The 230,686-nt window shown below is 56.3% G+C and carries 196 protein-coding genes, 1 rRNA gene, 2 pseudogenes, 1 riboswitch and 1 other annotated feature (1 of these 201 cut by a window edge); of the genes and pseudogenes, 116 read left to right on the top strand and 83 right to left on the bottom strand.

The window, feature by feature from the left end; translation table 11 throughout:
• The 3 genes from serB to nadR form a co-directional block, all read left to right on the top strand.
• Positions 1-390, top strand: partial view of a phosphoserine phosphatase gene (serB, locus tag ACO6VX_RS19705; protein WP_033770935.1) — the 3' portion only. It extends 588 nt beyond the left edge of the window; only the last 390 of its 978 coding nucleotides appear in the window; its start codon lies beyond the left edge, outside the window; its stop codon occupies positions 388-390.
• A gap of 13 nt (positions 391-403) precedes the next feature.
• On the top strand, positions 404-1,786 hold the full coding sequence (gene radA, locus ACO6VX_RS19700; RefSeq protein ID WP_010253610.1) for a DNA repair protein RadA: 1,383 nt from the start codon (positions 404-406) through the stop codon (positions 1,784-1,786).
• A 75-nt stretch (positions 1,787-1,861) separates the two neighbouring features.
• Positions 1,862-3,103, top strand: a complete 1,242-nt coding sequence (nadR, locus tag ACO6VX_RS19695; RefSeq protein WP_010253612.1) for a multifunctional transcriptional regulator/nicotinamide-nucleotide adenylyltransferase/ribosylnicotinamide kinase NadR — start codon at positions 1,862-1,864, stop codon at positions 3,101-3,103.
• 45 nt (positions 3,104-3,148) lie between these two features.
• On the opposite strand, the gene ACO6VX_RS19690 is transcribed toward nadR, so the two are convergent.
• On the bottom strand, positions 3,149-4,150 hold the full coding sequence (locus ACO6VX_RS19690) for a zinc-binding alcohol dehydrogenase family protein (RefSeq protein WP_033756486.1): 1,002 nt from the start codon (positions 4,148-4,150) through the stop codon (positions 3,149-3,151).
• A gap of 204 nt (positions 4,151-4,354) precedes the next feature.
• Here ACO6VX_RS19690 and ACO6VX_RS19685 point away from each other — a divergent pair, with 204 nt between their 5' ends.
• Positions 4,355-5,251 carry a LysR family transcriptional regulator gene (locus ACO6VX_RS19685; protein WP_010253616.1) on the top strand — a complete coding sequence of 299 codons (897 nt, stop codon included), beginning with the start codon at positions 4,355-4,357 and terminating at the stop codon, positions 5,249-5,251.
• On the opposite strand, the gene ACO6VX_RS19680 is transcribed toward ACO6VX_RS19685, so the two are convergent.
• From ACO6VX_RS19680 to deoR, 4 genes are all read right to left on the bottom strand, one after another.
• A complete protein-coding gene (locus tag ACO6VX_RS19680) occupies positions 5,232-5,834 on the bottom strand; it encodes a Fic/DOC family protein (RefSeq protein WP_346555829.1) in 603 nt (200 codons plus the stop codon). The two genes, ACO6VX_RS19685 and ACO6VX_RS19680, sit on opposite strands and share 20 nt — an antisense overlap.
• A gap of 12 nt (positions 5,835-5,846) precedes the next feature.
• Positions 5,847-6,011 (bottom strand): YhfG family protein, encoded by a 165-nt coding sequence (locus tag ACO6VX_RS19675; protein WP_109652447.1) that lies wholly within the window; start codon positions 6,009-6,011, stop codon positions 5,847-5,849.
• 64 nt (positions 6,012-6,075) lie between these two features.
• The gene (gene ettA, locus ACO6VX_RS19670) at positions 6,076-7,743 is read right to left on the bottom strand and encodes an energy-dependent translational throttle protein EttA (RefSeq protein WP_010253620.1); all 1,668 of its coding nucleotides are present in this window, start codon (positions 7,741-7,743) and stop codon (positions 6,076-6,078) included.
• A gap of 191 nt (positions 7,744-7,934) precedes the next feature.
• Positions 7,935-8,699 (bottom strand): DNA-binding transcriptional repressor DeoR, encoded by a 765-nt coding sequence (gene deoR / locus ACO6VX_RS19665; protein ID WP_010253621.1) that lies wholly within the window; start codon positions 8,697-8,699, stop codon positions 7,935-7,937.
• A 392-nt stretch (positions 8,700-9,091) separates the two neighbouring features.
• Here deoR and rbsK point away from each other — a divergent pair, with 392 nt between their 5' ends.
• From rbsK to ACO6VX_RS19650, 3 genes are read left to right on the top strand one after another with little or no spacing between them, the layout of a single operon-like run.
• Entirely contained in the window at positions 9,092-10,009 is a 918-nt protein-coding gene (gene rbsK, locus ACO6VX_RS19660; protein ID WP_346455425.1) for a ribokinase, read from the top strand.
• Between the two features lie 9 nt (positions 10,010-10,018).
• On the top strand, positions 10,019-11,344 hold the full coding sequence (gene fucP / locus ACO6VX_RS19655) for an L-fucose:H+ symporter permease (protein ID WP_010671707.1): 1,326 nt from the start codon (positions 10,019-10,021) through the stop codon (positions 11,342-11,344).
• Positions 11,341-12,354 carry an aldose 1-epimerase family protein gene (locus ACO6VX_RS19650; protein ID WP_187511375.1) on the top strand — a complete coding sequence of 338 codons (1,014 nt, stop codon included), beginning with the start codon at positions 11,341-11,343 and terminating at the stop codon, positions 12,352-12,354. Before fucP ends, ACO6VX_RS19650 begins: the two co-directional genes overlap by 4 nt.
• 7 nt (positions 12,355-12,361) lie before the next feature.
• Here the strand turns inward: ACO6VX_RS19650 and urtE are convergent, their stop codons facing one another.
• The 8 genes from urtE to atzF form a co-directional block, all read right to left on the bottom strand.
• Entirely contained in the window at positions 12,362-13,060 is a 699-nt protein-coding gene (urtE, locus tag ACO6VX_RS19645; protein ID WP_010253632.1) for an urea ABC transporter ATP-binding subunit UrtE, read from the bottom strand.
• Position 13,061: 1 nt separating this feature from the next.
• Positions 13,062-13,853 (bottom strand): urea ABC transporter ATP-binding protein UrtD, encoded by a 792-nt coding sequence (urtD, locus tag ACO6VX_RS19640; RefSeq protein ID WP_163763228.1) that lies wholly within the window; start codon positions 13,851-13,853, stop codon positions 13,062-13,064.
• The gene (gene urtC, locus ACO6VX_RS19635) at positions 13,850-14,923 is read right to left on the bottom strand and encodes an urea ABC transporter permease subunit UrtC (protein WP_050680507.1); all 1,074 of its coding nucleotides are present in this window, start codon (positions 14,921-14,923) and stop codon (positions 13,850-13,852) included. Before urtC ends, urtD begins: the two co-directional genes overlap by 4 nt.
• Complete coding sequence (urtB, locus tag ACO6VX_RS19630; protein WP_346555828.1) at positions 14,923-16,488, bottom strand: urea ABC transporter permease subunit UrtB; 1,566 nt, start codon at positions 16,486-16,488, stop codon at positions 14,923-14,925. The genes urtC and urtB overlap by 1 nt, the downstream gene beginning before the upstream one ends.
• Before the next feature lie 92 nt (positions 16,489-16,580).
• A complete protein-coding gene (gene urtA, locus ACO6VX_RS19625) occupies positions 16,581-17,849 on the bottom strand; it encodes an urea ABC transporter substrate-binding protein (protein WP_033756912.1) in 1,269 nt (422 codons plus the stop codon).
• A 28-nt stretch (positions 17,850-17,877) separates the two neighbouring features.
• The gene (locus ACO6VX_RS19620; RefSeq protein WP_010253646.1) at positions 17,878-18,579 is read right to left on the bottom strand and encodes a GntR family transcriptional regulator; all 702 of its coding nucleotides are present in this window, start codon (positions 18,577-18,579) and stop codon (positions 17,878-17,880) included.
• A 9-nt stretch (positions 18,580-18,588) separates the two neighbouring features.
• Positions 18,589-22,206, bottom strand: a complete 3,618-nt coding sequence (uca, locus tag ACO6VX_RS19615; protein ID WP_346555827.1) for an urea carboxylase — start codon at positions 22,204-22,206, stop codon at positions 18,589-18,591.
• Between the two features lie 2 nt (positions 22,207-22,208).
• Entirely contained in the window at positions 22,209-24,005 is a 1,797-nt protein-coding gene (gene atzF, locus ACO6VX_RS19610) for an allophanate hydrolase (protein WP_132499291.1), read from the bottom strand.
• Positions 24,006-24,274: 269 nt separating this feature from the next.
• Between atzF and sltY the strand changes: the two genes are divergently transcribed.
• On the top strand, positions 24,275-26,194 hold the full coding sequence (gene sltY, locus ACO6VX_RS19605; protein WP_010253653.1) for a murein transglycosylase: 1,920 nt from the start codon (positions 24,275-24,277) through the stop codon (positions 26,192-26,194).
• Positions 26,195-26,239: 45 nt separating this feature from the next.
• Positions 26,240-26,557, top strand: coding sequence for a trp operon repressor (gene trpR / locus ACO6VX_RS19600; RefSeq protein WP_010671698.1), 318 nt, complete (start codon positions 26,240-26,242; stop codon positions 26,555-26,557).
• Here trpR and yjjX read toward each other — a convergent pair whose 3' ends face one another.
• Complete coding sequence (gene yjjX / locus ACO6VX_RS19595; protein WP_422458280.1) at positions 26,558-27,076, bottom strand: inosine/xanthosine triphosphatase; 519 nt, start codon at positions 27,074-27,076, stop codon at positions 26,558-26,560. It abuts the gene before it with no gap.
• Positions 27,077-27,282: 206 nt separating this feature from the next.
• Between yjjX and gpmB the strand changes: the two genes are divergently transcribed.
• Positions 27,283-27,930, top strand: coding sequence for a 2,3-diphosphoglycerate-dependent phosphoglycerate mutase GpmB (gpmB, locus tag ACO6VX_RS19590; protein WP_010253664.1), 648 nt, complete (start codon positions 27,283-27,285; stop codon positions 27,928-27,930).
• Between the two features lie 42 nt (positions 27,931-27,972).
• Here the strand turns inward: gpmB and robA are convergent, their stop codons facing one another.
• A complete protein-coding gene (gene robA, locus ACO6VX_RS19585) occupies positions 27,973-28,854 on the bottom strand; it encodes an MDR efflux pump AcrAB transcriptional activator RobA (protein WP_422458279.1) in 882 nt (293 codons plus the stop codon).
• A gap of 194 nt (positions 28,855-29,048) precedes the next feature.
• Here robA and creA point away from each other — a divergent pair, with 194 nt between their 5' ends.
• Positions 29,049-29,522, top strand: a complete 474-nt coding sequence (creA, locus tag ACO6VX_RS19580; RefSeq protein WP_010253671.1) for a protein CreA — start codon at positions 29,049-29,051, stop codon at positions 29,520-29,522.
• Positions 29,523-29,593: 71 nt separating this feature from the next.
• Here creA and arcA read toward each other — a convergent pair whose 3' ends face one another.
• Entirely contained in the window at positions 29,594-30,310 is a 717-nt protein-coding gene (gene arcA, locus ACO6VX_RS19575) for a two-component system response regulator ArcA (protein WP_010253677.1), read from the bottom strand.
• Positions 30,311-30,919: 609 nt separating this feature from the next.
• Between arcA and ACO6VX_RS19570 the strand changes: the two genes are divergently transcribed.
• From ACO6VX_RS19570 to thrC, 5 genes are all read left to right on the top strand, one after another.
• Positions 30,920-31,624 (top strand): tRNA/rRNA methyltransferase, encoded by a 705-nt coding sequence (locus ACO6VX_RS19570; RefSeq protein WP_010253680.1) that lies wholly within the window; start codon positions 30,920-30,922, stop codon positions 31,622-31,624.
• Positions 31,625-31,812: 188 nt separating this feature from the next.
• Positions 31,813-31,881, top strand: coding sequence for a thr operon leader peptide (gene thrL / locus ACO6VX_RS19565; protein ID WP_071591720.1), 69 nt, complete (start codon positions 31,813-31,815; stop codon positions 31,879-31,881).
• Positions 31,820-31,938, top strand: a sequence feature (Thr leader region). Its footprint overlaps the gene before it by 62 nt.
• 26 nt (positions 31,939-31,964) lie before the next feature.
• The gene (thrA, locus tag ACO6VX_RS19560; protein WP_010671695.1) at positions 31,965-34,427 is read left to right on the top strand and encodes a bifunctional aspartate kinase/homoserine dehydrogenase I; all 2,463 of its coding nucleotides are present in this window, start codon (positions 31,965-31,967) and stop codon (positions 34,425-34,427) included.
• 2 nt (positions 34,428-34,429) lie between these two features.
• A complete protein-coding gene (thrB, locus tag ACO6VX_RS19555; protein ID WP_422458278.1) occupies positions 34,430-35,359 on the top strand; it encodes a homoserine kinase in 930 nt (309 codons plus the stop codon).
• 3 nt (positions 35,360-35,362) lie between these two features.
• The gene (thrC, locus tag ACO6VX_RS19550; protein ID WP_033769620.1) at positions 35,363-36,646 is read left to right on the top strand and encodes a threonine synthase; all 1,284 of its coding nucleotides are present in this window, start codon (positions 35,363-35,365) and stop codon (positions 36,644-36,646) included.
• Positions 36,647-36,707: 61 nt separating this feature from the next.
• Here thrC and yaaA read toward each other — a convergent pair whose 3' ends face one another.
• Entirely contained in the window at positions 36,708-37,481 is a 774-nt protein-coding gene (gene yaaA, locus ACO6VX_RS19545) for a peroxide stress protein YaaA (RefSeq protein WP_010253688.1), read from the bottom strand.
• Between the two features lie 209 nt (positions 37,482-37,690).
• Between yaaA and tal the strand changes: the two genes are divergently transcribed.
• The 3 genes from tal to ACO6VX_RS19530 all read left to right on the top strand — a co-directional run bounded on the left by tal (position 37,691) and on the right by ACO6VX_RS19530 (position 40,772).
• Positions 37,691-38,644, top strand: coding sequence for a transaldolase (gene tal / locus ACO6VX_RS19540; protein WP_010253690.1), 954 nt, complete (start codon positions 37,691-37,693; stop codon positions 38,642-38,644).
• Between the two features lie 126 nt (positions 38,645-38,770).
• Complete coding sequence (gene mog, locus ACO6VX_RS19535; protein WP_422458277.1) at positions 38,771-39,358, top strand: molybdopterin adenylyltransferase; 588 nt, start codon at positions 38,771-38,773, stop codon at positions 39,356-39,358.
• Between the two features lie 106 nt (positions 39,359-39,464).
• A complete protein-coding gene (locus ACO6VX_RS19530; RefSeq protein ID WP_010671691.1) occupies positions 39,465-40,772 on the top strand; it encodes an MFS transporter in 1,308 nt (435 codons plus the stop codon).
• 52 nt (positions 40,773-40,824) lie between these two features.
• On the opposite strand, the gene satP is transcribed toward ACO6VX_RS19530, so the two are convergent.
• A complete protein-coding gene (satP, locus tag ACO6VX_RS19525) occupies positions 40,825-41,394 on the bottom strand; it encodes an acetate uptake transporter (protein ID WP_010253696.1) in 570 nt (189 codons plus the stop codon).
• Between the two features lie 302 nt (positions 41,395-41,696).
• Between satP and dnaK the strand changes: the two genes are divergently transcribed.
• The 4 genes from dnaK (at position 41,697) to nhaR (ending at position 47,779) form a co-directional block, all read left to right on the top strand.
• On the top strand, positions 41,697-43,607 hold the full coding sequence (dnaK, locus tag ACO6VX_RS19520; protein ID WP_052271120.1) for a molecular chaperone DnaK: 1,911 nt from the start codon (positions 41,697-41,699) through the stop codon (positions 43,605-43,607).
• 104 nt (positions 43,608-43,711) lie between these two features.
• Complete coding sequence (gene dnaJ, locus ACO6VX_RS19515) at positions 43,712-44,857, top strand: molecular chaperone DnaJ (RefSeq protein ID WP_010253699.1); 1,146 nt, start codon at positions 43,712-43,714, stop codon at positions 44,855-44,857.
• 804 nt (positions 44,858-45,661) lie between these two features.
• Positions 45,662-46,840, top strand: coding sequence for a Na+/H+ antiporter NhaA (nhaA, locus tag ACO6VX_RS19510; protein ID WP_010671807.1), 1,179 nt, complete (start codon positions 45,662-45,664; stop codon positions 46,838-46,840).
• 30 nt (positions 46,841-46,870) lie between these two features.
• Complete coding sequence (nhaR, locus tag ACO6VX_RS19505) at positions 46,871-47,779, top strand: transcriptional activator NhaR (RefSeq protein ID WP_033770947.1); 909 nt, start codon at positions 46,871-46,873, stop codon at positions 47,777-47,779.
• Between the two features lie 38 nt (positions 47,780-47,817).
• On the opposite strand, the gene rpsT is transcribed toward nhaR, so the two are convergent.
• Entirely contained in the window at positions 47,818-48,081 is a 264-nt protein-coding gene (rpsT, locus tag ACO6VX_RS19500; protein WP_008925553.1) for a 30S ribosomal protein S20, read from the bottom strand.
• A 306-nt stretch (positions 48,082-48,387) separates the two neighbouring features.
• On the opposite strand from rpsT, the gene ribF reads away from it, so the two are divergent.
• The 12 genes from ribF to ACO6VX_RS19440 all read left to right on the top strand — a co-directional run bounded on the left by ribF (position 48,388) and on the right by ACO6VX_RS19440 (position 64,059).
• Positions 48,388-49,317 (top strand): bifunctional riboflavin kinase/FAD synthetase, encoded by a 930-nt coding sequence (gene ribF / locus ACO6VX_RS19495; RefSeq protein ID WP_010253714.1) that lies wholly within the window; start codon positions 48,388-48,390, stop codon positions 49,315-49,317.
• Positions 49,318-49,346: 29 nt separating this feature from the next.
• Positions 49,347-52,163 (top strand): isoleucine--tRNA ligase, encoded by a 2,817-nt coding sequence (gene ileS, locus ACO6VX_RS19490; protein ID WP_010671810.1) that lies wholly within the window; start codon positions 49,347-49,349, stop codon positions 52,161-52,163.
• The gene (gene lspA / locus ACO6VX_RS19485) at positions 52,163-52,669 is read left to right on the top strand and encodes a signal peptidase II (protein WP_010253719.1); all 507 of its coding nucleotides are present in this window, start codon (positions 52,163-52,165) and stop codon (positions 52,667-52,669) included. The genes ileS and lspA overlap by 1 nt, the downstream gene beginning before the upstream one ends.
• A gap of 3 nt (positions 52,670-52,672) precedes the next feature.
• A complete protein-coding gene (gene fkpB / locus ACO6VX_RS19480) occupies positions 52,673-53,143 on the top strand; it encodes an FKBP-type peptidyl-prolyl cis-trans isomerase (protein ID WP_010253720.1) in 471 nt (156 codons plus the stop codon).
• Positions 53,124-54,077, top strand: coding sequence for a 4-hydroxy-3-methylbut-2-enyl diphosphate reductase (ispH, locus tag ACO6VX_RS19475; RefSeq protein ID WP_010253724.1), 954 nt, complete (start codon positions 53,124-53,126; stop codon positions 54,075-54,077). Before fkpB ends, ispH begins: the two co-directional genes overlap by 20 nt.
• Positions 54,078-54,300: 223 nt before the next feature.
• On the top strand, positions 54,301-55,116 hold the full coding sequence (dapB, locus tag ACO6VX_RS19470; protein WP_010253726.1) for a 4-hydroxy-tetrahydrodipicolinate reductase: 816 nt from the start codon (positions 54,301-54,303) through the stop codon (positions 55,114-55,116).
• A 91-nt stretch (positions 55,117-55,207) separates the two neighbouring features.
• On the top strand, positions 55,208-55,522 hold the full coding sequence (locus ACO6VX_RS19465) for a hypothetical protein (RefSeq protein WP_422458276.1): 315 nt from the start codon (positions 55,208-55,210) through the stop codon (positions 55,520-55,522).
• 62 nt (positions 55,523-55,584) lie between these two features.
• Complete coding sequence (gene carA, locus ACO6VX_RS19460) at positions 55,585-56,733, top strand: glutamine-hydrolyzing carbamoyl-phosphate synthase small subunit (protein ID WP_010253731.1); 1,149 nt, start codon at positions 55,585-55,587, stop codon at positions 56,731-56,733.
• Between the two features lie 14 nt (positions 56,734-56,747).
• The gene (gene carB, locus ACO6VX_RS19455) at positions 56,748-59,975 is read left to right on the top strand and encodes a carbamoyl-phosphate synthase large subunit (protein ID WP_010253739.1); all 3,228 of its coding nucleotides are present in this window, start codon (positions 56,748-56,750) and stop codon (positions 59,973-59,975) included.
• A 253-nt stretch (positions 59,976-60,228) separates the two neighbouring features.
• Positions 60,229-61,368: a porin gene (locus tag ACO6VX_RS19450; protein ID WP_010253747.1), complete on the top strand. Its 1,140-nt coding sequence runs from the start codon at positions 60,229-60,231 to the stop codon at positions 61,366-61,368.
• A 234-nt stretch (positions 61,369-61,602) separates the two neighbouring features.
• The gene (gene folA, locus ACO6VX_RS19445; protein ID WP_010253752.1) at positions 61,603-62,085 is read left to right on the top strand and encodes a type 3 dihydrofolate reductase; all 483 of its coding nucleotides are present in this window, start codon (positions 61,603-61,605) and stop codon (positions 62,083-62,085) included.
• A gap of 90 nt (positions 62,086-62,175) precedes the next feature.
• The gene (locus ACO6VX_RS19440) at positions 62,176-64,059 is read left to right on the top strand and encodes a PhoX family protein (RefSeq protein WP_422458275.1); all 1,884 of its coding nucleotides are present in this window, start codon (positions 62,176-62,178) and stop codon (positions 64,057-64,059) included.
• 33 nt (positions 64,060-64,092) lie between these two features.
• On the opposite strand, the gene apaH is transcribed toward ACO6VX_RS19440, so the two are convergent.
• The 6 genes from apaH to lptD are packed head-to-tail and all read right to left on the bottom strand — an operon-like array spanning position 64,093 to position 70,906.
• The gene (gene apaH / locus ACO6VX_RS19435; RefSeq protein ID WP_010253765.1) at positions 64,093-64,950 is read right to left on the bottom strand and encodes a bis(5'-nucleosyl)-tetraphosphatase (symmetrical) ApaH; all 858 of its coding nucleotides are present in this window, start codon (positions 64,948-64,950) and stop codon (positions 64,093-64,095) included.
• A gap of 53 nt (positions 64,951-65,003) precedes the next feature.
• Positions 65,004-65,381, bottom strand: coding sequence for a Co2+/Mg2+ efflux protein ApaG (gene apaG / locus ACO6VX_RS19430; protein WP_003854807.1), 378 nt, complete (start codon positions 65,379-65,381; stop codon positions 65,004-65,006).
• Positions 65,382-65,384: 3 nt separating this feature from the next.
• A complete protein-coding gene (gene rsmA / locus ACO6VX_RS19425; protein ID WP_003854805.1) occupies positions 65,385-66,206 on the bottom strand; it encodes a 16S rRNA (adenine(1518)-N(6)/adenine(1519)-N(6))-dimethyltransferase RsmA in 822 nt (273 codons plus the stop codon).
• Complete coding sequence (gene pdxA, locus ACO6VX_RS19420; protein ID WP_187496056.1) at positions 66,199-67,191, bottom strand: 4-hydroxythreonine-4-phosphate dehydrogenase PdxA; 993 nt, start codon at positions 67,189-67,191, stop codon at positions 66,199-66,201. The genes rsmA and pdxA overlap by 8 nt, the downstream gene beginning before the upstream one ends.
• Entirely contained in the window at positions 67,181-68,476 is a 1,296-nt protein-coding gene (gene surA, locus ACO6VX_RS19415) for a peptidylprolyl isomerase SurA (protein WP_010253800.1), read from the bottom strand. The genes pdxA and surA overlap by 11 nt, the downstream gene beginning before the upstream one ends.
• A 54-nt stretch (positions 68,477-68,530) precedes the next feature.
• On the bottom strand, positions 68,531-70,906 hold the full coding sequence (gene lptD, locus ACO6VX_RS19410) for an LPS assembly protein LptD (RefSeq protein ID WP_010671814.1): 2,376 nt from the start codon (positions 70,904-70,906) through the stop codon (positions 68,531-68,533).
• Positions 70,907-71,088: 182 nt separating this feature from the next.
• Between lptD and djlA the strand changes: the two genes are divergently transcribed.
• On the top strand, positions 71,089-71,898 hold the full coding sequence (gene djlA, locus ACO6VX_RS19405) for a co-chaperone DjlA (protein ID WP_010253811.1): 810 nt from the start codon (positions 71,089-71,091) through the stop codon (positions 71,896-71,898).
• Positions 71,899-71,961: 63 nt separating this feature from the next.
• Here the strand turns inward: djlA and rluA are convergent, their stop codons facing one another.
• The 3 genes from rluA to polB all read right to left on the bottom strand — a co-directional run bounded on the left by rluA (position 71,962) and on the right by polB (position 78,348).
• Positions 71,962-72,615 (bottom strand): bifunctional tRNA pseudouridine(32) synthase/23S rRNA pseudouridine(746) synthase RluA, encoded by a 654-nt coding sequence (gene rluA / locus ACO6VX_RS19400; RefSeq protein ID WP_010253813.1) that lies wholly within the window; start codon positions 72,613-72,615, stop codon positions 71,962-71,964.
• 313 nt (positions 72,616-72,928) lie between these two features.
• Positions 72,929-75,835 carry an RNA polymerase-associated protein RapA gene (rapA, locus tag ACO6VX_RS19395; protein ID WP_010253817.1) on the bottom strand — a complete coding sequence of 969 codons (2,907 nt, stop codon included), beginning with the start codon at positions 75,833-75,835 and terminating at the stop codon, positions 72,929-72,931.
• Between the two features lie 152 nt (positions 75,836-75,987).
• Complete coding sequence (gene polB / locus ACO6VX_RS19390) at positions 75,988-78,348, bottom strand: DNA polymerase II (protein ID WP_337037855.1); 2,361 nt, start codon at positions 78,346-78,348, stop codon at positions 75,988-75,990.
• Positions 78,349-78,516: 168 nt separating this feature from the next.
• Between polB and ACO6VX_RS19385 the strand changes: the two genes are divergently transcribed.
• Positions 78,517-79,281, top strand: a complete 765-nt coding sequence (locus ACO6VX_RS19385; protein WP_010253821.1) for a DedA family protein — start codon at positions 78,517-78,519, stop codon at positions 79,279-79,281.
• A 5-nt stretch (positions 79,282-79,286) separates the two neighbouring features.
• Here ACO6VX_RS19385 and thiQ read toward each other — a convergent pair whose 3' ends face one another.
• The 4 genes from thiQ to sgrR all read right to left on the bottom strand — a co-directional run bounded on the left by thiQ (position 79,287) and on the right by sgrR (position 84,390).
• Positions 79,287-79,988 (bottom strand): thiamine ABC transporter ATP-binding protein ThiQ, encoded by a 702-nt coding sequence (gene thiQ, locus ACO6VX_RS19380; RefSeq protein WP_061901764.1) that lies wholly within the window; start codon positions 79,986-79,988, stop codon positions 79,287-79,289.
• Positions 79,972-81,582, bottom strand: coding sequence for a thiamine/thiamine pyrophosphate ABC transporter permease ThiP (gene thiP / locus ACO6VX_RS19375; RefSeq protein ID WP_033787387.1), 1,611 nt, complete (start codon positions 81,580-81,582; stop codon positions 79,972-79,974). The genes thiQ and thiP overlap by 17 nt, the downstream gene beginning before the upstream one ends.
• Positions 81,558-82,544 (bottom strand): thiamine ABC transporter substrate binding subunit, encoded by a 987-nt coding sequence (thiB, locus tag ACO6VX_RS19370; protein WP_122889270.1) that lies wholly within the window; start codon positions 82,542-82,544, stop codon positions 81,558-81,560. The genes thiP and thiB overlap by 25 nt, the downstream gene beginning before the upstream one ends.
• A gap of 46 nt (positions 82,545-82,590) precedes the next feature.
• A riboswitch (TPP riboswitch) is annotated at positions 82,591-82,693 on the bottom strand.
• Between the two features lie 35 nt (positions 82,694-82,728).
• Positions 82,729-84,390 (bottom strand): HTH-type transcriptional regulator SgrR, encoded by a 1,662-nt coding sequence (gene sgrR / locus ACO6VX_RS19365; protein ID WP_422458274.1) that lies wholly within the window; start codon positions 84,388-84,390, stop codon positions 82,729-82,731.
• Positions 84,391-84,644: 254 nt separating this feature from the next.
• Between sgrR and ACO6VX_RS19360 the strand changes: the two genes are divergently transcribed.
• The gene (locus ACO6VX_RS19360; RefSeq protein ID WP_010253833.1) at positions 84,645-85,823 is read left to right on the top strand and encodes an MFS transporter; all 1,179 of its coding nucleotides are present in this window, start codon (positions 84,645-84,647) and stop codon (positions 85,821-85,823) included.
• Positions 85,824-86,440: 617 nt separating this feature from the next.
• Here ACO6VX_RS19360 and leuD read toward each other — a convergent pair.
• From leuD to leuL, 5 genes are all read right to left on the bottom strand, one after another.
• Positions 86,441-87,046 (bottom strand): 3-isopropylmalate dehydratase small subunit, encoded by a 606-nt coding sequence (gene leuD / locus ACO6VX_RS19355; RefSeq protein ID WP_010253835.1) that lies wholly within the window; start codon positions 87,044-87,046, stop codon positions 86,441-86,443.
• 3 nt (positions 87,047-87,049) lie between these two features.
• Positions 87,050-88,456 carry a 3-isopropylmalate dehydratase large subunit gene (gene leuC, locus ACO6VX_RS19350; protein WP_010671818.1) on the bottom strand — a complete coding sequence of 469 codons (1,407 nt, stop codon included), beginning with the start codon at positions 88,454-88,456 and terminating at the stop codon, positions 87,050-87,052.
• A gap of 4 nt (positions 88,457-88,460) precedes the next feature.
• Positions 88,461-89,552, bottom strand: a complete 1,092-nt coding sequence (gene leuB, locus ACO6VX_RS19345; RefSeq protein WP_022625403.1) for a 3-isopropylmalate dehydrogenase — start codon at positions 89,550-89,552, stop codon at positions 88,461-88,463.
• 2 nt (positions 89,553-89,554) lie between these two features.
• Positions 89,555-91,117: a 2-isopropylmalate synthase gene (leuA, locus tag ACO6VX_RS19340; RefSeq protein WP_045140777.1), complete on the bottom strand. Its 1,563-nt coding sequence runs from the start codon at positions 91,115-91,117 to the stop codon at positions 89,555-89,557.
• An 89-nt stretch (positions 91,118-91,206) separates the two neighbouring features.
• Positions 91,207-91,290: a leu operon leader peptide gene (gene leuL / locus ACO6VX_RS19335; protein WP_099257765.1), complete on the bottom strand. Its 84-nt coding sequence runs from the start codon at positions 91,288-91,290 to the stop codon at positions 91,207-91,209.
• A gap of 731 nt (positions 91,291-92,021) precedes the next feature.
• On the opposite strand from leuL, the gene ilvI reads away from it, so the two are divergent.
• From ilvI to mutT, 22 genes are all read left to right on the top strand, one after another.
• Positions 92,022-93,743 carry an acetolactate synthase 3 large subunit gene (gene ilvI / locus ACO6VX_RS19330; protein WP_409390881.1) on the top strand — a complete coding sequence of 574 codons (1,722 nt, stop codon included), beginning with the start codon at positions 92,022-92,024 and terminating at the stop codon, positions 93,741-93,743.
• A 2-nt stretch (positions 93,744-93,745) separates the two neighbouring features.
• A complete protein-coding gene (gene ilvN, locus ACO6VX_RS19325) occupies positions 93,746-94,237 on the top strand; it encodes an acetolactate synthase small subunit (protein WP_010253849.1) in 492 nt (163 codons plus the stop codon).
• A 196-nt stretch (positions 94,238-94,433) separates the two neighbouring features.
• On the top strand, positions 94,434-95,444 hold the full coding sequence (gene cra / locus ACO6VX_RS19320; protein WP_010253851.1) for a catabolite repressor/activator: 1,011 nt from the start codon (positions 94,434-94,436) through the stop codon (positions 95,442-95,444).
• Between the two features lie 494 nt (positions 95,445-95,938).
• Positions 95,939-96,397, top strand: a complete 459-nt coding sequence (gene mraZ, locus ACO6VX_RS19315) for a division/cell wall cluster transcriptional repressor MraZ (RefSeq protein WP_009092149.1) — start codon at positions 95,939-95,941, stop codon at positions 96,395-96,397.
• A gap of 2 nt (positions 96,398-96,399) precedes the next feature.
• On the top strand, positions 96,400-97,341 hold the full coding sequence (rsmH, locus tag ACO6VX_RS19310) for a 16S rRNA (cytosine(1402)-N(4))-methyltransferase RsmH (RefSeq protein ID WP_010253859.1): 942 nt from the start codon (positions 96,400-96,402) through the stop codon (positions 97,339-97,341).
• Positions 97,338-97,658 carry a cell division protein FtsL gene (gene ftsL / locus ACO6VX_RS19305; protein WP_003854764.1) on the top strand — a complete coding sequence of 107 codons (321 nt, stop codon included), beginning with the start codon at positions 97,338-97,340 and terminating at the stop codon, positions 97,656-97,658. Before rsmH ends, ftsL begins: the two co-directional genes overlap by 4 nt.
• Positions 97,659-97,674: 16 nt before the next feature.
• Positions 97,675-99,441 (top strand): peptidoglycan glycosyltransferase FtsI, encoded by a 1,767-nt coding sequence (locus tag ACO6VX_RS19300; RefSeq protein ID WP_010671821.1) that lies wholly within the window; start codon positions 97,675-97,677, stop codon positions 99,439-99,441.
• Positions 99,428-100,915 carry a UDP-N-acetylmuramoyl-L-alanyl-D-glutamate--2,6-diaminopimelate ligase gene (gene murE, locus ACO6VX_RS19295; protein WP_010253868.1) on the top strand — a complete coding sequence of 496 codons (1,488 nt, stop codon included), beginning with the start codon at positions 99,428-99,430 and terminating at the stop codon, positions 100,913-100,915. Before ACO6VX_RS19300 ends, murE begins: the two co-directional genes overlap by 14 nt.
• Positions 100,912-102,270, top strand: coding sequence for a UDP-N-acetylmuramoyl-tripeptide--D-alanyl-D-alanine ligase (gene murF / locus ACO6VX_RS19290; RefSeq protein WP_163799012.1), 1,359 nt, complete (start codon positions 100,912-100,914; stop codon positions 102,268-102,270). Before murE ends, murF begins: the two co-directional genes overlap by 4 nt.
• A complete protein-coding gene (gene mraY, locus ACO6VX_RS19285) occupies positions 102,264-103,346 on the top strand; it encodes a phospho-N-acetylmuramoyl-pentapeptide-transferase (protein ID WP_003854755.1) in 1,083 nt (360 codons plus the stop codon). Before murF ends, mraY begins: the two co-directional genes overlap by 7 nt.
• Before the next feature lie 2 nt (positions 103,347-103,348).
• The gene (gene murD, locus ACO6VX_RS19280) at positions 103,349-104,665 is read left to right on the top strand and encodes a UDP-N-acetylmuramoyl-L-alanine--D-glutamate ligase (protein WP_422458273.1); all 1,317 of its coding nucleotides are present in this window, start codon (positions 103,349-103,351) and stop codon (positions 104,663-104,665) included.
• Positions 104,665-105,879 carry a cell division protein FtsW gene (ftsW, locus tag ACO6VX_RS19275; RefSeq protein ID WP_010253879.1) on the top strand — a complete coding sequence of 405 codons (1,215 nt, stop codon included), beginning with the start codon at positions 104,665-104,667 and terminating at the stop codon, positions 105,877-105,879. Before murD ends, ftsW begins: the two co-directional genes overlap by 1 nt.
• Positions 105,876-106,934 (top strand): undecaprenyldiphospho-muramoylpentapeptide beta-N-acetylglucosaminyltransferase, encoded by a 1,059-nt coding sequence (murG, locus tag ACO6VX_RS19270; RefSeq protein WP_010253881.1) that lies wholly within the window; start codon positions 105,876-105,878, stop codon positions 106,932-106,934. The genes ftsW and murG overlap by 4 nt, the downstream gene beginning before the upstream one ends.
• Before the next feature lie 70 nt (positions 106,935-107,004).
• A complete protein-coding gene (gene murC / locus ACO6VX_RS19265) occupies positions 107,005-108,483 on the top strand; it encodes a UDP-N-acetylmuramate--L-alanine ligase (protein ID WP_010253883.1) in 1,479 nt (492 codons plus the stop codon).
• Complete coding sequence (locus tag ACO6VX_RS19260; RefSeq protein ID WP_010253885.1) at positions 108,473-109,393, top strand: D-alanine--D-alanine ligase; 921 nt, start codon at positions 108,473-108,475, stop codon at positions 109,391-109,393. The genes murC and ACO6VX_RS19260 overlap by 11 nt, the downstream gene beginning before the upstream one ends.
• A gap of 1 nt (position 109,394) precedes the next feature.
• Positions 109,395-110,234 carry a cell division protein FtsQ gene (gene ftsQ / locus ACO6VX_RS19255; RefSeq protein WP_010253887.1) on the top strand — a complete coding sequence of 280 codons (840 nt, stop codon included), beginning with the start codon at positions 109,395-109,397 and terminating at the stop codon, positions 110,232-110,234.
• Positions 110,231-111,487 carry a cell division protein FtsA gene (gene ftsA, locus ACO6VX_RS19250; RefSeq protein ID WP_010253890.1) on the top strand — a complete coding sequence of 419 codons (1,257 nt, stop codon included), beginning with the start codon at positions 110,231-110,233 and terminating at the stop codon, positions 111,485-111,487. The genes ftsQ and ftsA overlap by 4 nt, the downstream gene beginning before the upstream one ends.
• A 71-nt stretch (positions 111,488-111,558) precedes the next feature.
• Positions 111,559-112,713: a cell division protein FtsZ gene (ftsZ, locus tag ACO6VX_RS19245; RefSeq protein WP_010253892.1), complete on the top strand. Its 1,155-nt coding sequence runs from the start codon at positions 111,559-111,561 to the stop codon at positions 112,711-112,713.
• A 101-nt stretch (positions 112,714-112,814) separates the two neighbouring features.
• Positions 112,815-113,732, top strand: coding sequence for a UDP-3-O-acyl-N-acetylglucosamine deacetylase (lpxC, locus tag ACO6VX_RS19240; protein WP_010253894.1), 918 nt, complete (start codon positions 112,815-112,817; stop codon positions 113,730-113,732).
• A 300-nt stretch (positions 113,733-114,032) separates the two neighbouring features.
• A complete protein-coding gene (gene secM / locus ACO6VX_RS19235; RefSeq protein ID WP_323054595.1) occupies positions 114,033-114,539 on the top strand; it encodes a secA translation cis-regulator SecM in 507 nt (168 codons plus the stop codon).
• A 74-nt stretch (positions 114,540-114,613) separates the two neighbouring features.
• Positions 114,614-117,322, top strand: a complete 2,709-nt coding sequence (gene secA / locus ACO6VX_RS19230; RefSeq protein WP_022625411.1) for a preprotein translocase subunit SecA — start codon at positions 114,614-114,616, stop codon at positions 117,320-117,322.
• Between the two features lie 154 nt (positions 117,323-117,476).
• Positions 117,477-117,872: an 8-oxo-dGTP diphosphatase MutT gene (gene mutT, locus ACO6VX_RS19225; RefSeq protein ID WP_010253900.1), complete on the top strand. Its 396-nt coding sequence runs from the start codon at positions 117,477-117,479 to the stop codon at positions 117,870-117,872.
• A 35-nt stretch (positions 117,873-117,907) separates the two neighbouring features.
• Here the strand turns inward: mutT and yacG are convergent, their stop codons facing one another.
• The 3 genes from yacG to coaE are packed head-to-tail and all read right to left on the bottom strand — an operon-like array spanning position 117,908 to position 119,470.
• Positions 117,908-118,105 (bottom strand): DNA gyrase inhibitor YacG, encoded by a 198-nt coding sequence (gene yacG, locus ACO6VX_RS19220; RefSeq protein ID WP_010253903.1) that lies wholly within the window; start codon positions 118,103-118,105, stop codon positions 117,908-117,910.
• Positions 118,106-118,113: 8 nt separating this feature from the next.
• Positions 118,114-118,857, bottom strand: coding sequence for a cell division protein ZapD (gene zapD, locus ACO6VX_RS19215; protein ID WP_033756556.1), 744 nt, complete (start codon positions 118,855-118,857; stop codon positions 118,114-118,116).
• A 4-nt stretch (positions 118,858-118,861) separates the two neighbouring features.
• Entirely contained in the window at positions 118,862-119,470 is a 609-nt protein-coding gene (gene coaE / locus ACO6VX_RS19210) for a dephospho-CoA kinase (protein WP_010253911.1), read from the bottom strand.
• Between the two features lie 234 nt (positions 119,471-119,704).
• On the opposite strand from coaE, the gene ACO6VX_RS19205 reads away from it, so the two are divergent.
• Positions 119,705-120,745, top strand: coding sequence for a GMP reductase (locus tag ACO6VX_RS19205; protein ID WP_010671832.1), 1,041 nt, complete (start codon positions 119,705-119,707; stop codon positions 120,743-120,745).
• Positions 120,746-120,770: 25 nt separating this feature from the next.
• Here the strand turns inward: ACO6VX_RS19205 and hofC are convergent, their stop codons facing one another.
• The 4 genes from hofC to nadC all read right to left on the bottom strand — a co-directional run bounded on the left by hofC (position 120,771) and on the right by nadC (position 124,861).
• Positions 120,771-121,970, bottom strand: coding sequence for a protein transport protein HofC (hofC, locus tag ACO6VX_RS19200; protein WP_182504666.1), 1,200 nt, complete (start codon positions 121,968-121,970; stop codon positions 120,771-120,773).
• Positions 121,963-123,348 (bottom strand): type II secretion system protein GspE, encoded by a 1,386-nt coding sequence (gspE, locus tag ACO6VX_RS19195; protein WP_422458272.1) that lies wholly within the window; start codon positions 123,346-123,348, stop codon positions 121,963-121,965. Before gspE ends, hofC begins: the two co-directional genes overlap by 8 nt.
• A complete protein-coding gene (gene ppdD, locus ACO6VX_RS19190; protein ID WP_010253922.1) occupies positions 123,335-123,790 on the bottom strand; it encodes a prepilin peptidase-dependent pilin in 456 nt (151 codons plus the stop codon). The genes gspE and ppdD overlap by 14 nt, the downstream gene beginning before the upstream one ends.
• A gap of 174 nt (positions 123,791-123,964) precedes the next feature.
• Entirely contained in the window at positions 123,965-124,861 is an 897-nt protein-coding gene (nadC, locus tag ACO6VX_RS19185) for a carboxylating nicotinate-nucleotide diphosphorylase (protein ID WP_010671835.1), read from the bottom strand.
• 198 nt (positions 124,862-125,059) lie between these two features.
• Here nadC and ampD point away from each other — a divergent pair, with 198 nt between their 5' ends.
• Positions 125,060-125,611, top strand: a complete 552-nt coding sequence (ampD, locus tag ACO6VX_RS19180) for a 1,6-anhydro-N-acetylmuramyl-L-alanine amidase AmpD (protein ID WP_422458271.1) — start codon at positions 125,060-125,062, stop codon at positions 125,609-125,611.
• Between the two features lie 16 nt (positions 125,612-125,627).
• The gene (gene ampE / locus ACO6VX_RS19175) at positions 125,628-126,482 is read left to right on the top strand and encodes a beta-lactamase regulator AmpE (RefSeq protein ID WP_022625416.1); all 855 of its coding nucleotides are present in this window, start codon (positions 125,628-125,630) and stop codon (positions 126,480-126,482) included.
• Here the strand turns inward: ampE and ACO6VX_RS19170 are convergent.
• From ACO6VX_RS19170 to aroP, 3 genes are all read right to left on the bottom strand, one after another.
• On the bottom strand, positions 126,464-127,423 hold the full coding sequence (locus ACO6VX_RS19170; RefSeq protein ID WP_400370115.1) for a family 43 glycosylhydrolase: 960 nt from the start codon (positions 127,421-127,423) through the stop codon (positions 126,464-126,466). The two genes, ampE and ACO6VX_RS19170, sit on opposite strands and share 19 nt — an antisense overlap.
• On the bottom strand, positions 127,420-128,832 hold the full coding sequence (locus ACO6VX_RS19165; protein WP_284672433.1) for a glycoside-pentoside-hexuronide (GPH):cation symporter: 1,413 nt from the start codon (positions 128,830-128,832) through the stop codon (positions 127,420-127,422). The genes ACO6VX_RS19170 and ACO6VX_RS19165 overlap by 4 nt, the downstream gene beginning before the upstream one ends.
• A 198-nt stretch (positions 128,833-129,030) precedes the next feature.
• Positions 129,031-130,386 carry an aromatic amino acid transporter AroP gene (aroP, locus tag ACO6VX_RS19160; RefSeq protein ID WP_010253939.1) on the bottom strand — a complete coding sequence of 452 codons (1,356 nt, stop codon included), beginning with the start codon at positions 130,384-130,386 and terminating at the stop codon, positions 129,031-129,033.
• A 515-nt stretch (positions 130,387-130,901) separates the two neighbouring features.
• Between aroP and pdhR the strand changes: the two genes are divergently transcribed.
• The 8 genes and pseudogenes from pdhR (at position 130,902) to ACO6VX_RS19120 (ending at position 140,085) form a co-directional block, all read left to right on the top strand.
• Positions 130,902-131,666 (top strand): pyruvate dehydrogenase complex transcriptional repressor PdhR, encoded by a 765-nt coding sequence (pdhR, locus tag ACO6VX_RS19155; RefSeq protein WP_010253942.1) that lies wholly within the window; start codon positions 130,902-130,904, stop codon positions 131,664-131,666.
• A gap of 101 nt (positions 131,667-131,767) precedes the next feature.
• Entirely contained in the window at positions 131,768-134,434 is a 2,667-nt protein-coding gene (aceE, locus tag ACO6VX_RS19150; RefSeq protein WP_010253944.1) for a pyruvate dehydrogenase (acetyl-transferring), homodimeric type, read from the top strand.
• Between the two features lie 14 nt (positions 134,435-134,448).
• Complete coding sequence (gene aceF / locus ACO6VX_RS19145) at positions 134,449-136,350, top strand: pyruvate dehydrogenase complex dihydrolipoyllysine-residue acetyltransferase (protein ID WP_167433374.1); 1,902 nt, start codon at positions 134,449-134,451, stop codon at positions 136,348-136,350.
• A gap of 160 nt (positions 136,351-136,510) precedes the next feature.
• On the top strand, positions 136,511-137,935 hold the full coding sequence (gene lpdA / locus ACO6VX_RS19140; RefSeq protein WP_010253950.1) for a dihydrolipoyl dehydrogenase: 1,425 nt from the start codon (positions 136,511-136,513) through the stop codon (positions 137,933-137,935).
• A gap of 182 nt (positions 137,936-138,117) precedes the next feature.
• Complete coding sequence (locus ACO6VX_RS19135) at positions 138,118-138,297, top strand: type II toxin-antitoxin system HicA family toxin (protein ID WP_010253953.1); 180 nt, start codon at positions 138,118-138,120, stop codon at positions 138,295-138,297.
• A 26-nt stretch (positions 138,298-138,323) separates the two neighbouring features.
• Complete coding sequence (locus ACO6VX_RS19130) at positions 138,324-138,749, top strand: type II toxin-antitoxin system HicB family antitoxin (protein WP_010253955.1); 426 nt, start codon at positions 138,324-138,326, stop codon at positions 138,747-138,749.
• Between the two features lie 81 nt (positions 138,750-138,830).
• A pseudogene (locus ACO6VX_RS19125) lies at positions 138,831-138,920 on the top strand (CRISPR-associated protein Cas1); the annotation flags it as partial.
• 236 nt (positions 138,921-139,156) lie between these two features.
• Positions 139,157-140,085 (top strand): annotated as a pseudogene (locus tag ACO6VX_RS19120) (Rpn family recombination-promoting nuclease/putative transposase).
• A gap of 427 nt (positions 140,086-140,512) precedes the next feature.
• Here the strand turns inward: ACO6VX_RS19120 and ACO6VX_RS19115 are convergent.
• The gene (locus ACO6VX_RS19115; RefSeq protein WP_060679463.1) at positions 140,513-141,412 is read right to left on the bottom strand and encodes a LysR family transcriptional regulator; all 900 of its coding nucleotides are present in this window, start codon (positions 141,410-141,412) and stop codon (positions 140,513-140,515) included.
• 105 nt (positions 141,413-141,517) lie between these two features.
• Between ACO6VX_RS19115 and ACO6VX_RS19110 the strand changes: the two genes are divergently transcribed.
• From ACO6VX_RS19110 to yacL, 3 genes are all read left to right on the top strand, one after another.
• The gene (locus ACO6VX_RS19110) at positions 141,518-142,027 is read left to right on the top strand and encodes a phenolic acid decarboxylase (protein WP_010253965.1); all 510 of its coding nucleotides are present in this window, start codon (positions 141,518-141,520) and stop codon (positions 142,025-142,027) included.
• 553 nt (positions 142,028-142,580) lie between these two features.
• Complete coding sequence (gene acnB, locus ACO6VX_RS19105; RefSeq protein ID WP_115064838.1) at positions 142,581-145,178, top strand: bifunctional aconitate hydratase 2/2-methylisocitrate dehydratase; 2,598 nt, start codon at positions 142,581-142,583, stop codon at positions 145,176-145,178.
• A gap of 190 nt (positions 145,179-145,368) precedes the next feature.
• Positions 145,369-145,746, top strand: a complete 378-nt coding sequence (yacL, locus tag ACO6VX_RS19100; RefSeq protein WP_010253973.1) for a protein YacL — start codon at positions 145,369-145,371, stop codon at positions 145,744-145,746.
• Positions 145,747-145,807: 61 nt separating this feature from the next.
• Here yacL and ACO6VX_RS19095 read toward each other — a convergent pair whose 3' ends face one another.
• The 5 genes from ACO6VX_RS19095 to ACO6VX_RS19075 form a co-directional block, all read right to left on the bottom strand.
• The gene (locus ACO6VX_RS19095) at positions 145,808-146,479 is read right to left on the bottom strand and encodes an SDR family NAD(P)-dependent oxidoreductase (RefSeq protein ID WP_157353553.1); all 672 of its coding nucleotides are present in this window, start codon (positions 146,477-146,479) and stop codon (positions 145,808-145,810) included.
• Between the two features lie 8 nt (positions 146,480-146,487).
• Positions 146,488-147,684 (bottom strand): sialidase family protein, encoded by a 1,197-nt coding sequence (locus ACO6VX_RS19090; protein WP_422458270.1) that lies wholly within the window; start codon positions 147,682-147,684, stop codon positions 146,488-146,490.
• Between the two features lies 1 nt (position 147,685).
• Entirely contained in the window at positions 147,686-149,101 is a 1,416-nt protein-coding gene (locus ACO6VX_RS19085; protein ID WP_031292876.1) for a sodium:solute symporter family protein, read from the bottom strand.
• A 79-nt stretch (positions 149,102-149,180) separates the two neighbouring features.
• Positions 149,181-150,065: a dihydrodipicolinate synthase family protein gene (locus ACO6VX_RS19080; protein WP_061703640.1), complete on the bottom strand. Its 885-nt coding sequence runs from the start codon at positions 150,063-150,065 to the stop codon at positions 149,181-149,183.
• Between the two features lie 11 nt (positions 150,066-150,076).
• Complete coding sequence (locus ACO6VX_RS19075; protein WP_264353277.1) at positions 150,077-151,225, bottom strand: iron-containing alcohol dehydrogenase; 1,149 nt, start codon at positions 151,223-151,225, stop codon at positions 150,077-150,079.
• 187 nt (positions 151,226-151,412) lie between these two features.
• Here ACO6VX_RS19075 and dtnK point away from each other — a divergent pair, with 187 nt between their 5' ends.
• Genes dtnK through ACO6VX_RS19060 form a run of 3 tightly spaced genes read left to right on the top strand, consistent with a single transcriptional unit; the run spans position 151,413 to position 154,416 of the window.
• Positions 151,413-152,672, top strand: a complete 1,260-nt coding sequence (gene dtnK / locus ACO6VX_RS19070) for a D-threonate kinase (protein ID WP_422458269.1) — start codon at positions 151,413-151,415, stop codon at positions 152,670-152,672.
• Positions 152,665-153,645, top strand: coding sequence for a D-threonate 4-phosphate dehydrogenase (locus tag ACO6VX_RS19065; RefSeq protein ID WP_022625433.1), 981 nt, complete (start codon positions 152,665-152,667; stop codon positions 153,643-153,645). Before dtnK ends, ACO6VX_RS19065 begins: the two co-directional genes overlap by 8 nt.
• A gap of 6 nt (positions 153,646-153,651) precedes the next feature.
• Entirely contained in the window at positions 153,652-154,416 is a 765-nt protein-coding gene (locus ACO6VX_RS19060) for a DeoR/GlpR family DNA-binding transcription regulator (RefSeq protein ID WP_422458268.1), read from the top strand.
• Between the two features lie 246 nt (positions 154,417-154,662).
• Here the strand turns inward: ACO6VX_RS19060 and speD are convergent, their stop codons facing one another.
• From speD to ACO6VX_RS19045, 3 genes are all read right to left on the bottom strand, one after another.
• Entirely contained in the window at positions 154,663-155,472 is an 810-nt protein-coding gene (gene speD / locus ACO6VX_RS19055; RefSeq protein WP_010253978.1) for an adenosylmethionine decarboxylase, read from the bottom strand.
• Between the two features lie 28 nt (positions 155,473-155,500).
• Positions 155,501-156,364, bottom strand: coding sequence for a polyamine aminopropyltransferase (gene speE, locus ACO6VX_RS19050; protein ID WP_010253980.1), 864 nt, complete (start codon positions 156,362-156,364; stop codon positions 155,501-155,503).
• Between the two features lie 102 nt (positions 156,365-156,466).
• Positions 156,467-156,814: a YacC family pilotin-like protein gene (locus tag ACO6VX_RS19045; protein ID WP_003854673.1), complete on the bottom strand. Its 348-nt coding sequence runs from the start codon at positions 156,812-156,814 to the stop codon at positions 156,467-156,469.
• A gap of 182 nt (positions 156,815-156,996) precedes the next feature.
• Between ACO6VX_RS19045 and cueO the strand changes: the two genes are divergently transcribed.
• The gene (gene cueO / locus ACO6VX_RS19040) at positions 156,997-158,583 is read left to right on the top strand and encodes a multicopper oxidase CueO (RefSeq protein WP_422458267.1); all 1,587 of its coding nucleotides are present in this window, start codon (positions 156,997-156,999) and stop codon (positions 158,581-158,583) included.
• Here cueO and ACO6VX_RS19035 read toward each other — a convergent pair whose 3' ends face one another.
• The gene (locus ACO6VX_RS19035; RefSeq protein WP_033756602.1) at positions 158,584-159,867 is read right to left on the bottom strand and encodes a cystathionine gamma-synthase family protein; all 1,284 of its coding nucleotides are present in this window, start codon (positions 159,865-159,867) and stop codon (positions 158,584-158,586) included.
• A 235-nt stretch (positions 159,868-160,102) separates the two neighbouring features.
• On the opposite strand from ACO6VX_RS19035, the gene hpt reads away from it, so the two are divergent.
• A complete protein-coding gene (gene hpt / locus ACO6VX_RS19030; protein WP_010254010.1) occupies positions 160,103-160,639 on the top strand; it encodes a hypoxanthine phosphoribosyltransferase in 537 nt (178 codons plus the stop codon).
• 80 nt (positions 160,640-160,719) lie between these two features.
• Here the strand turns inward: hpt and can are convergent, their stop codons facing one another.
• The gene (gene can, locus ACO6VX_RS19025; protein WP_029519477.1) at positions 160,720-161,376 is read right to left on the bottom strand and encodes a carbonate dehydratase; all 657 of its coding nucleotides are present in this window, start codon (positions 161,374-161,376) and stop codon (positions 160,720-160,722) included.
• Positions 161,377-161,484: 108 nt separating this feature from the next.
• Here can and ACO6VX_RS19020 point away from each other — a divergent pair, with 108 nt between their 5' ends.
• The 3 genes from ACO6VX_RS19020 (at position 161,485) to ACO6VX_RS19010 (ending at position 164,619) form a co-directional block, all read left to right on the top strand.
• Positions 161,485-162,414 carry an ABC transporter ATP-binding protein gene (locus tag ACO6VX_RS19020; RefSeq protein WP_010254017.1) on the top strand — a complete coding sequence of 310 codons (930 nt, stop codon included), beginning with the start codon at positions 161,485-161,487 and terminating at the stop codon, positions 162,412-162,414.
• Positions 162,411-163,181 (top strand): ABC transporter permease, encoded by a 771-nt coding sequence (locus ACO6VX_RS19015; RefSeq protein ID WP_010254018.1) that lies wholly within the window; start codon positions 162,411-162,413, stop codon positions 163,179-163,181. The genes ACO6VX_RS19020 and ACO6VX_RS19015 overlap by 4 nt, the downstream gene beginning before the upstream one ends.
• Before the next feature lie 424 nt (positions 163,182-163,605).
• The gene (locus ACO6VX_RS19010; protein WP_010671846.1) at positions 163,606-164,619 is read left to right on the top strand and encodes an acyltransferase family protein; all 1,014 of its coding nucleotides are present in this window, start codon (positions 163,606-163,608) and stop codon (positions 164,617-164,619) included.
• A gap of 65 nt (positions 164,620-164,684) precedes the next feature.
• Here the strand turns inward: ACO6VX_RS19010 and panD are convergent, their stop codons facing one another.
• The 9 genes from panD to thpR form a co-directional block, all read right to left on the bottom strand.
• Positions 164,685-165,065: an aspartate 1-decarboxylase gene (panD, locus tag ACO6VX_RS19005; protein ID WP_010254022.1), complete on the bottom strand. Its 381-nt coding sequence runs from the start codon at positions 165,063-165,065 to the stop codon at positions 164,685-164,687.
• A gap of 47 nt (positions 165,066-165,112) precedes the next feature.
• Positions 165,113-165,967, bottom strand: coding sequence for a pantoate--beta-alanine ligase (gene panC / locus ACO6VX_RS19000; RefSeq protein ID WP_422458266.1), 855 nt, complete (start codon positions 165,965-165,967; stop codon positions 165,113-165,115).
• Between the two features lie 15 nt (positions 165,968-165,982).
• Positions 165,983-166,777, bottom strand: a complete 795-nt coding sequence (panB, locus tag ACO6VX_RS18995) for a 3-methyl-2-oxobutanoate hydroxymethyltransferase (RefSeq protein ID WP_010254026.1) — start codon at positions 166,775-166,777, stop codon at positions 165,983-165,985.
• 83 nt (positions 166,778-166,860) lie between these two features.
• Positions 166,861-167,346: a 2-amino-4-hydroxy-6-hydroxymethyldihydropteridine diphosphokinase gene (gene folK, locus ACO6VX_RS18990; protein ID WP_022625440.1), complete on the bottom strand. Its 486-nt coding sequence runs from the start codon at positions 167,344-167,346 to the stop codon at positions 166,861-166,863.
• Positions 167,343-168,761 carry a polynucleotide adenylyltransferase PcnB gene (gene pcnB, locus ACO6VX_RS18985; protein WP_203583884.1) on the bottom strand — a complete coding sequence of 473 codons (1,419 nt, stop codon included), beginning with the start codon at positions 168,759-168,761 and terminating at the stop codon, positions 167,343-167,345. The genes folK and pcnB overlap by 4 nt, the downstream gene beginning before the upstream one ends.
• An 86-nt stretch (positions 168,762-168,847) precedes the next feature.
• A complete protein-coding gene (gluQRS, locus tag ACO6VX_RS18980) occupies positions 168,848-169,726 on the bottom strand; it encodes a tRNA glutamyl-Q(34) synthetase GluQRS (protein WP_010254032.1) in 879 nt (292 codons plus the stop codon).
• A gap of 73 nt (positions 169,727-169,799) precedes the next feature.
• Positions 169,800-170,255, bottom strand: a complete 456-nt coding sequence (dksA, locus tag ACO6VX_RS18975) for an RNA polymerase-binding protein DksA (protein ID WP_010254035.1) — start codon at positions 170,253-170,255, stop codon at positions 169,800-169,802.
• Positions 170,256-170,502: 247 nt separating this feature from the next.
• Entirely contained in the window at positions 170,503-171,207 is a 705-nt protein-coding gene (gene sfsA / locus ACO6VX_RS18970) for a DNA/RNA nuclease SfsA (RefSeq protein ID WP_022625441.1), read from the bottom strand.
• Positions 171,185-171,742, bottom strand: a complete 558-nt coding sequence (thpR, locus tag ACO6VX_RS18965; protein WP_010671851.1) for an RNA 2',3'-cyclic phosphodiesterase — start codon at positions 171,740-171,742, stop codon at positions 171,185-171,187. The genes sfsA and thpR overlap by 23 nt, the downstream gene beginning before the upstream one ends.
• A gap of 36 nt (positions 171,743-171,778) precedes the next feature.
• Between thpR and hrpB the strand changes: the two genes are divergently transcribed.
• The 6 genes from hrpB (at position 171,779) to fhuB (ending at position 183,004) form a co-directional block, all read left to right on the top strand.
• Positions 171,779-174,262 carry an ATP-dependent helicase HrpB gene (gene hrpB / locus ACO6VX_RS18960; RefSeq protein ID WP_167430610.1) on the top strand — a complete coding sequence of 828 codons (2,484 nt, stop codon included), beginning with the start codon at positions 171,779-171,781 and terminating at the stop codon, positions 174,260-174,262.
• 98 nt (positions 174,263-174,360) lie between these two features.
• The gene (gene mrcB / locus ACO6VX_RS18955) at positions 174,361-176,898 is read left to right on the top strand and encodes a bifunctional glycosyl transferase/transpeptidase (protein WP_022625444.1); all 2,538 of its coding nucleotides are present in this window, start codon (positions 174,361-174,363) and stop codon (positions 176,896-176,898) included.
• Positions 176,899-177,097: 199 nt separating this feature from the next.
• Positions 177,098-179,302 carry a ferrichrome porin FhuA gene (gene fhuA, locus ACO6VX_RS18950; RefSeq protein WP_033756618.1) on the top strand — a complete coding sequence of 735 codons (2,205 nt, stop codon included), beginning with the start codon at positions 177,098-177,100 and terminating at the stop codon, positions 179,300-179,302.
• Between the two features lie 39 nt (positions 179,303-179,341).
• On the top strand, positions 179,342-180,136 hold the full coding sequence (fhuC, locus tag ACO6VX_RS18945; RefSeq protein WP_010254053.1) for a Fe3+-hydroxamate ABC transporter ATP-binding protein FhuC: 795 nt from the start codon (positions 179,342-179,344) through the stop codon (positions 180,134-180,136).
• A 10-nt stretch (positions 180,137-180,146) separates the two neighbouring features.
• Positions 180,147-181,025 (top strand): Fe(3+)-hydroxamate ABC transporter substrate-binding protein FhuD, encoded by an 879-nt coding sequence (gene fhuD, locus ACO6VX_RS18940; RefSeq protein ID WP_010671855.1) that lies wholly within the window; start codon positions 180,147-180,149, stop codon positions 181,023-181,025.
• A complete protein-coding gene (gene fhuB, locus ACO6VX_RS18935) occupies positions 181,025-183,004 on the top strand; it encodes a Fe(3+)-hydroxamate ABC transporter permease FhuB (RefSeq protein ID WP_159226624.1) in 1,980 nt (659 codons plus the stop codon). Before fhuD ends, fhuB begins: the two co-directional genes overlap by 1 nt.
• A 355-nt stretch (positions 183,005-183,359) precedes the next feature.
• Here fhuB and hemL read toward each other — a convergent pair whose 3' ends face one another.
• Positions 183,360-184,640, bottom strand: a complete 1,281-nt coding sequence (hemL, locus tag ACO6VX_RS18930; RefSeq protein WP_010254062.1) for a glutamate-1-semialdehyde 2,1-aminomutase — start codon at positions 184,638-184,640, stop codon at positions 183,360-183,362.
• Positions 184,641-184,843: 203 nt separating this feature from the next.
• Here hemL and erpA point away from each other — a divergent pair, with 203 nt between their 5' ends.
• Positions 184,844-185,191 carry an iron-sulfur cluster insertion protein ErpA gene (erpA, locus tag ACO6VX_RS18925; protein WP_010254064.1) on the top strand — a complete coding sequence of 116 codons (348 nt, stop codon included), beginning with the start codon at positions 184,844-184,846 and terminating at the stop codon, positions 185,189-185,191.
• A 30-nt stretch (positions 185,192-185,221) separates the two neighbouring features.
• On the opposite strand, the gene ACO6VX_RS18920 is transcribed toward erpA, so the two are convergent.
• The 3 genes from ACO6VX_RS18920 to mtnN all read right to left on the bottom strand — a co-directional run bounded on the left by ACO6VX_RS18920 (position 185,222) and on the right by mtnN (position 187,082).
• Positions 185,222-185,473, bottom strand: a complete 252-nt coding sequence (locus ACO6VX_RS18920) for a hypothetical protein (RefSeq protein WP_010254068.1) — start codon at positions 185,471-185,473, stop codon at positions 185,222-185,224.
• Between the two features lie 123 nt (positions 185,474-185,596).
• Positions 185,597-186,391, bottom strand: a complete 795-nt coding sequence (btuF, locus tag ACO6VX_RS18915; RefSeq protein ID WP_422458265.1) for a vitamin B12 ABC transporter substrate-binding protein BtuF — start codon at positions 186,389-186,391, stop codon at positions 185,597-185,599.
• The gene (gene mtnN, locus ACO6VX_RS18910) at positions 186,384-187,082 is read right to left on the bottom strand and encodes a 5'-methylthioadenosine/S-adenosylhomocysteine nucleosidase (RefSeq protein ID WP_033756625.1); all 699 of its coding nucleotides are present in this window, start codon (positions 187,080-187,082) and stop codon (positions 186,384-186,386) included. Before mtnN ends, btuF begins: the two co-directional genes overlap by 8 nt.
• A gap of 92 nt (positions 187,083-187,174) precedes the next feature.
• Between mtnN and dgt the strand changes: the two genes are divergently transcribed.
• The 3 genes from dgt to ACO6VX_RS18895 all read left to right on the top strand — a co-directional run bounded on the left by dgt (position 187,175) and on the right by ACO6VX_RS18895 (position 191,587).
• A complete protein-coding gene (gene dgt, locus ACO6VX_RS18905; RefSeq protein ID WP_010254077.1) occupies positions 187,175-188,665 on the top strand; it encodes a dGTPase in 1,491 nt (496 codons plus the stop codon).
• 134 nt (positions 188,666-188,799) lie between these two features.
• Positions 188,800-190,245, top strand: coding sequence for a serine endoprotease DegP (gene degP / locus ACO6VX_RS18900; RefSeq protein ID WP_010671858.1), 1,446 nt, complete (start codon positions 188,800-188,802; stop codon positions 190,243-190,245).
• Between the two features lie 184 nt (positions 190,246-190,429).
• Positions 190,430-191,587, top strand: a complete 1,158-nt coding sequence (locus ACO6VX_RS18895; RefSeq protein WP_010254083.1) for a CdaR family transcriptional regulator — start codon at positions 190,430-190,432, stop codon at positions 191,585-191,587.
• A 60-nt stretch (positions 191,588-191,647) separates the two neighbouring features.
• Here the strand turns inward: ACO6VX_RS18895 and ACO6VX_RS18890 are convergent, their stop codons facing one another.
• The 4 genes from ACO6VX_RS18890 to map all read right to left on the bottom strand — a co-directional run bounded on the left by ACO6VX_RS18890 (position 191,648) and on the right by map (position 196,688).
• Entirely contained in the window at positions 191,648-192,040 is a 393-nt protein-coding gene (locus ACO6VX_RS18890) for a DUF3461 family protein (RefSeq protein ID WP_010254085.1), read from the bottom strand.
• 224 nt (positions 192,041-192,264) lie between these two features.
• The gene (dapD, locus tag ACO6VX_RS18885; RefSeq protein WP_010671859.1) at positions 192,265-193,089 is read right to left on the bottom strand and encodes a 2,3,4,5-tetrahydropyridine-2,6-dicarboxylate N-succinyltransferase; all 825 of its coding nucleotides are present in this window, start codon (positions 193,087-193,089) and stop codon (positions 192,265-192,267) included.
• Positions 193,090-193,172: 83 nt separating this feature from the next.
• Positions 193,173-195,827, bottom strand: a complete 2,655-nt coding sequence (gene glnD, locus ACO6VX_RS18880; protein WP_022625450.1) for a bifunctional uridylyltransferase/uridylyl-removing protein GlnD — start codon at positions 195,825-195,827, stop codon at positions 193,173-193,175.
• A gap of 66 nt (positions 195,828-195,893) precedes the next feature.
• Positions 195,894-196,688 (bottom strand): type I methionyl aminopeptidase, encoded by a 795-nt coding sequence (map, locus tag ACO6VX_RS18875; RefSeq protein ID WP_010254092.1) that lies wholly within the window; start codon positions 196,686-196,688, stop codon positions 195,894-195,896.
• 318 nt (positions 196,689-197,006) lie between these two features.
• Between map and rpsB the strand changes: the two genes are divergently transcribed.
• The 21 genes from rpsB to ACO6VX_RS18770 all read left to right on the top strand — a co-directional run bounded on the left by rpsB (position 197,007) and on the right by ACO6VX_RS18770 (position 221,034).
• Positions 197,007-197,732: a 30S ribosomal protein S2 gene (rpsB, locus tag ACO6VX_RS18870; RefSeq protein ID WP_008925636.1), complete on the top strand. Its 726-nt coding sequence runs from the start codon at positions 197,007-197,009 to the stop codon at positions 197,730-197,732.
• Between the two features lie 181 nt (positions 197,733-197,913).
• The gene (gene tsf, locus ACO6VX_RS18865; RefSeq protein ID WP_010254097.1) at positions 197,914-198,765 is read left to right on the top strand and encodes a translation elongation factor Ts; all 852 of its coding nucleotides are present in this window, start codon (positions 197,914-197,916) and stop codon (positions 198,763-198,765) included.
• Between the two features lie 157 nt (positions 198,766-198,922).
• Positions 198,923-199,648 (top strand): UMP kinase, encoded by a 726-nt coding sequence (gene pyrH, locus ACO6VX_RS18860; RefSeq protein ID WP_010254099.1) that lies wholly within the window; start codon positions 198,923-198,925, stop codon positions 199,646-199,648.
• A 143-nt stretch (positions 199,649-199,791) separates the two neighbouring features.
• Positions 199,792-200,349 (top strand): ribosome recycling factor, encoded by a 558-nt coding sequence (gene frr / locus ACO6VX_RS18855; protein ID WP_010254103.1) that lies wholly within the window; start codon positions 199,792-199,794, stop codon positions 200,347-200,349.
• Positions 200,350-200,460: 111 nt separating this feature from the next.
• Positions 200,461-201,657 carry a 1-deoxy-D-xylulose-5-phosphate reductoisomerase gene (gene ispC / locus ACO6VX_RS18850; protein WP_022625453.1) on the top strand — a complete coding sequence of 399 codons (1,197 nt, stop codon included), beginning with the start codon at positions 200,461-200,463 and terminating at the stop codon, positions 201,655-201,657.
• A 181-nt stretch (positions 201,658-201,838) separates the two neighbouring features.
• The gene (gene ispU / locus ACO6VX_RS18845; RefSeq protein WP_010254107.1) at positions 201,839-202,591 is read left to right on the top strand and encodes a (2E,6E)-farnesyl-diphosphate-specific ditrans,polycis-undecaprenyl-diphosphate synthase; all 753 of its coding nucleotides are present in this window, start codon (positions 201,839-201,841) and stop codon (positions 202,589-202,591) included.
• 18 nt (positions 202,592-202,609) lie between these two features.
• Positions 202,610-203,467 (top strand): phosphatidate cytidylyltransferase, encoded by an 858-nt coding sequence (gene cdsA, locus ACO6VX_RS18840; protein ID WP_010254111.1) that lies wholly within the window; start codon positions 202,610-202,612, stop codon positions 203,465-203,467.
• Between the two features lie 12 nt (positions 203,468-203,479).
• Positions 203,480-204,826: a sigma E protease regulator RseP gene (gene rseP / locus ACO6VX_RS18835; RefSeq protein WP_033780608.1), complete on the top strand. Its 1,347-nt coding sequence runs from the start codon at positions 203,480-203,482 to the stop codon at positions 204,824-204,826.
• A 51-nt stretch (positions 204,827-204,877) separates the two neighbouring features.
• Positions 204,878-207,289: an outer membrane protein assembly factor BamA gene (gene bamA, locus ACO6VX_RS18830; RefSeq protein WP_010254119.1), complete on the top strand. Its 2,412-nt coding sequence runs from the start codon at positions 204,878-204,880 to the stop codon at positions 207,287-207,289.
• Positions 207,290-207,399: 110 nt separating this feature from the next.
• The gene (skp, locus tag ACO6VX_RS18825; RefSeq protein WP_010254125.1) at positions 207,400-207,897 is read left to right on the top strand and encodes a molecular chaperone Skp; all 498 of its coding nucleotides are present in this window, start codon (positions 207,400-207,402) and stop codon (positions 207,895-207,897) included.
• A 3-nt stretch (positions 207,898-207,900) separates the two neighbouring features.
• Positions 207,901-208,926, top strand: a complete 1,026-nt coding sequence (gene lpxD, locus ACO6VX_RS18820; RefSeq protein ID WP_010254128.1) for a UDP-3-O-(3-hydroxymyristoyl)glucosamine N-acyltransferase — start codon at positions 207,901-207,903, stop codon at positions 208,924-208,926.
• A gap of 152 nt (positions 208,927-209,078) precedes the next feature.
• Positions 209,079-209,534, top strand: a complete 456-nt coding sequence (fabZ, locus tag ACO6VX_RS18815; protein ID WP_003852639.1) for a 3-hydroxyacyl-ACP dehydratase FabZ — start codon at positions 209,079-209,081, stop codon at positions 209,532-209,534.
• Positions 209,535-209,537: 3 nt separating this feature from the next.
• Positions 209,538-210,326, top strand: coding sequence for an acyl-ACP--UDP-N-acetylglucosamine O-acyltransferase (gene lpxA / locus ACO6VX_RS18810; protein ID WP_010254134.1), 789 nt, complete (start codon positions 209,538-209,540; stop codon positions 210,324-210,326).
• Positions 210,327-210,329: 3 nt separating this feature from the next.
• A complete protein-coding gene (gene lpxB, locus ACO6VX_RS18805) occupies positions 210,330-211,478 on the top strand; it encodes a lipid-A-disaccharide synthase (RefSeq protein WP_010254138.1) in 1,149 nt (382 codons plus the stop codon).
• Positions 211,471-212,097: a ribonuclease HII gene (gene rnhB, locus ACO6VX_RS18800; protein WP_022625455.1), complete on the top strand. Its 627-nt coding sequence runs from the start codon at positions 211,471-211,473 to the stop codon at positions 212,095-212,097. Before lpxB ends, rnhB begins: the two co-directional genes overlap by 8 nt.
• Positions 212,098-212,128: 31 nt before the next feature.
• Complete coding sequence (gene dnaE / locus ACO6VX_RS18795; protein WP_033756640.1) at positions 212,129-215,611, top strand: DNA polymerase III subunit alpha; 3,483 nt, start codon at positions 212,129-212,131, stop codon at positions 215,609-215,611.
• 12 nt (positions 215,612-215,623) lie between these two features.
• Complete coding sequence (gene accA, locus ACO6VX_RS18790; protein ID WP_010254150.1) at positions 215,624-216,580, top strand: acetyl-CoA carboxylase carboxyl transferase subunit alpha; 957 nt, start codon at positions 215,624-215,626, stop codon at positions 216,578-216,580.
• Between the two features lie 169 nt (positions 216,581-216,749).
• Positions 216,750-218,900, top strand: coding sequence for a lysine decarboxylase LdcC (locus ACO6VX_RS18785; protein WP_158131985.1), 2,151 nt, complete (start codon positions 216,750-216,752; stop codon positions 218,898-218,900).
• 64 nt (positions 218,901-218,964) lie between these two features.
• Positions 218,965-219,354 (top strand): VOC family protein, encoded by a 390-nt coding sequence (locus tag ACO6VX_RS18780; protein WP_010671867.1) that lies wholly within the window; start codon positions 218,965-218,967, stop codon positions 219,352-219,354.
• Positions 219,355-219,406: 52 nt separating this feature from the next.
• The gene (gene tilS, locus ACO6VX_RS18775; RefSeq protein WP_422458264.1) at positions 219,407-220,726 is read left to right on the top strand and encodes a tRNA lysidine(34) synthetase TilS; all 1,320 of its coding nucleotides are present in this window, start codon (positions 219,407-219,409) and stop codon (positions 220,724-220,726) included.
• The gene (locus ACO6VX_RS18770) at positions 220,726-221,034 is read left to right on the top strand and encodes a c-type cytochrome (RefSeq protein ID WP_010254164.1); all 309 of its coding nucleotides are present in this window, start codon (positions 220,726-220,728) and stop codon (positions 221,032-221,034) included. The genes tilS and ACO6VX_RS18770 overlap by 1 nt, the downstream gene beginning before the upstream one ends.
• A 40-nt stretch (positions 221,035-221,074) precedes the next feature.
• Here the strand turns inward: ACO6VX_RS18770 and rof are convergent, their stop codons facing one another.
• Entirely contained in the window at positions 221,075-221,335 is a 261-nt protein-coding gene (gene rof / locus ACO6VX_RS18765) for a Rho-binding antiterminator (RefSeq protein WP_010254167.1), read from the bottom strand.
• On the bottom strand, positions 221,322-221,522 hold the full coding sequence (locus ACO6VX_RS18760; protein WP_010254172.1) for a YaeP family protein: 201 nt from the start codon (positions 221,520-221,522) through the stop codon (positions 221,322-221,324). The genes rof and ACO6VX_RS18760 overlap by 14 nt, the downstream gene beginning before the upstream one ends.
• A 217-nt stretch (positions 221,523-221,739) precedes the next feature.
• Here ACO6VX_RS18760 and arfB point away from each other — a divergent pair, with 217 nt between their 5' ends.
• A complete protein-coding gene (gene arfB, locus ACO6VX_RS18755) occupies positions 221,740-222,150 on the top strand; it encodes an alternative ribosome rescue aminoacyl-tRNA hydrolase ArfB (protein ID WP_010254175.1) in 411 nt (136 codons plus the stop codon).
• Positions 222,151-222,382: 232 nt separating this feature from the next.
• Here the strand turns inward: arfB and proS are convergent, their stop codons facing one another.
• From proS to metN, 6 genes are all read right to left on the bottom strand, one after another.
• The gene (gene proS, locus ACO6VX_RS18750) at positions 222,383-224,101 is read right to left on the bottom strand and encodes a proline--tRNA ligase (RefSeq protein ID WP_010671869.1); all 1,719 of its coding nucleotides are present in this window, start codon (positions 224,099-224,101) and stop codon (positions 222,383-222,385) included.
• Positions 224,102-224,190: 89 nt separating this feature from the next.
• Positions 224,191-224,895 carry a tRNA (N6-threonylcarbamoyladenosine(37)-N6)-methyltransferase TrmO gene (tsaA, locus tag ACO6VX_RS18745; RefSeq protein ID WP_157353410.1) on the bottom strand — a complete coding sequence of 235 codons (705 nt, stop codon included), beginning with the start codon at positions 224,893-224,895 and terminating at the stop codon, positions 224,191-224,193.
• Positions 224,892-225,290, bottom strand: a complete 399-nt coding sequence (gene rcsF / locus ACO6VX_RS18740; protein WP_010254182.1) for an Rcs stress response system protein RcsF — start codon at positions 225,288-225,290, stop codon at positions 224,892-224,894. The genes tsaA and rcsF overlap by 4 nt, the downstream gene beginning before the upstream one ends.
• Before the next feature lie 128 nt (positions 225,291-225,418).
• Complete coding sequence (locus ACO6VX_RS18735) at positions 225,419-226,234, bottom strand: MetQ/NlpA family lipoprotein (protein WP_010254184.1); 816 nt, start codon at positions 226,232-226,234, stop codon at positions 225,419-225,421.
• Positions 226,235-226,268: 34 nt separating this feature from the next.
• A complete protein-coding gene (locus ACO6VX_RS18730) occupies positions 226,269-226,922 on the bottom strand; it encodes a methionine ABC transporter permease MetI (RefSeq protein ID WP_003852613.1) in 654 nt (217 codons plus the stop codon).
• Complete coding sequence (gene metN, locus ACO6VX_RS18725; protein WP_010254188.1) at positions 226,915-227,946, bottom strand: methionine ABC transporter ATP-binding protein MetN; 1,032 nt, start codon at positions 227,944-227,946, stop codon at positions 226,915-226,917. The genes ACO6VX_RS18730 and metN overlap by 8 nt, the downstream gene beginning before the upstream one ends.
• 189 nt (positions 227,947-228,135) lie before the next feature.
• Between metN and gmhB the strand changes: the two genes are divergently transcribed.
• Complete coding sequence (gene gmhB, locus ACO6VX_RS18720; protein ID WP_010254191.1) at positions 228,136-228,696, top strand: D-glycero-beta-D-manno-heptose 1,7-bisphosphate 7-phosphatase; 561 nt, start codon at positions 228,136-228,138, stop codon at positions 228,694-228,696.
• 405 nt (positions 228,697-229,101) lie between these two features.
• Positions 229,102-230,641 (top strand): 16S ribosomal RNA (locus ACO6VX_RS18715).
• The last annotated feature ends 45 nt before the right edge of the window (positions 230,642-230,686 follow it).

Genomic DNA, 230,686 nt, shown 5'->3' with positions numbered 1-230,686 from the left:
CTGGGCTGGCAGGTTGCCATCGCGTCTGGCGGCTTTACCTACTACGCCGAATACCTGCGCGACAAGCTGCATCTGTCGGCGGTGGTCGCTAATGAACTCGAAATTCGCGACGGCAAACTGACCGGCAACGTGCTGGGACCGATTGTCGACGCACAATACAAAGCCGATACCCTGAAGAAGCTGGCGCAGCGTTTTGACATCGCGCCGGAACAGACGGTGGCGATCGGCGATGGTGCCAATGACCTGCTGATGATCAAAGCCTCAGCGCTGGGCATTGCGTTCCATGCTAAACCTAAGGTGAATGAGCAGACTGCGGTCACCATTCGCCATGCCGATTTAATGGGGGTGTTCTGCATCCTCACCGGCAGCCTGATCCACGAAGAGCGTTAACTGAGGTATTGATTTGGCCAAAGCGGCAAAACGCGCATTTGTCTGTAACGAATGTGGCGCAGATTACCCACGCTGGCAGGGGCAGTGCAGCGCCTGTCACGCCTGGAACACCATCACCGAGGTGCGCATTGCCGCCTCGCCCGCGGCTGCGCGTAACGAGCGCCTGAGTGGCTATGCCGGCAGCGCCGGCACCAGCCGGGTGCAGAAGCTCTCTGAAATCAGCCTGGAGGCGTTACCGCGCTTCTCGACCAGCTTCAAAGAGTTTGACCGGGTGCTGGGCGGCGGGGTGGTGCCGGGCAGCGCCATTCTGATTGGCGGCAGCCCCGGCGCAGGCAAATCCACGCTGCTGCTGCAGGTGATGTGCCGGTTGTCAGAGGGGATGAAAACCCTGTATGTCACCGGTGAAGAGTCACTGCAGCAGGTGGCGATGCGCGCCCATCGTCTGGGATTACCCACCGAAAATGTGAATATGCTGTCGGAAACCAGCATTGAGCAGATCTGCCTGATCGCCGAACAGGAGCAGCCGCAACTGATGGTGATCGACTCGATCCAGGTGATGCACATGGCGGAGATCCAGTCATCGCCGGGCAGCGTCGCCCAGGTGCGTGAAACCGCCGCTTACCTGACGCGCTTCGCCAAGACGCGCGGCGTGGCGATCATCATGGTCGGTCACGTCACCAAAGATGGCTCCCTGGCCGGACCGAAAGTGCTGGAACACTGTATCGACTGTTCGGTGCTGCTGGATGGCGATGCCGATTCCCGCTTCCGCACCCTGCGCAGTCATAAAAACCGCTTCGGCGCGGTCAATGAACTGGGTGTGTTTGCCATGACCGAGCAGGGCATGCGTGAAGTCAGCAACCCGTCAGCTATTTTCCTGTCGCGCGGCGAAGAGATCACCTCGGGCAGTTCGGTGATGGTGCTGTGGGAGGGAACGCGACCGCTGCTGGTGGAGATTCAGGCGCTGGTCGATCACTCGATGATGGGCAATCCACGCCGCGTGGCGGTAGGTCTGGAGCAGAACCGTCTGGCGATTCTGCTGGCCGTTTTACACCGTCACGGCGGATTGCAGATGGCGGATCAGGATGTGTTCGTTAACGTGGTCGGCGGCGTCAAAGTCACCGAAACCAGTGCTGACCTGGCGCTGATGCTGTCGATGGTGTCGAGCCTGCGCGATCGTCCGTTGCCGCAGGATCTGGTGATCTTCGGCGAAGTGGGACTGGCGGGCGAAATCCGTCCGGTGCCCAGCGGTCAGGAGCGCATCGCTGAAGCGGCGAAGCATGGCTTCAAACGCGCCATTGTGCCGGCAGGGAATGCACCGAAAAAACCGATTGCCGGGATGCAGGTTTTCAGCGCGAAGAAGCTGGCCGATGCGCTGGCGATTCTGGACGATCTGTAACGCGCCTGCGGCCGCCAGCGAAAAGCCGCTGGCAGGCCGCTCCCACCTTAACCGCATTGATGCAGGAGGCACGACATGTCGTCGTTTGATTATCTGAAAACGGCCATTCGCCAGCAGGGCCACACGCTGCAACAGGTCGCTGATGCCAGCGGCATGACCAAAGGCTATCTGAGCCAGTTGCTCAATGCCAAAATCAAAAGCCCCAGCGCGCAAAAGCTGGAGGCGCTGCACCGTTTTCTGGGTCTGGAGTTTCCGCGCCGCGATAAAACGGTCGGCGTGGTGTTTGGTAAATTCTATCCGCTGCACACCGGCCATATCTATCTGATTCAGCGCGCCTGTAGCCAGGTCGATGAGCTGCATATCATTATGGGCTACGACGAGCCACGTGACCGCGAACTGTTTGAGAACAGCGCGATGTCACAACAGCCCACGGTCAGCGATCGACTGCGCTGGCTGCTGCAGACCTTTAAGTATCAGAAAAATATCCGCATTCACGCCTTTGATGAGGAGGGGATTGAGCCCTATCCACACGGCTGGGATGTCTGGAGTAAGGGCGTCAGCGCGTTTCTCAGCGAGCACGGTATTGCGCCGGATTGCATCTACACCAGCGAAGCGCCCGATGCGGAGATGTATCAACAGCATCTTGGCATTCAGACCGTACTGGTCGATCCCAGCCGATCCTTTATGAGCATCAGCGGCGCGCAGATCCGTCAGGATCCTTTCCGCTTCTGGGATTATATCCCGACCGAAGTGAAACCTTTCTTTGTGCGCACCGTGGCGATCCTCGGCGGGGAGTCGAGCGGTAAATCGACGCTGGTGAATAAACTCGCCAACATCTTCAATACCACCAGTGCCTGGGAATATGGCCGCGACTATGTCTTCTCCCACCTGGGCGGTGATGAAATGGCGCTGCAATATTCAGATTACGACAAGATCGCGCTGGGCCAGGCGCAGTACATCGATTTCGCGGTTAAATATGCCAATAAAGTGGCCTTTATCGACACCGACTTTGTGACCACGCAGGCGTTTTGTCTGAAGTATGAGGGGCGTGAACATCCGTTTGTGCAGGCACTGATCGATGAATATCGCTTTGATCTGGTGATCCTGCTGGAGAACAACGTGCCGTGGGTTGCCGATGGCTTGCGCAGCCTGGGCAGTTCCGTGGATCGACGGGAGTTTCAGTCGATGCTGGTGACGATGCTGCGGGAAAACAACATCGAATTCCTGCACGTGCAGGAAGATGATTATGACACCCGTTTCCTGCGCTGCATTGAACTGGTGAAAGCGATGCTGGGCGAGAAAAACGCCCAGCCGTAACGCATGCTGTGACCCGGTCTGCCGCAGGGCAGCCGGGTCAGCGCATTAATACACCATCACTACTTTGCCGCGCATGTGGCCTTCCAGCACGCGCTGATGGGCAGCAGTTAAGGTCTCAACGCTTAGGCCGTGCAGCGTCTCGCTCAGTGTGGTTTGCAGCTTACCTTCATCCAGCAACGCCGAGACGGCATCCAGAATCTCACCCTGACGCGCCATATCCGGGGTATTAAACATGCTGCGGGTGTACATCAGCTCGAAATGCAGGGCAGCACTCTTCAGCTTCAGCTGATCCATCGACAGCGGATGTTCATTTTCCACGATGGTGCAGATATGACCCTGCGGGGCAATAAGCTTTGCCATGGTTTCCCAGTGACCGTCGGTATCATTCAGGCAGAAGATATAATCGACCTGCTTAATGCCCTGTTTTTCCAGCTCACCAATCATATCTTTGTAGTTGATCACCAGATCGGCGCCGCGATCGCGGCACCACTGCGCGGAATCTTCACGCGAAGCGGTGGCAATGATCTTCACCTTGCTGCGCAGTTTCGCCAGCGGGATCGCCAGCGATCCGACGCCGCCTGCGCCGCCCACGATCAGCAGCGTCTGATCTTCCGTTGCTGACTCAAGGTTCAGTCGCTCAAACAGTCCTTCCCAGGCGGTCAGGGCCGTCAGCGGGATCGCGGCGGACTGCGCCCAGTCCAGGCTCTCTGGCTTGTGACCGGTGATGCGTGAGTCAACCAGCTGCTCGGTGCTGTTACTGCCAGGACGGGTCAGGTCACCCGCATAAAAAACTTTATCGCCTGGCTTAAAGTTGCTGACTTTGCTGCCCACTTCCAGCACCACACCGCTGGCATCCCAGCCGAGGATGCGTGGCTGCTCTAATCCGTTCTTCTTCGCCCCTTTGTGAACTTTGGTATCGACCGGGTTGACCGACGCGGCTTTGACTTCGACCCGCAGGTCATACTCCCCTGGCGCTGGGGTGTCAGGGAAAATTTCAGTGAAGTTTTCAGGACTTTCCGGATTAATTGCGATAGCGCGAATAGACATACATTTTTCCTGTTTAGTCAGGCTGGAAGCCTGGATCTGGTGGTTGCCATTCTGGCCCTGAAGAGTGCTCACACTCCGCAGGGGCTGTGCCACGCTGTCCGTGGCAGACTGGCTGATGATTCGGAACAGGCTTTAAGTGTAGAACCTGATTTTAGCAGTGATAAGATGGACAATCTTTCATAGAGTGTTCGTCTGAGGTGAACAATGGCATTTCGCCAGTGGCAGGATATGGCACTGTTTGCGCTGGTGGCGGAGTGCGGCAGCTTTACCGGCGCGGCAGAACGCGCAGGGCTGCCAAAATCGAGCGTCAGTCAGCGCATCAGCCAGCTGGAGCAGCGGCTGGGGATTCGTCTGCTGAACCGCACCACCCGCCAGCTCAATCTGACCTTTGCCGGTGAGCGCTATCTGCTGCATTGCCAGGAGATGATGCAGGCCAGTGAACGCGCCGATCAGGCGATCGCCAGCCTGCGTGAAAATCCCAGCGGGCGTCTGCGTATCACCAGCCCGGCGGGGATTGGTGCCACGCTGCTGGCGCGCTGTAACGCGGCGTTTTTACGTCTCTATCCCGATGTGACGCTGGATGTCTCGATCTCCGATGAGATGCGTGATCTGGTGCAGGAGGGCTTTGATGTGGCGCTGCGCACCGGTCAGCCGCAGGAGTCTTCGCTGATTGGCCGCCGTATAGGCAACTGCCCGCGACTGCTGGTCGCTTCACAGCGCTATCTTGATCAGCATCCGCCGCTGGTTCATCCACAGCAGCTGTCTGCCCACCGCTGTATAGCACATCGCGCCTGGAATGAATGGGTGTTGCAGCGCGATGACGAGTTCTACCGCTGGCTGCTGCCGCCAGGCCATCTCACGGATAATTTACTCTATGCGCGCGAATCTGCGCTGGGCGATGCGGGCATTACGCTGCTGCCGCACTTTCTGACCGACGGGGCGATGGCTGATCCCCGGCTGGTGCCGGTATTGCCGGAATGGGAAATCGAAGGGAATGAGCTGTGGCTGGTCTATCCGGGCCGTAAACTGAATTCACCTGCGCTGGCGCGGTTTATTGAATTCGCGCTGCAGTCACCGGTGTTCAGGGAGTTTTATCGCTGACCGGTACAATGTGGCGCAGGAAGAGTGCCGCCATTTTTTCCGGGCCACTCTGGTAACCCGCGATATTTGCCGCTAACCAGTCGCTGGGGCTCACGCCTTCCCAGCTCACCTGATAGCCTGTGTGAAGAATGATATGCTCGAACAGAATGCGTAATGCCCGACCGTTTCCTTCCCGAAAGGGATGCAGGATATTGAACTCGCAGTAATACCAGGCAACCTGATGACAAAAAGCTTCATAGTCAGTCTGCTCCAGCCATCTTTCGCACGCCAGTTTTGCAAATAATTTCTCCGCTTCACGCAGAATAAAAGCGGGCTGGCAAAAGCGGGTCTCTCCTTTGCTGATAGAGATATCGCGTATCTGCCCCGCCCAGCTATAAAGCTCGTTAAACAGGCAGTAATGAATGTGACACAGTGACTGAAGGGTAAAAGGAGGATGAGAGAGCTTAATGGTGTGAATGGTCAGCGCGGTAACAGCACGCTCAGCCTGATCCAGCAGGGTTTGTTCGCGGATATCATAGCGATTGATCAGCACATCGGAATCGGGATAACAGTAGTGATCTCGCCAGACAAGATAACGATTCACGTTGGCTTCCTGTTACTGCTTATAGCGGCGTCGAACCTGTTCCAGGGTCGATAATTCAGCATCTGCTGAAATACGTATCCCCTCCAGCAGGGAACTTGCGGCAAAGTTTGCGACTTTAGTGGCTTCATAAATCGCTTCAGCTTTTTTAGCCACTGGCCGCTCAGCTTTTTTCTTCATTGCGTTCAGCCCTTAAAACGTCACTGGTGAAGCAGGAGGAGGCCTGAGCCTCCCCCTGACATCGTTACTTCGTCATACGCTTGTACTTGATGCGCTTCGGCTCCAGCGCTTCGGCGCCGAGAGTACGCTTCTTGTACTCTTCATATTCGGTAAAGTTACCTTCGAAGAATTCGATGTTGCCCTCATCCTGATAATCCAGAATGTGTGTGGCGATACGGTCCAGGAACCAGCGGTCATGCGAGATCACCATGGCACAACCCGGGAACTCCAGCAGGGCGTTTTCCAGCGCGCGCAGGGTTTCAATGTCCAGGTCGTTGGTTGGTTCATCGAGCAGCAGCATGTTGCCGCCAACCTGCAGCAGCTTCGCGAGGTGCAGACGACCACGCTCACCACCCGACAGTTCGCCTACGCGTTTGCCCTGATCGACGCCTTTAAAGTTAAAGCGGCCGACATAGGCGCGGCTTGGCATCTCGGTGTTACCGATGCGCATGATGTCCTGACCGCCGGAAACTTCTTCCCACACGGTTTTGGCGTTATCCATGCTGTCGCGGAACTGATCCACAGAGGCCAGCTTGACGGTTTCACCCAGTACAATCTCGCCAGAATCAGGTTGTTCCTGACCAGACATCATGCGGAACAGCGTTGATTTACCCGCGCCGTTTGGACCGATAATCCCGACAATCGCGCCTTTCGGTACCGAGAACGAGAGATCGTCAATCAGCACACGGTCGCCATAAGACTTACGCAGATTGCTGACTTCCAGCACTTTGTCACCCAGACGGGCACCTGGCGGAATGAACAGTTCGTTGGTTTCGTTACGTTTCTGGTAATCGGTGTTGTTCAGCTCTTCAAAGCGTGCCAGACGGGCTTTGCCTTTAGACTGCTGGCCTTTTGGCCCTTTGCGTACCCACTCCAGCTCTTTCTCAATCGACTTGCGACGAGCGGCTTCAGAGGAGGCTTCCTGCGCCAGACGCGCATCTTTCTGCTCCAGCCAGGAGGAGTAGTTACCTTCCCACGGAATCCCTTCACCGCGGTCAAGTTCCAGAATCCAGCCTGCAACGTTATCCAGGAAGTAACGGTCATGCGTAATCGCGACGACGGTGCCTTCGAAGTCGTGCAGGAAGCGCTCCAGCCAGGCGACAGATTCGGCGTCCAGGTGGTTCGTTGGTTCGTCCAGCAGCAGCATGTCTGGTTTTTCCAGCAGCAGGCGGCAGAGGGCGACGCGACGACGTTCACCACCGGAAAGGGTGGCGATTTTCGCGTCCCAGTCAGGCAGGCGCAGCGCATCGGCAGCACGTTCCAGCTGGGTATTCAGGTTGTGACCATCGTGAGCCTGGATGATCTCTTCCAGACGGCCCTGTTCAGCGGCCAGTTTGTCGAAGTCTGCACCTTCTTCAGCATAGAGCGCATAGACTTCGTCGAGACGCTTCAGTGCGCCAACGACTTCTGACAGCGCTTCTTCTACCGACTCACGCACGGTGTGTTCAAGGTTAAGCTGCGGTTCCTGCGGCAGGTAGCCAATCTTGAGGCCTGGCTGCGGACGCGCTTCCCCTTCGATATCTTTATCGATGCCGGCCATGATGCGCAGCAGGGTAGATTTACCCGCGCCGTTCAGGCCGAGTACGCCAATTTTTGCGCCAGGGAAGAAGCTGAGCGAGATGTTTTTCAGGATATGTCGCTTCGGCGGAACCACTTTGCCGACGCGATGCATGCTATAGACGAATTGAGCCACGTTGGTTTGAGCCTCTGGGTCTGTTGGTCGTTTGAATGATGTCGAAGTTTAGCCTTTTTCACCGTTTAATCCCAGCCGGGGGGCGGCGAATATTAGCGTGGCGGAGCCGATGCCGGGCGATGCCAGGCATAACTGACTGATTTCCACGCTCAATCGCTGACAGGGTCAGGAGAGGATGTCAGAAAGAGGCGTCAGGGCAGGCGCAGCGGGATCGCCTGCTGGGCCAGCCAGTTTTGCAACGCCTGATCGGGCGCGCTGTCACTCACCAGCAGATCAAAGCGCTGCAGCTCGGCGATGCGGGCAGGCAGCACCTTGCCATATTTACTGCTGTCAGCCACCAGCACCGACTTTCGGGCGCGCAGCATGGCGTGATGCTTCATCATCAGCTCATTGGTGTTGTAGCAGGTCGCGCCCTGATCTTTGTCGATGCCCGCCGCAGAGATAAAGGCCAGCGTCGGGCAGAGATCGTCAAGGATGGTATGCACGCCAATCGGCGTAAACAGCGCGTTGTCGGCATGAAATTCACCGCCGCTGAGAATCACGTTACAGGCCGGTTTCTCTTTCAGGGTCAGAAAGGTATTCATGGCGCAGCAGATGGCGGTAAACGACAGAGTGTCAGGAATCGCATCCACGATGTAGGGCAGGGTGGTGCCGCAGTCAAAAAAGACCGTATCGTTCTCGTTGATCAGGCTGGCGGCCGCCTGTGCCAGTCGCTGCTTTCTGGCGGCATTCTGGCCATGCTGATCGCTGACAAAATAGTGGCTGGCATGACTTTTCGGATCGCTGACGATATAGCCGCCCAGCAGGACCACGCTGGAGCCCGGCTCGGTTAAATCGCGGCGAACCGTCATCTCTGAGACGCCAAGCAGCTGGGCCGCATCTTTCAGATGCAGTTTGTCGGTGCGTTTCAGCGCCTGCGTCAGCTTGTGAATGCGTTCGTCGCGCCGGGTTTCCATGGTCATCTCTCTGTTCCCTATCCTGCAGTGCGGAGGAAAGACGCCGGGATCGACGTCAATACGCTACAAACCTCACAGATTTGAATGAGTTGCGTCTCATCCGCCAGGCTGGCAGTCAATCTTACCCGCAATCTGTGAGGGCCGCAAACCTCCGCCGTGCTGTCAGCGCGTGGTGATATCGGCACATCACCGCAGGCGGTTGTGGCTTTCATACAGCGCGTTCAGTGATGTTAGCTTGTTATAATAATAACACTGAAAATCCCATTTTATGGCGTAATTTGCCTATTATCACCGCCTCAGGATGTGGTTTTTGTCACATATTTAACCTTTAAGAATTGTTATTGTTACTTTAATAACATTTTAAGTTTAAAAAACATCCGGGAGAAAAGGTCATGACAATTGCGGTCATCGGCTCAAACATGGTCGATCTGATTACCTATACCAACAGCCTGCCGAAAGCGGGCGAAACCCTTGAAGCGCCCGACTTTGCCATTGGCTGCGGCGGTAAAGGGGCCAACCAGGCGGTTGCGGCGGCAAAAATGGGCGGCAACGTGATGATGGTCAGCAAGGTCGGTGACGATCTCTTTGCTCCGAACACCGTTGCAAATCTTCAGCAGCAGGGCGTGGACACGCGCTTCGTCACCACGGCGGCGGGCACTTCCAGCGGCGTGGCACCGATTTTTGTCGATGACCAGTCGCAGAACCGCATTCTGATTATCAAAGGTGCTAACCAGCAGCTGAAACCGGCCGATATCGACGACGCGGCAGAGGCGCTGAAAGCCTGCCAGCTGATCATTCTGCAGCTGGAGATCCCCCTGGAGACGGTCTATTACGCCATCGATTTTGCCCGCCAGCATCAGATCACAGTGATCCTTAATCCGGCTCCGGCCGTCGCCACGCTTGATATTGATTACGCCTGCAAATGCGACTTCTTTATGCCCAATGAAACCGAGCTGGAGATCCTCACCGGTCTGCCGGTCAGCAGCGATGAAGAGGTGATCCTCGCCGGACAGTCGCTGCTGAAACGCGGCCTTAAAAATCTGATCATCACCCTGGGCAGCCGGGGATCGGTCTGGATGAGCGGCGACGAGATCCATCGCGTGGATGCCACACCGGTTCAGGCGGTCGACACCAGCGGCGCGGGCGATGCCTTTATCGGCTGCTTTGCGTATCTGCTGGTGAAAACCGGCGATGTGGCCGCCGCCATGACCCAGGCGTCTGCCTATGCCGCCTGTAGCGTCACCGGGCGCGGCACCCAGCGCGCCTATCCCGACGCAGAGGCTTTCCAGCGTTTTCTCAACCGTAACTGAGGGTCTGCCATGCAACAGAAAATTGTTCAGCAATCTGATGGCTATCTGAATAAAACGCCGCTGTTCCAGTTCATTCTGCTGTCGTGCCTCTTTCCGCTCTGGGGCTGTGCGGCGAGTCTTAACGATATCCTGATCACCCAGTTTAAAAGCGTATTTGCCCTGAGCGACTTTGCCAGTGCACTGGTGCAGAGTGCCTTTTATGGCGGCTATTTTCTGATTGCGATCCCCGCGTCGCTGGTGATCCGCAAGACCAGTTACAAGATGGCGATCATGATCGGCCTGGCGCTCTACATTGCCGGCTGTATCGCCTTCTATCCCGCCTCGCACATGGCGACTTACACCATGTTCCTGGCGGCGATATTTGCCATCGCCATCGGCCTGAGTTTCCTGGAAACCGCCGCCAACACCTACAGCTCGATGATTGGCCATCGTGATCACGCCACGCTGCGCCTCAACGTCAGCCAGACCTTCTATCCGATAGGTGCGCTGATGGGGATCGTGCTGGGTAAATATCTGGTGTTCCAGGATGGCGACAGCCTGGAGAGTCAGATGGCGACCATGACGGCAGAGCAGGCGCATGCGTTCCGCCTGACGATGCTGGAACACACGCTGGAGCCCTACAAATATCTGGTGATGGTGCTGGTGGTGGTGATGCTGCTGTTTATGTTCACCCGCTATCCGCGCTGTAAACCCGAAAGCAGCGAGAGGTCGCGCCCTTCGCTGGGCGAGACCTTCCGCTATCTGGCTGGCAACCGACACTTTAAACGCGGAATTGTGACCCAGTTCCTCTATGTCGGCATGCAGGTGGCCGTCTGGTCGTTTACCATTCGTCTGGCGCTGACGCTGGGGGCGACTAATGAACGTCACGCCTCGAACTTTATGATCTACAGCTTCATCTGCTTCTTTATCGGCAAGTTCGTGGCGAACTTCCTGATGACCCGTTTCCGCGCAGAGAAGGTGCTGATTGCCTATTCGGTGCTGGGCGTGCTGACGCTGGCTTATGTGATGCTGGTGCCGAACTTTACCGCCGTCTACGCTGCCGTCTTTGTCAGCGTGCTGTTTGGTCCCTGCTGGGCGACGATCTACGCGGGAACGCTGGCGACGGTCGATAACAAATACACCGAAGTCGCGGGCGCGTTTATCGTGATGGCGATTGTCGGTGCGGCCTTTGTCCCGGCGCTGCAGGGCCTAGTTTCGGACTCACTGGGTTCTATGCAGCTGGCATTTGGCGTCTCGCTGCTCTGTTTCGCCTGGGTCGGATTCTACTTCTATGGCGAACTGCGCCATAAAAAACAGCCGGTTGCGACCGGTCGTCTGGCGGAGGAGTTACCATGAAAACCCGTTTACCCTTAGCGCGTGAACAGTTTCACACCACACCCTGGGTGCTTTTAGAAAGCGATAATTTCCGGGTTGAGCTGTTTCGCTATCCGGCGGGCATTGAGGCGGTGCGCATTCATAACCTACGCGGCAGCGTGACCGTGCTGCCGTTTCTCGGGCAGATGATCTGGGACGCAGAGTTCGACGATCATAACCTGACCATGGGCCACAGTTTTAAACAGCCGCTGCCCGCAAATTCGATCATCGACACCTATGGCTGTTTTGCGTTTCATTCGGGACTGCTGGCCAACGGCTGTCCCGCACCAGAGGACGATCATCCGCTGCACGGTGAGATGGCCTGCGCCCGCATGGACAGCGCCTGGCTGGTGCTGGAGGATCAGACGCTGTCGCTGGAAGGGGAGTGTGAATATGTCAAAGGCTTCGGCCATCACTACCTGGCCGCACCCGCTGTCCGCATTCCGGCCGATCAGCCCCGGCTGACGATTGAAATGACCGTCACTAATCTGGCTGGCGCGCCGATGCCGCTGCAGTATATGTGTCACCTTAACAGCGCGTGGATCGATCAGGGCCGCTTCCGGCAGTCGATCCCCGAACAGGCATTCCAGCTGCGTCGCTCGATCCCGGCGCATCTGCGACCGACGCCCGCCTGGGGGGATTACACCGATCGGCTGGCGCGCGATCCGCAGGCGTTACAGCAGCTCGATCAGCCGCAACTTTGCGATCCGGAGATCGTCTTCTTCGCGGACGATCTGCCGCAGTATGGCGATGAGGTGCAGTTTGAGTTGCATGCGCCGCAGGGCTATGCGCTGATGACGCGCTTCTCCACCGCACAGTTCCCGCACGCCACTCGCTGGCTGCTGCACAACCACGATCAGCAGGTGGCGGCCTATATTCTGCCCGCCACCTGCCGGCCAGAGGGCTCTCTTGCCGCGCAGCAGGCTGGCACGCTGATCACCCTGGCGCACGGTGAACAGCGCCACTTTTCTGTCGAGACCGGCTTACTCTGAGCCGGGTTTAAATCGCCACCAGGCCGCGCACACCCTCTGCTTCCATGGTGTCGCCGCGGCCACGCTGCACAATTTCTCCGCGCGACATCACCAGATAGCTGTCCGCCAGCTCCGCCGCGAAGTCATAAAACTGCTCCACCAGCAGGATCGCCATATCTCCCCGTTGCGCCAGCTGGCGGATCACCGCGCCGATCTCTTTGATCACCGAAGGCTGGATCCCTTCGGTCGGCTCATCAAGGATCAACAGCTGGGGCCGACAGGCCAGCGCCCGGCCAATCGCCAGCTGCTGCTGCTGACCGCCAGAGAGGTCGCCGCCCCGGCGTGACTTCATCGCCAGCAGCACCGGAAAGAGCTGGTAGATCTCCTCCGGCACTTCACGCGCCTGCGCAGCCGGAAAGCGTGACAGGCCCATCAGAAGATTCTCTTCCACCGTCAGACGCGGAAAGATTTCCCGCCCCTGGGGCACCCAGGCGATGCCAGCCTGCACCCGCTGGTGCGGCTTGCGGCCATTCATGCGCTGCTGCTGCCAGTGAATCTCGCCCGACTTCGCCGGGATCAGCCCCATCAGGCATTTCAGCAGCGTGGTCTTCCCCACACCATTGCGCCCCAGCAGACAGGTGATTTCGCCAATCTTTACCTCAAAAGACAGGCCGCGCAGAATATGACTGCCGCCATAATATTGATTCAGTTCAGTAACCTGTAACATTTCAGCGCCCCAGATAAACGTCGATAACCTGCTCGTTGGCCTGCACGTCGCGCAGCGAACCCTCGGCCAGTACCTGACCCTGATGCAGCACCGTCACGTGGTCGGCAATGGTTTCGACAAAGCCCATATCGTGCTCCACCACCATCAGCGAATGCTTGCCCGCCAGGCTGCGGAACAGCTCGGCGGTATAGTCCGTTTCGGCGTCGGTCATACCCGCGGCCGGTTCATCCAGCAGCAGCAGATGCGGCTCCTGCACCAGCAGCATGCCGATCTCCAGAAACTGCTTCTGGCCATGCGACAGCAGGCCCGCGCGACGCTGGCGTTCGCCGCCCAGCCGCAGCAGTTTCAGCACCTCATCAATGCGGTCACGCTGTTCGCCGCTGAGGCGGGCGCGCAGGCTGGCCCAGACCGATTTATCGGCTTTAAGCGCGATCTCCAGATTTTCGAACACGGTTAACGCCTCAAACACCGTGGGCTTCTGGAACTTGCGGCCGATCCCGGCGCGGGCGATCTCAACCGGTGAGAGACGGGTCAGATCGCTGTCCTGGTCGTAGATCACCTGGCCGGCATCGGGCCGGGTTTTGCCGGTGATCACATCCATCAGCGTGGTTTTGCCCGCGCCGTTGGGGCCGATCACGCAGCGCAGTTCCCCGACGCCGATCTGCAGCGAAAGATCGGTCAGCGCCCGGAAGCCTTCAAACGACACGCTGATCTTCTCCAGTTGCAGCACCGGATCGCGCTGCACCCGATGGCGATCCGCCAGCTGAGTTTGGGTAAACAGGACATCACTCATTTTTTCCTCCGGCGCAGCAGGCCAATCACGCCGTGCGGCAGAAACAGCGTGACCAGGATAAACATCAGCCCCAGGAAAAAGAGCCAGTATTCGGGAAAGGCGACGGTGAAGAAGCTGCGTGCGCCGTTCACAATCGCCGCGCCCAGCAGCGGGCCTATCAGCGTGCCGCGTCCGCCCAGCGCCACCCAGATTGCCGCTTCAATCGAGTTGGCCGGTGACATCTCACCCGGATTGATAATGCCGACCTGCGGCACATAGAGCGCCCCGGCCAGGCCGCACAGCACGGCGGAGAGCGTCCAGACAAACAGCTTGAAACCGCGCGGGTCGTAACCACAGAACATCAGGCGGTTCTCCGCATCCCGCACCGCAGTCAGCACCCGGCCAAATTTGCTGCGCGCCAGGGCGAAGCCGATCGCCAGGCTCAGCAGCAGCAGCAGCACCGTGGCGATAAACAGCCCGATACGGGTGGGGGTTGCCGTCACCGAAAAGCCGAGCAGGGTGGTAAAGCCGGTAAAGCCATTGTTGCCGCCAAAACCGGTTTCGTTACGGAAGAACAGCAGCATCCCGGCGTAGGTCAGCGCCTGGGTCATGATGGAGAAGTAGACGCCTTTGATCTTCGAGCGAAAGGCAAAAAAGCCAAAAATCAGCGCCAGCAGGCCCGGCACCAGCATGCTCAGGCAGAGCGCCCAGACGAAATAGTCGGTGCCGGTCCAGAACCAGGGCAGTTCCCGCCAGGAGAGAAAGGACATAAAGGCGGGTAAACCCTCGCCTGCGGCCTGGCGCATCAGATACATGCCCATGGCATATCCACCCAGGGCGAAAAAGATGCCGTGGCCCAGCGACAGCAGTCCGGCGTAGCCCCACACCAGATCCAGCGCCACCGCGACCACCGCGTAGCAGAGGATTTTGCCGACCAGCGTCAGGGTATAGGTGGAGATCGCCAGCGGATGCGTGGCGGGCAGCAGCGCCAGAAACGGCATCACCAGGAGCGCTACGGTAATCGCCAGGCCAATGCTGATGGTCAGGCGCGGCGCGGTGCGCGCCACGCGAAGCGTGATGGGTTGCGTCATCAGTCAGTCACCCTTCCTTTTACCGCAAATAGCCCCTGCGGACGTTTCTGAATAAACAGCACGATAATCACCAGAATCAGGATCTTGCCCAGCACGGCGCCAATCTGCGGCTCCAGCACTTTGTTGAGAATGCCCAGGCTGAACGCGGCAACCACGGTGCCCGCCAGCTGACCGACGCCACCCAGCACCACTACCAGGAAAGAGTCGATAATGTAGCCCTGGCCCAGCTCCGGCCCGACGTTACCGAGCTGCGACAGCGCCACGCCGCCCAGTCCGGCAATCCCCGAGCCGAGTCCAAACGCCAGCATATCGACGCGACCAGTCGGCACGCCGCAGCAATCCGCCATGGCGCGGTTCTGGGTCACGGCGCGCACGTTCATGCCAAGGCGGGTCCGGTTCAGCAGCAACCAGGTGAGCGCCAGCACAAACACCACAAACAGGATCACCGCGATGCGGTTCCACGGCAGCACCAGATTGGGCAGCAGCTGTAAGCCGCCGGAGAGCCACGCCGGATTCGCCACCTCCAGGTTTTGCGCCCCGAACAGCACCCGCACCAGCTGGATCAGCATCAGGCTGATCCCCCAGGTGGCGAGCAGCGTTTCCAGCGGACGGCCATAGAGATGGCGGATCACCGTGCGTTCCAGCGCCATGCCGATGGCGGCGGTGACCAGAAAGGCGACCGGCAGCGCCAGCAGCGGATACCAGGCTAAATAGTGCGGCGCAAACTGCTGAAACAGGCTCTGTACCCACCAGGTGGCGTAAGCGCCGAGCATCAGCATTTCACCGTGCGCCATGTTGATCACCCCGAGCAGGCCATAGGTGATCGCCAGGCCCAGCGCGGCCAGCAGCAGGATGGAACCCAGCGACAGGCCGCTGAAGGCCTGCCCCAGCAGATCGCCCCACATCAGCCGTTTCTGAATCTGTTGCAGACTTTCCGCCGCGGCGGCCCGCACCGTGGCATCCGGCTCATTCGCGGTCTGGGTCAGGCGTTGCAGGCTGGCCTGCGTATTGGGATCGCTGGACTCACCCAGCAGTTTTACCGCCCGCAGGCGCACCATCGGCTCGCCATCTGCCAGTTGCAGGTTCGCCAGCGCCAGCGCCAGTGCGGCATGGACCCGGCTGTCCTGCTCGGCGGCAAAACGCTGCTCCAGCAGCGGCAGCTGGTCGGCAACGCCCTCACTTTGCAGCTGCTGCGCTGCACGCAGACGCAGGGCCGTATCAGTGCTGACAAGCTGGTGGGCGGCCAGCGCGTTGTTAACCAGCACGCGCAGGCGATTGTTCATAAACAGCTTTTTCAGGTTGCCCGTGGGCTGCGCCACCGCATCCAGCGGCTGCAGCGTGGATCCCTGCTGGCTGAACGGCTGTTTATTCGGGTCGATGACTACCGTTTCGGCATGCAGCGCTTCCAGCAGCGGCAGGCGATGGCTGTCCGGTGCGGCGGCCCACTGTTGCAGCAGCGTGGCCTGCTGACTGCGGCTGGCAGCGGCAAAGTCAGCCGCCGGTCCGGCACTGGCCAACAGCGGCATCAGCAGCAGCAGGCTGAAAAAGCAGCGACATAGATTCATAAAAGGAGCCTCGTCAGGGGAGGGCAGCACGGCGGGGTGCCGTGCTGCCGCTTCACAGCGGGTGACGCTGCGTATCTATCAGCAACGCGCGATTACTGCGCGGTCTTCACCGGGTGATCGGGTTTTTTGTCGTTACCGGCAATGTACGGGCTCCACGGCTGCGCGCGTACCGGCTGATCGGTCTGCCACACCACGCTGAACTGGCCGTTCTCTTCCACTTCGCCAATCATGACCGGCTTATGCAGATGATGGTTGGTCTGATCCATGGTCAGGGTAAAGCCATCCGGCGCTTTAAAGGTCTGACCGGCCATCGCCGCCCGCACTTTGTCCACATCCGTGGTGCCCGCTTTTTCCACCGCCTGCGCCCACATATGAATGCCAACATAGGTCGCTTCCATCGGGTCGTTGGTGACGACGGTGGCGGCGTTCGGCAGGTTATGTGCTTTGGCATATGCGCGGTAGTCGGCGACAAACTTCGCGTTGGTCGGATTATCAATAGACTCGAAATAGTTCCAGGCGGCTAACTGACCCACCAGCGGTTTGGTATCGATGCCGCGCAGCTCCTCTTCGCCCACCGAGAAGGCGACCACCGGAATGTCAGTGGCTTTGATCCCCTGGTTCGCCAGCTCTTTGTAGAACGGCACGTTGGAGTCGCCGTTGATCGTGGAAACCACGGCCGTTTTGCCGCCAGCCGCAAACTTTTTGATGTTGGAGACAATGGTCTGGTAGTCGCTGTAACCAAACGGCGTGTAGACCTCTTCGATATCTTTATCCGCCACGCCTTTGCTGTGCAGGAAGGCGCGCAGGATCTTGTTGGTGGTGCGCGGATAGACATAGTCGGTGCCAAGCAGGAAGAAGCGTTTCGCGCTGCCGCCATCTTCGCTCATCAGATACTCCACGGCCGGAATCGCCTGCTGGTTAGGCGCAGCGCCGGTATAGAAGACGTTGGGTGACATCTCTTCCCCTTCATACTGCACCGGGTAGAACAGCAGGCCGTTCAGCTCTTCAAACACCGGCAGCACCGATTTGCGCGACACCGAGGTCCAGCAGCCAAACACCACCGCCGCCTTATCCTGAGTCAGCAGCTGCCGCGCCTTCTCGGCAAACAGCGGCCAGTTAGAGGCGGGATCGACCACCACCGGCTCCAGCTTTTTCCCCAGCACGCCCCCTTTGGCGTTGATCTCATCAATGGTCATCAGCGCCACATCCTTCAGCGGCGTTTCCGAAATCGCCATGGTGCCGGAGAGCGAATGCATGATCCCCACTTTGATGGTGTCAGCCGCCTGCACACTCCAGGCGAACCCCATGCTGACAACGGTGGCGGAGAGGGCGAAAGCCTTGATCAACGAACGTCTTTTCATCATCTGAAACCCCTGAGTAGTTGTTGTGTTATTCGGTGAGCTGGAGCCGGGCCTGCTGAAGGCGGTGCAGCGTGATCTTTCTGACCTCCGCCTTACTCACGGCGATGTGATCGGTCAGGATGCGTTGCGCCCCGGCGGTCTGCTGCTGAAAAATCGCCTGTAAAATCTGTGCATGTTCCTGATAAGTGGCACAGATGCGATCGTCACGAGTGAAGTCGAGCCGGCGGATAATGCGGATCTTCTCGGTGAGTTCGGCGTGAATGCGTGCCATCTCCGGGTTACCCGCTGCCGCCACCAGCGTCATGTGAAACGCTTCGTCATGCTGCGACACTACCAGGCCCTCTGTAAGCGCCTCCGCCTCGCACCAGAACTGGTTCAGTTCGTTTAACAGCGCGGCACACTGCGGCGCGGGCAGGGCGCAGAGGCGTTTGACCGCCTCGCACTCCAGCACGGTGCGCAGGTCATACAGCGATTCGAACCAGGCGAAATCGAAGTTCTTAATCTGCCAGCCGCTGCGAAACCAGACGTCGACAAAGCCTTCGCGTTCCAGCCGGAACAGCGCCTGACGGACCGGGGTGCGGCTGACCGCCATCCGTCCGGCGATTTCGCTTTCGCTGAAGCGATCGCCGGGCATCAGGCGAAAGGCGAAGATATCGTCCTTCAGCGCCTGATAAACCCGTTCCGCCAGCGCTTCCGGGCGGGCTTTAGGGGAGTGGGGTTGCGTTGTCATTACCGCTCCTTATTCCAGCCACAGCAGGTTATCGCCAGGACTGACCGGACGGCCCGCCTGGCAGGCAATCCGCGTCACACGACCGGCCTGCGGGGCGACAATCGCCAGCTCCATCTTCATCGCCTCTACGATAATCAGCGTCTGCCCGGCGCTGACCTCGTCGCCCGGCTGCACCAGCACTTTCCAGATGTTGCCATTGAGATCCGCCTGCACCGCCAGCCCGTTCTCCTCCTCTTCGCTGACGCTGGCGCGCGTTTCATCCTCCGGCGGCGCGTTCTGCTCTTCCTGCGCCCATAGCTGCACTTCCTGTTCAAAGGCGGCGGCCTGGCGCTGGCGGAACGCTGCAATTTCAGCGGCGTGGTTGGCGAGGAACTGCTGGTGGGCGGCAAAATCAAACTGAGTCTCTTCAATACGCAGGCTGGCGCGGCCTTCGCGGAAATCTTCGCGCAGCTGGGTCAGTTCGGTTTCACTCACCGGATAGAAGCGCACCTGATCGAAGAAGCGCAGCAGCCACGGCGCATCGGTAGCGAACTGCGGATTTTTCAGGAAGGTGTTCCAGATGGGCAGCGTGCGGCCCACCAGCTGATAGCCACCGGGCGAATCCATGCCGTAGATGCACATGTACATGCCGCCGATCCCTACGGTACCTTCGGCGGTGAAGGTGCGCGCCGGACTGTATTTGGAACTCAGCAGGCGATGGCGCGGATCGATCGGAACGGCACAGGGCGCGCCAAGGTAGACGTCGCCCAGCCCCAGCACCAGATAGCTGGCGTTGAACAGGGTATCGCGCACCTCATCGCGGCTGCTTAAGCCGTTAATCCGCTGGATAAAGTCCACGTTGTTGGGCAGCCAGGGGGCGCTGGCGCGCACCGTCTCCTGATAGCGGCTGACGGCGCCCAGCGTGGCGCTGTCTTCAAATGCCATCGGCATCCACACCACGCGGGAGGGCACTTTCAGCGTGCTGACGTCGCCCAGCGTCGCTTCCAGCGCCAGCAGCAGCGACATCAGCCGGGACTGGTGAATGATGCGGCTGTCGTAGCGCACCTGCAGCGAACGCACGCCAGGCGACAGCTCCTCTACGCCAGGCTCCGCCTGCGCCGTCAGCGCATTCATCAGCAGATGGACACGCAGACGCAGCGCCAGATCCAGCACGTTGTCGCCATACTCAATCAGCACATATTTGTCGCCCGCCTGGCGATAGACCACTTTTGGCGTGCCGGCGGTGGCCTCCAGAGCGGCCAGAATCGTGGCGGAACCGTGGGCAGTTTCGGCCAGTGACGGCACGGCAAATGTGGGCGGATGCTCAGGCCGCAATGTCTCAATCAGATGCATCTGCGCTTTTTCCCGCGCCAGCGCATCGTCTGCGGTGATGGGGTGGAAGCGGATGGTGTCGCCAGGTTTAACCTGGCCCACTTTCCACAGCTCGGCTTTGGCGATGGTCACCGGACAGACAAAGCCGCCGAGGCTTGGGCCGTCGTGCGTCAGGATCACCGGGAAGTCGCCGGTGAAATTGACCGCGCCAATGGCATATTCACAGTCGTGAACGTTGGAGGGATGCAGGCCCGCTTCGCCGCCGTTGGCGCGGGTCCAGGTCGGTTTCGGGCCGACCAGCCGCACGCCGAGGCGGTTGGAGTTGTAGTGCACCTGCCAGTCACTGGCAAAGAACGCATCGATGGCGGCCTGGGTGAAGAAGTCCGGTGCGCCGTGCGGGCCGTAGAGCACGCCGATGCGCCACTCGCTGCCGTAGTGCGGAATCAGCGCCGCATCGAGCGGCTGCGGATCGCTGACCGGGGCAGGCGTGGTGCAGGCTGCCCGATCAGGCTGGGAGATCGCCAGCATATCGGCAACCCGCAGGGTGCGTCCGGCGTGACCGCCAAACTGGCCCAGCGAAAAGGTGCTGCGGCTGCCCAGATACTCCGGCACGTCGAAGCCGTTACGTAAGGCCAGATAGCTGCGGCAGCCCGTCCGGGCGCGTCCCAGCACCAGAGTCTCTCCCGCTTTCACCGCCAGCGGCTGCCAGGTGCTGACCGGTTCGCCCTCCAGCGTGGCGTCGCAGTCAGCACCGGTCAGCGCCACGATGGCATCACAGTGGAAACGCAGCGTCGGCCCCTGCAGGGTAAATTCCAGCCCCGCCGCCGCGTCATGATTACCGACGATGCGGTTAGCCAGCCGGAAAGCGAAGTCATCCATCGGGCCGGAAGGCGGCACGCCGATATCCCAGTAGCCGAGGCGGCCTGGATAGTCCTGAACCGAACTGAAGGTGCCGGGTTGCAGCACTTCCACCACGGAGGAGGCAGGCACCACGCTGTCGAGGTAGCGCGTCCAGACGTTGCCGCTGCGAAACGCGTCGCTGGCGGTAATCTGGCGCAGATAGTCGAGGTTGGTGGCGATGCCGTGCAGCTGAGTGGCATCCAGCGCATGGCGAAGTTTTTCCAGCGCCGCATCGCGGGTGTCGGCATGCACGATCAGTTTGGCGATCATCGGATCGTAGAAGCTGGAGACCTCGCTGCCGGTTTCGATGCCGCTGTCGACCCGCACGCCGTCAGGGAAAGTTACGCCGGTTAGCAGGCCGGGGCTGGGCTGAAAGTTCTTGAGTGGATCTTCCGCATAGAGCCGCACTTCAATGGCGGCGCCCTGCGGCGCCTGCTGCAGACGTGACCAGTCAACCGCATCGCCCGCCGCCACCTGCAACATGCACTCCACCAGATCGAGTCCGGTGACGCACTCAGTGACCGGATGCTCCACCTGCAGGCGGGTGTTCACTTCCAGAAAGTAAAAGGCCTGCTGGTCGACGTCGTAGATATACTCCACGGTGCCTGCGCTGCGGTAGTTCACCCGCTCGCCGAGCCGCACCGCCGAGGCGAGCAGGGCGTCACGCGTCGCCGGAGACAGACCGGGCGCGGGCGTCTCTTCCACCACCTTCTGATTGCGGCGCTGCAGTGAGCAGTCGCGTTCACCCAGCGCGACCACAGTGCCGTTACCGTCACCAAAAATCTGCACTTCTACGTGGCGGGCGCGATCGATGCAGCGCTCCAGAAACACGCCCGCATCACTGAAGAACTGCTCGCCAAGACGGCGTACGCTCTCCCAGGCGCTGGCGAGCGCTCCGGCGTCGGCGCAGCGCGTCAGGCCAATGCCGCCGCCGCCCGCCGTGCTTTTCAGCATCACCGGATAGCCGATCTTATCGGCCGCCTGCATCGCCTCCTCCAGCGACGCAAGCAGCGGTGTGCCGGGCGTCATTGGTACACCTGCACTGGCTGCCAGCTCACGGGCACGGTGCTTAAGGCCGAACTCACCAATCTGCTGCGCGGTGGGGCCGACAAAGGCGATCCCTGCCGCTTCACAGGCTTCGGCAAACGGCTGGCTTTCTGAAAGAAAACCGTAGCCCGGCCAGATAGCCTGGGCGCCGCTCTGCTGAGCCGCCGCCAGAATTTTGTCGATGCGCAGATAGCTGTCGCTGGCTTTATCGCCGCCCAGCGCGATAGCGATATCCGCCTGCTTAACGTGCTGCGCGTTGCGGTCAGTATCTGAATAGACCGCGACACTTTTGACGCCAAGGCGCTTCAGCGTCCGAATGGCGCGGCAGGCGATTTCGCCGCGGTTGGCAATCAGTACGGTGGTGAACATGATCAGTGACTCCCCTGTGATGCCAGCCAGTTGCGCCAGCCGCCCGTCTCAGTAATCTCCAGCGCGTTGTTCAGCGCCGCACCTTCGCAGATAAAGCCTTTCACCACCCGGCCATCCGCCAGCGTCAGGCTGCCGATGCCCAGCGGTGCGGGAATCTCCGCCACAAACTCACCAAAGCGCGCCAGCGGGATATCCCACAGCTCCACGGTGATAGCGGCGCCCTGTTCGTCACGCATCAGGCCGGGTTTTTTGATCGCGCCCTCCAGCAGGGCAAACAGGCGATAGTGTGGCGCGGTCTTCGTCTCTTCCACCCAGACGGCATGGCGATCGGTGAGCTGAAAATTAAGCGGCATTCCGGTGAGATGCGCGCCCACCACCGCCAGCCGGACATGGTCGGCGGAGGCGGGCAGGCTGGTGCGCCAGGCAGGGCAGGGCTGGCCGGTCGCGCCCAGTGGCAGAGCAAGCTGCTGCTGCCAGCGAATGCCAAACTCAGCCAGCGCCCGATCGTGCCAGGCGGGCGCAATCAGCGTAATGCCTGCCGGGAGATCGTCATTGCGAAACGGTGCGGGCAGCGCCAGCGCGGCGAGGTCGGCAAGGTTGGTAAAGTTGGTATAGGTGCCGAACTGCGAGTTGAAGTGAATCGGCTCCTGCTTCATCTCCTCCAGGGTATGAATCGTGGGCGAGGTCGGCACCACCAGCGCGTCAAACTGTGCCAGCGTCTGCTGAATCTGACGCGTCAGTTCGGCCCGCAGATACTCCGCCTTATAGGCATCGACTGCGCTGTATTTCAGGCCACTGGCGATAATCTCGTGTACCACCGGATCCATCTCCGCCGGGCGATCGAGCATCCCGCCCACCGCCGCCGTGCGTTCGGCGACCCAGGCACCGTAGTAGAGCTGTTCAGCCAGCTTCCTGAACGGGGTGAAGTCGATAGGGTGTAGCGTCACGCCACCCGCCTGCAACGCCTCCAGCGCCTGGTCCCAGGCGGCTTCGGCGGCGGCATCATCAAAAAACTCCGGGTTCAAAGGTACCGCAAAATGGGGATGAACGGGCAGGCTGGCCGGGGCGGTGCGCGGATTAATGCGCGAATAGGCGTCACCGGCATCATAGCCACCCATGACGCTGGCGACGCTAAAGGCATCTTCTGCCGTCAGCGCAAACACGGAAATCGTGTCGTTGAGGCGGCAGGCGGGCACCACGCCGCGTGCAGAGAACCAGCCCTTGGTCGGCTTCAGTCCGACAATATTGTTAAAGCCCGCCGGAACGCGGCCCGATCCCGCTGTATCGGTGCCCAGTGAAAAGGCGACCAGCCCGCGTGCCAGCACCGACGCAGAGCCGGAGCTGGAGCCGCCACTGACGTAATCGGCATCAAAGGTGTTACTGACCGCGCCAAACGGGGAGCGAGTGCCCACCAGGCCGGTAGCGAACTGATCGAGGTTGGTTTTGCCGATGACTATCGCGCCGGCGGCTTTCAGGCGGGCGACCGCTACCGCGTCTTCGCTGGCGGTATAGGTAAAGGCGGGGCAGGCGGCGCTGGTCGGCCAGCCCGCCACATCAATGTTGTCTTTGACGGCGAAGGGAACACCAAACAGCGGCAGCGATCCGGGATCGCGCTGATAGTGCGCCAGCAGTGGCTCAATCTGAGCCGCTAACTGCTCCGGTGTCGCCAGATAGATCCAGGCATTATCGTGCGTGTCGAGAGCCGCCAGGTGGGCGCTCAGCAGTGACGTAATCTGTTGCGGCGCCTGCTGATAACGCTGCTGCCAGGCGTGAAGCGTCAGGCCAAAGGTTGAAGTCATACGAAGAATTCCAGCTGGTATACAAGATGGAATTCAACAGAGCAAAGGCTGTGCCACTTTTTTAACGCAATGATTCAACAGTTTAATGCGTTCAGTGATAAGATTTTCTGATGATAATTTGCACAATTACGGCGCGCACGCTGAGCGATGACGGTGCGTTTACCTTTCGTGTGCGTAAATTTTGTGAAGAACATGGCAAGAGTCCGGTGGCCTGGTTAGCATGAAGACTGTCTGGCAACTCGCCGGCCCCAGCAACAGAGGAGATTTACGTGGTGAAGTGGCGTAACTGGATGATAGGGATCTGCATGGCCGGCACGGCCAGCAGCGCATGGGCCGATTCGCTTGATCAACAACGGCAACGTTATCAACAAATTAAACAGGCCTGGGACAGCAATCAGATGGCCACCGTGGATCAGCTGTTGCCCACGCTACAGGATTATCCGCTCTATCCTTATCTGCAATATCGCCTGCTGGCACAGGATCTCGATCAGGAGACCACCCTGGCGGTACAGAACTTTATTCGCCAGTATCCTACGTTGCCACCCGCGCGTTCGCTCAGCACCCGCTTTATTAATGTGCTGGCTTACCGACAGGACTGGCAGGGTGTGCTGAACTTCAGTCCGACCGAACCTAAGCCGGTGCAGGCACGCTGTAACTGGTATTACGCCAAATGGGCCACCGGTCAGCAGCAGGCCGCGTTTGACGGCGCGAAGCAGATCTGGCTGCGTGGCACGGCGCTGCCCGCGGACTGCGATAAGCTCTTTTCGGTCTGGCAGGCGTCCGGTCAGATTTCGCCAATTACGATCCTGGAGCGTATCCGGCTGGCGATGAAAGCAGGCAACGACAGCCTGGTGAGCTATCTGGCGAAAACGTTGCCAACTGACTATCAGACCATGTCTGACGCGATACAGGCCCTGCAGCAGGACCCGTTAACGGTCAGCACCTTCGCCAGCGCCGTCGGGCCAACCGACTTTACCCGCCAGGCGACGATTTACGCCTTTACGCGTGTGGCGCGGCAGGACATGGAAAATGCCCGCAGCCTGATTCCGATCCTGGTCCGGGCGCAGAAGATGGGGCCGGAGGATGAGCAGGCGCTGAAGGAGATTGTGGTCTGGCGCATGATGGGCAGCGATCTCACCTCTGAGCAGGCACGCTGGCGCGATGCGGTGGTGATGAACAGCGAGTCTACCGCGCTGGTAGAACGCCGGGTACGACTGGCACTCTCTCAGCATGACCGACGCGGCCTCAACACCTGGATCGCCCGTCTGCCGCTGGAAGCCAAAGAGAAAGATGAGTGGCAGTACTGGCAGGCCGATCTGCTGTTTGAGAAAGATCGTAAAGAGGAAGCGGAAGAGATCCTGCGCAAACTGATGCAGGCGCGTGGCTTCTATCCAATGGTGGCCGCGCAGCGGCTGGGCGTTGACTACCCGTTGCAGGTGGATGAAGCGCCGAAGCCTGACAGTGCCACGGTGCAGGGACCGGAGCTGGCCCGCGTTCGCGAGCTGATGTACTGGGGACTGGATAACCTGGCGCGCAGCGAGTGGAGCAATCTGATCGGCAGCCGTACGCACACGCAGCAGCAGATGCTGGCGCGCTACGCCAATGAGCAGGACTGGTGGGATCTCAGCGTGCAGGCGACCATCACTGCCAAAATGTGGGACAGCCTGAAAGAGCGTTTCCCGCTGGCGTGGCAGAGCGTCTATGAGCGCAATACCGCGGTGAAGCAGATCCCGCCGAGCTATGCGATGGCGATTTCGCGTCAGGAGAGCGCCTGGAATCCGAAAGCGCGTTCACCGGTCGGCGCCAGCGGTCTGATGCAGATTATGCCTGCCACGGCGGCGCATACCGTGAAGATGTATAACATCCCTGGCTACAGCAACACCAGCCAGCTGCTCGATCCGGAAACCAATATTCAGATCGGCACCCAGTATCTGGAATATGTCTATCAGCAGTTCAATCAGAACCGGATTTTCGCCTCGGCGGCCTACAATGCCGGGCCGGGCCGGGTGCGAAGCTGGCAGAAAACCAGTGCGGGCAATCTTGATGCCGTCGCGTTTATCGAGACCATCCCGTTCTCTGAAACGCGCGGCTATGTGAAGAATGTGCTGGCGTACGACGCTTACTATCGTCACTTCATGGGCAAGCCTGACAAGATCCTGTCAGATGCTGAGTGGAATCGCCGTTACTAGCTGTGCTAAGCTTCCGTACTCTTTAGCGAGTACGGAAGCCTCTTCATGACCCATTCTGATTCCCCCACCGATGCGCATCCGGCACAAGATAGCTGGCAACGCTTTGTCGTGCTGATGCAGCAGGCCTTTGCTGATGGTCATGCGCTGCCACTGATGCAACTGATGATGACGCCCGACGAGCGGGAAGCGTTCGGCACCCGTCTGCGGATTATCGAAGAGTTAATGAACGGCGAGATGAGCCAGCGCGAACTGAAAAATGAGCTCGGCGTTGGCATTGCGACCATTACACGTGGCTCGAACAGCCTGAAAGAGGCGCCGCCGGAGCTGAAACGCTGGCTGGAGGCGCGTCTGGGACGCGCCTGATCACTGCTGGTAAAGCGGATGGATGAACGAGCAGAGCGCCAGAATCAGTGCCTGATGATAGACACTGGAGCGGCTGAGCAGGCCGTTTGTGAACGCCCCGATAGCGCCACCCTGGTGTTTAATATTTTCGATGCCGGTTAACCGCGCCATCTCGTCGCCCAGCTCCCGCCCTTCACGCAGACCCGCCAGCACCACCGGCGGCAGGGTGAAACTGGCCGAGCGCGATTCGCCGCGCTGCTTCTGATTTTCTACCACCATCCAGGCAAACGCGCTGTCATCTTCGATGCCCGCCTCAATCGCTACCCAGAACGCCGCTTCTGGCCGGACCTGCCGGGCATTCATCACGCGCTGACGTGCGCCAGTTCGCGTTTCGAGATGGGTTAACGGTTGTGCTGCTACGCCGCTATCGACCTCGACCCCTTCAATATGGCAGGATCCCTCGCCGAAAACGTCGTTGAATGCCTGAGCAATCGCATGAATTTTCGCTGGATTGGTGGTGGCTGCGACAACATGGTACATAATTGGTTGAACCCTCAGGTGATTAAGCGCCTGGTCCATCGGGCTGTTTGATTTGTCATTCTGAACCCGGGCAGTGCTCACAATCCTCACGTACTTTCCGTACGCGCCGGTTGTTTCGCGCTCTCCGTGTGCAGACTGACTGCAACAATGACGCCTGATGGGGTAAGCTCTAAAGCGATTTTTGTCGCAGTATAACGGAAACTAACATGCTACAGGTCTATCTTGTTCGTCACGGTGAAACGGTATGGAATGCGGAGCGTCGCATTCAGGGTCAGTCCGACAGTCCGCTGACGGAAAAAGGTGAGCAGCAAGCCTGGCAGGTGGGTGAGCGCGTGAAACATCTGGGCATTACGCACATTATTGCCAGCGATCTGGGGCGAACGCGCCGCACCGCGGAGATTATTGCGGATGCCTGCGGTTGCTCAGTCACGCTTGATCCGCGGTTGCGTGAGCTGAATATGGGGGTGCTGGAGAAGCGTCCGCTGGATGGCTTAACCGCGGAAGAAGAGCAGTGGCGCGCCACGCTGGTCAACGGCACCGAAGGGGGCCGTATTCCTGAAGGGGAGTCGATGACTGAGATGGCGACGCGCATGCACGCCGCGCTGAATGCCTGTCTTGATCTTCCAGCCGGAAGCCGTCCACTGCTCGTCAGTCACGGTATGGCGCTGGGGGCGCTGGTCAGCACGATTCTCGGTCTGCCTGCCTATGCGGAACGTCGTCTGCGTCTGCGTAACTGCTCACTCTCACGTGTTGATTATCAGCAGAGCGCCTGGCTGGCAGAAGGCTGGATTGTCGAGACGGCGGGGGATATTTCCCATCTGGATGCGCCTGCACTCGACGAGCTTCAACGCTGATTTACTTAAAAGGCTGCCGTCGCGATGACGGCAGCCTTAACGTCAGCTGGCTACGGTCTGGCGGCGAATGGGAATCAGATATTCGCAACGGATCTCGGTCGGTGGCTCAGCGCGTTTTTTACCGCCATCGGTGTAAAAGCGTTCGATGTCCTGTCCCTGACGACGGGTCAGCCCCAGCGTCGGCATGCAGGTGCCGTAGAGCAGCAGGATAAACTCCTGCAGATTGACGCGCGGGCCGGTATAGGTGAACTGCACGTAGTCGCCCGCTTCCAGAATCACGTTCTGCCCGGAGTGCAGGTTGACCGCGCTGTCAGCAGGCACCGCCGTGGTGTAGAGAATCTCCTGCTCGTCATCTTTGTCCTGGCTGGCGCGCACCTGATGCAGGCCATACAGTACCGGCGGCACCGTATCGGTTTCCAGCAGGAAATGCTTCCAGAAGTGCATACGCATCTCGTCGCGGTAGCTGGAAATCTGCTCCAGAATACAGGTGTAGTTCTGGGTTTGTCCTACCAGCACCGTCTCCGGCAGGGTGACGTATGCCGGTTCCGGCTGCGTCTCATCGTCCAGCCGAATAGGGGGACGAATACCGAATGAGTTCCAGTCGGAAGAGCGGCGATACCACGCTGGTGTCTGAGCAAACTGTTTTTTGAATGCGCGAGTAAAAGTCTGTTGTGAATCAAAACGATACTGCAGTGCGATGTCCAGAATCGGGCGGCTGGTCAGGCGCAGCGCCACGGCGGCTTTAGACAGACGACGCGCACGAATATAGGCACCTATTGCGTGTCCGGTTACGTCTTTAAACATCCTCTGTAAATGCCATTTAGAGTAACCGGCTTTCTGGGCAACATTGTCCAGTGAAAGGGGTTGATCCAGATGGCTCTCCAGCCAGACAAGCAAATCGCGAATGATACCGGCTTGGTCCATAAAACATCCTCATACTCTGGTGGTGCAGCTAAACGCATTCGAAGAATATTAGCACTCATTGCTCAAAAGACGTGGGCCGTTTTCCGGGGAAGGTTGTGCTAAATCAGTACGGGCTTCAACCCGTTTTGGTTTGGTCATTAACTCGATTAACAGTACATTACATTCTCATCTATTCCATTTGCAATGGTAACTCCATGACAATATTCCGACTTATGATCGCTGCGCTGACCACGCTGACCTTTTCCAGCCCGCTGTTTGCCGAACAGATTGGCTCTGTTGATACGGTATTCAAGATATTCGGGCCTGACCACAAGATTGTCGTTGAGGCTTTCGATGATCCGGACGTTAAAAATGTAACCTGTTATATCAGCCGGGCGAAAACCGGGGGTATTAAAGGCGGACTGGGTCTGGCAGAAGATACCTCTGATGCCGCGATCTCCTGTCAGCAGGTGGGGCCGGTCGAACTGAGTGATAAAATCGCGCAGGGCAAAGCAGAGGGCGAAGTGGTATTCCGCCAGCGCACCTCATTGATCTTCAAGAAGCTGCAGGTTGTACGCTTCTTCGACAAAAAGCGCAACGCCCTGGTCTATCTGACCTATTCCGATAAAGTGGTTGATGGCTCACCGAAAAATGCGATCAGCGCCGTGCCGATTATGCCGTGGCACTGATTATGCCGTCACACTAAGGACAAAAAAAACGCCCGCAGGGGCGTTTTTTATTTGCCGCGTCTGACAGTGGCTTAATCCTGCAGGTCGCCGCAGAAGCGATAACCTTCACCATGAATGGTGGCGATGATCTCTGGCGTGTCCGGCGTTGATTCGAAATGCTTACGAATACGACGGATGGTGACATCGACAGTGCGATCGTGTGGCTTGAGGTCGCGGCCGGTCATTTTTTTCAGCAGATCGGCACGGGTCTGAATTTTACCCGGGTTTTCGCAGAAGTGCAGCATGGCGCGGAACTCACTGCGTGGCAGTTTGTAGTGCTCGCCGTTCGGGTTGATCAGTGAGCGGCTGTTGATATCCAGCTCCCAACCGTTGAACTTGTAGCTCTCTACCTGACGACGCTCTTCGCCTGGCATGGCCAGATTCATGGTGCGCGACAGCAGGTTGCGGGCACGAATAGTCAGCTCACGCGGATTAAACGGTTTGGTGATGTAGTCGTCAGCGCCAATTTCCAGACCAAGAATTTTATCGACTTCGTTGTCACGGCCGGTCAGGAACATCAGGGCGACATTGGCCTGCTCACGCAGTTCACGGGCCAGCAACAGGCCGTTTTTACCGGGCAGGTTGATGTCCATGATGACCAGGTTAACGTCATTGTCGGTCAGCACCTGATGCATTTCAGCACCATCAGTCGCCTCATACACCACATAACCTTCCGCCTCAAAAATACTCTTGAGGGTATTACGCGTGACCAGTTCGTCTTCAACGATAAGAATGTGCGGGGTCTGCATGTTTAGCTACCTAAAATTTGCCAACAAATTGAAAACAGGGCGTACAGCGGTATGGCGTTCTCCATCATCGAGAGCGGCGGGCCGCGCTGAACCGTTGTACGAAATCATATTTTGATAAGCCATCTATCAACGTCAACAACAGTATTAGCTCAGCCAGTCAGGATGAAAATTGCATGCCCCGGGCGTTAATGATAATGGCGCATATCCTAACTGTATTAACAGCAACCTAACAGCACCAACTACAACCAATAAGCATAAAAACAACGCTTCGTTGACTTATATCAAATGCAATTGTAGCACGTTAACACTTTTGTGAAAAACTTCTCGCAGATTGCCTGTTTAGCTCACAAAAAGCATCATTTTCGTTACATTTTTTACGCAGTCGGGCTAAAATAAAACCCGCCGGAAATCACATTCTATCTCGTTGAAGTTAAATGGTTTAATAATTATTTCTTTAATAAAGCTCGTTTCAGGGATAAAAAGATTCAGGCCATCACTTTTAACCAGTTTTAACATGGTTAACACACGATTTTCTTATTACCTTCTGGCGACTGAATCATTAACAGCCATGTTAATATGGCGTTATGTTAATGGACCAATGGAATAAATATGCTTTTTCCCCTGATTCTCGTCTCGCCCGCGCGGCCAGAAAATATCGGCGCTGCGGCGCGTGCCATGAAAACCATGGGGTTCAGCCAGCTGCGCATCGTTGCCAGTGACGCCTGGCAGGATCCCGCAGCGCGCCGGGTGGCACATGGTGCCGGCGAAATTCTCGACAACGTTCAGACCTTTGCAACCCTGGCCGACGCGTTAGCGGACATCGATTTTTCGGTCGCGACCACCGCGCGCAGCCGGGCAAAGTTTCGTTATTACGCCACACCGGAGCAGGTTGAAACGCAACTGCTGGAGAAACGCCAGTGGGTAAACAGTATGGCGCTGGTGTTTGGCCGCGAAGATAGCGGGCTGACCAACGAGGAGCTGGAGCTTGTAGACCTGCTGACCGGCATCCCGATGGCGAATGACTATCCTTCACTCAATCTCGGACAGGCGGTGATGGTCTACTGCTATCAGCTGTCGAAGCTGAATCAGGTTGAGGCATCAAAAGCCTCTGCGGCGGATGGGCAGCAGTTGCAGGCGCTGCGTCAGCGTTTCCATCAGCTGCTGGCGCAACTGGAGGTCAGTGATGATGAGAAGCTGTCAGACTGGATTGATCAGCGGGTGGGGCTGCTGGAACAGCGCGACAGTGCGATGCTGCATCGTCTGCTGCACGATATTGAAAAAAAACTCACAGATAAATCCTCGGCAAAAAGCTGATTTTACAGCAACAGATCGCAGGGAATTTCTGCATCGCAACCGATCGAACAGCGTTTTACGCTTTCACCGGTGGCTGTGCGCAGTGGTGGAAATCTGTCCGCCGGACAAATCGGGTTGACTTAATGTGCGCTTTGCTTTACTTCTGGAAGCAAGACGGACAGACAAAAACAGACAGAAAATAAATCTAAATGCGTAAAATCAGCCTGAACACCACAATTATTACCACCACCATTACCACAGGTAACGGTGCGGGCTGACGCATACAGGAAAAACAGAAAATAAGCCCGCACCTAAACAGTGCGGGCTTTTTTTTCGGCTTAAATTCAGGAGAGTTTATATTATGCGAGTGCTGAAATTCGGCGGGACCTCGGTAGCGAATGCGGAGCGGTTTCTTCGCGTCGCTGACATTCTGGAAAGTAATGCGCAACAAGGACAGGTTGCAACCGTGCTCTCTGCGCCAGCAAAGATCACTAACCATCTGGTGGCGATGATTGAAAAAACCATCAGTGGTCAGGATGCTTTGCCGAATATCAGCGACGCCGAACGCATCTTCAGCGAGCTGTTGCAGGGACTGGCTGACGCGCAGCCGGGCTTTGAGTACGATCGACTGAAAACCCGCGTTGACCTGGAGTTTGCGCAGCTGAAGCAGGTTCTGCACGGTATCAGCCTGCTGGGACAGTGCCCGGACAGCGTCAACGCGGCGATTATCTGCCGCGGTGAAAAACTCTCGATTGCGATCATGGAAGCGCTGCTGCAGGCGCGCGGCCATGAGGTCAGCGTGATCGATCCGGTGGAAAAATTGCTGGCGGTTGGCCACTACCTTGAATCTACTGTCGATATCGCCGAATCAACCCGCCGCATTGAAGCAAGTCAGATTCCGCCGCAGAATATGATCCTGATGGCGGGCTTCACGGCTGGTAACGAGCGAGGCGAGCTGGTCGTACTGGGCCGTAACGGTTCAGACTATTCAGCCGCTGTGCTGGCCGCCTGTCTGCGCGCCGACTGCTGTGAAATCTGGACTGATGTGGATGGCGTCTATACCTGCGATCCGCGTCAGGTGCCGGATGCGCGCCTGCTGAAGTCGATGTCCTATCAGGAGGCGATGGAGCTCTCCTATTTCGGCGCCAAAGTGCTGCATCCCCGCACCATCGCGCCCATTGCTCAGTTCCAGATCCCCTGCCTGATCAAAAACACGGCCAATCCGCAGGCACCCGGCACCCTGATTGGAGCAGAAGGCGAACAGGATGAGAACCCGGTAAAAGGCATCACCAACCTGAATAATATGGCGATGGTCAACGTCTCTGGTCCTGGCATGAAAGGGATGGTCGGGATGGCGGCCAGAGTCTTTGCGGCGATGTCGCGCACCGGCATCTCGGTGGTGTTGATCACCCAATCCTCTTCCGAATACAGCATCAGTTTCTGCGTGCCGCAGAGCGAGCTGGCGCGGGCGCGTCAGGTGCTGGAGGAGGAGTTCTACCTGGAGCTGAAAGATGGCCTGCTGGATCCGCTGGATATCATTGAAAACCTGGCGGTGATTTCAGTGGTGGGAGATGGCATGCGCACGCTGCGCGGCATTTCAGCCAAATTCTTCTCGGCGCTGGCGCGCGCCAATATCAATATCGTGGCGATTGCTCAGGGCTCCTCCGAGCGTTCAATCTCGGTGGTGGTGAACAATGATGAAGTGATCACCGGGGTTCGCGTGGTGCATCAGATGCTGTTCGCCACCGATCAGGTAATCGAAGTGTTTGTGGTCGGCGTCGGCGGCGTCGGCGGCGCGCTGCTGGATCAGTTACATCGCCAGCAGGCGTGGCTGAAGAAAAAGCATATCGACCTGCGCGTCTGCGGCATCGCTAACTCCCGTGCGCTGTTAACCCACGTCCACGGCATCGATTTAAGCAACTGGCAGGCGGCATTAGGCGAAGCGAAAGAGCCGTTCAATCTCGGTCGTCTGACCCGTCTGGTGAAAGAGTATCACCTGCTCAATCCGGTGATTGTGGATTGTACTTCCAGCCAGGCGGTCGCCGATCAGTATGCTGATTTTCTCAGCGAAGGTTTCCATGTGGTGACGCCAAACAAAAAGGCCAACACCTCATCCTGGAATTACTATCAGCAGATGCGCGCCGCCGCTGCCAAATCGCGGCGTAAATTCCTTTATGATACCAACGTCGGCGCCGGACTGCCGGTGATCGAAAACCTGCAGAACCTGATGAACGCCGGTGATGAGCTGCTGCGCTTCTCCGGTATCCTCTCTGGCTCGCTGTCCTACATCTTCGGCCAGCTGGATGACGGAATGTCACTGTCGCAGGCGACAACGATGGCGCGTGAGATGGGCTTTACCGAGCCCGATCCGCGTGACGACCTCTCCGGCACCGATGTGGCGCGTAAGCTGCTGATCCTGGCCCGTGAAGCGGGTCATCAGCTGGAGCTGAGCGACATTGAGATTGAGCCGCTGCTGCCCGCCAGCCTGACCGAAATCCAGGACATTGAGCAGTTTATGCAGCGTCTGCCTGAGCTGGATAACGCCTTTGCCGCCCGGGTTGCGCAGGCGCAGGATGAGGGCAAAGTATTGCGCTATGTTGGCGTGATTGAAGAGGGCGGCATCTGCAAAGTGAAGATCGACGCCGTTGACGGCAACGATCCACTCTATAAGGTGAAAAACGGCGAGAATGCGCTGGCGTTTTACAGCCGCTACTATCAACCGATTCCGCTGGTGCTGCGCGGATACGGTGCAGGAAATGATGTCACAGCGGCCGGTGTCTTTGCCGACCTGCTGCGGACACTGTCATGGAAGTTGGGAGTTTAATCATGGTAAAAATTTACGCACCGGCCTCGATTGGTAACGTCAGCGTCGGCTTCGATGTGCTGGGCGCGGCGGTTTCGTCGGTAGATGGCTCCCTGTTGGGTGACTGCGTCTCCGTGGAAGCGGCAGAGCAGTTTTCACTGACCAACGCCGGACGTTTTGTCAGTAAGCTGCCCGCCGATCCGAAAGAGAATATTGTTTACCAGTGCTGGCAGCGTTTCTGCCAGGAAATCGGCAAAGCGATCCCGGTGGCGATGACGCTGGAGAAGAACATGCCCATCGGCTCCGGGCTGGGTTCCAGCGCCTGCTCGGTGGTGGCCGGTTTAATGGCGATGAACGAGTTTTGCGGCAAGCCTCTCAGCGACAGCACGTTACTGACCCTGATGGGTGAGCTGGAAGGGCGAATCTCCGGCAGCGTGCACTATGATAATGTCGCCCCCTGCTTCCTCGGCGGCATTCAGCTGATGCTGCAGGAGAATGACATTATCAGCCAGGCGGTGCCGGGCTTTGATGACTGGCTGTGGGTAATGGCCTATCCGGGCATTAAAGTCTCAACCGCAGAAGCGCGCGCCATTTTACCGGCGCAGTACCGCAAAGAGGACTGCATCAGGCATGGCCGCTTGCTGGCTGGCTTCATTCACGCCTGCCATACGCGTCAGCCGCAGCTGGCAGCTAAACTTATGCAGGATGTGATTGCCGAACCTTACCGGACCCGGCTGCTGCCAGGCTTCACCGAGGCGCGGCAGGCCGCGAAAGATATTGGCGCACTGGCGTGCGGTATCTCAGGCTCTGGTCCGACACTTTTCGCCGTTTGCAATCAGATGGAAACGGCACAGCGGATGGCTGACTGGCTGAGCCAGCACTATCTGCAGAATGATGAAGGCTTCGTCCATATCTGCCGTCTCGACACGGCTGGCGCACGACAATTGGGATAACGCATGAAACTCTACAATCTTAAGGATCACAACGAGCAGGTCAGCTTCGCCCAGGCGGTGAAACAGGGTCTGGGTTCGCAGCAGGGTCTGTTCTTTCCGCTGGAACTGCCGGAGTTTGAACTGACCGACATCGACGCGATGCTGGAGATGGATTTTGTCAGCCGCAGCAGCAAAATTCTCTCGGCTTTCATTGGTGACGAGATTCCGGCCCAGCAGCTGCATGAGCGTGTTAAAGCCGCTTTTGCTTTTCCGGCCCCGGTGAAAGCCGTCAGCGAAGATATCGCCTGTCTGGAGCTGTTCCACGGCCCGACGCTGGCGTTTAAAGATTTCGGCGGCCGTTTTATGGCGCAGATGCTGTCGTATGTCTCAGGCTCAGATGAGCAGATCACCATTCTCACCGCCACCTCCGGTGATACCGGCGCGGCCGTGGCGCACGCCTTTTACGGCATGAAGAACGTGCGCGTGGTGATCCTCTATCCGCAGGGCAAAATCAGTCCGCTGCAGGAGAAACTCTTCTGTACTCTGGGCGGCAACATCGAAACCATCTCTATCGACGGCGATTTTGATGCCTGCCAGTCGCTGGTGAAACAGGCGTTTGATGATGAAGATCTGAAGCGCGCGATTGGCCTGAACTCGGCTAACTCCATCAACATCAGCCGCCTGCTGGCGCAGATCTGCTACTACTTTGAAGCGGTTGCACAGCTGCCTCAGGAAAAACGTAATCAGCTGGTGGTGTCAGTGCCGAGCGGCAACTTTGGTGATTTGACCGCCGGTCTGCTGGCGAAATCGCTGGGCCTGCCGATCAAACGTTTTATCGCCGCCACCAACGCCAACGACACGGTGCCGCGCTTTCTGGGCAACGGCGAGTGGCAGCCAAACCAGACGGTCTCTACGCTGTCGAATGCCATGGATGTCAGCCAGCCTAATAACTGGCCGCGTGTGGAAGAGCTGTTCCGCCGTAAAACCTGGCGCTTAACCGATCTGGCCTGTGGTGCGGTCTCGGATGAGACCACGCGCGCCGCCATGCGTGAACTGGCTGAGATGGGCTACATTTCCGAGCCGCATGCCGCCATTGCCTGGCGTCTGTTGCGCGATCAGCTGCAGGAAGGGGAGTATGGTGTGTTCCTGGGAACCGCGCATCCGGCGAAATTCCGCGAAAGTGTGGAAGCGATCCTTGAACAGACCCTGACGCTGCCGCCGGAGTTAGCGGAGCGCGCCGACCTGCCGCTGCTGTCGCATCAGATGAAGGGTGATTTCGCCTCGCTGCGGGCGTTTCTGCTGAAGTAAACCTGTGAAAGGCTTCCCGGTTGCGGGAAGCCTGTTTGTGGAAAGCAGAGGGCGCGGGGTGTTACTGCTCTGCGCGCTTAAAGACCAGCTCGCTCTCGCTGCTGCTGGCTGCATCAAAACGATAGCCATCCAGATCAAACGCCTTAAGCTGTTCCGGCTTCGTCAGGCGCTGCTGAATCACATAGCGACTCATTAATCCACGCGCCTTTTTGGCATAGAAGCTAATCACTTTGTAACTGCCATTCTTTTCGTCGAGGAACACCGGCTTAATCATCTGTGCCCGCAGCGTCTTCGGCTTAACCGCCCGGAAATATTCGTCCGAGGCGAGGTTGATCAGCACCTCATCACCCTGTTCCGCCAGCGCAGCATTCAGCGTTTCAGTGATGAGATCGCCCCAGAAGGTGTAGAGATCTTTGCCCGCCGGATTCGCCAGGCGAATGCCCATCTCCAGACGGTAAGGCTGCATTAAATCGAGTGGACGCAGCACGCCATACAGGCCTGACAACATACGCAGGTGCTGCTGAGCAAAATCGAAATCCTGATCGCTGAAGGTCTCTGCCTGTAAACCGGTGTAGACATCACCTTTGAATGCCAGGATCGCCTGACGGGCATTCTTAGGGGAAAAATCGGGCTGCCAGCTGTTGAAGCGCTCGGCATTGAGGTGCGCCAGTTTATCGCTGATGCCCATTAACGAGGCGATGCTAGCGGGTGACAGCTCGCGCGCAATTTCAATCAGCTGTTGTGACTTTTCTAACAGCGCAGGCTGGGTGAAACGCGTTGTCGCCAGCGGGCTTTCATAATCCAGCGTCTTGGCGGGAGAGATCACCATCAACATAGTTGCTTCCTCGGTTAATGCCTGGTTTAACAGGGCATTGGCTGCTTATCAGGCTTCGCAGTGTACCAAAAAAGCCGCAAAGAATGACGAATCACACCTATTTGTTCGCGCTATCGTAAACGGCATTCCCTGACCTTGCGCCACCGTTGCCGCGTGATATTATCGCAACAGCCTTTTTTCACACTGACAGTTAACTAAGAGAAAAGAACATGACGGACAAACTTACCTCCCTGCGTCAGCTCACCACCGTCGTCGCCGACACCGGTGATATTGCAGCCATGAAGCTGTATCAGCCACAAGACGCCACCACCAACCCTTCTCTGATTCTCAACGCCGCGCAAATTCCTGAATACCGTAAACTGATCGATGAGGCGATCGGCTGGGCGCGTGATCAGAGCAGCAACAAAGAAGAGCAGCTGCAGCTGGTTTCTGACAAGCTGGCCGTGAACATTGGTCTGGAAATCCTCAAACTGATCCCAGGCCGCATCTCGACGGAAGTGGATGCGCGTCTCTCTTACGACACTGAAGGCAGCATCGCCAAAGCCCGCAGCCTGATCAAACTCTACAATGATGCCGGTATCAGCAACGACCGCATCCTGATCAAACTGGCCTCTACCTGGCAGGGCATCCGTGCTGCAGAGCAGCTGGAAAAAGAGGGTATCAACTGTAACCTGACGCTGCTGTTCTCCTTTGCTCAGGCGCGTGCCTGTGCTGAAGCGGGCGTGTTCCTGATCTCTCCGTTTGTTGGCCGTATCCTCGACTGGTACAAAGCCAATACTGACAAGAAAGAGTATGCCGCGCACGAAGATCCAGGCGTGGTTTCAGTTTCTGAAATCTACAACTACTACAAGCAGCACGGCTATGAAACCGTGGTGATGGGCGCCAGCTTCCGTAACGTCGGCGAAATCATCGAGCTGGCTGGCTGTGACCGTCTGACCATTTCTCCTGCCCTGCTGAAAGAGCTGGCAGAGAGCGAAGGCACCCTGGAGCGTAAACTGAGCTACAGCGGCGAAGTGAAAGCGCGTCCGGCGCGCATGACCGAGTCTGAGTTCCTGTGGCAGCACAACCAGGATCCGATGGCGGTTGCGAAGCTGGCAGAAGGTATCCGCAATTTTGCCGTTGATCAGGGCAAACTTGAGAAGATGCTGGCAGAACTGCTGTAATCTGTTGACCGTGGCGGCGCAGGCTGCCACGGTTTTCCCTTTTCCGACCCTTTCACTTTATATTATCCTCTCGGCTATTCCCCTTTTACTCCAACCGCACCGCGGTAAATCACAGCGAAGCTAATCATGAATACATTACGCATTGGCCTGATCTCGGTCTCCGATCGCGCCGCGAACGGCATTTATCAGGATCAGGGTATTCCCGCGCTGGAGAGCTGGCTCGGCAGCGCAATCAGCAGCCCGTTTGAGATTGAGTCCCGACTGGTGCCCGACGAGCAGCCGATGATTGAGCAGGCGATTTGCGAACTGGTCGATGAACGTTTTTGCCATCTGGTGTTAACCACCGGCGGCACCGGTCCGGCCCGACGCGATGTCACGCCCGATGCCACCTTAGCCGTTGCCGATCGTGAAATGCCTGGTTTTGGTGAGCAGATGCGCCAGATCAGCCTGCAGTTCGTACCGACCGCGATTCTGTCGCGTCAGGTCGGGGTGATCCGCAAGCAGTCGCTGATCCTCAATCTGCCTGGTCAGCCGAAGTCGATCAAAGAGACGCTGGAAGGGCTGAAGGATAAGCAGGGCAACGTAAAAGTTCACGGCATCTTTGCATCTGTACCTTATTGTTTACAGTTGCTGGAAGGGCCTTACGTCGAAACGCATTCCAGCGTAGTAGCAGCATTTCGGCCTAAAAGCGCTATACGTGAGATAAATAACTAAATATTCCCCATTTCAGGCATAAGCTATAGCCTTGCTGGTGTGGCAAAAGATTGACGGTATAGTAATAAGATCTTTACAACCTTATCTCTTTTGCCTCTGGAATATTATGAATCCGACTCACACTCAGCGTCTGACCGGTAAGGATTACAAGACCCTGGCGCTGGCCGCGCTGGGCGGCGCGCTGGAATTCTACGACTTCATTATCTTCGTCTTCTTCGCCACCGTGATTGGCGAACTCTTTTTCCCCTCGGATATCCCGGAATGGCTGCGTCAGCTGCAGACGTTTGCCATTTTTGCCGCAGGCTATCTGGCTCGTCCGCTGGGCGGCATCGTGATGGCGCATTTTGGCGATAAGCTCGGGCGCAAAAAGATGTTCAGCCTGAGCATTCTGCTGATGGCGCTGCCGACCCTGATGATGGGCGCTTTACCCACCTGGCAGACGATTGGCATTGCTGCGCCACTGCTGATGCTGCTGATGCGGATGTTACAGGGCGCGGCGATTGGCGGTGAAGTGCCGGGCGCCTGGGTGTTTGTCGCGGAACACGTGCCCTATAAACGTATCGGCATCGCCTGCGGCACGTTGACGGCCGGGCTGACTATCGGCATTTTACTGGGGTCGCTGGTAGCCACGCTGATCAATACCTCAATGTCGCAGCAGGCGATCCATGATGGCGGCTGGCGCATCCCGTTCTTCCTCGGCGGCGTGTTCGGGCTGGTCGCGATGTACCTGCGTCGCTGGCTGCATGAGACACCGGTGTTTATTGAGATGCAGCAGCGTAAAGCGCTGGCTGAAACTCTGCCGCTGAAGACCGTGCTGGCAGAGCATAAAAAGTCGATTGTCATCTCTATGCTGCTGACCTGGCTGCTCTCCGCCTGCATCGTGGTGGTGATCCTGATGTCGCCGGTCTGGCTGCAAAAACAGCAGGGCATCGCGCCCGCGCTGACCCTGCAGGCCAACAGCATCGCCACCGTAATGCTCTGCATTGGCTGCATTATTGCCGGACTCGCGGCCGATCGCTTTGGTGCCAGTCGTACGCTGTGTGTCGGCAGCCTGCTGCTGGCGATCTGTAGCTGGCAGTTTTATCACCTGACCGCCCTCTATCCACAGCAGCTCTTCCTGCTTTATGGCGTGGCGGGACTCAGCGTCGGTATCGTCGGCGTGGTGCCCTTTGTGATGGTGCGCGCCTTTCCGGCAGAAGTGCGTTTTACCGGACTCTCATTTTCCTACAACCTCTCCTATGCGATCTTCGGCGGGCTGACACCCATCTTTGTGTCGCTGCTGATGAACGTCTCAGAGATGGCACCCTGCTGGTATGTGATGGCGCTGGCGCTGGTAGGATTGCTGACGGGGATCTGGCTGCGGCGTGATGTCAGCCACGAGCCTGGCCTGCAGCAGGGGATTAACTCTTTGTAATGCGGGGACGCGGAGCCTGGCTCCGCGTCTTTTTTTATGTGTAAAAGCAGGCTTAAAGCGATTTCGCGCCAATCGGCAGAATAGTGCGGCCAAAGGTTTCGTTCAGCACTTCACCCATCGCCAGATAGCAGGCGCTGGCACCACAGAGTATCCCGACCCAGCCCGCGGAGACCACCAGCGCCGGCAGGTGCATAAGATGAGCCACGGCCAGCAGCAGAAACAGCAGCGTGAGCGAGCCGAAAACAAACTGCAGCATCCGCGCACCTTTCAGCGTACCGACGAACATAAACAGCGTGAAAATGCCCCACAGTGCCAGCCAGGCCCCCAGGAAACGTTCGTCAGGCGCTTTTGCCAGACCCATTTCAGGTAACAGCAGAATCGCCACAAAGCTTAACCAGAACATGCCGTAAGAGGTAAAGGCGGTCAGCCCGAAAGTGTTGTTCTTTTTAAACTCCAGCAGACCGGCCAGCACCTGCGCAATCCCGCCATAAAAAATGCCCATGGCTAAAATCGCCACGTCCATGGCAAACAGGCCCGTGTTGTGCAGGTTCAGCAAAATGGTCGTCATGCCAAATCCCATTAATCCCAGCGGGGCAGGGTTAGCCAGCGTTGAATTTGCCATAGTTCCTCGGCAGTAAGATGATCGTTGATGTAATAAACGGATTCCGTCCTGCTCCCTGAGGGGAACAAGGCGACGCATCATATTCAGCGTTGTGGCAGCGTTCTTTGATCCCGACAGGGCCAAAGGTAAAAATTTTTTTTTGGTTTAGCCCTTGATGCGCATCGAAGCGGCCCCATTTACTTGTCATCGAGCGTTGTGAACGTTGGAAAAAAAGCATGTGCTGGCAGTTGAATGCAAACAACCCGCCCACATAAAAGGTTCACAACCCAAATTGGCAACGAATTTAAGTGGGAGATGTTTAGATGGGTAAGATTATTGGTATTGACCTGGGTACAACCAACTCTTGTGTTGCGATCATGGATGGCACTAAAGCACGCGTGCTGGAAAATGCCGAGGGCGATCGCACCACGCCTTCAATTATTGCGTATACACAGGATGGCGAAATTCTGGTCGGTCAACCGGCTAAGCGTCAGGCAGTGACCAACCCGCAGAATACCCTGTTCGCAATTAAGCGTCTGATCGGTCGTCGCTTCCAGGACGAAGAAGTACAGCGTGATATTAAAATCATGCCGTACAAAATTACCGGCGCTGACAACGGCGACGCATGGCTGGAAGTGAAAGGTCAGAGAATGGCACCGCCGCAGATCTCTGCTGAAGTGCTGAAGAAAATGAAAAAGACCGCCGAAGATTACCTCGGTGAGCCAGTGACTGAAGCGGTTATTACCGTACCTGCTTACTTCAACGATGCGCAGCGTCAGGCGACCAAAGACGCCGGCCGTATCGCGGGTCTGGAAGTCAAACGTATCATTAACGAACCGACTGCTGCTGCACTGGCATACGGTCTGGATAAAGGCCAGGGTAACCGCACCATCGCGGTTTATGACCTGGGTGGCGGTACCTTCGATATCTCAATCATTGAGATTGACGAAGTTGACGGCGAAAAAACCTTTGAAGTTCTGGCGACCAACGGTGATACCCACCTGGGTGGTGAAGACTTCGATAGCCGCCTGATTAACTATCTGGTTGCTGAATTCAAGAAAGACCAGGGCATCGATCTGCACAACGATCCACTGGCGATGCAGCGTCTGAAAGAAGCGGCAGAGAAAGCGAAAATCGAACTTTCTTCTGCACAGCAGACCGACGTTAACCTGCCATATATCACGGCAGATGCGACCGGTCCTAAGCACCTGAACATCAAAGTGACCCGCTCTAAACTGGAGTCACTGGTTGAAGATCTGGTTGCTCGCTCAATCGCGCCACTGAAAGTTGCGCTGCAGGATGCGGGTCTGTCTGTTTCAGACATCAACGACGTTATCCTGGTGGGTGGTCAGACTCGTATGCCACTGGTTCAGGCCAAAGTGACTGAGTTCTTCGGTAAAGAGCCACGTAAAGACGTGAACCCGGACGAAGCGGTCGCGGTTGGTGCTGCGGTTCAGGGTGGTGTACTGGGTGGCGACGTGAAAGACGTGCTGCTGCTGGACGTTACCCCGCTGTCACTGGGTATCGAAACCATGGGTGGTGTGATGACTTCGCTGATCAGCAAGAACACCACTATCCCAACCAAGCACAGCCAGGTCTTCTCGACTGCTGAAGATAACCAGTCAGCCGTGACCATTCACGTGCTGCAGGGTGAGCGTAAGCGCGCCAATGACAACAAGTCACTGGGCCAGTTCAACCTCGACGGTATCCAGAACGCGCCACGCGGTCTGCCGCAGATCGAAGTGACCTTCGACATCGATGCGGATGGTATCCTGCACGTGTCGGCGAAAGATAAGAACAGCGGTAAAGAGCAGAAAATCACCATCAAAGCCTCTTCAGGTCTGAGCGATGAAGAGATCCAGAAAATGGTGCGTGATGCGGAAGCGAACGCTGAATCTGACCGCAAGTTCGAAGAGCTGGTACAGACGCGTAACCAGGGCGATCAGATTGCCCACAGCACGCGTAAGCAGCTGGAAGAAGCGGGCGAAAAACTGTCAGCTGATGACAAAGCGCCAATCGAAGCCGCTCTGGCCGCGCTGGAAACTGCGCTGAGAGGCGAAGACAAAGCGGAAATCGATGCCAAAATGCAGGCGCTGATGGAAGTGTCCGGCAAACTGATGGAAGCAGCACAGCAGTCTCAGGCGGGTGCAGCGGATGCCGGTGACGCGTCAGCGAAGAAAGATGACGACGTTGTCGATGCTGAATTCGAAGAAGTGAAAGACAACAAGAAATAATTGCCCCTGACCGGGCGCGACGGTTGGCCTGACAGCCGTTGAAACCAGCACGGGCGTAGGAGATCTCTCCACGCCCGTGCGATCATGTTAAGGGCTAAATAAACATGGCGAAGAGTGATTACTACGAGATTTTAGGCGTCGCCAAATCCGCGGACGAGCGTGAAATCAAAAAGGCTTACAAACGCCTGGCAATGAAATTTCACCCGGACCGTAATCCCGGTGACAAAGAAGCCGAAGCCAAATTCAAAGAGGTCAAGGAAGCGTACGAAATCCTGACCGATGCGCAGAAGCGTGCGGCCTACGATCAATATGGTCATGCAGCCTTTGAACAGGGCGGTATGGGTGGCGGTGGATACGGCGGCGGCGGCTTTGGTGGTGGCGGCGCAGACTTCAGCGATATCTTTGGCGACGTGTTCGGTGACATCTTTGGTGGTGGACGCCGTCAGCGCGCCTCCCGTGGCGCCGATTTACGCTACAACATGGAGCTGTCGCTGGAAGAAGCGGTACGCGGCGTGACCAAAGAGATCCGCATTCCAACGCTGGAAGAGTGTGACGTCTGCCACGGCAGCGGCGCGAAAGCGGGAACGCAGCCACAAACCTGTTCAACCTGTCACGGTGCAGGCCAGGTGCAGATGCGCCAGGGCTTCTTCACCGTTCAGCAGGCCTGTCCGACCTGTCATGGTCGCGGCTCGGTGATTAAAGATCCGTGCAACGCCTGTCATGGTCATGGCCGCGTTGAGAAGTCGAAAACGCTGTCAGTGAAAATCCCGGCAGGGGTCGACACCGGCGATCGCATTCGTCTCAGCGGCGAAGGCGAAGCGGGCGAGCAGGGCGCACCAGCAGGCGATCTCTACGTTCAGGTCTCGGTGAAGAAACACCCGATCTTCGAGCGTGAAGAGAACAATCTTTACTGTGAAGTGCCGATCAACTTTGCGATGGCAGCGCTGGGCGGTGAGATTGAAGTACCGACCCTGGATGGTCGCGTGAAGCTTAAAGTGCCGTCAGAAACTCAGACCGGCAAGCTGTTCCGCATGCGCGGACGTGGCGTGAAATCTGTGCGTGGCGGCGCGGTCGGCGATCTGCTGTGTCGTGTCGTGGTGGAAACACCGGTCAGCCTGAATGAGAAACAGAAAGCGCTGTTGCGTGAACTGGAAGAGAGTTTTGGCGGCCCGAGCGGCGAGCATAATAGCCCACGCTCCAAGAGCTTTTTCGACGGCGTGAAAAAATTCTTTGATGATCTGACTCGTTAATTCTGCCTGATAAAAAGCGGAGCCCCGGCTCTGATGCCAGTCAGTTAAGCGACAGGTGATAACGCAGTCTGGTGCCGCGCAGGGGCTGGCGGTCCTCGCGCCGCTGCGCGGTTCCTTCACTTCATTCCTCTGCCTGACGGACCGGCGGGGATGGCACATCCTGTGCCGCCCCGCCTTTCGCCCGCGTCCTGCGGGCTCTCCTGGCAGACTCATTCTGTTCAGCGCTGCGGATTACCTGCCCCTGCCCGACCCCAGCCTGCTCTGAAACTTCAGTGTGTAGTGTTAAAAAGGGCACGAGAGTGGAGGCCTGAGCGCCTCTGCTGCTGAAAGGGCTATCCGCAGCGCTGAGGCGTGACGGTGGGCCAGAAGTCCACGCCGGGAAGCGTGGACAGTTCGGGGCCGGCCAGGGAGGGCCGATCCCCGAACGGTTCGTCGGCACGCCGTCAAAGCCGAAGGTACCGCGTGAGCGGCGCGAGGACGGCCCGGCAGCAGCAGAGGTGCTCAGGCCCGCACTGCGGCTCGCTCGCCCGGAAAAAAAGCTGCCACGTTTGACCGTGACAGCCTTTACAAATCTAATCTTAACTGACCAGCATTAGAGCCCGGCTCCGCTTTTTTTTACTTTAAATCCCCTGCCTGTGATGGCTGCATTATCTCTCCCTCACCGCAGCACTCATAAAAAAGCCGACGTTTACTGCTGCTACTGCTCGGCGAAACCGAGTATATAGCGCGGTATAAGCTGCTTTTAACGAACTATATGAATCGTTACACTGTTTAACATTCTGTCTCTGCTCAGGAAGATGAACGTTGAACAAGCCGCGCAAATTAAAAAATCTGCTAAAAAGTTTTATTGAAAGTGATGCCAGCAATGGCGTGATGTTGATCGTGGCGGCGGTCGCGGCGATGATCCTCGCCAATACGGCCGCTACCGCCCAGGGTTACCAGGCGTTGCTGAATGAACCGGTGCAAATCCGCTTCGGAGCGCTGGATATCAGCAAAAACTTGCTGTTGTGGATCAACGATGCGCTGATGGCGCTTTTCTTTCTGGTTATTGGCCTGGAAGTAAAGCGTGAGTTGATGGTCGGCGAACTTGCCAGCCGTGACAAGGCTATCTTCCCGGTCATCGCGGCAATAGGCGGCATGGCGTTACCCGCTCTGATCTTCCTGCTTTTCAACCATGGTGATGAGATTGCACGTAACGGCTGGGCCATTCCTACCGCAACCGATATCGCTTTTGCGCTGGGTGTGCTGGCCCTTCTGGGTAGCCGTGTTCCTGTTGCGCTGAAAGTCTTTCTGATGGCACTGGCGATTATTGATGACCTGGGTGCCATTGTGATTATCGCTCTGTTCTATACCAGTGACCTCTCAGTGCTCTCCCTGTGCGTGGCTGCTGGCGCAATTGTCGTGCTGGCACTCCTGAACCGCTTTAACGTCCGTAGAATCTCAGTCTACATACTGGTGGGTATCATACTCTGGACCGCCGTGCTGAAGTCGGGCGTCCACGCAACCCTGGCTGGCGTCATTGTGGGCTTCTTCGTGCCTCTGGAGAAGAAAGAGGGGCACTCTCCAGCGGAACATCTGGCGCATGGTCTGATGCCGTGGGTGAACTGGATGATTCTGCCGCTGTTTGCCTTTGCTAATGCCGGTATCTCACTTGCTGGCATTACGCTGAGTGATGTCCTCTCGCCTGAACCGTCAGGCATCATCTTCGGCCTGTTAATCGGTAAGCCACTAGGCATTACCCTGTTCTGCTGGCTGGCGGTAAAACTGCGGCTGGCAGTATTACCCAACGGCACAACCATACGCGATATTATGGCGATTGGTGTGCTGTGCGGAATTGGCTTCACTATGTCAATTTTTATCAGTTCGCTGGCCTTTGATGCCGCGCATGAACAGCTGGTGACCTTTTCTAAACTGGGCATACTGACCGGCTCTCTGCTTTCAGCCGTCATCGGCTATACGCTGCTGCGAATTAAACTGCGTTAATGGGGAGGAGGCGAAAGCCTCCTTTTTGCTATGAATCAGCTCAATTTCAATCATCTCTACTACTTCTGGCACGCCTGCCGTGCGGGATCAATTACGGCGGCAGCAGAGGCACTCTCCCTGACGCCGCAGACCATTACCGGGCAGATTAAGGCACTGGAGGAGCGCCTGCAGGGCAAGCTTTTCCGGCGTCAGGGACGGGGCCTGGTACCGACTGAACTGGGGCAGCTGGTTTTTCGCTATGCTGACCGCATGTTTATGCTGAGTCAGGAGATGCTGGATATTGTGAATTACCGCAAAGAGTCTCATCTGCTACTGGATGTTGGCGTGGCAGATGCGCTCTCAAAGCAGCTGGTCAGCAAGGTGCTGGAGACGGCGGTGGTCGCAGAGGAGAAAATTCATCTGCGCTGTTTTGAATCGACCCACGAAATGCTGCTGGAGCAGCTCAGTCAGCACAAGCTGGATATGATTATCTCTGACTGCTCCATCGACCCCACCCAACAGGAAGGGCTATTTTCGGTGAAGCTGGGGGAATGCCCGATCAGCTTCTGGTCAACCCAGCCGCTCAGCGATCTCTCTTTTCCGGCCTGCCTGGAGACGCGTCCCCTGCTGATTCCGGGGCGCCGCTCCATGCTGGGGCGCAAAATCCTCAACTGGATCAGCACCCAGGGAGTGCAGGTGGAGATTCTCGGTGAGTTTGATGATGCGGCACTGATGACGGCGTTTGGTGCGCGACAGAATGCGATTTTTGTCGCGCCTTTGCTGGAGATGGGTCAACGTGAGGGGATATATGAAGTCGGGCGGCTCGACGCGGTATCAGAGGAGTATCACATACTCTTCGCGGAGCGGATGATTCAGCATCCGGCGGTGCAGCGACTCTGTCACGCAGACTTCAGCGAACTCTTTCCCCGCCAGGGGACAGACGAAAAAAAACCGGCGTAAGCGCCGGCTTTTTTAACAAAGCGATTAACAACAGGCGATTAAGCCAGTTTGTTGATCTGTGCAGTCAGGTTAGACTTATAACGTGCAGCTTTGTTCTTGTGGATCAGACCTTTAGCAGCCTGACGGTCCACGAGTGGTTGCATTTCATTGAATGCGTTCTGCGCAGCAGCTTTGTCGCCTGAAGCGATCGCCGCGTATACTTTCTTAACGAAGGTACGCATCATAGAGCGGCGGCTAGCGTTATGCTTACGGCGTTTCTCAGATGTTACGGCGCGTTTCTTAGCTGATTTGATATTAGCCAAGGTACAACTCCCAAATGTGTTCTATAGAGACAAATCAAAGGCCGAGGACTATGCCCTTCTAACCTGATTTTGTCAATGGATTTGTGCAAATAAGCGTCGCCCTGAGAGCGGCACTCGGTTACGTATTTGATGGCGCAGGATTCTACCAGCTTCCCCTCGCTGAATACAGTATTTCGCGACAAAATTCTTAACATGCGCTTCTGCAACAGGAAATGCAGCGCCTAAAGCATGAAAGGCGTGCTGACGGGTTAACCTGAGTCGCTTTCAAGGGTATAATCCGCCGATTTCCACCGGTTTGGGCCAGCCATGAAGTTTATCCGCGGTATTCATAATCTTAACGAGCAGCATCGCGGCTGCGTTCTGACCATTGGTAATTTCGATGGCGTACACCGTGGGCATCAGGCGCTGATGTCGCGGCTGTGTGAAGAGGGACGTAAGCGTAATCTGCCGGTGGTGGTCATGGTTTTTGAGCCACAGCCGCTGGAGCTGTTTGCCGGTGACAAAGCGCCGGCTCGTCTGACGCGTCTGCGTGAAAAACTGCGATACATGGCGGAAGCCGGCGTCGATAAAGTGTTGTGCGTGCGGTTCGACCGTCGCTTTGCGGCCTTGTCCGCCCAGCGTTTTATCAGTGACCTGTTAGTCGAAAAGCTGGACGTAAAGTACCTTGCGGTAGGCGATGATTTCCGCTTCGGCGCTGGTCGCCAGGGTGATTTCCTGTTATTACAGAAAGCCGGTGCGGAGTACGGCTTTGAGGTCGTCAGCACCGAAACCTTCTGTGATGGCGGTAAGCGAATCAGCAGTACTGCCGTGCGTCAGGCGCTGGCCGTGGATGATTTAGCGCTGGCGCAGTCGCTGCTTGGTCACCCTTTCACTATTTCCGGCCGCGTTGTGCACGGTGATGCACTGGGACGCACGCTGGGTTTCCCCACGGCGAACCTCCCTTTACGCCGCAGCGTCTCGCCGGTGAAAGGGGTTTATGCGGTAGAGGTACGGGGTCTGACGCCCGAGCCACTGCCAGGTGTCGCCAATATCGGCACCCGTCCGACCGTAAAAGGTTTACGCCAGCAGCTTGAAGTTCACCTGCTCGACATCAATATGGATCTCTATGGTCGTCACATTGATGTGGTGCTGAAACAGAAAATACGAAACGAGCAGCGCTTTGCCTCACTGGAGGCGTTGAAAGAACAAATTGCGAACGATGTGGTAACGGCCCGGCAGTTCTTTGGGCTGCTTTAACCTGAGCGAAAAACGGAATCGAGAATCTGATGAGTGACTATAAATCTACCCTGAATTTGCCGGAAACGGGATTCCCGATGCGTGGCGATCTGGCCAAACGCGAACCGGGAATGTTGCAACGCTGGTATGCCGACAACCTGTACGGCATCATCCGCGAAGCCAAAAAAGGGAAAAAAACCTTTATCCTGCATGATGGCCCTCCGTATGCGAACGGCAGCATTCATATTGGTCACTCCGTTAACAAGATTCTGAAAGACATTATCGTTAAGTCGAAAGGCATGGCGGGTTATGACTCGCCGTATGTGCCGGGCTGGGACTGTCACGGTCTGCCAATCGAACACAAAGTTGAGCAGATGATCGGCAAGCCAGGCGAGAAAGTCACCGCTGCTGAATTCCGCGAAGCGTGCCGCAAATACGCCGCAGAACAGGTTGAAGGCCAGAAGGCGGACTTTATCCGTCTGGGCGTGCTGGGCGACTGGGATCGTCCTTACCTGACCATGGATTTCGGTACCGAAGCCAACATCATTCGTGCGCTGAGTAAAATCATCGGCAACGGCCACCTGCACAAAGGCGCTAAGCCCGTGCACTGGTGCCTGGATTGCCGTTCTGCCTTAGCAGAAGCGGAAGTGGAGTATTACGACAAAACGTCACCGTCGATTGATGTGATGTTCAACGCCATTGATGCCGACGCGGTGCGTCAGGCGTTTGGTGTGGCACAGGTTAATGGTCCGATTTCACTGGTGATCTGGACGACGACACCGTGGACGCTGCCGGCTAACCGCGCCATCTCGTTAAACGCGGAATTTGAGTATCAGCTGCTGCAGATCGACGGTCGCGCGCTGATCCTGGCAAAAGATCTGGTCGAGAGCGTGATGAAGCGCGCGGGCGTCAGCGAATGGCAGGTACTGGGCGAATGCAAAGGCGCGGCGCTGGAGCTGCAGAAATTCCAGCATCCGTTCCTGGCGCTTGAGTCGCTGGTGGTGCTGGGCGATCACGTCACCCTGGAAGCGGGTACCGGTGCAGTCCACACGGCACCTGGCCACGGCCCGGATGACTATGTTATCGGTCAGAAATATGGCATCGAAACCGCCAATCCGGTCGGACCGGATGGCCGCTATCTGCCAGGCACCTATCCGACGCTGGATGGAGTCAATGTCTTTAAAGCCAACGACATGATCGTTGAGCTGCTGAAAGAGAAGGGCGCGCTGCTGCACGTTGAGAAACTGCTGCACAGCTACCCGCACTGCTGGCGCCATAAAACGCCGATCATCTTCCGCGCCACGCCGCAATGGTTCATCAGCATGGATCAGAAAGGATTGCGTGCGCAGTCGCTGAAGGAGATCAAAGGCGTGCAGTGGATCCCGGACTGGGGCCAGGCGCGTATCGAATCGATGGTGGCGAACCGTCCCGACTGGTGTATCTCTCGTCAGCGTACCTGGGGCGTACCGATGGCGCTGTTCGTTCATAAAGAGAGCGAAGAGCTGCACCCGGACACGCTGGCACTGATGGAAAAAGTGGCGCAGCGCGTTGAGCAGGAGGGGATTCAGGCCTGGTGGGATCTCGATCCGCGCGAGCTGATGGGCGACGATGCCGATCATTACGTAAAAGTGCCGGATACGCTGGATGTCTGGTTTGACTCCGGTTCAACCAGCTATTCCGTGGTTGATGCGCGTCCGGAATTTGGCGGACATGCGCCTGACCTCTATCTCGAAGGGTCCGATCAGCATCGCGGCTGGTTTATGTCCTCGCTGATGATCTCCACGGCGATGAAGGGCAAAGCGCCTTATCGTCAGGTACTGACGCACGGTTTCACCGTGGATGGTCAGGGCCGCAAGATGTCGAAATCGATCGGTAACACGGTTGCGCCGCAGGATGTGATGAACAAACTGGGCGCCGATATTCTGCGCCTGTGGGTGGCATCAACCGATTACTCGGGCGAAATGGCGGTCTCCGATGAGATCCTTAAACGTTCTGCCGATGCCTATCGCCGCATCCGTAACACCGCGCGTTTCCTGCTGGCTAACCTCAGCGGCTTTAACCCGGCGACCGATCTGGTGAAACCGGAAGAGATGGTGGTGGTGGATCGCTGGGCCGTCGGTCGCGCTCAGGCGGCACAGGCCGATATCGTTGCCTCTTACGAGAACTACGATTTCCACGAAGTGATCCAGCGTCTGATGCAGTTCTGTTCAATTGAGATGGGCAGCTTCTATCTCGACATCATCAAGGATCGTCAGTACACCGCGAAAGGCGATGGCCTGGCGCGTCGCAGCTGCCAGACCGCGCTGTGGCATATCGTCGAAGCGCTGGTACGCTGGATGGCACCGATCATGTCCTTTACGGCGGATGAGATCTGGGGCTACCTGCCGGGCGAACGTGCGCAGTATGTCTTCACCGAAGAGTGGTATCAGGGGCTGTTTGGCCTGGCTGAAGATGAAGCGCTGAATGACGCCTACTGGGCTGAGCTGCTGAAAGTGCGTGGCGAAGTGAACAAGGTGATCGAGCAGGCGCGTGCGGATAAACGTATCGGTGGCGCACTGGAAGCAACGGTCACGCTCTATGCCGATCCGGAGCTGGCGGCTAAACTGCAGGCGCTGGGTAATGAGCTGCGCTTTGTGCTGCTGACCTCTGGCGCACAGGTGGCTGATTACGCCCTGGCGAACGACGAAGCGCAGCAGAGTGAGCTGCTGAAAGGTCTGAAAATCGCGCTGCACAAGGCGGAAGGCGAGAAATGTCAGCGCTGCTGGCATTACACTACCGACGTCGGACAGAATCCTGAGCATGCTGAGGTCTGTGGTCGTTGTTACACTAACGTAGCCGGTGACGGCGAACAGCGTGAATTTGCCTGATGCGTAAACCTATTTTATCAACCGGATTGCGCTGGCTGTGGCTGGTGCTGGTGGTGATTGTTGTCGACTTCGCCAGTAAGCAGTGGGTGATGAACAACATGATGCTGCATGAAACCCAGCCACTGATGCCCTACCTGAACCTGTTCTACGCGCACAACTACGGCGCGGCGTTCAGTTTCCTGGCGGACAAAGGCGGCTGGCAGCGCTGGTTCTTTGCCGGTATTGCGCTGGCTATCGTGATCTCACTGGTCGTGATGATGTATCGTAATCATGCCAGTCAGAAGATCGCTAACATCGCGTATGCCCTGATCATCGGCGGCGCGATAGGCAATCTGTTTGATCGCTCATACCATGGCTTTGTGGTCGATTTTATCGATTTCTATGTCGGTAACTGGCACTTCGCTACATTTAATATCGCTGACTGCGGCATCTGTATCGGTGCTGCATTGGTGGTGCTGGAGGGCTTTTTCAGCCCGAACGGCAAACAGGCTAAACAGAAAGGGTAAGTGATGACTGAGTCCGTACAGCGCGAAAGCGCGGTGTTGGTGCATTTTACGCTGAAGCTGGAAGATGGCTCGACGGCGGAATCGACCCGTGCAAACGGCAAGCCCGCGCTGTTCCGTCTCGGTGATGGCAGCCTCTCTGCGGCACTTGAGCAGGCACTGCTGGGGCTGAAAGCGGGTGAAACTAAACAGTTTACCCTGGAACCGGACGACGCCTTTGGCGGCGTCAGCCCTGACCTGATCCAGTATTTCTCGCGTCGGGACTTTATCGATGCGGGTGAGCCGGAAGTGGGAGCCATCATGCTGTTCAGCGGCATGGGCGGCAGTGAAATGCCTGGCGTGATCCGTGAAATCTCCGGTGACTCTATCACTGTGGATTTCAACCATCCGCTGGCAGGTCGTCGTATTCAGTTTGATGTAGAGGTGCTGGAAATCGATCCCGCACTGGAGGCCAACGATGCAAATCCTGTTAGCTAATCCGCGCGGCTTCTGCGCTGGCGTTGATCGTGCCATCAGTATTGTTGAGCGCGCGCTGGAGATGTATGGCGCGCCAATCTATGTCCGTCACGAAGTGGTGCATAACCGTTACGTGGTAAACAGCCTGCGTGAGCGCGGTGCCATCTTCATTGAAGAGATCAGTGAAGTGCCGGATAACGCGATTCTGATCTTCTCTGCGCACGGTGTTTCTCAGGCAGTGCGTGCCGAAGCCAAAGCGCGCAATCTGACTATGCTGTTTGACGCTACCTGTCCGCTGGTGACCAAGGTGCATATGGAAGTGGCTCGCGCCAGCCGTAAAGGCGTTGAGGCAATACTGATTGGTCATGCAGGTCATCCGGAAGTCGAAGGCACCATGGGGCAGTACAACAACCCTAATGGCGGCATGTATCTGGTGGAGTCACCGGAAGATGTCTTCAGACTGACAGTGAAAGACGAAAACAATCTGAGCTTCATGACGCAGACCACGCTGTCGGTGGATGACACCTCTGACATCATTGATGCTTTGCGCCAGCGCTTCCCGGCGATTATCGGGCCGCGTAAAGATGATATCTGCTATGCCACTACCAACCGTCAGGAAGCGGTTCGTACTCTGGCTAAAGATGCGGAAGTGGTGCTGGTGGTGGGGTCGAAGAACTCCTCTAACTCTAACCGTCTGGCTGAGCTGGCTCAGCGTGCCGGTAAGCTGGCGAAGCTGATCGACTCTGCGGATGATATTCAGGAAGAGTGGGTAAAAGGCGTGGCCTGCATCGGCGTCACCGCAGGCGCGTCAGCGCCCGATATTCTGGTGCAGCAGGTGATCCAGCGGCTGCGTGAACTGGGCGGCGAAGCGGCAATTGAGCTGATTGGCCGTGAAGAGAATATTGTCTTCGAAGTGCCCAAAGAGCTGCGTGTCGAAGTGCGTAACGTGCAGTAACTCTGCGATATTACTGATAAAAAGGCCGACTCTGTTCGGCCTTTTTTGTTTTTTGAATCTGACAAAAAAAGTCGTTATTTGCTGCGGTGATTGCTTTTACTGATAATCACGGGCGGCTGGCATAAAATTCTTATTATCACGGATTAATAGTGGCGTGACTGTTAACTCATCGTTAACCTGATGACGCTTTGGATGCATAGTTTTGTTTTAGGAATGAATAAATATGAACACAATCCGCATTGCTATTGTGGGCGCGCCGGGCCGTATGGGCCGTAATCTGATTCAGGCAACGCAGCAGGCAGAAGGCGCTGAACTGGGTGCGGCACTGGCTCGCCCGGGCTCATCGCTGACCGGCAGCGACGCTGGTGAATTAGCGGGCATCGGAAAAAATGGCATCATCATCGCTGACGATTTACGCGCGGTGATTAACGATTTTGATGTGCTGGTCGACTTCACCCGCCCGGAAGGCACGCTGGAGTATATGGCGATCTGCCGTGAGCAGGGCAAAGCGATGGTGATCGGCACCACCGGTTTTGATGAAGCAGGCAAAGCGGCCATTCGGGCCGCGGCAGAAGATATCCCCATTGTGTTCGCCGCTAACTTCAGCGTGGGGGTTAACCTGGTGCTGAAGCTGCTGGAGAAGGCTGCCAAAGTGATGGGAGAGTACGCGGATATTGAGATCGTTGAAGCGCACCACCGCCATAAAGTGGATGCGCCCTCCGGAACCGCGCTGGCGATGGGTGAGGCGATTGCCGATGCGATGCAGTGGAAACTGGATGAGCATGCGGTCTATACGCGTGAGGGCCACACCGGCGAACGCCAGCCGCAGAGCATCGGTTTTGCAACAGTACGCGCGGGCGACATCGTCGGTGAGCATACTGCGATGTTTGCAGATATTGGCGAGCGCGTAGAGATAACCCACAAGGCTTCAAGCCGTATGACCTTTGCAAATGGCGCGGTTAAGTCCGCTTTATGGTTGAAAGATAAGAAATCTGGCCTGTTTGATATGCGGGATGTGCTGGATTTGTCGATGTTGTAAGTGTTGTGAACCATCGTGATGTGGTTGTTTCAATCGATAATCGCTTGATTGAAAAGGGGCAATGTTTTCATTGCCCTTAATTTTACCTTAAATGTGCCTTCCCGATATAAATTTATCTCTGACTTCTGTTTTTGCCTGTTTTCTTCATTTATTTGCTCTGCTGGATGCTATTTTTGACCATTTGGTCAAAAATAAAGGCCGCGCTGCTTCTGTTTTGCTTTTACGCTGCCTGGCAAACGATTATTCCGCCGAGTTTTCCTCTCTTTTTGCTGCTTATGCCCGTTATTTTCCTCAGAAGGCAGATAAGGGTGAAAAAATCCCGCCGCAGGGTAGACAATGGCCAGGGCGATCATTAGAATGCGCGCAATTTGCCAAAAATCGACAATTCAGGCGGTTTTTGCATTGATTCAGGCGGCTATTTTGAATTAATATGCAGATATTGTGACTGTTTATTCCCTGGAGGATGTTTTGATTAAGTCAGCGCTCTTGGTTCTGGAAGACGGAACCCAATTCCACGGTCGGGCCATCGGGGCAACAGGGTCGGCAGTGGGAGAAGTCGTTTTCAATACCTCAATGACCGGTTATCAAGAAATCCTCACTGATCCTTCCTATTCCCGCCAAATCGTTACTCTCACTTATCCCCATATCGGTAATGTCGGAACCAATGCCGCCGACGAAGAATCCAGCCAGATTCATGCGCAGGGCCTGGTTATCCGTGACCTGCCGCTGATTGCCAGCAACTTCCGTAGTGAAGAGGGCTTATCCGCCTACCTGCAGCGCAACAACATCGTGGCGATTGCCGATATCGATACCCGCAAGCTGACGCGCTTGCTGCGTGAGAAAGGTGCGCAAAACGGCTGCATCATCGCGGGGGATAATCCGGATGCCGCGCTGGCGCTGCAAAAAGCTCAGGCGTTCCCGGGACTTAAAGGGATGGATTTGGCGAAAGAGGTCTGCACCACTGAGACCTACAGCTGGCAGCAGGGCAGCTGGACGCTGGAGGGAGGGCTGCCAGAGCAGGCCGACGCTGAATCACTGCCTTACCATGTGGTGGCTTACGATTACGGTGCCAAGCGCAACATTCTGCGGATGCTGGTCGATCGCGGCTGTCGTCTGACCGTCGTTCCGGCACAGACGCCTGCCGAAGAAGTACTGAAGCTTAATCCGGATGGCATCTTCCTCTCTAACGGTCCTGGCGACCCGGAGCCGTGCGACTACGCTATCAGCGCAATTCAGGCCTTCCTGAAAACAGAGATCCCGGTGTTCGGAATCTGTCTGGGTCATCAGCTGCTGGCGCTGGCCAGCGGGGCTAAGACCGTGAAGATGAAGCTGGGCCACCACGGCGGCAACCATCCGGTGAAAGATCTCGATAACAATCGCGTGATGATCACCGCGCAGAACCACGGTTTTGCGGTCGATGAGAACAATCTTCCCGCTAACCTGCGTGTAACTCACATTTCGTTGTTCGATAAAACCGTGCAGGGCATTCACCGCACTGACAAGCCCGCATTCAGCTTCCAGGGACACCCGGAAGCGAGCCCGGGCCCAGGCGATGCTGCGCCGCTGTTTGACCACTTTATTGAATTGATTGACGCATTCCGTCTGCAAGCGAAGTAATCAGGAGCTAATTCATGCCAAAACGTACAGACCTAAAATCCATCCTGATTCTTGGTGCCGGTCCGATTGTGATCGGCCAGGCCTGCGAATTTGACTATTCCGGTGCGCAGGCGTGTAAAGCGCTGCGTGAAGAGGGTTACCGCGTCATTCTGGTGAACTCCAACCCGGCGACGATCATGACCGACCCGGAAATGGCTGATGCGACTTACATTGAGCCGATTCACTGGGAAGTGGTGCGCAAAATCATCGAAAAAGAGCGCCCGGACGCGGTACTGCCGACCATGGGCGGTCAGACAGCGCTGAACTGTGCGCTGGAGCTGGAACGTCATGGCGTGCTGGAAGAGTTTGGCGTCACCATGATCGGCGCAACGGCTGATGCGATCGACAAAGCGGAAGATCGTCGTCGTTTCGACGTGGCGATGAAAAGCATCGGTCTGGATACCGCGCGCTCCGGCATTGCGCACACCATGGAAGAAGCGCTGGCCGTGGCTGAAGATGTCGGTTTCCCCTGCATTATCCGTCCCTCATTTACTATGGGCGGAACCGGTGGCGGCATCGCCTACAACCGCGAAGAGTTTGAAGAGATTTGCGAACGCGGTCTCGACCTCTCACCGACCAATGAGCTGCTGATTGATGAGTCGCTGATTGGCTGGAAAGAGTATGAGATGGAAGTGGTGCGCGATAAAAACGACAACTGCATCATCGTCTGCTCAATTGAAAACTTCGATGCGATGGGGATCCACACCGGTGACTCCATCACGGTGGCACCTGCCCAGACGCTGACCGACAAAGAGTATCAGATCATGCGTAACGCCTCGCTGGCGGTACTGCGTGAGATCGGTGTTGAAACCGGTGGCTCCAACGTGCAGTTCTCGGTTAACCCGAAAGATGGCCGCCTGATTGTCATTGAGATGAACCCGCGCGTGTCACGCTCCTCGGCGCTGGCCTCCAAAGCGACCGGTTTCCCGATTGCTAAAGTGGCGGCCAAACTGGCGGTCGGCTATACCCTCGACGAGCTGATGAATGATATCACCGGCGGTTTAACGCCAGCCTCGTTCGAGCCTTCCATCGACTACGTTGTCACCAAGATCCCGCGTTTCAACTTCGAAAAATTTGCCGGTGCCAACGATCGCCTGACCACGCAGATGAAGTCGGTCGGGGAAGTGATGGCAATTGGTCGTACTTTCCAGGAATCCATGCAGAAAGCGCTGCGCGGCCTGGAAGTAGGCGCTAACGGCTTCGACCCGAAAGTCCACCTCGACGACCCGGAAGCATTAACCCGCATCCGCCGTGAGCTGAAAGATGCCGGTTCAGACCGCATCTGGTACATCGCGGACGCTTTCCGTGCCGGCATGTCAGTGGATGGCGTGTTCAACCTGACCAATATTGACCGCTGGTTCCTGGTGCAGATTGAAGAGCTGGTGCGGCTGGAAGAGCAGGTTGCCCGTGAAGGGGTTAATAGTCTGGATGAGACGTTCCTGCGCGCCCTGAAGCGTAAAGGCTTTGCTGATGCACGGCTGGCGACACTGGCGGGCGTGGCAGAGAGCGAAATCCGCAAGCTGCGTCAGCAGTTTAACCTGCACCCGGTTTACAAGCGCGTGGATACCTGCGCCGCAGAGTTCGCGACAGACACCGCCTACATGTACTCCACCTATGAGGAGGAGTGCGAAGCCAATCCAAGTCCGGATCGCGAAAAAATCATGATTCTGGGCGGTGGGCCAAACCGTATCGGCCAGGGTATCGAATTCGACTATTGCTGCGTTCACGCCGCCCTGGCGCTGCGTGAAGATGGTTATCAGACCATTATGGTCAACTGTAACCCGGAAACAGTCTCGACCGATTACGACACCTCTGATCGCCTCTACTTCGAGCCGGTCACGCTGGAAGATGTGCTGGAGATTGTGCGCATTGAGCAGCCAAAAGGTGTGATTGTGCAGTATGGCGGTCAGACGCCGCTGAAACTGGCGCGTGCGCTGGAAGCTGCAGGCGTACCGGTTATCGGCACCAGCCCGGATTCCATCGACCGTGCAGAAGACCGTGAACGTTTCCAGCAGGCGGTTGATCGCCTGAACCTGAAGCAACCCGCCAACGCCACGGTGGCCACACTGGAGCAGGCGGTTGAGAAAGCCGCGGGCCTGGGTTATCCGCTGGTGGTGCGTCCTTCTTATGTGCTGGGCGGCCGTGCCATGGAGATCGTCTACGACGAGATCGACCTCAAGCGCTACTTCCAGACGGCGGTCTCGGTTTCCAACGATGCACCGGTGCTGCTGGATCGCTTCCTGGATGATGCGGTCGAAGTGGATGTTGATGCGATTTGCGACGGCGAGCGGGTGCTGATTGGCGGCATCATGGAACACATCGAGCAGGCTGGCGTTCACTCCGGTGACTCCGCCTGTTCACTGCCGGCCTACACCCTGAGTCAGGAGATTCAGAATGTGATGCGCCAGCAGGTTGAGAAGCTGGCGTTTGAGCTGAACGTTCGTGGCCTGATGAACGTCCAGTTCGCGGTGAAAGACAACGAAGTCTACCTGATCGAAGTTAACCCTCGCGCGGCGCGTACCGTGCCGTTCGTCTCTAAAGCGACCGGTGTCCCGCTGGCGAAAGTTGCCGCGCGCGTGATGGCAGGCAAAACGCTGGCAGAGCAGGGCGTCACTGAAGAGGTGATTCCGCCTTACTACTCTGTCAAAGAAGTGGTGCTGCCGTTTAACAAGTTCCAGGGCGTTGACCCGATTCTGGGGCCAGAAATGCGCTCTACCGGTGAAGTCATGGGCGTGGGCCGCACCTTCGCTGAGGCGTTTTCTAAAGCGATGCTGGGCGCACAGAGCAACATGAAGAAGTCGGGCCGTGCGCTGCTGTCGGTGCGTGAAGGCGACAAGAAACGTATTGTCGACCTGGCCGCTAAGCTGCAGAAGTTTGGTTTCGAACTGGATGCGACTCACGGCACGGCGGTCGTGCTGGGCGAAGCGGGCATCAATCCGCGCCTGGTGAACAAGGTGCACGAAGGGCGTCCGCACATTCAGGACCGTCTGAAGAATGGCGAGTATAGCTACATCGTCAATACCACGGCGGGTCGTCAGGCGATTGAAGATTCGAAACTGATTCGCCGCAGTGCTCTGCAGTATAAAGTGCACTACGACACCACGCTGAACGGCGGCTTCGCCACCGCGATGGCGCTGAATGCAGACCCGACGGAACAGGTTATCTCCGTTCAGGAGATGCATGCCCAGATCAAGGCGATGTAAGGTGATGTAATGTGAAAAACGGCTCCTGCGGGAGCCGTTTTTTTTGACCATCTTATTGGCGATAATCCGAAAACATGGTTCAGGGAAAGCAAAGAGTTTGCGTTAAAGTCACTGATTTGGCTTAATTTTTTAGCTATAGGTGCGAATAAGGCCGGTTCGCACAAATTTATAATATAAACACTTCCTGTGCGGATTTTTCGTCAGTACTATGCCTGCCGCTCATCACTGGAGCGTATCAGGACATAAATAAAAAATGAAAATGCGTACTTTTTCTCTGAGTGCAGTGGCTGCACTGATGGCAATTCTTCCTTTCGCCAGCCAGGCGGAAATTACCCTGTTAAAACAGGATCCGCAGGCAGGCGATCCGCTTAGCCGTCTTAACTTTACTTTTGGCGGCAGCATTCGTGCTCAGTTCAATCATCAGACCGGCGTGGATGACAAATCCTACAAGCGCGACGGTTTTGACGGCGGCACCCGTTTCCGTTTCGGCGCTGACTACTACCTGTTTGATGACGTCAGCTGGATCAGCTACTACGAGCTGGGCGTTAACGTCCCGGCGGTCTTCAGCTGGGATCGTCACTATGCGGACGGTGCCAATAACACCACGCGTCGTCAGCTCTACACCGGTCTGAAAAGCAAAACCTGGGGCCAGCTTACCTTTGGTCAGCAGAACAGCGTCTATTACGATACCGTGGGCGCCAAGACCGATATCTGGGATTACGACATGGTCGGCCAGGCTCCGGGTAACGGGATCAATGGCGACTACGACGGATCTTACCGCTCACGCAAACAGCTGAAGTATAAAAACAGCTTCGGCGATGCGGATCTTTACGCCTCTTATCTGTTCGAAGATAACGAGTATCTGCCAGGCAACGGCCTGCGCTATAAGCGCAAAGGCGGCGGCTCGCTGGGTGTGGACTACCACATCACGGACGATCTGAGCTGGGGCACGGCGTGGAACTACACCCGCGCGGCGATGCGTAACCCGAACAACGGCGACAGCCGCGATTACGATCAGAACATTTACGGCACCGCGCTGAGCTGGACCCCAGGTAACTGGACGTTGTCAGCCGGCGGTGGCTGGTATGAGAACTTCATGACCACCAAACGCAAAGATGTGCATGACTACTTTGCCGGCGACGCGTGGGGCATTGAATATTTCGCCGGTTACAAGATTCCGGTGGGGCAGTATGGTCTGAAAGCGGTACAGCCGTATGTCATGGGCGATCGCATTGAGTATGCGACAGGCCGTGATTATCAGCGCATCGACAACGGTCTGGGTGTGGTGCTGTTCCTCGACTACGGTTTCCGTGTCGATTACGAACATGTGTTTACCTCCAGCACCGATAACCTGGGTGATATGAATCTGGTGCGTCTGCGCTACGACTTCTGATAACCCTGACGGCTCCTCCGGGAGCCGTTTTCTTTTGCGCACGACTTTTGTGCCAGCCTGAGGCCGATCGCTGGCGAGCTGCGGCAAACTGACGCGATTAGGCGGTGAAAAACGCTGCACAGGCCGTGAAAAACGACGTCATGAAAAGCTTTACGCAATTAGACCTTTCCCCCTATCGACGAAAGTTTCACCTTTACGTATCATGGCGCCAATTTTTTTCAGTGAGTGGTTAACATGATTAGTCTTATCGCGGCATTAGCAGCAGATCGCATTATTGGAATGGAGAACGCCATGCCGTGGGACCTGCCTGCAGATCTGGCGTGGTTCAAGCGCCATACGCTGAAGAAACCGGTGATTATGGGCCGACTGACCTTTGAATCTATTGGCCGTCCGTTACCTGGCCGACTGAATATCGTGGTCAGCAGCCAGCCGGGCACCACCGAAGGCGTTACCTGGGTCACTTCGCTGGATGAGGCGTTACAGGCAGCCGGTGACGCTGAAGAGATCATGGTGATTGGCGGTGGCCGCGTCTATGAGCAGATGCTGAAGCGTGCCGATCGTCTCTATCTGACGCACATTGATGCGGAAGTGGAAGGTGATACGCAGTTCCCGGATTACGAGCCGGATGAGTGGCAGTCAACGTTCAGCGAATTCCACGACGCTGACGAGCAAAATTCCCACAGCTACTGCTTTGAGATCCTTGACCGTCGTCGCTAATCCCACCCCTGCCGGGCTGTAACCTGGCTGTCATCTTTATTCATTAGCATTGCTTCTTTTCTGGGATCGACACAAAGGAAGCAATCACTAATGAAAATCGAACTCTCCGCATTAAGCACTGACCGGCTGCCTGATCCACTGCGTCGTAAATTCCTTGCCGGTTCCGGTGCTATCGGCCTGACCGGCTTTCTCAGCGGCGGCCTGACGCTCTCGGGCAGCGCACTGGCGCAGGAGAAGCCTGCGGGCAGTCCACTGCTGGGCTTTCAGGCGATTGCCGCGTCCACGGCCGATGAGATTGTGGTGGCCCCCGGCTATCGCGCCGACGTGTTGATCTCCTGGGGTGATCCGCTGGTGAATGGCGCAGCCGCGTTTGATCCGCAGGGCAATAACAGCGCCGAAGATCAGGAAAAGCAGTTCGGTGACAACAACGACGGTATGAGCTTCTTCGCGATTAATGACCATCGCGGCGTGATGGCGATTAACAATGAATATGTGAATGAGCCGACGCTGTTCGCCCACGGCGGCAGTAAAGCGACCAGCCTGGAAGATGTCAAAAAGTCGCAGGCGGCGCATGGTATCTCCATCGTTGAAGTCAAACGGGGTGAGGACAATCGCTGGCAGGTGGTACGTCCTTCTGACTATAACCGCCGCATTACTGCCAATACCCCGATGCGCTTTTCCGGTCCGGCAGCGGGGGATAAAGCGCTGCAGACTGCCGCCGATCCGCAGGGAATGAATGTCCTGGGCACCTTTGGTAACTGCGCCAACGGCAAAACGCCGTGGGGCACCTATCTCACCTGTGAAGAGAACTACGACACCTACTTTGGCACCCATCAGGCGGACTTTACGCCGACCCCACAGCAGAAGCGCTATACCCTGAATGCCGCTGAGCCGGAGCGCAACTGGGCCGATTTTGATCCCCGCTTCGATATCGCTAAGAATCCCAACGAATTCAACCGTCACGGCTGGATTGTCGAAATCGATCCTTTCGATCCTCACTCCGTGCCGGTAAAGCGGACCGCGCTGGGCCGCTTCAAGCACGAGAATGCCGCCGTGACGGTCGCGAAAACCGGCCAGCTGGTGGTTTATATGGGCGACGACGAGCGCGGCGAGTATATCTATAAATTTGTCTCAGATGACAAGGTCACTCCGGATGATGCTAAAGCCAATCACGGACTGCTTGATAAGGGCACGCTCTATGTGGCGCAGTTCAACGGCGATGCGCAGGGCACACCGCTTAAAGGCACCGGGCGCTGGCTGGCGCTGAAGTGGGGCGAAAATGGACTCACCGCTGAAAAGGGATTCAATAGCCAGGCAGATGTTTTGATCAATGCGCGTGCCGCGGCAGATGTGGTCAACGCAACGCGAATGGACCGGCCGGAGTGGATTGCGGTTAACCCGCATGACGGCCGTGCCTACTGCACTCTGACCAACAACAACAAGCGCGGAAATGAAGGCATGCCGGTCAATGCAGCGAATCCGAGGCCAAAAAATATCTACGGTCAGATTATTCGCTGGGATGAGAAGGGCGATGCTACCGCGCAGACGTTTGAGTGGGATATCTATGCGCTGTGTGGCAACCCGATAGTGCATCCTGAGGGGATCTATCGTGGCACACCGAACATCACCGCGGAGAATACCTTTAACAGTCCGGATGGGCTGGGGTTTGATGCGCAGGGGCGGTTATGGATCCTGACCGATGGCAAATACAGCAACAAAGAGGATTATAAGGGGCAGGGGAATAATCAGATGCTGGTGGGTGATCCTGATAGTGGCGAGATCCGCCGGTTTATGGTCGGTCCAAAATCGTGCGAGCTGACCGGTATTACCTTCACGCCCGATTACAAAACGCTGTTCGTGAATGTGCAGCATCCCGGCGAAGAGGGTGACTCGCACTTCCCAGACAACAGTCCGCGTCCGCGGTCGTCGGTGATTATGATCACTCGTGAAGATGGCGGCATTATCGGCGCATAAAACAGGATGCTGGCCTGATGGCCAGCATCGCCGTTATAGCGTGGGCGGTGCCAGACTGTCGCTGGAGGCCAGGGCTTTTTCGCGATTAGAGGGTTGCACTACATAGCGTTGTGTCTCCCAGTGCAGCAGGGTCAGCGTTCCGCCCCAGCAGCAGCCGGTATCCAGCCCGATAATGCCCTCTGGCGTGCCTTTGCCTTCCAGCGAGGCCCAGTGACCAAAGACGATGGTGTAGTCACGTGCGACCGGCCCCTCAATGTTAAACCAGGGTTTCAGCGGCGGAAGCGCCGATTCCGGGGCATCTTTGCAGATCATGTCCAGCTGGCCGTTAGGGAAGCAGTAGCGCATGCGGGTGAGGGCGTTGGTGCTGAAGCGCAGACGCGCCAGGCCGGTCAGATCTTCACTCCAGTTGTTCGGCATGTCGCCATACATGGCATCCAGGAACAGCGGATAACTGTCGCTGGCGAGAACCGCTTCGACTTCACGCGCGCACTTTTTCGCGGTCTCAATATCCCATTGCGGCGTGATACCGGCGTGTCCCATCACTAGCTTTTTCTCTTCATCAACCTGTAACAGCGGCTGACGACGCAGCCAGTTGATCAGCTCATCCGCATCATCCGCTTCCAGCAACGGGGTCAGGCGATCTTTAGGCTTGTTACGGCTGATGCCGGCGTAGACCGCCAGCAGATGCAAGTCGTGATTGCCCAGCACCAGACGCACCGCATCGCCCAGCGATTTTACGTAGCGTAAGACTTCCAGTGAGCCGGGACCGCGCGCTACTAAGTCGCCGGTCAGCCAAAGGGTATCCTGCTCAGGATTGAAGTCGACCTGTTGCAGCAATGCACGTAATTCATCGTAGCAACCGTGAACGTCGCCAATCAGGTATGTGCTCATAACGTTTTATCCATCAGGAAGGTGCCCGACTTAACGGGCAAAAAGCGTGTGAATCAATGAATGTGGGTCTGAATGGCGAGGCGGAACACCGGGATCTCTACGTGAAAGGTGTCGCCCTGTTCGTCGACCATCACATAGTGCCCCTGCATGGTGCCCATCGGTGTTTCGATCACGGCACCGCTGGTGTACTGAAATTCATTGCCTGGCGCGATAAGCGGCTGTTCACCGACCACGCCTTCACCCTGAACTTCCGTTTCGCGGCCGTTACCGTTGGTAATCAACCAGTAGCGTCCCAGCAGTTGCACTGAGGAACGGCCCAGATTGCGTATCGTAATGGTATAGGCGAAGACGTAGCGATCATCATCCGGTGAGGATTGTGAGGCGACGTACTGGCTTTGCACATGGACGGAGACGCGGGCCGTTTCACTCATGACTTACTCCTGCGATTTTCCCTGATGATTCGCCAGCCAGTTCGCCAGCTGACAATATTGCGCCACCGAGACGTTCTCGGCACGCAGGGTTGGATCTATGGATAACTCTTCCAGCGCACCGGCGGCCACCATGTGACTCAGGCTGTTGCGCAGCGTTTTACGACGCTGGCCGAACGCTTCAGTAGTAATACGGCTCAGGATACGCACATCGCTGACCGGATACGGCGGCTCGGCATACGGCACCAGACGCACCACGGCAGAGTCCACTTTCGGTGGTGGCGTGAAAGAGTGCGGAGGCACTTCCAGCACCGGAATGATCTGGCAGTAGTACTGCGCCATCACTGTCAGACGACCATAAGTCTTGTTACCCGGACCGGCAACCAGACGATTAACCACCTCTTTCTGCAGCATGAAGTGCATATCTTTGATCGAACCAGTATAGCTGAAAAGGTGGAACATCAGCGGGGTCGAAATATTGTACGGCAGGTTACCAAATACCCGCAGCGGCTGGCCTCTCTCCTGCGCCAGCGCGGCGAAGTCGAAGGTCATGGCATCCTGCTGGAAGATAGTCAGTTTCGGGCCAAGGAATGGATGCGTTTCCAGACGCGCAGCGAGATCGCGGTCCAGCTCTATCACCGTTAATTTATCGAGGCGTTCGCCTACCGGCTCGGTTAAGGCACCCAGGCCTGGGCCGATCTCCACCAGCGCTTCGTCGCGCTGAGGATGGATGGCGGAGACAATGCTGTCGATAATGTACTGATCGTTCAGGAAGTTCTGCCCGAAACGTTTACGGGCGTAGTGCCCCTGATGGACGCGATTATTCATTACTGCTCTTGATCATAGTGATGGCGAGGTTAAGCGCCGTGATGAAGCTGCCCGGTTCAGCCTGACCCAGGCCAGCGAGTTCAAGCGCGGTGCCGTGGTCAACTGAAGTCCGGATAAAGGGCAGGCCCAGGGTGATATTTACCGCCCGGCCAAACCCCTGAAATTTGAGTACCGGCAGGCCCTGGTCGTGATACATCGCCAGCACCGCATCGGCGTATTGCAGATATTTGGGCTGGAAAAGGGTATCCGCAGGCAGCGGGCCGGTCAGATTAATGCCCTGCTGACGCAGTTCATTGAGTGCCGGCGTGATGGTCTCGATCTCTTCCCGACCCATGTGACCACTTTCGCCGGCATGAGGGTTAAGACCACAGACATAAATATGCGGCTCGGCAATCGCAAACTTCTGCTGCAGATCACGATGCAGAATCGTAATCACTTCATGCAGACATTCACGGGTTACCGCAGCGGGCACATCTTTCAGCGGCAGATGGGTGGTGGCCAGTGCGACTCGTAGCTCTTCTGTCGCCAGCATCATGACCACCCGATGGCCGCCTGCGCGATCGGCGAAGAATTCGGTATGGCCGGTAAAGGCGATGCCGGCATCGTTAATCACGCCTTTATGCACCGGGCCGGTAATCAGGGCAGCGAATTCACCGTCGAGACAACCGTCGCAGGCGCGCGTCAGCGTGGCCAGCACATAGTCGCTGTTGGCGACGCAAAGCTCGCCGGGTGTGACCGGCGCTGCCGTTTCAATTGGCAGGATAGTCAGTGTACCCGCCTGCTGTGGCTCGGCTGCCACATCAGGCTGGTAGGGCCGCAGGGTCAGCGGCAGACCGAGTTGCGCCGCACGCTGCTGCAACAGGGCAGGCGAGGCGCAGACCACCAGTTCAACCGGCCACGACTGCTGGGCCAGCTGAACGGTAAGATCAGGACCAATCCCGGCAGGTTCGCCGGTCGTGATCACCACACGGGCATTACTGCGCATTGCCATCCAGAATCTTCACGTAGGCACTGGCACGTTGTTCCTGCATCCAGGTCTGCGCTTCTTCCGCGAACTTACGGTTAAACAGCATACGGTAAGCACGCTCTTTCTGGGCCGCATCGGTTTTATCCACCTGACGGGTATCCAGCAACTGAATCAGATGCCAGCCGAAAGAGGAGTGAACCGGCTGGCTGGTCTGGCCTTTCTGCAGGCGCAGCAGCGCGTCACGGAACGCCGGGTCAAAGACTTCCGGAGAGGTCCAGCCGAGGTCGCCGCCCTGGTTCGCCGAACCCGGATCGTCAGAGTACTGTTTAGCCGCCGCCGCAAAGGTGGTTTTGCCACTGCGGATATCGTTAGCAATCTGCTCCAGCTGTGCGCGTGCCTGATCGTCTGTCAGGATCGGCGATGGCTTCAGCAGAATGTGACGCGAATGGACTTCGGTGACCGAGACATTTTTGCTCTCGCCACGCAGGTCGTTCACTTTCAGGATGTGGAAGCCCACACCAGAGCGCACCGGCCCGACGATATCGCCTTTTTTGGCGCTTGAGAGTGCCTGAGCAAACAGGGTCGGTAACTCTTCGATTTTACCCCAGCCCATGTTGCCGCCTTTCAGCGCCTGGGAGTCGGCAGAGTAGGTCACGGCCATCTTGCCGAAGTCAGCGCCATTTTTCAGTTCGCCAACCAGCTGTTTCGCCAGCGTTTCCTGCTCATCAACCTGCTGTTGCGTCGGGTTTTCCGGCAGCGGCAGCAGAATATGACTGACGTTCAGTTCAGTACCCTGGCTGTTCTGAGAGCCGATCTGGGTAGCAAGCGTATCCACTTCCTGCGGCAGAATCGTGACACGACGACGCACTTCGTTGTTGCGCACTTCGGCGATAGTCATCTCTTTGCGGATCTGAGAACGATACACGCTGTAGTTCATGCCGTCATAAGCCAGACGGCTACGCAGCTGATCAAGGCTCATCTTGTTCTGCGCAGCGATGTTCTGAATAGCCTGGTCCAGCTGCTCGTCGCTGATCTGAATTCCCGCTTTATCACCCATCTGCAGGATGATGTTGTCCATGATCTGACGTTCCAGAATCTGATGGCGCAACGTTTTATCATCCGGCAACTGCTGACCAGCCTGCTGGGCCTGAGATTTAACGGTGCTCATCATGCCATCCACGTCACTCTCAAGAACCACGCCGTTATTGACCACGGCTGCAACTTTATCAACGACTTGTGGTGCTGCGAACGCGGTGTTGGCACTGATTGCCACACCAAGAATCAGCATTCTCCAGTTCTTCATACTTTATCCATTGTTGGTTCCGCACTGCGGGATTGCCTGTCAAACATCACAACATCAGAAAGCAGGCTGGTAAGGGATAATGCCCTGACGCAGCATATCGTTGGTGCCTAAGCCATAGTTCGGACTCAGACCACGCAGCTCAATGTTGAATGAGATTTGGTTGTCATACTTACTGTCGTTGTTTTCCCAACCGTTAATTTTGCGTTCGTAACCGACCCGGATAGCGTAACAGCATGAGCTGTATTGCAGGCCAACCAGTTGTGAAGCCGGACGCGTGTTGCGGGTATCGTAGTAGTAAGCGCCTACCACAGACCATGCGTCGGCAATCGGCCAGCTGGCCGTAGTACCTACCTGTGAAATCCCATTTTTGTAGATAGGATTCGTGACCAGGCTGCTATCGTTCAGCGCGGTCGCAACATACTCCGGGCTGCTGTAACGGTAGCTCAGCTGCACCATGCGGTCGGCATCACGACGGTATTCCAGTACGGTATTGCCCTGGGAGACGTTGTCGAGTTTGGTGTCATATTGCAGTCCACCACGGACGCCCCAGCGATCGCTGATTTTCCAGTATGTATCGCCAGCCCAGATCAGGCTGCCGGTATCATCTTCTTTACTGGTTTGATTCACACCAGTACGAGAAGGGGTAAACGAGTAGATTTGACCTACAGAAACGTTAAAACGTTCAACCAGATCGTTATCATAAATACGCGAGGTGACGCCGGTAGCCACTTCATTGGCGGAAGCGATGCGATCCAGGCCGCTATAAGTACGATCGCGGAACAGACCGGTGTAGTCGGTTTGCAGCAACGTTGAGTCGTACGGATAGATATTGCTCTGATTACGATACGGGATATAAAGGTACTGCACGCGCGGTTCCAGCGTCTGGGTATAACCCACCGCCGAGTTCATATCGCGGTCAAACACCAGACGACCATCAACTTTAAATTGCGGCAGGGTGCGGTTGACAGACTCATCCAGTTCGCCGCTCTTATCACCCCTGAGACCATTGGCAGCGTTGTTATAGAAATCAACGTCAGTCTGCTGATAGTGGGTCGCCAGGAACTTCGCTTCGGTATCCAGGCTGGCCCAGCCGTTTGACAGCGGCAGGTTCAGCGTTGGCTCAACATGTAAACGGGTCGCTTCGGGATAGCGGCTGCTGACGTTGGTGAACTTCACCGCCTGGGCATAAACCCGGCCATCAAACGGGCCGATATCGTTCTGATAGAGATTGACGTCCAGCTGCGGCATGGCGCGGTAGACGTTATTGCTGGTGGTATCGCCGAACACCTGGAAATCTTTGGTGGAGAGCGTAGCGTCCCAGTTGGTGTCCGCATAGCCGATGCTGAATTTCTGCGTGGCGTAGTTGTCGGTCGAGCTGTAGTACTTCGAGTCGAGATCGTTGAAGTAGTACTTATCGCTGACCTTGGTGTAGTCCGCGTTGAAACGCCAGTTCTGGTCATAGACACCGGCATGACGCCAGTAGAACAGCCAGCGATCGGAGCTGTCATTTTCGGCGATGCCACGCACCGCTTTGTCGTTATCGTACTGTTTGTCCGAGCCGAGGTAGTCGAATTCAACCAGACCCGCACCCAGCGTGGTCAGATAACGGAATTCGTTTTCAAACTGCATGCCGCGCTTACTCATGTAGTGCGGCGTGATGGTCGCATCGGCCTGCGGCGCGATGTTCCAGTAATAGGGCAGCGTGAACTCAAAGCCGTTGTTGCTGCCATATTTTGCATTCGGGATCAGGAAACCGGAGCGGCGACGATCGCCAATCGGTAACTGCAGATAGGGGCTGTAGAACACCGGAACGGATCCGATCTTAAAGCGGGCGTTCCAGATCTCCGCCACTTCCTCTTCGCGATCCTGGATCACCTCTGAACCCACCACGCTCCAGCTGTTGGAGCCGGGCAGACAGGAGGTAAAGGTACCGTTTTCCAGAATGGTGTAGCGGTTATCGCCGCGCAGCTTCATCTGATCTGCGACGCCGCGTCCCTGACGATCTACCATCTGGTACTGACCATTCCAGACGTTGGTATCTTTGCTGTTGAGGTTTGACCAGGCTTTCGGACCTTTCAGGATGACCTGATTGTCATCGTAGTGCACATTACCCAGCGCATCGACGGTACGTACGGGCGCGGTCTGGCCTTCCTGCTGACGCTGATGAAGCTGGACTTCATCCGCCTGCATACGGCTGTTGCCCTGCTCAATATTCACATTACCGGTGAATACCGCATCGTTGGGATAGTTCCCTTTGGCGGCGTCGGAGTGAATGGTGACGGGCATCTGATTCGTATCGCCATTCACCAGCGGGCGGTTATAACTCGGCACGCCTAACATACACTGCGACATCAAATCGTCGGCAAAGGCTTGCTGGCTAATGGCTGCGCCGATCAGTGTGGCCAGCAGGGTAGGTATATGTTTTTTCATACGCGGTATCGAGAATTCCATGAAAACTGGCATCATGCCGACAATCGGGTCAGAGACTAACTTACTGCCCGGCGTTGCGCCAGTGTTAATCCTGGTCAGTCAGCGTTGCCGTTAGGCGCTGAGATAAATGACAGGTATGATAATGCAATTTTCAGCCGCAAGCATGGCGAATTGAGGAGTTTATGCGCTACTGGGGAAAAGTTGTGGGTCTGGCGGTGGGATTACTTTCCGGCGCAGGCTTTTGGGGTATTGTGATCGGTTTGATCATTGGCCATATGATTGACAAAGTACGCGGCGCGCAAGGCAAGGCTTACTTCTCAAATAATCAGACCCGACAGACGCTGTTTTTTAGCACCACCTTTCAGGTGATGGGCCATCTGACCAAGTCAAAAGGGCGCGTCACGGAAGCGGATATTCAGATTGCTTCGCTGTTAATGGAGCGGATGCAGCTGCACGGTGACTCTCGCACGGCTGCCCAGCGCGCGTTCCGCGAAGGCAAGCAGGCGGATTATCCGTTACGCAGCAAACTGCGTGAACTGCGCAGCGCCTGTTTTGGCCGGTTTGATCTGATTCGGATGTTCCTGGAGATCCAGATTCAGGCCGCCTTTGCCGACGGTTCACTGCATCCCAATGAGCGACAGGTGCTCTATGTGATTGCCGAAGAGCTTGGCATTTCACGCGGTCAGTTCGATCAGTTCCTGCGCATGATGGAAGGTGGCCAGCAGTTTGGCGGTGGTCAGCGCAGTTCAGGCGGTTTTCAGCAGGCGCAACGCGGGCCAACGCTGGAAGATGCCTGTAGCGTGCTGGGTGTGAAGAGTAGCGATGACGCCACCACCATCAAACGCGCCTACCGCAAACTCATGAGCGAACATCATCCTGACAAGCTGGTAGCGAAAGGGTTACCACCAGAGATGATGGAGATGGCGAAGCAGAAAGCGCAGGAAATTCAGGCGGCGTACGATCTGATTCGCAAAGAGAAAGGCTTTAAGTAAACACCATGTTCCGTGGCCTCTTCTGCAACAGAGGAGGCCACGGTGACAGGCGAGCAGTAAACCTTAAAAATCGGCGGGCTGACGAAACGTCATGGCATTACCAAATGCCGGGTGGGTAATGGTCAGTGACTCCGCATGCAGCAGTAAACGGGGCGCCATCGCTTTGGCCTCCGGATGCGCATAGAAGTTATCCCCCAGAATCGGATGGCCCAGCGCCAGCATATGCACCCGCAGCTGGTGTGAGCGGCCGGTAATCGGTTTCAGCGAAACACGCGCACTGTTATCCGCACGATATTCCAGCACCTGATATTCCGTCTGCGCGGCTTTGCCGGTTTCGAAGCAGACCATCTGCTTCGGACGATTTGGCCAGTCGCAAATCAGCGGCAGGTCAACCAATCCCTCTTCCTTCGCCGGATGACCCCAGATGCAGGCCACGTAAGTCTTGGAAGGCTCCCGCTCACGGAACTGTCGTTTCAGCTCGCGCTCAGCAGCCTTAGTCAGCGCCACGACCATCACGCCGCTGGTCGCCATATCCAGTCGGTGGACAGATTCAGCCTGCGGGAAATCACGCTGAACCCGCGTCATCACGCTATCTTTATGTTCGTCCAGCCGACCGGGTACCGAGAGCAGACCGCTGGGTTTGTTCACCACCATGATGTGCGCATCCTGATAAAGGATGTGCAGCCAGGGTTCACGCGGTGGATTGTAAGGTTCCATGGGGCTTTCCAAAAATAAGGGGCCATGCGGCTGAGATTGTAGACAAAGTCTGGCCCGCTTAGCTGTGATAGCGTGCCAGCGCAGGAAACACGGTCAGATCGGAAAGACGCAAAAGCTGTCATCCCTGACAAGCTCGGCCCGCGCGATTACGCACCTCATCCCTGAGGTGCGCCCGTTGCCGGGCCAACGCGTTGCGTTGTTCAAAAACGCTCCTGGCGTTTTTGTCCATGGCGCGGGACGCTTTCCTCCTCTGCCCCTGTTCCCTGCGTGTTGAGTTTCTCAGTTGCGGCCAGATTCATCCAGGCCCCTGAGCTTACTGGTGTGTCACCACAATCAGGCGCAGCGCGTCGAGACGCCAGTTGGCCTGATCGAGACTTTCCAGCACCTGTTCACGGTTGCTTTCCAGCGCCTCGACTTCATCGTCACGGATGTTCGGGTTCACCGCTTTCAGCGCGTTGAGACGGGAGAGCTCTGCGCCCAGCTTCTCGTTCGCTTCGGCACGCGCTGCATCAATCACCGCACGCGCTTCGCTAACCACGCTCTCTTCGCCCTGGGTCAGAATCGCATGCACATCCTGCTGCACCGCATTCACCAGTTTACTGGCGGTATGACGGTTAACCGCATTCAGCTGACGGTTAAAGCTTTCGAACTCTACTTTGTCCGCCAGGTTAGTGCCTTTGGTATCCATCAGCAGACGGATTGGCGTTGGCGGCAGGAACCGGGTCAGCTGCAGATGCTTCGGTGCCTGTGCTTCAACCACATAGATCAGCTCGACCAGCAGCGTCCCCACCGGCAGCGCCTTGTTCTTCAGCAGTGACAGTGCGCTGCTGCCGGTATCGCCCGACAGAATCAGATCCAGACCGTTGCGGATCAGCGGATGTTCCCAGGTAATGAACTGGGTATCTTCGCGCGACAGCGCCTGATCGCGGTTGAAGGTGATGGTGCAGCCATCTTCCGGCAGGCCAGGGAAATCGGGCACCAGCATGTGGTCGGAAGGGGTCAGCACGATCAGGTTATCGCTGCGATCTTCCTGATTGATACCAACGATATCAAACAGGTTGAGCGCGAAGTTCACCAGACCGGTGTCGTTATCCTGCTCGCTGATGGCATTGGCCAGTAGCTGAGCCGATTCGCCGCCGTTGGAGTTCAGCTCCAGCAGGCGATCGCGACCCTGTTCCAGCTGCAGTTTCAGCGCGTCATGCTGTTTACGGCAGTCGGTGATAAACGCATCAAAACCTTCGCTGTTTTCCGGCGCGGCCAGATAGCCGATCAGTTGCGAATGGACGCTGTCATAGATTGTCCGGCCGGTCGGGCAGGTGTGTTCAAACGCGTCCAGTCCTTCGTGATACCAGCGCAGCAGCACCGCCTGTGCGGTCTGCTCCAGCCACGGCACCAGAATCTGAATGTCGTGCGCCTGGCCAATACGATCCAGACGACCGATACGCTGCTCCAGCAGGTCCGGGTTAAACGGCAGGTCGAACATCACCAGACGGCTGGCAAACTGGAAGTTACGGCCTTCAGAACCGATCTCGGAGCACAACAGCACCTGCGCGCCATTCTCTTCTGAGGCGAACCAGGCGGCAGCACGGTCACGTTCAATGATCGACAGCCCTTCGTGGAACACCGCTGCGCGGATACCTTCGCGTTCACGCAGTACCTGCTCCAGCTGCAGCGCGGTTGCCGCTTTGGCGCAGATCACCAGCACTTTCTCTTTGCGGTTGGTGGTGAGATAGCCCATCAGCCATTCCACGCGCGGATCGAAGTTCCACCAGGTGCCGCTGTCGCCTTCAAATTCCTGATAAATCTGCTCCGGATAGAGCAGGTCACGCGCCCGCTCTTCTGCACTTTTGCGCGCGCCCATAATGCCGGAGACTTTAATCGCCGTCTGATACTGCGCAGGCAGCGGCAGGCGGATCTGGTGCAGTTCGCGTTTCGGGAAGCCTTTAACCCCGTTACGGGTGTTACGGAACAGCACGCGGCTGGTGCCGTGGCGGTCCATCAGCATGGAGATCAGCTCCTGACGCGCCTCCAGCTTGCCGTCACGGTCGCTGTTGGCGACCTGCAGCAGTGGCTCAATATCCTGCTCGCCGACCAGATCGTTGATCCGGTTCATCTCCTCCTGGGAGATTGCTTTATCGGCCAGCAGCGCCGTGACGGCATCGGCAATCGGACGGAAATGCTGCTGCTCTTCAACAAAGGCGGCAAAGTCATGGAAACGATTAGGGTCGAGCAGGCGCAGACGGGCGAAGTGACTCTCCATGCCCAGCTGCTCAGGCGTTGCGGTCAGCAGCAGAACCCCGGCGGTTTTCTCAGCCAGCTGTTCGATAACCTGATATTCACGGCTGGGCTCGCCTTCTGACCAGGCCAGATGGTGCGCTTCATCGACCACCAGCAGATCCCATTCGGCATCGGCCAGCATCTCAAGACGCTGCTTGTTACGGCGCACGAAGTCCAGTGAGCAGATAATCAGCTGCTCCGTCTCAAATGGGTTATCGCTGTCGTGCTGCGCTTCGGTATAGCGATCGTCATCAAACAGCGCAAAGCGCAGGTTGAAGCGGCGCAGCATCTCGACCAGCCACTGATGCTGTAAAGTTTCAGGTACCACGATCAGGACGCGGTCGGCACGGCCAGCCAGCAGCTGCTGCTGGATGATCATCCCGGCTTCAATGGTTTTACCCAGGCCAACTTCATCGGCCAGCAGGACGCGCGGCGCATGGCGACGGCCGACATCGTGGGCGATATGCAGCTGGTGAGGGATCAGGTTGGTGCGCATGCCGCGTAAGCCGCTGATTGGCAGACGATATTGCTCACTCTGGTATTTACGGGCGCGGAAGCGCAGGGCAAAACGATCCATCCGGTCGAGCTGGCCGGCAAACAGGCGATCCTGCGGCTTACTGAACACCAGCTTGCTGTCGAGCATGACTTCGCGCAGCATCACTTCGCTCTCTTCGGTATCCAGACGGGTACCGATATAGGTCATCAGGTCATTTTCGTTGCGTACTTCATCGACGCGCATCTGCCAGCCTTCGTGGCTGGTGATGGTATCACCCGGATTAAAGATGACGCGGGTAACTGGCGAATCGTTGCGGGCGTAGAGGCGGTTTTCCCCCGTGGCCGGAAACAGCAGGGTGATCATGCGGGTATCGATCGCCACCACGGTGCCCAGTCCCAGTTCACTTTCCGTATCACTAATCCAGCGCTGACCTAATGTAAAAACCATATATTTTTTGCTCGAATTTTAACGTTTTTAGAGGTGTTCCCAAAGCTCAGGCAATAGCGTTACCGCCAGACAACAAGGCCTGGAGCGTACTTAAGAGCGGTGAGTTTCAGGAAGGGCGCTATGGTACTGGATGGCAGGACGTTCGTCACCTGTCAAAAAAGCCCCAGCTGTCCGGTAATAAGTGTAGCAAAGTCCCCCTCGACAAAGGGCAGAATCCCCTCTGCAACCGGCTGAAGTTGCTTCGTCACGTAGTGGTCATAGTCCAGCGGCGTGCTGCGCGCCTCCAGTGGCTCGGGGCCTGCGGTGGCGATGACATAACGGATCCGGCCACCATTCTGGTACTGCAAGGGCCGGTTTAATTTACGATTGTGCTCATCGGCCAGCCTGGCGGCGCGCACGTGCGGGGGCACGTTTCGTTCATATTCTTTCAGCGGACGCCGCAGCCGCTTTTTGTAGATCAGCTGATCGTCGAGTTCACCCGCCAGCAGCTGCGCCACGGTTGTACGGATATAATCCTGCCACGGCTGACGGTGGAAGATACGGTGGTAGAGCTGCTGCTGGAACGCTTTTGCCAGCGGCGTCCAGTCTGTTCGCACCGACTCCAGCCCCTTAAAGACCATGCGCTCACCGGCGGCGTCACGAATCAGTCCGGCGTAGCGTTTCTTGCTGCCCTGTTCCGCGCCGCGAATGGTGGGCATCAGAAAACGGCAGAAGTGATTTTCATACTCCAGTTCCAGTGTGCTGGTCAGCCCCTGCGTCTGCTGCAGATGGTCGCGCCACCAGGCGTTCACTTTCTGCACCAGCTGCTGACCAATCGCGGCGGCATCTTCTTCATTGTGCGCCGACTTCAGCCAGACAAAGGTGGAGTCGGTGTCGCCATAGATGACGTCGTAGCCTTCCGCCTCAATCAGCGTTCGGGTCTGCTGCATGATGGCGTGACCGCGCAGCGTAATAGAAGAGGCAAGTCGCGGATCAAAGAAGCGGCAGGCGCTGGTGCCCAGCACGCCGTAAAAGGCGTTCATAATGATTTTCAGCGCCTGGGACAGCGGCTGATTATTCTGCTTTTTCGCCGCTTCGCGACCCAGCCAGATCTGTTCAACAATCGCAGGCAGGCAGTGGGTATGCCGCGAAAAACGCGCTTCACGGAAACCTTCAATCGAATCGGCATCATCAGGATGGGCCAGCCCTTCCACGAGACCCACCGGGTCAATCAGGAAGGTGCGGATAATCGACGGGTAGAGGCTTTTGTAATCCAGTACCAGCACTGAGTCATACAGGCCGGGGCGCGAATCCATCACATAACCGCCAGGACTGGCTTCCGGGGCCACATCACCCATGTTCGGGGCGACAAACCCGGCGCGATGCATCCGCGGAATATAGAGATGACCAAAGGCCGCTACCGAACCGCCGTGGCGATCCACCGCCAGTCCATTGACCGCCGCGCGTTCCAGCAGAAACGGCATAATCGCCGTTTTGTGAAAAATGCGCGTCACCAGTTCGCAGTCTTTCAGGTTGTAGCGCGCCAGCGCCGGTTTATCGTTGGCAAAGCGCCAGTTGATCTCCTCCATACGCTGCCAGGGATTATCAATCGCTTTCCCTTCTCCCAGCAGTTGCTGCGACACGGACTCGAGGCTGAATGAGGGAAAATCCCAGAACGCCGATTTCAGCGCGTCAATGCCATCAATAATCAACCGGCCACTGGCCTGAGCGAAAAATACGCCGGGTTTGAAGCCATGTTCACGCCACTCCAGCGCGGCCTGCTGGCGTCCCAGACGCAGCGGAATGCCGTAACGATCGGCATGCTTTTGTAATACCCGCAGGTCAAACTGCACGACGTTCCAGCCAATTAAGACATCCGGATCATGCTCTGCAAACCACTGGTTCAGCGCTTCAAGTAACTGCGGCCGGCTGTCGAGATAGATCAGCTCGAAATCCAGCGTGCTGGCATCACCGTTGGCCGGGCCGAGCATAAAGACCTGGCGCTGACCGCATCCCTCCAGCCCGATGCAGTAAAGCTCGCCATGCTGTGTGGTTTCAATGTCCAGCGAGACCCATTTCAGCGGCGGGCGATAGTCGGGATGGGGTTTGAGCCGCGCATTGACCACGCTGTCTCCGCGCTGCTCGCCGTCAAACCAGACCGGCGCGGTAATAAAACGCTCCATCAGGTAGCGCTCCGGCGGACGGATATCGGCTTCATAGACCGGAATACCCTCTTCGCGCAGCCGTTTTTCAATGCGCTGTAGCTGGCGGTTCTGCTGGCAGTAGAGGCCGAGAACCGGGCGACGCCGAAAATCTTTCAGCGCCAGCGACTGAATCCGAAACTGACGTTCATCTTTCAGTAATTCGCTGACCTGCGCCTGAAATTCCTCAGGAATAAACGCGACGGACTCCTGCACCGGCAGCACCACGCGCTGCGCGCCCGCATCGGTCGCGAGCCAGAGGATAATTTCGGTGCCATGCGGGCTGTCGCGCCAGTGGCGGGTGAGCAGAAAACCTGCACGGGGCATATTCAGATGTTCTCCGGACTCAGCATTTCAGGATGAGAAAACCGCTTCAGTATAACATGGATATTTATACAGTTCCCGCCACCCGCTTTTGTCAACATTGTCCTACAATTCTTGCCTTGACGCTGTGTGGCTGGCTCAGGACAATCCAGCCTTCTGCTTTTACTTAGGATGATTATGGAAGCCTGGATTCAACAACTGATTACGCAGTCCCTGGAGTGGGCGCTGTTTGCCGTTGCGCTGGTGACGTTTCTTGAGTCGCTGGCGCTGGTCGGGCTGTTGCTGCCAGGTACGGTGATGATGGCCAGTCTGGGCGCGCTGGTCGGCAGTGGCGAACTTGGCCTTTACCCGGCCTGGGCGGCGGGCTTTGCGGGCTGCCTGATTGGTGACTGGGTTTCCTACGGCATCGGCTGGAAATTTCAGGGGCCGCTGCACCGCTGGAAGTATCTGCAAAAGTATAAAGGCCTGCTGGATAAAACCGAGCACGCCCTGCATCAGCACAGCATGTTTACGATTCTGGTCGGACGCTTTGTTGGCCCCACGCGTCCGCTGATCCCGCTGGCGGCCGGTATGCTGGAGCTGCCGGTGCGTAAATTCCTGCCGCCGAACATTATCGGCTGCATTCTCTGGCCGCCGCTCTATCTGCTGCCCGGTATTCTGGCGGGTGTGGCGATCGATGTGCCCAAAGCCGCGCAGGGCGGCAGCTTTAAATGGCTGTTACTCGGCGCAGCACTGCTGATCTGGCTGGGTGTCTGGTTATGCTGGCGCTGGTGGCGCAGCGGCAAGAGTCGCGACTGGGCATCGGCCTGGCTGCCGCCTGAGCGCCTGCGCTGGGCAGGGCCGCTGGGGCTGGTGATTGCCGTCGCGGCTTTCGTCGGTATTCAGTTCCATCCGATGATGCCCATTTTCCGTCATCTGCTGTGGCAGGTTTTCTTCGCCTGAATCGCTTAACGACGCGGGATGCCGAGCACGTCGGCCTCCCGCGTGTCGCCCGACAGTAACTGTCGGGTCTCGCCATCCCAGTAAACCCGGCCATCCACAATCACCACGCTGCGCGGCGCAATCTGCTGGGCATCTTCCAGACTGTGCGACACCATCAGCAGCGTGATGCTGCGCGCGTCACACACCGAACGCACCAGTTGCAGCATCTCTCCACGCAGCGCGGGATCCAGTGCAGAAAAAGGCTCATCCAGCAGCAGCACCGGACGGTCACGCAGCAGACAGCGTGCCAGCGCCACGCGCTGTCGCTGTCCGCCTGACAGCTCGCCCGGCAGCCGCGTCAGCAGATCGCCTAATCCCACCTGATCGGCCAGCGCTGCAAGCTGCTGGCGCTGCCCGGCGCTCAGCTTCAGTCCGGGGTGCAATCCCAGCGCCATGTTCTGCTGCACGCTGAGGTGCGGAAACAGGTTGTTCTCCTGAAACAGCATCGAAACCGGCCGTCTGGCCGGCACGCTGTGGGTGTGCTCCTGGCCGTCAATCATCAGGGTGCCCTGTTTCACCGGCAGGAAACCGGCAATCAGGCTCAGCAGGGTGCTTTTACCGGCCCCGCTGGGGCCGAGGATCGCGATGCGCTCGCCGCGGGTGGCGTTGAGACTAAAGCGCATCGGCAGATGCTGATAAAGGTACGTGAGGTTATTCAGTGTCAGCATGGCGGCCTGGTAATTTTTCCATCAGGGTGAACAGCAACAAACAGAGCAGCAGCAGCAGCAGCGCGGTCACTGCACCGTCAGCACCGCGATAGGCACCGATCTGTTGATAAAGGTAGAACGGCAGGGTGCGGAAATCGGCAGTACCAAACAGCGCCACCACGCCAAAATCACCGATCGACAGCACGCAGGCAAAGGCCAGCGCCTGGGCCAGCGGACGTTTCAGCGCCCGCAGTTCAATCAGCCGCAGCCGGTTCCAGCCGTGGATATCCAGCGAATCACAGAGTCTGCCGTAACGCTCCGCGACGTCACGCATCGGGTTCTCCAGCACTTTCAGCGCATAGGGAATGGCGATCAGCGCATTGGTGAAGATCACCAGCCCGTCCGCCGACGCCGGCAGACCAATAGTGGCGTTAAACAACAGGAAAAAGCCGGTGGCGAGCACGATGCCTGGCATCGCCAGAATCAGCATGCCGCTGGTGTCGATAAGGGTTGCCGCCGCCGGGCGCTGACGCAGGCGCAGCTCGCGACTGCTCCACAGCAGCATCATGGTCAGCACCACACAGAGCAGACCGGCGCCGGTGGCGATGCGCAGTGAGGTAAACGTCGCCTGCCAGAGTGCAGGCTGCGCCAGCGCGCCGCGCAGTCCGCCGTGCAGACCATCGATGATGACCGCCGCCAGCGGGGGCAGCAGCAGGATCAGCGCCAGCAGGATCAGCAGCGCATCAACCAGCTGCGCCCCGCGCGAATCCTGCGGATCGCGCCAGCCGTTCAGCTGGCTGGTTCCGGCGGGAATGGCCTTGCTGAAGCGCTGGCTGAGCAGCACCAGCGTCACGCAGCAGCCAAGCTGGATCAGCGCCAGCAGTGCAGCGCGTCCCGGATCGTAGTCATAACTCAGCGCCTGGAAAATCGCCAGCTCGATGGTCGTCGCCTGCGGGCCGCCGCCCAGCGAGAGCACGGTGGCAAAGCTGGCGAAACAGAGCATGAAGATCAGCGCGCCGGTCGGCAGCAGCTGACGCCGCAGCCATGGCCACTCAAGCAGACGAAAATGGTGCCAGCCGCGCAGGTCGAGCTGTGCCGCCAGCTGACGCTGTTCCGCCGGAATGCTCTCCAGCGCCTGCAGCATCAGGCGGGTCGCCAGCGGCAGGTTAAAGAAGACGTGCGCCAGCAAAATGCCCGACAGACCGTAGGGAGAGAAGTGGTAATCAATCCCTGCCAGCTGGCACAGCTGCGCCAGCCAGCCGACACGACCATAGACGGTGAGCAGACCAAATACCGCCACCAGCACCGGCAGCACCAGGGTCATGGCGCACAGACGCAGCAGCAGCTGACGGCCAGGGAAACGGCGTCGATAGAGCGCGCGCGCCAGCGGCACCGCTGGCAGCAGCGACAACAGCGCGGAGAGCAGCGCCTGACCAAAAGAGAAGGCGATAACGTGATGCAGGTAATCATCCTGCAGCACGCTGCGCCAGTCATTCTCTGGCGCGGCGCTCCAGAGTGCACCGAAGGCCAGCAGCGCCACGCTGATTAACAGCAGCGTGGCGAGCGAACCGGGGATAAGCCAGCGCGGCATCAGCGGCTGACGGCGCGTTGCCACTGGCTGATCCAGCCTGAACGCTGGCTGGCAACCTCTTCCGGCGAGAACTGCAGAGCGGTGGCGGGCACAGTGAGTGCGCTAAAACCGGCAGGCAGTGGCGTGTCGATTACCGGGTACATCCAGTTACCGGTGGGAATCGTGCGCTGGAAGTCGGGTGACACCATAAACTTCATAAACTGCTGTGCCAGCGCCGGCTGCTTGCTGCTGGCTAACTGCGCGGCAACTTCAACCTGCAGATAGTGGCCCTCTGCAAACGGCGCGGCGGCATAGTTCTCTTTTTTCTCTTCGATGATGTGGTAAGCCGGTGAGGTGGTGTAGCTCAGCACCAGATCGCCTTCGCCCTTGAGGAACAGGCCATAGGCTTCACTCCAGCCTTTGGTCACCGTCACGGTTTTCTGCGCCAGCTTCTGCCACGCCTGCGGTGCCTGATCGCCATAGACTTTCTGCATCCACAACAGCAGGCCTAAGCCGGGGGTGCTGGTACGGGGATCTTCGTAGATCACCCGCCACTTCTCCGGGCTGTCGACCAGTTCTTTCAGGCTTTTTGGCGGATTCTTCAGCCGGGTTTTGTCATAGACAAACGCGAAGTAGCCATAATCAAACGGCACGAAGGTGGTGTTGTGCCAGCCGCCGGGCAGTTTTAATGTCGAGGTATCGACCTGACTTTCGGCAAACAGACCGGTTTTCTGCGCCGCCTGTACCAGATTGTTATCCAGCCCCAGTACCAGATCGGCTTTGCTGTTTTTCCCTTCCATGCGCACGCGGTTCAGCAGCGACACGCCATCTTCCAGCGTGACGAATTTCAGCTCGCAGTTGCACTGCGCCTCGAAGGCTTTTTTAACCGCCGGGCCAGGGCCCCAGTCAGCGGAGAAGGAGTCGTAGGTGTAGACCGTGAGAACCGGCTTAGCCGCCAGAACGGGGGCGGAGAGTAACAGCAGCACCGGCAGAACTTTGTTTAACACTTTGCGCTCCTTCAGGAGAATAGGGGATGAGTCGCAAAGGATCTGAGCACAGAGGCCTCCCAAATCCCTACGTCGGTATTAACCGAATCAGGTTCGACGGGTATCTCTCAGCTGCTTGCTGGCGGCAGGCGGCACCCCGTTGAGAACGTCACATTCTAGTCATTTCAGCGCCGGGGCGAAAGCCTCACAGCGCGGGTGGCGCGAACCAGGCGGATTTAAAATCAAACCAGCCCAGCGTATTCATCCGAACGCCGCGCATGCTGCGCTGACCTTCAAGCAACAGCCAGTGGTGAAACAGCGGATGAAGACCCGCTTCTTCGACTAACTGTTTACTCCATTCGGCCAGCGGCAGCGTTTTCTCGCGCCAGCGGGCCGCATCGCTGTGCCAGTCGATCGGCAGACAGTGATGCAGCAACGGGATCTCATAAAGCTGCGCAAACAGAGAGTAATTCAGCGGCAGGGTAAAGTTCACGCTGCCAAGCCAGATATCACTTTCCGCTTCGCCCTGATACCAGCTTTCGTAGCTGATCTCGCGGGTCTCCAGCGTGACGCCATGCTCTGCCAGCAGCGGACGCAGCGCGTTAGCGATGCCTTCATGCTCCACGTGCTGGCTGTACCAGGTCAGCGTCAGGTGGGTTAAGCCGGGCGGTTTTTCCACTGGCGTCAGGTCGCGCCGGTGATGCCAGCGCGGCAGCAGGCCATACGCCGGAAACCAGTAGCGCTGGTAGCCGACACCGGCGTGATTGAGCAGGGCGATAGGATTAAACAGGTAGCTGACCCAGCGCCGGACCGCCTCGTTGCGTCCCTGTTCTGAACGCTGGTCGAACAGCAGATAGTAGCAGCCCTCTTCAAGACGGCTCTCCTCCTGAATCTCATCGGCTCCGTCGCCCTGCAGGCGGACACCGGCATAGACCAGCTCATCGCTGATGTCGGGCAGTACCCAGATAGAGACATCATCAATCAGGGCGCGAAAACCAAAATAGTCATCAAACGCTTCGATCTTCAGCTGACTCTCCTGATTGCGGATCACCCGGTAAGGACCGGTGCCAACGGGCTGGCGGGCAAAATCGTGCAGCGTCGGCCATTCGCGCGGCAGGATCATCGCACTGACGCTGCCCAGCAGCCAGGGTAATCCCTCGTCGGGCTGGCTTAAGCGGATATCCAGCGTCCAGGGCGCGGGCGAGTCGATCTGCTCGATATGGGAAAAGAGCGGATGGGGGCGCTGACGCTCAAGCGTGGCCAGCACATCCTCCATCTCCAGTTCTCTGCCGTGATGAAAGCGAATCGCTGGACGCAGAAAGAAGCGCCAGTGAAGCGGGGAAGTCTGCTGCCAGTGGTGCGCAATATCGGGCTCGATTTCCCCGTTTTCCTCATTTATCCGCGTCAGGCTGTTAAAAATCTGTCGCGCAATGTGGGTTTCGGAGCGCCGCAGCGGCGAACCGGGCAGCAGATTGAGCAGCGGACGATAGTAGAGCACCCGCAGGATATGCTTGCCCTGACGGAAACTGCGCCCCAGATGCGCGGCGATCATCTGCCGTACCTGATTTTTATCGCCCACCAGCTGGACCAGCTGATCGATGCGATCCTGCTCCAGCAAATCCTCGGCACGTTGCTGCTGCAAAGCCAGTCCGGTATAGCAGAAGGTAAGCTGTGAACGCTTGCCGCGCCCGGCTTCCGCCTGCCAGATCAGCCAGCCCGCGGCCTGCATCCGGTTGAGCAGATTGCGCATATGGCGGCGCGAGCAGTGCAGCAGGTCAGCCAGTTCGCTAAGGGTAATCTCCTGCGTTTGCCCCTGACAGCTCTGCCACAGGCGAATGAACTGCTGCTTCAGACGTGATGAGGACATAAAAGAGGAACTCCCGGTGAAAAGCGATCTGTTTTTCTTGCCCTATTTTAAGAGCAAACTTTGCGTTATGGGAAGAGCGGGAGGCATTCAGTTCTGAATGGCGTTCGACCCTGACTTCGCTGTTCAGCGGAGTGCTTTTCTGAGTAGGGTGCATTTACACCGCCAGCAGATGATCTCTGCTGGCTTTTTTCATGTTGCGCGGTATCGTCTACCCTTCTTTTTTCCCCTCTGTTTGTTCTGTAAGGGATTTCGGTATGAAATCGCTGTTAACGCGGCAGCGCCGCATCAATCCGGTTTACCTCGCTTTTATGGTCGCCTCGTTCATGCTGGGCATCGCGGGCGCACTGCAGGCGCCGACGCTCAGCCTGTTTCTGACGCGCGAGGTGCAGGCGCGGCCCTTCTGGGTCGGACTGTTTTTCACCATCAATGCGGTGGCCGGTATCGTGGTGAGCATGCTGGTGGCAAAGCGCTCTGACAGCGTCGGCGATCGTCGTCATATCATTCTCTTCTGCTGCCTGATGGCGCTGGTCAATGCGCTACTGTTTGCCTTTACCCGCCACTATCTGACCTTACTGACGCTGGGCGTGCTGCTGTCAGCGCTGGCCAGCGTCTCAATGCCTCAGCTGTTTGCGCTGGCGCGGGAATATGCCGATCAGTCGGCGCGTGAAGCGGTGATGTTCAGTTCGGTGATGCGTGCGCAGCTGTCGCTGGCGTGGGTGATTGGGCCGCCGCTCTCCTTCGCGCTGGCGCTGAACTACGGCTTTGTGACGCTATTTATGGTGGCCGCCGCGCTGTTTCTGATCTGTATCCTGCTGGTCTGGTTCACCGTGCCGTCGGTGCCACGTTCGCAGCCCCTGATGCAAAGCGGCGGGCTGCCGCTAAGTGGCTGGCGCGATCGGGATGTGCGTTTACTGTTCCTGGCCTCAGTCGCGATGTGGACCTGCAACACGATGTATATCATCGATATGCCGCTCTATATCAGCACCACGCTGGGCCTGCCCGAGAAGCTGGCCGGTCTGCTGATGGGGACGGCGGCAGGGCTGGAGATCCCGGTGATGCTGCTGGCCGGACATTACGCGCGGCGTATCGGCAAGCGCCGGTTAATGCTGATCGCGGTGGCGGCTGGCGTACTGTTTTATCTGGGGCTGGTGCTATTCAATTCCCGCACGTCGCTGATGGTGTTGCAGCTGTTTAACGCGGTGTTTGTCGGGATTATTGCTGGCATAGGGATGCTGTGGTTTCAGGATCTGATGCCAGGACGGCCTGGTGCAGCGACCACCATGTTCACCAACTCGATCTCGACCGGCATGATTCTGGCTGGGGTGATTCAGGGAACGCTGAGTGAGCGACTGGGACATGAGGCGGTTTACTGGCTGGCATTCGGGCTGGCTATTGTGGCGCTGGTGATGTCGGCACGGGTGCGCGACGTATAAAGAAGAAGGGCGACCCGATGTCGTAATGCCAGTCAGTTAAGCGACAGGTGATAACGCAGTCTGGTGCCGCTCAGGGGCTGGCGGTCCTCGCGCCGCTGCGCGGTTCCTTCACTTCATTCGCCTGCCTGACGGACCGTCGGGGATGGCACATCCTGTGCCGCCCCGCCTTTCGCCCGCGTCCTGCGGGCTCTCCTGGCAGACTCATTCTGTTCAGCGCTGCGGATTGCCTGCTCCTGATCGCCACCAGTCTGCTCTTAAGCTTCTGGTGCGTGCTGTTAAAAAGGGCACGAGAGTCGAGGCCTGAGCGCCTCTGCTGCTGAAAGGGCTATCCGCAGCGCTGAGGCGTGACGGTGGGCCAGAAGTCCACGCCGGGAAGCGTGGACAGGTCGGGGCCGGCCAGGGAGGGCCGATCCCCGAACGGTTCGTCGGCACGACGTCAAAGCCGAAGGTACCGCGTGAGCGGCGCGAGGACGGCCCGGCAGCAGCAGAGGTGCGCTGGCCCGCACTGCGGCTTGCTCGGCCAGAAAAAAGGCTGCCACGTTTGACCGTGACAGCCTTTACAAATCTAATCTTAACTGATCAGCATTACGACCCAATGTCGCCCTGATTTTACTCAATTAGCGCAGGAAGGCGGGCTGATTCTGCTCATACTGCGAAATGGAGGCTTCGTGCTGCAGCGTCAGGCCGATGCTGTCCAGGCCGTTAATCATGCAGTGGCGGCGGAAGCTGTCGAGCTCGAACGAATAGACTTTATCGCCAGCGGTGACCGTCTGCGCTTCCAGGTCTACCGTAAAGCTGATGCCGGGCTGGTCCGCAACCAGTCTGAACAGCTCATCCACTTCCTCTTCGCTTAACTTCACCGGCAGCAGCTGGTTGTTGAAGCTGTTGCCATAAAAGATATCCGCGAAGCTCGGCGCAATCACCACGTGAAAACCAAAATCGGTCAGCGCCCAGGGCGCATGCTCACGTGAAGAGCCGCAGCCAAAGTTTTCACGCGCCAGCAGGATGCTGGTGCCTTTGAACTCAGGCTTGTTCAGCACAAAGCCGGGCGTTGGCACGGTGCCCGCGTCATCTTCAAAGCGCCAGTCGTGGAACAGATGCTGTCCAAAACCGGTGCGGGTGACCTTCTGCAAAAACTGCTTGGGAATGATCGCGTCCGTATCGACGTTCGCGGCATCCAGCGGCGCAACAATGCCGGTGTGCTGAGTAAATTTATTCGCCATGACTTAAGCTCCTGTCGTCAGTTCACGGATGTCGGCAAAGTGGCCGGTTACGGCAGCCGCCGCGGCCATTGCCGGGCTGACCAGATGAGTACGTCCACCACGGCCCTGACGGCCTTCAAAGTTACGGTTGCTGGTTGACGCGCAACGCTCGCCCGGATTCAGGCGGTCATTGTTCATCGCCAGACACATTGAGCAGCCTGGCAGACGCCATTCAAAGCCCGCTTCCAGGAAGATTTTGTCCAGACCTTCCGCTTCGGCCTGCGCTTTCACCGGGCCGGAACCCGGCACCACCATGGCGACCACGCCAGGCGCCACTTTGCGGCCTTTGGCGATGGCGGCGGCGGCACGCAGATCTTCGATGCGTGAGTTGGTGCAGGAGCCGATAAACACTTTATCAATCGCCACATCGGTCAGTTTGATGCCTGGCTGCAGGTTCATGTAGGCCAGGGCTTTTTCGGCTGAGGCGCGCTCAACCGGATCGGCGAACGAGGCCGGATTTGGGATCACCTGATCAACGGCAATAACCTGACCCGGATTGGTGCCCCAGGTGACCTGCGGTGCAATCTCTTCAGCATGCAGCGTTACCACCGCATCATATTTCGCGCCTTCGTCAGACTTCAGGGTGCGCCAGTAATCAACGGCCTGCTCCCATTTCTCACCCTGCGGCGAGAACTGACGACCTTTCAGATAGTTGAAGGTGGTCTCATCCGGTGCCACCAGGCCCGCTTTCGCACCCATCTCAATCGCCATGTTGCACAGGGTCATACGACCTTCCATGCTCAGCGCCTGAATCGCCGGACCGCAGAATTCGACCACATAGCCGGTTCCGCCTGCGCTGCCGGTTTTGCCGATGATCGCCAGCACGATATCTTTAGCCGTAATGCCGGTTGACGCCTGGCCCAGCACTTCAATCTTCATGGTTTTTGCCCGACCCTGTTTCAGGGTCTGGGTAGCAAACACATGTTCAACTTCAGAGGTGCCGATACCAAAGGCCAGCGAGCCAAACGCACCGTGCGTGGCGGTGTGCGAGTCACCGCACACAATCGTCATGCCCGGCAGCGTCATGCCCTGCTCAGGACCGATAACGTGGACGATGCCCTGGAACGGATGATTCAGGTCATACAGCTGTACGCCAAACTCAGCACAGTTCTTCATCAGCTCCTGCATCTGGATACGCGCCATCTCGCCCGATGCATTGATATCTTTGGTCTGCGTAGAAACGTTGTGATCCATGGTGGCAAAGGTTTTGCCCGGCTGACGGACTTTACGTCCGTGGGCGCGCAGACCATCAAAGGCCTGGGGCGAGGTCACCTCATGGATCAGATGGCGATCAATGTAGAGTAACGGCGTTTCTTCTGGCGTTTCATGGACGACATGTGCATCAAATAACTTCTGGTATAAGGTTTTCATTTTTTTATTTTTCCTCGGCGATAAAGCGGGCAATGATGCTGCCCATCTCATCTGTGCTGACCGCTGGACCATCACCGGCTAAATCTTTGGTGCGGTAGCCCTGTTCCAGCGCACGGCTGATGGCACGTTCGATACTGTCGGCAGCCTCATCGGCATTCAGGCTGTAACGCAGCAGCAGCGACAGTGACAGGATCTGGGCGACCGGGTTGGCAATATTCTGACCGGCGATATCCGGCGCCGAGCCACCCGCGGGTTCGAACAGGCCAAAGCCCGCTTCATTCAGGCTGGCGGAAGGCAGCATCCCCATCGAGCCGGTAATCATGGCGCACTCATCAGAGAGAATATCGCCGAACAGGTTGGAGCAGAGCAGCACGTCAAACTGCGACGGGTCTTTGATCAACTGCATGGTGGCGTTGTCGATATAGATGTGGCTCAGCTGCACGTCCGGGTACTCTTTGGCCACTTCGTTGACGATTTCACGCCACATCACGGAGGTCTGCAGCACGTTGGCTTTATCAACCGAGGTGACTTTGTTACGGCGTTTGCGCGCCGATTCAAACGCGATGCGGGCGATGCGCTCAATTTCGAAACGGTGATAAACCTCGGTATCAAATGCACGCTCTTCCGGGCCGCTGCCTTCACGTCCTTTCGGCTGACCAAAGTAGATGCCGCCGGTCAGTTCACGCACGCACAGAATGTCGAAGCCTTTGGCAGCAATGTCGGCGCGCAGCGGGCAAAATGCCTCCAGTCCGCTGTAGAGCGCAGCCGGACGCAGGTTACTGAACAGCTTAAAATGTTTGCGCAGCGGCAGCAGCGCACCGCGCTCCGGTTGCGATGCCGGCGGTAAGTGCTCCCACTTCGGGCCGCCAACGGAACCAAACAGGATCGCGTCGGCCTGCTCGCAGCCTGCAACCGTTGCGGGTGGCAGGGGTTCGCCATGCTGATCGATAGCAATGCCGCCGACCGCATACTCCTGGGTGGTGATCTGCATATCAAAGCGCTGACGAATGGCATCCAGCACTTTCATAGCCTGCGCCATCACTTCCGGGCCGATACCATCACCGGGTAAAACTGCGATATGAGATGAGCTGGACATGGTTATACGGTTTCCTTCTGATCTTTAAATTTGCGCTGCAATTCTTGTTCAACCTGACGGGCACGCCAGATATTGTTCAGAGCGTTGACCATCGCTTTGGCGGAGGACTCCACAATATCGGTCGCCAGACCAATGCCGTGGAACTTGCGGCCGTTGTAGCTCACGACGATATCGACCTGACCCAGCGCATTCTCGCCGTGGCCTTTCGCGGTCAGCTTGTAGTTAACCAGCTCGGCGTCGAACTGGGTGATACGGTTAATCGCCTGGTAGACCGCGTCAACCGGGCCATTACCGGTGGCTGCATCCGATTTAGCGACATCGCCGCAGCCCAGATTGACAGAGGCGGTGGCGGTGATGCTGGAACCGGTCTGGACGTTAAATTCGTGCAGCTGGAAATATTCCGGCTCTTCATTCTGCTTGTTGATGAAGGCCAGCGCTTCCAGGTCGTAATCGAAAACCTGCCCTTTTTTATCGGCCAGTTTCAGGAAGGCGTCATACAGCGTATCCAGATTGTAATCCTGCTCGGCATAGCCCATCTCTTCCATACGATGTTTTACCGCCGCGCGGCCAGAACGTGAGGTCAGGTTCAGCTGGATTTTGTGTAAGCCGATCGATTCCGGCGTCAGGATTTCATAGTTCTCGCGGTTCTTCAGCACGCCATCCTGATGAATACCCGAGGAGTGAGCGAAGGCGTTAGAGCCGACCACTGCCTTGTTCGCCGGGATCGGCATGTTGCAGATCTGGCTGACCATCTGGCTGGTACGGTAGATTTCCTGATGATTGATATTGGTATGCACGTTCATGATCTGCTGGCGGGTTTTAATCGCCATGATCACCTCTTCCAGCGCACAGTTACCGGCACGTTCACCCAGGCCATTCATCGTTCCTTCAACCTGACGCGCGCCCGCCTGTACGGCAGCCAGGGCGTTGCCGGTTGCCATACCCAGGTCATCGTGGGTGTGAACAGAGATAATTGCTTTGTCGATGTTAGGAACGCGATTCATCAGTTCGCCGATGATGTGGGCATACTCGCCTGGCAAGGTGTAGCCAACGGTGTCCGGGATGTTGATGGTGGTGGCACCGGCGTTAATCGTGGCTTCTACCATCCGGCACAGGTCATCAATCGGGGTACGGCCGCCATCTTCGCAGGAGAACTCAACGTCGCTGGTATAATTACGCGCACGTTTCACCATATGCACCGCACGCTCAATCACTTCCGGCAGCGTGCTGCGCAGTTTGGTGGCGATGTGCATCGGCGAGGTGGCGATAAAGGTATGAATACGGAAGGCTTCGGCAACACGCAGTGATTCGTACGCCGCATCAATATCTTTTTCCACACAGCGTGCCAGACCGCAAACCCGACTGTTTTTAATGGTGCGCGCAATGGTCTGCACAGACTCAAAGTCGCCCGGTGAGGAGACCGGGAAACCGACTTCCATCACATCCACGCCCATGCGCTCCAGCGCTAAAGCAATCTGCAATTTTTCTTTCACACTCAGGCTGGCCTGTAATGCCTGCTCACCGTCGCGCAGAGTGGTATCGAAAATAATGACTTGCTGACTCATCGTAATCATCCTTATGCTTTTTCTGGCCTGGCAACGAGCATAAAAAAACCCGCGACAGGCGCGGGTTTTTAACTTTCAGCAGGTTTGAATCAGTGTTTGATTCCGCCCACAAGTCTACCGCGCAAGCTGAGTGCGTTTAGTAGTAGACCGAGAAGGCGAACAGAACGAAACATGGATTCAAACCTTATAAAATGTTGTGCTGTACATATTGGTACTGGAATCACTCAGGGATGTCAACCTTCAATGCAGGGGTATTCTTAGTGGTGCCAGAGGAAGATATTCTGTTATTTAACGGTCAGGCAGCGTAATGAACAGCGCCGTAGTGGCTGCGGAGGCAATCGACCCGGGAATGAGCACTGATTCTGCGGGTCTTTGATTTTATTGTGTTGAAAATTAAAGACTTTATCGGGAAGGTATCTCACGAGGATACAGGATATATCACCTGCTCTTTAGCATAATCGAATGCGTCTCAGCGATTTACTGGTTAATTACGCCAGAAAAGAAAAGTGTCAGGCGATTGTGGGCCAGGGCAGCCGGGTAATAAGTTTTCGTTATTTCTTAGATCACGCTGAAAATAATTTCTTAATCAGCATTTTCCTCTGCGGTTCTGCCGCGTAATTAGTTTAATCCGCGCAGCCAATTCTTATCGGGCAGAGCCTTTACGCCCCTGCCTTTTAATTTACGTGGGTTTGCGGTTTGCCTGCCCGGTTAACTGCGGTTATGGTAATCGACCTACTCTCAGAAAAATAAACTCAACAGATTTCTCTGTAACCGGACAGCGGCAGTTGTTTCCGCTGTCATGCATAAACATAAGATTTTGATTGGCAAAGCAGGCACCAGGGCTTTGTGGTACGCGCTAACGGGCGTATTAACAGAGCCGGGTCCGCAAGCCTGGAGGCAGAAGATGGAGATGTTGTCAGGAGCCGAAATGGTCGTCCGTTCGTTAATCGATCAGGGCGTTAAGCAGGTATTCGGTTATCCGGGTGGCGCAGTGTTGGATATCTATGATGCGCTGCAAACCGTCGGGGGTATCGATCACATTCTGGTGCGTCATGAGCAGGGTGCGGTGCACATGGCTGACGGCCTGGCGCGCGCCACTGGTGAAGTCGGCGTGGTGCTCGTCACCTCCGGACCCGGCGCAACCAATGCGATTACCGGTATCGCCACCGCCTATATGGACTCGATTCCGCTGGTGATCCTCTCGGGTCAGGTTCCCTCGTCGCTGATTGGCTATGACGCCTTTCAGGAGTGCGACATGGTCGGCATCTCTCGTCCGGTAGTGAAGCACAGCTTCCTGGTGAAAAGTACCGAAGAGATCCCAACCGTGTTGAAAAAGGCGTTCTGGCTGGCTTCCACCGGACGTCCGGGGCCGGTGGTAATCGATCTGCCGAAAGATATTCTGAATCCGGCCAACAAGTTGCCTTATCACTGGCCGGAAACGGTGAGCATGCGCTCCTACAATCCGACCATTCAGGGCCATAAAGGTCAGATTAAGCGTGCGCTGACCACGTTGCTGGCCGCGAAGAAGCCGGTGATCTACGCTGGTGGTGGTGCCATTACCGCAGGCTGCGAAGCCGAACTGTTAAAGCTGGCCGAAAGCCTGAATATTCCGGTGACGACCTCGCTGATGGGCCTGGGCGCGTTCCCTGGCACTCATCGTCAGTGCGTTGGCATGCTCGGTATGCACGGCACGTACGAAGCCAACATGACGATGCACAATACCGACCTGATTTTTGGTATTGGTGTTCGCTTTGATGACCGCACCACCAACAACCTGGCGAAGTATTGTCCTAACGCCACGGTGATGCATATCGATATCGACCCGACCTCTATCTCTAAGACGGTGGCGGCGGATATCCCGATTGTCGGTGATGCGAAGCAGGTGCTGCAGCAGATGCTGGAGTTGCTGGCGCAAAGTGAAAGCCAGCGCGCTGAGAGCCTGCACGACTGGTGGCAGGAGATTGAGGGCTGGCGCAGTCGTCACTGCCTGGAATTTGATCGCACCAGCGACAAAATCAAGCCGCAGGCAGTGATTGAAACCATCAGCCGTCTGACCAAAGGCGATGCGTATGTGACCTCGGATGTGGGCCAGCACCAGATGTTTGCTGCGCTCTATTATCCTTTCAACAAACCGCGTCGCTGGATCAACTCCGGCGGTCTGGGCACCATGGGCTTTGGCCTGCCTGCTGCGCTGGGCGTGAAGATGGCGCTGCCGGATGAAACAGTCATCTGCGTAACGGGCGATGGCAGTATCCAGATGAACATTCAGGAGCTTTCCACCGCGCTGCAGTACGATCTGCCGGTGCTGGTGCTGAACCTGAACAACCGGGTGCTGGGCATGGTGAAGCAGTGGCAGGATATGATCTACTCCGGTCGTCACTCCCAGTCTTACATGGAGTCGCTGCCTGACTTCGTGCGTCTGGCGGAAGCCTACGGCCACGTCGGGATCGCGATTGAGCACCCGGCTGAGCTGGAAGAGAAACTGGCGCTGGCGCTGGAAACCCTGGCGAAGGGACGTCTGGTATTTGTGGATGTCACCGTTGACGGTAGCGAGCATGTTTACCCGATGCAGATTCGCGGTGGCAGCATGGATGAGATGTGGTTGAGCAAAACGGAGAGGACATAATTATGCGTCGTATTTTATCAGTTCTGCTGGAGAACGAATCCGGCGCATTATCCCGTGTCGTCGGCCTGTTCTCACAGCGCGGCTATAACATTGAGAGCCTGACCGTGGCACCAACGGATGATCCTACGCTGTCGCGGATGACCATTCAGACGGTGGGCGATCAAAAGGTGCTGGAGCAGATTGAAAAGCAGCTGCACAAGCTGGTAGATGTGCTGCGCGTTACCGAGCTGGGGCAGGGCGCCTATGTTGAGCGCGAAATCATGCTGGTGAAGATTCAGGCGAGCGGCTACGGACGTGAAGAGGTGAAGCGTAACGCCGAGATCTTTCGTGGTCAGATCATCGACGTAACGCCGACGCTGTACACGGTTCAGCTGGCAGGCACCAGTGACAAACTGGACGCCTTCCTGAATACCGTTCGCGATGTCGCCGAAATTGTTGAAGTGGCACGCTCCGGTATCGTCGGCGTTTCACGCGGCGATCGTATCATGCGTTAATCACGCAGCGTCATCATCAATCCTCACCTAACCCGGCGAAATGCCGGGTTTTTTTATTTTTTATGCGCCAGGCGAGTTACATTCAGAAAAGCGGTTGCTCCGCGCACTTTTCTGCTGTTAGATGATAGCCATGAGTTATCCATAGCTTAACTGCGGCTATTTCTGCCGTAAAAGCGGATTTGATGGTGGGGTTATCGTGAAACTGGATGAAATTGCGCGTTTGGCAGGCGTGTCGCGCACCACGGCCAGTTATGTGATCAATGGCAAAGCGCGGCAGTATCGTGTCAGCGACAAAACCGTTGAGAAAGTCATGGCGGTGGTACGTGAGCATAATTATCACCCCAATGCGGTGGCTGCCGGGCTGCGCGCCGGGCGTACGCGCTCTATTGGGTTAGTGATCCCCGATCTGGAAAATACCAGTTATACCCGTATTGCGAACTATCTTGAGCGGCAGGCCCGTCAGCGCGGCTATCAGCTGCTGATCGCCTGTTCTGAAGATCAGCCCGATAACGAGATGCGCTGCATTGAGCATCTGTTACAGCGCCAGGTCGATGCGATCATCGTCTCTACCTCGTTACCGCCAGAGCATCCCTTTTATCAGCGCTGGATCAACGATCCCCTGCCGATTATTGCGTTAGATCGCGCGCTGGATCGTGAACATTTCACCAGCGTAGTGGGTGCCGATCAGGACGATGCCCATATGCTGGCGGCTGAACTGCGTCAGCTTGAGGTCAAAAATGTGCTGTTCCTCGGTGCGTTACCCGAGCTGTCGGTAAGTTTCCTGCGCGAGCTGGGTTTCCGCGATGCATGGAAAGACGATCCCCGGCCGATTGACTATATCTACTGCAATAGCTTCGAACGCACAGCCGCCGCGGCACTGTTTGAACAATACCTTGAAGATCACCCGATGCCCGAGGCGCTTTTTACCACCTCATTTGGCTTGCTGCAGGGTGTGATGGATGTGACGCTGAAACGAGACGGACGGCTTCCGACCGAGCTGGCCATCGCCACCTTTGGCGACCACGAATTACTGGACTTTCTTGAGTGTCCGGTGCTGGCGGTGGGTCAGCGTCATCGCGACGTGGCAGAGCGCGTGCTGGAATTAGTTTTAGCCTCGCTGGATGAACCCAGAAAACCAAAACCCGGGTTAACCCGCATTCGCCGTAATTTATACCGTCGCGGACAATTAAGCCGAAAAGTTAAATGAGCCACGGGCAGTATTACGCTGCCCGCCCATTTTATTTAAAGATTTAACTGATTAAATAAACAGGTCGACGTAAAAAAGCGTAAATTCTGCTCATCAAATCTAACAAAGCAGAAAGGGTTATTTTTATTATCTGCTTACAACTTCAACAAACTTACTTTCCCGTCTGGCCTTAAGCCGCTGGGCTTCCTTTCGGAAATCCCCTAAAATGCCGCCGCTGTCTCAGAAACCACGATTAATATTTAGCCCTTTACATTGTTTCATTTTTAGTCGTTTTTTCCCGGGTCGTTTTTTTTATTCAGGTATTCATCGGCTTAATTTTTACTTTCCCCTTTTATTCGTTTATATCGTCGCCAGAGATTAATTCTTCACTCTGTAAATAGTGATATTCACCTGCCGCTCCGGCTTGACAAGGATTTCATGGGATCCTTAAACTCGTTTCGTGGTAAAAAGTGGGATAAAGTGGCGTAAATGGGTGATGAGGAGAAGAGACTGGCATGTTCCGCGGAGCAACGTTAGTCAATCTCGACAGCAAAGGGCGGCTCGCCGTACCTACGCGATATCGCGATTTGCTGATTGGGGAGTCTCAGGGGCAGATGGTCTGTACCATCGACCTCCACCAGCCATGCCTGTTGCTTTATACCCTGCCCGAATGGGAAATCATTGAAAAAAAGCTGGCACGCCTTTCCAGTATGAATCCACTTGAGCGCCGCGTGCAGCGTTTGCTGCTGGGGCATGCCAGTGAATGTCAGATGGATAATGCAGGCCGCCTGCTGCTGGCGAATACGCTTCGGCAGCACGCAAAATTAACCAAAGAAGTGATGCTGGTTGGACAGTTCAATAAATTTGAGCTGTGGGATGAACAGACCTGGTATCAACAAGTCAGGGACGATATTGACGCAGAACAGTCGGCTCAGGAGCCTTTATCTGAGCGGTTGCAGGACTTGTCGCTATAGCTATGCAGGAAAATTTCAAACATACCACCGTGCTGTTGGATGAGGCGGTTAACGGCCTCAATATCAGGGAAGACGGTATTTACATCGACGGCACTTTTGGTCGTGGTGGCCATTCACGCCTGATTCTTTCGCAGCTGGGAGAGAAGGGAAAGCTGATCGCCATCGATCGTGATCCGCAAGCTATCGCCGCTGCCGCAGAGATCACCGACCCGCGTTTTTCAATTATTCATGGCCCTTTTTCCGCGCTGGCAGAGTATGTCTCCGAACGGGATCTGGTCGGAAAGATTGACGGCATTTTGCTGGACCTGGGGGTTTCATCACCGCAGCTGGATGACGCCGAACGTGGCTTCTCCTTTATGCGTGACGGACCGCTGGATATGCGAATGGACCCTTCGCGCGGGCACTCCGCCGCAGAATGGTTGCTGCACGCAGAAGAGGCGGATATCGCGTTTGTCCTGAAGACCTACGGTGAAGAGCGATTCGCCAAACGCATCGCCCGGGCCATTGTCGAGCGTAATCGTGAACAGCCGATGACCCGGACCCGGGAACTGGCTGAGGTGATCTCAATCGCCATGCCGGTAAAAGATAAGTTTAAGCATCCGGCTACGCGCAGCTTCCAGGCGATTCGTATCTGGATTAACAGCGAACTGGAAGAGATCGATATTGCCCTGAAAGGCGCTGTTGAAGTGCTGGCCCCGCAGGGCCGCCTCTCTGTTATCAGCTTCCATTCACTGGAAGATCGGCTGGTGAAGCGCTTTATGCGCGATCAGAGTCGCGGGCCGCAGGTGCCGCCTGGGATTCCCATGACTGAACATCAGCTGCGTGCCCTGGGTGGGCGTGAACTGAAGTTGCTCGGCAAAATGTCGCCGGGTGACGCTGAAGTCTCTGAAAACCCACGTGCGCGCAGCTCGGTATTACGTATCGCGGAGAAAACCGACGCATGATCGGTAATGAGCGTCACAGTCTGCCTGCCGTTATCGGCGGGGATCTGCTGCGAAAGGGCAAGATTCCGGTGCTGTTGCTGATCGCTGTGGTGGTTTCTGCCGTGCTGGTGGTGACCACCACCCATAAAACACGACTGTTAACCGCGCAGCGCGAACAGCTGGTGCTGGAGCGTGACGCACTCGATATCGAGTGGCGCAACCTGATCCTGGAAGAGAATGCACTGGGCGATCACAGCCGTGTTGAACGCATCGCCACCGAGAAGCTGCAACTGCAGCACGTTGATCCTTCACAAGAAAATATCGTGGTGCAGAAATAAGGACCTCAGATAGCGAATGAGCGGCACAGGCAGAACGCTGAAATTGAAGAAACCGGAAGATAAAGCCAGCTTTGTAAGCTGGCGTTTTGCGTTGCTGTGCGGCTGTATTTTACTGGCGCTGGGTGGATTGCTGTCACGTGTGGCCTGGCTGCAGGTGATCAATCCTGGCAAGCTGGTAAAAGAGGGCGATCTGCGCTCGCTGCGTGTTCAGGCGGTGCCCACCTCACGCGGCATGATCAGCGATCGCGCCGGACGCCCGCTGGCAGTCAGCGTGCCGGTCAACGCTATCTGGGCCGATCCCAAAGAGCTGCACGCCGGTGGCGGCGTGACGCTGGACAGCCGCTGGAAGGCGCTTTCCGATGCGCTCTCTATTCCCCTTGATCAGCTGGCCGCCCGCGTGAATGCCAATCCCAAAGGCCGCTTTGTCTATCTGGCGCGCCAGGTCAATCCGGCTATCGGCGACTACGTTAAAAAACTCAAACTTCCCGGTATTCATCTGCGCGAAGAGTCGCGCCGTTACTATCCTGCCGGGCAGGTCACCTCCCATCTCATTGGCTTTACCAACATCGACGGGCAGGGCATTGAAGGCATCGAGAAGAGCTTTGATAAGTGGCTGACCGGTGCACCCGGCGAGCGGACGGTGCGCAAAGATCGGTATGGTCGGGTCATCGAGGATATCTCTTCTGTGGACAGCCGGGCCGCTCATAACCTGACGCTGAGCATTGATGAGCGGTTACAGGCGCTGGTTTACCGTGAACTGAATAACGCCGTTGCCTTTAACAAAGCGGAATCGGGTACGGCGGTGCTGGTGGATGTCAATACCGGTGAAGTGCTGGCGATGGCCAACAGCCCGGCTTACAACCCGAACAATCTCGGCAATACGCCAAAAGATCTGATGCGTAACCGCGCCATCACCGACATTTTCGAACCTGGCTCTACCGTGAAGCCGATGGTGGTGATGACGGCGTTGCAGCGTGGTGTGGTGAGAGAGAACAGCGTCCTGAATACCGTGCCGTACCGCGTCAATGGTCATGAGATCAAAGATGTGGCGCGCTACAACGAATTGACCCTGACAGGGGTTTTACAGAAGTCGAGTAACGTCGGTGTTTCACGTCTGGCGTTAGCGATGCCTTCCTCAGCGCTGGTAGAAACTTACGCGCGCTTTGGACTGGGCAAACCGACCAATTTGGGGCTGGTCGGGGAAAGCAGTGGCTTATACCCTAAAAAACAACGGTGGTCTGACATAGAGAGGGCCACCTTCTCTTTCGGCTACGGGCTAATGGTAACGCCGTTACAGTTAGCGCGAGTCTACGCAACGATTGGCAGCTATGGCATTAATCGCCCGCTTTCGATCACCAAAGTGGATCCGCCCGTCGCGGGACAACGCGTTTTCGATGAGTCACTGGTGAAAACCGTGATGCACATGATGGAAAGCGTGGCGCTGCCCGGTGGCGGGGGCGTCAAAGCGGCAATCAAGGGTTATCGCATTGCGATAAAAACCGGTACGGCGAAAAAGGTCGGGCCGGACGGACGCTACGTCAATAAATACATTGCCTACACCGCAGGCGTCGCGCCTGCCAGTCATCCCCGATTCGCGCTGGTGGTGGTGATCAACGATCCCCAGGCCGGCAAGTATTACGGCGGTGCGGTCTCCGCTCCGGTATTTGGAGCCATCATGGGTGGCGTACTGCGTACCATGAACATCGAGCCGGACGCGTTACCGACCAATGACAAGAATGAGCTGGTGACTAACAGAAGTGAGGAATCAAGTGACAGATCGTAACCTGCGCGATTTACTCGGCCCCTGGGTGCCAGGCGCGCCGGCGCGCCCACTGCGTGACATGACCCTGGATAGCCGCATTGCGGCTTCTGGCGATCTGTTTGTCGCTGTTGCAGGCCATCAGGTTGATGGACGCCGTTTCATTCCGCAGGCAATTGCGCAGGGCGTTGCCGCTGTGGTGGCGGAAGCTGAGGGTGAAGCGGTCGACGGCGAAATCCGTGAAATGCACGGCGTACCGGTTATCTATCTGGCGCAGCTGCATCAGCGCCTTTCGGCCCTGGCAGGCCGTTTTTATCAGCAGCCGGGCGAAAAACAGAAGCTGATTGGCGTCACCGGCACCAACGGTAAAACCACCACCACCCAGCTGCTGGCGCAGTGGGCGACGCTACTGGGTGAGACCAGCGCGGTGATGGGCACCGTCGGTAATGGGCTGGTAGGTCACTTAGCGGCGGCAGAAAATACCACGGGTTCAGCGGTTGATGTTCAGCATCTGCTGCACGATCTGGCTGAAAAAGGGGCGACCCTGACCGCAATGGAAATCTCGTCACACGGACTGGTTCAGCATCGTGTCGCTGCGCTGCCGTTTGCCGCGGCGGTCTTCACCAATCTCAGTCGCGATCACCTCGATTACCACGGTGATATGCAGAGCTATGAGTCAGCTAAATGGCTGCTCTTTTCTGAGCATCAGGTCGGGCAGGCGATTCTTAACGCGGATGACGAAGTCGGTCGTCGCTGGCTGGCGCGCTTACCTGATGCCGTTGCGGTCACCATGGAGGATAACCTCCAGCCGGGCTGCCACGGGCGCTGGCTTAAAGCCGATGCGGTGGATTACCACGATAACGGCGCACATATTCGTTTCAGCTCCAGCTGGGGCAACGGCGAAATCGACAGTCCGCTGATGGGTGCCTTCAACGTCAGCAACCTGATGCTGGCACTGGCGACGCTGCTGTCACTGGATTATCCGCTGGCGACGCTAATCAGCGTTGCACCGCAGTTGCAGCCGGTCAACGGGCGTATGGAAGTGTTCAGCGCCGCAGGAAAACCGACGGTTGTCGTGGATTATGCCCACACCCCGGATGCGCTGGAAAAAGCGCTGGAAGCGGCACGCCTGCACTGCAAAGGAAAACTCTGGTGCCTGTTTGGCTGCGGCGGCGACCGTGACAAAGGCAAACGCCCGTTAATGGGCGCGATTGCTGAGCAATATGCGGATGTGGTGGTGATTACGGATGATAATCCGCGCAGCGAAGATCCGCAGGCGATTGTAAAAGATATTCTGACCGGTTTGCTGGACCCAGGCCGCGCCCGCGTGGTCTCTGGTCGTGCGCAGGCGGTCACTAACACCATTATGCAGGCGCAGCCCGACGATATCGTGCTGGTGGCTGGCAAAGGCCATGAAGATTATCAGATCATCGGCAACCGCCGTCTCGACTACTCCGATCGTGCCACCGTTGCGGCACTGCTGGGGGGCGTTGCATGATTCCGGTTTCATTAAAAACCCTGGCGGAGATCACCGGCGGCACGCTGCACGGCAGCGATTTAACGCTGAGTGACGTGACCACCGATACCCGCAAAGTCACGGCGGGCAGCCTGTTTGTTGCGCTGGTGGGCGAACGCTTTGATGCGCACGACTTCGCCGGCGATGCCATTGCGAATGGCGCACAGGCGCTACTGGTAAGTAAGCATTTACCTGTCGCTGTGCCACAGGTGGTGGTTGAAGATACCCGTCTCGCCTTTGGCAGGCTGGGCGCATGGGTTCGTCAGCAGTCGAACGCCCGTGTAGTGGCGCTGACCGGCTCCTCCGGCAAAACCTCGGTTAAAGAGATGACGGCGGCGATTCTGCGTGAGTGTGGCGAAACGCTCTACACCGCAGGCAATCTTAACAACGATTATGGCGTACCGATGACGCTGTTGCGACTGACCACAGAACATCAGTATGCGGTCATCGAACTCGGTGCGAATCATCAGGGCGAAATCGCTTACACCACCGATTTGGTTCAACCGGAAAGCGCGCTGGTGAATAACCTGGCCGCGGCGCATCTGGAAGGTTTTGGTTCGCTGGCCGGTGTCGCTAAAGCCAAGGGCGAGATCTTCCAGGGCTTACCGGCTCACGGCATTGCGATTCTGAACGCAGAGAGCAATGACTGGCCCAACTGGCAGAGCACGCTGCAGGATAAAACCGTGTGGCGTTTCTCACCGCAGACGGCAGAGTGTGAATTCTCCGCCCGTGATATCCGCATTGCTCAGGATGGTACTCATTTTGTGATGATAACGCCGCGTGGCGAAGCTGAGATCGTGCTGCCATTGCCGGGTCGGCATAACATCGCCAACGCCCTGGCGGCGGCGGCACTGGCTCTGTCAGTGGATGCACCGCTTAGCGCCGTTCAGCAGGGGCTGAAAAACCTGCAGTCGGTGCCAGGTCGCTTGTTCCCGGTTCGCCTCTCTGCGCATCAGCTGCTGCTGGATGACAGCTACAACGCTAACGTCGGTTCGATGACAGCAGCTGTTCAGGTCCTGTCAGAGATGCCGGGTTACCGGGTGCTGGTCACAGGTGATATGGCGGAACTGGGTGAAGAGACCGAAAGTTGTCATCGCGAAGTGGGGCAAGCGGCACGTGATGCAGGCATTGATCGCGTGCTGAGCACCGGAAAATTCAGCCATTTCATCAGTGAAAGCAGTGAAGTTGGCGAACATTTCAGCGATAAGACTGCGCTGACTGAACGTTTGCGTCAATTGTTGTCCGAACACTCAGAAATTACCGTCCTGATAAAAGGTTCACGTAGTGCCGCCATGGAGCAGGTAGTACAGAGCTTAAAGGAGAAAGGAACATGTTAGTTTGGCTGGCCGAGCATCTGGTCGCTTTTTATTCGGGATTTAACGTCTTTTCCTATCTGACGTTTCGCGCCATTGTCAGCCTGCTGACCGCGTTATTCATCTCTCTCTGGATGGGGCCGCGCCTGATCGCCTGGCTGCAGAAATTACAGATTGGCCAGGTCGTCCGTAACGATGGCCCGGAATCGCATTTCAGTAAGCGCGGCACGCCGACCATGGGCGGCATCATGATTCTGACCTCCATCACCATTTCGGTGCTGATGTGGGCCTATCCGTCGAATCCTTATGTCTGGTGCGTGCTGTTCGTGTTAATCGGCTTTGGCATCATCGGTTTTGTCGATGACTACCGCAAAGTAGTACGCAAAGACACCAAAGGCCTGATCGCCCGCTGGAAATATTTCTGGATGTCGGTGATTTCGCTGGGCGTCGCGTTCGGGCTCTATGCGGCGGGTAAAGATACCCCCGCGACCCAACTGGTCGTGCCCTTTTTCAAAGACATCATGCCGCAGCTAGGTCTGTTTTATGTGCTGCTGGCTTACTTTGTGATTGTCGGAACGGGTAACGCGGTCAATCTGACCGATGGCCTGGATGGGCTGGCGATTATGCCAACCGTCTTTGTCGCCGCGGGCTTTGCGCTGGTTGCCTGGGCCACCGGTAACGTGAAGTTTGCTGAATATCTGCACATTCCCTATCTGCGTCACGCCGGTGAGCTGGTGATTGTCTGTACCGCCATTGTCGGGGCAGGGCTGGGCTTCCTGTGGTTCAACACCTATCCGGCTCAGGTCTTTATGGGCGACGTGGGTTCGCTGGCACTGGGCGGCGCGCTGGGCACCATTGCGGTGTTGCTGCGTCAGGAATTTTTACTGGTGATCATGGGTGGCGTGTTTGTGGTTGAAACGCTGTCGGTGATCCTGCAGGTGGGATCGTTTAAGTTGCGCGGCCAGCGTATTTTCCGCATGGCGCCGATCCATCACCACTATGAACTTAAGGGCTGGCCGGAACCGCGCGTCATTGTGCGCTTCTGGATTATTTCGCTAATGCTGGTGCTGATTGGCCTGGCCACGCTGAAGGTGCGTTAATCATGGCTGACTATCGGGGTAGAAAAGTCGTCATCATCGGGCTGGGCCTCACCGGGCTCTCCTGTGTTGATTTCTTTTTAGCGCAGGGCGTAACGCCTCGCGTGATGGACACCCGTGTCTCGCCGCCGGGGCTGGATAAATTGCCCGGGCAGGTTGAACGCCATCTGGGCGGCATCAACGGCGACTGGCTGCTGGCGGCCGATCTGATTGTTGCCAGCCCTGGCGTCGCGCTGGCGCATCCGATTCTCAGCGAAGCCGTCGAAGCCGGCATCGAAATTGTCGGTGACATTGAGCTCTTTTGCCGCGAGGCGCAGGCGCCGATCGTGGCGATCACCGGTTCCAACGGTAAAAGCACGGTGACTACGCTGGTGGGTGAAATGGCGAAAGCTGCAGGCTGGCAGGTGGGCGTCGGCGGCAATATTGGTCTGCCCGCGCTGAGTCTGCTGCAGTCACCGGCGCAACTCTATGTACTGGAACTCTCCAGTTTTCAGCTGGAGACCACGCACAGTCTGAAAGCCGCGGCGGCAACCATACTTAACGTCAGCGAAGATCATATGGATCGCTATCCGCTGGGTATGCAGCAGTATCGCGCCGCTAAGCTGCGGGTCTATGAAAATGCACAGGTCTGCATCGTTAATGCCGATGATGCCCTGACGATGCCGGTACGCGGCGCGGACACCCGCTGCGTCAGCTTTGGTGTCGATTTCGGGGACTACCACCTTAATAAGCAGCAGGGCAGTATCTGGTTGCGGGTGAAAGGCGAGAAGGTCCTGAATACGGCTGAAATGAAGATGGTGGGACAGCACAACTACACCAATGCGCTGGCTGCGCTGGCGCTGGCCGATGCGGTGGGTCTGCCACGTGCTTCCAGTCTGGCTGCCTTAACGCACTTTAACGGTCTGGCGCATCGCTTTCAGCTGGTTCATGAGCATCAGGGCGTGCGCTGGATCAATGACTCCAAAGCCACCAACGTCGGCAGCACCGAAGCAGCGCTGAATGGCCTGCAGGTGAAGGGAACGCTGTGGCTGCTGATGGGCGGTGATGGCAAGTCGGCCGATTTTACGCCGCTGATCCCCTGGCTGCAGGGCGACAATGTGCGCCTTTACTGCTTTGGTCGCGATGGCGATGCGCTGGCGGCGCTGCGTCCGGAGATCGCCGTGCGCACTGAGACCATGCGCCATGCGATGGAGCAGATTGCGCCGCAGGTTAAAGCAGGCGATATGGTTCTGCTGTCACCAGCCTGCGCCAGCCTTGACCAGTTCCGAAACTTTGAGCAGCGCGGTGAGCAGTTCGCGCAACTGGCGAAGGAGCTGAGCTGATGCGTATTCCTGGCGCCGGACTGGCGGGATATTTCTCAGGACGCCTGAAAGACTGGGTCATGGGCGCACGCGAAAGTGATGACTCTTCGCTGGTGCTCTATGACCGCACACTGCTATGGCTGACGCTGGGCCTGGCGGTGATTGGTTTCGTGATGGTGACGTCGGCTTCAATGCCGGTGGGTCAGCGTCTGAATGACGATCTCTTTTATTTTGCCAAGCGCGATGCCTTCTACATCGTGCTGGCTGTATGTATGGCGCTGGTCACGCTGCGGGTGCCGATGGATTTCTGGCAGCGCTACAGCAACGTGATGCTGATGGTCACGGTCGCGATGCTGCTGATTGTTCTGGTAGTCGGTAGCTCGGTTAACGGTGCATCGCGCTGGATCGCGCTGGGTCCGCTGCGTATTCAGCCTGCAGAGCTGTCGAAGCTCTCTCTGTTCTGCTATCTCGCCAGTTATCTGGTGCGCAAAGTGGAAGAGGTGCGTAACAACTTCTGGGGCTTCTGTAAGCCGATGGGCGTGATGGTGGTGCTGGCCGTGTTACTGCTGGCGCAGCCGGATCTCGGTACGGTGGTTGTGCTGTTTGTGACGACTTTGGCGATGCTGTTCCTGGCGGGGGCCAAACTGTGGCAGTTTCTGGCAATCATCGGTTCCGGCATCTTTGCGGTGATCCTGCTGATCATTGCAGAACCCTACCGTATGCGCCGTGTGACCTCGTTCTGGAACCCGTGGGAAGATCCCTTTGGTAGCGGCTACCAGCTGACCCAGTCACTGATGGCATTTGGTCGCGGGGAATTCTGGGGCCAGGGGCTCGGTAACTCCGTGCAAAAGCTGGAATATCTGCCCGAAGCGCATACCGACTTTATTTTCGCCATCATCGGGGAAGAACTCGGCTACGTCGGTGTGGTAATGGCACTTTTAATGGTATTCTTCGTCGCTTTTCGTGCGATGTCGATTGGCCGTCGTGCTCTGGAACTGGATCAGCGTTTTTCCGGCTTTTTAGCCTGTTCAATCGGAGTCTGGTTTAGCTTCCAGGCGCTGGTTAACGTCGGTGCAGCAGCCGGTATGTTACCGACCAAAGGTCTGACCTTACCGCTGATCAGTTACGGTGGGTCAAGTCTGATCATTATGTCGACTGCCATCGTCTTTTTATTACGCATAGATTATGAAACGCGCCTGGCGAAAGCGCAGGCGTTTACCCGAGGTGGTCGATGAGCGGTAAGCGATTGATGGTGATGGCAGGTGGAACCGGCGGACATGTCTTTCCCGGTCTGGCTGTCGCCCATCATCTGATGGAACAGGGCTGGCAGGTCCGCTGGTTAGGCACTGCCGACCGTATGGAAGCCGATCTGGTGCCAAAGCACGGCATCGACATCGACTTCATCCGCATCAGCGGATTACGTGGTAAAGGCATGAAGGCGTTGCTGCTGGCACCGCTGCGCATCTTTAATGCATGGCGTCAGGCCCGTCGCATCATGAAGGCCTGGCAGCCGGATGTGGTGCTGGGCATGGGTGGCTACGTTTCCGGTCCTGGCGGCTTAGCGGCCTGGAGTTGCGGTATTCCGGTGGTGCTGCATGAGCAGAACGGTATTGCCGGGCTGACCAATAAATGGCTGGCGAAAATCGCTAAGAAAGTATTGCAGGCGTTTCCGGGCGCGTTTCCCGCCGCCGATGTGGTGGGAAATCCGGTTCGCACTGATGTACTGGCACTGCCTTTACCCGCGCAACGTCTCGCGAATCGTCATGGCCCGATACGGGTGCTGGTGATCGGTGGCAGTCAGGGTGCGCGGATACTGAACCAGACGCTGCCGCAGGTTGCCGCGCTGGTGGGTGATGAGATCACCCTGTGGCATCAGACCGGTAAAGGGTCGTTGCCCGAAACAGAGAAAGCTTATCAGCAGGTCGGGCAGACGCAGCACAAGGTGAGCGAGTTTATTGATGACATGGCTGCCGCCTACGCCTGGGCTGATGTGGTGGTGTGCCGCTCCGGCGCGTTAACCGTGAGCGAAGTCGCTGCCGCTGGCTTACCGGCGATTTTCGTGCCATTTCAGCACAAAGATCGCCAGCAGTACTGGAACGCGCTGCCGCTGGAGAAAGCGGGCGCCGCCAGAATTTTTGAGCAGCCGCAATTTACTGCGGAGGCTGTAGCGGATCAGCTACGCCACTGGGATCGCGCAACACTGCTGACGATGGCTGAGCAGGCCCGTCAGGTGGCGATCCCCGATGCGACTGAACGGGTCGCTCAGGAAGTGGCTCGCGCCGCAAAGTAATCATTCCGGTCAGCGCGTCTGACCTGTACCCGGACTGGGTACAAACTGAAATAGCAGGTAACTGAGAGCGATGAATACACAACAATTGGCAAAACTGCGTTCTATCGTGCCCGAGATGCGTCGCGTCCGGCACATCCACTTTGTCGGCATCGGCGGTGCTGGCATGGGCGGTATTGCCGAAGTGTTAGCAAATGAAGGCTACCATATCAGCGGTTCAGATCTGGCCCCTAACCCGGTGACGCAGAACCTGATTGCGCTGGGTGCCACCATTTATTTTAACCATCGCCCCGAAAACGTGACCGATGCCAGCGTCGTGGTGGTTTCCAGCGCCGTTTCGCAGGATAACCCAGAACTGGTGGCGGCACGTGAACAGCGTATCCCGGTGATCCGTCGCGCGGAGATGCTGGCTGAGCTGATGCGTTTTCGTCACGGCATCGCCGTTGCGGGTACCCATGGCAAAACGACCACCACGGCGATGGTGTCGAGTATTTATGCGGAAGCGGGTCTCGATCCGACTTTTGTTAACGGCGGACTGGTCAAAGCAGCAGGCACCCATGCCCGTCTGGGTCACAGCCGGTATCTGATTGCTGAAGCGGATGAGAGTGATGCGTCGTTCCTGCATCTGCAACCGATGGTGGCGATTGTGACCAACATCGAAGCTGACCATATGGACACTTATCAGGGCGATTTTGAGAACCTGAAGCAGACGTTTATTAACTTCCTGCACAACCTGCCGTTTTACGGTCGTGCGGTGATGTGTGTGGATGATGCGGTTATTCGTGATCTGATCCCACGCGTGGGACGCCATATCACCACGTACGGTTTCAGTGATGATGCTGACCTGCGCATTGAAAATTATGAACAGAGTGGCGCGCAGGGGCATTTCACCTTGATCCGTCAGGATAAAGCACCGCTGCAGATTACGCTGAACGCGCCGGGACGCCACAACGCCCTGAATGCGGCAGCCGCCGTCGCCGTCGCCAGTGAAGAAGGCATTGAAGACAATGCTATCCTGGCTGCGCTGGAGAGTTTCCAGGGCACGGGCCGTCGCTTTGATCTGCTGGGTGAATTCCCGACAGAGCCGGTCAACGGACAGCCGGGCACCGCGATGCTGGTTGATGATTACGGTCATCATCCCACCGAAGTGGACGCGACAATTAAAGCCGCGCGCGCAGGCTGGCCGGATAAAAAACTGGTGATGGTGTTTCAGCCGCACCGTTACAGCCGTACCCGCGATCTGTTTGATGATTTCGCCAACGTACTGTCGCATGTGGATGTGTTGCTGATGCTGGATGTTTACTCTGCCGGTGAAACCGCCATTCCGGGTGCTGACAGCCGGTCGCTGTGCCGTGCGATTCGTAATCGCGGCAAGGTGGATCCGATTCTGGTGCCGGAACATGACGCGCTGCCAGAGATGCTGGCACCGCTGCTGTCAGGCAATGACCTGATTCTGGTGCAGGGAGCCGGTAACGTCGGCAAGGTTGCCCGCAAGCTGGCTGACACTAAGCTCCAGCCGGAACGCAAAGCGGAGGATCGTCATGGCGGATAAAGTTGCAGTATTAATGGGTGGCACCTCGGCAGAGCGTGAGGTTTCGCTGAACTCAGGTCAGGCCGTCCTCGCCGGATTACGGGAAATGGGCATTGATGCGCATGGCATCGATACCCGTGATGTCTCTGTGCTGACGCTGAAAGAGCAGGGCTTTACCAAAGCCTTTATCGCACTGCATGGCCGGGGCGGCGAAGATGGCACGCTGCAGGCGGTGCTGGAGTTCCTGCAACTGCCGTACACCGGCAGCGGGGTGATGGCATCGGCCGTGACTATGGATAAGCTGCGCACCAAGCTGCTGTGGCAGGGACGTGGTTTACCGTCAGGAAAGTTTGTCTGGCTGACGCGTCAGCAGTTTGATGCCGGTCTGGACGCAGAAAACAACGCGGCAATTGCGGCACTTGGCCTGCCGTTGTTCGTCAAGCCAGCCTGTGAAGGCTCCAGCGTGGGCATCAGTCGGGTTAACGATCTGAGCGCGCTGCCGGCGGCACTGGACATGGCGTTTAAGCACGACAATGACGTGCTGGTTGAGGCGTTTCTTAGCGGCGCGGAGTATACCGTCGCGATTGTGGGCGATCGTATTCTGCCCTCGATTGAAATAAAGAGCGCCAGCGAGTTCTATGACTATGAAGCTAAATACATTTCTGACGATACTCAGTACGTCTGTCCGGCCGATTTAAGCGCTGAACGTGAAGCGGAATTACAGCAGCTGGTACTGGCGGCCTGGCGTGCGCTGGGATGTCGCGGCTGGGGACGGGTTGATGTGATGACCGACGGGGAAGGGCGCTTTCAGTTACTGGAAGCCAATACCTCACCGGGCATGACCAGCCACAGTCTGGTGCCAATGGCAGCGAAACAGGCGGGCATGAGCTTCCCGCAGCTGGTTGCCCATATTCTGGAGCTGGCCGACTGATATGTCACAGGCGGCGATGAGAGTTCGAAACCGTGAACCGCAGGAGCGTATTCGCACCGGGCGCAGTAACGGTGCCCGACTGTTCGGCATTATTTTTCTGCTGATCGTCATCGGGATTATGGTTGCTGGCGGGCTGGTGGTACTGAAGTGGATGAACGATGCGTCCCGGCTGCCATTGTCAAAACTGGTGGTGACAGGACAGACGCACTACACCACACACGATGATATTCGTCAGGCGATTTTGTCGCTGGGTCCGCCTGGTACGTTTATGTCTCAGGACGTGGACATCCTGCAGCAGCAGATTGAGCGGCTGCCCTGGATTAAGCAGGTCAGCGTACGTAAGCAGTGGCCGGACGAACTGAAGATCCACCTTGTGGAGTACACACCGGTGGCGCGCTGGAACGATTTGCACATGGTGGATGCTGAGGGTGTCTCCTTCAGCGTACCCGCCAGTCATGTCGGCAAAGAGACAATGCCGATGTTGTACGGGCCGGAAGGGAGTGAGAAAGAGGTCCTGGCGGGCTATCACAGCATGGATGATGTGCTGAAAGCCCGGAAGTTTACTCTGAAGGTGGCGTCGATGACGGCGCGGCGTTCATGGCAGCTGGTCACCAGCGACGATGTTCGTATCGAACTGGGCCGCAGCGACACCATGAAACGACTGAATCGCTTTATTGAGCTCTACCCGGTGCTGCAACAGCAAGGTCAGAACGAGAGCAAACGTATCAGCTACGTGGATTTACGATACGACTCTGGCGCTTCTGTTGGCTGGACACCGATCGTGATGGAGCCACAGGACAGTAATCAGCAACAGAACCAGGCACAGGCTAAACAACAATGATCAAGGCAACGGACAGAAAACTGGTAGTTGGACTCGAAATCGGCACTGCGAAGGTTGCCGCCCTGGTTGGGGAAGTTCTGCCCGATGGTATGGTCAACATTATTGGGGTGGGCAGCTGCCCTTCCCGCGGTATGGATAAAGGTGGCGTAAACGACCTTGAGTCGGTGGTGAAATGCGTTCAGCGCGCCATCGATCAGGCTGAGCTGATGGCAGACTGCCAGATCTCCTCCGTCTACCTTGCTTTATCGGGCAAACATATTAGTTGTCAGAACGAAATCGGGATGGTTCCGATTTCCGAAGAGGAAGTGACTCAGGATGATGTAGAGAACGTCGTACATACCGCCAAATCGGTGAGAGTACGTGACGAGCATCGCATCCTGCACGTCATTCCTCAGGAATACGCCATCGACTATCAGGAAGGGATTAAAAATCCGGTCGGGCTTTCCGGCGTGCGTATGCAGGCGAAAGTGCATCTGATCACCTGCCACAACGATATGGCGAAGAACATCGTTAAAGCCGTTGAGCGTTGCGGGCTGAAAGTGGATCAGCTGATTTTTGCCGGTCTCGCCTCCAGTTTTGCCGTTCTGACTGAAGACGAACGTGAGCTGGGCGTGTGTGTTGTCGATATTGGTGGCGGTACAATGGACATAGCCGTATATACCGGCGGCGCTTTACGGCACACTAAGGTTATTCCGTATGCAGGCAACGTCGTTACCAGCGACATCGCCTATGCGTTTGGCACACCACCAACGGATGCTGAGGCGATTAAAGTGCGCCATGGTTGCGCGCTGGGCTCGATTGTCGGCAAAGACGAGAACGTTGAGGTGCCGAGTGTGGGCGGACGTCCACCACGTAGCCTGCAACGTCAGACGCTGGCTGAAGTGATTGAGCCGCGTTACACCGAACTTTTGAATCTGGTCAATGACGAGATTCTGCAGTTACAGGAACAACTGCGTCAGCAGGGCGTGAAGCATCACTTAGCCGCAGGCATTGTCCTGACCGGTGGTGCAGCGCAAATCGAAGGACTGGCGGCCTGTGCGCAACGCGTATTCCATACGCAGGTGCGTATCGGACAGCCGCTGAATATTACCGGCCTGACTGACTATGCGCAGGAATCGTACTACTCCACTGCCGTGGGACTGTTGCATTACGGCAAAGAGTCGCACATGAACGGTGATGCAGAGACCGAAAAACGGGTCTCAGTAGGTAACTGGTTCAAGCGTATTAACAGTTGGTTAAAAAAAGAGTTTTAATTTTTGTGAAAGGGGATCATGCTGTTTTCTTTAGTGATCTCCAGGCGACAGGCACATAACGGAGAGAAATCATGTTTGAACCTATGGAATTAACCAACGACGCGGTGATTAAAGTCATCGGCGTCGGTGGCGGCGGCGGTAACGCCGTAGAGCACATGGTACGCGAGCGTATCGAAGGTGTGGAATTCTTTGCTGTGAATACCGACGCGCAAGCGCTGCGTAAAACAGCTGTCGGCCAGACCATTCAGATCGGTAATAACATTACCAAAGGTCTGGGTGCGGGTGCGAACCCGGAAGTGGGCCGTAACTCTGCAGAAGAAGATCGCGAAGCACTGCGTTCTGCGCTGGAAGGGGCAGACATGGTCTTCATCGCAGCAGGTATGGGCGGCGGTACCGGTACCGGTGCAGCGCCTGTCGTGGCTGAAGTGGCTAAGGAGCTGGGTATCCTGACGGTGGCGGTTGTCACCAAGCCGTTCAACTTCGAAGGCAAAAAGCGCATGGCGTTTGCCGAGCAGGGCATCGCCGAACTCTCTAAGCATGTCGATTCACTGATCACCATTCCAAACGACAAGCTGCTGAAAGTGCTGGGCCGTGGTATCTCTCTGCTGGATGCGTTTGGTGCAGCTAATGACGTGCTGAAAGGCGCCGTTCAGGGTATCGCTGAGCTGATTACCCGTCCTGGCCTGATGAACGTCGACTTTGCTGACGTGCGTACCGTCATGTCCGAAATGGGCTATGCGATGATGGGTTCAGGCGTCGCGTGCGGTGAAGATCGTGCGGAAGAAGCGGCTGAAATGGCGATCTCCAGCCCACTGCTGGAAGATATCGACCTTTCTGGTGCGCGTGGCGTGCTGGTCAACATTACCGCGGGCTTCGACCTGCGTCTGGATGAGTTCGAGACCGTGGGTAACACTATCCGCGCCTTCGCCTCTGACAACGCGACCGTCGTGATCGGTACTTCACTGGATCCGGAAATGAATGACGAACTGCGCGTCACCGTGGTGGCAACCGGTATCGGCATGGACAAGCGTCCTGAAATCACCCTGGTAACCAACAAGCCAGCCAGTCAGCCAGTGATGGATCATCGCTATCAGCAGCACGGTATGTCACCGCTGCCGCAGGAGCAGAAACCTGCTGCCAAAGTCGTTAACGACCAGGCTGCGCAGTCGAACAAAGAGCCCGATTATCTTGATATTCCGGCCTTTTTACGTAAGCAGGCCGATTAGGATTAACCCTATAATTGGGATTCTCCGCTCTTTGTGCTAAAGTCTCTGTCCGCTGGTAAAGTATACTGGCGGTCGGACAGGTGATATTGCGAGATAATACGATGATCAAACAAAGGACATTAAAACGTATTGTTCAGGCGACTGGTGTCGGTTTACATACCGGCAAAAAAGTCACCCTGACATTACGCCCTGCGTCGGCTAATACCGGGGTCATCTATCGTCGCACCGACTTGAATCCACCGGTAGATTTTCCGGCTGATGCAAAATACGTGCGCGACACCATGCTGAGTACCTGCCTGGTGAATGATGAAGGCGTGCGTATTTCAACGGTTGAACACCTCAATGCCGCCCTGGCGGGTCTGGGTATCGACAACATTATTGTTGAAGTCGATGCGCCAGAAATCCCGATCATGGATGGCAGCGCAGCACCGTTTATCTATCTGCTGATGGATGCGGGCATCGAGCAGCTCAACAGCGCGAAGAAATTTGTGCGTGTTAAGCAGACCGTGCGTGTGGAAGAGGGTGACAAATGGGCCGAGATCAAACCGTTTAACGGCTTCTCGCTTGATTTCACCATCGACTTCAAACACCCGGCTATCGATTCCAGCTCACAGCGTTATGCGATGAACTTCTCTGCTGACGCCTTTGTTCGTCAAATCAGCCGGGCGCGTACATTTGGCTTTATGCGTGAAATCGAATATCTGCAGTCTAAAGGCCTGTGCCTGGGCGGTAGCTTAGATTGTGCGATAGGTCTGGATGATTTCCGCGTACTGAATGAAGAAGGCCTGCGTTTTGAGGACGAGTTTGTCCGTCACAAAATGCTGGACGCGATTGGCGACTTGTTTATGTGTGGTCACAACATCATTGGCGCATTCACTGCGTTCAAATCGGGCCACGCGCTGAACAACAAGCTGCTGCAAGCGGTTCTGGCTAAGCAGGAAGCCTGGGAATGGGCAACCTTCGAAGACGAAGCTGAACTGCCGCTGGCATTCAAAGCACCGAATCTGGTTCTGGCTTAATTACCCCGGAACGTGAAACGGCTGGTTATGCTGACACCCTCTCCGGTCAGCGGCGCCAGCCGTTTTTTATTGCCTCTTATCACACGCCTGATGACTGCGACCTCGCTCGCAAAGCGTTGTCTGTTCTGCTGATTTGCTGAACAATCACACGTGTTTTCTCTCGCCATCACTTTAATCCCAGGTGTGGATGCCCCACATTAATGATACTATCTGTGGCGCTTTTACAGGCCGAAATCCGTTGCGGCTCGCGGCGGGTACCAGAAAACAAGAGCGCAACAGAGCATGCGCGATGGAAAGGTTGTGATCGGGATTCTTCTGCGCTGGCGACAATTAGGTAGACGCTACTTCTGGCCTCATCTCCTGTTAGGGATGGTAGCGGCCAGCTTTGGCCTGCCAGCCTGTGCGCAAAGCTCCGAACTCAACGCATCCTCTGAATCTCCGGCCAGCAGTCTCTTTCTTGGCAATGCCACACGCTTTGATCACCTTATCCGGCTGCAGGAAGCATCCCGACGCCCGAGCTTCAGCGTGGATTACTGGCATCAGCACGCCATCCGCACCGTTATTCGTCATCTCTCTTTCACGCTGGCGCCCCAGGCGCAGGCGGAGCAACAGACATTACCGCTGGCGGCACAAAAGCTGGCGCTGATCGACTCACTGCATAGTTTACTGACATCACATTCTGCGCTGCACACTGCACCGCAGCAGATCTCTACGCCGCCTCTTTTCACGGCCGTTACCCGTTCATGGGTAGAATGGCATGCCAGCGTGCATGGCATTCGCGCCGGACCTGCCCGATTGTTCTGCTAATATTTTTGGTTTTATTCACTCTGTTAAGATTTCGCAGTCCGGAATGCTCCGGCTGAATTGAGAATATATTTATTATGTTAAGCAAAATATTAACCAAGGTTTTTGGTAGCAGTAACGATCGTACCCTGCGTCGTATGCGTAAAGTGGTGGACGTCATCAATAAGATGGAGCCCGATTTTGAGAAGCTCTCTGATGATGAACTGAAAGCGAAAACTGATCTGTTCCGCGAACGCCTGAAAAAAGGTGAATCGCTGGAAAGTCTGATCCCGGAAGCGTTCGCAACCGTGCGTGAAGCCAGTAAACGCGTGTTCGGGATGCGTCACTTCGACGTGCAGCTGATCGGCGGTATGGTGCTGAACGATCGCTGCATTGCTGAGATGCGAACCGGTGAAGGTAAAACGCTGACCGCAACGCTGCCAGCCTATCTGAACGCGCTGTCCGGCAAAGGCGTTCACGTGGTTACCGTCAACGACTATCTGGCACAGCGTGATGCGGAAAATAACCGTCCGCTGTTTGAGTTCCTGGGTTTAACCATTGGTATCAACATGTCGGGCCTGCCGGCGGTGGCAAAGCGTGAAGCTTACGCAGCAGACATCACCTATGGCACCAACAACGAATATGGCTTTGACTACCTGCGCGACAACATGGCTTTCAGCCCGGAAGAGCGTGTACAGCGTAAACTGCACTATGCGCTGGTGGATGAGGTCGACTCCATCCTGATCGATGAAGCGCGTACACCGCTGATCATCTCTGGTCCGGCGGAAGACAGTTCTGAGCTTTACACCAAAGTGAACAAGATCATCCCTCATCTGGTTCGCCAGGATAAAGAAGATACCGAAACCCATCAGGGTGAAGGCGACTTCTGGGTCGATGAAAAAGCGCGTCAGGCTCACATGTCTGAGCGCGGTCTGGTCAAAGTGGAAGAGCTGCTGGTCAGCCAGGGCATCATGGAAGCGGGCGAGTCACTCTACTCTCCGACCAATATCATGCTGATGCACCACGTCACCGCGGCGCTGCGTGCGCACGCACTCTTTACCCGCGATGTGGATTACATCGTGAAAGATGGCGAAGTGGTGATTGTTGATGAACACACCGGCCGTACCATGCAGGGTCGTCGCTGGTCTGATGGTCTGCATCAGGCGATTGAAGCGAAAGAAGGCGTTGAGATCCAGAACGAGAACCAGACGCTGGCCTCTATCACCTTCCAGAACTACTTCCGTATTTACGAGAAGCTGGCCGGTATGACCGGTACCGCTGATACCGAAGCATTTGAATTCAGCTCCATTTATAAGCTCGACACCATTGTCGTGCCGACCAACCGTCCGATGGTGCGTAAAGATCTGGCTGACCTGGTCTACATGACCGAGAAAGAGAAGATCGATGCCATTATCGAAGATATCCGTGAGCGCACCGCCAATGGTCAGCCGGTGCTGGTGGGAACCATCTCGATTGAGAAATCAGAAGTGGTCTCTAACGAACTGACCCGTGCCGGTATCAAACATAACGTCCTGAACGCCAAATTCCACGCCCGCGAAGCGGATATCGTGGCGCAGGCTGGTCAGCCGGGTGCGGTCACTATCGCCACCAACATGGCCGGACGTGGTACGGATATTATGCTGGGCGGCAGCTGGCACGCTGAAGTGGCTGAACTGGAAGAGCCAACTGAAGCGCAAATCGAAGAGATTAAAGCGGCATGGCAGATTCGTCATGATGCGGTACTGGCGTCAGGTGGCTTGCACATCGTCGGTACAGAGCGTCACGAATCGCGTCGTATCGACAACCAGCTGCGTGGTCGTGCAGGTCGTCAGGGTGACGCCGGTTCTTCTCGCTTCTACCTGTCGATGGAAGATGCGCTGATGCGTATTTTTGCCTCAGACCGCGTCTCGAATATGATGCGTAAACTGGGCATGAAGCCAGGCGAAGCGATTGAGCATCCGTGGGTCACCAAAGCGATTGCCAATGCCCAGCGCAAAGTTGAAAGCCGTAACTTCGATATTCGTAAGCAGTTGCTGGAATATGATGATGTGGCTAATGACCAGCGTCGCGCCATCTACAGTCAGCGTAACGAGCTGCTGGATGTGTCTGACGTTAGCGAAACCATCAACAGCATTCGCCACGACGTCTACAAAGTCACCATCGATACTTACATTCCGCCGCAGTCGCTGGAGGAGATGTGGGACGTGCCAGGCCTGGAAGAGCGTCTGCGCACTGACTTCGATCTGAACCTGCCGATTGCAGAGTGGCTGGATAAAGAGCCTGATCTGCATGAAGAAGTGCTGCGTGAGCGCATCATGACCCATGCTATGGAAAGCTACGCTGAGAAAGAAGAGATCGTTGGCGCAGAGATGATGCGCAACTTCGAAAAAGGCGTGATGCTTCAGACGCTGGATTCGCTGTGGAAAGAGCATCTGGCCGCGATGGACTATCTGCGTCAGGGCATCCATCTGCGCGGCTATGCGCAGAAAGATCCGAAGCAGGAGTACAAGCGTGAATCCTTTGCCATGTTTGCCGCGATGCTTGAATCACTGAAATATGAAGTGATCAGTACACTGAGCAAAGTCCAGGTGCGCATGCCAGAAGAAGTTGAAGCGATGGAGCAACAACGTCGCGAAGAAGCTGAACGTCTGGCACAGCAACAGCAACTGAGCCATGTTGAAGAGGATCTGCTGGCAGCCGCAGAGCCTGTGGCGGAGCAGAGTGGTGAACGCAAAGTCGGCCGCAACGATCCCTGCCCATGTGGTTCCGGTAAAAAGTACAAGCAGTGTCATGGCCGCATCGCCTGAGACTGAATGCTAATAAAAAAGGAGCCGCTGGCTCCTTTTTTCATGGTCTCTGCCACCCAGGCAACAGCGACTCCGCTGAGCTAAAGCGGTTAACATCCGCTACGGCATGCTCTAAAATCAGGCTTCATTCACCCATTACTACCGGATAGTCTCCATGAAGCACCTGCAGGTTGCAGTTGGCATCATTCGCAATGCCAGTAAACAAATTTTCCTTGCCCAGCGCGCGGCGACCTCTTACATGGCGAACAAGTGGGAGTTTCCTGGCGGTAAGATTGAAGCGGGCGAAAGCGCCGAACAGGGATTGATAAGGGAACTTCAGGAAGAGACCGGGATTGAGGTCACCGAGGCACGCCCGATTGGTCATGCAGACCATAGTTATGACGATCTGCGGGTGACGCTGCATTTCTTTCTGGTTGAAGGGTGGAAAGGAGAGCCGTGGGGCAAAGAGGGTCAGCCGCAGCGTTGGGTTGATCAGCATGCATTGGTCGCGGAGGAGTTTCCGCCCGCGAATCATCAGCTGATTGCGCGTCTGATCGCCGGCGAACTCTGAGCGGATGGGGCTGCGCGCCCCATCCGGTTCGGCTGTCAGCGATCTTCTTCACTCCAGTTGTCACTGTCGTTCATATCGTCGCGGCTGGGAATGCGTTTCTCTTCTGCGGCCCACTCACCTAAATCAATGAGCTGGCAGCGCTTACTGCAAAAGGGGCGCCACGGGCTGAGTTCATCCCAGATCACATCTTTGCCGCACTGCGGACAGGCAACGGTCATCACTTCTTGCTGCATTTTTACCTCTAACAACAGGCCAGTTGAAAATTAAGGCGGGCCGGAACTTCACCACGCTCACTATCAAGCGGCATAAAACGAATGGCGTAGCGGCTTTTATGTCCGGACACCTGTGGATAGAGCGCATCCTCCAGCGACAACTGCAGTCGCAACAGATCGGCGCCTTCGGCATTATCCTGATAAAAACCATTAAGGCTGGTCTGCACATGAAACGCGCCGGACTGGCGGATCAGATCCAGTATCATCGCCAGCGCATGATGCAGTGGCTCCAGCGTCAGCATCCAGGCTTCGACCTGCGCATCGCGTGCTTCCTGCGGCAGATGGAGCCAGATGTGCAGGCCCGGCAAATCAAAGCTGCAGCATCCACCAGGGATGCTCAGGCGCTGCCGCACCAGGGCAATCAGACGGTCCTCGCGGAGTTGCTGGCCCATACGTGGGGCATTCATCAACTGCGTTGACTGAATTTTGAGTTTATCGCGCAGGGCATTAACCAGCGTCATATCAACACCTGGCACATCAGCCCATGCACGTAACTTTTGCTGCTGACGCTCCAGCTCTTTTAACAATTCAGTACGCATATCGCCCCGCTCAAAAATGTCGAGCAGCTCGCTAATCAGGCGAAAAAAGGTCAGCGCATTAACGGTTTTATCCAGTGGGACAATTTCATCTAACTGATTGATCAAAAACTCAACCCGTAACCAGGTTCGCATTTTTTCATTCAGTGGGTGTTCAAACAGAACGGGTGTGCTCATGGTATTAATCCTGTTTCGTTGCCGCCAGCCTGAGATAGCGCTGATGGAGTTCGGCAACCTGCGGCAAGGCGTCGTCGGGCTCGCCACTGTTATCAATAATGTCATCGGCACAGGCGAGGCGCTGCTGGCGCGTCGCCTGTGCGGCAAGAATGCGTTTCGCCTGCGCGACGGAAAGATGATCGCGCTGCCGGGTGCGCGCTAACTGCGTTGCCTCATCAACATCCACCACCAGTACCCGATCAGCCTGGTGCTGTAACTGATTTTCCACCAGTAGCGGCACCACCCAGAGCACATAAGGTGTGGTGGCTTCGGCGATCAATTGACGCGTCCGGGCATTAATCAGTGGATGCAGCAGCGCGTTTAACCAGCTTTTTTCTTCCGGCTGCTGAAAAATAATGTCGCGAAGCCGGCTACGATCAAGCTTCCCCTCATCAGTCACTATCGACGTGCCATAGCGCGCCTGAATGGCCTGCAAAGCGGGTGTGCCGGGTTCGACAACTTCACGTGCTATCAGGTCAGCATCAATAATTTCCACGCCAGACGCTGCGAATGCCTGGGCAATCGTACTTTTACCACTGCCGATCCCCCCTGTAAGCGCGACGATATAGGGCATGTTTCTCACCTGACTTCTCTTTTCGACAGGGCTTCAGGGTAATGATCTGTATAAAAAACGCAAAAATGCGCGTCAGATCACACCGATAAACCACAATTAAATTTAACGGATTGTAGCGTAAATAAAGTGAAATTCGCAGTCTTGTCGCGCAGCGAGAGGCGCGTATCATAACGTCACTGGAGCTGTGCTTACTTCGTGAACGACGATTCATTGCCACTTACCAGGACACTGTTTATGCGTATTGAAGAAGATTTAAAACTGGGCTTTAAAGATGTCTTAATCCGCCCCAAACGCTCCACGCTGCAAAGTCGCTCACAGGTTGAGCTGGAACGCAGCTTTACCTTCAGACATTCGGGCCTGAGCTGGAGCGGCGTACCGATTATCGCCGCCAACATGGATACCGTCGGCACATTTTCAATGGCTGAGGCGCTGGCCAGCTTCAATATCCTTACAGCAGTCCATAAGCATTACAGCGTAGATGAGTGGCGCGCGTTTATTCAGCGCGTCCCCGCGACGGTATTGAAACATGTGATGGTTTCAACCGGCACCTCGGAGGCCGATCTCAATAAACTGGTCGCGATTATGGCGCTGTCAGACGATCTGCAGTTTATCTGCATCGACGTGGCCAACGGTTACTCTCAGCATTTTGTTGATTTTCTGCAGCGCGCCCGTGAAACCTTCCCGGCTAAAACCATCTGTGCCGGTAACGTGGTAACGGGCGAAATGGTGGAAGAGCTGATTCTCTCTGGCGCGGATATCGTTAAAGTCGGCATTGGCCCGGGTTCGGTCTGTACAACCCGGGTGAAAACCGGCGTGGGCTATCCGCAGCTTTCCGCTGTCATTGAATGTGCCGATGCGGCGCATGGCTTAAGCGGACAGATTGTCAGTGATGGCGGCTGTTCAGTGCCTGGCGATATTGCGAAAGCGTTTGGCGGCGGTGCCGACTTCGTGATGCTGGGTGGTATGCTGGCGGCACATGATGAGTGTGAAGGGCAGGTGGTCGAAGAGAATGGCGAAAGCTTTATGCTGTTTTACGGCATGAGTTCCGAATCGGCGATGAAGCGTCACGTTGGCGGTGTGGCGCAATATCGCGCAGCAGAAGGTAAAACGGTGAAGCTGCCATTGCGTGGCCCGGTTGCTGACACCGCGCGCGATATTCTGGGTGGACTGCGTTCCGCCTGCACCTACGTGGGCGCGGAGCGGCTGAAAGAGCTGACCAAGCGCACCACCTTTATTCGGGTTAATGAACAGGAAAACCGCGTTTTCAACCGATAGTCATCCGGGGCGCAGCCTGCGCCCCTTAATGCATCGCATCACCCAGCCCGAACACCGGCAGATACATCGCAATCACCAGCGTGCCGACAATGCCGCCAATCACCACCATCATCATCGGTTCCAGCGAAGCAGCCAGTGTGTCAGCGCGCTCACGGGTTTCTGCCTCATGCCATTCCGCCAGACGAGCCAGCATTAAATCCAGCGCGCCCGCCTCTTCGCCGACGCGAACCAGCTGACCGCATAATGGTGTGAACAGCGGATGATGCATCAGCGCCTGATGGAGAGGATTCCCCTGAGCAATGTGCTGCTGCAGTCCGGCCATTGCTTCCCGCCATAGCAATGATGAGAGCGTCACTTCAACGGCAGCCAGTCCCTGTAGCAAAGTTAACCCGGCGCGCTGTGTCAGATTCAGAATGGTGTAGATCTGCGTCAGCTGCGTGCCACGCCATAACCCGGAAAGCAGCGGGATGCGCAGGAAAATCGCCTGCTCACGGCGCTGCCAGCCCGCAGAGCGTCGTCGTAACTGATGCCAGGCTGCCAGCATCAGCGATACGCTGATGGCTAACACCGCTCCCCACTCCTGAAGCGCGGCAGATAACTGCATTACCGCTGCCGTAAAGGCGGGCAGAGGGGCATCAAAGGAGTCATAGACGGCAACGAACTCTGGCAGAACGAACAGCAGCATGCCGCAGGTGACCGCAATCGCCACCAGCAGAATGAACAGAGGATAACGTAGCGCCTTCGTCACCTGATGCCATAACTGCTGTTGCCGGATCTGCTGCCGGGCCAGCTCACTGCAACAGGTATCCAGCTGACCGGTCAGTTCGCCCACCTCCATCAGGGCCGGATAGAGTGCCGGAAAAATCTGCGGCCATTCACGTAAAGCCTGAGAAAAAGGGGCACCGCTGAGTACCCGATGATGCAGGGCGAGCATCAGAGCACGCCAGCCTGCATGCGGATGGCCCTCAGCCAGCAAAGCCAGACTCTCTGCCAGCGGCAGTCCCGCTTTGAGCAGGGTTGCCAGCTGACGAATCAGATCGGTTTTGTGCTGCCACTTCCACTCCCTCTGACGCCACACTTTTTCTCGCTTCCAGCTCACCGGCAGAAGATCGCGCTGCGCCAGCATCAGCAGCAGGTTATCACTGTCGATAGCCAGTAGCTGGCCACTGACTAACTGGCCCTGGCTATCGACCGCCTGCCAGCGAAATAAAGACGCATCAGCCATCGTCCAGCCCAATCACCCGTTGCATCTCTTCCAGCGAGGTATCGCCCCGGCTTACTGCCTCCAGGCCAGAAACCAGCAGGGTGCGTAATCCCTGCTGTTTCGCCAGGCTGAGCAAATTCTCCAGCGGCATTTCGGCGGCGATCGCATTTTGCAGCCTGGCATTGATCGGCAGCAGTTCAAACAGCGCCAGCCGGCCAAAATAGCCGGAAAAACAGTGGTCGCAGCCGGGAGCTCGCCAGGTTTGCAAGGTACCGGGCCAGAGTTCCGCAGGATAGTGCGCCACCGCCTGAGCGGGCTGACGGCAGTGGGGACAGAGGCGTCGAACCAGGCGCTGAGCAACAATCAGTTTCAGCGCCGACCCCAGAAGATAACCGGGAATACCCATCTGTCGTAGCCGGGTCAGGGTCTCGGCGGTGGAGTTGGTGTGCAGCGTCGACAGCACCAGATGCCCGGTCTGTGCCGCTTTAACCGCAATCTCCGCCGTTTCAGCATCGCGGATCTCCCCAACCATGATCACATCCGGATCCTGTCTCAGCAGCGCCCGCAGCACGCGGTTAAAATCGAGGCCGTTTTTAGCATGGATCTGCGTCTGGTTAATGCCGGGCAGGGGGATCTCAATCGGATCTTCAACGCTGCACAGATTTTTTTCCGGCGTATTCAGGGCACTGAGTCCGCTATAGAGCGTAAACGTCTTGCCGCTGCCGGTAGGCCCGGTGACCAGAATCAGCCCCTGCGGCTGCGCCAGCGCGGCGCAGAACAGGCGCAACTGCGCGGCGGGTAAGCCGAGCTTATCCAGCGACAGCGCCGCGCTTTCACTCTGCAACAGCCGGACCACCGCTTTCTCACCACCGTAGATGGGTAAGGTGGCCAGGCGAAAAGAGGCGGGTTTACTGGCGATCTCCAGACTGAACTGACCATCCTGCGGTAACCGGCGTTCGGCGATATCCAGTCCGCCGAGGATCTTCAGTCGCGCCAGCAGCGCAGCAGGCTGGGTGACGGGCAGGGAAGATAGAGGGTGCAATACGCCATCGATACGCAAACGCACCCGCAGGCCATCACGGCCGGGTTCGATATGGACATCAGAGGCGCGACGCTCCAGCGCCTGACGCAGGATCAGCTGTGTCGCTTCGATCGCTGATTCTGTGGGCGCCTCTTCGCGCGCCACCAGCGGTGTGTCAGCGTGCTGAAGCTGGTCGAGCCGGGCCTGCGGCCAGCACTCGATTTCAATCTGACACTGGCTGGCAAAATGGAGGGCTTCAGCCAGCCCTGGCGGCACGCTTTCCGCGACGGCAACACGCAGATGGCTGGCATCATGGTGCAAAACCAGGGCACGATAGCGCTGACATAATGCCGCGATCGCCTCATCAGGCTTGCTCATCGCTGGCTCCTTTATCCGCAAAGCGGAACTGCTGCAGGCAATTGTCGCGCAGGCTATTGTTGCTGCTGGTGCAGCTGCGTTGCCAACTGATGCCGCCCTCGGTGCTGTCCCAGAGCGGCAGCATTTCAACGCTCAGCCCATTCAGGCTTTCCTGGCCGGTCAGCGTAATGACCCCGTTGGTCACGCTCAGTGCTGAGACATAGCGCGATCCCCTGGCAGCAGGAATACCCGCTTCTCCGGCCTGGCACTGCGTCGGGCCGCCGCGCTCCATGGCGCAAAGCTCAACAGCGGTTTTATAGGGCACCATGGTTTGCAGCATGTCGGTAAGGGCAGCACGCTGCAGATAATTTTGATAAGCGGGCAGGCCGATGGCACTTAAGATTGCCACAATACCCACCACAATCATCAGTTCAACCAGCGTAAATCCACGTTGATAATTCATCACATCGTCTCCGTATTAAGAAGGCGACAGGTTAAAAATCGGGGGCAGTAAAAGACAGGCAGAGATGGGCAAACTGGAAAGCGTGATGTGAACAGATTTCAGACTTACAGCGCAGTCGAAACTGCGCCGGAAGCAGGGTCGCAAAATCGCCGTGTTGAGTGACGGCGAGGCAGGCTATTTTTGTTTAAAGCGCATCGAGAGATCCAGCGCCCGCACATGTTTGGTCAGCGCGCCAACCGAAACATAGTCCACGCCGGTCAGGGCGATCTGTGGCAGGGTGGTTTCGGTGACGTTACCGGAGACCTCCAGCAACGCCCGACCCTGATTAAGTTCGACGGCGGCACGCATCGCTTCCAGGCTGAAGTTATCCAGCATCACGATATCGGCTTCCGCTTCCAGCGCCTGACGTAACTCCTCCAGCGATTCCACCTCAACTTCAACCGGCACATCGGGCTGCAACCATTGCGCTCTTTCCACTGCCTGCCGAATCGAACCGCTGGCAATAATATGGTTCTCTTTGATGAGATAAGCGTCAGAGAGGCCCAGCCGATGATTACTGCCACCGCCGCACAACACGGCATATTTCAGCGCAGTCCGCAGTCCGGGCAGGGTTTTACGCGTGTCCAGCAGTTGCGTCTGGCTTCCCGCCAGCAGCGCGACATAGCGGCTGACTTCGGTAGCAACGCCTGAGAGCGTCTGCACAAAATTAAGCGCCGTTCGCTCGGCGGTCAGCAGTAGCCGGGCAGGTCCCTCGATTTCAAACAGCAGCTGGTCAGCCTCGATCTGATCACCATCTTCGACATGCCAGATCAGGGTCGCGTGTGAGCCGAGCTGAATGAACACCTCTTCAACCCAGCGTTTACCACAGAAAACACCGGCTTCGCGGGTGATGACCTGCGCATCGGCCTGGGTATCGGCGGGTAACAGCTGCGCGGTGATATCGCGGTCAGCGTCGATCTCGCCCCCGAGATCCTCTTTTAACGCCAGCGCAACGCTATCCGGAATGTCACTTTCAATGCGTTTAATCAGCGCCTGACGACGGCTGTCGGGATCATAACCACGGGATGACATAGGCGTTTTACTCCTGAAAGGGGAAATGACAGAGGCGGTCACAATAGCCTGAACCGCCATTCGGTTCCAGCAACTGATAGTATTTTGTTTAGTATCCTTAACACGCAGTGCGTGAATGTCATCAGACCGGCACACTAAGAAGCAAGAATCCTTTATTATTCATGCTATTCTCAGCCAGGTGAAATAAGGAAAACCGCTATGAAAATCAAACAGGGCTGGCTGACCCGCGTGCGTCATGTGCCGTCGCCGCATTGCAACGAACGCCCTGATAATGAGGCACCTTCACTGCTGGTGATCCACAATATCAGCCTGCCACCCGGTGAATTTGGCGGGCAATGGATCGATAAACTGTTCACCGGCACCTTACCGCCCGATGCCCATCCCTATTTTGCGGATATCGCCGCGCTGAAAGTGGCGGCACACTGCCTGATTCGCCGTGACGGGGAGATCGTGCAGTATGTCCCCTTTGATAAACGCGCCTGGCATGCAGGCATTTCGCAGTTCGAAGGACGTGAGAACTGCAACGACTTCTCCATAGGCATCGAACTGGAAGGGACAGACAGTGAGCCTTATAGCGAGGCGCAATATCGGGCCTTGCAGCAGGTGACGCAATTACTGCTGCAACACTATCCGTTAACGCCTGCACGTATCACGGGGCACAGTGACATCGCACCGGTACGCAAAACCGATCCCGGACCTGCTTTTGACTGGGACTACTACAAACAGCTGTTAACGCAGCAAAAATCCTGATTTTTGCGGAGTCAGTATGACGTTGTTTACCTTGTTGTTGGTTTTAGGCTGGGAGCGCCTGTTTAAACTGGGCGAGCACTGGCAGCTCGAACACCGGCTGGAGCCGATCTTTCGCCAGCGCCACCATTTCTCAATGATGCGCACCCTGCTGATGACCGTGCTGGCGATGGCGCTGACCGCGCTGGTGATCTGGAGTCTTAAAGGGCTGCTGTTTGGCGTGCTGCAACTGCTCTTCTGGATTGTTGCCGGACTGCTCTGTATCGGTGCCGGTTCGGTGCGGCAGCACTACCACAGCTATCTGAAAGCGGCCAGTCATGACGACGACGCTGCGCATCAGGCGATGGCGGCTGAACTGACGCTGATTCATGGCGTGCCGGTGGAATGCAGCGAGCGCGAGTTCCTGCGTGAACTGCAGAATGCCCTGATCTGGATAAACTTCCGTTTCTACCTTGCGCCAATGTTCTGGCTGGTGGTGGGCGGTCCGTGGGGACCGGTGCTGCTGGTGGGTTACGCTTTTCTGCGGGCCTGGCAAGGCTGGCTGGCAAAGCACGGAACACCGATGGCGCGTTCACAATCTGGCGTGGATGCCATTCTGCATCTTCTCGACTGGATCCCGGCGCGGCTGGCGGGTGTGGCTTACGCCCTGCTGGGTCATGGCGAGAAAGCGCTGCCCGCCTGGTTTGCTTCGCTGACCGATCGGCATCGTTCTCAGTATCAGGTGCTGACGACCCTGGCGCAGTTCTCACTGTCACGCGATCCGCACACCGATAAAGTCGAAACGCCACGGGTTGCCGTGGCGTTAGCGAAACGTACCTCACTGGTACTGGTGGTCGCTGTCGCGTTGCTGACGATTTACGGCACGCTGGTGTAATCGGCAGGCGGCACGCCGAAATCAGGCGTGCCATCTTCCCGCCAGCTGAAATATTTCAGTCGGGTATGGCGGTTTGGATCCCATAACGGATCGCCTTCAATTTCAGTGTAGTTACGCGCGTGGTATACCAGCACGTCGCGTCCCGCCTCATCCTGGGTAAAACTGTTGTGACCCGGTCCATACTGATGGTTGTCCCAGCTGGAAACAAATACCGGCCGTGCAGACTTTTGCCATGCGGCGACATCAAGCGGATCGGCATCAACGTCAATCGACAGTATCCCCAGACAGTAATTCTCATCGGTGGCGCTGGCAGAGTAGGTCACAAACAGCCGATCCCCGTGACGAATAACCGCCGGTCCTTCATTAACGCTAAAGCCTGCGCACTCCCACTCATATTCTGGCCGGCTCAGCATCACCGGCGTGCCTTTCAGCGTCCAGGGATTAAGCAGCTCAGCCAGATAGAGGTTAGAGTTGCCGGGAATCAATGGATCTTTCTGCGCCCAGAGATACCAGTTTTTACCCTGATGCACGAAGTGGGTAGCATCCAGTGAGAAGCTGTCGAACTGGCTGAAGACCCGGCGACAGGGCTGCCAATCGCCCTGCAGCGGATCTTCCGCCTCACACACCAGCGCATACATCCGGTGCTGAAACAGTCCCTCTTTGATTTCACGCGTCGGTGCTGCCGCGAAATAGATGACCCACTGTCCGTCAATGTAGTGCAGCTCAGGTGCCCAGATTAACTCGCTAAAGGGGCCGCTCTCGGGCTTGCGCCAGACGACCACCGGCTCGGCGCTGCGCAGGCCAGCCAGCGTCGTGGCGCGACGGATCTCCAGCCGGTCATACTCTGGCACCGATGCTACAAAGTAATAAAACTGTTCATGGCGCAGGATAAAGGGGTCGGCACGCTGCTCGATAAAAGGATTCGGCAAGATTGCGGTCATTTAACATCTCCGGTTGGCGTGACAACACCGTCGCGCAGGCGAACGGTGTGTAACTCATGGAAGTTTTCGCGGCGCAGCGCGAGATCCTGCTGGATGGTAATCATCATTTTGCGGTCGACCTTCATCAGTCGTACCACACCGGCGGTAATCAGATAGCCGACACCCGGAATAATGGTGAACAGCAGCATGATGCCGTTAATCGCCTCAGGTGACTGCTGCTTAGCACCTGCATTGTAGCCATAGATCGACAGCAGAAAGCCGACCATCGCACCGGCAACCGCCAGTCCCACCTTGAGGAAGAACAGGTTGCCGGAGAAGCTGATGCCGGTGATGCGTTTGCCGGTTTTCCATTCGCCGTAGTCATCCACATCGGCCATCAGTGACCAGTGCAGCGGAGAGGGGATCTGATGCAGGATATTCAGCACAAAGTAGGCGATCACGACCATCACGGTGGCGTGGGGATCGATCCAGTAGAAACCGCTGGAGAAGAGTGCCAGCGCGATATTGGTCCAGAAGAAGACTTTGAGTTTGCACCAGCGATCGGTGAGCCATTTCGCCAGCGTGCTGCCGACCATCATGCCAATCACACCCAGGCTGATAAACAGCGTGGCGAAGTGCGTCGACTGGCCCATGACCCAGGTCACGTAATACATGGTGGCCGCCATACGGATGAAGCCGGGACAGACGTTACAGAACGTCAGCAGCAGAATGCGTACCCACTGGTCATTCTTCCAGACGTCACGCAGATCTTTTTTCAGGTCATCATTGCTCGGCACGGCAGGGCGGATACGTTCACGTACCGTGGCAAAGCAGAACAGAAACATCGCCAGGCCAATGGTTGCCAGTACCGCCATCGCCATCTGGTAGCCGCGCGCTTTGTCTTCGCCACCGAACCACTCTGCCATCGGCAGCAGGGACAGAGAGAGTATCAGCGTGGCGATGCCGACCATGACAAAGCGATAAGACTGGCAGGAGACGCGCTCACCGGGATCGTTGGTAATCACGCCGCCCAGAGAGCAGTAAGGAATGTTAATCGCCGTGTAGGTCAGTGACATCAGGAAGTAGGTGACGAAGGCCCAGATCACCTTGTTGTGATAGGTCCAGTCTGGCGTGGTGAACATCAATACGCTGAACACGACGTAAGGTACGGAAACCCACAGCAGCCAGGGACGAAAGCGACCCCAGCGACTCTGGGTGCGATCGGCGATCGCGCCCATAATCGGATCGGTTACCGCATCGAGCACTCTGACCGAGAGCAGCAGGGTTCCCACCAGCGCCGGGGCCAGGCCGAAAACGTCGGTATAGAAGTAGTTCAGGAACAGCATGATGGCACCGCCAATCATGTTGCATCCGGCATCGCCCATGCCATATCCCAGTTTTTCCCGAAACGGGAGGGCTGTACCTTTCATGGTTTTCTCCTGCGCATCCAGTGTGAACAGGAATTATTGGCAGGAAATCAGCGAGATGAACGGGAGTAATTCGTTATGAAGATGGACAAAACAGTTGCGGGGAGAGAAGTGTGAACTGGATCGGGGCAGTTGAGACGGGCAGGGAGGCGCGGATGACGTGCTGCAACCCCGCAGGAGGTCGCAGCACGTGGTAAAGCATCAGGCTTTCTGTGTCTGGTTCTTGATAAAGTAACCCACGCCCAGAATCACCAGCCAGACCGGAATCAGCCAGACAGAGATCGCCATGCCCGGCGTGGTCGCCATCAGTACCAGAATCGCCGCCAGGAAAATCAGGCAAATCCAGTTACCCGCCGGATAGAGCAGCGCTTTAAAGCGGGTGGTTACGCCCTGCTGATCTTTCTTACGACGGAACTTAAGGTGCGCCAGGCTGATCATCGCCCAGTTGATCACCAGCGCAGAAACGACCAGCGACATCAGCAGGCCAAACGCTTCACCCGGCATCAGATAGTTGATCAGCACACAGAGCGCAGTGGCGACAGCAGAGACCAGAATCGTTAACACCGGCACACCGCGACGATCGACCTTCAGCAGCGCTTTCGGCGCATTACCCTGCTGTGCCAGACCAAACAGCATACGGCTGTTGCAGTAAACGCAGCTGTTATAGACCGACAGAGCCGCCGTCAGGATGACCACGTTGAGCGCATTCGCCACCATGGCATCGCCCAGTTCGTGGAAGATAAAGACAAACGGGCTGACTTCTGACGTGACACGCGTCCACGGCATCAGTGACAGCAGCACCGCCAGCGAACCAATATAGAAAATCAGAATACGCCACAGCACCTGGTTGGTCGCTTTTGGAATGCTCACTTCTGGGTTATCCGCTTCAGCGGCGGTGATACCCACCAGCTCCAGGCCACCAAACGAGAACATGATAATCGCCATGACCATCACCAGACCGCCGATGCCATGCGGGAAAAATCCGCCCTGTTCCCACAGGTTGCGCACGGTAGCCTGCGGACCCGCGTGACCGCTGAACAGCAACCAGCCTCCGAACAGGATCATGCCAATCACCGCAACCACTTTAACGATGGCGAACCAGAACTCCATCTCACCGAACACTTTCACATTGGTCAGGTTAATGGCGTTAATCATCACGAAGAAGATGGCAGCCGAAGCCCAGGTCGGAAAGTCTGGCCACCAGAACTGGACATATTTGCCAACGGCGGTGAGTTCCGCCATGGCGACCAGCACATAGAGCACCCAGTAGTTCCAGCCCGAAGCGAAGCCTGCAAAGTTGCCCCAGTATTTATACGCAAAGTGGCTGAAGCTGCCGGCGACCGGCTCTTCCACGACCATTTCGCCTAACTGGCGCATGATTAAAAAGGCAATAAAACCGGCAATCGCATAGCCCAGAATTACGGCCGGTCCGGCGGATTCAATGACCGATGCACTGCCCAGAAACAGGCCGGTTCCCACTGCACCACCCAGCGCGATGAGCTGAATATGGCGGTTCTTGAGACCACGTTTCAGCGCTTCGCCTTGCTGTTGTTCCATACAAACCTCGTGATGTTTTTATTCTTCGTTCGCAGCGCAGGACGCTGTAATGAAGTAGTTACAATAACGTATTGATTATTTTACGGTATCTGGCGTACTGAATAGTGCCATCTGCTACCCTGGCGACAAGAATAGTGATAAGCGAATCGCTTTGCACCTGCTTTCGCCTTTCGTGCTGAGAGTTGACTGAAAAAACGCCGTCCTGGTCACGTCTGCCCACAGCAACTTCTGCCATGAAATTCCGTTAATGACGAATAGCTTTCACTTATGTCTGCCGCTGCGCTAACGCGCTAAGCGGGTGTAAGGTTTGGTAAAAGTGAAATTATTTAACATTTACGGTAACGCGAATTTTTCATTTTTTTAACCGCAAGTTAGCGCCAGCACAGGCTTTGGGGGCAGGTGAATGTCGCAGACACCATATAGACACAAGGTGAATACTTTGTTACTTTACCGGCACCTCTTTGCAATTGGTATTACCAATTTACTCCGGACGACTGGCTTAATAAGAAGGGACGATGGCTTACAGTAAGATTCGCCAACCTAAGCTCTCCGACGCTATCGAGCAACAGCTCGAATCGCTGATTATGGAAGGGACCCTGCGTCCGGGAGAGAAGCTGCTGCCTGAGCGCGAACTCGCCAAACAATTCGATGTCTCACGTCCGTCTCTCCGCGAAGCGATCCAGCGCTTAGAAGCCAAAGGATTATTGCTGCGCCGACAAGGTGGCGGAACGTTCGTGCAGGAGAATCTCTGGCAAAGCTTAAGCGATCCACTCGTTGAGCTTCTCGCCGACCATCCGGAATCACAGTTTGATCTGCTGGAAACGCGCCATGCCTTAGAAGGCATCGCCGCCTATTACGCGGCGCTGCGCGGCACAGAGGAAGACCTGCTGCGCATTCGCGACTGCCATGTGAATATCCAGCAGGCGCAGGACAGCGGCGATTTAGACGCCGAAGCGGACGCAGTGATGCAGTATCAGATCGCTGTCACAGAAGCGGCCCATAATGTTGTGCTTTTACATTTGCTACGCTCAATGGGCCCTATGCTGGAACAAAACGTTCGCCAGAATTTCGAATTGCTCTACTCGCGCCGGGAAATGCTGGCAAAAGTGAGCGGTCACCGCGCCAGAATCTTTGAGGCGATTGTGGCTCGTGAGCCAGAAAAAGCGCGCGAGGCTTCACACCGTCACCTGGCGTTCATAGAGGAAATCTTGCTGGACAGAAGTCGGGAGCAGAGCCGTCGAGAACGCTCCCTGCGTCGTTTACAGCAACGTAAGGAATAACGTGCGACAAAGATCGTACTGACATCAGACGAGCCTGCCTGCATCTGCTTTAACAGGCTCCCGATTATTCAACGTATTAGACACAGATAAGGAACACACCCATGTCAGAACGTTTACACAATGACGTGGATCCGATTGAAACTCGTGACTGGCTACAGGCGATCGAATCGGTCATCCGTGAAGAAGGTGTTGAACGTGCACAGTATCTGATTGATCAGGTACTGGGTGCAGCCCGCAAAGGCGGCGTAAACGTGGCTGCAGGATCTTCTGCAATCAGCAACTACATCAACTCTATTGCCGTTGAAGATGAACCCGATTATCCGGGCAATACCTCTCTTGAACGTCGTATCCGTTCCGCAATTCGCTGGAACGCCATCATGTCGGTGCTGCGCGCATCGAAGAAAGATCTGGAACTCGGCGGCCACATGTCCTCCTTCCAGTCTTCTGCGACGATTTATGAAGTGTGCTTCAACCACTTCTTCCGCGCGCGCAGTGAGAAGGATGGCGGCGATCTGGTCTATTTCCAGGGCCACATCTCTCCCGGCATTTATGCCCGTGCGTTCCTTGAAGGTCGTCTGACCGAAGACCAGATGAATAACTTCCGTCAGGAAGTTGACGGTAAAGGCCTCTCTTCTTATCCGCACCCGAAATTAATGCCGGAATTCTGGCAGTTCCCGACCGTATCAATGGGTCTGGGTCCGCTATCGGCTATCTATCAGGCGAAGTTCCTGAAGTATCTGGAACACCGTGGCCTGAAAGATACCTCTGCTCAGACCGTTTACGCCTTCCTGGGTGACGGTGAGATGGATGAGCCAGAATCTAAAGGCGCGATCACCATCGCGACCCGTGAAAAACTGGATAATCTGGTCTTCATCATTAACTGCAACCTGCAGCGTCTGGATGGCCCGGTTACCGGTAATGGCAAGATCATCAACGAGCTGGAAGGCATCTTTGCCGGTGCTGGCTGGGAAGTGATCAAGGTCATCTGGGGCGGTCGCTGGGATGAGCTGCTGCGCAAAGATACCAGCGGCAAGCTGATTCAGCTGATGAACGAAACCGTCGACGGCGATTACCAGACCTTCAAATCCCGTGATGGTGCCTATGTGCGTGAGCACTTCTTTGGTAAATATCCGGAAACCGCCGCGCTGGTTAAAGATCTGTCCGATGATGAAATCTGGGCATTGAACCGTGGCGGCCACGATCCGAAGAAAATCTACGCGGCACTGAAAAAAGCGCAGGACACCAAAGGCAAGCCAGTACTGATCCTGGCGCATACCATCAAAGGTTATGGTATGGGCGACACCGCGGAAGGCAAAAACATTGCCCACCAGGTGAAGAAGATGAACATGGATGGCGTGCGCTATATCCGTGATCGCTTCAACGTGCCAGTTGCAGATGACAAAATTGAATCACTGCCGTACGTGACCTTTGAAAAGGGCTCTGAAGAGCACACGTATCTGCACGGTCAGCGTGAGAAGTTAGGCGGCTACCTGCCAACACGTCAGCCGAAGTTCACTGAAAAGCTGGAAATGCCAGCACTCGAAGAGTTCAGTGCGCTGCTGGATGAGCAGAACAAAGAGATCTCAACCACCATCGCCTTTGTACGTGCCCTGAACGTGATGCTGAAGAACAAGTCGATCAAAGATCGCCTGGTTCCGATCCTCGCTGATGAAGCGCGTACCTTTGGTATGGAAGGTCTGTTCCGTCAGATTGGTATCTACAGCCCGAACGGTCAGCAGTACACCCCGCAGGACCGCGAGCAGGTTGCTTACTACAAAGAAGACGAGAAAGGCCAGATTCTGCAGGAAGGGATCAACGAGCTGGGCGCAGGTTCATCCTGGCTGGCTGCGGCGACCTCTTACAGCACCAACAACCTGCCGATGATCCCGTTCTACATCTATTACTCGATGTTCGGCTTCCAGCGTATCGGCGATCTGATGTGGCTGGCGGGCGACCAACAGGCGCGCGGCTTCCTGGTCGGCGGCACCTCAGGTCGTACTACCCTGAACGGCGAAGGTCTGCAGCATGAAGATGGTCACAGCCACATTCAGTCGCTGACTATCCCGAACTGTATCTCCTACGATCCTTCTTACGCCTATGAAGTGGCTGTCATCATGCATGACGGTCTGGTGCGTATGTATGGCGAAGCGCAGGAGAACGTTTACTACTACATCACCACGCTGAACGAAAACTACCATATGCCAGCAATGCCCGCTGGTGCAGAAGAGGGTATCCGTAAGGGTATCTACAAACTGGAAACGGTAGACGGCAGCAAAGGCAAAGTGCAGCTGCTGGGCTCAGGTTCTATCCTGCGTCATGTGCGTGAAGCTGCGCAGATCCTGGCGAAAGATTACGGTATCGGCTCTGATGTCTACAGCGTCACCTCGTTCACTGAACTGGCACGTGATGGCCAGGATTGTGAGCGCTGGAACATGCTGCATCCGACAGAAGAAGCGCGCGTACCTTACATCGCTCAGGTGATGAACGACGCACCTGCTGTCGCCTCAACCGACTACATGAAACTGTTCGCTGAGCAGGTTCGTAGCTATGTCCCGGCCAGCGATTATCGCGTACTGGGTACCGATGGCTTTGGTCGCTCTGACAGCCGTGAGAACCTGCGTCATCACTTTGAAGTTGATGCATCTTATGTGGTGGTTGCCGCGCTGGGTGAGCTGGCTAAACGCGGCGAGATCGAGAAGAAAGTGGTGGCCGACGCGATCACCCGATTCAATATCGATGCCGATAAAGTTAACCCGCGTCTGGCTTAAGAGGTAATAGAGTAATGGCTATCGAAATTAAGGTACCGGATATCGGGTCTGACGAAGTTGAAGTCACCGAGATTCTGGTGAAAGTTGGCGACAAGGTGGAAGCCGAGCAGTCGCTGATCACCGTGGAAGGCGACAAAGCCTCAATGGAAGTGCCGTCGCCGCAGGCTGGCGTAGTGAAAGAGATCAAAATCTCTACCGGTGACAAAGTTGAGACCGGCTCACTGATCATGGTGTTTGATGCTGAAGGCGCTGCGGAAGCAGCACCTGCCGCCGCCGAAGAGAAAAAAGCGGACGCGGCGCCAGCGCCAGCCGCTGCTGCGGCCACGGCCAGCAAAGAAGTGGCTGTGCCGGATATCGGCGGTGACGAAGTTGAAGTCACTGAGATCCTGGTTAAGGTTGGCGACAAAGTCGAAGCCGAGCAGTCACTGATTGTGGTGGAAGGCGATAAAGCGTCGATGGAAGTCCCGGCTCCGTTCGCGGGTGTGGTCAAAGAGATCACTATTTCCACCGGCGACAAGGTCAGCACCGGTTCAGCCATCATGGTCTTTGAAGCAGAAGGCGCAGCACCGGCCTCTGACGCGAAGCCAGAAGTGAAAGAAGAAGCGGCATCGGCACCTGCCGCGGCTGCAGGCGCCAAAGACGTTAACGTTCCGGATATCGGCGGTGATGAAGTTGAAGTTACCGAGATCCTGGTCAAAGTCGGCGACAAAGTTGAAGCTGAGCAGTCACTGATTGTGGTTGAAGGCGACAAAGCCTCTATGGAAGTGCCTGCGCCGTTTGCAGGTACCGTCAAAGAGTTGAAAGTGGCGACCGGCGATAAAGTCAGCACCGGCTCACTGATCATGGTGTTCGAGGTCGAAGGTGCTGCTCCGGCTGCCCCTGCGGCCGCGAAACAGGAAGCTGTACCGGCTCCTGCTGCCAAATCTGACGCTAAAGCCGCGGCACCCGCTCCAGCTAAAGCGGAAAGCAAAGGTGAGTTCGCAGAGAACGACGCTTACGTTCACGCTACCCCGGTGATCCGTCGCCTGGCGCGCGAGTTCGGTGTTAACCTGGCGAAAGTCAAAGGCACCGGCCGTAAAGGTCGCATTCTGAAAGAAGACGTGCAGGCTTACGTGAAAGAGGCCGTGAAACGCGCTGAAGCGGCACCAGCTGCAGCCAGCGGCGGCGGTCTGCCAGGCATGCTGCCATGGCCGAAAGTTGATTTCAGTAAGTTTGGCGAAATCGAAGAAGTCGAACTGGGTCGTATCCAGAAAATTTCTGGCGCGAATCTGAGCCGTAACTGGGTAATGATCCCGCACGTTACGCATTTCGACAAAACCGATATCACCGATCTGGAAGCCTTCCGTAAGCAGCAGAATGCTGAAGCAGAGAAGCGTAAGCTGGATGTGAAGTACACCCCGGTGGTGTTCATCATGAAAGCGGTCGCGGCGGCGCTTGAGCAGATGCCACGCTTCAACAGCTCGCTGTCTGAAGATGCACAGAAACTGACGCTGAAAAAATATATCAACATCGGTGTGGCGGTTGATACACCAAATGGCCTGGTGGTTCCGGTCTTCAAAGACGTGAACAAGAAAGGCATCACCGAGCTGTCGCGTGAACTGATGGCGATTTCGAAGAAAGCGCGTGACGGTAAGCTGACAGCGGGCGACATGCAGGGCGGATGTTTCACCATCTCCAGCCTGGGCGGCCTGGGCACTACGCACTTCGCGCCGATCGTGAACGCGCCGGAAGTGGCTATCCTGGGTGTCTCTAAATCGGCGATGGAGCCGGTGTGGAACGGTAAAGAGTTTACTCCGCGTCTGATGATGCCGATTTCTCTCTCCTTCGACCACCGCGTAATCGACGGTGCTGATGGTGCACGATTCATCACCATCATCGGCAATATGTTGTCTGACATTCGTCGTTTAGTTATGTAAATGTAAAGAAGGCCGGCGGAAGCCGGCCTTCCTGTAACGATTCGTCGCGCCGCGGTTGGCAGTTTGTTAACAATTCTGTAAACTCTTGCGGTGAAAGTCCCGGTGGAACAAGGGCATTATAAGAAAGTCTGACCCGCCGGATATCAATTAAGAGGTCATGATGAGTACAGAGATTAAAACCCAGGTCGTAGTACTTGGGGCAGGTCCTGCAGGTTACTCTGCAGCCTTCCGTTGTGCGGATTTAGGTCTGGAAACCGTACTGGTAGAGCGTTACAGCACCCTGGGTGGTGTTTGTCTGAACGTCGGTTGTATCCCATCTAAAGCGCTGCTGCATGTTGCTAAAGTGATTGAAGAGGCGAAAGCCCTTGAAGAGCACGGCATTGTGTTTGGCCAGCCATCTACTGATATCAACAAGATTCGCAGCTGGAAAGAGAAGGTTATCAACCAGTTGACTGGCGGCCTGTCAGGAATGGCAAAAGGTCGTAAAGTCACCGTGGTTAACGGCCTTGGCAAATTCACCGGTGCTAACACCCTGGTGGTTGAAGGAGAAGGCGGCGCGACCACCATCAACTTCGATAATGCCATTATCGCTGCGGGTTCACGTCCAATCGAACTGCCATTCATTCCACATGAAGATCCACGTGTCTGGGACTCTACCGATGCGCTGGAACTGAAAGAAGTGCCGAAGCGCTTGCTGGTCATGGGCGGCGGCATCATCGGTCTGGAAATGGCGACGGTTTATCATGCGCTGGGTTCAGAGATTGATGTGGTTGAGATGTTCGACCAGGTTATCCCGGCTGCGGATAAAGACGTGGTGAAAGTCTTTACCAAGAAAATCAGCAAGAAATTTAACCTGATGCTGGAAACCAAAGTGACCGCCGTTGAAGCAAAAGACGATGGCATTTACGTTTCAATGGAAGGTAAAAAAGCACCAGGCGAAGCGCAGCGTTACGACGCGGTGCTGGTGGCGATCGGCCGTGTGCCGAACGGTAAAGGTCTGGATGCCGGTAAAGCGGGCGTGGAAGTGGACGATCGCGGCTTCATTCGCGTCGACAAGCAGATGCGCACCAACGTGCCACACATCTATGCTATCGGCGACATCGTCGGTCAGCCAATGCTGGCGCACAAAGGCGTGCATGAAGGCCACGTGGCGGCAGAAGTGATCTCCGGTCTGAAGCACTACTTCGATCCGAAAGTGATCCCTTCAATTGCCTATACTGAGCCAGAAGTTGCCTGGGTCGGTCTGACCGAGAAAGAAGCGAAAGAGAAGGGCATCAGCTACGAGACCTCCACCTTCCCGTGGGCAGCCTCAGGCCGTGCTATCGCTTCTGATTGTGCAGACGGTATGACCAAACTGATTTTCGACAAAGAGACGCACCGGATTATTGGTGGCGCGATTGTCGGTACTAACGGCGGCGAGCTGTTAGGCGAAATCGGTCTGGCGATTGAGATGGGTTGTGATGCGGAAGATATTGCGCTGACCATCCACGCTCACCCGACCCTGCATGAGTCAGTCGGTCTGGCGGCAGAAATCTTCGAAGGCAGCATCACCGATCTGCCTAACGCGAAAGCGAAGAAGAAATAACTTTCTGCTACTAAAGAAGAAAGCTCCCGTTATGGGGGCTTTTTTTTCGCCTGGAGTTTGGTGCTGTATGGCAAGAATCGATTTGGGTTAAGACTAAAGGTAACCCCAATAACCCTGAAAACGTTGCCTGTGAGAGTTATTAGAGTTATCGTGCTTTCATCGGGACGCGACAGGACACAGGGATGGATAGCAGCACGTTAATTTCCGAAATGAAGGCTGATGGCTGGGTTCTGACAGGGATAAACGGTAGCCATCACCATTTCACACATCCGACAAAACCGGGGCTGGTTACAGTACCCCATCCTAAAAAAGACTTACCGATCGGTACGGTAAAGAGCATCAGGAAACAAGCGAGAATTTAATCCCGCTTGTCCGTAGAGGTATGAATATGTTTTATCCAATCGCGATTGAAGCGGGTGATCACGAACACGCATACGGCGTAATCGTTCCCGATTTACCAGGGTGTTTCTCTGCCGGGGATACTCTTGATGAAGCCATTAAAAACGCCAAAGAGGCTATCACAGGGCATATCGAATTATGTGTAGAGCTCGGTCATGAGATCCCTGCCGTGTCCACCATTGAGACTCTGGCCACGAATCCTGACTATCAGGGTTATATCTGGGCATTGGTTGATGTAGATGTCATTCGTTTGCTGGGCGGCTCTGAAAAAATCAATGTCACTTTACCCAGGTCGTTAATTGATCGGATTGATCGTTGTGTGGCTTCACACCCCGAATACAAAAGTCGCTCGGGCTTTCTGGCTCAGGTAGCGCTTGAGCGTATTACTGCTCCGATTAACAGGCCTCAAAAGTAAGTCCGCGTGATAGCTAAATTTATTGGTGGCAGAGGAATCAAAAGGCACCGTTTATGAGTTTTTACCCCTTAAGCCGTTGCCATGATCTTTCTCACGTATGGTCAGGTTGATGTCTTTGATGATGCTTTTATCCAGATTGATAAAACCGGCGTAAGAATGCATATTCCGGTGAATCTGGATGGACTGCAGCTGATTCTCTTCCTGACTCTTACAAATCAGTGAGTTACTGATCTTTAAATACGTGAATTTAGTGGTGATTTTTTTATGAGGGTAAAATCATCATATTTTACAGCCACATACATTAAGAGTGTTCCCCGCGCTAGCGGGGATAAACCGCATTGATGATGGAGGTGGCCAGACATCTGGCCTGTAATCCCCTACGAATGTGAATATCAGAGTCAGGCCCGATGAAAAAAAAGAACAGCACTCCCACACCTCACGATGCCACTTTCCGGCAGTTTCTCTCACAGCCGGACATTGCCCGCGACTTCATGGAACTACATCTGCCCGCCGAACTGCGCGCTATATGCGACCTCAGCACCCTGAAACTTGAATCCGGTTCGTTCGTTGAAGACGATCTTCGCCAGTATTTCAGCGATATCCTCTACAGCCTGAAGACCAGTAACGGGGATGGGTACATACACGTCCTGGTTGAGCATCAGTCTACGCCGGACAGGCATATGGCATTCAGGCTGATGCGATACGCTGTGGCGGCTATGCACCGCCACCTTGAAGCGGGCCATAAGCAGCTGCCGCTGGTTATACCGGTACTGTTCTATACCGGCAAACGCAGCCTTATCCGTATTCAACACGCTGGCTCGACGAATTTGAAGACCCTTCGCTGGCGGAAAACCTCTATGGCAGTACCTTTCCACTGGTGGATGTCACGGTGATCCCGGATGAGGAAATCATGGGGCACCGCAGCATGGCGGCGCTGACGCTGTTACAGAAGCACATACATCAGCGTGACATCGCGACTCTCACCGATCGGCTGGCCACGTTACTGATGGCCGATTATCTTTCTTCACCCCAGGTAACAGCGCTGATACACTATTTACTGCAGGCAGGCGAGTCGGCTGACTCCGAAGCCTTCGTGCGCGAACTGGCACAGCGAGTGCCGCAACACGGAGACGCACTTATGACCATCGCACAGCAGCTGGAGCAGAAGGGCATCGAGAAAGGTATTCAGCTTGGTGAACAGCGTGGAATCGAGAAAGGCCGAAATGAAGGCAAAGTCGAAGTTGCCCGCACTATGCTGCAGAACGGCATCGACCGTAACACCGTCATGAAAATGACCGGTCTCTCAGAAGATGAACTTTCACAGATCCGTCACTGATTTTGATGTCAGAAAACGGCTCGGCAACGTAAAGCCCTGCACTACAGGGCTTAACAAATTTAATGAAACGCAGGCGCTGCTCATCAGTTAGTGCGCTGACACAGTCTCCCGGGTTAACTGACTATAATTACGAGCGTGCTTTTCTGCCATTCCCGAAACTCATCACAAAGCAATTCGACTGTTATGACAAAATTACCGGGGCTCCTGGCTTAAACATCAGGATAGGTGGAGTTCCTGGGAGGAAGCAAAGAGGGCTGCAGATCAGCAGGGCATAACCTTCCTGGATGCTAAAATTCAGGGGCCGGCTAAGGTCTGGCTTATCCCTTTCACTGTTTCCAGTACACCCGGTAAACACAATATGGGATGCTGGACGGTGGCACTCTGACAGTCGAATTCTCAGAAGATTAGGCAGCAAGCTAACCTTCATCTAACCACGCATCTCCCATGCAGCCACTCGTTCAATAAACATTTGTGCCAGGGCAGTAATGGCGCTGTTGCCGGGTAGTCTCTCTTCATTGATATACATCACCAGCGAACTACTGCGTCGGCGGCCCTGCAGCAGCGGCAGGGGACGGAGCTCACCGCTCTCTAACAGCGCTGCGATATTCTGTTCCGGCAGCCAGCCATAACCTAACTGATGCTGGACCGCTTCAATGGCTGCCGACAGCGTCGTGAATGACCAGTTCTCCGCCTGATCGCCATTGACCTCTGACTGCTGCTGCTGCTGACGATCCAGAATGGTAATGCAGGGCCAGCGTGCCAGCGTAGCAGCATTAAGCGGGGCGGATTCGCGGTGCAGCGGGTGGTCGCGATGGGCGACGGCGACGAAATCGACACTCATCAGGCTTTCGCCTGCTAGCGGCGTGTCGCCATATTGCGCCACCAGCCAGAGATCAGCCTGATGCTCCGCCAGTCTGTCAGGCGTTTCGCTTCGGACGATTTCGCTAAACCAGATGCGGACATGCGGATAGCGTTGCTGAAAGGTCTGAAGCACATCGAATAGCAAGGGTTTGGGCAGAGTCGCATCGACCATCAGATCGATGCGTGAACGCTCGCCGCGTTGCAGTGCACTGGCCTGCGCCTCAAGCGCGCCGAATCCCTCCAGTAGCGGACGCACCTGCGCGAGCAACTGATGTCCCTCTGCACTCAGGACAGCGCGGCGGCCCTCCTGCTGTAATAGGGTCAAACCCAGCCGCTGCTGTAACAGGCTCAGCTGATAACTCAGTGAGGACTGGCTGCGATTGTTCTTCTCCGCTGCCAGCGCAAAACTCCCCTCATTCACTACTGCGTCGAGCAGATACCACTGTTCTAGTGTTGTCTTGTACATGCTCACTCATCTAAAAATTAAATTATTTAGTGCTAAAAATAGCGTTATTCATCGGTTTTGTAACGCGCAATAATCTCCTCAAGGAAAACAAATGAGGAATTAACCATGAGCACTTTCGATAAACATGACCTGTCTGGCATCGTCGGCAAACATCTGGTTTACACCTATGACAACGGCTGGAATTACGAGCTCTACATTAAAAATGCCAGCACCATCGACTATCGCATTCACAGCGGTATGGTCGGTAATCGCTGGGTTAAAAATCAGCATGTCTATGTCGTTCGTCTGGCGCAGGATGTCTATAAAGTTTCCTGGACTGAACCAACCGGTACCGATGTCAGCCTGGCCGTTAATCTGGCTGATAAAATTTTCCACGGCACCATCTTCTTCCCACGCTGGGTAATGAATAATCCGGAAAAAACCGTCTGCTTCCAGAATGATCATCTGGAAGAGATGGCAAAATTCCGCGAAGCGGGTCCGGCTTATCCAACCGAAGTGATTGATGAGTTCGCGACGCTGACCGTAATCCGTGATGTGGGCGAAAATAACGAAAGCGTGATCGACTGTCCGCCTGACCAGTTGCCCGCCAATTTTCCGGAAAATCTGAAAAATTAAGCATGCACAGAAGAGGTCATGACGACCTCTTCTGAATAGCAGTTTCTGTCTTGTAGCTTCTGACGTGTAACTTGCGAGGATGAAAAAGAGATTTACCGACCAGGGTTTTATCAGTAGTAATCAGCAGGACGGATTCGGTGTCAGTTGCATCAGGCTGATTTCCGGCCTGGTGTTGTTATCCTCCTGAGCTCACCTCCGCTGTACCCCATAAACACGCCGGCTTCTATTCCTGCCAGTTATCTATTTCCCTGAATCACTTCGCTAAAGCCACGGCAAAACTGACATAAACCTGCAGTCATTTGTGTGGAATGCGGTACGCTGCAGAGAGACCCATTCAGCCGACTCAGCTGGCTGATGCAGGGAGTTAAGCGGGCAGAATGGCCGTAGTGGATTATGTTGTATTTTTGTAAACAGATTAACAAACAGACGAAATACTGCTATTCTGCCCTCCGCGAAACCGGGCACCTCAACCTGGACGAGAAAGGGAAGATTGTTCTCCATAAGTGAGCAAGGTGGTCGGAAAGCCCTACATAATGAGAGCGAGGATAACGTCGTGCTAGAAGAATACCGTAAGCACGTTGCCGAGCGTGCTGCCCAGGGAATTGTACCTAAGCCTTTAGAGGCTTCCCAAATGGCCGCGCTGGTTGAACTGCTAAAAAATCCACCTGCGGGTGAAGAAGAATTTTTGATCGATTTATTGGTCAACCGCGTCCCACCTGGCGTCGATGAAGCGGCGTATGTCAAAGCCGGTTTCCTGGCGGCTGTCGCCAAAGGCGAAGCAACCTCTCCTCTGATATCTTCTGAAAAAGCGGTTGAACTGCTTGGCACCATGCAGGGCGGTTACAATATTCATCCGCTGATTGAGGCGCTGGACGATAGCAAACTGGCTCCGATTGCCGCGAAAGCCCTTTCACACACGCTGCTGATGTTCGACAACTTCTATGATGTCGAAGAGAAAGCGAAAGCGGGTAATGAATACGCGAAGCAGGTGATGCAATCCTGGGCAGATGCGGAATGGTATCTGTCACGGCCTGAACTGGCAGAGAAAATCACGGTTACCGTGTTTAAAGTCACTGGCGAAACCAACACCGACGATCTCTCTCCGGCCCAGGATGCCTGGTCACGTCCAGACATTCCTCTGCACGCCCTGGCGATGCTGAAAAATGCCCGTGAAGGCATTGAGCCTGATGAAGCGGGCAATATCGGCCCGATCAAACAGATTGAAGCTCTGAAGACCAAAGGCTTCCCGCTGGCGTATGTCGGTGATGTTGTCGGAACTGGTTCTTCACGTAAATCCGCCACCAACTCGGTGCTGTGGTTTATGGGCGACGACATCCCGAACGTGCCAAATAAAAAAGGCGGCGGCGTGGTGCTGGGCAGCAAAATTGCACCCATCTTCTTCAACACCATGGAAGATGCGGGCGCACTGCCCATTGAAGTAGACGTAAACAACCTGAACATGGGCGATGTGATCGACATCTATCCATTCAAAGGCGAAGTCCGCAACCACGAAACCAATGAGCTGCTGGCCAGCTTCGAGCTCAAAACCGAAGTAGTGATTGACGAAGTGCGCGCCGGTGGCCGTATTCCGCTGATCATCGGTCGCGGTCTGACCACCAAAGCGCGCGAGTCGCTGGGTCTGCCGCACAGCACCGTATTCCGTCAGGCGAAAGATGTCGCGGAGAGCACCCGTGGTTTCTCGCTGGCGCAGAAAATGGTTGGCCGCGCCTGTGGCGTGACCGGCGTTCGTCCGGGTGCCTATTGCGAACCTAAGATGACCTCGGTTGGCTCGCAGGATACCACCGGCCCGATGACCCGTGACGAGCTGAAAGATCTGGCTTGCCTGGGCTTCTCTACCGATCTGGTGATGCAGTCGTTCTGCCACACCGCCGCGTATCCGAAGCCGGTGGATGTGAGCACGCACCATACGCTGCCAGACTTCATCATGAACCGCGGTGGTGTGTCACTGCGTCCGGGTGACGGCATTATCCACAGCTGGCTGAACCGTATGCTGCTGCCGGATACCGTCGGTACCGGTGGTGACTCGCACACCCGTTTCCCTATCGGCATCTCTTTCCCGGCGGGTTCAGGCCTGGTGGCGTTTGCCGCCGCGACTGGCGTAATGCCGCTCGACATGCCGGAATCGGTTCTGGTGCGCTTTAAAGGTAAGATGGAGCCGGGTATTACCCTGCGCGATCTGGTTCACGCCATTCCGCTGTATGCCATCAAACAGGGTCTGCTGACCGTTGAGAAGAAAGGTAAGAAAAACATCTTCTCTGGTCGCATCCTGGAGATTGAAGGTCTGCCGGATCTGAAAGTTGAGCAGGCGTTTGAGCTGTCCGATGCGTCAGCAGAACGTTCCGCTGCGGGCTGTACCATCAAGCTGGATAAAGCGCCGATTATCGAATACCTCAGCTCCAACATCGTGCTGCTGAAGTGGATGATCGCAGAAGGCTACGGCGATCGTCGTACGCTGGAGCGTCGCATTGAAGGTATGGAGAAATGGCTGGCCGATCCTCAGTTGCTTGAGCCGGATGCCGATGCTGAATATGCCGCCGTGATCGAAATCGATCTGGCTGAAATCAAAGAGCCAATCCTCTGTGCGCCAAACGATCCGGACGATGCACGTCTGCTCTCTGACGTTCAGGGTGAGAAGATCGACGAAGTGTTTATCGGCTCATGCATGACCAACATTGGTCACTTCCGTGCTGCGGGTAAACTGCTGGATAGCCACAAAGGCCAGCTGCCAACCCGTCTGTGGGTGGCACCGCCAACCAAGATGGATGCGGCGCAGCTCACTGAAGAAGGCTACTACAGCGTATTCGGCAAAAGCGGTGCGCGTATCGAGATCCCGGGCTGTTCACTCTGCATGGGTAACCAGGCACGTGTTGCAGATGGTTCGACGGTGGTCTCGACTTCGACCCGTAACTTCCCGAACCGTCTGGGTAACGGCGCTAACGTCTACCTGGCGTCAGCGGAGCTGGCTGCGGTCGCGTCTCTGCTTGGCAAACTGCCAACGCCGGATGAGTATCAGCAATTCATGGCGCAGGTCGATAAAACGGCCAGCGACACGTATCGCTATCTCAACTTCGACCAGCTGACGCAGTACACCGACAAAGCTGATGGTGTGATTTTCCAGACCGCGGTCTGATTCTTCACCTTGCAGGCATGAATAAGGGGCGATGATTCGCCCCTTTTTTTCGTCTCAGCATGGGGTAGAGAGACAATCAAAAGCTGGCTTTCGGCAGACAGCCTGTAATAATGCGCGACGTGTCACACTTTGCCGCGAGAGCAGCACGGACACTTACCAGGTGAGACGACGACGTTGAGAGGAACGGGCGATGGAATATGAATTTTTACGCGATGTGACCGGACAGATTAAGGTTCGCATGTCGATGGATCATGAAGCGGTCGGCCACTGGTTCAACGAAGAGGTCAAAAACGATCCGGGATTGCTGGATGAAGTTGAAGCCGCCATTGAAGATGTCAAAGGCAGCGTACGTCAGTGGCAGCGGATCGGCAGCGAGTACACCATTCTGCTGGATGAAGAGGAGGTGATGATCCGCGCCAACCTGCTGGCTCTGGAAGATGACGGTATGGAAGAGGGGATGAACTACTATGACGAAGAGAGCCTCTCGTTCTGCGGCATTGAAGATTTTCAGCTGGTGATCGCTGCTTATCGCCAGTTTATGAACCAGTACGGCAAACCCGTACGGTAAGACAGTAAGGCAATCCTTTACGGTTATAAGGCCGGGCGAACTCAGCAGCCCGGCCTGTTAACTAACTCAGCGATGCACCGCCACACATTACCAGCTGCTGGCCGGTGATCGCCGCCGCCGCAGGGGAGAGCAGGAAATCGACCAGCCCGGCCACTTCCTGCGGCTGAATATAGCGGCCTATCGGTGGCAGACGGGGCGGTGAACTGGCACGGCCCGGTTGTTGCAGCATCGGCGTTTCGGTGGCGCCTGGCGCCACAATATTGGCGGTAATGCCGCGCGGAGCGAGTTCGGCCGCCCAGCTGCGCACCATACCGATCATCGCCGATTTGGTGGCGACATACTGACTGCGGCCCGCCGCACCGCCTGATGTCCGGCTGCCCAGCAGCACAATTCTGCCGCCCACACGCATCCGCGGTGCAAAATGATTCGCCAGCTGCTCAGCAGCGGCAACGTGCAGTTGCCATAAGCGTGTACTGGCGCTCAGATCCAGCTCCCCAAGCGGCGCGGCCTGCATCATACCGGCTGCATGGATCACCGCCTGCGGTACCGGTAGCGCGTCCAGTAAAGCCTGCAATGCCGCGCTGTCGCTGATATCGATTTGATGGCTCTGCCAGCCCGCTTCTGCCCGGCTTATCGCCGAGCGACTCAGGCCGATAACCTGCCAGCCCTCATCGAGTAAACGGTCAGCAATCGCCTGACCGATGCCGGAGCTGGCCCCGGTCACCAGCGCCATCCGTTCAATCACGCATCACCTCCCTTCACCCATGACTCCGCGACCCGCACATATTTAATCGCCTGGCGATACCAGGTGTAGGCGATATGCAGTTCGCCATCCAGGCCCTGTTTAATGCTGGGATAGGAGAACTCACGGTTTAATTTCTGCTGGGAGTTATTGGTCATGCAGTAGCCATCGCCCTCGTCCAGATTGCGCTGCAGCGGCCAGCTTTTACCGCCATCCGTGGAGATAGCCAGCGTCATCGGCGCACGAGGCGCACCCCAGAAAGCGGTGCGACCACTGTGCACCACCGGCTCAGCGGCGACGGCAACATCACTTACCTCTTCATCATCTTCAATTTCGTCATACAGCGACAACCGGCGTTCGCTGGCACCTTCGGCGCTCATGGCATTGAACACCAGCGCCAGATGACCATTGCGCAGTGTTGTGACCTGAATTGAGGAGTTATTGTTGGGCAGCGATAACGGCTGTGGCGCGCTCCAGCTTTCGCCCTGATCAAGTGAGCGGCTCTGGTAAATGTGGTCAGCCCAGCGGCTGCGGTAGAGCGCCAGCAGCGAGCCATCATCCAGCAGAGTAACGTTCATATGAACGCAGCCGGTGCTGTCAGGCACGCTGACGTCACGCCAGCTCTGGCCTTTATCTTCAGAGATTTTTACCGCGCTCACGTCATAGCTGCCGACCCACTTTTCGCCAGGCTGCGTCAGGCAGTAAAACACCGGCAGCAACCAGTTACCGTTGGGCAGCACCACAATCGGCTGGCGAATAAAGGTGCCGGGCTTATCCAGCAGCGTTTTGATCTCCCCCCAGCTCTGGCCCAGATCGTGAGACTGGCGATAGCGCACAATTGCGGTGTCCTGATTGCCCGATTTCTGCGCCGTCCACAGCAGCCACAGCACCTGGTCGGGATCGAGAAACAGCACCGGATTCTGTTCTGAACGGCCCGGATCGTCAGAGAGTTTTTGGGCTTCACTCCAGCGATCGCTGCCTTTTCGCAGCCGTGAACACCAGACAGAGATATCGGCAATCCCTTCCTGCGTGCCGCCAAACCAGACGCAAAGCAGATCGCCATCGGGCAGCGGCAGCAGGTTAGCCGCGTGGTTTTGCGGGCAGGAGGAGGGCAGCATCGCAACCTGCTGCGCGCTATCCTGCGGGTGAGGCGCAAGCAGGCCGGTGCGTTCTGCGGTGACGGTTTCCTGAGTCATTTTAGGCTCCACTGTTTTGTGCATTGTGTTGCGATTGAGGCTGAGACTGGCGTGACGGGATACAGCGGTCAATCACCATAATAATTGCCGGGGTGATCAGCGCCACGTACATATTGTCGATACCAAACGGGTTACCCATCAGGAACCAGACGGAAGTGACAACGCAGGCGCCAATCAGACCGGCATTGGCGCCGCGTGTGCTCTTAAACCACGGCAGGTAGAACGCCATGATCGCCACAACGGTAATCGACAGACGAATCGCACGGGTAAAGAACGAGAGCTTCAGCACTTCCGGGAAGAACAGAACAAACAGCAGCGGGAAGAAGCCGATGCCAATCGAGATCCAGCGTGTCATTTTAAATTCGCGCTCTGGCGTAGGATTACGATAAGGCACGTAAAAGTCCTTCACCACCAGCGAGGCGATGGCCAGCGCCACGGTACCGACACTGACGAAAATCGAGGCCACCAGCGAGGTGGTGACAATGCCCGCCAGCCACGGCGACATATCCTGCAGAAACACCGGCAGCGCATAGAGGCTCTTGATATCCGGGTGAGCAAACTTCGCTGCCACGCCAATCAGCGCCATCGCCAGACCAATCGGCAGGCAGAAGAAGAAGGCGACCCAGGTGGCGCGCTTCGCTGACTTCACATCTTTGGTGGAGGAGATCGCCTGAATCACAAACTGGGTACAGAAGATCGAACCCACGGTCCCGATCAGCCAGGCCACAATGGTACTGGCACCGACGTGACCATCCCATGTCCAGTAGAATGCCGGCATTTTCTCCATCATCGGGGCGACGCCGCCGGTCATTTTCAGCGCCACATAGAGGATAATCAGGATCCCCATATACTTGATGGCGCTGTGCAGCAGCGTGACCCAGGCCACGCCTTTCATGCCGCCAAACGCAAAGTAGAAGGTGCTGACCACCGCAGTGATAAAAGCAGCCTGGGTCAGGTCGATCTTGAGTACGGTGGAGATTGCCGCCGCGCCGCTGATGTAGTTACCGACGTTCACCAGCAGCAGCGCATAGATCATGATCAGCGAGATAATATTCTTGGTCGAACTGCCATATTTCTCGGCGATAGCACCGGAGATAGTGATCTTTCCGGTGTTGTAGATGCGCTTAACCAGAATCAGGCCAAACAGCGGGAAGCCAATTGCCGCACCAATCACCGACCATGAGGCGGCGAAGCCATCTTCAAAGGCCGCCTGCGCGGTGCCGATGGTGGATTTTGCCCCGATATATTCAGACATCAGCATAATGCCGACGATAAAAGCAGGCATGGCGCGCGAGCCTTCCATAAAGTCGCCGCTGGTTTTACTGCGCAGCCGCCAGGTGAGCCAGGTGGTGAACAGGATATAGGCGACCACCATGCCGACGATCAGTAAGGTGCTCTCAGTTGAAAATGCTTTCATCATGACCTCGATTGTTCTGGCAGATGGCGACCAGCAGGTTCGTTCTCATCTGACCGGTAGGGTGCAAAGGTGATGGACGTTATTGCAGGTAGTGGTTCACGATTTGACGGATCTGCTGCTGCTCTTCGGCGCTGAACTGCACCGCATAGCGGCTTTCACCCACCTCAAAGCCCTGCAGGCTGACCGCTTTTTTCACGGCGGCCGGTGAGAAACCGATGCTGTACAGTGCGGTGCGCAGGCCGGTGACGTTCTCCTGTGCCTGATGCGAACCGGCAATATCGCCCGCATGGAAGCGCGCCCAGATGGCGTTAATCGCCTCCGGTGCCACGTTTGCCAGCCCGGAAATTGAGGCGGAGCAGCCATCCACAAAACCCTGGTGGATCAGCGAATCCGGGCCGTTCAGCACAGCAAAGTCCTGACAGTCGCCGGTAGCCTGCAGAAAGCCGCTCAGACTTTCATAGCTGCCTGCTGAATCTTTAATGCCGATGATGTTCGGATGCGCGGCCAGCGTACGAACGGTCTCTGGCTGCAAGGTATTGCCGGTACGCGCCGGGATGTTGTAGAGGAACAGCGGCACCGTAAGCGCATCAGCCACGCGCTGATAGTGGTCGATCAGCTCCTGCTGCTTAAGCGGAACAAACCACGGCGTGATCGCGGAAACAGCATCTACGCCAAGGCGGGCAATCTGTTTGCCGAGCCGGATAGTTTCACGGGTCGAAATCTCCCCGATATGCGCCACCACCGATGCCCGGCCGTTAACTTCATCGACGCAGGTGGTGGTAACCGCGATCTTCTCCTGCTCGTTCAGCACAAAGAATTCGCCGTTGGTTCCGCCACAGAAGATGCCGTTACCGGCGTTGATCTGGCGTCTGACCTGTTCGCGCTGCCTCTCCGGATCAAAGGCACCTTCCCGGTCAAAAGTGGTGACGATGGCGGTCAGTACGCCATTTATTTTCTTATTCATGACAATCCTCATTACGCCTGGCAGGAAGGGAAAAGCGTCAGGTAGACGGCGCGCACATCGTCGGCGGTGACCGCCATCGGCACGTTGTTCATCAGACGCTGGACGTCGAGCGCGGCTTCCACTAACCAGGGCAGGTGATCCGGGCTGATGCCCAGTGCTTCCAGGCTGGCAGGCAGCTGCAGCCGCGCCACCAGCGCGGTGAAGTAGTCGACCAGCGCGTGTGATTTCGCTTCATCGCTTAAACGGACGTCGGCGTCAGGCAGCAGATCATAGGCCTGAGCGAATTTGCTCACCGCCGCCGGACGGACAAAGCGCATGCAGGGAGCCAGCAGGATGGCGTTGGCAACGCCGTGTGGCAGATGATATCTGCCGCCGAGCGGGTAAGAGAGGGCATGCACCAGATGTGTCCCGGCATGGGCAATCGATGCACCGCCATAATAAGAGGCCCAGAGCATCTCCAGGCGTGCCTGCAAATTTTCTGGCTCGCGCAGGGTGGTTTCGAGATTAGCGAACAGTTTCTTCATCCCAATCAGCGCATAGTTGTCGCTGACCGGGTTGGCGACATTGGCAGTAAAGCACTCAATCAGATGGCAGAGGGCGTCAATACCGGTTGAAGAGGCAATATGTGGCGGCATGCTGGTGGTCAGTTCCGGCACCAGGGCCACCACATCGGGCAGCATCACCGGTGAAATAATGCCGACTTTGGTCTCTTTCTCCGGGATCGCCAGGATCGCATTGGGCGTCGCCTCAGAACCCGTGCCTGCGGTGGTAGGGATCAGTATTGAACGGGTACGGCGCTGCGGTTTTTCGCCTGCCAGCAGGGCGTCCAGCGAAGGCGCGGCGTCGATGCACAGCACTGAGAGTAGCTTCGCCACATCCAGCACGCTGCCGCCGCCGATGCCAATCACCATATCGACATGGGGCCGGGAGAGCGTCGCGATAATCGCTGCCACATCATGCTGGCTTGGTTCAGGCGGGACGCTGTTGACCACGCTGATACCCGGAATCTGATCCCGAAGTTGACCCATCAGCGCCTGCACTGCCGGAATCGCCTCAATGTTCCGGTCAGTGACCACGACTGCTGTCGATATCCCCTTCAGCAGATAGCGCATGTCGTTTAACGCCTGATAACCGCTAATCACCGTGCTGTTAATGTTCATTTCATACCCTTATTTCTGTCCTGTCTGAGCAGATGATTAATCTTGCTCAGCGCAATGCGAAGTCAGTCACTCTCTGTGGCTAATTTTATAAGGCATATCGATTTCGATTAATTTGAACTTGCTCACATATAATCAATCATGATTGAATATAATCAAATACAGCGGCAATCGCCTGACAGGAGTGAGGATGGGCTCATCATTATGGAAAACCCCGGTGCTGGTCATCGCCGATGACTTTACCGGTGCCAACGATGCGGGTAGCGGACTGGCACAGGCTGGCGCCCGCGTACATGTGCTGTTTGGCACTGAGGGACCGTTGCCAGAGGACGCTGCGGATGTGCTGGTCATCAGCACCGACAGTCGGGCAGTCAGCGCCAGCCAGGCCGCAGAGCGCGTGGCTCAGGTGGTGCAGCACTTCGCCGCACAGCTTCAGCAGGGCTGGCTGTTTAAAAAGATCGACTCCACGCTGCGCGGCAACGTCGGTGCTGAAACCGCGGCTGCGCTGCACGCCAGCGGCAAAAGGCTGGCGCTGGTGGCACCGGCCGTGCCACGACTGGGCCGCACCACATGCGAAGGTAAAGTGTGGGTCAATCAGCGCTTACTGACAGACACCGAATTTGCCAGCGATCCGAAAACCCCGATCCTCAGCCCCCGCGTACTCGATCAGATGCAGATCGACGGCACGGAGATCGATCTCCCGACGCTGCGCAGCGATCGGCTTGATGCGGTGTTAGCGGCGGCGCACGGCGTGGTGGTGGTGGATGCCGAAAATGAAGCCGATCTGGCGCGACTGATAATCGCTGCGGCGCGGCTGACAGAGAAGCCGCTGCTGGTGGGAGCAGCCGGGTTAAGCGATGCGCTGGGCGCAGCGCTCTCTGTTCGCCCGTCGCGGCCCGTGCTGGCGGTAGTGGGATCGATGAGCAGCAGCGCGCAGCAGCAGATCGCCACGCTGCTTAACCAGCGGGCAGTTGAGATCGTAGATGTCGATATCCGTCAGCTGTTTCAGCAGCCCGCCTGGCCTGATCGGGATCGCTGGATCGAACAGGCTGCCGCCGCACTGCGTGCCGGTCGCCATACGGTGATCCGCACCTGTCAGCATGAATCCCAGCGTCACGACATTGAGCATCTCAGCCAGCAGCACAGCGTGACCCGCCAGCAGCTGGGCGAAGCGATCAGTCTGTTGCTGGGCGAAATGACTCACAGCCTGTGCCGGACACAGCTGCCGCATGCGCTCTATCTGTCGGGAGGCGACGTGGCGATTGCCGTTGCCCAGGCACTGGGGGCCAGCGGCTTTAAAATTCAGGGTCTGGTGGCGGGCTGTGTGCCGCACGGGGTTCTGCTTAACAGTGAATTTACTCTGCCGGTGATGACCAAAGCGGGTGGCTTTGGTGATGAAAATACCCTGGTAGCAGCCATTGGTTTTATTGAGGAGAAGTCGAGTGAGTAAAATTATTGCGATCACCATGGGCGATCCAGCGGGCATCAGCCCGGAAATTATCATTAAGTCACTCTCTGAAGGTGAGCTGAATGGCATCCCTGCGGTGGTGATTGGCTGTGCCAGTACGCTGCGCCGCATTATGGCAATGAACATTACGCCACAGGCCGAGCTGCGGGTGCTGGACCGGGTGCAGGATGCGCGGTTTGCGCCCGGCATCATCAACGTCATCGATGAGCCTCTGGCCGATCCCGACGCGCTGAAACCTGGCGTGGTGCAGAAAGAGGCGGGAGATCTGGCGTGGCGTTGCGTGAAGCGTGCTACAGAGCTGGCACTGGCAGGCGACGTGCATGCCATAGCCACCGCGCCGCTGAACAAAGAGGCGCTGCATGCGGCGGGCCATCTCTATCCTGGTCACACTGAACTGCTGGCGCATCTTACCGGGACCAAAGATTACGCCATGGTCCTCTACACCGATAAGCTGAAAGTGATTCATGTCACGACCCACATTGCGCTGCGTAAGTTCCTCGATACGCTGAACCAGACGCGCATCAAAACCGTGATTGGTATGGCGGACACTTTCCTGCGTCGTGTCGGTTACAGCGCCCCGCGTATCGCCGTGGCGGGCGTTAATCCGCACGCTGGTGAGAACGGCCTGTTTGGCGATGAGGAGATCACCACCGTGGCACCCGCTATTGAGGCGATGAAAGCGCAGGGGATTGATGTCTACGGGCCTTGTCCGCCGGACACGGTGTTCCTGCAGTGCCAGGATGGACGGTATGACATGGTGGTGGCGATGTACCACGATCAGGGGCATATTCCGCTTAAACTGCTGGGCTTTTATGATGGCGTCAATATCACCGCAGGCCTGCCGTTTATCCGTACCTCTGCTGACCATGGCACTGCATTTGATATCGCCTGGACAGGTAAAGCGAAGTCTGACAGCATGGCGATCTCTATTAAACTCGCGATGCAGCTCGCATAGGGATATATGAAGGGACAGAGCCGTCTTGACCAGATTATGGATTACCTGAAAAGCCATAATCTGGTGACTGTTGAGCAACTGGTCAGTGCGATTTCCGCCTCACCCGCCACGATTCGCCGTGATTTGATTAAGCTGGATAAAGAGGGCGTGATCAGCCGCAGTCATGGCGGCGTTACCCTGAATCGTTTTATTCCTGCCCAGCCGACCACGCTGGAGAAGATGCAGCGTAACCTGGCCGAGAAGCAGGCGATTGCAGAATGTGCCGCCAGCTTTGTCCGGGCGGGCGATGCGGTCGTGCTGGATGCGGGCACCACCATGCTGGAGCTGGCGCGACAGCTCACGCATCTGCCACTGCGGGTGATCACTGCCGATCTGCACATTGCACTGTTTTTGTCTGAGTTTAAGCAGATCGAAGTGACGATTATTGGCGGACGTATCGACGACTCCAGTCAGTCCTGTGTGGGTGAACATGGACGGCGGTTGCTGCGCAGCATCAATCCCGATATCGCCTTTGTCAGCTGTAACTCCTGGAGCCTTGAGCGCGGCATTACCACGCCGACTGAGGAGAAAGCGGGGCTGAAACACGATCTTCTGGCCAATGCGGCTCGCCGGGTCTTGCTGGCGGACAGCAGTAAATATGGCTCCTGGTCGCTATTCTGCGCTTCTCCGGTGGATGACCTGACCGATGTGGTGACCGATAGCCGGTTAGATGAGGCTGTCTGCCGCACGCTGCGCGAGCGCGGGATTACGCTGACGCTGACCTCCGCCTGAACAGAACGCGCCATGTTGCTCTGACCTGATCAGCAGGACGAGAGCAGCACAGCGCGTTTATCTTTATCTCTCGCCGTTAAAACGCGCCGTTAACGCGCGTACGCATCATTCTCTTCGCGCGAAGTCACGGGTGCGTCTACCGAAACCCGTTCAAACCTCAGTCAGGCGGTTGCCGTGATGAAAAAGCAGGGGGAACAAGGAGGGCAGACGCGCAGGTTATGGGTTATAACGCTGCGCGCCTGATAATCAGAGGGTCTTCAGGCCCACTGAGGGGATATTTCTGCCGTAGTAGATCTCGCGCATCTCTTTCCAGAGCAGATCGGTAATGCGCTTGTGCTCCTGCGGAGTGAGATCTTCCGGGCGGGTGTTAAACAGGTAGTGTTTAAGGTCGAACTCTTTCAGCAACATCTTGGTATGGAAGATGTTTTCCTGATAGACATTCACATCCACCATGTCATACATCGCTTTCATATCTTCAGACATGAAGTTCTGAATCGAATTGATCTCGTGATCGATGAAATGCTTCATCCCTTTCACGTCACGGGTAAAACCGCGCACCCGGTAATCGACGGTGACAATATCGGACTCCAGCTGGTGGATCAGATAGTTCAGCGCTTTCAGGGGCGAAATGACGCCACAGGTTGAGACTTCAATGTCTGCACGGAAGGTGCACAGACCGCCTGCCGGATGGCTCTCCGGATAGGTGTGCACGCAGATATGACTTTTATCGAGATGAGCCACCACCGAGTTGGGCAGCGGACCGGGGTGCTCAGAGTTATCGATATCTTTCGGATCGATAGGCTCTTCGCTGACCAGAATCGTGACGCTGGCTCCCTGCGGTTCATAATCCTGGCGCGCAATGTTGAGCACGTTAGCCCCGATAATGGAGCAGGTCTCAGTCAGGATTTCCGTCAGACGGTTAGCGTTATATTGTTCGTCAATGTAGGCGATGTAACCATCGCGTTCAGCTTCAGTATTCGCATAGCAAATATCGTAAATACAAAAACTCAGGCTTTTCGTCAGGTTGTTGAAGCCATGTAGTTTTAGCTTTTGCAATTTCGTTCACCCCCTTAGAAATGCACTATCAGCACGCGGCGGATAACGCATTCAACAGATATTGCGGCAGGGCAAAGCTGCCGGTATGGATTGCTGGCGTGTAATAACGGCAGGTCAGGCCAGCGGCCTCGAAACGCGCCTTTAAAGTCGCGGTGTCGAGCTGGCGCAGCGCCGGATTATCACTCGCCCAGGCAAAGGTCATAATGCCGCCGTAGTAGGTCGGAATCGCCGCCTGATAGAAACTGACGTCCGCAAAGTAATGTCCCAGCTTGCGATGGCTGTTAACGGCCTCATCCTGCTGCAGGAAGCAGACGCCATTCTGCGCCACAAAGATGCCATTTTCATTAAGGGCCGCTTTGCACCCGGCATAAAATTCCGAGGTAAACAGACTCTCGCCCGGACCAATCGGATCGGTGCAGTCGGAGATAATGACATCAAACTTTTCCTGCGTCTGATTAACGAAGTTCACCCCGTCATCAATCACCAGCGTAAAGCGCGGATCGTCATAGGCACCCGCGCTGTGGTTCGGCAGATACTGGCGGCAAAAGGTCACCACGCCCGCATCGATCTCCACCATGGTAATCTTTTCGATCCCGGGATGACGTGACACTTCACGCAGCATTGCGCCGTCACCGCCACCGATAATCAGAACGCTCTTCGCCGCGCCGTGCGCCAGCAGCGGAACGTGGGTCATCATTTCATGGTAGATAAATTCGTCGCGTTCGGTGGTCTGAACGACGCCGTCCAGCGCCATTACGCGGCCCATCGCGGCATTTTCGAAAATGATTAAATCCTGATGCGCAGTCTTCTCACGGTACAGCTCTTTATCGACCGTGAAATACTGGCCAAAACCGGCATGAAGGGTTTCATACCACGTTTCATTGTGGGCCATGGTGCTCTCCTCTGATGACATCGCCATGAAGATGGGCGGCATATGATAGCTAACACTGACCGTGGTTGCACGGTCAATGTCCGGCTGCAGAGGGAAGAATCGTTACCTGACGTAGGCCAGCAGGCTCAGCGAATCGCGGGCCAGTGACTTGCACTTTTTGTCGTTGGTGATGGCGATGCCGCTGAGATCGCGATAGCTATCTTCACCCAGCGCTTTCATGTTGTAGTTGCTGTAGTTGCTTAAATCCCAGCGGTTCTGCTGAGCAAAAAAGACCAGCGCTTTGCGAATCTGCGCGTCCGGTAAATCCTGATAGCCACAATCATTTTTCAGATAGACGAAAACCGCCGTGAGATCGGCCAGATCTTCCGCTTCGGATTCGCTCAGGGCAAAACTGGTGGAGGAGAAGCCAAGGAGTCCCGTCAGCAGCAGGATCCTGATACTTTGCTTCATAGTCGTTCTCTTCAATGGATATTGCTAATGACGTTAGCACAGTTGCTCTCAGGTTTTCGATTAATTTGCCGCTGTGGGCCGCTGCACCGCCTTTTTTTCGTCAGATTCGCACGGGTAAGACTTGACCTTCCCATAAGGTCAGGGTTTAGGCTGTGCGCTCTGATGCCACAAGGATGATCACCATGCAACGTCGCCATTTCCTGAAACTCACTGCCGCACTGAGTGCAGCCGGAGCATTACCGCTCTGGAGCCGTTCGCTGATGGCAGCCACCCGTCCGCTGCTGCCGATTCCGTCTCTGCTGGAACCCGATGCCAGGGGCAGCTACAGCCTCACCGCGATGCAGGGTACCACCCAGTGGAACGGCAACGCGGTGCCGACCTGGGGCTATAACGGCAGCCTGCTGGGGCCGGTGCTGAAGATGCAGAGTGGTAAACCGGTGACGGTGAACATCCATAACCGGCTCAGCGAAGCGACCACTCTGCACTGGCACGGGCTGGAAATCCCCGGCGCAGTGGATGGCGGCCCGCAGGCAGTGATTGCGCCTGGCGGCTCGCGTCAGGTCTCTTTTACGCCCGATCAGCCCGCTGCAACCTGCTGGTATCACCCGCATCTGCATGGCAAGACCGGGCATCAGGTGGCTCAGGGGCTGGCGGGACTGATCCTGCTGGAAGATAAAGAGAGCGGAACGCTGCGTTTGCCCTCGCAGTGGGGTGTGGATGATGTGCCGCTGATTTTTCAGGATAAGCAACTGACCAAAGATGGCAGCCGCATTGATTATCAGCTCGACGTGATGCGCGCCGCGGTGGGCTGGTTTGGCAACATGATGCTGACCAACGGCGTGCACTATCCGCAGCATGCGGTGCCGCGTGGCTGGCTGCGTCTGCGCCTGCTCAACGGCTGCAATGCCCGTTCGCTGCATGTTGCCGCCAGTGATAAACGTCCTCTCTACGTGATCGCCAGCGATGGTGGCCTGCTGGCCGAGCCGGTAAAGCTCGACTCGCTGCCGATCCTGCCGGGCGAGCGTTTTGAGGTGATGATCGATACTTCTGACGGTAAGAGCTTCGATCTGGTGACGCTGCCGACAGAGCAGATGGGCATGACGCTGCCGCCGTTTGACCAGCCGCTGCCGCTGGTGCAGATCCTGCCGCTGCGGGTGATGGCCAGCGCCACGCTGCCGGATCAGCTGGCGACGCTGCCAGCGCTACCCTCAACAGACGGCCTGACGACACGCTGGCTGCAGCTGATGATGGACCCGCAGCTGGACCAGCAGGGCATGCAGGCGCTGATGCAGCGCTACGGCGAGAAAGCGATGGGCAAGGGCGGTCATCACACGATGCCGGAAAAAACGGCTGCCGAGCCGATGCCACCAATGGAAAACATGGATCACAGCATGCACGGCAATACGCCGTCCGCCGGTTACGATTTCCGCAACGGCAATAAGATTAATGGCCAGGCCTTTGATATGACGAAGCCGTCGTTTGCGGTGAAGCTGGGTGATTACGAGAAGTGGACGATTTCAGGTGAAGGCGACGCGATGCTGCACCCGTTCCACATTCACGGCACCCAGTTTCGTATTCTTTCAGAAAACAGCAAACCGCCAGCCCCGCACCGGCAGGGCTGGAAGGATATGGTGAATGTCGACGGCTGGCGCAGCGAAGTGCTGGTACGCTTCAACTATGTCGCCGCCGCAGAACACGCTTACATGGCCCATTGCCATCTGCTGGAGCATGAAGACACCGGCATGATGCTGGGCTTTACCGTCAGCTGATTACGCCTGATCCAGCGCCAGCTTCACATCTTCAATCAGGTCGCCGGCGTTTTCGATGCCAATCGACAGCCGCACCGTGGCGTCAGTGATCCCAATACGCTGACGCACCGCCTGCGGCACGCCGGAGTGGGTGGTGCTGCCAGGATGGCTGGCCAGCGACTCGGTACCGCCCAGGCTTACCGCCTGCTTAAACAGCGACAGCGCATTAAGAAAACGGAACGCAGCGGGCTGATCGCCGACGATATCAAATGAGAAGGTCGAACCGGCACCGCTGCACTGCTCGCGATAAGTTTTCCCTTCGGCGCTCTCCGCATCCAGATAGGGTAGCCAGTGCAGCTTCGCCACTTTCGGGTGATCGCGCAGAAACGCCGCGACCGCTTCCGCATTCTGCCAGGCTTTCTCCATACGTAGCGACAGCGTTTCCAGCGAGCGGCTGAGCATCCAGCTTGAGTGTGGATCCAGTTGCGTGCCGATAGCGCTGCGAAGGGCGCGCACTTTCGCCATCAGCGCTTTACTGCCCATCGCCGCGCCTGCAATCAGGTCAGAGTGACCGCCAACATACTTGGTCAGCGAGTAGAGCGACAGATCAGCGCCCAGCGTCAGCGGCTGCTGGAACAGCGGGCCGAGCAGCGTGTTGTCACAGGCGATAATCGGTCGTGAACCCTGCTGCTGATCAATCTCATCAGCGATACGCGCCATCAGACGGATATTGACCAGGCTGTTGGTGGGATTCGCTGGCGTTTCAATCAGGATCACCGCTACCCGGCCCTGGGCCATCGCCTGCTGAGCGGCTTCACGCACTTTGGCTTCATCATTGCCGTCGCTGAAACCCACTGCTTTGATGTCCAGATTGTGCAGCGTCTTGCTAAGCAGGGTTTCGGTGCCGCCATACAGCGGCTGGGAATGCAGGATCACCTCGCCCGGACGGGCAAACGTCAGCAGGGCAGTGGAGATGGCGGCCATACCGGAAGAGAAGAGCGAACAGCTCTCCGCCTGCTCATAGACCGCCAGCCGATCTTCTACAATTTCGCTGTTAGGGTGGTTAAAGCGGGAATAGACCAGCCCACCCGATTTGCCTTCCGGCGGCTCACGTCGGCCAGAGACGTAATCAAAGAAATCCCGTCCCTCTTCGGCGCTGTCAAAGACAAAGGTCGAGGTCAGAAACACCGGCGGCTTCACCGCACCTTCAGAGAGGCGGGGATCATAGCCATAGTTCAGCATCTGGGTTTCCGGGTGCAGCGGCCTGTCGCCGATATGCGTTTTTTTGCTTGAAGATGAAGTCATTGTGATCTCCGGCCAGCGGCGCGAGTAGGGTAACGATCTGTTGGATAAAGGCTACCATGCAGCGAATCATGCTGGTAAATGCCAGAATGTTCTAAGGTAATGCGCATTTCAGCGAGCCGCAGGCGGCGGGTAATAATTTTCGCGACGTAATCGTTTGCTTATGGGGCCGCGCAGCCGTCGCTGCTGCGTCTGTGATAGACTCCGGGGCTTTTCTGACGTAACCGGGCTGAACGCAATGAAACACACTGTTGAAGTGATGATCCCTGAACAGGCAATCGCCACGCGCATCGCTGAACTGGGCAAAGAGATTAACGACCACTACCGCGACAGCGGCAGCGATATGGTGCTGGTGGGGCTGCTGCGCGGCTCCTTTATGTTCATGGCTGATCTCTGTCGCGCCATCGATGTGCCGCATGAAGTCGACTTTATGACGGCTTCCAGTTACGGCAGCGGGATGTCCAGCACGCGTGATGTGAAAATCCTGAAAGATCTGGATGAAGACATTCGTGGCAAGGATGTGCTAATCGTCGAAGATATCATCGACTCCGGCAACACCCTGAGCAAAGTGCGTGAGATTCTGCAACTGCGTCAGCCAAAATCTCTGGCGATCTGTACCCTGCTGGATAAGCCAGAGCGCCGTGAAGTCGAAGTGAACGTCGAATATGTCGGCTTTGCGATTCCGGACGAGTTCGTGGTGGGCTTTGGTATCGACTATGCTCAGCACTATCGCCATCTGCCTTATATTGGCAAAGTGGTGCCGCTGGAATCCTGATACCGCTCTACCGCACATTCTTCCAAGGCCTGCACCGGTTGCCTGGTGTAGGCTATGCCGCGCTTTACGCTGCGATCGGCTCAGGCCTCGCCGTTCTTCCGCAGATTAGCAATGCCGTGGCGGTAGCGCTGTTCGAGGATCTCCCGGCTGTTTGCCGTCACATCAAGGTTACGCAGACAGCCGTCCTGAATGCCGTATACCCAGCCGTGCAGGGAGACATCCTTTCCGCGTTTCCAGGCAGATTGCAGTACGGTGGAGTGCCCCAGGTTATAGACTTGTTCAATAACGTTGATTTCGCACAGTTTGTCCAGGCGCTTATCCGGCGGGAGTTCCCCCAGCAACACGCTATGCTTGTACCAGAGGTCGCGGATGTGCAGCAGCCAGTTGTCGATTAATCCCAGTTCCGGGTTATCCATCGCCGCCTGCACGCCGCCGCAGCCGTAATGGCCGCAGACGATAACGTGTTCCACTTCCAGCACTTCGATAGCGTACTGCACCACGGACAGACAGTTCAGGTCGGTGTGGATCACCAGATTGGCCACGTTGCGGTGAACAAAGAGTTCGCCGGGTTCGAGCCCGGTCAGACGTTCGGCAGGAACCCGGCTGTCAGAACAGCCAATCCACAGGAAGCGCGGTTTTTGTGCCTGGGCGAGCCGCTCAAAAAAGCTGGGATCTTCTTCAACCAGTAATTTTGACCATTCGCGGTTGTTTCTGATCAGGGTGTTGATGTCTGTCATGGTGTTGAGCGACCGGTTACTGCGCAGAGTGCGCGCGCGTACTATATGACAGGGCCTGATAAATTTAAACGGCATTGCAATGCCATCAAAACAGGGTATGGATGCAGAATGACTTATGCACTGGAACTTTCCCGGCTGACCAAGACCTATCCCGGCGGCGTGCAGGCGCTGAAGGGCATCGATCTTAACGTTGAAGCGGGTGACTTTTATGCGCTGCTGGGGCCAAACGGTGCCGGTAAATCGACCACCATCGGAATTATCAGTTCGCTGGTTAACAAATCCGAGGGCAGCGTGCGGGTGTTTGGCTACGATCTCGAAAAAGATGTGGTGAATGCCAAGCGCCAGCTCGGCCTGGTGCCGCAGGAGTTTAACTTCAACCCGTTTGAGACGGTGATGCAAATCGTTGTTAATCAGGCGGGTTACTACGGCGTTGAGCGTCGTGAAGCCAATGAGCGGGCAGAAAAGTATCTGAAGCAGCTCGATCTGTGGGGAAAACGCGCTGAACGTGCACGCATGCTTTCCGGCGGGATGAAGCGTCGCCTGATGATCGCCCGTGCGCTGATGCATGAGCCTAAGCTGCTGATTCTGGATGAACCCACCGCTGGCGTGGATATCGAACTGCGACGCTCAATGTGGGTGTTCCTGAAAGATCTCAATGCCAAAGGCACGACCATTATTCTCACTACCCACTATCTGGAAGAGGCGGAGATGCTGTGCCGCAACATCGGCATCATCCAGAGCGGTGAGCTGGTGGAGAACACCTCAATGAAAGGGCTGCTCTCCAAGCTCAAATCAGAAACCTTTATCCTGGATCTGGCACCCCGCAGTCCGCTGCCCACGCTGGAAGGGTTCCAGTACCGGCTGACCGATACCTCAACGCTCGAAGTGGAAGTGCTGCGTGAGCAGGGGCTCAACAGCGTCTTCAGCCAGCTTAGCGCGCAGGGTGTGCAGGTGCTGAGTATGCGCAATAAAGCCAACCGTCTTGAAGAGCTGTTTGTGGGTCTGACGACGCAGGGAAAAACAGGAGCAAAAGCATGACACATCTCTACTGGGTGGCGCTGAAGAGCATCTGGGCCAAAGAGGTTAACCGTTTCGCCCGCATCTGGATCCAGACGCTGGTGCCACCGGTTATCACCATGACGCTCTATTTCATCATTTTTGGCAACCTGATCGGGTCGCGCATCGGTGAAATGCACGGCTTCAGCTATATGCAGTTCATCGTGCCGGGATTGATCATGATGGCGGTCATCACTAACGCCTATGCCAACGTGGCGTCGTCGTTCTTCAGCGCCAAGTTCCAGCGCAACATTGAAGAGCTGCTGGTCGCGCCGGTGCCGACCCACATCATTATTGCCGGCTATGTTGGCGGCGGCGTGGCGCGTGGTGTCTGCGTGGGTATTCTGGTGACGGCCATCTCGCTGTTCTTTGTGCCGTTCCACGTGCATTCCTGGACGATGGTGGCGGTCACGCTGCTGCTGACCGCGATTCTGTTTTCACTGGCAGGTCTGCTGAACGCTGTCTTTGCGCGCACCTTTGACGATATCAGCCTGATCCCGACCTTTGTGCTGACGCCACTGACTTATCTGGGCGGCGTATTCTATTCACTGAGTTTGCTGCCGCCGATCTGGCAGGCTGTCTCTAAACTCAATCCAATCGTTTATATGATTAGCGGATTCCGTTATGGCTTCCTCGGCATTAATGATGTGCCGCTGGTGTTTACCCTCTCGGTGCTGGTGGCCTTTATTCTGGTGTTCTACTGGCTGGTCTATGCGCTGATACAGCGCGGGCGCGGATTACGCACCTGACGTTAAGCTGAATGGTAAGGGCCACGCTGCGATAAGGGCGTGGCTTTTTTTTGGGTGGAGAGCAAATCACGCTGACTACGGTTCTGCCTGGCCTTAAAAATCACATTAAAACCCGCCTCATTCGTTATATTTTGTCTCTGAAGCCGCCCGACGCCTCGCTTACACCCTTGCTCACAAAAAATAACCCTAAGTATTATCTGATAATACTCTGACATCTTTCGCTATCTGAATGATTCTTAACTATTAAATATTTTTTAAGAATAGCCTTAAAGTCTGGCTGTTGTTTATTTGATTATGAATTATCAGAATAGCGCCGGAATAAGGTTATTCCTCTGCTCAGGGACGAATGAGTAGGCTAAGAGTCTTCTTAATAAGAAAAATGGCAACCGAATCAGGGCCAGTTTTTAATCAAAGGCAGGAAAAGATGAATCGTATAACGTGGATCGATAATCTGCGGGGATTGAGTATTCTCGCAATCATTTTTTTGCACAGCACTATTGCCGTACATAATAACGCCGGACATTTTACCGCCTTCAGCGGCCTGTTAAATGAGATGCTGGCACCGGTAAGGCTGGGGCTGATGTTCTTTGTTTCAGGTTTATTTGTCGATGCCGGGTTAAGAAAAGGCCTGGGTCCTTTTTTTAATAACAAGGTGCGCAGTATTCTCTATCCATTTGTGGTCTGGGTTGCAGTCTACGGCGGGTTGAAAATCCTGTTCAGCTCGATGGCTAATACGCCGCAATCACCGATGAATATTATTCTCTCCCACCTGACCGGTGGCGGTGATATGACCTGGTTCCTGCATTCGCTGTTTATCTTCTTTATTGTGATTATCTTTGCCCGTCACTTGCCGTTCCTGCTGGTGTTTGCCATCTGTATGACGCTGAGCTGGGCGCTGCCAGCGATTGAGGCGGATGGGGTGTTTGCCAGCTTCGACAATACCCACATCAATAAATCGCTTTATCTGTTTGTATTCTTCTATCTCGGCGATTACGTCGTGAGGAAGCAGGTGGATATCGCAGAGAAAGTGCAGCATGGCCCGACGCTGTTTATCTCGGTAATTAGTTTTGTGCTGCTCTCCTGCCTGAATATCTTTGTACTGGAACGTCATTCCCAGGCGTTATTGTCACCGCTGGCACTATTATCGGTTCCGTTCTTTGTCTGGATTGCGCTGAAACTGAAGTCTGAACTGGTCTACTACATAGGCGTCAATTCTATCGTCTTCTACCTGTCGCATTATCTGGCGATTCAGTTCTTCAGTAAGATTGTGAAGTTTGAAAGCCCGTCAGCCTGGGTAAATGACCTGAAGTTTATTTCGGCATTCCTGGTGGCGCTGGCGTTACCGTGGACATTATGTCTGATGAGAAAACGCGGCTGGTTTAATTTCCTCTTTACGATGAAAAAGTCATCGAAGCCGATGACAACCAAACCGGTTTAATTACTGCAGCAGAAATAAAAAGGGCCGCCCGTTTTACCGGCGGCCCTTTTTTAATCAGGTTGTAATCAGGCAATCTGCACCGGCAGCGCTTTCGCCAGACGCTTCATCTGGTTGTCACCTTCAAAATAGGCGACCTTAGGCTGCCACTGACGCGCTTCGGCATCGTCTACCTGCACATAGGAGCAGATAATTAAAATATCGCCTTCGCAGGCACAGCGGGCGGCCGCACCGTTGACCGAGATGATTTTCGAGCCACGCTCAGCCGCGATAGCGTAGGTGGAAAAGCGCTGACCGTTGGTGACGTTATAAATATCGATCGCTTCATATTGCAGAATGCCGGAAGCATCCAGGAAATCCTGATCGATAGCGCAGGAACCTTCATAATTGAGGTCCGCCTGCGTCACCTTCACGCGGTGCAATTTGCCTTGCAGAACTGTGCGAATCATAGCCAGAAACCTTGTCAGAGAAATAAAATAACCTGCAGCGGGATTAATTACTGCGTCAGGTCAACGGTTTGATTATCAATCAGGCGGGCCTTGCCCAGCCAGGCGGCCATCAGCACCACCGCGCGCTGGCTGTCCACCGTCAGCGGTTGCAGCGTTTCCGCATCACAGATCGCCAGGCCATCAGGGTGTAATCCCTGCGCCAGCAGTGCCTCACTGGCTGCCTCAATGATCTCGTCAATATGACGCTCGCCATTCTCCAGCTGCGTCGCCATCTGATGCATCACCTGGCTCAGGACCGGAGCCAGCTTACGCTCATCTGCCGTCAGGTAGCCGTTGCGCGAACTCAGCGCCAGGCCATCTTTAGCGCGCACCGTAGGCACACCAACAATCTCAATGTCGAAGCCCATATCGGCCACCATCTTACGAATGATAGCCAGCTGCTGAAAATCCTTTTCACCGAAACAGGCAATATCGGGCTGTACCAGATTAAACAGTTTGCTGACGATAGTGGCCACACCGCGAAAATGGCCTGGACGTGTGGCTCCTTCCAGCAGGGAAGAGAGCACCGGCACCTCAACAAAGGTCTGATTCTGCGCGCCCTGCGGATAGACTTCAGCAGGTGAGGGGGCGAAGACCACGTCAACCTGGTGGCGATTCAGCTTTTCACAATCTTCCTGCAGCGTACGCGGGTAGCGCGCTAAATCATCGGCGCGATCAAACTGCATCGGATTGACAAAGATCGAGACAATCACGATGTCGCCGCGCGCCCGTGCTTCATCCACCAGTGTCAGATGGCCTTCATGCAGGTTGCCCATGGTCGGGACCAGCGCAATACGTTTACCCTGCTGGCGCCAGCGACGGACTTCCTGGCGCAGCATCAGCAGCGTTTCAATGATCAACACGGTGACTCTCCTGGATTACTGGAAACTGTGCTCTGCCGCCGGATAGGTTCCGGCCTCGACTTCGGCGATATAGTGGCGAATCGCCGCGCGAACATCGCCGGTCTCCGCCAGGAAATTTTTGGCAAATTTGGGAATGTGGCCGCCGGTCACGCCCAGCGCGTCATGCATCACCAGAATCTGACCATCGGTGACATTGCCGGCACCGATGCCGATCACCGGGATGGTGAGCGCGTCGGTAATCCGCTGCGCTACCGACACCGGCACACACTCCAGCACCATCAGCTGTGCACCTGCGGCTTCCAGCGCCAGCGCATCGGCCAGCAGCTGCTCCGCACCGGCTTCATCCCGGCCCTGCACTTTATAGCCGCCAAAGATATTGACCGACTGCGGTGTCAGGCCCAGATGACCACATACCGGAACGGCGCGCTCGGTCAGCATCTGCACGGTCTCAGCCAGCCAGCTGCCGCCTTCCAGCTTCACCATGTTAGCACCGGCACGCATCAGCTGCGCGGCGTTGTCAAAGGTCTGCTGTGGCGTGGCATAACTCATAAACGGCAGGTCGGCGAGCAGCAGTGCCTGTGGTGCGCCACGGCGCACGGCGGCGGTGTGATAGGCGATGTCGCTGACCGTGACCGGCAGGGTGGAATCATGCCCCTGCACCGTCATCCCTAAAGAATCACCAACCAGCAGCACCTGAATGCCTTCATCGGCAAACAAGCGGGCAAAACTGAAATCGTAGGCGGTCAGGGTCGCGAATTTTTTACCGCTGGCTTTCGCCTGACGCAGATGTGAAATCGTGGTGGGTTTCATGGCGCTCTCAACTCAGGAATTCTGATGGGCGCAGTTTACTGGATAGCGTGAAAGAGCGGAATCAGAGATGTGCGTTTGTCTGCTCAGCCGTGCCACAGCACGATGCTGCTGCTGTCGAGGGTAGCCAGGATTGTGCTGAGTGCGCGACCGTCGGGCAGGCGGGCGTCTGGCGCAATCGCCAGCAGGGGCACCAGCATAAACGCGCGATTCAGCAGATCATAGTGCGGCACGATCAGCCGCTCCGTGTTGATGTGCGCCTCGCCAAACAGCATCAGATCGATATCCAGCGTGCGCGGACCCCAGCGTTCTGCCTTGCGCACCCGGCCATGCTCCCGCTCGATCCGCTGGGTATGGTCAAGCAGCGCTTCGGCACTGAGATCGGTCTCCAGCGCCACGGCGGCATTGAGAAAATCGGGCTGATCGGGCGGGCCATAAGGCGGCGTGCGGTAGAACGGCGAGGTAGCGATGCGTTGCGTCTGCGGCAACGCATCCAGTGCGGTCAGCGCTGCATCAACCTGATGCAGCGGATCGGCCAGGTTACTGCCTAACGCGAGGTAAACCCGTGTCATGAGACGTTCTGGTTGTCACGACGCGGTGCGGAAGGACGGCGGCGCGGACGACGCGATTTATTACGCGGCACCGGATCGTCACCCAGGTTATTGAGCATGTTTTTCTGATGCGGCGGCGCAGCCACCTGGAATTCACCCCACCACTGGCTCAGGCGCAGCAGTTCCGGGTTATTTTCCACTTCCGCCCGCAGCGCCAGCAGATCATAAGCAGCACGGAATTTCGGATGCTCCATCAGTTTCCAGGCGCGTTTACCGTGTCGGCGGGACATGCGTAACTGCAGCAGCCAGATATCGCGGATTAGCGACGTAATACGTTTCGGAATCGCCAGCGCACGGCAGGCTTCGTCCAGCGTATCGTTCATCGCCATCGCAAAAGCTTCGAAGTAGGTCAGGCCACTCTCCTGCGCAATGCGTTCTGCCGTTTCAAGCTGCGGATACCAGAACATTGCGGCAAACAGGAACGCCGGATTAACGCGCATGTCGTTGTGAATGCGGTTATCGGTGTTTTTCAGCACCTGAGCCAGCATCCGCTCCATGTGGCTGTCGCTGTTTTCCGTGAAGTTACGCGCCAGCGTCGGGAACAGTGGCTGGAACAGCTGATATTCACACAGCTTGAGATATGTGCTGTAGCCGTAGCCAGCCTGCAACATCTTCAGCGACTCTTCAAACAGGCGAGCAGGCGGAATATCACGCAACAGCGAGGCCAGACGTGGAATCGGCTCGGCGGTTTCCGGCGCAATGCTCATATTGAGTTTGGCGGCAAAGCGCGCGACGCGCAGCATGCGGACCGGATCTTCGCGGTAGCGAGTTTCCGGATCGCCAATCAGGCGAATGATGCCCTGTTCGAGATCGCTTATGCCGCCGACATAGTCACGCACGCTGAAATCAGCCACGCTGTAGTAGAGGCTGTTGATGGTGAGATCGCGTCGCTGGGCATCATCTTCGATAGAGCCGAAGATATTGTCGCGCAGCAGCATGCCGCTCTGGGCGCGCTGCGAGCTGTTGCGATCCTCTTCCGGCTCTTCCGCCTGATGATGTCCACGGAAGGTGGCGACTTCGATCACTTCCGGGCCAAACATCACGTGCGCCAGACGGAAACGACGGCCAACCAGGCGACAGTTGCGGAACAACTTACGCATCTGCTCAGGCGTGGCATTGGTGGTCACGTCGAAATCTTTGGGTTTTTGCCCCAGTAGCAAATCGCGCACGCCACCGCCTACCAGATAGGCTTCATAACCGGCTTTGTTCAGGCGATAGAGCACTTTGAGGGCATTTTCGCTGATGTCTTTACGTGAGATGGTATGGCTTTCACGAGGAATGATGGTCATCAGACGCTCTGGTTCAACCTCTGCTGGGGCTTCCTCTTCATCACGCTTCAGGACTTTCCGGCAAAAATTAGCTACTCGGGTAAAAATGGGACACCTCGACAGTGGCAATTAGGGTGTAGGTAAAATCAGCGGCTAATCATAGCCTGTTGAGAACCGTTTGAGAATGCTGTTGTCTATGCATCCGGTTTCAGGGCGTTCTCTTGCGGCATCAAAGCGATATTCCACTGCGACACCGCATCAGACAGCAGTTTGTCCTGCGTTAAGTCCTGCCAGCCGCCTGAAACCGGCTGTCCGAGGAAGCGTAACGCCGCCACCAACAGGGGTCTGGCATCGCCATCCGGCAGCGCAGGTGCATGATTCTGCTTCGACAACTTATGACCATCGTGGTTAAGCGCCAGCGGCAGATGCAGCCAGTCAGGCACCGGCCAGCCAAATTGCTGGCAGAGCGCAATCTGTCGCACCGTCGGCTCAATCAAATCTGCGCCGCGAACCACTTCGGTAATGCCCTGAAAATGATCATCGACAACGACCGCCAGGTTATAGGCAAACAGGCCATCACGGCGGTGAATAATAAAATCTTCCTGTGCCAGACGCCTGTCCGCCTCCACACGGCCACGCAGACGATCGTCAAACGCAAAGACCGGCGCATGCTGGCGTAAACGCAGCGCGGCATTCTCCGGTCCGCGTTGCCGTTCACGGCAGTAACCATCATAGAAACCGCCAATCTGCTGAATGCGACGCCGGGGGCAGGTGCAGTAATAGCTCTGACGATGCTGCTGCAGCCAGGCCAGCGCGTCACGGTAGGCCTCATGACGTTGTGACTGCCACAGAACCTCGCCATCCCACTCTAAACCGTAGTGCTCCAGCTGATGCAGGATACGGCTGGCGGCACCCGGTACTTCCCGTGGCGGATCGATATCTTCAATTCTCACCCGCCAGACGCCGTTTTGCGCACGCGCGCTCAGGTAACTGCCCAGGGCAGCAATCAGCGATCCGAAGTGGAGTTCACCAGAGGGAGAAGGGGCGAAGCGACCGATACAGGAGGATGACATAGGTTTCAGAAGTGACCACGCAGCGGACAAAACAGCAGTTGTTCCACTGCGTGGTAACAGGCTGGACGCGGCATCAGCCGGCCATTTGTTTCTCACGAATTTCTGCTAACGTCTTACAGTCGATGCAGAGATCGGCAGTAGGACGGGCTTCGAGACGGCGGATACCAATCTCAACGCCACAGGAATCGCAATAGCCGAAGTCGTCATCTTCAACTTTCTTCAGCGTCTTCTCGATCTTTTTGATCAGTTTACGTTCGCGATCGCGGTTACGCAGCTCCAGGCTGAACTCCTCTTCCTGCGCGGCACGGTCAACCGGGTCCGGGAAGTTAGCGGCTTCATCCTGCATATGAGAAACGGTACGATCGACTTCGTCCCGTAATTGATTACGCCAGGCTTCCAGAATCTTGCGAAAATGGGTCAGCTGCGCATCATTCATATACTCTTCGCCAGGCTTCACCTGATAAGGTTCGACGCCAGCAATAGAGAGAATACTCAGGGACGATGTTTTACGGTTTTGACCTTCTTGCATGTTGCTTCTCCTGGATAACACGCACTATACCCATCGAATTTCGTCTCGCAGGGGCCTTGCTGCCAGCCTGCATTTAACGTCTGCGGGGTACATCGATCCCCCATTGGGGAAAAAAACAGGCCGCTATAAATAACAGAAGCAGTCAGGGTTGGCAATTCTTCATGAACACACCTTGACAAGCCTGTGAGGAACAGCGTAATTGGCCCTTAGCTCAGAACATTCTTAACACATAAAATTGCAAAAGATATTACAAGGTTACGTTGATCGGCGATTTAAGAAACATTCCCTCCGCCGATAAGTCTGCCTGATACGCTAAAACCTCTACGCCCTCCTGCTGCGCCTGAGCCAGTTGTTCTGCATACGCCACATCAATGTGACGTGCCGGAGAAACGTCCTCAATCCCCGAGTGCAAAACGGCAAACAACAAAACGGCCCGATGACCCTCTGCCGCAACTGTTGCCAGTTCACGCAGGTGTTTCTGTCCTCGAATCGTCACCGCATCCGGAAAATACCCTTTTCCTTCATGTAGAAGGGTTACGGATTTCACCTCAATATAGCAGTTGCGCCGGGCCTCTGCTTTGAGCAGGAAATCAATTCTGCTTTTTTCAGTGCCATATCTCACTTCCGCCTGACGATGCGTATAACCGGCCAGCGCCGGCAGCCGATCCTGCTCCAGCGCCTCAGCCACCAGCTGGTTGGCGCGCAGCGTATTCACGCAGATCCAGTGGCCCTGTTGTGTTTCGGTCAGTTCCCAGCTGTGGGGGTATTTGCGCGTCAGGCTGTCGGACGTCGAGTACCAGACCCGATCGCCCGGCGTGGCGCAGCCGGTCATGGCGCCGGTATTGGCGCAGTGAATTGTCAGAACGTCGCCCTCTGGCGTCACCACATCGGCCAAAAAACGTTTGTAACGGACGATCAGACGGGCGGGTTTAAGGGGCGGAGAGAAGTGCATGTGGATCCTGAGAATGTAATGGCCAGCTAGCCAGGGCGCGATAGCGGGTGCGGCCCCGGGCATATTCAGAGGCGAACAGAGAAAAGGTGGAGACGCGAAAACGCCAGTGAAAGCCGCGCGGCGGTAACGTCACCGGCTGCGTGGCGTGGCGTAACAGCGTGATGTGCGGATGAAACGGCTGGGGGCTCTGGTAACAGCCATGCCGGGCGGCCTGGGCCCGCAGCAGGCTGGCGAGCTGCAACAGACCGCGTGGCGCGCGCTGGCAGCCGAGCCAGACCACGCCGGGGCGCGGCCAGTGTCCGGCATCATCCAGGTCGAGATCAAAACCGGGCTGCACAATACGGGAGGCCAGCGTCTGCAGGCGCTGTGAGGTTTCCGGCGCAACTTCACCCAGAAACGCCAGCGTCAGGTGCAGATTCGCCGCGACCACCGGCTGGCCCGCCTCCGCAGGAAAGGTATCGGCCCGCCAGCGCACCAGCTCTTGCTGCATCTCGTCAGGCAGGCTGATGGCAAAAAATAAGCGTTGTGTCGCCATGGCGCTCTCCGGCAAATATCACGGATGGATGCTACAATGCGCGCCATCTTAGCACAGGCAGAAGCGGAGTTTGCTGTGAGCGATTTACCGGTCAGCGCGGTGCTGCCTGACATCCTGGCGGCGCTGAGTGACGCCCCACAAATCCTGCTGGCCGCGCCCACGGGGGCAGGCAAATCAACCTGGCTGCCGCTGCAGTTGTTACAGCAGGCGGCGCTGCCGGGACGGATCATCATGCTGGAGCCACGTCGGCTGGCGGCGCGTAATGTGGCGCAGCGGCTGGCGGAGCAACTCGGCGAGCAGCCGGGTGGCACGGTGGGATTCCGGATGCGTGGCGAAAGCTGCGTCGGGCCACAGACCCGGCTGGAAGTGGTGACCGAAGGCATGCTCACCCGCATGCTTCAGCACGACCCGATGCTGGAAGGCGTGTCGCTGGTGATCCTCGATGAATTTCACGAGCGCAGCCTGCAGGCCGATCTGGCGCTGGCGCTGCTGCTTGATGTACAGCAGGGGCTGCGCGACGACCTTAAAATCATGCTGATGTCCGCCACGCTGGACAACGCCCGGCTGGCGGCGCTGCTGCCGGATGCGCCACTGATCGTCTCAGAAGGGCGCAGCTATCCGGTTGAGCGGCGTTACGCGTCACTGAATCAGAATGTGCGTTTTGAAGAGGCGGTCGCGCGTGAAGTCGCCCAGCTGCTGCGGGATGAGAGCGGTTCGCTGCTGCTGTTTCTGCCGGGTGTGGCGGAGATCGAACGGGTGAAGCGCGAGCTGGAATCACGCATCAGTGACGACGTTGATCTGACGCCGCTCTATGGCGCACTGCCGCTGGCGGCGCAGCGCCGGGCAATTCTGCCTGCTGCCGACGGCCGCCGCAAAGTGGTGCTTGCCACCAATATCGCCGAAACCAGCCTGACCATTGAGGGGATTCGGCTGGTGGTCGACAGTGCGCTGGAACGCAGCGCTCTGTTTGACGCCCGCAGCGGCGTGACGCGTCTGCAGACCCAGCGAATCAGCCAGGCATCGATGATCCAGCGAGCGGGTCGCGCCGGGCGACTGATGCCGGGACTCTGCCTGCATCTGGTGCCGCAGGAGCAGGCATCACGAGCGGCGGCGCAGAGTGAACCGGAAATCGTTAACAGCGATCTCTCGTCACTGTGGCTGGATCTGCTGCAGTGGGGCTGTACCCAGCCGCAACAGCTGCAGTGGCTGGACCAGCCGCCCGCCAGAAATCTGGATGCGGCGCAGCAGCAGCTGACCCGACTGGGAGCACTGGACAACAACGGCCTGCTCAACACGCTGGGACGGCGCATGGCGCAGCTGGGATGCGATCCCCGACTCGCCGCCATACTGTGTGCCGCAAGCGATGAGCCGGATGCGGTCGCCAGCGCCGCGCTGCTGGTGGCGATTCTGGAAGATCCTCCCCGCAGCGGCAGCACCGACCTGCGTGATGCGCTGCATCGGCCGCAGGCGCAATGGCAGCGGCGGGCGCAGCAGTGGCAGCAGCGGCTTAAAATCCGTGGCGGGCGCATCGATGAAGATCGTTTCGCCGGATTGCTGGCGGTGGGCTTTGGCGATCGGCTGGCGCGGCGACGCGATCAGAGCGGTCGCTATCAGCTGGCCAACGGGCTGGGCGCCAGACTCGATGAGCAGGATGGCCTGACGCGTAATGAGTGGCTGATTGCGCCTGCTCTGTTGCAGGGCAGTGCCACACCGGATGCCCGGATGTTGCTGGCACTGCCGGTCGATATTGAAACGCTGTGCCAGCAGCAGCCCGCCCTGATTGAGCGCCGGACCGAAGTAGAGTGGGACGAAGAGAAAGGCACGCTGCGTGCTTTCAGACGTGAGCAGATTGGCGCGCTGATACTGAAAACCCAGCCGATGGCGCGCCCGGAACCGGAGGTGCTGCACGCGGCCATGCTGCGCTGGATCGTCGAAAAAGGTCTGTCGGTACTGGGCTGGACGCCGGAGGCCGAACAGCTGCGTCTGCGAATCCAGTGTGCGGCCCGGTGGCTGCCGGAAGAGAGCTGGCCCGCGACCGACGATGAAACGCTGCTTGAGAGCCTGTCGCAGTGGCTGTTGCCGCAGATGTCAGCGGTACGCGATCTCCGCAGCCTGCAGGCGGTGAACCTGACCACGGCACTCTTACATTTACTCACATGGTCACAGCGTCAGCGGCTGGATACTGTGCTGCCAACTCATTACACTGTGCCCACCGGAAGCCGGCTGCCAATCCGCTACGATGCGGAGAAGCCGCCCGCGCTGGCGGTAAGGATTCAGGAGATGTTTGGCGAGGCGCAGAATCCCACCGTGGCGGAAGGACGAATTCCGCTGGTGCTGGAGCTGTTATCGCCCGCCCAGCGCCCGTTGCAGATCACCCGCGATCTGGCGGCGTTCTGGCGCGGTGCCTGGCCGGAGGTCAGGAAAGAGATGAAGGGACGTTATCCTAAACATCCCTGGCCCGAGGATCCGGCCACCGCCTTGCCAACAAGGCGAACCAAAAAAATGTCCCCGCAGGGTTGAGTCCGCTGGATCGAATTCAGAGGGTTCTGCCATGCGGCACGCGAGAAAGCAGTTAGAGTAGCGGCGCTGCCGTAAGCACTGCCTGGAGAAGAAAAGTAATGTCTGGGAACGATCGCGAACCAATAGGGCGCAAAGGTAAACCGTTGCCGCCGCGCAGCAGTGCGGGCCGGGGACGACGCAGGGATATCGAACAGGATATCGATCAGGACGATTTTAATGATGACGAGGAGGAAGCGCCGGTGCCACGTAAAGGTAAAGGTGGAAAACCGCCGCGCGGCAAACGCCGTTGGCTGGGATGGGTAATCAAACTGTTCCTGGTGTTTGTGGTGGTCATGGCCGCGTGGGGCATCTACCTCGACTCGGAAATTCGCAGCCGGATTGACGGTAAAGTGTGGCAACTGCCCGCCACCGTCTATGGCCGCATGGTCAGCCTGGAACCCGGCATGGCCTACAACAAAAGTGAAATGGTGGCGCTGCTGGAAGGTACTCAGTATCGCGAAGTCTCCCGTATTACCCGCCCTGGCGAGTTTTCGGTGAAGGGCAACACCATCGATCTGCTGCGTCGCCCGTTTGATTTCCCCGACAGTAAAGAGGGGCAGATCCACGCGCGCATGAGCTTCAGTAAAGATGAGCTGAGCGAGATTAAAAACCTTGAAACCGGTCGTGATTTTGGCTTTTTCCGCCTCGATCCGCGTCTGATCACCATGCTGCAGTCGCCGAACGGTGAACAGCGACTCTTCGTACCGCGCGCCGGTTTCCCGGATCTGCTGGTCGATACGCTGATCGCCACCGAAGATCGCCATTTCTATGAGCATGATGGCATCAGCCCTTACTCCATTGGCCGCGCCTTCCTGGCGAACATCACGGCCGGGAAAGCGGTGCAGGGCGGCAGTACGCTGACGCAGCAGCTGGTGAAGAACCTGTTCCTCACCAACGAGCGTTCGCTGTGGCGTAAAGCGCGTGAAGCCTACATGGCGGTGATCATGGATGCGCGCTACAGCAAAGATCGCATCCTGGAGCTCTACCTGAACGAGGTCTATCTCGGTCAGGCTGGCAGCGATCAGATCCGCGGTTTCCCGCTGGCCAGCCTCTACTACTTTGGCCGTCCGGTTGATGAGCTGAGTCTGGATCAGCAGGCGATGCTGGTCGGCATGGTGAAAGGCGCGTCGCTCTATAATCCGTGGCGTAACCCGAAACTGGCGCTGGAACGACGCAACCTCGTGCTGCGCCTGTTGCAGCAGCAGAAAGTAATCGACCAGGAGCTGTATGACATGCTGTCGGCCCGTCCGCTGGGCGTGCAGCCGAAAGGCGGCGTGATTACGCCGCAGCCGGCCTTTATGCAGATGGTGCGTAACGAGCTTCAGGCGAAACTGGGCGACAAGGTGAAAGATCTCTCCGGGGTGAAAATCTTCACCACGCTGGATCCGGTGTCGCAGGATGCGGCCGAAAAGGCGGTGATCGATGGCATTCCGACGCTGAAAAAACAGCGTGGTCTGAAAGATCTGGAAACCGCGATGGTGGTGGTTGACCGTTTCAGCGGCGAAGTCCGCGCTATGGTCGGCGGTGCCGATCCACAGTATGCCGGTTACAACCGCGCGCTGCAGGCACGCCGCTCTATCGGCTCACTGGCGAAACCGGCGACTTACCTGACCGCGCTGAGCCAGCCAAACAGCTACCGGCTGAACAGCTGGATCGCCGATGAACCGATTGCGCTGAAACAGCCAAACGGCAGCATCTGGAAACCGATGAACGACGATCGTCGCTTCAGCGGCAAAGTGATGCTGGTGGATGCGCTGACCAACTCAATGAACGTGCCGACCGTAAACCTCGGCATGACGCTGGGGCTGGATGCGGTGGTGGATACCTGGAACAAGCTGGGCGTGCCGAAAGAGCAGCTGCATCCGGTGCCATCGATGCTGCTGGGTGCCTTAAACCTGACGCCGGTTGAAGTGGCTCAGGCGTTCCAGTCGATTGCCAGCGGCGGCAACCGCGCGTCGCTGTCAGCGGTGCGTTCGGTGATTGCGGAAGATGGCAGCGTGCTCTATCAGAGCTATCCGCAGGCGCAGCGTGTTGAGCCGGCGCAGGCCGCTTATCTGACGCTCTACACCATGCAACAGGTGGCTGACCACGGTACCGCCCGTGCACTGGGCGCACGTTTCCCGAATGCGCATCTGGCGGGCAAAACCGGTACCACCAACGATCTGGTGGACAGCTGGTTTGCCGGTATTGATGGTAAAGAAGTGGCGATCACCTGGGTGGGACGCGATAACAACCAGCCGACCAAACTCTATGGTGCCAGCGGCGCGATGCAGCTCTACCGTCGCTACCTGGACATTCAGGCCCCGATGCCGTTACAGCTGACGCCGCCGGAAGATGTGTCGCTGATGAATGTGGATTCTGCCGGTAACTTTGTCTGCGGCACGGGCAGCAGTACCTGGCGTTCTCTGCCGGTGTGGGCGCTGGATCCGAATGCGCTGTGTCAGCAACAGCAGCAGCAGGTTCAGCAGCAACAACAGCTCTTCGATCAGCAGCAGCAACAGCAGCAGCAGCAGCCGCAACAACCGGCCCAGCAACAGCAGGAGCAGAAAGATAGCGACGGCGTAGCAGGGTGGATAAAAGATATGTTTGGCAAATAAATCAGTCAGACAGGTTAAAAAGGGCGCTTCGGCGCCCTTTTTTTGTTCCTGATCAATACGCGTCAATCGGCCTGCAAACGGCGTCACTACTGGGATTTCTTCTTGCAGTGCCTGCTGAATTTCGCATATTATCTAAGCGTTATAATAATCATTATCGTTTCGATTCGCCTGCCTGAGCCTATTGTTAAGAGACACTTTTATGAATGCGCGAACGACTTTTTCTGACAACACCAAAAAAACATTTTCCCGACCGCTTCTGGGCATCATGATCTCACTGAGCCTGAGCTCCTCTCTTTACGCCGCGCAGACGGAGACGATGGTCGTCTCGGCTGATGGCGGCAGCGGCGTCGAGGCGGAAAGCGCCTGGGGACCAGCACCCACCGTGGCAGCGAAACGCAGCGCCACCGGGACCAAAACTGATACCCCCATTGAAAAAAATCCGCAGTCCATCTCCGTGGTCACCCGTGAAGAGATGGAGATGCGTAACGTAACCAGTGTGAAAGGGGCGTTTAACTACACGCCTGGCGTGCTGACCGGTAACCGGGGCAGCTCAGACGTGATTGATGCGTTGTCGATTCGCGGTTTCAGCGAAACCAACACCAATCAGTATCTGGATGGTCTGAAACTGCAGGGTGATAACTACTCTGAGTTTGCCATCGATCCTTACTTCCTGGAACGCGCTGAACTGCTGCGCGGCCCGGTTTCGGTGCTCTACGGTAAGAGCAATCCCGGCGGCGTGGTCTCGCTGGTGAGTAAGCGTCCGACCCAGGAAACCCTGCGCGAAGTGCAGTTCCAGATGGGCAACGACAACCTCTTCTCGACCGGCTTTGACTTTGGCGGCGCGCTGGACGACGACGGCGTCTACAGCTATCGCCTGACCGGCCAGGCGCGCAGTCAGGATGCGCAGCAGGCGATGAACAAAGAGAAGCGCTACACCATCGCACCGGCTTTCAGCTGGCGTCCCGACGATCGCACCCGCATTGACCTGCTGACCTATTTCCAGAACGAGCCAGAAACCGGTTATTACGGCTGGCTGCCGCGTCAGGGCACGGTGGTACCGATCACCCGCGCTGATGGCAGCCAGTACAAACTGCCGACCAACTTCGATGAGGGCGAGCAGAGCAACAAGATTTCACGCAACACCAAAATGGTCGGTTATAACGCCGAGCACAGCTTTAACGACACCTGGACGCTGCGCCAGAACCTGCGTTATGCCGACCTGCGCACCGATTACCGCAGCATTTATGGCAATGGTTTCCTGCCGGCGACTCAGGAAATCACGCGCGGTTCGGCGGTTTCAGAAGAGAAACTCAACCAACTGGCGGTCGATACCCAGGCGCAGGCGAAATTCGCCACCGGCCAGGTTGATCATACGCTGCTGCTGGGCGTGGACTTCCAGCGTACCCGCAATGATATCGACGCACAGTTTGGCACTGCCTCCAGCCTGAATGCGGTTAATCCGCAATATGGCGATAACAGCGTAACGCCATTTGCCGATCCCTATCAGCATCTCAACAAACAGCGTCAGACCGGCCTCTATGCTCAGGACCAGATGGAGTGGAACCGCTGGGTGCTGACGCTGGGTGGCCGCTACGACTATGCCATGAACTCGGTTTACGATCGGGTAGCGGATAGCGTTGATCGCCAGAACGATCAGGCCTTTACCTGGCGCGGCGGCCTGAACTATGTGTTTGATAATGGCATCGCGCCTTACTTCAGCTACAGCGAAGCCTTTATTCCGAATGCAGGTTCGACCTATGAGGGTCAGGCATTTGATCCGTCACGTGCTAAGCAGTATGAAGCGGGCGTGAAATATGTACCGAAAGATCGTCCGGTGGTGCTCACCGCCGCGCTTTATCAGCTGACCAAAACCAAGAACCTGACTGCCGATCCCGATCCAAACAGAGCTTTTTTCAGCGTTCAGAGCGGTGAAATCCGGTCACGGGGCGTAGAGCTGGAAGCTAAAGCGGCGCTGAATGCCAACGTTAACCTGACGGCGTCCTACACCTACACCGATGCGGAATATACCGAAGACACCCAGCTCAAAGGCAAAACACCGGTGCAGGTGCCGAAACATATGGCCTCACTGTGGAGCGACTACACCTTCCACGAAACCGCTTTGTCAGGCGTGACGATCGGCGCGGGTGTGCGTTATGTCGGTGAGAGCCAGGGGCTTTACAGCACTGGCACTGAGCAGAACCAGAACTTTAAAGTTGCCGGTTACACCACGGTGGATGCGGCGCTGAAATATGATCTGGGTCGTTTCGGTTTGCCGGGTTCGACTGTGGGCGTCAACGTCAACAATCTGTTTGACCGCGACTACGTCGCCAGCTGCTATCGTGAATACGCCTGCTACTGGGGTGCGGAGCGCCAGATTGTCGGCACCGCAACCTTCAGATTCTGATTTAACCGGGCGCTTCGGCGCCCGTTCACAGGGATAACCATGCCGTATCCGCACGCAGAAGAGGCGACCTTTACGCTGAAAAACGCCAGTTTTGAAGTGCCGGGCCGGACGCTCCTTCAGCCACTGTCGCTGACCTTTCCGCCGGGAAAAGTGACCGGGCTGATCGGTCACAACGGCTCGGGCAAATCAACACTGTTAAAAATGCTGGGTCGTCACCACGCGGCCAGCAGCGGAGAGGTGCTGTTGAATCAGCAGCCCGTCGGACGCTGGAACAGCAAAGCCTTTGCCCGTCAGGTGGCCTATCTGCCGCAGCAGTTACCGGCAGCCGAAGGGATGACGGTGCGTGAACTGGTGGCGATTGGCCGCTATCCCTGGCACGGCGCGCTGGGGCGCTTTGGTCAGGAAGATCGCGACCGGGTAGAGGATGCGATTGCCCAGGTCGGGCTTAATGCCTTTGCCGGACGGCTGGTAGATAGCCTGTCGGGCGGCGAGCGTCAGCGCGCCTGGCTGGCGATGATGGTGGCGCAGAACAGCCGCTGTCTGCTGCTGGATGAACCGACGTCGGCACTGGATATTGCCCATCAGGTTGAGGTGCTGGCGTTGATAAAAGCGCTGAGCCAGCAGCGCGGCTTAACCGTGATTGCGGTGCTGCACGATATTAATATGGCAGCACGCTACTGCGATCATCTGGTGGCACTGCGTCAGGGCGCGATGATTGCCGAAGGTGACGCAGAGGCGATTATGCAGGCTGAGGTGCTCGGTGCGATTTATGGCATTCCGATGGGCATTTTACCGCACCCGCAGGGCGGCGCGCCGGTCAGTTTTGTCTGTTAAGGAGAGGATGATGCCCGATCTTAATCGCCGCCGACTGATGCTGGCGCTGGCAGTCTCTCCGCTGTTTTGTGCGCTTCCCCTGCGTGCCGCCACGCCAAATCCGGGTCGGATTATTGCACTGGAGTGGTTACCCACCGAACTGCTGATAGCATTAGGCGTCACGCCCTGGGGCGTGGCCGATCTGCACAACTACAACATCTGGGTAGGGGAGCCGCCGCTGCCTGAGGGCGTGATCGATGTAGGTCTGCGCACCGAACCCAATCTTGAGCTGATGGCGCAAATGCAGCCGTCGCTGATCCTCTGCTCCAACGGCTACGGCCCGCCTAAAGAGAAACTGACGCGCATCGCGCCCATTATGGGCTTCGACCTCCACAGCGGCGACGGGAAACCTCTCACTGCCGCGCGCGCATCGCTGCGTCAGCTGGCGGCGCGCCTTGGATTAAGCGCGCGAGCGGAACAGCATCTGCGCGAGGTCGATGATCAGCTGGCGGCGGCGCGCCAGCGGCTGGCGCCCTATGCCGGACGCACTATCCTGCTGATGTCGCTGCTCGACAGTCGTCACGCCATTACCTTCGGCAAAAACAGTCTGTTTCTGGAAGTGATGACTCTGCTGGGCCTGAAAAATGGCTGGCAGGGCGAAACAAATTTCTGGGGCAGCGCGGTGATCGGCATTGAAAAGCTGGCGCAGGTCGGGGAAGTGGATGTCATCTGCTTTGATCATGATAACGATGCGGAGATGCAGCAACTGATGCGCAGCCCGCTGTGGCAGTCGCTGCCGTTTGTACGCACCGGACGCTTTCAGCGCGTCCCGGCCGTCTGGTATTACGGTGCGACGCTCTCGGCGCTGCACTTTGTTCGCGTGCTGGAACGCGCGCTGGAGACGCACTGATGCGCCATGCTCTGTTTCCCGCAGGCCTCCTCAGCCTGCTGTTTCTGCTGGCGCTCAGCCTGACGCTGGTCAATCTGCATCAGGCGTTGCCACAGGCTGAATGGTGGCAGGCACTCTGGTCACCGGTGGTCGATAGCCTGCCGCAGATGGTGTTTCACTACAGCCTGCTGCCGCGCACGGTACTGGCGCTGCTGGTGGGTGCCGGGCTGGGCTTAGCCGGTCTGCTGTTTCAGCAGATATTGCGTAATCCGCTGGCGGAGCCAACCACGCTGGGCGTCTCTTCCGGCGCACAGCTGGGCATTACCGTGGCGACGCTGTGGCATCTGCCGGGCGGGGCGCTGACACAGCAGTTTGCCGCGCTCAGTGGCGCGCTGCTGGTGGGCGCGCTGGTGTTTGGTGTGGCCTGGGGCAAACGTCTGTCGCCGGTAACGCTGATTCTGGCCGGGCTGGTGCTGAGCCTCTACAGCGGCGCGGTGAATCAAATCTTCGCTATCTTCAATCACGATCAGCTGCAGAACATGTTTCTGTGGAGCACCGGCGCGCTGAATCAGATGAGCTGGGAAAATGTGCAGCAACTCTGGCCGCGCCTGCTGCTGGCGTTTGTGCTGGCGCTGGCGCTGCTGCGTCCGCTGACGCTGATGGGGCTGGATGATGGCGTAGCGAAAAACCTTGGCCTTGCGCTCTCCGTGGCGCGTGTCGGTGGCCTCGGGCTGGCGATCCTGCTCAGCGCACAGCTGGTCAACGTCGCCGGTATCATCGGCTTTATCGGGCTGTTTGCGCCGCTGCTGGCGAAGATGCTAGGTGGACGACGGCTCATCACCCGGATGCTGCTGGCTCCGCTGACTGGCGCGCTGCTGCTGTGGCTGGCGGACAGTTGCGTGTTGTGGCTCAGCACTCACTGGCGCGATATCCCGACCGGCACCGCCACGGCGCTGCTCGGCGTACCGATTCTGCTGTGGCTGCTGCCGCGACTGCGCACCGGTTCGGTGCCGCCCGCGCTGAATCAGGGTGATAAGGTGCCCGTCGAGCGACAGAACCTGCTGCGCTGGGCGCTGACCGGGCTTGCCATCCTGGCACTGCTGGGGTGGGGTGGTCTGGCGTTTGGTCGTGATGCGCAGGGCTGGGTCTGGTCTGCGGGTGAGATGCTGCAATCGCTGCTGCCATGGCGCGCACCGCGCGTGCTGGCCGCGCTGGTGACCGGCCTGATGCTGGGCGTGGCGGGGAGTCTGATTCAGCGGCTGACCGGCAATCCCATGGCCAGCCCGGAAGTGCTGGGCATCAGTTCGGGTGCTGCTTTTGGCGTGGTGATGATGATGTTCTTTGTGCCGGGCGATGCGCTGGCCTGGCTGCTGCCCGCCGGTGCGCTGGGCGCGGCGCTGACGTTGCTGGTGATCATGGCGGTAGCCAGTCGGGGCGGCTTTTCGCCGGAACGAATGCTGCTGGCGGGCATGGCGCTTAACAGCGCCTTTGTCACCCTGCTGATGCTACTGCTGGCGAGTGGCGATCCGCGTATGGGCGGGCTGCTAAGCTGGATCTCCGGCTCGACCTATAACATCAGCGGCACTCAGGCGGTTCAGAGCGCAATCTGCGCGCTGGTGCTGGTGTCGCTGGCACCGCTGGCCAGTCGCTGGCTGACATTGCTGCCGCTGGGAAGCGCTACCGCACGCTCGGCCGGTATGGCGTTGACGCCTGCGCGGCTGAGTCTGCTGCTGCTGGCGGCCGCGCTGACCGCCAGCGCGACACTGACTATCGGCCCGCTGAGTTTTGTCGGACTAATGGCACCCCATATGGCACGCATGCTGGGATTCCGGCGGGCGTTGCCGCAACTGCTGCTGTCAGGATTACTGGGGGCGGGATTGATGGTGCTGGCTGACTGGTGCGGACGGATGCTGGCATTCCCGGATCAGATCCCAGCCGGGCTGATGGCGACCTTTTTAGGCGCGCCTTACTTTATCTGGCTGCTGCGGCGTTCAGGTTAAGAGGAAAAAGCAGGCTGGTTTCAGACGCCGGCCAGATCCAAAGTAGGGTGAATCTGACAACAACGAAGAAGCTCAATGCGCAGGAAATTGGGTCAGAGGAGGAAAGCGTCCCGCGGCAGGGACAAAAACGCCGGGAGCGTTTTTGAACAACGCGAAGCGTTGGCCCGGCAACGGGCGCACCTCATGGATGAGGTGCGTAATCGCGCGGGCCGAGCGAGTCATGGATGACGGCTTTCGCGCCTTTCCGATCTGACCCTGTTTCCTGTGCGTGCACCCTCTCACAACAGAGCGGGGCAAGCCTCATCAATAACAAAAGACCGGCTGCTGCCGGTCTTCATCTTTAACGCTGCCGCAATTACAGCTTCGCGAAACAACGACGCGCGGCGTCGACAGTGCGCTGAATATCCTCTTCGCTGTGCGCCAGCGACATAAAGCCCGCTTCATAGGCTGAAGGCGCAAAGTAAACGCCCTCCTCAAGCATCAGGTGGAAGAAGGTTTTAAAGCGCTCCACATCGCAGCGGGTTACATCGGCGTAACAGGTCACACTGTCAGCATCGGTGAAGAACAGGCCGAACATCCCGCCAACATGGTTAATCACCAGCGGGATATTTTGCTGTTGTGCTGCTTCACGCAGACCCTCTGCCAGCTTGCGGGTCAGGGCATCCAGCTTCTCATGGGTACCCGGCTGCGCGATCTGCGTCAGGCAGGCGAAACCCGCCGCCATGGCGATTGGGTTACCAGAGAGCGTTCCCGCCTGATAAACCGGACCGGTCGGGGCCAGCGCTGCCATCACTTCGCGACGCCCACCGAATGCACCGACTGGCATGCCGCCACCAATGATTTTCCCGAGACAGGTCAAATCAGGGCGCACATTGTAATGAGCCTGCGCGCCACCCAGCGCGACACGGAAACCGGTCATCACTTCATCAATAATCAGCAGTGCGCCGAACTCATCACACAGTGAACGCAGACCCGGCAGGAACTCTGGCTGCGGTGGGATGCAGTTCATGTTGCCAGCCACCGGCTCAACGATGATGGCCGCAATCGACTCGGGATATTGCTCAAAAGCGCTGCGCACTGAGTCGAGATCGTTAAAGGTGCAGGTCAGGGTATGTTTAGCGAAATCAGCCGGTACGCCCGGCGAGTTCGGCTGACCCAGTGTTAACGCACCGGAGCCGGCTTTCACCAGCAGATGATCGGCGTGGCCGTGGTAGCAGCCTTCAAACTTGATGATTTTATCGCGGCCTGTAAAGCCACGCGCCAGACGGATAGCGCTCATAGTCGCTTCGGTGCCGGAGTTGACCATCCGCACCATCTCCATGCTCGGCACCAGCTCACACACCAGCTGTGCCATGGTCACTTCCATTTCGGTCGGTGCGCCAAAACTTAAGCCGCGCTGTGCCGCTTCAATCACGGCGTTACGAATCGCCGCGTTGTTATGACCCAGCACCATCGGACCCCATGAGCCGACATAGTCGATATAGGCTTTGCCGTCAGCGTCATAGAGATAAGCGCCATCAGCGTGTTCAATAAACAGCGGAACGCCGCCCACACCGGTAAATGCGCGTACTGGCGAGTTTACCCCACCCGGGATCAGGCGTTGTGCCTCGGCAAACAGTTGTTCGGACTTACTCATTTTCGGCTCCAGCGGTTCATAAAAATATTGCGCCATTCTACGGAAGAGGGGCAGCAGACGAAAGGTGGATTCACCCCCTGTGCCCTTAACAGGAGTGAAAGCGGCACAGAGTGCGAAGGGCAGAGCTTGATTGCGCTGAGGTGCTGGCTGATAATAGCGTAATTAAGGTCGTTTTCTGACCTGGGCGTTTACCGGAGTAAAACATGAGTGATGAAGTAGTAGCACTGCCGTTGCAGTTTACCGACGCCGCAGCCACCAAGGTGAAGAACCTGATTGCCGACGAAGAGAACCCGGCGCTGAAACTTCGCGTCTATATCACCGGTGGCGGTTGCAGTGGTTTCCAGTACGGCTTCACCTTTGATGACCAGATGAATGATGGCGACATGACGATTGAAAAGCAGGGCGTCTCACTGGTGGTTGATCCGATGAGCCTGCAATATCTGGTGGGCGGTTCAGTGGATTACACGGAAGGTCTGGAAGGCTCACGCTTTATCGTGACCAACCCGAATGCCAAAACCACCTGTGGCTGTGGCTCTTCCTTCAGTATCTGATAATGCAGGCCGTCATACAGACGGCCTCGTTTACCATTCTATTGTGACCAGCCGGTTACTTTGCTTCACACTTCCCTGCGATTGAATCTGGCCGTTTGTTACGCGCGGCTGCGCGCTTGCCTGTCTGCCGCAGTTGATCTGCGGTGCGGGCTGGCCGTTAGCCGTGTTGATTTCACAGCGTGAATAGATGACAAGTCTGGCGCCAATAGAGCCATTTATCGATCCTGCAAAGGCAGAACCGGCGATCGACAGCCCTATGGCCAGCAGCAGTGCTCTGGTCATATAAGGTTCCTGGTGTTTTAAAAAAGCGCCGGAGCGCTAAAAGGACGGCGAGCATACGTGGCGCGTTCGTCTCTGGTATTGATCAACGGCAAAAATCGCAGTGACTTTAATCAATTCGCTGATTTATTCATCGGGATGCAGGGCCGCACAGAGTTGCTGCGCGGCCAGCAGCAGTCGCGGGCCTGGCCGGCTAAGCCAGTCCTCGTTGATGGCAATCACCGGTACATCCAGCTGCGGTCGCCAGAACACCCGGATGTTTTCCGCCTGCTGCGCACTGCCACCCGTCACAACGGCCTGAGGATGGCGCATCAGCACCTGCTCACGGCTGACCTGCGGCCAGCTGACGCGGCTGTCAGCAAAGATGTTCCTGCCACCACATAACGTAATAATTTCATTCTGCAGCGTGGCTCTGGCGGCGGTAAACAGGGGCTGCTGACCAAATTGCAAAAAAAGCGGAACCGCAGTCAGATGAGCATAGCGCTGACGCAGCGCGGCTTCCTGCTGACGTAACTGGCGGGCAGCGCGAGTTGCCTGCTCCGGTCTGGGACTCCAGTGGCCCAGATCGGCCAGCGCCGTGAACATCTCATCCAGCGTCAGCGGATCTATCCATTTAACCGGCACGCCGAGCTGCTGTAACTGGTCAATCTGCCGCTGCGGATTACCGCCTCGCCAGGCTAACACCAGATCCGGCTTAAGCTGCAGAATACGTTCAGCCTTGATGCCCTGCCAGTTTGCGACCTGCTCAATCTGTTTCGCCTGCGGCGGATGGTCGGACCAGGCGCTGACCGCAATCGGGGTAATCCCGGCAGCAAAGGCGAGTTCGGTAAGGTGAGGGGAGAGGGTAATCACGCGTGGCGGGGAAGCCAGCAGGCTGCCGCTCAACAGCAGCAGCCAGCAGAGGAGTAGCGTTTTAGCCACGCGCCAGATGCGCCAGCAGGTTCTCCACCATCAGCGAAGATTGCTTCGCCGCAACGCTTAAGAACTCATCAAAGCTGAGGTGAGATTGCTTATCGGCCACGTCGGAAATGGCGCGGACCACCACAAAAGGCACCTGGAACTGATGACAGACATGGCCGATAGCGGTGGCTTCCATCTCAACGGCAATCGCCTGCGGGAACAGATTACGAATGCGCGCCAGCGGTTCGGCACCATTGATAAAGGCATCACCGCTGACCACCAGACCGCGTACGGCTTTCAGATCCAGCTGCTGAATACAGGCTTCTGCAGCGGCGATAAGCTTGCTGTCTGCCACAAACGCGGCCGGACAACCCGCCATCTGACCCGGCTCATAACCAAAAGCGGTGACGTCAGCATCGTGATAACGCACTTCTTCTGACACCACGATATCACCGACGCTGAGCGACGGCGCTAAACCGCCAGCCGAACCGGTGTTGATCACCACATCCGGCTTGCAGAGCTGCAGCAGCAGCGTGGTACCCAGCGCTGCAGAGGTTTTACCAATGCCCGATTTCAGCAGAGCCACCTCAACGCCCTGCAGGGTGCCGGTATAAATTTCACAACCCGCCAGCGACAGCGTTTGACGGTTTTCAATTTTGTCGCGCAGCAGTGTGACTTCCTGCTCCATCGCGCCAATAATGCCTGCTTTCATAGTGAGTTCCGCTAATGTAAAGAATCAAAATTTAGGGCATAGTCTACCATGGCATTCAGGGGATTAATTCACGAAAAAATAAGGGGTAATCCATGTCAGCGATCAATTTCAGGAAGAAGATCAGCTTCTCGCGCCCTTATAACAGCCGCAAGGAACCGGAAGGCGAATATTACATTACGCGCCATTTTGAGAGCGATCGCGGACGGATTATAAACTCCGCCGCAATCCGGCGTTTGCAGCAAAAAACGCAGGTGTTTCCGCTGGAGCGTAACGCTGCCGTTCGTTCCCGCCTGACGCATTCGCTGGAGGTGCAGCAGACCGGGCGTTACATCACCAAAGAGATCCTGCAAACCCTGAAGATGCAGGGCGGGCTGGCGCAGTATGGTCTTGATGAGCTGGAAGGCGCGTTTGAAAGTCTGATTGAGATGGCCTGTCTGATGCATGATGTCGGTAATCCACCTTTTGGCCATTTTGGCGAGGCGGCGATTAACGACTGGTTTGAAGAGAACCTCTCTGCCGAGCTGGTTGATCCGCTGGTGGCCGGCGTGGAAGGAGAAGCACAGCGTAAAGCCTTTGATCAACTCAACGCCATGATCCGCCAGGATCTCTGTCACTTTGAAGGCAATGCGCAGGCGATCCGGATGGTGCATACGCTGCTGCAACTGAATCTCAGTTATTCTCAGGTCGCCTGCATCCTGAAATATACCGCGCCTGCCTGGTGGCAGGGGGAAAAGCCCGCCGAATTTAGCGTACTCATGAAGAAGCCTGGGTTTTATCTCTCTGAGCAGGATTATATTGCCGACCTGCGTGCTGCCACCAATATGGAAGAACACCACCGTTTTCCGCTGACTTATATAATGGAAGCTGCGGATGATATCTCCTATTGTATTGCCGATTTGGACGACGCTGTAGAAAAAGATATCTTTAATGTTGAAAGTTTGTATGAGTTTCTCAATAAAGCCTGGGGGCCGGTTAAAAATAATGACGCTTTCAGCCGGACTATTGGCGAAGCCTGGCGTGAAGCCTGCAGTAAAAAACGCCGAAGCCGCAGCGATCAATTTTTTATGTCACTCCGCGTAAATGTTCAGAGCGTACTGGTAAGCTATGCGGTGAAACGTTTTGTTGATAATCTCCCTGCTATATTCGATGGAAGTTTTAACCATGCACTACTGGAAGATGAGGGTGAAGAGGGCCGCTTACTGCAATTGTTTAAAACCGTTGCGCGCCAGCAGGTCTTTAATCATTCTGAAGTAGAGCAGCTGGAGTTGCAGGGTTACCGGGTGATTAAAGGGCTGCTGGAGATCTATCAGCCGCTGATGCGCCTTAATTACGAAGCCTTTACCACGCTGATAAATGAAGATTTCCTGCGTCAGCATCCGATCGAAACCCGGCTTTTTCATAAGCTCTCGGGTAAACACCGTAAAGCCTATTTGCATAAGATGCGTAATCTGGTTGTCGAACATAAATATCAGCGTCTGTTGTGGGAACGTTATTATCGTTTCCGGCTCATTCAGGATTATATCAGTGGTATGACCGATCTCTATGCCTGGGATGAGTACCGACGACTGATGGCGGTAGAATAAGCCGCCAATTGTAAAGAGCGCGAATAAATTTTTACTTTTGCCTTAAACTTTTAAAGGAACTTCGCGCTAAAACATTTATCTCACCTTTCGACCACAGCAATGGTCTGAACAGTAATCTTATTGAGAAACGAAAAATGAAAAAAAAGACCTTAATGTTAAGTGCGCTGGCGTTGAGCCTGAGCATGGCGCTCGCCCCTGTTACTGTTTCTGCTGCGCAAACGGCCTCTTCCGATAGCCTGCAACAGCCAAGTCTGGCACCGATGCTGGAGAAGGTGATGCCGTCTGTGGTCAGTATCAGCGTCGAGGGGACCACCACGGTGAAAACCCCGCGTATGCCGCAGCAATTTCAGCAATTCTTTGGCGACAATTCGCCATTCTGCCAGGATGGTTCCCCGTTCCAGGGTTCACCGATGTGCCAGAACGGCGACGGTGCAGGCGGTAACGGCGGCGCGCCAGTGCCTGATACACAGCAGGAAAAATTCCGTGCTCTGGGATCGGGTGTCATCATTAACGCTGACAAAGGCTATGTGGTAACTAATAACCACGTCGTGAATAATGCCACCAAAATTCAGGTACAGCTCAGCGACGGTCGTCGCTATGACGCCAAAGTCATCGGTAAAGATCCCAGCTCTGACATTGCCCTGATTCAGCTGCAGGAAGCCAAAAATCTTACCGCAGTCAAAATCGCTGACTCTGACAACCTGCGCGTCGGCGATTATACCGTGGCGATCGGCAACCCTTATGGTCTGGGTGAAACGGTCACCTCAGGTATCGTCTCCGCGCTGGGACGCAGTGGCCTGAACGTGGAAAACTACGAAAACTTTATCCAGACAGATGCGGCCATTAACCGTGGCAACTCCGGTGGTGCGCTGGTTAACCTCAACGGTGAACTGATTGGGATTAACACCGCCATTCTGGCGCCCGATGGCGGCAACATCGGTATCGGCTTTGCTATCCCCAGCAACATGGTGAAAAACCTGACGGCACAGATGGTCGAGTTTGGTCAGGTGAAACGCGGCGAGCTGGGCGTGCAGGGGACTGAGCTGAACTCCGAGCTGGCAAAAGCGATGAAGGTCGACGCACAGCGTGGTGCCTTTGTCAGCCAGGTGCTGCCAGACTCGGCTGCCGCCAAAGCCGGTATTAAGGCGGGCGACGTCATTGTCTCGATGAACGGTAAACCGCTGAGCAGCTTTGCTTCGCTGCGTGCGGAAGTGGGCTCACTGCCGGTTGGCACCACCCTGAAACTGGGGCTGCTGCGTGACGGCAAACCGGTCGATGTCTCTGTTAAGTTGCAGCAGAGCAGCCAGTCAAAAGTGCAGTCCGCGACCATCTACACTGGCATTGAAGGCGCCGATCTCAGCAATATCGAAGCGGGTACCAAAGGTGTCCGGGTTGATAACGTGAAACCGGGCAGTGCTGCGGCGCGTATCGGCCTGAAAAAGGGCGATGTGATCCAGGGCGTTAACCAGCAGGTAGTGACCAACCTGGGTGAGCTGCGCAAAGTTCTCGACAGCAAGCCGTCCGTTCTGGCGCTGAATGTGAAACGCGGCGACAGCAGTATCTATCTGCTGATGCAGTAAGCGAACAGCAACGGATGAAGAGGCGGACTGCGGTCCGCCTTTTTTATGTCCACTTTCTGCCTCGTCAGAGTGTGATGCTCACCGCAAATTCGGCAAATGACGGCCTGGCTCTGTGCAATTGCACAATGTTCTGCGTGCTGTGCATGCGTATTCTGTTTCTCCCCCCTCTTTTCAGGAGTAATGGATGGCTACCTATCACCTTGATGCCCGGCTGGCACAGGATATCGTGGCGCGCACCATGAAAATTATTGACAGCAATGTCAACGTGATGGATGCGCGGGGCCGGATTATCGGCAGCGGTGACCGGGAACGTATTGGGGAGTTGCACGAAGGTGCACTGCTGGTGCTCTCTCAGGGGCGCGTTGTCGACATCGATGAGGCCGTGGCTAAACATCTTCATGGCGTGCGGCCTGGCATTAACCTGCCGCTGCGCATTGATGGTGACATCGTCGGGGTGATCGGCCTGACCGGCGAGCCGCTGGCGCTGCGGCATTATGGCGAGCTGGTCTGCATGACCGCGGAGATGATGCTGGAGCAAGCCCGGCTGCTGCATATGCTGGCGCAGGACAGCCGTCTGCGTGAAGAGCTGGTGCTGAACCTGATCCGCAGCGATACCCTGTCGCCACAGCTGACCGAATGGGCGCAGCGGCTCGGGATCGATCTCAATCAGCCGCGTGTGGTCGCCGTGGTGGAAGTGGATAGTGGTCAGCTCGGCGTCGACAGCGCGATGTCAGAGTTACAGCAGTTGCAAACGCTGCTGACCACGCCGGAGCGGGACAATCTGATCGCGATTGTGTCACTGACCGAAATGGTGGTGCTGAAACCGGCCCTGAATGGGCATGGGCGTCACGATCAGGAAGATCATCGCCGCCGCGTAGAGCAGTTACTACAGCGGATGAAAGAGAGCGGTCATCTTCGGATGCGTATCGCGCTGGGCAACTTCTTTACCGGACCCGGCAGCATCGCACGCTCTTACCGGACGGCGCGCACCACGATGATGGTGGGCAAGCAACGTATGCCCGAGGTGCGCAGCTATTTTTATCAGGATCTGGTGCTGCCCGTGCTGCTCGACAGCCTGCGGGGTGGCTGGCAGGCCAATGAGCTCGCCCGGCCACTGGCGAAGCTCAAGAGCATGGATAACAACGGCTTGCTGCGCCGTACGCTGATCGCCTGGTTTACCCATAACGTCCAGCCGAGCGCCACCGCGCGTGCGCTGTTCATTCATCGTAATACGCTGGAATACCGGCTGAACCGGATTTCTGAACTGACCGGACTGAATCTTGGCCATTTTGATGACAGGCTGTTGCTCTATGTTGCTTTGCAACTGGATGAGCAGGGCTGAAGTGAAGATTTGCGGCATAAAAAAGGCCAGCAATGCTGGCCTCTCTGGTCGGGCAGGAAATTAACGACCGTTACGGGTTAATTTTTCCAGATCCGATTCAATTTCAGTGATCTTATGTGAAACCACGCTTTCCAGGTGACGCAGGTCATCCAGAATTTTGCGTTTCAGATCCACTTCAACCTGATCGCGCTGGCAAATCTGGTCCAGTTCATCGATGACATAACGCAGATTCGGGCTGATTTCCTGAACTTCTTTGTAGCCCTGGGTCGCGTGATCGGCAACAACCGTTTTGCGCTGGCGCGGATATTTGAATTTAACGCTCTTCGCGAAAAACTCACCTTTATCTTTGCGGAAGTAGATTTTCAGAATGTCGTTATTGGCTTCCTGACGCAGGCTATAGCGGTCAATGTCGTCCGGGTTACTGATACCTAAGCTTTTCAGATTGTCATACATAGCGTTGTTTCCATCAAAAGTGAGAAGCGCGCAGACTTGTTCATGACGTCCGTCAACTGTAGACATAAATAAGCGGGATGAACATTGCGCGACAGGATTTAACTGGCGCGGATTATGACCTGGATAAAAACTAAACGCACCAGTTAATTCGCGACGCGAAGCATGTTATTCAGGAATCACTGTAAAGAAAAGATGACGGGCTGGAAACCAGCCCGTCGCTTAAATCAGTCGATGGTGCGCAGCAGTTCGTTGATGCCTGTTTTGCCAAGCGTTTTCGCATCCACTTTCTTCACGATCACGGCACAGTAGAGGCTGTAGCTGCCATCTTTAGAGGGCAGGTTACCTGAGACCACCACGGATCCCGCAGGAACACGGCCGTAATGCACTTCGCCGGTCTCGCGGTCATAGATTTTGGTGCTCTGACCGATGTAAACGCCCATTGAGATCACGGAACCTTCTTCAACAATCACGCCTTCAACGATTTCAGAGCGCGCGCCAATGAAGCAGTTATCTTCGATGATGGTCGGGTTCGCCTGCAGCGGCTCCAGCACGCCACCGATACCCACGCCGCCAGAAAGATGAACGTTTTTACCAATCTGCGCACAGGAACCAACGGTCGCCCAGGTGTCCACCATGGTGCCTTCATCCACAAAGGCGCCAATGTTGACGTAAGAAGGCATCAGCACCGTGTTGCGGGCGATATAGGCACCCTGACGCACAGCCGCAGGCGGCACGACGCGGAAACCGGCTTCTTTGAAACGTGCTTCATCCCAGCCAGCAAACTTCATCGGCACTTTGTCGTAAAAGCGGGTTTCTGCACCTTCCATCACCTGATTGTCATTGATGCGGAAAGAGAGCAGTACGGCTTTCTTCAGCCACTGATGCGTTACCCACTCGCCGTCGATCTTCTCAGAAACGCGCAGTGCACCGCTGTCCAGCAGGGCGATCACCTGGTTGATGGCATCACGGGTTTCGCTGTCGACGCTGGCGGGTGTGATGTCAGCGCGACGTTCGAAGGCGGATTCAATAACGCTCTGTAACTGTTGCATATTTTTTTCCTGATCTGTCATGTGCGATGCCGGGCAATACCCCGACACAAGTAAAGAGATTAATGTTTACAAATCGAGTCTGGTCACACTTTATCGTTTGGATTAAGGGCCTCTGTCAACCGTTGTCGCAACGCTTTTCGCATTTCTTCGTCCAGTGCCTGACGTTCACTGTTGGCCAGAATAAACAAATCTTCGACCCGCTCGCCGATGGTGCTGATGCGTGCGCCATGCAGTGAGACTCCGAGATCGGCAAAGACTTCACCGACCCGCGCCAGCAGGCCTGGCTGATCCAGCGCCACCAGTTCCAGATAGCTGCGACGATCGGTATGCGTCGGCAGGAAATTGACCTCGGTATCGACGCTGAAATGCCTGAGTTTGGCCGACGGACGGCGGGTACGCGGGGGCGCCCACTCTGACTGGGTTATCGCCTGCTCCAGCGCCTGAATGATCATTGGATGGCGATCCGGAGAGAGCGGGCTGCCATCCGGCTCCAGCACAATAAAGGTATCCATCGCCATGCCGTCGCGGCTGGTAAAGATTTGCGCATCGTGCACGCTGAGATTACGGCGATCGAGTTCACCTGCCACGGCGGCAAACAGGTGCGGGCGATCGGGACTCCAGATAAAGATTTCGGTCCCGCCGCGCGTGGCCTGCGGACTGACCAGCACCAGCGGTTTTTTCAGGTCGTGAACCAGCAGGTGACGGGCATGCCAGGCGATCTGATTCGGCGTATGGCGCAGGAAGTAGTCAGCGCGGCAGCGATTCCAGATCTGGTGCAGACGCTCTTCATCGATGTTGTCCATCCGCAGCAGCGCCAGCGCCTGCAGGCGATGATGACGCACCCGCTCACGCAGATCCGGACTATTTTCCATGCCGCGTCGCAACTGCTTCTCGGTGGCGAAAAAGAGCTCACGTAACAGGCTCTGCTTCCAGCTGTTCCACAGACTTTCATTGGTGGCGCAGATATCGGCTACGGTCAGGCAAACCAGATAGCGCAGCCGGTTCTCATTCTGCATCACCTCGGCGAACTGCTGTATCACCGTCGGGTCCTGAATATCGCGCCGCTGTGCTGTCACCGACATCAGCAGATGATGACGCACCAGCCAGGCCACCAGCTGGGTTTCACGTGAGTTGAGACCGTGCATTTCAGCAAAGTCGAGCGCATCCTGCGCGCCGAGAATAGAGTGATCGCCGCCGCGCCCTTTGGCAATGTCATGCAGCAGCGCGGCCATCAGCAATAGCTCCTGTTGCGGCAGGCGCGGCCATAACTCGACGCACAGTGGATGCTGCGGGCGGGTGCTTTCAGTGGCAAAACTTTCCAGCTTCTGCAACACCCGAATGGTGTGCTCATCTACGGTGTAGGCGTGAAACAGATCGAACTGCATCTGTCCGACGATATGGCCCCACAGCGGCGTATAAGCCCACAGCACGCTATAGCGATGCATTGGCACCAGCGCCCGGCTGACCGCGCCGGGATGGCGCAGAATCGACATAAAGGTGCGGCGCGCTTCCGGAATCTGACACAGCGGCTGTTTAAGATGACGACGCGCATGGCGCAGGTGACGCAGGGTGGTGGAGTAGATCCCTTTGATGCTGTCATTACGCACCATGACGTAGAACATGCGCAGGATTGCCTGCGGCTCTCGCCGGAACAGCGTTTCGTCGCGCAGGTCGATCAAATCGCCACGCAGCTGGAAATCGTCATCAATAGGCCTGGGCTTTTCGTTGGTGGAGAGCGCCAGAATCGCCTCATCAAACAGCTGCAGCAGCATCTGATTCAGTTCGCCGATACGCCGCGTGACCCGATAGAAATCTTTCATCATCCGCTCGACCGGCTCATTGCCCTCGCCCTGATAATTCAGGCGTTGTGCCACGCTGAGCTGGCGATCAAACAGCAGGCGATTATCGTAGCGGGGCAGGGAGAGGTGCAGGGCAAAGCGGATGCGCCAGAGAAATGCCTGACATTCGTTGAGTTCGCTGCGCTCCGCGTCGGTGAGGAAACCAAAGCCGACCATCTCATCCAGCGTGGTGGCGCCAAAATGGCGTCGGGCGACCCACTGCAGCGTATGAATGTCCCGCAGGCCACCGGGGCTGCTTTTAATGTCCGGTTCAAGGTTATAGCTGGTGCCGTGATAACGCTTGTGGCGCTCCTGCTGCTCTTCAATTTTGGCGGCGAAAAAGCAGGATGAGGGCCAGAAACCATCGCTGAAGATGTTTTTCTGTAATTCCAGAAACAGCGCCACATCGCCGGTCAGCATGCGTGACTCAATCAGATTGGTGGCAACGGTCAGGTCAGATAACCCCTCCAGCAGACACTCTTCCAGCGTGCGAACGCTGTGACCCACTTCCAGCTTAAGGTCCCACATCAGCGTTAACAGGTCGCTGGTGCGCTGCGCAGCCTGTTCATCCAGCGGCTGGCGGCTCAGGATCAGGACGTCAATATCAGAGAGCGGATGCAGTTCGGCACGGCCATAGCCGCCGACGGCGACCAGCGCGATAGCCGGCATCTCATCAAAGCCAAAGAAGCGCCACAGGCGACGCAGCAGACGATCGATAAACAGCGTGCGGGCATCAATCAGCGGCTCAACGGGTTCACCGGCATCAAAAGCGGCGGCCAGATGTTGCTGAAACTGCTCCAGCCGCGGCTTCAGAATGTCACGTGTCAGCTGGTCGTCACCCCATTCGGCTGGCGAATCGACCAGACCGTTTTTCACATCTTCTGACAGACTCACGCTCATGCAGCTCTTCTCTTTTTTAGCCAAAAAAAAGCCGGCTCAGCGCCGGCTTGATCTGTAATGGGGGAATTACCCTTCGGCGACGAGCACAGCGGGCAGCGTGTCGTCTTTGCGCAGGGTTAAAATCTCACAGCCGTTCTCCGTCACCACAATAGTATGCTCATACTGCGCGGACAAGCTGCGATCTTTGGTTTTTACCGTCCAGCCATCTTTCATGGTGCGGATGCGGTAATCCCCGGCATTGACCATCGGTTCTACCGTAAAGGTCATGCCCGCCTGGAGTACCACGCCGCCATCATCGGCATCGTAATGCAGCACCTGAGGCTCCTCATGGAAACCCTTGCCGATACCGTGGCCGCAATATTCGCGCACCACAGAGAAGTCGTTGGCTTCAACATATTTCTGGATGGCGCGGCCCAGTTCGCGCAGGCGGATGCCGGGCTTGATCAGACGCAGTGAGAGATAGAGGCTCTCCTGCGTGACACGGCACAGGCGTTCGCCCTGAATGGTCGGCTTACCGACGATAAACATCTTTGAGGTATCGCCGTGGTATTCATCTTTAATTACGGTGACATCGATATTCACTACATCACCATCTTTTAACGGACGATCATCGCTGGGGATCCCGTGGCACACCACTTCATTCACCGAGATGCAGACCGACTTCGGAAAGCCGTGATAGCCGAGGCAGGCGGAGACGGCCTGTTGCTTTTGAGTAATGTGATCGTGGCAGATGCGGTCCAGTTCACCGGTGGTCACACCCGGTTTTACGTAAGGCTCGATCATCTCCAGCACTTCGGCGGCCAGTCGGCCCGCGACGCGCATTTTTTCGATTTCTTCAGGGGTTTTAATTGAAATTGCCATTAAATTAATCCGCAGTTGTCGAAATTTTCGACAATAATAAGTTCTGTGCTGTCATGTTAGCAGCCAGCAAATGGGCTGCCAAATAGAGAACGCGCTGACCTCCGTCAGCGATCATTTATTGGCGTCCCTGGGCTGGTTGTGGTATAAAGCGCGCCGACGATTCTCTGTATGGCCGTTTCGGTCAGCAGGAAACGCATAACTCTCATTATGTGTAATAAAACACACATGTATCGACACATACGCCGGGGTGCCTTGAAAGAGGTCGGTCGTATGGGATACATGGAGGCCCAACCCCAATCAAACTTTAGAGGTTTTATCATGGCAACTGTTTCCATGCGCGACATGCTCCAGGCTGGTGTTCACTTCGGTCACCAGACCCGTTACTGGAACCCAAAAATGAAGCCATTCATCTTTGGTGCTCGTAACAAGGTTCACATCATCAACCTGGAAAAAACTGTACCTATGTTCAACGAAGCTCTGGCTGAACTGAACAAGATCTCTTCCCGTAAAGGTAAGATCCTGATCGTAGGTACTAAGCGTGCTGCTGCTCAGGCGGTAAAAGAGTCTGCACTGAGCTGCGACCAGTTCTTCGTAAACCACCGCTGGTTGGGTGGCATGCTGACTAACTGGAAAACCGTGCGTCAGTCAATCAAGCGTCTGAAAGATCTGGAGATTCAGTCTCAGGATGGTACTTTCGACAAACTGACCAAAAAAGAAGCGCTGATGCGTGCGCGTGAGCTGGCCAAGCTGGAAAACAGCCTGGGCGGTATCAAAGATATGGGCGGTCTGCCAGACGCGCTGTTTGTTGTCGATGCTGACCACGAACACATCGCAATCAAAGAAGCAAACAACCTGGGTATCCCGGTATTTGCTATCGTTGATACCAACTCAGATCCAGATGGCGTTGATTTCGTTATCCCAGGTAACGACGATGCGATCCGTGCTGTAAACCTGTACCTGACTGCCGTTGCGACCACCGTTCGCGAAGGCCGCTCTCAGGACCTGGCTGAGCAAGCTGAAGAAGCGTCTTTAGAAAACGCTTAATAAGGTTTGCTCTGCATAAGAGCCCTTAGCATTCAGATGTGATCTGTAAGGGGCCTATACTGGCCCCTTTATTTTATCTAAGTCTGTTACGCCCCCAACCGGACGGCGGGACAGAGTAAATTTTCCGCAAATAAGTGTCTGCTGGTGCAAACGTACACAGGCACGAACCGAGGATTCTGGAATGGCTGACATTACCGCTGCATTGGTAAAAGAACTGCGTGAGCGTACTGGCGCTGGCATGATGGATTGCAAAAAAGCGCTGACTGAAGCGAATGGCGACATTGAGCTGGCGATTGAGAACATGCGTAAGTCTGGCGCAATCAAAGCAGCGAAAAAAGCAGGCAACGTTGCTGCTGATGGCGTAATCAAAACCAAGATCGTTGGCGACTACGGCGTGATTCTGGAAGTAAACTGCCAGACTGACTTCGTTGCAAAAGATGGCGGTTTCCAGGCGTTCGCAGACAAAGTTCTGGATGTGGCTGCAGCTGATCGCGTTACCGACGTTGAAGTTCTGAAAGCGCAGTTCGAAGAAGAGCGCGTTGCACTGGTTGCTAAAATCGGTGAGAACATCAACATCCGTCGCGTTGCTATCCTGGAAGGCGCAGAGCTGGGCAGCTACCTGCACGGCGCACGTATCGGCGTTCTGGTTTCAACCAAAGGCGCTAACGAAGATCTGATCAAACAGATCGCGATGCACGTTGCGGCAAGCAAGCCTGAATTCGTTAAGCCAGAAGACGTTTCTGCTGACGTGGTTGATAAAGAGTACCAGGTTCAGCTGGACATCGCGATGCAGTCTGGCAAGCCAAAAGAGATCGCAGAGAAGATGGTTGAAGGCCGTATGAAGAAATTCACCGGCGAAGTCTCTCTGACTGGTCAGGCTTTCGTTATCGACCCAAGCAAAACCGTTGGCCAGGCTCTGAAAGAGCAGGGCGCTGACGTTATCAACTTCATCCGCTTCGAAGTTGGTGAAGGCATCGAGAAAGTTGAGTCTGACTTCGCTGCAGAAGTTGCAGCAATGTCCAAACAGTCTTAATGCTTTGAAAGAACCGCCAGATGGCGGTTCTTTTTTGTCTGTGAATCGCAACAGATACGTTTTCAGTTTCATCCCAATAGCAATTTCATTGCGGTAAGCGGATGATCGATCAGAATTTACTTCTCCTTTACACCCAATCTTCCAGGAAGAACTGACCATGGCGACCAACGCAAAACCTGTTTATCAACGTATCCTGCTTAAACTCAGCGGCGAAGCCCTGCAAGGCGCTGAAGGTTTTGGTATCGACGCGAGTGTGCTTGACCGCATGGCACAAGAGGTAAAAGAGCTGGTTGAACTGGGCATCCAGGTTGGCGTGGTGATTGGCGGAGGGAACCTGTTCCGTGGAGCGAGCCTGCAGCAGGCCGGCATGAACCGCGTTGTGGGTGACCACATGGGTATGCTGGCAACCGTGATGAACGGCCTGGCGATGCGTGATGCACTGCACCGCGCCTATGTGAATGCACGCCTGATGTCAGCGATTCCACTGAATGGCGTCTGTGACAACTACAGCTGGGCAGAAGCAATCAGCCTGCTGCGTAACAACCGCGTGGTGATCTTCTCCGCCGGTACCGGTAACCCGTTCTTCACCACTGACTCTGCAGCGTGTCTGCGCGGCATTGAGATTGAAGCGGACGTCGTGCTGAAAGCGACCAAAGTGGACGGCGTCTACTCTGCGGATCCGGTGAAAAGCCCGGACGCAACGCTGTATGAGCAACTGACCTATGCTGAAGTGCTGGATCAGGAGCTGAAAGTGATGGATCTTGCGGCCTTTACCCTGGCGCGTGACCACAAATTACCTATCCGTGTTTTCAACATGAATAAGCCTGGCGCACTGCGTCGCGTAGTGATGGGTGAAAAAGAAGGCACCCTGATTACGCATTAATACCCGAGGCGAGATAAAATAAGGTATATTCTGTCAGCGCGATGATAATGCATCGCGCACCAGTCAGGATTATCGATGATTATCGATCCCGCTTCCGGTTACGCCGGAACTGGCCAGGTCAAACCGAATCCAAGGGTTTCAACGTGATTAACGACATCAAAAAAGATGCTGACACGCGCATGGAAAAATGCGTTGAAGCATTCAAAACCACCATCAGCAAAGTGCGCACCGGTCGTGCTTCACCTTCGCTGCTCGACGGCATCGTCGTCGAATATTACGGCACGCCGACGCCACTGCGTCAGCTGGCTTCTGTCACTGTGGAAGATTCACGCACGCTGAAAATCAACGTGTTTGATCGTTCACTGAGTCCGGCAGTCGAAAAAGCGATCATGAAGTCCGATCTCGGTCTGAACCCAAGTTCAGCCGGTACCGACATCCGTGTTCCGCTGCCTGCGCTGACAGAAGAGCGTCGTAAAGATCTGATTAAAATCGTGCGCGGCGAAGCCGAGCAGGGCCGTGTGTCGGTACGTAACGTCCGTCGCGATGCCAACGATAAAATCAAAGCGCTGCTGAAAGATAAAGAGATCAGCGAAGACGACGAACGTCGTGCGCAGGATGAAGTGCAAAAAATGACCGATGCGTACATCAAGAAAGTTGATGCTGCACTGTCAGAAAAAGAGACGGAGCTGATGGATTTCTAATCCCATCACTGCCGGACAAAACGCCGTACAGAGAGGTATTCGTATGAATGCGACATCTGGCGGCGTTTTACATTGTGCCTGTGGGCACGCTGACTTCACACGGATAGCTTCATGAAGCGATTAACTCTGCTGGGATCCACCGGCTCAATCGGCACCAGTACGCTGGCGGTGGTGCGCGCCAACCCGGCGCTTTATCAGATTACGGCGCTGGTTGCCGGCCATAACGTGGCGCTGATGGCCGAGCAGTGTGCGGCCTTTACACCGCGCTACGCCTGCATGGCAGACGAGGCATCCGCCGCTGCGTTGCGTGAGCGACTGAGAGCAATCAGGGTCAATACTGAAGTGCTCTCCGGCGTTCAGGCAGCCTGTGAGCTGGCCGCGCTGGATGAGGTGGATCAGGTGATGGCGGCGATCGTTGGCGCATCGGGTTTGCTGCCGACGCTGGCGGCCATTCGCGCCGGAAAAACGGTGCTGCTGGCCAACAAAGAATCGCTTGTCACCTGCGGCCGTTTGTTTATGGAGGCCGTGCGTCATCATAACGCACAGTTACTACCGGTCGACAGCGAGCATAACGCCATTTTTCAGAGTTTACCGGCTACCATCCAGCATCAGTTAGGTTACGCTGACCTGCGGGATAATGGCATTGAGTCGATTATCCTTACGGGATCGGGTGGTCCTTTCCGTGACACAGATTTAGCGGATCTCAGCGCCATGTCGCCAGATCAGGCCTGTGCACATCCGAACTGGTCGATGGGGAGAAAAATCTCTGTCGATTCGGCCACCATGATGAATAAAGGTCTTGAGTACATTGAAGCCCGTTGGTTGTTTAATGCCAGCGCAGCGCAGATGGAAGTGATACTCCACCCACAGTCGGTGATTCACTCCATGGTGCGATACTGCGATGGCAGCGTGCTGGCTCAATTAGGTTCTCCTGATATGCGTACGCCGATTGCCCACAGCATGGCCTGGCCTTCGCGCATCAATGCAGGCGTGACGCCGCTGGATTTTACCCGCATGTCGGCGCTCTCCTTTGCAGAACCTGATTTTAGTCGCTACCCCTGTCTGAAACTGGCCATTGATGCCTGTGATGCAGGGCAGGCGGCGACCACCACGCTGAATGCAGCCAACGAGGTTGCCGTCGCGGCTTTCCTGAATCACCAGATCCGCTTCACCGACATTGCCGCGCTTAATAGTGAGGTGATGGCGGCACAAGTGTGTCCGGAGCCGGATTCGGTGGACGCTGTCCTTGAAATCGATCGCACTGCGCGCGCGCTGGCGACAGAAATGTTGCCGCGTTTCACGTCGTGATGCCGATCGTTATGAGGCCATTTGTTCGCTTCAGGTGAAAATGATATAGTCGCTGGCTCGCGTTTCACGGTCTGTCACCGAATTCGGTGTGGCCCGGCACTGAGAGTGTGTCGGGATTTGAATCGGGCGCAATGTATTCAGAAACCACAGCATTTCTGATGAAAGGAATTGGTTAAGCGTTATGTCGTCTAACAATCACAACAACACTGATGACCAGCAGGGAAACGGTCCGCGCCACGTCGCTATCATCATGGATGGCAATGGCCGCTGGGCCAAAAATCAGGGAAAATTGCGCATTTCAGGCCACAAAGCTGGCGTTAAATCGGTACGCCGTGCCGTCAGCTTTGCGGTCAGTAACAATCTTGAAGCCCTGACGCTTTACGCCTTCAGCAGTGAAAACTGGAGTCGTCCGCCGCAGGAAGTCACCGCGTTAATGGAACTCTTTGTCTGGGCGCTTGATAGTGAAGTGAAGAGCCTGCACAAACACAATGTTCGCTTACGCGTCATTGGCGATACCAGCCGTTTCAGCCCGCGTATTCAGGAACGTATTCGCCGTTCTGAGACGCTGACCGCAAATAATAGTGGCCTGACGCTCAACATTGCTGCCAACTATGGCGGCCGTTGGGATATTATCGAAGGCGTGAAAAAACTGGCTGAACAGGTTCAGGAAGGATTACTGCGACCTGACCAGATTACCGAAGAGAGCCTGACGTCGCAGCTCTGTATGCAGGAGCTGGCGCCAGTGGATTTAGTGATAAGGACCGGGGGAGAGCATCGGATTAGCAACTTCCTGCTGTGGCAGATTGCCTATGCTGAATTCTATTTTACCGATGTGCTCTGGCCGGATTTCGATGAACACGTTTTTGAAGGTGCACTGAATGCATTCTCTCTGCGGGAGCGTCGTTTTGGCGGCGCTGCACCAGGCGGCGCCTGAGCAATCTGGGGGTAACCTTTGCTGAAGTCTCGTCTGATTACCGCGTTGATATTAATTCCGCTGGTAATAGCTGCACTGTTCTGGTTACCGCCTGTTGGCTTCGCCCTGACAACCATCGTTATCTGCATGCTGGCAGCCTGGGAATGGGGTCAGTTTGCAGGGATGGCATCACGGCAACAGCGCGTCTGGCTGGCTGTACTTTGTGGTCTGCTGCTGGCGCTGATGCAGTTTACGCTGCCACCTTATCAACACACGGTGCATCTGCCACAGATCGCGACATCGCTTTGGGCGTCGCTGGTGTGGTGGGTCGTTGCACTGCTGCTGGTGCTCTCCTATCCCGCTTCTGCGGCCTTCTGGCGCCATTCGCGTCCCCTTCGCTTACTGTTTGGCGTGTTAACGCTGGTCCCTTTTTTCTGGGGCATGGTGGCGCTGCGCCAGTATCACTATGACACCGACCACTTCGCCGGTGCCTGGTGGTTGCTGTTTGTGTTGCTGCTGGTATGGGGAGCGGATTCAGGTGCTTATATGTTTGGCAAGATGTTCGGCAAGCACAAGCTGGCGCCAAAGGTCTCACCAGGCAAAACCTGGGAAGGCTTCCTGGGCGGTCTGGTCACCTCGGCGCTGATTGCAGTGCTGTTTGCGACGCTGGCGCCACTGACGGTTTCCACCGGTACGCTGGTGATTTGCGCGATTATCGCGACGCTGGCCTCTGTGCTGGGCGACCTCACTGAGAGCATGTTTAAACGTGAAGCGGGCATCAAAGACAGTGGTAATCTGATTCCTGGTCACGGCGGCATTCTTGATCGTATTGATAGTCTGACTGCGGCGGTGCCGGTGTTTGCCTGTTTATTGCTGCTGGTGTTTCGCACCCTTTAAGGACAGGCAAAGATGTTGAGCATACTCTGGAGTTTCGTCGCCTTTATCGTTGCGCTGGGCGTATTAATTACCGTTCATGAGTTTGGCCATTTCTGGGTCGCTCGTCGCTGTGGCGTCAAAGTTGAGCGCTTTTCCATTGGTTTCGGTAAGTCGCTCTGGCAGCGCCGTGATCGCCACGGCACCGAATTTGTCATCGCGCTGATTCCCCTTGGCGGCTACGTTAAAATGCTCGACGAGCGTGTTGAAAGCGTGCCAGCCGAATTTCGTCATCAGGCTTTTAACAACAAAGCCGTCTGGCAACGCGCCTCCATCATTGCGGCAGGTCCTGTCGCTAATTTCATCTTTGCCATCTTTGCCTACTGGGTTGTGTTTATTCACGGCGTGCCCGGCGTGCGCCCGGTAATCGGTGAAATTTTAAACGGTTCGGTGGCTGCGGAAGCTCAAATTACGCCCGGCATGGAACTTAAGGCTGTTGACGGTATCGAAACGCCTGACTGGGATGCTGTGCGTATGGCGCTGGTGGGTAAAATCGGCGACAGCAGCACCACCTTAACGGTGGCTCGATTTGGCGAGGACGCGACCCAGCAGAAACAGCTGGATTTGCGTAACTGGCAGTTTGAGCCTGATAAGCAGGATCCGGTCGTCGCGTTAGGGATTCAGCCACGCGGTCCGCAGATTGAGACCACGCTGGCAGAAGTGCAGGCGAACTCGCCAGCCAGTGAAGCCGGTTTGCAAGCAGGCGACAGGATCGTTAAAGTCGATGGTCAGCCATTATCGCAGTGGCAGACTTTTGTCATGCAGGTCCGGGATAACCCCGGCAAAAGCATGGCGCTTGAGGTGGATCGCGGCGGTGAGTCTATTGCGCTGACGATGACGCCAGAAGCGAAATCTGGCAGTAAAGCGGGATTTGCGGGTGTCATTCCGCGCATTGTTCCTCTGCCAGAAGAGTACAAGACGGTAAGACAGTATGGCGCGTTTGCGGCTATCGGTGAGGCTAGTGTAAAAACCTGGCAACTGATGAAGCTCACCGTCTCCATGCTGGGCAAGTTAATAACCGGTGATGTGAAGCTGAACAACCTGAGCGGGCCAATTTCGATTGCGCAGGGTGCAGGGTTGTCAGCAGAGTATGGGTTGATTTACTACCTGATGTTCCTGGCGTTGATTAGCGTCAACCTGGGCATCATCAACCTGTTCCCTCTGCCGGTTTTAGATGGTGGGCACTTGCTCTTCCTGGCGATCGAAAAGATCAAGGGTGGACCGGTGTCCGAGCGAGTTCAGGACTTTAGTTATCGCATCGGTTCAATTTTACTGGTGCTGTTAATGGGGCTTGCACTTTTCAATGATTTCTCACGTTTGTAACCGCTGGAACGCGAACATTCGAGGGATGTGTTAGGAAAACGCATAACAACGATGGCGATGAAAAAGTTGCTCATAGCGTCGCTGCTGTTTAGCAGCGCCACCGTTTACGGTGCAGACGATTTCGTAGTGAAGGATATTCATTTCGAAGGGCTGCAGCGAGTCGCCGTCGGCGCGGCTCTGCTGAGCATGCCAGTACGGGTTGGCGATACGGTGAATGACGATGATGTCAGAAATACCATTCGCTCGCTGTTCGCTACTGGCAACTTTGAGGATGTTCAGGTCCTGCGAGACGGTACAACGCTGATTGTCCAGGTCAAAGAACGTCCTACCATTGCCAGCATTACCTTCACCGGTAACAAAGCGGTGAAAGAGGATCAGCTCAAACAAAATCTGGAAGCCTCAGGTGTCCGTGTCGGCGAAGCGCTGGACCGTACCACCATCTCCTCTATCGAGAAGGGGCTTGAGGATTTCTACTACAGCGTAGGTAAATATACCGCCAACGTGAAAGCCGTGGTCACGCCACTGCCGCGTAATCGTGTGGATCTGAAGCTGGTCTTTACTGAAGGTGTCTCTGCAAAAATTCAGCAGATCAACATCGTCGGTAATAAAGCCTTTAGCTCCGATGAGCTGATTTCCCGCTTCCAGCTGCGCGATGAAGTGCCATGGTGGAACGTGGTCGGCGATCGTAAATATCAGAAGCAGAAACTGGCGGGTGACCTCGAGACCCTGCGCAGCTTCTATCTGGATCGTGGCTATGCACGCTTTAACATCGATTCGACGCAGGTCAGCCTGACGCCTGATAAAAAAGGCATCTACATCACGGTGAACATCACCGAAGGTGACCAGTACAAAATCGCTGGCGTGATCGTCAATGGCAGCATGGCGGGCCATTCAGCAGAAATTGAACATCTGACCAAGATTCCGGCGGGCGAGCTTTATAACGGCGCCAAAGTCACGAAAATGGAAGATGACATCAAGAAACTGCTGGGCCGCTACGGCTATGCCTATCCGCGCGTGGCAACACAGCCAGAAATCAACGACGCCGATAAAACCGTAAAACTGCATATCAATGTGGATGCGGGTAACCGTTATTATGTCCGTAACGTCCGTTTCGAAGGCAATGACACGTCGAAAGACTCCGTGTTACGTCGCGAAATGCGTCAGATGGAAGGCGCGTGGCTGGGCAGCGATCTGGTTGAACAGGGTAAAGAGCGCCTGAACCGTACCGGTTACTTTGAAACCGTTGATGTGGATACTCAGCGTGTGCCAGGTTCGCCGGACCAGGTTGACGTGGTCTACAAGGTTAAAGAACGTAACACCGGTACCTTTAACTTCGGCGTCGGCTACGGCACCGAAAGTGGTGTGAGCTTCCAGGTCGGCGTCACGCAGGATAACTGGCTGGGCACCGGTAATACCGTGGGCATCAGCGGGACCAAGAACGATTACCAGACCTATGCTGAATTCTCGCTGACTGACCCTTACTTCACCGTTGATGGTGTCAGTCTGGGTGGTCGTCTGTTCTACAACGACTTTAAAGCAGATAACGCGGACCTTTCTGACTATACCAACAAAAGTTATGGTCTGGATGGCACGCTTGGCTTCCCGGTTAACGAAAACAACACCCTGCGTGTCGGTCTGGGCTATGTCCACAATGACCTGTCAAACATGCAGCCGCAGGTGGCGATGTGGCGTTATCTTGACTCGGTCGGCAAGCCGCAGCAGCTCAATGATGAAGGTGATTTCTCAGCAGATGACTTCACCTTTAACTACGGCTGGACTTATAACACCCTTGACCGCGGCTTCTTCCCGACGTCCGGTAACCGTACCAACCTGAACGGTAAGGTGACGATTCCGGGCTCGGATAACAGCTTCTATAAGGCCACGCTGGATACTCAGCAGTATGTGCCGATTAACCAGGATCGTACCTGGGTGCTGTTAGGCCGTGGTCGCGTAGGTTATGGCGATGGTCTCGACGGCAAAGAGATGCCGTTCTACGAGAACTTCTACGCCGGTGGTTCAAGCACCGTGCGCGGCTTCCAGTCCAACACCATTGGACCGAAAGCAGCCTACTTAAATAACAACTCGTCGAACTGCCGAATCGCCGATCCAAATGGCGTCTGTAAGTCTGACGATGCGGTGGGCGGTAACGCCATGGCGATTGCCAGCCTTGAGCTGATTACGCCAACGCCGTTCCTGAGCGAGAAGTATGCTAACTCGGTTCGTACCTCGGTGTTTGTCGATGCCGGTACAGCGTGGGATACCCATTGGGAAAATACCGCGGAAACGCGTGCGGCGGGCATTCCTGACTACAGCGATCCAAACAATATCCGTGTATCCAGCGGTGTTGCGCTACAGTGGATGTCACCGCTCGGCCCGCTGGTGTTCTCTTACGCCCAGCCGATGAAGAAAGTCGATGGAGACAAGTCAGAGCAGTTCCAGTTTAACATTGGTAAAACCTGGTAATGTTCTGAGCATGGATGCATAGCTGAAGTATTGCTGCCGGACAGCACCTGTTGCTGTTCCGGGGCAAACACTGTGTCGCTGACACAAACGTTGATGGTAAGGAGTTTATAGTGAAAAAGTTGTTGTGTGCCGCAGGTCTGGGTCTTGCTTTAGCGGTCTCCGCTGGTGTTCAGGCTGCCGACAAAATTGCAGTGGTAAACGTGTCCAGCATTTTCCAACAGTTACCGCAACGTGCGACTGTTGCTAAACAGCTGGAAAACGAGTTCAAAGGCCGTGCAACTGAGTTGCAGAGCCAGGAGCGCGATCTGCAAACCAAAATGCAGCGTCTGCAGCGTGACGGTTCTACCATGAAGGCGAGCGAACGCAGCCGTATGGAAAAAGATGTCATGTCTCAGCGTGAAGCTTTCTCTACAAAAGCCCAGTCTTTTGAGCAGGATAATCGCCGTCGTCAGATGGAAGAGCGTAACAAGCTGCTGAGCCGTATTCAGGATGCCGTGAAGAAAGTCGCTGACAGCGATGGTTACGACGTCGTGATCGACGCTAACGCGGTGGCTTATGCGTCAAACGCAAAAGACATCACTGCTGACGTGCTGAAACAGGTTAAATAATTCATGTCATCTATTCGACTGGCTGATTTAGCCCAGCAGTTGGATGCAGAATTGCACGGAGATGGCGATATCGTCATCTCCGGCATTGCTTCTATGCAATCCGCCACAACTGGCCAAATCACTTTTCTTGCAAACAGCCGTTACCGCGAGCAACTCGCCCTGATTAAGGCCTCAGCCGTGGTGCTGACGGAAGCGGATCTGGAGTGGTGCAATACCGCAGCGCTGGTGGTGAAAGATCCCTACCTGACCTATGCGCGTATGGCACAAATACTCGATACCACGCCACAGCCAGCGCAAAATATTGCCCCCAGTGCAGTGATCGATCCCTCAGCCCGACTCGGCAGCAACGTCGCCATTGGCGCCAATGCGGTGATCGAAGCGGATGTTGAACTGGGCGATAACGTGGTCATTGGTGCAGGATGTTTTGTTGGCAAAAAAACCCGTATCGGCAGCGGTACCCGTCTCTGGGCCAACGTCTCTGTTTATCACGAAATTGAAATCGGTCAGGATTGCCTGATTCAGTCAGGTACCGTCATCGGTTCTGATGGTTTCGGCTATGCCAACGATCGTGGTAACTGGGTGAAAATCCCGCAGTTAGGCGCGGTGATAATCGGCGATCGCGTAGAAATAGGTGCCTGCACCACTATCGATCGCGGTGCGCTGGATAACACTCTGATCGGCAATGGTGTTATCATAGACAACCAGTGCCAGATCGCTCACAACGTAGTTATTGGCGACAATACTGCGGTTGCAGGCGGTGTGATCATGGCGGGTAGTTTGAAAATTGGGCGTTACTGTATGATTGGCGGTGCCAGCGTCATTAACGGCCATATGGAAATCTGTGACAAAGTAACGGTGACCGGTATGGGTATGGTCATGCGTCCTATCACAGAGCCTGGTGTCTATTCATCAGGCATTCCGCTGCAACCCAACAAAACCTGGCGCAAAACTGCAGCGCTGGTGATGAACATCGATGACATGAGCAAACGCTTAAAAGCCATCGAGCGCAAGGTCGGCAAAGACGACTAACCGCCATCCCAAAACTGACCGGCTTTCATAATAAAAATGTTAAGCAGGGAAGCCCGGCGCCACAGAACCTATTTGCGGCCTGCGGAAGATCATTTTGATCTGTGCAGGCCGTGTTATTGATGTCATCAGATTTTTAGGACAGGAAGAGTATTTTGACTACTGAAACTCATACTCTGAAAATTGAAGAGATTTTAGAGCTGCTGCCGCACCGCTATCCGTTTCTGCTGGTAGACCGCGTGCTGGAATTTGAAGAGCACAAATACCTGCGTGCAGTGAAGAACGTTTCTGTTAATGAACCGTTTTTCCAGGGGCACTTCCCTGGTAAACCGATTTTTCCTGGCGTTCTGATCCTGGAAGCGATGGCGCAGGCTACCGGTATTCTGGCGTTTAAAAGCGTAGGTAAACTGGAGCCAGGCGAACTCTACTACTTTGCCGGTATCGACAGTGCCCGTTTCAAGCGCCCTGTGGTACCTGGCGACCAAATGATCATGGAAGTCACTTTCGAGAAAACCCGCCGTGGTCTGACCCGCTTTAAAGGCGTGGCGACTGTCGACGGTAAAATCGTTTGTGAAGCGACCATGATGTGTGCCCGCAGCCGGGAGGCATAATTCGTGATTGATCCAACAGCCACTATCCATCCCAGTTCTGTCATCGAAGAGGGCGCTATTATTGGCGCCCGCGTTCACATTGGCCCGTTTTGCTTTATTGGTGCGAATGTTGAGATCGGTGAAGGAACGGTACTGAAGTCACATGTTGTGGTGAACGGCCACACGCGCATCGGAAAAGATAATCAGATTTATCAGTTCGCCTCAATTGGCGAAGTGAATCAGGATCTGAAATATGCCGGTGAGCCAACACGGGTTGAGATTGGTGATCGTAACCGCATCCGTGAAAGCGTGACGATTCATCGCGGCACCACGCAGGGTGGCCAGGTCACCACTGTGGGCAGCGATAATCTGCTGATGGTTAATGCTCACATCGCGCATGACTGCGTGATTGGCAACCGCTGTATCTTCGCCAACAACGCCACCCTGGGTGGTCACGTGACGGTCGATGATTTCGCCATTATTGGCGGCATGACAGCGGTACATCAGTGGTGCATCATCGGTGCTCACGTGATGGTTGGCGGCTGTTCGGGCGTGGCGCAGGATGTGCCGCCTTACGTTATTGCGCAGGGCAACCACGCTACGCCGTTCGGGATCAATATCGAAGGTCTCAAGCGTCGTGGCTTCAGCAAAGAGTCGTTGCACGCTATCCGCAACGCCTACAAGTTGCTCTATCGCAGCGGCAGAACGCTGGAGGAAGTGAAACCGGAGATCGAAGCCATCGCACAGCAGCACAGCGAAGTGCAACCTTTCTACGATTTCTTCACCCGTTCAACCCGTGGATTAATTCGTTAATCCATGTCAGCGCGTCCCTTAACGATTGCCCTGGTCGCCGGAGAAACCTCCGGCGATATTCTTGGTGCAGGTCTGATCCGTGCCCTGAAAGCCCGTCATCCGGATGCACGCTTTGTCGGCGTGGCGGGTCCCCTGATGCAGGCAGAAGGGTGTGAAGCCTGGTATGAGATGGAAGAGCTGGCGGTGATGGGCATTGTCGAGGTGCTCGGTCGCCTTCGACGCCTGCTGACAATCCGTCGCGATCTCACCCGGCGTTTTACCGAACTCCGACCCGATGTCTTTGTCGGGATTGATGCGCCCGATTTCAATATCACGCTGGAAGGCAATCTTAAACGCACTGGCATTCGCACTATCCACTATGTCAGCCCCTCGGTGTGGGCATGGCGGCAAAAGCGTGTCTTTAAGATTGGTCGTAACACCGACCTGGTGCTGGCGTTTCTGCCATTTGAAAAAGCTTTTTACGATCGCTATAACGTTCCCTGTCGTTTTATCGGTCACACCATGGCGGATGCCATGCCGCTGCAACCCGATAAGCTGGCTGCACGCCGTCATCTGGGCATTGCCGATGATGCGCTCTGCCTGGCCTTGCTGCCCGGCAGCCGGGGTGCGGAAGTGGAAATGCTCAGCGCCGATTTTCTGAAAACCGCTCAGTTGCTGCGTCGTCACTATCCGGCGCTGGAAATCGTGGTGCCGCTGGTCAACGCCCGTCGCCGCGAACAGTTTGAGAAGATTAAAGCCGAAACCGCCCCCGAACTGCCGATGCATCTGCTTGATGGTCAGGGACGTGAGGCGATGATTGCGAGCGATGCCGCACTCCTGGCGTCAGGCACTGCCGCACTGGAGTGCATGCTGGCAAAATGCCCAATGGTCGTCGGTTATCGCATGAAGCCGGCCACCTTCTGGCTGGCGAAACGGCTGGTCAAAACCCCTTACGTCTCGCTGCCAAACCTGCTGGCAGGGCGTGAGCTGGTCAAAGAGTTACTGCAGGATGAGTGTCAGCCTGAAGCCCTGGCCGCAGCGTTAGATCCGCTGCTGCATGCCGGGCCTGAGCGAGAAACACTCCTGCAGACGTTTCATGAATTACATCAACAGATCCGCTGGAACGCCGATGAGCAGGCAGCGGATGCGGTACTGGAGCTGGTGAATGCCTGATTTTATCTATCCTGTCGCCAGACTGATTGCCGGTGTGGACGAAGTGGGGCGCGGTCCGCTGGTTGGCGCGGTCGTTACTGCCGCGGTGATCCTCGATCCGGCAAACCCGATTACCGGCCTGGCCGACTCGAAGAAACTGTCTGAAAAGCGCCGCCTCGCGTTGTATGACGAAATCAAAGAGAAAGCGCTGGCATGGAGTCTGGGACGCGCAGAGCCTGAAGAGATCGATCAGCTCAACATTCTGCATGCCACTATGCTGGCGATGCAGCGCGCCGTAGCTGGCCTTGGCATTCAGCCCGATTATGTGCTGATTGATGGTAATCGTTGCCCGGCATTGCCAATGCCTTCACAGGCGGTAGTTAAAGGGGATAGTCTGGTTGCCGAAATCAGTGCAGCATCGATCATCGCCAAAGTGTCGCGTGACCAGGAGATGACCGAACTCGATCTGCTGTTCCCGCAGTATGGTTTTGCGCAGCACAAAGGTTATCCGACGGCGCTGCATATGGAAAAACTGACGCAGTATGGCGTCACGCCGCACCACCGTCGCAGTTTTGCGCCCGTACGCAATGCGCTGCTCGATGCTGAAGTACTGGCTGCACGCCAGACCCTTACGCTTTAATAGCCTGACGCTGTTTTAACCGGAAACTGATATGGCTGAACCCCGTTTTATACATCTGCGTGTCCACAGTGACTATTCGATGATTGATGGCCTGGCGAAAACCGGGCCGTTAATCAAGAAGGCGGCAGCCCTTGGCATGCCGGCTATCGCGATTACCGACTTCACTAACCTCTGTGGCCTGGTGAAATTTTACGGTGGCGCACATAGCGCAGGGATAAAGCCGGTCATTGGTGCCGATTTCAACGTTGCCAGTGAGCTGATGGGGGATGAACTGACACAGCTTACCGTGCTGGCGTCCAGTAATACCGGATATCAGAACCTGACGCTGCTGATCTCCCGTGCCTATCAGCGTGGGTATGGCGTGGACGGACCGATCATCGACCGCGACTGGCTGATTGAATTGCAGGAAGGATTAATCCTGCTGTCGGGCGGACGGCGTGGCGATGTGGGTCGCAGCCTGCTGCGCGGCAACAATGCCCTGGTTTCGCAATGCCTGTCGTTTTACCAGCAACATTTCCCCGATCGCTACTACCTGGAGCTGATTCGTACCGGCCGTCAGGACGAAGAGAGCTATCTGCATGCGGCAGTTGAACTGGCGATCGCAGAGGGAATACCGGTGGTTGCCACCAATGAAGTCTGCTTTATCAATGCAGAAGATTTCGATGCGCACGAAATTCGCGTTGCCATTCATGACGGCTATACGCTGGATGATCCCAAGCGTCCGCGTAACTACAGTCCTCAGCAATATATGCGCAGCGAAGAGGAGATGTGCGAGCTCTTCTCGGACATCCCGGAAGCGCTGGAAAACAGCGTAGAGATTGCTAAGCGTTGTAACGTCACGGTCCGACTGGGCGAGTACTTCCTGCCGCAGTTCCCGACCGGTGACATGACCACCGAAGATTATCTGGTGGTGAAATCCCGTGAGGGTCTGGAAGAGCGTCTCGAGTTCCTGTTCCCGGACGAAGCCGAACGCCTTGAGAAACGCCCGGAATATGATGAACGTCTGGAGATTGAACTCAACGTTATTAACCAGATGGGTTTCCCCGGCTACTTCCTGATCGTAATGGAGTTCATCCAGTGGTCCAAGGACAACGGCGTGCCGGTCGGGCCGGGGCGTGGTTCCGGTGCCGGTTCGCTGGTGGCCTATGCGCTGAAAATCACCGATATCGATCCGCTGGAATTTGACCTGCTGTTCGAACGCTTCCTGAACCCGGAACGCGTCTCGATGCCCGATTTCGACGTCGACTTCTGCATGGAGAAGCGCGATCAGGTGATCGAACACGTTGCAGATATGTACGGACGTGAAGCGGTTTCCCAGATTATTACCTTCGGCACCATGGCGGCGAAAGCGGTCATTCGCGATGTGGGCCGCGTGCTGGGACATCCTTACGGCTTCGTTGACCGCATTTCAAAACTGATCCCGCCCGATCCCGGCATGACGCTGGAAAAAGCTTTTATTGCTGAACCGCAGCTTCCCGCCATGTATGACGCGGACGAAGAGGTTAAAGCGCTGATCGACATGGCGCGCAAGCTGGAAGGGGTCACGCGTAACGCCGGTAAACATGCGGGCGGCGTGGTCATTGCGCCAACGAAGATCACCGATTTTGCGCCGCTCTATTGCGATGAGCATGGGCAGTTCCCGGTGACCCAGTTCGATAAAAATGATGTGGAATATGCCGGCCTGGTGAAGTTCGACTTCCTGGGTCTGCGTACGCTGACCATCATCGACTGGGCGCTGAAGATGATCAACCCGCGCCGGGAAAAGCAGGGGCTGGAGCCGATCGATATCGCCTCTATCCCGCTGGATGATAAGAAAAGCTTCGATATGCTGCAGCGCTCGGAAACCACCGCGGTGTTCCAGCTTGAATCGCGCGGCATGAAAGATCTGATTAAGCGTCTGAAGCCCGACTGCTTCGAAGATATGATCGCACTGGTGGCGCTGTTCCGTCCTGGCCCACTGCAGTCCGGCATGGTGGATAACTTCATTGACCGTAAGCATGGCCGTGAAGCGATCTCCTATCCCGACATTCAGTGGCAGCATGAAAGCCTGAAACCGGTGCTGGAACCGACCTACGGCATCATCCTCTATCAGGAACAGGTGATGCAGATCGCCCAGGTTCTCTCCGGTTACACGCTGGGCGGTGCGGATATGCTGCGTCGCGCCATGGGTAAAAAGAAACCCGAGGAGATGGCCAAACAGCGTTCTGTATTCCGCGACGGTGCTGAAAGTATGGGCATCGACGGGGAACTGTCGATGAAGATCTTCGATCTGGTAGAAAAATTTGCAGGTTATGGCTTTAACAAGTCACACTCTGCGGCCTACGCACTCGTCTCCTACCAGACGCTGTGGCTGAAGGCACACTATCCGGCTGAGTTTATGGCTGCGGTCATGACCGCCGACATGGATAACACCGAGAAAGTGGTTGGCCTGGTCGATGAGTGCTGGCGGATGGGACTGAAAGTCCTGCCGCCTGATATCAACTCCGGTCTTTATCAGTTCCATGTTAATGACGCGGGCGAGATCGTTTACGGCATTGGCGCGATTAAAGGCGTCGGTGAAGGTCCGATCGAAGCGATCATCGACGCCCGTAACGAAGGCGGTTATTTCCGCGAGTTGTTTGATCTCTGCGCCCGTACCGACACCAAAAAGATCAACCGTCGGGTAATGGAAAAATTGATCATGTCCGGGGCCTTTGATCGCCTTGGACCGCATCGTGCTGCGCTGATGAGTTCACTCAGTGACGCGTTAAAAGCGGCCGATCAGCACGCGAAAGCGGAAGCGATTGGCCAGGCTGATATGTTTGGCGTACTGGCGGAAGAGCCGGAGCAGGTTGAGAAATCGTATGCCAGCGTCACGCCGTGGCCTGAGCAGGTGCAGCTGGATGGCGAACGGGAAACGCTGGGGCTTTACCTTACCGGCCACCCGATTAATCAGTACCTGAAAGAAATTGAGCGTTACGTTGGCGGGGTGCGGCTGAAAGATATGCATCCTACCGATCGGGGTAAAATTACCGTGGCGGCCGGTCTGGTGATCGCGGCACGGGTAATGGTCACCAAACGCGGCAACCGAATTGGTATCTGTACTCTGGACGATCGCTCCGGTCGTCTTGAGGTGATGTTATTTACCGATGCGTTAGATAAATACCAGCAGTTGCTGGAGAAAGACCGAATTCTGATCGTCAGCGGACAGGTCAGCTTTGATGACTTCAGTGGTGGCCTTAAAATGACCGCTCGTGAAGTCATGGACATCGACGAAGCTCGCGAAAAATACGCGCGCGGACTTGCTATCTCGCTGACGGACAGGCAAATTGATGACCAGCTATTAAACCGACTCCGTCAGTCTCTGGAACCTCATCGATCAGGGACTATTCCGGTGCATCTCTACTATCAGAGAGCCGACGCGCGAGCGAAGCTGCGCTTTGGTGCAGCGTGGCGAATTTCGCCCAGCGATCGTTTACTTAACGATCTGCGCTCGTTGATTGGATCGGAGCAGGTGGAACTGGAGTTTGACTAGAACAGGAACATTATGAGTCTTAATTACCTGGATTTTGAACAGCCAATTGCAGAACTGGAAGCGAAGATCGATTCGCTGACCTCAATTGGTCGTCAGGATGATAAACACGTTAATCTGGATGAAGAAGTTCAGCGTCTGCGTGAGAAAAGCGTTGAGCTGACCCGTAAGATCTTCGCCGATTTGGGCGCATGGCAAATCGCTCAGCTGGCGCGTCATCCTTTGCGTCCTTACACCTTTGATTACGTGCGCAACGCCTTCGACGATTTCGATGAGCTGGCGGGCGACCGTGCTTATGCCGATGACAAAGCGATTGTGGGCGGGATTGCACGTCTTGATGGACGTCCGGTGATGATCATCGGGCACCAGAAAGGCCGTGAAACCAAAGAGAAAATTCGCCGTAACTTCGGCATGCCAGCACCGGAAGGCTATCGCAAAGCGCTGCGCCTGATGGAGATGGCTGAGCGTTTCAAAATGCCAATCATCACCTTCATCGACACACCGGGTGCCTATCCGGGTGTGGGCGCGGAAGAGCGTGGGCAGTCTGAAGCGATTGCCCGCAACCTGCGTGAAATGTCTGGCCTGAAAGTGCCGGTGATCTGTACGGTCATCGGTGAGGGCGGTTCAGGCGGTGCGCTGGCGATTGGCGTGGGCGATAAAGTGAATATGCTGCAGTACAGCACCTATTCAGTGATATCGCCGGAAGGCTGTGCATCCATTCTGTGGAAAAGCGCTGACAAAGCGCCGCTGGCCGCTGAAGCGATGGGCATTACCGCTCACCGTCTGAAAGAGCTGAAGCTGATTGACTCCGTGATCCCTGAGCCGCTGGGTGGCGCGCATCGCCGTCCGGTTGATATGGCGCAGTCACTGAAGCAGCAGCTGCTGGCCGATCTGGCCGATCTCGATGGATTTAGCACTGAAGAGCTGCTGGATCGTCGTTATCAGCGCCTGATGAGCTACGGCTACGCCTGATTTAGCCCCATCTGTAAAAGCGGACTCCGGTCCGCTTTTTTTATGCCGCCGGTTTATCTCCGCACGCTATTCCCCTCTCTTTCAGCGCCATCCGATAGCCGCCTTGCTACACCTTCCGCGGGTTAGCGGTTATGCTTGTCCGGTTCCACAATAATCAGGGAGATGGGCATTGAATATTCTGGCGATCATGGGCGCGCACGGCGTGTTTTATAAAGATGAACCGTTACGCGAACTCGACGCGGCGTTAAATCTGCAAGGCTTCAGGCTGCTTTACCCGAAAAACAGTGACGATCTGCTGAAACTGATCGAGCACAATCCGCGTATCAGCGGCGTCATCTTCGACTGGGACGCGCACAACAGTCCGGAACTCTGCCGTGAGATTAATCAGCTCAACGAATATCTGCCGCTGTACGCCTTTATCAACACCCACTCGCAGATGGACATCAGCGTCAATGAGATGCGCATGCCGCTGCACTTTTTTGAGTACGCGCTGAATGCCGCCGACGATATCGCGCTGCACATCCGGCAATATACCGATGACTATCTCGACCACATTACGCCGCCGCTGACTAAAGCGCTGTTCACCTATGTGAAAGAGGGCAAGTACACCTTCTGCACGCCGGGCCATATGGCGGGTACCGCGTTTCAGAAGAGCCCGGTGGGCTGCCTGTTCTACGATTTCTTCGGGGCCAATACCCTGAAATCGGACATCTCAATTTCCGTTACCGAACTGGGTTCGCTGCTTGATCACACCGGTCCGCACCTTGAAGCGGAGGAGTACATTGCACGCACTTTTGGTGCCGAGCAGAGTTACATGGTGACCAACGGGACCTCAACGTCGAACAAAATTGTCGGCATGTATGCCGCACCGGCGGGCAGCACCGTGCTGATCGATCGCAACTGCCACAAGTCACTGACCCATCTGCTGATGATGAGCGATCTTATCCCCATCTGGCTGAAGCCGACCCGCAATGCGTTGGGTATTCTCGGCGGTATCCCGAAGCAGGAGTTCACCCGCGAGAGTATTTCGCTCAAGGTGGCTGCCACCGACCGTGCCACGTGGCCGGTTCATGCGGTGATCACCAACTCCACCTATGATGGGCTGCTCTACAATACCCAGTACATCAAAGAGACACTGGATGTACCGTCGATTCATTTCGATTCAGCCTGGGTGCCTTACACTAATTTCCATCCGATCTACGCCGGTAAAAGTGGCATGAGTGGCGACCGCATCCCGGGAAAAGTGGTGTATGAGACGCAATCGACCCACAAACTGCTGGCGGCCTTTTCGCAGGCATCAATGATTCACATTAAGGGCGACTACGACGAACAGACGTTTAACGAAGCCTACATGATGCACACCACCACCTCGCCCAATTACGCCATCGTCTCCTCTATTGAAACTGCTGCTGCCATGCTGCGTGGCAATCCCGGTAAACGACTGATCAATCGCTCGGTGGAGCGCGCGCTGCACTTCCGTCGGGAGATCCAGCGCCTGCGCGAAGAGTCTGACAGCTGGTTCTTTGATATCTGGCAGCCGGAAGAGGTTGATGAAGCGCAATGCTGGCCGATCCAGCCCGGCGACGAAGAGTGGCACGGATTTACTCAGGCCGATCGCGATCATATGTACCTGGATCCGATCAAAGTCACCATTCTGACGCCGGGCATGAGCGAACTGGGGAAGATGGCGGAAGAGGGGATCCCGGCGGCGCTGGTGGCGAAGTTTCTGGATGAGCGCGGCATCGTGGTGGAGAAAACCGGTCCCTATAACCTGCTGTTCCTGTTCAGCATCGGCATCGACAAAACCAAAGCAATGAGCGTGCTGCGCGGGCTGACCGAGTTCAAACGCGCCTACGATCTCAATCTGCGGGTGAAAAACATGCTGCCGGATCTCTATGCCGAAGATCCTGACTTCTATCGCAATATGCGCATCCAGACACTGGCGCAGGGGATCCATCAGTTGATCCGCCATCACGATCTGCCGCGTCTGATGCTGCAGGCATTTGATGTCCTGCCCGAAATGAAGATGACGCCGCATCAGGCATTTCAGCAGCAGGTGAAGGGCAACATCGAAACGGTGGATCTCAGCGAACTGGTCGGGCGGGTGTCGGCCAATATGATTCTGCCTTATCCGCCAGGCGTTCCACTGGTGATGCCAGGCGAGATGATTACTGAGAAGAGCCGCGCGGTGCTCGATTTTCTGCTGATGCTGTGCAGCATTGGACGGCATTATCCGGGCTTCGAAACGGATATTCACGGTGCCAGCCTGACCGAAGAGGGCGAGTATCGCGTCCGCGTGCTGAAAAACGACCTCGCATAAACCTTTAAACGACTATCAGCGGCAGGGTGTCTGCGGACAGCCTGCCCGAATCAGGGAATTGAACATGTTGCAGTTAACCGCTATTCACCACATCGCCATCATCGCCTCTGACTATCAGCGCAGCAAAGCATTCTATTGTGATGTACTGGGTTTCCGTCTGATGGGCGAATATTACCGCGAAGCGCGGGACTCCTGGAAAGGCGACCTTGCCCTACAGGATCGCTATACCATTGAGCTGTTCTCTTTTCCTGAGCCGCCGGCGCGGGTCAGCCATCCCGAGGCGTGTGGCCTGCGTCATCTGGCCTTTACCGTGCCGGATGTTGCCGCTGCCGTCGCGACGCTGGCCGATAAAGGCGTTATCTGCGAGCCGATTCGCATTGATGACCTGACCGGTAAACAATGCACTTTCTTTGCCGATCCGGATGGTTTGCCGCTGGAGCTTTATCAGGCGTAAAATAGCGCGCTCAGCGGGCGACATTCAGTGGCCCGATTTTCTGGATTCTGCCATGTCTTTGCCCGCTTTTGACACTCTGTTGCAACCTGATGCCGCCCTGGTGGTCGCATTCAGCGGTGGACTGGATTCAACCGTGCTGCTGCATCAGCTTCGCGGCTGGCAGCAGCAGCATCCTCAGTTGCGCCTGCGGGCACTGCATGTTCACCATGGGCTTAGCCCGAATGCCGATCGCTGGGCAACCCATTGCCAGACGATTTGCGCGCAGTGGCAGCTGCCCTGTGAAGTGCTCCGCGTTAACGTTGATGGCCGGGAAAACGGCATTGAAGCGGCCGCCCGAACCGCCCGTTATCAGGCGCTGAGTGCGGCACTGCAGCCGGGCGAAGTGTTACTCACTGCGCAGCACCTCGACGATCAGTGCGAAACATTCCTGCTGGCGCTGAAGCGCGGCAGTGGTCCCGCCGGGCTGGCAGCGATGCCCGCGACACGCGCGCTGGGTTCTCATCAGCTGGTGCGTCCGCTGCTGAATCAGACGCGACAGTCGCTTGAAGCCTATGCCGACGCGCATCAGCTGGTGTGGATTGAAGATGAGAGCAATCAGGATCTTCGCTACGACCGCAACATTCTGCGCCAGCGGCTGCTGCCTGAGCTTTACCAGCGCTGGCCCCATTTTGCCGAGGCAACGGCCCGCAGTGCGATGTTGTGCAGTGAGCAGGAGCAGTTGCTGGATGAACTGCTCGCCGGGCAACTGGCAGAGCTGATCCAGCCTGATGGCAGCCTGCACTTTCCACCCTTAATGGCCATGAGTGAGCTGCGTGCTAATGCCTTATTGCGGCGCTGGATCGCCGTACAGGGGGGGGCGATGCCGTCCCGTGAAGCGCTGAAACGCATCCACGACGAAGTGATGGCGAGCCGGGAGGATGCGCAGCCCCGGCTGCGATTCGGTCAGGCTGAACTCCGTCGTTACCGTCAGCAGCTCTACTGGCTGCCGTTGTTCAGTTCACTGCGCGACACCGAGCTGGCATGGCCCAATCTCTGCCAGCCGCTGGCGTTACCGCAGAATCTCGGCACGCTGCGTGCCAGCCAGTCGCAGAGCCTGTTGCGCTATCCTGAGCCGGATGAGCAGGTCAGCGTGCGGTTTCACGCACAGGGTCATGTCCATCTGGTGGGCCGTCGTGGCGGAAGGGAAATGAAAAAACTGTGGCAGGAGTTGCAGATACCGCCGTGGCAGCGTGAACGGCTGCCGTTAATTTTTTATAACCAGACGCTGGTCTGCGTTCCGACTCTCTTTGTCACCCGTGATGGCGCGGCCCCTGATCAGCAGGGCTGGCAGATAGTCTGGGATGGGGCATCCGGCGCAGGAGAACAACAATAATGAAACAGTGGCTTATTGCCTGTTTAGCGGTCACCGTGTTACCGGCATGGGCAGCGGGTGATGCGCAGCGCGGCGCACAGAAAGCGGGCAGTTGCATGGCCTGTCATGGCGCAGCAGGAAAAGCGGCGGTGCCGCTCTATCCTGACCTGGCCGGGCAGCACGCACCTTATCTGGAACATGCGCTGCAGGCCTATAAAAAGGGCGAACGCAGTGGCGGTCAGGCTGAAGTCATGAAGGCGTTTGTGGCGGGATTGAGTGACAGCGATATGGCGGATTTAGCGGCGTACTACAGTTCGTTGCAGCCCTGAAGTTTAACAGGGCGGAAAGGTCCCGCCCTGAATGCGTAGGTTACTCTGCGCTGACAACCACCGTACCCAACTCGGGATGGGTGAAGCTGGCGATATGGTCGAGACGTAATTCGCGATGTTCACCGGAAAGATCGATAGCCAGATATTCAACGTTCTTACGTGAAAAGATCTCTTTGGCTTTTGCCTTAAGCTGCTCGCCATCTTTCATTTCCAGCGACAGCATCCAGTTGTTCTGGCAGGCGAGTTCCAGATTATCGTAATCATCGCAATTGATAGGTTGGTACGCTTCATTTATCAACATAGTCGCTCACCAATAAGTTAGCAGCGGCGTAGGCCGCCTGTTCCCTGACAGAAGAGTTTAGCTCAGTATTTGCGGCAACATCATTAAGTGCCTTCAATGCGCAGCCAATCGCATCCGGTATGTAACCTAAATCCCCGCTGCCGATTTCGGCATACTTCCGGCGAACTAACTCACAATAATTTTGCACGTGGCCCTCCTCGGCAGAGCGTAAATACTCTGGTTAACTGGCGACTATATCATAGCCATTTAGAGGAAATCAGCCTGCGTAAAGCAGGAACAGTGCGCGAATCACTGCTAAAGTGACAGATTCCGCTGTCTTAGGCGGAATAAATCAGAGCACAAAAGGTTAATTTGATGAACAGGTTATCGGAGGTCAACGTGGTTAAGGTGTGGGGAGCGAGCTTATGATTATGCTATCCCGTTCGGTTGAGATTCCGGAGAGTGAGATTGAGCTGACGGCGATTCGTGCTCAGGGCGCAGGCGGACAACATGTCAATAAAGCCAGCACCGCCATTCATCTGCGCTTCGATATCGCTGCCTCTTCACTGCCCGCGTTTTATAAAGAGCGGCTGCTCACCGCCACTCATCATTTGATTACCGGTGATGGCGTTGTAGTGATCAAGGCGCAGGAGTATCGCAGTCAGGAGATGAATCGTGAAGCGGCGCTGCAACGTCTGGTTAATCTGATCCAGGAGCTGAGTACCGTGGAAAAAGCCCGGCGCGCCACGCGGCCGACCCGCGCCTCAAAAGAGCGCCGTCTTGAAGGAAAAGCCCGCCGCAGTTCAACTAAATCGATGCGCGGCAAGGTGCAATAAAAAACGCCCCGCAGGCGGGGCGTTTGAGTACTTACAACGTCAGGGGCGAGCGGCGAAGAGTTCGAGCCTGCTCAGGGAACGGGGTCAGATCGGAAAGTCGCTAAAGCCATCCATGGCTGCTCGGCCCGCACCGTCCCTGGCGCGGGACGCTTTCCTCTCCTGACCCGCTTCCCTTCGCGTTGAGCTCATCTGTTGCGGCCAGATTCAGCCCGCTTTGATTAACGCTAAGAACTTACTTATTCAGAGCCTTCAGCAGGAATTCAACAATTTCATCCTGCTTAATCATCTGCTTCTCCCCGGCACGACGTGATTTGTACTCAATCTCCTGATTATCGAGATTGCGGTCACCAATGACGATGGTGTGTGGCACACCGATCAGTTCCATATCAGCGAACATCACGCCCGGACGCTCTTTACGGTCATCCAGAATAACCTCAACGCCTTTAGCACGCAGGGTGGCATACAGCTCTTCCGCCAGCTCTTTAACCCGGAACGATTTCTGCATATTCATTGGCAGAATCGCAACCTCGAAAGGTGCCAGTGCGGCTGGCCAGATGATGCCGCGGTCGTCATGGTTCTGCTCAATGGCTGCCGCAACAACGCGGGTGATGCCGATGCCGTAGCAGCCCATGCTCATCACCTGATTGCGGCCATCTTCGCCCTGAACAGACGCTTTCAGCGCGTCAGAATACTTGGTGCCGAGCTGGAAAATATGACCGACTTCGATGCCGCGCTTAATCTGCAGCGTGCCTTTACCATCCGGGCTTAAATCGCCTTCGACCACGTTACGGATATCTGCAACGCTGGCCAGCGGCAGATCGCGCTCCCAGTTAATGCCGAAGTAGTGCTTACCATCGACGTTGGCACCGGCACTGAAGTCGCTCATCTTCGCCACGGTACGGTCAGCAATAACAGGCATCTGCAGACCAACCGGGCCGATTGAACCCGGTCCGGCACCTACTGCGGCGCGAATCTCTTCTTCGGTCGCGAACACCAGCGGTGACGCAACGATCTCTGACTTCTCCGCTTTGATCTCATTAAGCTGATGATCGCCGCGTACCAGCAGGGCAACCAGCGCGTGGCCGCTCTCTTCGGCACCTTTAACAATCAGCGTTTTCACTGTTTTTTCAACAGGCACGCTGAATTGCTCAACCAGCTCCGCGATGGTTTTTGCGTCTGGCGTCTCGACCAGTTGCATCTCCTGCGACGGCGCTGCGCGCTCACCAGCGGGTGCGACGGCTTCGGCCAGCTCAATGTTGGCCGCGTAATCAGAATCGGTAGAGAAGATCACATCATCTTCACCGCTCTGCGCCAGAACCTGGAACTCATGGGAGGCGCTGCCGCCAATCGAGCCGGTGTCGGCCTGCACGGCGCGGAAATCCAGACCCATACGGCTGAAGATCTGGCTATAGGCGCGGTACATCGCGTCATACGTTTCCTGCAGCGACTCCTGCGAAACGTGGAACGAGTAAGCATCTTTCATGATGAATTCACGTGAACGCATCACGCCAAAGCGCGGACGGACTTCATCACGGAATTTGGTCTGGATCTGATAGAGGTTGAGCGGCAGTTGCTTATAAGAGCTCAGCTCATTGCGGATCAGGTCAGTGACCACCTCTTCATGCGTCGGACCCAGCACGAACGGACGCTCGTGGCGATCTGCAATACGTAACAGTTCCGGGCCATACTCCTCCCAGCGACCGCTCTCCTGCCACAGGTCGGCGGGCTGCACAACCGGCATTAAAATCTCAACCGCGCCCGCGTTGTTCATCTCTTCGCGCACGATGTTTTCGACTTTTTTCAGCACGCGAACCCCGGTCGGTAACCAGGTGTACAAGCCAGAAGCCAGTTTGCGGATCATACCGGCGCGCAGCATCAGCTGGTGGCTGATCACTTCAGCGTCGGAAGGCGTCTCTTTCTGAGTAGAGAGCAGATATTGAGTAGTACGCATTGATTACGGTTCCAGTTGATCGGAAAGTCACAGACAGAATTTTGCTGGCGGCTAGTGTACCAGTGAGATCACCGGCTCAAAAGCGGGTTTTAACGCGGGTCGATGGCGATCACTTCAGTACCGGCATCGTCAATGCGCCAGCGTACATTAAAATCCATCAGCCAGGCCGCATATTCCCGCGCCTGTGTCTCGCCCTGACGGTAAGCGGGACGGGGATCCTGTGCCAGCACTTCACTGATAAAGCGAGCCAGATTGGGGTAGCGCGACTGTTGGTGAAGCTGCTGTTGTGCCAGCGCGGAGAAGCGAACCGGCATATCAGCCGCAGGTGCCGCCTGAGCAAAACCCGCCTGGGCATGGGGCAATGCTTCGGCAAAGGGCAGATAAGGTTTGATATCCACCACCGGGGTGCCATCGACCAGATCCAGACTGCCAAGCTGCAGGATCACCTGCTGTTTTTCAATCCTGATACCTTTTAGCTCAACCAGCGACATGCCAATGGGATTGGGACGGAACGTTGAACGTGTCGCAAATACACCCATGCGCGCATTGCCGCCCAGCCGGGGAGGGCGAACCGTGGGACGCCAGCCGCCCTCCATCGTCTGATGGAAGACAAACAGCAGCCAGAGGTGGCTGAACGCTTCTATTCCACGCACCGCTTCTGGCTGATTGTAAGGTGGCTGCAGGTGCAGTTCGCCGCCGCCATCCTGTACCAGCCCTGGCTGGCGCGGCACGGCAAACTTCTCCTTCCACGGTGAGCGGATTACCCCAATTTGCGCAAAGGCGAATTCACTCATTGATTGCTGACTTTCAGTGCCGAACCCTGACACACCGCCTGACGATAGCAGCCTGGCGTGCCGGTGACGATTTCACACTGATGCAGCAGCACCGCATTGGCTTTCATCTGTGACGCTTTGATCTGCAGGCGTTTACGTGCAGTAGCGATGTTGGCTGGGGAGTTCTGATTACTCATCTGGCAATCTTCAGCGGAGACTTCACCCAGATCGCGGAACGGCTTGCTGACCAGATCGGCGGCATCGGTATAGAGCTTAACCGGTGCCGGTCGTGACACAGGCTTGCGGGTGGGTTCACTGGATTGCTGCGGCCGGGACGGTGCGCTGCTTATCGGGTGATACTCATGAACACACCCTGTCAGCATCAATGCTAACAAGCAGAGCGGTAAAAAACGCATGGCAACATCCTCAGGTTTCAAAAAGTGGCGTTATTGAAACAAGGACAAGAATAAATAACAAGTCGGGCAGGGCACCCAATAACAGAAAGGGCGGCATAGCGCCGCCCTTAAGGAGATGAACAGCTGAATTACCAGCCTTTAACCGCGCCGCCGTTAAAGACTTTGTTAGCGGCATCGTAGACTTCGTCAGACTGGTAAGCCTTGACAAATTTCTTCACGTTTTCCGCATCTTTATTATCTTCGCGCGCCACAATCAGGTTCACGTACGGTGAATCTTTATCTTCGACGAAAATACCATCTTTGGCTGGTGTCAGGCCAATCTGGCTGGCGTAGGTAGTGTTGATAACCGCCAGCGCGATCTGCTGATCGTCCAGTGAGCGTGGCAGCTGCGGCGCTTCCAGCTCAACGATTTTCAGATGCTTAGGGTTTTCAGTGATATCCAGCGAGGTTGGCAGCAGGCCCACGCCATCTTTCAGCTTGATCAGACCCACTTTCTGCAGCAGCAGCAGCGTACGGCCCAGGTTGGTCGGGTCGTTTGGAATGGCAACCTGAGCGCCATCCTGCAGCTCATCCAGTGACTTAATCTTTTTCGAATAGCCCGCGATTGGGTAGACGAAGGAGTTACCCACTGAAACCAGCTTGTAGCCACGATCTTTGATTTGCTGATCCAGATACGGTTTGTGCTGGAAAGCGTTGACGTCGATATCGCCTTTGCTCAGCGCTTCATTCGGCAGTACGTAATCGTTGAAGGTGACCAGCTCAACGTCCAGACCATATTTCTCTTTGGCAACTTTCTGCGCTGCTTCAGCAACCTGCTGCTCAGCACCGACAATCACACCCACTTTGATGTGGTTAGGGTCTTTCTCTTTTTGATCGCATCCTGCCAGCGCAATCGCGCCAATCAGTGCACCCACAGCGGCAATTTTCTTGAATCTGAAAGACATATCCTTTCCTTCTTAATAATGTGATATTGCTGGCTTATTTATGGGACACCGCATGCACGATGCGGTCGCCACAGAATTGAATGAGATACACCAAAACTACTAACAACACTAATACCGTATTCATCACAGTGGCGTTATATCCGATATAACCATACTGATAACCGATCTGGCCCAGACCACCGGCACCCACCGCGCCACCCATGGCGGAGTAACCAACCAGGGTAATCAGGGTGATGGTCGCAGCATTCACCAGGCCAGGCATCGCTTCCGGCAGCAGAACCTTACGGATGATCTGCATTGGCGTGGCGCCCATAGCTCGTGACGCTTCAATCAGTCCGGTTGGCAGTTCCAGCAAGGCATTTTCAACCATACGTGCGATAAACGGTGCCGCGCCAACGGTCAACGGAACGATGGCCGCCTGCAGTCCGATTGAGGTGCCGACGATTACGCGAGTAAAAGGAATCATCCAGACCAGTAAGATAATGAAAGGAATGGAGCGGAAGATATTCACCAGCGCGGAGAGCACGCGATAAAGTCCCTGATTCTGCAGAATCTGGCCCGGACGGGTGACATAGAGTAAAACGCCGACCGGCAGACCCAGCACAAAACCGAAAAAGCCCGAGACGAAGGTCATCATCAGCGTTTCCCACACGCCCCGTCCCAGCAACCACATCATCGCTTCAGACATAACCTAACACCTCTACTTTCACATGATTCTCCTTCAGCCAGGCTATCGCCTCGCGGGTATCGCTTTCTGTGCCGTGCATTTCGGCCAGCATAATGCCGAACTTCACGCCACCGGCGTAATCCATCTGGGCACTGATAATGTTGTTATTCACGTTGTAACGGCGGGCAGCTTCAGACAGCAGCGGCGCATCAACCGATTTACCGGTGAATTCCAGTCGCAGCAGGGGCACGGTGCCTTCAGCGGCGGTGGCAGAAAGGCGCTGCTGGTAATCATCCGGAATATCCAGATGCAGCGTAGACTGAATAAACTGCTGCGCCAGCGGTGTCTTAGGATGAGAGAAGACCTCACTGACGCTATCTTTCTCAATCAGTTCACCGTGACTGATGACCGCAACCTGATCGCAGATGCGTTTCACTACATCCATTTCATGAGTGATCAGCAGAATCGTCAGCCCAAGCCGGCGGTTAATGTCTTTAAGCAATTCCAGAATAGAGCGGGTCGTCGCGGGATCCAGTGCGCTGGTGGCTTCATCACACAGCAGAACCTTGGGATTGCTGGCCAGGGCGCGGGCAATCGCGACACGCTGCTTCTGTCCGCCCGACAGATTGGCGGGCCAGGCATCATGCTTGTCTGATAATCCCACCAGTTCCAGCAGTTCAGTTACGCGAGCCGTGATCTGAGCGCGGGAGAGATTACCGAGTTCCAGTGGAAGAGAGACGTTACCCGCGACGGTACGGGAGTTCATCAGATTAAAGTGCTGGAAGATCATGCCGATCTGGCGGCGCGCCTGGGTTAACTGACGTTCGTTGAGTGCGGTTAAATCAGCACCGTCTACAAGTACGCGGCCCGAAGTAGGGCGCTCCAGCAGGTTAACGCAACGAATCAACGTACTTTTACCGGCACCGGAAGCGCCGATAACGCCATAAATCTGTCCGGCAGGCACGTGCAGGCTGACATCCGTTAGCGCCGGAACAGACCGCGTGCCTTGCTGAAACACCTTGGTAATATTTTCTAGTTTAATCATTATGTTATTTATTATCGTGTTGCGTTGTCCGTGGTGTGGGAAGCCTCGTCGCTTTTATTCGGTATAAAAGCTGGATGGATGTTAAGGCATCCAGACGTCTAAATCAATGGAAGTGATTCAATCTGACATTCTCCCTTTTATAGCAATCATGCGATACTGATCGGCAATTTTTACAGCAGGAGTTTCTACGTGGCGAATAAAGTCCCCGCTATTTTTCTTGATCGTGATGGCACCCTTAATGTCGATAATGGCTATGTCCATGAGATCGATGACTTCCAGTTTATTGACGGCACGATTGAAGCGCTGCAACAACTGAAGGCAATGGGTTTTGCGCTGGTGGTCGTGACCAATCAGTCTGGCATCGCGCGCGGTATGTTTACTGAAGATACCTTTATGCGGCTGACAGAATGGATGGACTGGTCGCTAGCCGATCGCGATGTTGATCTTGATGGCATCTATTTCTGTCCTCACCATCCAGAAGCAACAGTAGCAGAGTTCCGTCAGGCCTGTGACTGTCGTAAGCCTCAGCCGGGTATGCTGCTGACGGCACAGGAAGAACTGAATATTGATATGGCCGCTTCTTATATGGTGGGTGACAAGCTGGAAGACATGCTGGCAGGGCAGGCTGCCGGTGTCGGCAAGAAAGTACTGGTGCGCAGCGGCAAACCGGTCACTGCTGAAGGTGAAGCAGCAGCAGATTGGGTGATTAATAGCCTGGCAGAGCTTCCGGCGCGCATTAAAAAGGGGTAAAACGGCGCTTTTGTGCAAATTTCAGACGAACAGAAAAAAAGTCTCAATTTGCACTTGCGCTATCTGAGCCGTTCCCTATAATGCGCCTCCACTGACACGGCAAACCGGAAACGGAAAACGGGTCAGGAGGCACAGGAGACTGCGCCGCCGGAGAAAAACTTCTGAAATAGAGGTTGACTCTGCAGGAGGAAAGCGTAATATACGCCACCTCGCGACAGGACGCTAACGCACTGTTCGCACTGCTCTTTAACAATTTATCAGACAATCTGTGTGGGCACTCGCAGGATTGATATCAGCGTCTCCGGACGTAAAAAAATATCAAGCCTCACGAGTGAACACATAATGAAATTCATTATGACGTTTTACAGATGAGCACCGCTTAACTTGTTTAAGCAAATCAAACTTAAATTGAAGAGTTTGATCATGGCTCAGATTGAACGCTGGCGGCAGGCCTAACACATGCAAGTCGGACGGTAGCACAGAGAGCTTGCTCTTGGGTGACGAGTGGCGGACGGGTGAGTAATGTCTGGGGATCTGCCCGATAGAGGGGGATAACCACTGGAAACGGTGGCTAATACCGCATAACGTCGCAAGACCAAAGAGGGGGACCTTCGGGCCTCTCACTATCGGATGAACCCAGATGGGATTAGCTAGTAGGCGGGGTAATGGCCCACCTAGGCGACGATCCCTAGCTGGTCTGAGAGGATGACCAGCCACACTGGAACTGAGACACGGTCCAGACTCCTACGGGAGGCAGCAGTGGGGAATATTGCACAATGGGCGCAAGCCTGATGCAGCCATGCCGCGTGTATGAAGAAGGCCTTCGGGTTGTAAAGTACTTTCAGCGGGGAGGAAGGCGATGCGGTTAATAACCGCGTCGATTGACGTTACCCGCAGAAGAAGCACCGGCTAACTCCGTGCCAGCAGCCGCGGTAATACGGAGGGTGCAAGCGTTAATCGGAATTACTGGGCGTAAAGCGCACGCAGGCGGTCTGTTAAGTCAGATGTGAAATCCCCGGGCTTAACCTGGGAACTGCATTTGAAACTGGCAGGCTTGAGTCTTGTAGAGGGGGGTAGAATTCCAGGTGTAGCGGTGAAATGCGTAGAGATCTGGAGGAATACCGGTGGCGAAGGCGGCCCCCTGGACAAAGACTGACGCTCAGGTGCGAAAGCGTGGGGAGCAAACAGGATTAGATACCCTGGTAGTCCACGCCGTAAACGATGTCGACTTGGAGGTTGTTCCCTTGAGGAGTGGCTTCCGGAGCTAACGCGTTAAGTCGACCGCCTGGGGAGTACGGCCGCAAGGTTAAAACTCAAATGAATTGACGGGGGCCCGCACAAGCGGTGGAGCATGTGGTTTAATTCGATGCAACGCGAAGAACCTTACCTACTCTTGACATCCAGCGAACTTAGCAGAGATGCTTTGGTGCCTTCGGGAACGCTGAGACAGGTGCTGCATGGCTGTCGTCAGCTCGTGTTGTGAAATGTTGGGTTAAGTCCCGCAACGAGCGCAACCCTTATCCTTTGTTGCCAGCGATTCGGTCGGGAACTCAAAGGAGACTGCCGGTGATAAACCGGAGGAAGGTGGGGATGACGTCAAGTCATCATGGCCCTTACGAGTAGGGCTACACACGTGCTACAATGGCGCATACAAAGAGAAGCGACCTCGCGAGAGCAAGCGGACCTCACAAAGTGCGTCGTAGTCCGGATCGGAGTCTGCAACTCGACTCCGTGAAGTCGGAATCGCTAGTAATCGTGGATCAGAATGCCACGGTGAATACGTTCCCGGGCCTTGTACACACCGCCCGTCACACCATGGGAGTGGGTTGCAAAAGAAGTAGGTAGCTTAACCTTCGGGAGGGCGCTTACCACTTTGTGATTCATGACTGGGGTGAAGTCGTAACAAGGTAACCGTAGGGGAACCTGCGGTTGGATCACCTCCTTACCTGAAGATACCTTCCCGCGCAGTGTCCACACAGATTGTCTGATA

It is taken from the genome of Pantoea sp. BJFS-204 (assembly GCF_049310725.1).
In the GTDB taxonomy this organism is placed as follows: Bacteria; Pseudomonadota; Gammaproteobacteria; order Enterobacterales; family Enterobacteriaceae; genus Pantoea; species Pantoea agglomerans.
This window is presented reverse-complemented; position numbering and strand designations above follow the sequence as displayed.

What these genes read in the sequence shown, in the direction of transcription:
- nadR (WP_010253612.1), top strand. Translation starts at nt 1,862, where the DNA reads ATGTCGTCGTTTGATTATCTGAAAACGGCCATTCGCCAGCAGGGCCAC.
- ACO6VX_RS19690 (WP_033756486.1), bottom strand. Translation starts at nt 4,150, where the DNA reads ATGTCTATTCGCGCTATCGCAATTAATCCGGAAAGTCCTGAAAACTTC.
- ACO6VX_RS19685 (WP_010253616.1), top strand. Translation starts at nt 4,355, where the DNA reads ATGGCATTTCGCCAGTGGCAGGATATGGCACTGTTTGCGCTGGTGGCG.
- ACO6VX_RS19675 (WP_109652447.1), bottom strand. Translation starts at nt 6,011, where the DNA reads ATGAAGAAAAAAGCTGAGCGGCCAGTGGCTAAAAAAGCTGAAGCGATT.
- deoR (WP_010253621.1), bottom strand. Translation starts at nt 8,699, where the DNA reads ATGGAAACCCGGCGCGACGAACGCATTCACAAGCTGACGCAGGCGCTG.
- rbsK (WP_346455425.1), top strand. Translation starts at nt 9,092, where the DNA reads ATGACAATTGCGGTCATCGGCTCAAACATGGTCGATCTGATTACCTAT.
- fucP (WP_010671707.1), top strand. Translation starts at nt 10,019, where the DNA reads ATGCAACAGAAAATTGTTCAGCAATCTGATGGCTATCTGAATAAAACG.
- ACO6VX_RS19650 (WP_187511375.1), top strand. Translation starts at nt 11,341, where the DNA reads ATGAAAACCCGTTTACCCTTAGCGCGTGAACAGTTTCACACCACACCC.
- urtE (WP_010253632.1), bottom strand. Translation starts at nt 13,060, where the DNA reads ATGTTACAGGTTACTGAACTGAATCAATATTATGGCGGCAGTCATATT.
- urtD (WP_163763228.1), bottom strand. Translation starts at nt 13,853, where the DNA reads ATGAGTGATGTCCTGTTTACCCAAACTCAGCTGGCGGATCGCCATCGG.
- urtC (WP_050680507.1), bottom strand. Translation starts at nt 14,923, where the DNA reads ATGACGCAACCCATCACGCTTCGCGTGGCGCGCACCGCGCCGCGCCTG.
- urtB (WP_346555828.1), bottom strand. Translation starts at nt 16,488, where the DNA reads ATGAATCTATGTCGCTGCTTTTTCAGCCTGCTGCTGCTGATGCCGCTG.
- urtA (WP_033756912.1), bottom strand. Translation starts at nt 17,849, where the DNA reads ATGAAAAGACGTTCGTTGATCAAGGCTTTCGCCCTCTCCGCCACCGTT.
- ACO6VX_RS19620 (WP_010253646.1), bottom strand. Translation starts at nt 18,579, where the DNA reads ATGACAACGCAACCCCACTCCCCTAAAGCCCGCCCGGAAGCGCTGGCG.
- uca (WP_346555827.1), bottom strand. Translation starts at nt 22,206, where the DNA reads ATGTTCACCACCGTACTGATTGCCAACCGCGGCGAAATCGCCTGCCGC.
- atzF (WP_132499291.1), bottom strand. Translation starts at nt 24,005, where the DNA reads ATGACTTCAACCTTTGGCCTGACGCTTCACGCCTGGCAGCAGCGTTAT.
- trpR (WP_010671698.1), top strand. Translation starts at nt 26,240, where the DNA reads ATGACCCATTCTGATTCCCCCACCGATGCGCATCCGGCACAAGATAGC.
- yjjX (WP_422458280.1), bottom strand. Translation starts at nt 27,076, where the DNA reads ATGTACCATGTTGTCGCAGCCACCACCAATCCAGCGAAAATTCATGCG.
- gpmB (WP_010253664.1), top strand. Translation starts at nt 27,283, where the DNA reads ATGCTACAGGTCTATCTTGTTCGTCACGGTGAAACGGTATGGAATGCG.
- robA (WP_422458279.1), bottom strand. Translation starts at nt 28,854, where the DNA reads ATGGACCAAGCCGGTATCATTCGCGATTTGCTTGTCTGGCTGGAGAGC.
- creA (WP_010253671.1), top strand. Translation starts at nt 29,049, where the DNA reads ATGACAATATTCCGACTTATGATCGCTGCGCTGACCACGCTGACCTTT.
- arcA (WP_010253677.1), bottom strand. Translation starts at nt 30,310, where the DNA reads ATGCAGACCCCGCACATTCTTATCGTTGAAGACGAACTGGTCACGCGT.
- ACO6VX_RS19570 (WP_010253680.1), top strand. Translation starts at nt 30,920, where the DNA reads ATGCTTTTTCCCCTGATTCTCGTCTCGCCCGCGCGGCCAGAAAATATC.
- thrA (WP_010671695.1), top strand. Translation starts at nt 31,965, where the DNA reads ATGCGAGTGCTGAAATTCGGCGGGACCTCGGTAGCGAATGCGGAGCGG.
- thrB (WP_422458278.1), top strand. Translation starts at nt 34,430, where the DNA reads ATGGTAAAAATTTACGCACCGGCCTCGATTGGTAACGTCAGCGTCGGC.
- thrC (WP_033769620.1), top strand. Translation starts at nt 35,363, where the DNA reads ATGAAACTCTACAATCTTAAGGATCACAACGAGCAGGTCAGCTTCGCC.
- yaaA (WP_010253688.1), bottom strand. Translation starts at nt 37,481, where the DNA reads ATGTTGATGGTGATCTCTCCCGCCAAGACGCTGGATTATGAAAGCCCG.
- tal (WP_010253690.1), top strand. Translation starts at nt 37,691, where the DNA reads ATGACGGACAAACTTACCTCCCTGCGTCAGCTCACCACCGTCGTCGCC.
- mog (WP_422458277.1), top strand. Translation starts at nt 38,771, where the DNA reads ATGAATACATTACGCATTGGCCTGATCTCGGTCTCCGATCGCGCCGCG.
- ACO6VX_RS19530 (WP_010671691.1), top strand. Translation starts at nt 39,465, where the DNA reads ATGAATCCGACTCACACTCAGCGTCTGACCGGTAAGGATTACAAGACC.
- satP (WP_010253696.1), bottom strand. Translation starts at nt 41,394, where the DNA reads ATGGCAAATTCAACGCTGGCTAACCCTGCCCCGCTGGGATTAATGGGA.
- dnaK (WP_052271120.1), top strand. Translation starts at nt 41,697, where the DNA reads ATGGGTAAGATTATTGGTATTGACCTGGGTACAACCAACTCTTGTGTT.
- dnaJ (WP_010253699.1), top strand. Translation starts at nt 43,712, where the DNA reads ATGGCGAAGAGTGATTACTACGAGATTTTAGGCGTCGCCAAATCCGCG.
- nhaR (WP_033770947.1), top strand. Translation starts at nt 46,871, where the DNA reads ATGAATCAGCTCAATTTCAATCATCTCTACTACTTCTGGCACGCCTGC.
- ribF (WP_010253714.1), top strand. Translation starts at nt 48,388, where the DNA reads ATGAAGTTTATCCGCGGTATTCATAATCTTAACGAGCAGCATCGCGGC.
- ileS (WP_010671810.1), top strand. Translation starts at nt 49,347, where the DNA reads ATGAGTGACTATAAATCTACCCTGAATTTGCCGGAAACGGGATTCCCG.
- lspA (WP_010253719.1), top strand. Translation starts at nt 52,163, where the DNA reads ATGCGTAAACCTATTTTATCAACCGGATTGCGCTGGCTGTGGCTGGTG.
- fkpB (WP_010253720.1), top strand. Translation starts at nt 52,673, where the DNA reads ATGACTGAGTCCGTACAGCGCGAAAGCGCGGTGTTGGTGCATTTTACG.
- ispH (WP_010253724.1), top strand. Translation starts at nt 53,124, where the DNA reads ATGCAAATCCTGTTAGCTAATCCGCGCGGCTTCTGCGCTGGCGTTGAT.
- dapB (WP_010253726.1), top strand. Translation starts at nt 54,301, where the DNA reads ATGAACACAATCCGCATTGCTATTGTGGGCGCGCCGGGCCGTATGGGC.
- ACO6VX_RS19465 (WP_422458276.1), top strand. Translation starts at nt 55,208, where the DNA reads ATGTGCCTTCCCGATATAAATTTATCTCTGACTTCTGTTTTTGCCTGT.
- carB (WP_010253739.1), top strand. Translation starts at nt 56,748, where the DNA reads ATGCCAAAACGTACAGACCTAAAATCCATCCTGATTCTTGGTGCCGGT.
- ACO6VX_RS19450 (WP_010253747.1), top strand. Translation starts at nt 60,229, where the DNA reads ATGAAAATGCGTACTTTTTCTCTGAGTGCAGTGGCTGCACTGATGGCA.
- folA (WP_010253752.1), top strand. Translation starts at nt 61,603, where the DNA reads ATGATTAGTCTTATCGCGGCATTAGCAGCAGATCGCATTATTGGAATG.
- ACO6VX_RS19440 (WP_422458275.1), top strand. Translation starts at nt 62,176, where the DNA reads ATGAAAATCGAACTCTCCGCATTAAGCACTGACCGGCTGCCTGATCCA.
- apaH (WP_010253765.1), bottom strand. Translation starts at nt 64,950, where the DNA reads ATGAGCACATACCTGATTGGCGACGTTCACGGTTGCTACGATGAATTA.
- apaG (WP_003854807.1), bottom strand. Translation starts at nt 65,381, where the DNA reads ATGAGTGAAACGGCCCGCGTCTCCGTCCATGTGCAAAGCCAGTACGTC.
- rsmA (WP_003854805.1), bottom strand. Translation starts at nt 66,206, where the DNA reads ATGAATAATCGCGTCCATCAGGGGCACTACGCCCGTAAACGTTTCGGG.
- pdxA (WP_187496056.1), bottom strand. Translation starts at nt 67,191, where the DNA reads ATGCGCAGTAATGCCCGTGTGGTGATCACGACCGGCGAACCTGCCGGG.
- surA (WP_010253800.1), bottom strand. Translation starts at nt 68,476, where the DNA reads ATGAAGAACTGGAGAATGCTGATTCTTGGTGTGGCAATCAGTGCCAAC.
- lptD (WP_010671814.1), bottom strand. Translation starts at nt 70,906, where the DNA reads ATGAAAAAACATATACCTACCCTGCTGGCCACACTGATCGGCGCAGCC.
- djlA (WP_010253811.1), top strand. Translation starts at nt 71,089, where the DNA reads ATGCGCTACTGGGGAAAAGTTGTGGGTCTGGCGGTGGGATTACTTTCC.
- rluA (WP_010253813.1), bottom strand. Translation starts at nt 72,615, where the DNA reads ATGGAACCTTACAATCCACCGCGTGAACCCTGGCTGCACATCCTTTAT.
- rapA (WP_010253817.1), bottom strand. Translation starts at nt 75,835, where the DNA reads ATGGTTTTTACATTAGGTCAGCGCTGGATTAGTGATACGGAAAGTGAA.
- ACO6VX_RS19385 (WP_010253821.1), top strand. Translation starts at nt 78,517, where the DNA reads ATGGAAGCCTGGATTCAACAACTGATTACGCAGTCCCTGGAGTGGGCG.
- thiQ (WP_061901764.1), bottom strand. Translation starts at nt 79,988, where the DNA reads ATGCTGACACTGAATAACCTCACGTACCTTTATCAGCATCTGCCGATG.
- sgrR (WP_422458274.1), bottom strand. Translation starts at nt 84,390, where the DNA reads ATGTCCTCATCACGTCTGAAGCAGCAGTTCATTCGCCTGTGGCAGAGC.
- ACO6VX_RS19360 (WP_010253833.1), top strand. Translation starts at nt 84,645, where the DNA reads ATGAAATCGCTGTTAACGCGGCAGCGCCGCATCAATCCGGTTTACCTC.
- leuD (WP_010253835.1), bottom strand. Translation starts at nt 87,046, where the DNA reads ATGGCGAATAAATTTACTCAGCACACCGGCATTGTTGCGCCGCTGGAT.
- leuC (WP_010671818.1), bottom strand. Translation starts at nt 88,456, where the DNA reads ATGAAAACCTTATACCAGAAGTTATTTGATGCACATGTCGTCCATGAA.
- leuB (WP_022625403.1), bottom strand. Translation starts at nt 89,552, where the DNA reads ATGTCCAGCTCATCTCATATCGCAGTTTTACCCGGTGATGGTATCGGC.
- leuA (WP_045140777.1), bottom strand. Translation starts at nt 91,117, where the DNA reads ATGAGTCAGCAAGTCATTATTTTCGATACCACTCTGCGCGACGGTGAG.
- leuL (WP_099257765.1), bottom strand. Translation starts at nt 91,290, where the DNA reads ATGTTTCGTTCTGTTCGCCTTCTCGGTCTACTACTAAACGCACTCAGC.
- ilvI (WP_409390881.1), top strand. Translation starts at nt 92,022, where the DNA reads ATGGAGATGTTGTCAGGAGCCGAAATGGTCGTCCGTTCGTTAATCGAT.
- ilvN (WP_010253849.1), top strand. Translation starts at nt 93,746, where the DNA reads ATGCGTCGTATTTTATCAGTTCTGCTGGAGAACGAATCCGGCGCATTA.
- mraZ (WP_009092149.1), top strand. Translation starts at nt 95,939, where the DNA reads ATGTTCCGCGGAGCAACGTTAGTCAATCTCGACAGCAAAGGGCGGCTC.
- rsmH (WP_010253859.1), top strand. Translation starts at nt 96,400, where the DNA reads ATGCAGGAAAATTTCAAACATACCACCGTGCTGTTGGATGAGGCGGTT.
- ftsL (WP_003854764.1), top strand. Translation starts at nt 97,338, where the DNA reads ATGATCGGTAATGAGCGTCACAGTCTGCCTGCCGTTATCGGCGGGGAT.
- ACO6VX_RS19300 (WP_010671821.1), top strand. Translation starts at nt 97,675, where the DNA reads ATGAGCGGCACAGGCAGAACGCTGAAATTGAAGAAACCGGAAGATAAA.
- murF (WP_163799012.1), top strand. Translation starts at nt 100,912, where the DNA reads ATGATTCCGGTTTCATTAAAAACCCTGGCGGAGATCACCGGCGGCACG.
- mraY (WP_003854755.1), top strand. Translation starts at nt 102,264, where the DNA reads ATGTTAGTTTGGCTGGCCGAGCATCTGGTCGCTTTTTATTCGGGATTT.
- murD (WP_422458273.1), top strand. Translation starts at nt 103,349, where the DNA reads ATGGCTGACTATCGGGGTAGAAAAGTCGTCATCATCGGGCTGGGCCTC.
- ftsW (WP_010253879.1), top strand. Translation starts at nt 104,665, where the DNA reads ATGCGTATTCCTGGCGCCGGACTGGCGGGATATTTCTCAGGACGCCTG.
- murG (WP_010253881.1), top strand. Translation starts at nt 105,876, where the DNA reads ATGAGCGGTAAGCGATTGATGGTGATGGCAGGTGGAACCGGCGGACAT.
- murC (WP_010253883.1), top strand. Translation starts at nt 107,005, where the DNA reads ATGAATACACAACAATTGGCAAAACTGCGTTCTATCGTGCCCGAGATG.
- ACO6VX_RS19260 (WP_010253885.1), top strand. Translation starts at nt 108,473, where the DNA reads ATGGCGGATAAAGTTGCAGTATTAATGGGTGGCACCTCGGCAGAGCGT.
- ftsQ (WP_010253887.1), top strand. Translation starts at nt 109,395, where the DNA reads ATGTCACAGGCGGCGATGAGAGTTCGAAACCGTGAACCGCAGGAGCGT.
- ftsA (WP_010253890.1), top strand. Translation starts at nt 110,231, where the DNA reads ATGATCAAGGCAACGGACAGAAAACTGGTAGTTGGACTCGAAATCGGC.
- ftsZ (WP_010253892.1), top strand. Translation starts at nt 111,559, where the DNA reads ATGTTTGAACCTATGGAATTAACCAACGACGCGGTGATTAAAGTCATC.
- lpxC (WP_010253894.1), top strand. Translation starts at nt 112,815, where the DNA reads ATGATCAAACAAAGGACATTAAAACGTATTGTTCAGGCGACTGGTGTC.
- secA (WP_022625411.1), top strand. Translation starts at nt 114,614, where the DNA reads ATGTTAAGCAAAATATTAACCAAGGTTTTTGGTAGCAGTAACGATCGT.
- mutT (WP_010253900.1), top strand. Translation starts at nt 117,477, where the DNA reads ATGAAGCACCTGCAGGTTGCAGTTGGCATCATTCGCAATGCCAGTAAA.
- yacG (WP_010253903.1), bottom strand. Translation starts at nt 118,105, where the DNA reads ATGCAGCAAGAAGTGATGACCGTTGCCTGTCCGCAGTGCGGCAAAGAT.
- zapD (WP_033756556.1), bottom strand. Translation starts at nt 118,857, where the DNA reads ATGAGCACACCCGTTCTGTTTGAACACCCACTGAATGAAAAAATGCGA.
- coaE (WP_010253911.1), bottom strand. Translation starts at nt 119,470, where the DNA reads ATGCCCTATATCGTCGCGCTTACAGGGGGGATCGGCAGTGGTAAAAGT.
- ACO6VX_RS19205 (WP_010671832.1), top strand. Translation starts at nt 119,705, where the DNA reads ATGCGTATTGAAGAAGATTTAAAACTGGGCTTTAAAGATGTCTTAATC.
- hofC (WP_182504666.1), bottom strand. Translation starts at nt 121,970, where the DNA reads ATGGCTGATGCGTCTTTATTTCGCTGGCAGGCGGTCGATAGCCAGGGC.
- gspE (WP_422458272.1), bottom strand. Translation starts at nt 123,348, where the DNA reads ATGAGCAAGCCTGATGAGGCGATCGCGGCATTATGTCAGCGCTATCGT.
- ppdD (WP_010253922.1), bottom strand. Translation starts at nt 123,790, where the DNA reads ATGAATTATCAACGTGGATTTACGCTGGTTGAACTGATGATTGTGGTG.
- nadC (WP_010671835.1), bottom strand. Translation starts at nt 124,861, where the DNA reads ATGTCATCCCGTGGTTATGATCCCGACAGCCGTCGTCAGGCGCTGATT.
- ampD (WP_422458271.1), top strand. Translation starts at nt 125,060, where the DNA reads ATGAAAATCAAACAGGGCTGGCTGACCCGCGTGCGTCATGTGCCGTCG.
- ampE (WP_022625416.1), top strand. Translation starts at nt 125,628, where the DNA reads ATGACGTTGTTTACCTTGTTGTTGGTTTTAGGCTGGGAGCGCCTGTTT.
- ACO6VX_RS19170 (WP_400370115.1), bottom strand. Translation starts at nt 127,423, where the DNA reads ATGACCGCAATCTTGCCGAATCCTTTTATCGAGCAGCGTGCCGACCCC.
- ACO6VX_RS19165 (WP_284672433.1), bottom strand. Translation starts at nt 128,832, where the DNA reads ATGAAAGGTACAGCCCTCCCGTTTCGGGAAAAACTGGGATATGGCATG.
- aroP (WP_010253939.1), bottom strand. Translation starts at nt 130,386, where the DNA reads ATGGAACAACAGCAAGGCGAAGCGCTGAAACGTGGTCTCAAGAACCGC.
- pdhR (WP_010253942.1), top strand. Translation starts at nt 130,902, where the DNA reads ATGGCTTACAGTAAGATTCGCCAACCTAAGCTCTCCGACGCTATCGAG.
- aceE (WP_010253944.1), top strand. Translation starts at nt 131,768, where the DNA reads ATGTCAGAACGTTTACACAATGACGTGGATCCGATTGAAACTCGTGAC.
- aceF (WP_167433374.1), top strand. Translation starts at nt 134,449, where the DNA reads ATGGCTATCGAAATTAAGGTACCGGATATCGGGTCTGACGAAGTTGAA.
- lpdA (WP_010253950.1), top strand. Translation starts at nt 136,511, where the DNA reads ATGAGTACAGAGATTAAAACCCAGGTCGTAGTACTTGGGGCAGGTCCT.
- ACO6VX_RS19135 (WP_010253953.1), top strand. Translation starts at nt 138,118, where the DNA reads ATGGATAGCAGCACGTTAATTTCCGAAATGAAGGCTGATGGCTGGGTT.
- ACO6VX_RS19130 (WP_010253955.1), top strand. Translation starts at nt 138,324, where the DNA reads ATGTTTTATCCAATCGCGATTGAAGCGGGTGATCACGAACACGCATAC.
- ACO6VX_RS19115 (WP_060679463.1), bottom strand. Translation starts at nt 141,412, where the DNA reads ATGTACAAGACAACACTAGAACAGTGGTATCTGCTCGACGCAGTAGTG.
- ACO6VX_RS19110 (WP_010253965.1), top strand. Translation starts at nt 141,518, where the DNA reads ATGAGCACTTTCGATAAACATGACCTGTCTGGCATCGTCGGCAAACAT.
- yacL (WP_010253973.1), top strand. Translation starts at nt 145,369, where the DNA reads ATGGAATATGAATTTTTACGCGATGTGACCGGACAGATTAAGGTTCGC.
- ACO6VX_RS19095 (WP_157353553.1), bottom strand. Translation starts at nt 146,479, where the DNA reads ATGGCGCTGGTGACCGGGGCCAGCTCCGGCATCGGTCAGGCGATTGCT.
- ACO6VX_RS19090 (WP_422458270.1), bottom strand. Translation starts at nt 147,684, where the DNA reads ATGACTCAGGAAACCGTCACCGCAGAACGCACCGGCCTGCTTGCGCCT.
- ACO6VX_RS19085 (WP_031292876.1), bottom strand. Translation starts at nt 149,101, where the DNA reads ATGAAAGCATTTTCAACTGAGAGCACCTTACTGATCGTCGGCATGGTG.
- ACO6VX_RS19080 (WP_061703640.1), bottom strand. Translation starts at nt 150,065, where the DNA reads ATGAATAAGAAAATAAATGGCGTACTGACCGCCATCGTCACCACTTTT.
- ACO6VX_RS19075 (WP_264353277.1), bottom strand. Translation starts at nt 151,225, where the DNA reads ATGAACATTAACAGCACGGTGATTAGCGGTTATCAGGCGTTAAACGAC.
- dtnK (WP_422458269.1), top strand. Translation starts at nt 151,413, where the DNA reads ATGGGCTCATCATTATGGAAAACCCCGGTGCTGGTCATCGCCGATGAC.
- ACO6VX_RS19060 (WP_422458268.1), top strand. Translation starts at nt 153,652, where the DNA reads ATGAAGGGACAGAGCCGTCTTGACCAGATTATGGATTACCTGAAAAGC.
- speE (WP_010253980.1), bottom strand. Translation starts at nt 156,364, where the DNA reads ATGGCCCACAATGAAACGTGGTATGAAACCCTTCATGCCGGTTTTGGC.
- ACO6VX_RS19045 (WP_003854673.1), bottom strand. Translation starts at nt 156,814, where the DNA reads ATGAAGCAAAGTATCAGGATCCTGCTGCTGACGGGACTCCTTGGCTTC.
- cueO (WP_422458267.1), top strand. Translation starts at nt 156,997, where the DNA reads ATGCAACGTCGCCATTTCCTGAAACTCACTGCCGCACTGAGTGCAGCC.
- ACO6VX_RS19035 (WP_033756602.1), bottom strand. Translation starts at nt 159,867, where the DNA reads ATGACTTCATCTTCAAGCAAAAAAACGCATATCGGCGACAGGCCGCTG.
- hpt (WP_010254010.1), top strand. Translation starts at nt 160,103, where the DNA reads ATGAAACACACTGTTGAAGTGATGATCCCTGAACAGGCAATCGCCACG.
- can (WP_029519477.1), bottom strand. Translation starts at nt 161,376, where the DNA reads ATGACAGACATCAACACCCTGATCAGAAACAACCGCGAATGGTCAAAA.
- ACO6VX_RS19020 (WP_010254017.1), top strand. Translation starts at nt 161,485, where the DNA reads ATGACTTATGCACTGGAACTTTCCCGGCTGACCAAGACCTATCCCGGC.
- ACO6VX_RS19015 (WP_010254018.1), top strand. Translation starts at nt 162,411, where the DNA reads ATGACACATCTCTACTGGGTGGCGCTGAAGAGCATCTGGGCCAAAGAG.
- ACO6VX_RS19010 (WP_010671846.1), top strand. Translation starts at nt 163,606, where the DNA reads ATGAATCGTATAACGTGGATCGATAATCTGCGGGGATTGAGTATTCTC.
- panD (WP_010254022.1), bottom strand. Translation starts at nt 165,065, where the DNA reads ATGATTCGCACAGTTCTGCAAGGCAAATTGCACCGCGTGAAGGTGACG.
- panB (WP_010254026.1), bottom strand. Translation starts at nt 166,777, where the DNA reads ATGAAACCCACCACGATTTCACATCTGCGTCAGGCGAAAGCCAGCGGT.
- folK (WP_022625440.1), bottom strand. Translation starts at nt 167,346, where the DNA reads ATGACACGGGTTTACCTCGCGTTAGGCAGTAACCTGGCCGATCCGCTG.
- gluQRS (WP_010254032.1), bottom strand. Translation starts at nt 169,726, where the DNA reads ATGTCATCCTCCTGTATCGGTCGCTTCGCCCCTTCTCCCTCTGGTGAA.
- dksA (WP_010254035.1), bottom strand. Translation starts at nt 170,255, where the DNA reads ATGCAAGAAGGTCAAAACCGTAAAACATCGTCCCTGAGTATTCTCTCT.
- sfsA (WP_022625441.1), bottom strand. Translation starts at nt 171,207, where the DNA reads ATGCACTTCTCTCCGCCCCTTAAACCCGCCCGTCTGATCGTCCGTTAC.
- thpR (WP_010671851.1), bottom strand. Translation starts at nt 171,742, where the DNA reads ATGGCGACACAACGCTTATTTTTTGCCATCAGCCTGCCTGACGAGATG.
- hrpB (WP_167430610.1), top strand. Translation starts at nt 171,779, where the DNA reads ATGCGCGCCATCTTAGCACAGGCAGAAGCGGAGTTTGCTGTGAGCGAT.
- mrcB (WP_022625444.1), top strand. Translation starts at nt 174,361, where the DNA reads ATGTCTGGGAACGATCGCGAACCAATAGGGCGCAAAGGTAAACCGTTG.
- fhuA (WP_033756618.1), top strand. Translation starts at nt 177,098, where the DNA reads ATGAATGCGCGAACGACTTTTTCTGACAACACCAAAAAAACATTTTCC.
- fhuC (WP_010254053.1), top strand. Translation starts at nt 179,342, where the DNA reads ATGCCGTATCCGCACGCAGAAGAGGCGACCTTTACGCTGAAAAACGCC.
- fhuD (WP_010671855.1), top strand. Translation starts at nt 180,147, where the DNA reads ATGCCCGATCTTAATCGCCGCCGACTGATGCTGGCGCTGGCAGTCTCT.
- fhuB (WP_159226624.1), top strand. Translation starts at nt 181,025, where the DNA reads ATGCGCCATGCTCTGTTTCCCGCAGGCCTCCTCAGCCTGCTGTTTCTG.
- hemL (WP_010254062.1), bottom strand. Translation starts at nt 184,640, where the DNA reads ATGAGTAAGTCCGAACAACTGTTTGCCGAGGCACAACGCCTGATCCCG.
- erpA (WP_010254064.1), top strand. Translation starts at nt 184,844, where the DNA reads ATGAGTGATGAAGTAGTAGCACTGCCGTTGCAGTTTACCGACGCCGCA.
- ACO6VX_RS18920 (WP_010254068.1), bottom strand. Translation starts at nt 185,473, where the DNA reads ATGACCAGAGCACTGCTGCTGGCCATAGGGCTGTCGATCGCCGGTTCT.
- mtnN (WP_033756625.1), bottom strand. Translation starts at nt 187,082, where the DNA reads ATGAAAGCAGGCATTATTGGCGCGATGGAGCAGGAAGTCACACTGCTG.
- dgt (WP_010254077.1), top strand. Translation starts at nt 187,175, where the DNA reads ATGTCAGCGATCAATTTCAGGAAGAAGATCAGCTTCTCGCGCCCTTAT.
- degP (WP_010671858.1), top strand. Translation starts at nt 188,800, where the DNA reads ATGAAAAAAAAGACCTTAATGTTAAGTGCGCTGGCGTTGAGCCTGAGC.
- ACO6VX_RS18895 (WP_010254083.1), top strand. Translation starts at nt 190,430, where the DNA reads ATGGCTACCTATCACCTTGATGCCCGGCTGGCACAGGATATCGTGGCG.
- ACO6VX_RS18890 (WP_010254085.1), bottom strand. Translation starts at nt 192,040, where the DNA reads ATGTATGACAATCTGAAAAGCTTAGGTATCAGTAACCCGGACGACATT.
- dapD (WP_010671859.1), bottom strand. Translation starts at nt 193,089, where the DNA reads ATGCAACAGTTACAGAGCGTTATTGAATCCGCCTTCGAACGTCGCGCT.
- glnD (WP_022625450.1), bottom strand. Translation starts at nt 195,827, where the DNA reads ATGAGCGTGAGTCTGTCAGAAGATGTGAAAAACGGTCTGGTCGATTCG.
- map (WP_010254092.1), bottom strand. Translation starts at nt 196,688, where the DNA reads ATGGCAATTTCAATTAAAACCCCTGAAGAAATCGAAAAAATGCGCGTC.
- rpsB (WP_008925636.1), top strand. Translation starts at nt 197,007, where the DNA reads ATGGCAACTGTTTCCATGCGCGACATGCTCCAGGCTGGTGTTCACTTC.
- tsf (WP_010254097.1), top strand. Translation starts at nt 197,914, where the DNA reads ATGGCTGACATTACCGCTGCATTGGTAAAAGAACTGCGTGAGCGTACT.
- pyrH (WP_010254099.1), top strand. Translation starts at nt 198,923, where the DNA reads ATGGCGACCAACGCAAAACCTGTTTATCAACGTATCCTGCTTAAACTC.
- ispC (WP_022625453.1), top strand. Translation starts at nt 200,461, where the DNA reads ATGAAGCGATTAACTCTGCTGGGATCCACCGGCTCAATCGGCACCAGT.
- ispU (WP_010254107.1), top strand. Translation starts at nt 201,839, where the DNA reads ATGTCGTCTAACAATCACAACAACACTGATGACCAGCAGGGAAACGGT.
- rseP (WP_033780608.1), top strand. Translation starts at nt 203,480, where the DNA reads ATGTTGAGCATACTCTGGAGTTTCGTCGCCTTTATCGTTGCGCTGGGC.
- bamA (WP_010254119.1), top strand. Translation starts at nt 204,878, where the DNA reads ATGGCGATGAAAAAGTTGCTCATAGCGTCGCTGCTGTTTAGCAGCGCC.
- lpxD (WP_010254128.1), top strand. Translation starts at nt 207,901, where the DNA reads ATGTCATCTATTCGACTGGCTGATTTAGCCCAGCAGTTGGATGCAGAA.
- lpxB (WP_010254138.1), top strand. Translation starts at nt 210,330, where the DNA reads ATGTCAGCGCGTCCCTTAACGATTGCCCTGGTCGCCGGAGAAACCTCC.
- rnhB (WP_022625455.1), top strand. Translation starts at nt 211,471, where the DNA reads ATGCCTGATTTTATCTATCCTGTCGCCAGACTGATTGCCGGTGTGGAC.
- dnaE (WP_033756640.1), top strand. Translation starts at nt 212,129, where the DNA reads ATGGCTGAACCCCGTTTTATACATCTGCGTGTCCACAGTGACTATTCG.
- accA (WP_010254150.1), top strand. Translation starts at nt 215,624, where the DNA reads ATGAGTCTTAATTACCTGGATTTTGAACAGCCAATTGCAGAACTGGAA.
- ACO6VX_RS18780 (WP_010671867.1), top strand. Translation starts at nt 218,965, where the DNA reads ATGTTGCAGTTAACCGCTATTCACCACATCGCCATCATCGCCTCTGAC.
- tilS (WP_422458264.1), top strand. Translation starts at nt 219,407, where the DNA reads ATGTCTTTGCCCGCTTTTGACACTCTGTTGCAACCTGATGCCGCCCTG.
- ACO6VX_RS18770 (WP_010254164.1), top strand. Translation starts at nt 220,726, where the DNA reads ATGAAACAGTGGCTTATTGCCTGTTTAGCGGTCACCGTGTTACCGGCA.
- rof (WP_010254167.1), bottom strand. Translation starts at nt 221,335, where the DNA reads ATGTTGATAAATGAAGCGTACCAACCTATCAATTGCGATGATTACGAT.
- arfB (WP_010254175.1), top strand. Translation starts at nt 221,740, where the DNA reads ATGATTATGCTATCCCGTTCGGTTGAGATTCCGGAGAGTGAGATTGAG.
- proS (WP_010671869.1), bottom strand. Translation starts at nt 224,101, where the DNA reads ATGCGTACTACTCAATATCTGCTCTCTACTCAGAAAGAGACGCCTTCC.
- tsaA (WP_157353410.1), bottom strand. Translation starts at nt 224,895, where the DNA reads ATGAGTGAATTCGCCTTTGCGCAAATTGGGGTAATCCGCTCACCGTGG.
- rcsF (WP_010254182.1), bottom strand. Translation starts at nt 225,290, where the DNA reads ATGCGTTTTTTACCGCTCTGCTTGTTAGCATTGATGCTGACAGGGTGT.
- ACO6VX_RS18735 (WP_010254184.1), bottom strand. Translation starts at nt 226,234, where the DNA reads ATGTCTTTCAGATTCAAGAAAATTGCCGCTGTGGGTGCACTGATTGGC.
- ACO6VX_RS18730 (WP_003852613.1), bottom strand. Translation starts at nt 226,922, where the DNA reads ATGTCTGAAGCGATGATGTGGTTGCTGGGACGGGGCGTGTGGGAAACG.
- metN (WP_010254188.1), bottom strand. Translation starts at nt 227,946, where the DNA reads ATGATTAAACTAGAAAATATTACCAAGGTGTTTCAGCAAGGCACGCGG.